This is a genomic window from Bradyrhizobium sp. MOS002 (genome assembly GCF_003020115.1).
GTDB lineage: Bacteria > Pseudomonadota > Alphaproteobacteria > Rhizobiales > Xanthobacteraceae > Bradyrhizobium.
Genome location: NZ_PYFX01000001.1, coordinates 663,565 through 892,206, shown reverse-complemented (window position 1 = coordinate 892,206; position 228,642 = coordinate 663,565). Strand labels below are relative to the sequence as shown.

The 228,642-nt window shown below is 64.6% G+C and carries 201 protein-coding genes, 1 tRNA gene, 1 pseudogene and 1 riboswitch (2 of these 204 cut by a window edge); of the genes and pseudogenes, 100 read left to right on the top strand and 103 right to left on the bottom strand.

All coding sequences use genetic code 11. From position 1 onward, the window contains the following. On the top strand, positions 1-1,222 hold the 3' end of the coding sequence (locus C7G41_RS04445) for an autotransporter domain-containing protein (protein ID WP_245446445.1). Its footprint begins 1,808 nt before the window's first position; the window shows 1,222 of its 3,030 coding nt (coding positions 1,809-3,030); its start codon lies beyond the left edge, outside the window; it ends in the stop codon at positions 1,220-1,222. Between the two features lie 3 nt (positions 1,223-1,225). On the opposite strand, the gene C7G41_RS04440 is transcribed toward C7G41_RS04445, so the two are convergent. The 5 genes from C7G41_RS04440 to C7G41_RS04420 form a co-directional block, all read right to left on the bottom strand. Next, on the bottom strand, positions 1,226-2,056 hold the full coding sequence (locus tag C7G41_RS04440) for an MlaD family protein (protein ID WP_106941391.1): 831 nt from the start codon (positions 2,054-2,056) through the stop codon (positions 1,226-1,228). Positions 2,057-2,203: 147 nt separating this feature from the next. Further along, on the bottom strand, positions 2,204-4,423 hold the full coding sequence (locus C7G41_RS04435) for an acetate--CoA ligase family protein (protein ID WP_106941390.1): 2,220 nt from the start codon (positions 4,421-4,423) through the stop codon (positions 2,204-2,206). Positions 4,424-4,580: 157 nt separating this feature from the next. Continuing rightward, the gene (locus C7G41_RS04430; protein WP_106941389.1) at positions 4,581-5,561 is read right to left on the bottom strand and encodes a glycosyltransferase family 2 protein; all 981 of its coding nucleotides are present in this window, start codon (positions 5,559-5,561) and stop codon (positions 4,581-4,583) included. A gap of 157 nt (positions 5,562-5,718) precedes the next feature. Then, on the bottom strand, positions 5,719-6,288 hold the full coding sequence (locus tag C7G41_RS04425) for a class GN sortase (protein ID WP_106941388.1): 570 nt from the start codon (positions 6,286-6,288) through the stop codon (positions 5,719-5,721). Between the two features lie 194 nt (positions 6,289-6,482). Next, positions 6,483-8,744 carry a marine proteobacterial sortase target protein gene (locus C7G41_RS04420; protein WP_106941387.1) on the bottom strand — a complete coding sequence of 754 codons (2,262 nt, stop codon included), beginning with the start codon at positions 8,742-8,744 and terminating at the stop codon, positions 6,483-6,485. Positions 8,745-8,927: 183 nt separating this feature from the next. Here C7G41_RS04420 and C7G41_RS04415 point away from each other — a divergent pair, with 183 nt between their 5' ends. Both C7G41_RS04415 and C7G41_RS04410 read left to right on the top strand, forming a co-directional pair. Then, entirely contained in the window at positions 8,928-9,698 is a 771-nt protein-coding gene (locus C7G41_RS04415) for a helix-turn-helix transcriptional regulator (protein ID WP_106941386.1), read from the top strand. A gap of 48 nt (positions 9,699-9,746) precedes the next feature. Further along, positions 9,747-11,252 carry a glycosyltransferase family 2 protein gene (locus C7G41_RS04410; RefSeq protein ID WP_106941385.1) on the top strand — a complete coding sequence of 502 codons (1,506 nt, stop codon included), beginning with the start codon at positions 9,747-9,749 and terminating at the stop codon, positions 11,250-11,252. Positions 11,253-11,311: 59 nt separating this feature from the next. Here C7G41_RS04410 and C7G41_RS04405 read toward each other — a convergent pair whose 3' ends face one another. Together C7G41_RS04405 and C7G41_RS04400 are read right to left on the bottom strand one after the other, a co-directional pair. Then, positions 11,312-12,532: an ABC transporter substrate-binding protein gene (locus C7G41_RS04405; protein ID WP_106941384.1), complete on the bottom strand. Its 1,221-nt coding sequence runs from the start codon at positions 12,530-12,532 to the stop codon at positions 11,312-11,314. 87 nt (positions 12,533-12,619) lie between these two features. Then, positions 12,620-14,170: a long-chain fatty acid--CoA ligase gene (locus C7G41_RS04400; RefSeq protein WP_199198127.1), complete on the bottom strand. Its 1,551-nt coding sequence runs from the start codon at positions 14,168-14,170 to the stop codon at positions 12,620-12,622. Between the two features lie 263 nt (positions 14,171-14,433). Here C7G41_RS04400 and C7G41_RS04395 point away from each other — a divergent pair, with 263 nt between their 5' ends. The 7 genes from C7G41_RS04395 (at position 14,434) to C7G41_RS04365 (ending at position 23,352) form a co-directional block, all read left to right on the top strand. After that, a complete protein-coding gene (locus C7G41_RS04395; protein WP_106941383.1) occupies positions 14,434-15,570 on the top strand; it encodes an acyl-CoA dehydrogenase family protein in 1,137 nt (378 codons plus the stop codon). 115 nt (positions 15,571-15,685) lie between these two features. After that, complete coding sequence (locus C7G41_RS04390; protein ID WP_106941382.1) at positions 15,686-16,849, top strand: acyl-CoA dehydrogenase family protein; 1,164 nt, start codon at positions 15,686-15,688, stop codon at positions 16,847-16,849. After that, a complete protein-coding gene (locus C7G41_RS04385; RefSeq protein WP_106941381.1) occupies positions 16,849-17,505 on the top strand; it encodes a glutathione S-transferase family protein in 657 nt (218 codons plus the stop codon). Before C7G41_RS04390 ends, C7G41_RS04385 begins: the two co-directional genes overlap by 1 nt. A gap of 283 nt (positions 17,506-17,788) precedes the next feature. Continuing rightward, complete coding sequence (locus C7G41_RS04380; protein WP_106941380.1) at positions 17,789-18,589, top strand: AraC family transcriptional regulator; 801 nt, start codon at positions 17,789-17,791, stop codon at positions 18,587-18,589. 192 nt (positions 18,590-18,781) lie between these two features. After that, positions 18,782-19,648, top strand: coding sequence for a 3-keto-5-aminohexanoate cleavage protein (locus C7G41_RS04375; RefSeq protein WP_027514515.1), 867 nt, complete (start codon positions 18,782-18,784; stop codon positions 19,646-19,648). A 114-nt stretch (positions 19,649-19,762) separates the two neighbouring features. Further along, the gene (locus C7G41_RS04370) at positions 19,763-21,379 is read left to right on the top strand and encodes an acyl-CoA carboxylase subunit beta (protein WP_106941379.1); all 1,617 of its coding nucleotides are present in this window, start codon (positions 19,763-19,765) and stop codon (positions 21,377-21,379) included. After that, entirely contained in the window at positions 21,376-23,352 is a 1,977-nt protein-coding gene (locus C7G41_RS04365) for an acetyl-CoA carboxylase biotin carboxylase subunit (protein WP_106941378.1), read from the top strand. The genes C7G41_RS04370 and C7G41_RS04365 overlap by 4 nt, the downstream gene beginning before the upstream one ends. Before the next feature lie 52 nt (positions 23,353-23,404). Here C7G41_RS04365 and C7G41_RS04360 read toward each other — a convergent pair whose 3' ends face one another. The 7 genes from C7G41_RS04360 to C7G41_RS04325 form a co-directional block, all read right to left on the bottom strand. Further along, positions 23,405-24,391, bottom strand: a complete 987-nt coding sequence (locus C7G41_RS04360) for an ABC transporter ATP-binding protein (protein ID WP_106941377.1) — start codon at positions 24,389-24,391, stop codon at positions 23,405-23,407. Continuing rightward, positions 24,388-25,395, bottom strand: a complete 1,008-nt coding sequence (locus C7G41_RS04355) for an ABC transporter ATP-binding protein (RefSeq protein WP_106941376.1) — start codon at positions 25,393-25,395, stop codon at positions 24,388-24,390. Before C7G41_RS04355 ends, C7G41_RS04360 begins: the two co-directional genes overlap by 4 nt. Continuing rightward, positions 25,395-26,288, bottom strand: coding sequence for an ABC transporter permease (locus C7G41_RS04350; RefSeq protein WP_106941375.1), 894 nt, complete (start codon positions 26,286-26,288; stop codon positions 25,395-25,397). Before C7G41_RS04350 ends, C7G41_RS04355 begins: the two co-directional genes overlap by 1 nt. Positions 26,289-26,478: 190 nt before the next feature. After that, entirely contained in the window at positions 26,479-27,426 is a 948-nt protein-coding gene (locus tag C7G41_RS04345; protein ID WP_106941374.1) for an ABC transporter permease, read from the bottom strand. Positions 27,427-27,461: 35 nt separating this feature from the next. Further along, positions 27,462-29,060 (bottom strand): ABC transporter substrate-binding protein, encoded by a 1,599-nt coding sequence (locus C7G41_RS04340; RefSeq protein ID WP_106941373.1) that lies wholly within the window; start codon positions 29,058-29,060, stop codon positions 27,462-27,464. Between the two features lie 384 nt (positions 29,061-29,444). Then, the gene (locus C7G41_RS04330) at positions 29,445-30,995 is read right to left on the bottom strand and encodes an AMP-binding protein (protein ID WP_106941372.1); all 1,551 of its coding nucleotides are present in this window, start codon (positions 30,993-30,995) and stop codon (positions 29,445-29,447) included. Positions 30,996-31,013: 18 nt separating this feature from the next. Further along, positions 31,014-32,168, bottom strand: a complete 1,155-nt coding sequence (locus C7G41_RS04325; RefSeq protein ID WP_106941371.1) for an iron-containing alcohol dehydrogenase — start codon at positions 32,166-32,168, stop codon at positions 31,014-31,016. Positions 32,169-32,410: 242 nt separating this feature from the next. Between C7G41_RS04325 and C7G41_RS04320 the strand changes: the two genes are divergently transcribed. The 3 genes from C7G41_RS04320 to C7G41_RS04310 all read left to right on the top strand — a co-directional run bounded on the left by C7G41_RS04320 (position 32,411) and on the right by C7G41_RS04310 (position 38,264). Continuing rightward, positions 32,411-33,628, top strand: coding sequence for an efflux RND transporter periplasmic adaptor subunit (locus tag C7G41_RS04320; protein WP_199198126.1), 1,218 nt, complete (start codon positions 32,411-32,413; stop codon positions 33,626-33,628). Then, on the top strand, positions 33,625-36,789 hold the full coding sequence (locus C7G41_RS04315) for an efflux RND transporter permease subunit (protein ID WP_106941369.1): 3,165 nt from the start codon (positions 33,625-33,627) through the stop codon (positions 36,787-36,789). The genes C7G41_RS04320 and C7G41_RS04315 overlap by 4 nt, the downstream gene beginning before the upstream one ends. Before the next feature lie 281 nt (positions 36,790-37,070). Further along, positions 37,071-38,264 carry an ABC transporter substrate-binding protein gene (locus C7G41_RS04310; RefSeq protein WP_106941368.1) on the top strand — a complete coding sequence of 398 codons (1,194 nt, stop codon included), beginning with the start codon at positions 37,071-37,073 and terminating at the stop codon, positions 38,262-38,264. 176 nt (positions 38,265-38,440) lie between these two features. On the opposite strand, the gene C7G41_RS04305 is transcribed toward C7G41_RS04310, so the two are convergent. The 4 genes from C7G41_RS04305 to C7G41_RS04290 form a co-directional block, all read right to left on the bottom strand. Next, on the bottom strand, positions 38,441-38,827 hold the full coding sequence (locus C7G41_RS04305) for an MAPEG family protein (protein WP_106941367.1): 387 nt from the start codon (positions 38,825-38,827) through the stop codon (positions 38,441-38,443). Between the two features lie 95 nt (positions 38,828-38,922). Further along, complete coding sequence (locus C7G41_RS04300; protein ID WP_106941366.1) at positions 38,923-40,005, bottom strand: lipocalin-like domain-containing protein; 1,083 nt, start codon at positions 40,003-40,005, stop codon at positions 38,923-38,925. Beyond that, a complete protein-coding gene (locus C7G41_RS04295; protein WP_106941365.1) occupies positions 39,995-42,457 on the bottom strand; it encodes an FtsX-like permease family protein in 2,463 nt (820 codons plus the stop codon). Before C7G41_RS04295 ends, C7G41_RS04300 begins: the two co-directional genes overlap by 11 nt. Continuing rightward, on the bottom strand, positions 42,454-43,107 hold the full coding sequence (locus C7G41_RS04290) for an ABC transporter ATP-binding protein (protein WP_106941364.1): 654 nt from the start codon (positions 43,105-43,107) through the stop codon (positions 42,454-42,456). The genes C7G41_RS04295 and C7G41_RS04290 overlap by 4 nt, the downstream gene beginning before the upstream one ends. A 145-nt stretch (positions 43,108-43,252) precedes the next feature. Between C7G41_RS04290 and C7G41_RS04285 the strand changes: the two genes are divergently transcribed. Next, the gene (locus C7G41_RS04285; protein ID WP_106941363.1) at positions 43,253-44,599 is read left to right on the top strand and encodes an MFS transporter; all 1,347 of its coding nucleotides are present in this window, start codon (positions 43,253-43,255) and stop codon (positions 44,597-44,599) included. 160 nt (positions 44,600-44,759) lie between these two features. Here the strand turns inward: C7G41_RS04285 and C7G41_RS04280 are convergent, their stop codons facing one another. The 9 genes from C7G41_RS04280 to soxX all read right to left on the bottom strand — a co-directional run bounded on the left by C7G41_RS04280 (position 44,760) and on the right by soxX (position 52,070). After that, a complete protein-coding gene (locus tag C7G41_RS04280) occupies positions 44,760-45,968 on the bottom strand; it encodes an MFS transporter (RefSeq protein ID WP_106941362.1) in 1,209 nt (402 codons plus the stop codon). Between the two features lie 278 nt (positions 45,969-46,246). Beyond that, entirely contained in the window at positions 46,247-46,420 is a 174-nt protein-coding gene (locus C7G41_RS04270; RefSeq protein WP_199198125.1) for a hypothetical protein, read from the bottom strand. Between the two features lie 87 nt (positions 46,421-46,507). Next, entirely contained in the window at positions 46,508-47,545 is a 1,038-nt protein-coding gene (locus C7G41_RS04265; RefSeq protein WP_027565962.1) for an MBL fold metallo-hydrolase, read from the bottom strand. A 322-nt stretch (positions 47,546-47,867) separates the two neighbouring features. Further along, positions 47,868-49,619, bottom strand: coding sequence for a thiosulfohydrolase SoxB (gene soxB, locus C7G41_RS04260; RefSeq protein WP_106941360.1), 1,752 nt, complete (start codon positions 49,617-49,619; stop codon positions 47,868-47,870). Between the two features lie 55 nt (positions 49,620-49,674). After that, positions 49,675-50,001 carry a hypothetical protein gene (locus C7G41_RS04255; RefSeq protein ID WP_106941359.1) on the bottom strand — a complete coding sequence of 109 codons (327 nt, stop codon included), beginning with the start codon at positions 49,999-50,001 and terminating at the stop codon, positions 49,675-49,677. Further along, positions 49,998-50,861 carry a sulfur oxidation c-type cytochrome SoxA gene (gene soxA / locus C7G41_RS04250; RefSeq protein WP_199198124.1) on the bottom strand — a complete coding sequence of 288 codons (864 nt, stop codon included), beginning with the start codon at positions 50,859-50,861 and terminating at the stop codon, positions 49,998-50,000. The genes C7G41_RS04255 and soxA overlap by 4 nt, the downstream gene beginning before the upstream one ends. After that, complete coding sequence (gene soxZ, locus C7G41_RS04245) at positions 50,861-51,172, bottom strand: thiosulfate oxidation carrier complex protein SoxZ (protein WP_106941357.1); 312 nt, start codon at positions 51,170-51,172, stop codon at positions 50,861-50,863. The genes soxA and soxZ overlap by 1 nt, the downstream gene beginning before the upstream one ends. A gap of 15 nt (positions 51,173-51,187) precedes the next feature. After that, positions 51,188-51,679 (bottom strand): thiosulfate oxidation carrier protein SoxY, encoded by a 492-nt coding sequence (gene soxY, locus C7G41_RS04240; RefSeq protein ID WP_106941356.1) that lies wholly within the window; start codon positions 51,677-51,679, stop codon positions 51,188-51,190. Positions 51,680-51,716: 37 nt separating this feature from the next. Further along, positions 51,717-52,070 (bottom strand): sulfur oxidation c-type cytochrome SoxX, encoded by a 354-nt coding sequence (soxX, locus tag C7G41_RS04235; protein ID WP_007615843.1) that lies wholly within the window; start codon positions 52,068-52,070, stop codon positions 51,717-51,719. Between the two features lie 246 nt (positions 52,071-52,316). On the opposite strand from soxX, the gene C7G41_RS04230 reads away from it, so the two are divergent. Next, a complete protein-coding gene (locus C7G41_RS04230; protein WP_106941355.1) occupies positions 52,317-52,991 on the top strand; it encodes a DUF938 domain-containing protein in 675 nt (224 codons plus the stop codon). A gap of 223 nt (positions 52,992-53,214) precedes the next feature. Here the strand turns inward: C7G41_RS04230 and C7G41_RS04225 are convergent, their stop codons facing one another. Beyond that, entirely contained in the window at positions 53,215-55,284 is a 2,070-nt protein-coding gene (locus tag C7G41_RS04225) for a prolyl oligopeptidase family protein (RefSeq protein ID WP_199198123.1), read from the bottom strand. Between the two features lie 208 nt (positions 55,285-55,492). Between C7G41_RS04225 and C7G41_RS04220 the strand changes: the two genes are divergently transcribed. Both C7G41_RS04220 and C7G41_RS04215 read left to right on the top strand, forming a co-directional pair. Next, positions 55,493-56,740: an MFS transporter gene (locus C7G41_RS04220; RefSeq protein ID WP_199198122.1), complete on the top strand. Its 1,248-nt coding sequence runs from the start codon at positions 55,493-55,495 to the stop codon at positions 56,738-56,740. A 140-nt stretch (positions 56,741-56,880) separates the two neighbouring features. Continuing rightward, complete coding sequence (locus tag C7G41_RS04215; RefSeq protein ID WP_106941352.1) at positions 56,881-58,119, top strand: MFS transporter; 1,239 nt, start codon at positions 56,881-56,883, stop codon at positions 58,117-58,119. Positions 58,120-58,247: 128 nt separating this feature from the next. Here the strand turns inward: C7G41_RS04215 and C7G41_RS04205 are convergent, their stop codons facing one another. After that, positions 58,248-58,742, bottom strand: coding sequence for a VOC family protein (locus tag C7G41_RS04205; protein ID WP_106941350.1), 495 nt, complete (start codon positions 58,740-58,742; stop codon positions 58,248-58,250). Between the two features lie 90 nt (positions 58,743-58,832). Continuing rightward, positions 58,833-59,378, bottom strand: coding sequence for a carboxymuconolactone decarboxylase family protein (locus C7G41_RS04200; RefSeq protein WP_106941349.1), 546 nt, complete (start codon positions 59,376-59,378; stop codon positions 58,833-58,835). Positions 59,379-59,514: 136 nt separating this feature from the next. Here C7G41_RS04200 and C7G41_RS04195 point away from each other — a divergent pair, with 136 nt between their 5' ends. Both C7G41_RS04195 and C7G41_RS04190 read left to right on the top strand, forming a co-directional pair. After that, complete coding sequence (locus C7G41_RS04195; RefSeq protein WP_106941348.1) at positions 59,515-60,729, top strand: acyl-CoA dehydrogenase family protein; 1,215 nt, start codon at positions 59,515-59,517, stop codon at positions 60,727-60,729. A 137-nt stretch (positions 60,730-60,866) separates the two neighbouring features. Next, on the top strand, positions 60,867-62,006 hold the full coding sequence (locus C7G41_RS04190) for an acyl-CoA dehydrogenase family protein (protein WP_106941347.1): 1,140 nt from the start codon (positions 60,867-60,869) through the stop codon (positions 62,004-62,006). A 269-nt stretch (positions 62,007-62,275) separates the two neighbouring features. On the opposite strand, the gene C7G41_RS04185 is transcribed toward C7G41_RS04190, so the two are convergent. The 12 genes from C7G41_RS04185 to C7G41_RS04125 form a co-directional block, all read right to left on the bottom strand. Next, positions 62,276-63,313, bottom strand: a complete 1,038-nt coding sequence (locus C7G41_RS04185; RefSeq protein ID WP_027514482.1) for an amino acid ABC transporter substrate-binding protein — start codon at positions 63,311-63,313, stop codon at positions 62,276-62,278. Positions 63,314-63,367: 54 nt separating this feature from the next. Next, positions 63,368-63,961, bottom strand: a complete 594-nt coding sequence (locus C7G41_RS04180) for a L,D-transpeptidase (protein ID WP_106941346.1) — start codon at positions 63,959-63,961, stop codon at positions 63,368-63,370. Positions 63,962-64,225: 264 nt separating this feature from the next. Then, positions 64,226-65,200 carry a hypothetical protein gene (locus tag C7G41_RS04175; RefSeq protein ID WP_199198121.1) on the bottom strand — a complete coding sequence of 325 codons (975 nt, stop codon included), beginning with the start codon at positions 65,198-65,200 and terminating at the stop codon, positions 64,226-64,228. Positions 65,201-65,471: 271 nt separating this feature from the next. Further along, on the bottom strand, positions 65,472-66,482 hold the full coding sequence (gene cydB / locus C7G41_RS04165) for a cytochrome d ubiquinol oxidase subunit II (protein WP_106941344.1): 1,011 nt from the start codon (positions 66,480-66,482) through the stop codon (positions 65,472-65,474). Then, positions 66,479-67,888: a cytochrome ubiquinol oxidase subunit I gene (locus C7G41_RS04160; RefSeq protein WP_106941343.1), complete on the bottom strand. Its 1,410-nt coding sequence runs from the start codon at positions 67,886-67,888 to the stop codon at positions 66,479-66,481. Before C7G41_RS04160 ends, cydB begins: the two co-directional genes overlap by 4 nt. Positions 67,889-68,030: 142 nt before the next feature. Next, positions 68,031-68,594, bottom strand: a complete 564-nt coding sequence (locus tag C7G41_RS04155) for a thioredoxin family protein (protein WP_106941342.1) — start codon at positions 68,592-68,594, stop codon at positions 68,031-68,033. A gap of 31 nt (positions 68,595-68,625) precedes the next feature. After that, positions 68,626-69,324: a cytochrome c biogenesis CcdA family protein gene (locus C7G41_RS04150; RefSeq protein WP_106941341.1), complete on the bottom strand. Its 699-nt coding sequence runs from the start codon at positions 69,322-69,324 to the stop codon at positions 68,626-68,628. 473 nt (positions 69,325-69,797) lie between these two features. Continuing rightward, a complete protein-coding gene (locus C7G41_RS04145; RefSeq protein ID WP_106941340.1) occupies positions 69,798-70,409 on the bottom strand; it encodes a sigma-70 family RNA polymerase sigma factor in 612 nt (203 codons plus the stop codon). 408 nt (positions 70,410-70,817) lie between these two features. Beyond that, complete coding sequence (locus C7G41_RS04140) at positions 70,818-71,552, bottom strand: response regulator (protein ID WP_106941339.1); 735 nt, start codon at positions 71,550-71,552, stop codon at positions 70,818-70,820. Positions 71,553-71,562: 10 nt separating this feature from the next. After that, a complete protein-coding gene (locus C7G41_RS04135) occupies positions 71,563-73,308 on the bottom strand; it encodes a DUF3369 domain-containing protein (protein WP_106941338.1) in 1,746 nt (581 codons plus the stop codon). Further along, entirely contained in the window at positions 73,278-75,308 is a 2,031-nt protein-coding gene (locus C7G41_RS04130; RefSeq protein ID WP_199198168.1) for a HAMP domain-containing sensor histidine kinase, read from the bottom strand. Before C7G41_RS04130 ends, C7G41_RS04135 begins: the two co-directional genes overlap by 31 nt. A 54-nt stretch (positions 75,309-75,362) precedes the next feature. Beyond that, entirely contained in the window at positions 75,363-76,358 is a 996-nt protein-coding gene (locus tag C7G41_RS04125; RefSeq protein ID WP_106941490.1) for a TRAP transporter substrate-binding protein, read from the bottom strand. Between the two features lie 143 nt (positions 76,359-76,501). Here C7G41_RS04125 and ugpB point away from each other — a divergent pair, with 143 nt between their 5' ends. The 12 genes from ugpB to C7G41_RS04065 all read left to right on the top strand — a co-directional run bounded on the left by ugpB (position 76,502) and on the right by C7G41_RS04065 (position 89,316). Further along, on the top strand, positions 76,502-77,884 hold the full coding sequence (gene ugpB / locus C7G41_RS04120) for a sn-glycerol-3-phosphate ABC transporter substrate-binding protein UgpB (RefSeq protein ID WP_106941337.1): 1,383 nt from the start codon (positions 76,502-76,504) through the stop codon (positions 77,882-77,884). Between the two features lie 230 nt (positions 77,885-78,114). Next, complete coding sequence (locus tag C7G41_RS04115; RefSeq protein ID WP_106941336.1) at positions 78,115-79,146, top strand: M4 family metallopeptidase; 1,032 nt, start codon at positions 78,115-78,117, stop codon at positions 79,144-79,146. A gap of 56 nt (positions 79,147-79,202) precedes the next feature. Further along, positions 79,203-79,469 carry a protealysin inhibitor emfourin gene (locus C7G41_RS04110; protein ID WP_146159747.1) on the top strand — a complete coding sequence of 89 codons (267 nt, stop codon included), beginning with the start codon at positions 79,203-79,205 and terminating at the stop codon, positions 79,467-79,469. Positions 79,470-79,535: 66 nt separating this feature from the next. Next, the gene (locus tag C7G41_RS04105) at positions 79,536-80,471 is read left to right on the top strand and encodes a phosphotransferase (RefSeq protein WP_199198166.1); all 936 of its coding nucleotides are present in this window, start codon (positions 79,536-79,538) and stop codon (positions 80,469-80,471) included. A gap of 276 nt (positions 80,472-80,747) precedes the next feature. Then, positions 80,748-82,370 (top strand): ABC transporter substrate-binding protein, encoded by a 1,623-nt coding sequence (locus C7G41_RS04100; RefSeq protein WP_106941333.1) that lies wholly within the window; start codon positions 80,748-80,750, stop codon positions 82,368-82,370. Positions 82,371-82,612: 242 nt separating this feature from the next. After that, positions 82,613-83,626, top strand: a complete 1,014-nt coding sequence (locus C7G41_RS04095) for an ABC transporter permease (RefSeq protein ID WP_106941332.1) — start codon at positions 82,613-82,615, stop codon at positions 83,624-83,626. A gap of 9 nt (positions 83,627-83,635) precedes the next feature. Further along, positions 83,636-84,535, top strand: coding sequence for an ABC transporter permease (locus C7G41_RS04090; protein ID WP_106941331.1), 900 nt, complete (start codon positions 83,636-83,638; stop codon positions 84,533-84,535). Between the two features lie 247 nt (positions 84,536-84,782). Next, entirely contained in the window at positions 84,783-86,591 is a 1,809-nt protein-coding gene (locus C7G41_RS04085; RefSeq protein WP_106941330.1) for an ABC transporter ATP-binding protein, read from the top strand. A 19-nt stretch (positions 86,592-86,610) separates the two neighbouring features. Further along, positions 86,611-86,790, top strand: coding sequence for a DUF4089 domain-containing protein (locus tag C7G41_RS04080; protein WP_199198120.1), 180 nt, complete (start codon positions 86,611-86,613; stop codon positions 86,788-86,790). Positions 86,791-86,797: 7 nt separating this feature from the next. After that, positions 86,798-88,195: an AtzE family amidohydrolase gene (locus tag C7G41_RS04075; protein ID WP_199198119.1), complete on the top strand. Its 1,398-nt coding sequence runs from the start codon at positions 86,798-86,800 to the stop codon at positions 88,193-88,195. Position 88,196: 1 nt separating this feature from the next. After that, on the top strand, positions 88,197-88,589 hold the full coding sequence (gene hpxZ, locus C7G41_RS04070; RefSeq protein WP_027514468.1) for an oxalurate catabolism protein HpxZ: 393 nt from the start codon (positions 88,197-88,199) through the stop codon (positions 88,587-88,589). Between the two features lie 4 nt (positions 88,590-88,593). After that, positions 88,594-89,316, top strand: a complete 723-nt coding sequence (locus tag C7G41_RS04065) for a GntR family transcriptional regulator (protein WP_199198118.1) — start codon at positions 88,594-88,596, stop codon at positions 89,314-89,316. Positions 89,317-89,497: 181 nt separating this feature from the next. Here the strand turns inward: C7G41_RS04065 and atzF are convergent, their stop codons facing one another. After that, the gene (gene atzF, locus C7G41_RS04060) at positions 89,498-91,315 is read right to left on the bottom strand and encodes an allophanate hydrolase (RefSeq protein WP_245446444.1); all 1,818 of its coding nucleotides are present in this window, start codon (positions 91,313-91,315) and stop codon (positions 89,498-89,500) included. A 193-nt stretch (positions 91,316-91,508) separates the two neighbouring features. After that, a complete protein-coding gene (locus tag C7G41_RS04055; RefSeq protein WP_106941326.1) occupies positions 91,509-92,003 on the bottom strand; it encodes a MarR family winged helix-turn-helix transcriptional regulator in 495 nt (164 codons plus the stop codon). 152 nt (positions 92,004-92,155) lie between these two features. Here C7G41_RS04055 and C7G41_RS04050 point away from each other — a divergent pair, with 152 nt between their 5' ends. Next, positions 92,156-94,006, top strand: a complete 1,851-nt coding sequence (locus tag C7G41_RS04050) for a feruloyl-CoA synthase (protein WP_106941325.1) — start codon at positions 92,156-92,158, stop codon at positions 94,004-94,006. Between the two features lie 363 nt (positions 94,007-94,369). Here the strand turns inward: C7G41_RS04050 and C7G41_RS04045 are convergent, their stop codons facing one another. Then, positions 94,370-94,876 (bottom strand): MarR family winged helix-turn-helix transcriptional regulator, encoded by a 507-nt coding sequence (locus tag C7G41_RS04045; protein WP_106941324.1) that lies wholly within the window; start codon positions 94,874-94,876, stop codon positions 94,370-94,372. Between the two features lie 84 nt (positions 94,877-94,960). Between C7G41_RS04045 and C7G41_RS04040 the strand changes: the two genes are divergently transcribed. Together C7G41_RS04040 and C7G41_RS04035 are read left to right on the top strand one after the other, a co-directional pair. Further along, positions 94,961-96,181 (top strand): cytochrome P450, encoded by a 1,221-nt coding sequence (locus tag C7G41_RS04040; RefSeq protein ID WP_106941323.1) that lies wholly within the window; start codon positions 94,961-94,963, stop codon positions 96,179-96,181. A gap of 44 nt (positions 96,182-96,225) precedes the next feature. Then, positions 96,226-97,437, top strand: a complete 1,212-nt coding sequence (locus tag C7G41_RS04035; RefSeq protein WP_106941322.1) for an ABC transporter substrate-binding protein — start codon at positions 96,226-96,228, stop codon at positions 97,435-97,437. A 144-nt stretch (positions 97,438-97,581) separates the two neighbouring features. On the opposite strand, the gene C7G41_RS04030 is transcribed toward C7G41_RS04035, so the two are convergent. Then, the gene (locus C7G41_RS04030; RefSeq protein ID WP_106941321.1) at positions 97,582-98,844 is read right to left on the bottom strand and encodes an NAD(P)/FAD-dependent oxidoreductase; all 1,263 of its coding nucleotides are present in this window, start codon (positions 98,842-98,844) and stop codon (positions 97,582-97,584) included. Positions 98,845-99,142: 298 nt separating this feature from the next. Between C7G41_RS04030 and C7G41_RS04025 the strand changes: the two genes are divergently transcribed. Then, complete coding sequence (locus C7G41_RS04025) at positions 99,143-100,315, top strand: ABC transporter substrate-binding protein (protein WP_106941320.1); 1,173 nt, start codon at positions 99,143-99,145, stop codon at positions 100,313-100,315. Positions 100,316-100,506: 191 nt separating this feature from the next. On the opposite strand, the gene C7G41_RS04020 is transcribed toward C7G41_RS04025, so the two are convergent. From C7G41_RS04020 to C7G41_RS03980, 9 genes are all read right to left on the bottom strand, one after another. Further along, the gene (locus C7G41_RS04020; protein WP_106941319.1) at positions 100,507-102,378 is read right to left on the bottom strand and encodes a bifunctional sugar phosphate isomerase/epimerase/4-hydroxyphenylpyruvate dioxygenase family protein; all 1,872 of its coding nucleotides are present in this window, start codon (positions 102,376-102,378) and stop codon (positions 100,507-100,509) included. Next, positions 102,375-103,112 (bottom strand): ABC transporter ATP-binding protein, encoded by a 738-nt coding sequence (locus tag C7G41_RS04015; protein WP_106941318.1) that lies wholly within the window; start codon positions 103,110-103,112, stop codon positions 102,375-102,377. The genes C7G41_RS04020 and C7G41_RS04015 overlap by 4 nt, the downstream gene beginning before the upstream one ends. 11 nt (positions 103,113-103,123) lie before the next feature. Then, positions 103,124-103,867: an ABC transporter ATP-binding protein gene (locus C7G41_RS04010; protein ID WP_106941317.1), complete on the bottom strand. Its 744-nt coding sequence runs from the start codon at positions 103,865-103,867 to the stop codon at positions 103,124-103,126. Next, a complete protein-coding gene (locus tag C7G41_RS04005) occupies positions 103,864-104,862 on the bottom strand; it encodes a branched-chain amino acid ABC transporter permease (protein WP_106941316.1) in 999 nt (332 codons plus the stop codon). Before C7G41_RS04005 ends, C7G41_RS04010 begins: the two co-directional genes overlap by 4 nt. Continuing rightward, positions 104,859-105,734: a branched-chain amino acid ABC transporter permease gene (locus tag C7G41_RS04000; protein WP_106941315.1), complete on the bottom strand. Its 876-nt coding sequence runs from the start codon at positions 105,732-105,734 to the stop codon at positions 104,859-104,861. Before C7G41_RS04000 ends, C7G41_RS04005 begins: the two co-directional genes overlap by 4 nt. 179 nt (positions 105,735-105,913) lie before the next feature. Next, the gene (locus C7G41_RS03995; protein ID WP_106941488.1) at positions 105,914-107,044 is read right to left on the bottom strand and encodes an ABC transporter substrate-binding protein; all 1,131 of its coding nucleotides are present in this window, start codon (positions 107,042-107,044) and stop codon (positions 105,914-105,916) included. 59 nt (positions 107,045-107,103) lie between these two features. After that, positions 107,104-107,982, bottom strand: coding sequence for a shikimate dehydrogenase (locus tag C7G41_RS03990; protein ID WP_106941314.1), 879 nt, complete (start codon positions 107,980-107,982; stop codon positions 107,104-107,106). 142 nt (positions 107,983-108,124) lie between these two features. Then, complete coding sequence (locus tag C7G41_RS03985) at positions 108,125-109,063, bottom strand: LysR family transcriptional regulator (RefSeq protein WP_106941313.1); 939 nt, start codon at positions 109,061-109,063, stop codon at positions 108,125-108,127. A 128-nt stretch (positions 109,064-109,191) separates the two neighbouring features. Further along, on the bottom strand, positions 109,192-109,368 hold the full coding sequence (locus C7G41_RS03980) for a hypothetical protein (RefSeq protein ID WP_106941312.1): 177 nt from the start codon (positions 109,366-109,368) through the stop codon (positions 109,192-109,194). Between the two features lie 167 nt (positions 109,369-109,535). On the opposite strand from C7G41_RS03980, the gene C7G41_RS03975 reads away from it, so the two are divergent. The 7 genes from C7G41_RS03975 to C7G41_RS03945 all read left to right on the top strand — a co-directional run bounded on the left by C7G41_RS03975 (position 109,536) and on the right by C7G41_RS03945 (position 114,882). Further along, positions 109,536-110,264 (top strand): LuxR family transcriptional regulator, encoded by a 729-nt coding sequence (locus tag C7G41_RS03975; protein ID WP_106941311.1) that lies wholly within the window; start codon positions 109,536-109,538, stop codon positions 110,262-110,264. Between the two features lie 82 nt (positions 110,265-110,346). Further along, positions 110,347-111,006: an acyl-homoserine-lactone synthase gene (locus C7G41_RS03970; protein WP_199198117.1), complete on the top strand. Its 660-nt coding sequence runs from the start codon at positions 110,347-110,349 to the stop codon at positions 111,004-111,006. 1 nt (position 111,007) lies between these two features. Beyond that, entirely contained in the window at positions 111,008-111,226 is a 219-nt protein-coding gene (locus tag C7G41_RS03965; RefSeq protein WP_106941309.1) for a hypothetical protein, read from the top strand. A 316-nt stretch (positions 111,227-111,542) separates the two neighbouring features. Then, positions 111,543-112,460, top strand: coding sequence for a branched-chain amino acid ABC transporter permease (locus C7G41_RS03960; RefSeq protein WP_007615745.1), 918 nt, complete (start codon positions 111,543-111,545; stop codon positions 112,458-112,460). Next, positions 112,457-113,401, top strand: coding sequence for a branched-chain amino acid ABC transporter permease (locus C7G41_RS03955; protein ID WP_106941308.1), 945 nt, complete (start codon positions 112,457-112,459; stop codon positions 113,399-113,401). The genes C7G41_RS03960 and C7G41_RS03955 overlap by 4 nt, the downstream gene beginning before the upstream one ends. Then, complete coding sequence (locus C7G41_RS03950; RefSeq protein ID WP_007615741.1) at positions 113,394-114,161, top strand: ABC transporter ATP-binding protein; 768 nt, start codon at positions 113,394-113,396, stop codon at positions 114,159-114,161. The genes C7G41_RS03955 and C7G41_RS03950 overlap by 8 nt, the downstream gene beginning before the upstream one ends. Next, positions 114,154-114,882, top strand: coding sequence for an ABC transporter ATP-binding protein (locus C7G41_RS03945; protein WP_106941307.1), 729 nt, complete (start codon positions 114,154-114,156; stop codon positions 114,880-114,882). The genes C7G41_RS03950 and C7G41_RS03945 overlap by 8 nt, the downstream gene beginning before the upstream one ends. A gap of 135 nt (positions 114,883-115,017) precedes the next feature. Here C7G41_RS03945 and C7G41_RS03940 read toward each other — a convergent pair whose 3' ends face one another. The 3 genes from C7G41_RS03940 to C7G41_RS03930 all read right to left on the bottom strand — a co-directional run bounded on the left by C7G41_RS03940 (position 115,018) and on the right by C7G41_RS03930 (position 118,625). Continuing rightward, positions 115,018-115,383 carry a hypothetical protein gene (locus C7G41_RS03940; RefSeq protein ID WP_106941306.1) on the bottom strand — a complete coding sequence of 122 codons (366 nt, stop codon included), beginning with the start codon at positions 115,381-115,383 and terminating at the stop codon, positions 115,018-115,020. 288 nt (positions 115,384-115,671) lie between these two features. After that, complete coding sequence (locus C7G41_RS03935; protein ID WP_106941305.1) at positions 115,672-117,108, bottom strand: glutamine synthetase family protein; 1,437 nt, start codon at positions 117,106-117,108, stop codon at positions 115,672-115,674. Positions 117,109-117,266: 158 nt separating this feature from the next. Continuing rightward, on the bottom strand, positions 117,267-118,625 hold the full coding sequence (locus C7G41_RS03930) for an aromatic ring-hydroxylating dioxygenase subunit alpha (protein ID WP_106941304.1): 1,359 nt from the start codon (positions 118,623-118,625) through the stop codon (positions 117,267-117,269). A gap of 112 nt (positions 118,626-118,737) precedes the next feature. Here C7G41_RS03930 and C7G41_RS03925 point away from each other — a divergent pair, with 112 nt between their 5' ends. After that, a complete protein-coding gene (locus C7G41_RS03925) occupies positions 118,738-119,523 on the top strand; it encodes an IclR family transcriptional regulator C-terminal domain-containing protein (protein ID WP_106941303.1) in 786 nt (261 codons plus the stop codon). Between the two features lie 88 nt (positions 119,524-119,611). On the opposite strand, the gene C7G41_RS03920 is transcribed toward C7G41_RS03925, so the two are convergent. Together C7G41_RS03920 and C7G41_RS03915 are read right to left on the bottom strand one after the other, a co-directional pair. Further along, the gene (locus C7G41_RS03920; protein WP_106941302.1) at positions 119,612-120,004 is read right to left on the bottom strand and encodes a group II truncated hemoglobin; all 393 of its coding nucleotides are present in this window, start codon (positions 120,002-120,004) and stop codon (positions 119,612-119,614) included. Between the two features lie 12 nt (positions 120,005-120,016). Then, on the bottom strand, positions 120,017-120,958 hold the full coding sequence (locus C7G41_RS03915; protein WP_106941301.1) for a helix-turn-helix transcriptional regulator: 942 nt from the start codon (positions 120,956-120,958) through the stop codon (positions 120,017-120,019). Between the two features lie 90 nt (positions 120,959-121,048). On the opposite strand from C7G41_RS03915, the gene C7G41_RS03910 reads away from it, so the two are divergent. The 4 genes from C7G41_RS03910 to boxB all read left to right on the top strand — a co-directional run bounded on the left by C7G41_RS03910 (position 121,049) and on the right by boxB (position 126,921). Further along, positions 121,049-122,590 carry a benzoate-CoA ligase family protein gene (locus C7G41_RS03910; protein WP_106941300.1) on the top strand — a complete coding sequence of 514 codons (1,542 nt, stop codon included), beginning with the start codon at positions 121,049-121,051 and terminating at the stop codon, positions 122,588-122,590. Positions 122,591-122,728: 138 nt separating this feature from the next. Further along, positions 122,729-123,550, top strand: coding sequence for an alpha/beta fold hydrolase (locus C7G41_RS03905; RefSeq protein ID WP_199198116.1), 822 nt, complete (start codon positions 122,729-122,731; stop codon positions 123,548-123,550). 81 nt (positions 123,551-123,631) lie between these two features. Further along, positions 123,632-125,320: a 2,3-epoxybenzoyl-CoA dihydrolase gene (gene boxC / locus C7G41_RS03900; protein WP_106941299.1), complete on the top strand. Its 1,689-nt coding sequence runs from the start codon at positions 123,632-123,634 to the stop codon at positions 125,318-125,320. A 149-nt stretch (positions 125,321-125,469) separates the two neighbouring features. Beyond that, a complete protein-coding gene (boxB, locus tag C7G41_RS03895; protein ID WP_106941298.1) occupies positions 125,470-126,921 on the top strand; it encodes a benzoyl-CoA 2,3-epoxidase subunit BoxB in 1,452 nt (483 codons plus the stop codon). 196 nt (positions 126,922-127,117) lie between these two features. Here the strand turns inward: boxB and C7G41_RS03885 are convergent, their stop codons facing one another. Then, positions 127,118-127,927, bottom strand: coding sequence for an SDR family oxidoreductase (locus C7G41_RS03885; protein ID WP_106941297.1), 810 nt, complete (start codon positions 127,925-127,927; stop codon positions 127,118-127,120). Between the two features lie 244 nt (positions 127,928-128,171). Beyond that, the gene (locus tag C7G41_RS03880) at positions 128,172-129,230 is read right to left on the bottom strand and encodes a polysaccharide deacetylase family protein (RefSeq protein WP_106941296.1); all 1,059 of its coding nucleotides are present in this window, start codon (positions 129,228-129,230) and stop codon (positions 128,172-128,174) included. 163 nt (positions 129,231-129,393) lie between these two features. On the opposite strand from C7G41_RS03880, the gene C7G41_RS03875 reads away from it, so the two are divergent. The 10 genes from C7G41_RS03875 (at position 129,394) to phoB (ending at position 139,300) form a co-directional block, all read left to right on the top strand. Next, positions 129,394-130,788 carry an OmpA family protein gene (locus tag C7G41_RS03875; RefSeq protein WP_106941295.1) on the top strand — a complete coding sequence of 465 codons (1,395 nt, stop codon included), beginning with the start codon at positions 129,394-129,396 and terminating at the stop codon, positions 130,786-130,788. Positions 130,789-130,790: 2 nt separating this feature from the next. Next, entirely contained in the window at positions 130,791-131,093 is a 303-nt protein-coding gene (locus tag C7G41_RS03870; protein ID WP_199198115.1) for a hypothetical protein, read from the top strand. Positions 131,094-131,544: 451 nt separating this feature from the next. Then, positions 131,545-132,600, top strand: coding sequence for a lysylphosphatidylglycerol synthase domain-containing protein (locus C7G41_RS03865; protein WP_106941293.1), 1,056 nt, complete (start codon positions 131,545-131,547; stop codon positions 132,598-132,600). Between the two features lie 33 nt (positions 132,601-132,633). Next, positions 132,634-133,932, top strand: coding sequence for an ATP-binding protein (locus C7G41_RS03860; protein ID WP_106941292.1), 1,299 nt, complete (start codon positions 132,634-132,636; stop codon positions 133,930-133,932). Between the two features lie 143 nt (positions 133,933-134,075). Continuing rightward, positions 134,076-135,089: a phosphate ABC transporter substrate-binding protein PstS gene (gene pstS / locus C7G41_RS03855; protein ID WP_106941486.1), complete on the top strand. Its 1,014-nt coding sequence runs from the start codon at positions 134,076-134,078 to the stop codon at positions 135,087-135,089. A gap of 93 nt (positions 135,090-135,182) precedes the next feature. After that, positions 135,183-136,172 (top strand): phosphate ABC transporter permease subunit PstC, encoded by a 990-nt coding sequence (gene pstC / locus C7G41_RS03850; protein ID WP_007615692.1) that lies wholly within the window; start codon positions 135,183-135,185, stop codon positions 136,170-136,172. Positions 136,173-136,176: 4 nt separating this feature from the next. After that, on the top strand, positions 136,177-137,022 hold the full coding sequence (gene pstA / locus C7G41_RS03845; protein WP_106941291.1) for a phosphate ABC transporter permease PstA: 846 nt from the start codon (positions 136,177-136,179) through the stop codon (positions 137,020-137,022). After that, positions 137,019-137,843 carry a phosphate ABC transporter ATP-binding protein PstB gene (gene pstB, locus C7G41_RS03840; RefSeq protein WP_106941290.1) on the top strand — a complete coding sequence of 275 codons (825 nt, stop codon included), beginning with the start codon at positions 137,019-137,021 and terminating at the stop codon, positions 137,841-137,843. The genes pstA and pstB overlap by 4 nt, the downstream gene beginning before the upstream one ends. Before the next feature lie 10 nt (positions 137,844-137,853). Further along, positions 137,854-138,570, top strand: a complete 717-nt coding sequence (gene phoU, locus C7G41_RS03835; protein WP_106941289.1) for a phosphate signaling complex protein PhoU — start codon at positions 137,854-137,856, stop codon at positions 138,568-138,570. Positions 138,571-138,592: 22 nt separating this feature from the next. Then, positions 138,593-139,300: a phosphate regulon transcriptional regulator PhoB gene (gene phoB, locus C7G41_RS03830; RefSeq protein WP_007597871.1), complete on the top strand. Its 708-nt coding sequence runs from the start codon at positions 138,593-138,595 to the stop codon at positions 139,298-139,300. A 238-nt stretch (positions 139,301-139,538) separates the two neighbouring features. Here phoB and C7G41_RS03825 read toward each other — a convergent pair whose 3' ends face one another. Continuing rightward, a complete protein-coding gene (locus C7G41_RS03825; RefSeq protein ID WP_007597869.1) occupies positions 139,539-140,051 on the bottom strand; it encodes a GcrA family cell cycle regulator in 513 nt (170 codons plus the stop codon). Between the two features lie 453 nt (positions 140,052-140,504). Here C7G41_RS03825 and C7G41_RS03820 point away from each other — a divergent pair, with 453 nt between their 5' ends. The 3 genes from C7G41_RS03820 (at position 140,505) to C7G41_RS03810 (ending at position 143,895) form a co-directional block, all read left to right on the top strand. Next, positions 140,505-141,707 carry an aspartate aminotransferase family protein gene (locus C7G41_RS03820; protein ID WP_199198114.1) on the top strand — a complete coding sequence of 401 codons (1,203 nt, stop codon included), beginning with the start codon at positions 140,505-140,507 and terminating at the stop codon, positions 141,705-141,707. Continuing rightward, positions 141,707-142,642 (top strand): ornithine carbamoyltransferase, encoded by a 936-nt coding sequence (gene argF, locus C7G41_RS03815; protein WP_106941287.1) that lies wholly within the window; start codon positions 141,707-141,709, stop codon positions 142,640-142,642. The genes C7G41_RS03820 and argF overlap by 1 nt, the downstream gene beginning before the upstream one ends. Positions 142,643-142,887: 245 nt before the next feature. Beyond that, complete coding sequence (locus C7G41_RS03810) at positions 142,888-143,895, top strand: Hsp33 family molecular chaperone (protein WP_106941286.1); 1,008 nt, start codon at positions 142,888-142,890, stop codon at positions 143,893-143,895. 181 nt (positions 143,896-144,076) lie between these two features. On the opposite strand, the gene apaG is transcribed toward C7G41_RS03810, so the two are convergent. Then, the gene (gene apaG / locus C7G41_RS03805) at positions 144,077-144,469 is read right to left on the bottom strand and encodes a Co2+/Mg2+ efflux protein ApaG (RefSeq protein WP_027565893.1); all 393 of its coding nucleotides are present in this window, start codon (positions 144,467-144,469) and stop codon (positions 144,077-144,079) included. 193 nt (positions 144,470-144,662) lie between these two features. Between apaG and C7G41_RS03800 the strand changes: the two genes are divergently transcribed. The 3 genes from C7G41_RS03800 to C7G41_RS03790 are packed head-to-tail and all read left to right on the top strand — an operon-like array spanning position 144,663 to position 147,727. Further along, positions 144,663-145,943, top strand: coding sequence for an OpgC domain-containing protein (locus C7G41_RS03800; RefSeq protein ID WP_106941284.1), 1,281 nt, complete (start codon positions 144,663-144,665; stop codon positions 145,941-145,943). After that, a complete protein-coding gene (locus tag C7G41_RS03795; RefSeq protein WP_106941283.1) occupies positions 145,943-146,722 on the top strand; it encodes an SGNH/GDSL hydrolase family protein in 780 nt (259 codons plus the stop codon). Before C7G41_RS03800 ends, C7G41_RS03795 begins: the two co-directional genes overlap by 1 nt. Positions 146,723-146,734: 12 nt before the next feature. After that, positions 146,735-147,727: an SGNH/GDSL hydrolase family protein gene (locus C7G41_RS03790; protein WP_106941282.1), complete on the top strand. Its 993-nt coding sequence runs from the start codon at positions 146,735-146,737 to the stop codon at positions 147,725-147,727. A gap of 162 nt (positions 147,728-147,889) precedes the next feature. On the opposite strand, the gene C7G41_RS03785 is transcribed toward C7G41_RS03790, so the two are convergent. Beyond that, complete coding sequence (locus tag C7G41_RS03785; RefSeq protein ID WP_106941281.1) at positions 147,890-149,086, bottom strand: O-succinylhomoserine sulfhydrylase; 1,197 nt, start codon at positions 149,084-149,086, stop codon at positions 147,890-147,892. A 71-nt stretch (positions 149,087-149,157) separates the two neighbouring features. Further along, positions 149,158-149,237, bottom strand: a riboswitch (SAM riboswitch). 109 nt (positions 149,238-149,346) lie between these two features. Between C7G41_RS03785 and C7G41_RS03780 the strand changes: the two genes are divergently transcribed. From C7G41_RS03780 to C7G41_RS03765, 4 genes are all read left to right on the top strand, one after another. Then, entirely contained in the window at positions 149,347-150,453 is a 1,107-nt protein-coding gene (locus C7G41_RS03780) for a 2'-deoxycytidine 5'-triphosphate deaminase (RefSeq protein ID WP_027565888.1), read from the top strand. A 178-nt stretch (positions 150,454-150,631) separates the two neighbouring features. Further along, on the top strand, positions 150,632-151,042 hold the full coding sequence (locus tag C7G41_RS03775) for a PAS domain S-box protein (RefSeq protein WP_106941280.1): 411 nt from the start codon (positions 150,632-150,634) through the stop codon (positions 151,040-151,042). A 123-nt stretch (positions 151,043-151,165) separates the two neighbouring features. Next, positions 151,166-152,218: a hypothetical protein gene (locus C7G41_RS03770; RefSeq protein WP_106941279.1), complete on the top strand. Its 1,053-nt coding sequence runs from the start codon at positions 151,166-151,168 to the stop codon at positions 152,216-152,218. Between the two features lie 167 nt (positions 152,219-152,385). Beyond that, complete coding sequence (locus tag C7G41_RS03765) at positions 152,386-153,831, top strand: MATE family efflux transporter (RefSeq protein ID WP_106941278.1); 1,446 nt, start codon at positions 152,386-152,388, stop codon at positions 153,829-153,831. On the opposite strand, the gene C7G41_RS03760 is transcribed toward C7G41_RS03765, so the two are convergent. The 5 genes from C7G41_RS03760 to C7G41_RS03740 all read right to left on the bottom strand — a co-directional run bounded on the left by C7G41_RS03760 (position 153,828) and on the right by C7G41_RS03740 (position 156,869). Beyond that, positions 153,828-154,331: a hypothetical protein gene (locus C7G41_RS03760; RefSeq protein WP_199198113.1), complete on the bottom strand. Its 504-nt coding sequence runs from the start codon at positions 154,329-154,331 to the stop codon at positions 153,828-153,830. The two genes, C7G41_RS03765 and C7G41_RS03760, sit on opposite strands and share 4 nt — an antisense overlap. 100 nt (positions 154,332-154,431) lie before the next feature. After that, complete coding sequence (locus C7G41_RS03755; RefSeq protein ID WP_106941276.1) at positions 154,432-154,833, bottom strand: SRPBCC family protein; 402 nt, start codon at positions 154,831-154,833, stop codon at positions 154,432-154,434. Between the two features lie 193 nt (positions 154,834-155,026). Continuing rightward, the gene (locus C7G41_RS03750) at positions 155,027-155,386 is read right to left on the bottom strand and encodes a VOC family protein (protein WP_199198112.1); all 360 of its coding nucleotides are present in this window, start codon (positions 155,384-155,386) and stop codon (positions 155,027-155,029) included. Positions 155,387-155,441: 55 nt separating this feature from the next. Next, positions 155,442-156,281 carry a helix-turn-helix transcriptional regulator gene (locus tag C7G41_RS03745; protein ID WP_106941274.1) on the bottom strand — a complete coding sequence of 280 codons (840 nt, stop codon included), beginning with the start codon at positions 156,279-156,281 and terminating at the stop codon, positions 155,442-155,444. 9 nt (positions 156,282-156,290) lie between these two features. Next, positions 156,291-156,869, bottom strand: a complete 579-nt coding sequence (locus C7G41_RS03740) for a methylated-DNA--[protein]-cysteine S-methyltransferase (RefSeq protein ID WP_106941485.1) — start codon at positions 156,867-156,869, stop codon at positions 156,291-156,293. 171 nt (positions 156,870-157,040) lie between these two features. Here C7G41_RS03740 and C7G41_RS03735 point away from each other — a divergent pair. The 11 genes from C7G41_RS03735 to C7G41_RS03685 all read left to right on the top strand — a co-directional run bounded on the left by C7G41_RS03735 (position 157,041) and on the right by C7G41_RS03685 (position 167,213). Then, positions 157,041-157,114 (top strand) — tRNA-Gly (locus C7G41_RS03735). 237 nt (positions 157,115-157,351) lie between these two features. Then, on the top strand, positions 157,352-157,933 hold the full coding sequence (locus tag C7G41_RS03730) for a helix-turn-helix domain-containing protein (protein ID WP_106941273.1): 582 nt from the start codon (positions 157,352-157,354) through the stop codon (positions 157,931-157,933). Positions 157,934-157,943: 10 nt separating this feature from the next. Continuing rightward, positions 157,944-158,408, top strand: coding sequence for a GNAT family N-acetyltransferase (locus C7G41_RS03725; RefSeq protein ID WP_199198164.1), 465 nt, complete (start codon positions 157,944-157,946; stop codon positions 158,406-158,408). Positions 158,409-158,497: 89 nt separating this feature from the next. Continuing rightward, positions 158,498-159,541: a LacI family DNA-binding transcriptional regulator gene (locus tag C7G41_RS03720; protein WP_106941271.1), complete on the top strand. Its 1,044-nt coding sequence runs from the start codon at positions 158,498-158,500 to the stop codon at positions 159,539-159,541. Positions 159,542-159,622: 81 nt separating this feature from the next. Then, positions 159,623-161,077, top strand: coding sequence for a xylulokinase (gene xylB / locus C7G41_RS03715; RefSeq protein WP_106941484.1), 1,455 nt, complete (start codon positions 159,623-159,625; stop codon positions 161,075-161,077). Continuing rightward, positions 161,078-162,400, top strand: coding sequence for a xylose isomerase (gene xylA, locus C7G41_RS03710; RefSeq protein ID WP_106941270.1), 1,323 nt, complete (start codon positions 161,078-161,080; stop codon positions 162,398-162,400). Between the two features lie 12 nt (positions 162,401-162,412). Then, positions 162,413-163,171 carry an ATP-binding cassette domain-containing protein gene (locus tag C7G41_RS03705; protein ID WP_106941269.1) on the top strand — a complete coding sequence of 253 codons (759 nt, stop codon included), beginning with the start codon at positions 162,413-162,415 and terminating at the stop codon, positions 163,169-163,171. Then, positions 163,171-164,253 (top strand): ABC transporter permease, encoded by a 1,083-nt coding sequence (locus tag C7G41_RS03700; protein ID WP_199198111.1) that lies wholly within the window; start codon positions 163,171-163,173, stop codon positions 164,251-164,253. The genes C7G41_RS03705 and C7G41_RS03700 overlap by 1 nt, the downstream gene beginning before the upstream one ends. 94 nt (positions 164,254-164,347) lie before the next feature. Then, entirely contained in the window at positions 164,348-165,280 is a 933-nt protein-coding gene (locus C7G41_RS03695) for a sugar-binding protein (RefSeq protein ID WP_199198110.1), read from the top strand. Between the two features lie 103 nt (positions 165,281-165,383). Continuing rightward, positions 165,384-166,361 carry an aldo/keto reductase gene (locus tag C7G41_RS03690; RefSeq protein WP_106941266.1) on the top strand — a complete coding sequence of 326 codons (978 nt, stop codon included), beginning with the start codon at positions 165,384-165,386 and terminating at the stop codon, positions 166,359-166,361. A gap of 3 nt (positions 166,362-166,364) precedes the next feature. Beyond that, on the top strand, positions 166,365-167,213 hold the full coding sequence (locus tag C7G41_RS03685) for an amidohydrolase (protein ID WP_106941265.1): 849 nt from the start codon (positions 166,365-166,367) through the stop codon (positions 167,211-167,213). Between the two features lie 21 nt (positions 167,214-167,234). Here C7G41_RS03685 and C7G41_RS03680 read toward each other — a convergent pair whose 3' ends face one another. After that, positions 167,235-168,038 carry a RimK family alpha-L-glutamate ligase gene (locus tag C7G41_RS03680; protein ID WP_106941264.1) on the bottom strand — a complete coding sequence of 268 codons (804 nt, stop codon included), beginning with the start codon at positions 168,036-168,038 and terminating at the stop codon, positions 167,235-167,237. Between the two features lie 399 nt (positions 168,039-168,437). Between C7G41_RS03680 and C7G41_RS03675 the strand changes: the two genes are divergently transcribed. The 3 genes from C7G41_RS03675 (at position 168,438) to C7G41_RS03665 (ending at position 171,599) form a co-directional block, all read left to right on the top strand. Next, positions 168,438-169,211 (top strand): ferredoxin--NADP reductase, encoded by a 774-nt coding sequence (locus tag C7G41_RS03675; RefSeq protein ID WP_106941263.1) that lies wholly within the window; start codon positions 168,438-168,440, stop codon positions 169,209-169,211. A gap of 324 nt (positions 169,212-169,535) precedes the next feature. Then, positions 169,536-171,257: an FMN-binding glutamate synthase family protein gene (locus tag C7G41_RS03670; RefSeq protein WP_199198109.1), complete on the top strand. Its 1,722-nt coding sequence runs from the start codon at positions 169,536-169,538 to the stop codon at positions 171,255-171,257. A gap of 99 nt (positions 171,258-171,356) precedes the next feature. Next, complete coding sequence (locus C7G41_RS03665) at positions 171,357-171,599, top strand: PilZ domain-containing protein (RefSeq protein WP_106941262.1); 243 nt, start codon at positions 171,357-171,359, stop codon at positions 171,597-171,599. A gap of 191 nt (positions 171,600-171,790) precedes the next feature. Here the strand turns inward: C7G41_RS03665 and C7G41_RS03655 are convergent, their stop codons facing one another. Further along, positions 171,791-173,086 (bottom strand): hemolysin family protein, encoded by a 1,296-nt coding sequence (locus C7G41_RS03655; RefSeq protein ID WP_106941261.1) that lies wholly within the window; start codon positions 173,084-173,086, stop codon positions 171,791-171,793. Between the two features lie 243 nt (positions 173,087-173,329). On the opposite strand from C7G41_RS03655, the gene C7G41_RS03650 reads away from it, so the two are divergent. Further along, the gene (locus C7G41_RS03650; protein WP_106941260.1) at positions 173,330-175,405 is read left to right on the top strand and encodes a methyl-accepting chemotaxis protein; all 2,076 of its coding nucleotides are present in this window, start codon (positions 173,330-173,332) and stop codon (positions 175,403-175,405) included. 21 nt (positions 175,406-175,426) lie between these two features. Here C7G41_RS03650 and C7G41_RS03645 read toward each other — a convergent pair whose 3' ends face one another. The 3 genes from C7G41_RS03645 to C7G41_RS03635 all read right to left on the bottom strand — a co-directional run bounded on the left by C7G41_RS03645 (position 175,427) and on the right by C7G41_RS03635 (position 178,998). Beyond that, entirely contained in the window at positions 175,427-177,391 is a 1,965-nt protein-coding gene (locus C7G41_RS03645) for a carbohydrate porin (protein ID WP_199198108.1), read from the bottom strand. A 397-nt stretch (positions 177,392-177,788) separates the two neighbouring features. After that, on the bottom strand, positions 177,789-178,052 hold the full coding sequence (locus C7G41_RS03640; RefSeq protein WP_007597808.1) for a hypothetical protein: 264 nt from the start codon (positions 178,050-178,052) through the stop codon (positions 177,789-177,791). A gap of 139 nt (positions 178,053-178,191) precedes the next feature. After that, a complete protein-coding gene (locus C7G41_RS03635; RefSeq protein WP_106941257.1) occupies positions 178,192-178,998 on the bottom strand; it encodes a creatininase family protein in 807 nt (268 codons plus the stop codon). 137 nt (positions 178,999-179,135) lie between these two features. On the opposite strand from C7G41_RS03635, the gene C7G41_RS03630 reads away from it, so the two are divergent. The 5 genes from C7G41_RS03630 to C7G41_RS03610 are packed head-to-tail and all read left to right on the top strand — an operon-like array spanning position 179,136 to position 183,510. Then, on the top strand, positions 179,136-180,158 hold the full coding sequence (locus C7G41_RS03630) for an ABC transporter substrate-binding protein (RefSeq protein WP_106941256.1): 1,023 nt from the start codon (positions 179,136-179,138) through the stop codon (positions 180,156-180,158). Between the two features lie 10 nt (positions 180,159-180,168). Next, positions 180,169-181,014 carry an ABC transporter ATP-binding protein gene (locus C7G41_RS03625; RefSeq protein ID WP_106941255.1) on the top strand — a complete coding sequence of 282 codons (846 nt, stop codon included), beginning with the start codon at positions 180,169-180,171 and terminating at the stop codon, positions 181,012-181,014. After that, the gene (locus C7G41_RS03620) at positions 181,011-181,829 is read left to right on the top strand and encodes an ABC transporter permease (RefSeq protein WP_106941254.1); all 819 of its coding nucleotides are present in this window, start codon (positions 181,011-181,013) and stop codon (positions 181,827-181,829) included. Before C7G41_RS03625 ends, C7G41_RS03620 begins: the two co-directional genes overlap by 4 nt. Beyond that, on the top strand, positions 181,829-182,818 hold the full coding sequence (locus tag C7G41_RS03615; protein WP_106941253.1) for a 2-hydroxyacid dehydrogenase: 990 nt from the start codon (positions 181,829-181,831) through the stop codon (positions 182,816-182,818). The genes C7G41_RS03620 and C7G41_RS03615 overlap by 1 nt, the downstream gene beginning before the upstream one ends. After that, positions 182,818-183,510: an AprI/Inh family metalloprotease inhibitor gene (locus tag C7G41_RS03610; protein WP_106941252.1), complete on the top strand. Its 693-nt coding sequence runs from the start codon at positions 182,818-182,820 to the stop codon at positions 183,508-183,510. Before C7G41_RS03615 ends, C7G41_RS03610 begins: the two co-directional genes overlap by 1 nt. Before the next feature lie 68 nt (positions 183,511-183,578). On the opposite strand, the gene C7G41_RS03605 is transcribed toward C7G41_RS03610, so the two are convergent. Then, a complete protein-coding gene (locus tag C7G41_RS03605; protein ID WP_106941251.1) occupies positions 183,579-184,982 on the bottom strand; it encodes a peptidoglycan-binding protein in 1,404 nt (467 codons plus the stop codon). Between the two features lie 252 nt (positions 184,983-185,234). Between C7G41_RS03605 and C7G41_RS03600 the strand changes: the two genes are divergently transcribed. Both C7G41_RS03600 and C7G41_RS03595 read left to right on the top strand, forming a co-directional pair. Beyond that, a complete protein-coding gene (locus C7G41_RS03600) occupies positions 185,235-185,609 on the top strand; it encodes a hypothetical protein (protein WP_106941250.1) in 375 nt (124 codons plus the stop codon). A gap of 163 nt (positions 185,610-185,772) precedes the next feature. Continuing rightward, positions 185,773-186,093, top strand: a complete 321-nt coding sequence (locus C7G41_RS03595; RefSeq protein WP_106941249.1) for a glycine zipper domain-containing protein — start codon at positions 185,773-185,775, stop codon at positions 186,091-186,093. Here the strand turns inward: C7G41_RS03595 and radC are convergent. From radC to C7G41_RS03580, 3 genes are all read right to left on the bottom strand, one after another. After that, positions 186,090-186,803 (bottom strand): DNA repair protein RadC, encoded by a 714-nt coding sequence (gene radC, locus C7G41_RS03590; protein WP_106941248.1) that lies wholly within the window; start codon positions 186,801-186,803, stop codon positions 186,090-186,092. The two genes, C7G41_RS03595 and radC, sit on opposite strands and share 4 nt — an antisense overlap. A 105-nt stretch (positions 186,804-186,908) precedes the next feature. Further along, a complete protein-coding gene (map, locus tag C7G41_RS03585; protein ID WP_018460078.1) occupies positions 186,909-187,727 on the bottom strand; it encodes a type I methionyl aminopeptidase in 819 nt (272 codons plus the stop codon). Between the two features lie 128 nt (positions 187,728-187,855). Beyond that, complete coding sequence (locus C7G41_RS03580) at positions 187,856-189,172, bottom strand: mechanosensitive ion channel family protein (protein ID WP_199198107.1); 1,317 nt, start codon at positions 189,170-189,172, stop codon at positions 187,856-187,858. A 210-nt stretch (positions 189,173-189,382) separates the two neighbouring features. On the opposite strand from C7G41_RS03580, the gene C7G41_RS03575 reads away from it, so the two are divergent. Beyond that, a complete protein-coding gene (locus C7G41_RS03575) occupies positions 189,383-191,176 on the top strand; it encodes a potassium/proton antiporter (RefSeq protein WP_106941246.1) in 1,794 nt (597 codons plus the stop codon). A gap of 210 nt (positions 191,177-191,386) precedes the next feature. On the opposite strand, the gene C7G41_RS03570 is transcribed toward C7G41_RS03575, so the two are convergent. Genes C7G41_RS03570 through C7G41_RS03550 form a run of 5 tightly spaced genes read right to left on the bottom strand, consistent with a single transcriptional unit; the run spans position 191,387 to position 196,069 of the window. Then, positions 191,387-192,298: a polysaccharide deacetylase family protein gene (locus C7G41_RS03570; RefSeq protein WP_106941245.1), complete on the bottom strand. Its 912-nt coding sequence runs from the start codon at positions 192,296-192,298 to the stop codon at positions 191,387-191,389. A 3-nt stretch (positions 192,299-192,301) separates the two neighbouring features. Next, entirely contained in the window at positions 192,302-193,099 is a 798-nt protein-coding gene (locus C7G41_RS03565; RefSeq protein WP_106941244.1) for an ABC transporter permease, read from the bottom strand. Continuing rightward, positions 193,099-193,962 carry an ABC transporter permease gene (locus tag C7G41_RS03560; protein WP_106941243.1) on the bottom strand — a complete coding sequence of 288 codons (864 nt, stop codon included), beginning with the start codon at positions 193,960-193,962 and terminating at the stop codon, positions 193,099-193,101. The genes C7G41_RS03565 and C7G41_RS03560 overlap by 1 nt, the downstream gene beginning before the upstream one ends. After that, a complete protein-coding gene (locus C7G41_RS03555) occupies positions 193,959-195,038 on the bottom strand; it encodes an ABC transporter ATP-binding protein (protein WP_106941242.1) in 1,080 nt (359 codons plus the stop codon). Before C7G41_RS03555 ends, C7G41_RS03560 begins: the two co-directional genes overlap by 4 nt. Then, complete coding sequence (locus C7G41_RS03550; protein ID WP_106941241.1) at positions 195,035-196,069, bottom strand: extracellular solute-binding protein; 1,035 nt, start codon at positions 196,067-196,069, stop codon at positions 195,035-195,037. The genes C7G41_RS03555 and C7G41_RS03550 overlap by 4 nt, the downstream gene beginning before the upstream one ends. Before the next feature lie 207 nt (positions 196,070-196,276). On the opposite strand from C7G41_RS03550, the gene C7G41_RS03545 reads away from it, so the two are divergent. Further along, on the top strand, positions 196,277-197,032 hold the full coding sequence (locus tag C7G41_RS03545) for a GntR family transcriptional regulator (RefSeq protein ID WP_106941240.1): 756 nt from the start codon (positions 196,277-196,279) through the stop codon (positions 197,030-197,032). Between the two features lie 171 nt (positions 197,033-197,203). Here C7G41_RS03545 and modC read toward each other — a convergent pair whose 3' ends face one another. The 5 genes from modC to mepA form a co-directional block, all read right to left on the bottom strand. After that, positions 197,204-197,866 (bottom strand): molybdenum ABC transporter ATP-binding protein, encoded by a 663-nt coding sequence (gene modC / locus C7G41_RS03540; protein WP_106941239.1) that lies wholly within the window; start codon positions 197,864-197,866, stop codon positions 197,204-197,206. A 2-nt stretch (positions 197,867-197,868) separates the two neighbouring features. Continuing rightward, a complete protein-coding gene (modB, locus tag C7G41_RS03535) occupies positions 197,869-198,564 on the bottom strand; it encodes a molybdate ABC transporter permease subunit (RefSeq protein WP_007604962.1) in 696 nt (231 codons plus the stop codon). Between the two features lie 13 nt (positions 198,565-198,577). Continuing rightward, the gene (modA, locus tag C7G41_RS03530) at positions 198,578-199,363 is read right to left on the bottom strand and encodes a molybdate ABC transporter substrate-binding protein (protein WP_106941238.1); all 786 of its coding nucleotides are present in this window, start codon (positions 199,361-199,363) and stop codon (positions 198,578-198,580) included. Positions 199,364-199,543: 180 nt separating this feature from the next. Further along, a complete protein-coding gene (locus C7G41_RS03525; RefSeq protein WP_199198106.1) occupies positions 199,544-200,047 on the bottom strand; it encodes a hypothetical protein in 504 nt (167 codons plus the stop codon). 353 nt (positions 200,048-200,400) lie between these two features. Beyond that, a complete protein-coding gene (gene mepA / locus C7G41_RS03520; RefSeq protein WP_106941236.1) occupies positions 200,401-201,345 on the bottom strand; it encodes a penicillin-insensitive murein endopeptidase in 945 nt (314 codons plus the stop codon). Between the two features lie 470 nt (positions 201,346-201,815). Between mepA and C7G41_RS03515 the strand changes: the two genes are divergently transcribed. Beyond that, positions 201,816-203,978 (top strand): bifunctional diguanylate cyclase/phosphodiesterase, encoded by a 2,163-nt coding sequence (locus C7G41_RS03515; protein ID WP_106941235.1) that lies wholly within the window; start codon positions 201,816-201,818, stop codon positions 203,976-203,978. A gap of 96 nt (positions 203,979-204,074) precedes the next feature. Here the strand turns inward: C7G41_RS03515 and C7G41_RS03510 are convergent, their stop codons facing one another. From C7G41_RS03510 to C7G41_RS03495, 5 genes and pseudogenes are all read right to left on the bottom strand, one after another. Then, positions 204,075-206,039: a methyl-accepting chemotaxis protein gene (locus C7G41_RS03510; RefSeq protein WP_106941234.1), complete on the bottom strand. Its 1,965-nt coding sequence runs from the start codon at positions 206,037-206,039 to the stop codon at positions 204,075-204,077. A gap of 197 nt (positions 206,040-206,236) precedes the next feature. After that, complete coding sequence (locus C7G41_RS03505) at positions 206,237-207,391, bottom strand: acyl-CoA dehydrogenase family protein (RefSeq protein WP_106941233.1); 1,155 nt, start codon at positions 207,389-207,391, stop codon at positions 206,237-206,239. Positions 207,392-207,490: 99 nt separating this feature from the next. Beyond that, entirely contained in the window at positions 207,491-207,664 is a 174-nt protein-coding gene (locus C7G41_RS37295) for a hypothetical protein (RefSeq protein WP_158267986.1), read from the bottom strand. Positions 207,665-207,755: 91 nt separating this feature from the next. Then, positions 207,756-210,296, bottom strand: a complete 2,541-nt coding sequence (locus C7G41_RS03500) for a metallophosphoesterase (protein WP_106941232.1) — start codon at positions 210,294-210,296, stop codon at positions 207,756-207,758. Between the two features lie 98 nt (positions 210,297-210,394). Then, positions 210,395-210,650 (bottom strand): annotated as a pseudogene (locus C7G41_RS03495) (acyl-CoA dehydrogenase); the annotation flags it as partial. A 140-nt stretch (positions 210,651-210,790) separates the two neighbouring features. Between C7G41_RS03495 and C7G41_RS03490 the strand changes: the two are divergent. Beyond that, positions 210,791-212,191, top strand: a complete 1,401-nt coding sequence (locus C7G41_RS03490) for a TAXI family TRAP transporter solute-binding subunit (protein WP_106941231.1) — start codon at positions 210,791-210,793, stop codon at positions 212,189-212,191. A 45-nt stretch (positions 212,192-212,236) separates the two neighbouring features. Here C7G41_RS03490 and C7G41_RS03485 read toward each other — a convergent pair whose 3' ends face one another. Continuing rightward, entirely contained in the window at positions 212,237-212,743 is a 507-nt protein-coding gene (locus C7G41_RS03485; RefSeq protein ID WP_373681097.1) for an N-acetyltransferase family protein, read from the bottom strand. A 503-nt stretch (positions 212,744-213,246) separates the two neighbouring features. Here C7G41_RS03485 and C7G41_RS37660 point away from each other — a divergent pair. Together C7G41_RS37660 and C7G41_RS03480 are read left to right on the top strand one after the other, a co-directional pair. After that, entirely contained in the window at positions 213,247-213,420 is a 174-nt protein-coding gene (locus tag C7G41_RS37660; RefSeq protein WP_167552273.1) for a hypothetical protein, read from the top strand. Between the two features lie 14 nt (positions 213,421-213,434). Next, positions 213,435-213,644 (top strand): hypothetical protein, encoded by a 210-nt coding sequence (locus C7G41_RS03480; RefSeq protein ID WP_106941229.1) that lies wholly within the window; start codon positions 213,435-213,437, stop codon positions 213,642-213,644. A 17-nt stretch (positions 213,645-213,661) separates the two neighbouring features. Here the strand turns inward: C7G41_RS03480 and C7G41_RS03475 are convergent, their stop codons facing one another. Beyond that, positions 213,662-214,000 (bottom strand): response regulator, encoded by a 339-nt coding sequence (locus C7G41_RS03475; RefSeq protein ID WP_106941228.1) that lies wholly within the window; start codon positions 213,998-214,000, stop codon positions 213,662-213,664. A 167-nt stretch (positions 214,001-214,167) separates the two neighbouring features. Here C7G41_RS03475 and C7G41_RS03470 point away from each other — a divergent pair, with 167 nt between their 5' ends. Beyond that, positions 214,168-214,941, top strand: a complete 774-nt coding sequence (locus tag C7G41_RS03470) for an SDR family NAD(P)-dependent oxidoreductase (protein WP_106941227.1) — start codon at positions 214,168-214,170, stop codon at positions 214,939-214,941. A gap of 268 nt (positions 214,942-215,209) precedes the next feature. On the opposite strand, the gene lepA is transcribed toward C7G41_RS03470, so the two are convergent. Then, positions 215,210-217,021, bottom strand: coding sequence for a translation elongation factor 4 (lepA, locus tag C7G41_RS03465; RefSeq protein WP_106941226.1), 1,812 nt, complete (start codon positions 217,019-217,021; stop codon positions 215,210-215,212). A 126-nt stretch (positions 217,022-217,147) separates the two neighbouring features. Here lepA and C7G41_RS03460 point away from each other — a divergent pair, with 126 nt between their 5' ends. After that, positions 217,148-218,773, top strand: a complete 1,626-nt coding sequence (locus tag C7G41_RS03460; protein WP_106941225.1) for a glycosyltransferase family 39 protein — start codon at positions 217,148-217,150, stop codon at positions 218,771-218,773. A 15-nt stretch (positions 218,774-218,788) separates the two neighbouring features. Here C7G41_RS03460 and C7G41_RS03455 read toward each other — a convergent pair whose 3' ends face one another. The 5 genes from C7G41_RS03455 to C7G41_RS03435 form a co-directional block, all read right to left on the bottom strand. Next, positions 218,789-219,106 (bottom strand): HPr family phosphocarrier protein, encoded by a 318-nt coding sequence (locus C7G41_RS03455; RefSeq protein ID WP_018460059.1) that lies wholly within the window; start codon positions 219,104-219,106, stop codon positions 218,789-218,791. Further along, a complete protein-coding gene (locus C7G41_RS03450) occupies positions 219,103-219,504 on the bottom strand; it encodes a PTS sugar transporter subunit IIA (RefSeq protein ID WP_007597752.1) in 402 nt (133 codons plus the stop codon). The genes C7G41_RS03455 and C7G41_RS03450 overlap by 4 nt, the downstream gene beginning before the upstream one ends. A 133-nt stretch (positions 219,505-219,637) precedes the next feature. After that, positions 219,638-220,162, bottom strand: coding sequence for an HPr kinase/phosphorylase (locus tag C7G41_RS03445; protein ID WP_106941224.1), 525 nt, complete (start codon positions 220,160-220,162; stop codon positions 219,638-219,640). Beyond that, complete coding sequence (locus C7G41_RS03440; protein WP_106941223.1) at positions 220,159-221,964, bottom strand: sensor histidine kinase; 1,806 nt, start codon at positions 221,962-221,964, stop codon at positions 220,159-220,161. Before C7G41_RS03440 ends, C7G41_RS03445 begins: the two co-directional genes overlap by 4 nt. A gap of 116 nt (positions 221,965-222,080) precedes the next feature. After that, positions 222,081-222,782, bottom strand: coding sequence for a response regulator transcription factor (locus C7G41_RS03435; RefSeq protein WP_007597749.1), 702 nt, complete (start codon positions 222,780-222,782; stop codon positions 222,081-222,083). Positions 222,783-223,024: 242 nt separating this feature from the next. Between C7G41_RS03435 and C7G41_RS03430 the strand changes: the two genes are divergently transcribed. From C7G41_RS03430 to C7G41_RS03420, 3 genes are all read left to right on the top strand, one after another. Continuing rightward, the gene (locus tag C7G41_RS03430) at positions 223,025-223,774 is read left to right on the top strand and encodes a HugZ family protein (RefSeq protein ID WP_106941222.1); all 750 of its coding nucleotides are present in this window, start codon (positions 223,025-223,027) and stop codon (positions 223,772-223,774) included. A 74-nt stretch (positions 223,775-223,848) separates the two neighbouring features. Next, positions 223,849-226,455: a CHAT domain-containing tetratricopeptide repeat protein gene (locus C7G41_RS03425; protein WP_106941221.1), complete on the top strand. Its 2,607-nt coding sequence runs from the start codon at positions 223,849-223,851 to the stop codon at positions 226,453-226,455. Between the two features lie 299 nt (positions 226,456-226,754). Beyond that, a complete protein-coding gene (locus C7G41_RS03420) occupies positions 226,755-228,371 on the top strand; it encodes a phosphoenolpyruvate carboxykinase (protein ID WP_106941220.1) in 1,617 nt (538 codons plus the stop codon). A gap of 215 nt (positions 228,372-228,586) precedes the next feature. Here the strand turns inward: C7G41_RS03420 and C7G41_RS03415 are convergent, their stop codons facing one another. Continuing rightward, positions 228,587-228,642: the 3' end of an acyl-CoA thioesterase II gene (locus tag C7G41_RS03415; protein ID WP_106941219.1), read on the bottom strand. Its footprint extends 760 nt past the window's final position; the window shows 56 of its 816 coding nt (coding positions 761-816); its start codon lies off the right edge, out of view; its stop codon occupies positions 228,587-228,589.

Here is a 228,642-nt window from a genome sequence, read left to right as displayed (position 1 = left end):
TCTCAATTTCACGCTCGACTATGGCGCGAAGTATGCTCTCAACGTCAATCAGAAGAACGTCGCCACGACGCTTCAGAATTTCTTCAACGCCAATGGCTTCCTGCAAGCTGAGTTCGCGGGCCTCGGTCCCAACGGCCTGACGCAGGCTTCCGGCGAGTCGGCGACGGGGTCACAGCAGGCCACCTTCAACGCGATGAACCTGTTCATCAACCTGCTGACTGACGTGTTCGGCTCGGGGCGCAGTGGCACGCCGGGCGCGACGCCGTATGCCGACGACACGCGTGCGAATGCCTATGCCGCGACCGGCAAGGGTGCGCTTGACAAGACCACGCGTGACGCGTTCGCCTCGATCTACCGCAAGGTCCCGACTGCGACGTTCGAACAGCGCTGGGACGTCTGGGCAGCTGGTTACGGTGGCTCGCAGACCACGGACGGCAATGCCGCCCTCGGCTCCAACAACACCAGCAGCAGCGTCTACGGCACGGCCGTCGGCCTCGATTATCGCTTCTCGCCGTCGACCATCGCCGGTTTCGCGCTTGCCGGTGGCGGCACGGGCTTCAACGTCAACGGGCTCGGCTGGGGCCGCTCCGATCTGTTCCAGGCCGGCGCCTTCATTCGTCACACGGCTGGGCCTGCCTATATCACGGCGGCGCTGGCCTATGGCTGGCAGGACGTCACGACCAATCGCATCGTCACGGCTGCCGGCGTCGATCAGTTGCGTGCACAGTTCAACACCAACGCCCTCTCGGGCCGTGTCGAGGGCGGTTACCGCTATGCCACGCAGTGGATTGGCCTGACACCCTATGCTGCGGCCCAGGCCACACTGTTCAGCCTGCCGAATTATTCGGAGTTCGCCGTGGTCGGAAACAATACCTTTGCGCTCAACTATGCCGCCAAGGACGTGACCTCTACCCGCACCGAACTCGGCCTGCGCGCGGACAGGTCCTTTGCCGCGGCCGATGGCCTGATGACTCTGCGCGGCCGCCTCGCCTGGGCGCATGATTACAATCCCGACCGCACTATCGGCGCGGTGTTCCAGGCGCTGCCGGGCGCGGCTTTCGTCGTGAACGGCGCCGCGCAGGCGCGCGATTCCGCGCTGACCACGGCGGCGGTGCAGATGACCTGGATGAACGGCTGGTCTGCGTCGGCGACCTTCGAAGGCGAATTCTCGAACGTCACCCGCTCCTACGCCGGCAAGGGCGTCGTGCGCTACGCCTGGTAGGCGCTATCGCTTCGGCTGCGCCGGCTTGCGCGGCGGTCGCGGAGCGGCGGCCGGTGTGGGTGTCCCGCTCATCTTGTTGGCGGCTTCGCTGACGTCGAGCAGCGAGCGACGGATGTCTTCGAGGAAGCTCGCCGATTTCTTCCTCATGGTGTCGGCGAGCTCGTGCAATCCCTGGATCTTTTCGAACAGCTCATCCGCCTTGCCGTCGGCAAAGCCGGGCACCACGCCCTCGATCTTTGTGACCGCCTTGTCGAAGCCCGCGAAGGCGCTGTCGACCTTGGCCATGACGGAATCGATTTCGCCGCCCTTGCTCCTGAGATCGGCGGTGTAGTTCTCGAACGTGCGCAGGCCCTCCTTGATCGCCGGGGCGTTGCTGACGATCGTGCGATCGACACTATGCAGGGTGTCGACGATCGATTCGGCGTCGCTGAGATCGGCGGTCAGCACGGGGACGCCGTCGGAGTCCAGCGGCACCGGCGGCGCGGAGGGCGCGCCGCCGATCAGCGAGACCGCGGCGACGCCGGTGAGACCCTGGAACTCGATGCCCGCGACGGTGTCCTTGCGGATTGGCGCGGTATTGTCGAGCATCACAAGCGCCACGACCTTGCGCGGATTGTCGAGCTTGATCGACAGGATCTGGCCTGCGGGAACACCGTCGAAATTGACCGGCCCTCCGCGGCGCAATCCGCTGGCGGAGCCGCCCTCGAATACCACGCGCAACGGGCTGCGGCTCTGGAGGGTGCGCCATTTCTGCACGCCGAGCACGCCGCCGAACGCCACGGCGATCACCGCCAGCGTCGCCGTTCCGATCACCAGATTGCTCGCGCGTGCCATGCGGGGTGATTTTACGGCCAAACGAGGGAAGTTGGAAGGAGCTGCAATGGTACGCAGGGCGGGTTAGTGAAGCGTAACCCGCCAACGCCTCGTACGGTCATGGACCGATTTGGCGGATTACGCTGCGCTAATCCGCCCTACGCGACATCAATGCCCGGCGGCGCGTTTTGCCGCAGCATTGTTCAGCACAATGAGGGCATCGACGGCGACACCGGTCCTGGCATTGATCAGGAATGGATTGACGTCGATCGAGGCGATCCGGTCACCGGCATCCGCGATCAGGTTGGAGAGGCCGACCAGCGCCTTCACCGCGGAGGCCTCGTGCAAGGCCGGCTTGCCGCGATAGCCGCGCATCTTGATACCGGCCTTGGTGCGGCCGATCAGGAGCCGGGCCTCAGCCTCGTCCAGCGGCGCACCGGCGAGCGCGACGTCCTTCATCAGCTCGATGTCGATGCCGCCGGTGCCGAACAGCACGACCGGACCCATCTCGGCATCGAGGGAGGCGCCGACCACGAGTTCCAGATCGGCCTTGACCTGTTGCGCGATCAGGATGCCGTCGAGCTTCGGCTTGCCCTTCAGCCTGTTCACCCGCGCGGTGATGTCGGCGAACGCCTTCTTCACCTCGGCCGGGTTGTAGAGATTCAGCACCACGCCGCCGATGTCCGATTTGTGCAGGATCTCGGCGCTGACGACTTTGGCCACGACCGGGAAGCCGATCTGCTTGGCGATCTTCACGGCCTCGGCTGCCGTCTGTGCGATGGCCTCCTTCGAGATCGGGATGCCGTAGGCCTTCAGGAGCTTCTTCGAGGCGACCTCGTCGAGTGCGGCGCCGGTTGCCGATTTCAGCGCCTTCTCCAGCACCGCACGCGCGGCAGGCTTCGAGCTCGAGACGATATCGGGCACTTCCTTGCGCAGCCTGGCGTAGTCGAGCAGCGACTTGATCGCAGTCACCGCGCGATCCATGCCCTGCATGACAGCGAGATGCGGCAGCGATTTGCGCAAGGTCTTGGTGAACTCGGTGAAGCCGATCGACATCGCGCTGATATAGATCACCGGCTTGCCGGCCCGGCTCGCCATCTCGTCGACGATGCGCAGATTGCGCTCGCGCAGCTCGTGCGGCGCTTTCGGCAGCTCGGCATCGATGATGACGATGTCGATATCGGGATCATCGATCATCAGCCCGATCGATTTCATGTAGACGGAGGGATCGACCACCGCGGCAAAGCCGGCGTCGAGCGGATTGCCGACGATCGAGCCCGGCCCGAGCATCTTTGCCAGCTCCGAGCCGACATGCGAGCTGAGTGGTGCAAAATTCAGACCTTCCGCATCGAAGGCGTCGATCAGCATGCCGCGCTTGCCGCCGGATAGCGTCACTGCAGCTAGCCGGTCGCCCCTTGGCACTGCGGCGTGGACGAAGCATTCGGTGGTCTCGATCAGCTCGTCGAGCCCGCCGACCCTGATGACCCCTTCGCGCGTTGCAATGGCGTCGAATGTCTCGATCGAGCCCGCAAGCGCGCCGGTGTGTGCCATCGCCGCCGCGCGGCCACCCTCGGACGCCCCGAGCTTGAGCGCGATCACCGGTTTGCTCGCGGCGCGCGCGGCCTTGCAGGCGTCGCGGAATGCCTTGGTGTTGCGCACGCCTTCGAGGTACACCACGATCACCTTGATGCTCGGATCCTCGGCGAAATACCGCATCAGGTCCGGCGTCTCGAGCCCGGCCTCGTTGCCGGTCGTCACCATGTAGCCGACCCCGACGCCGCGATCTTCCAGGGCCTGGCGGATTGCCATGACGATGGCGCCGGATTGTCCGGCAATCGCCACCGCGCCCTGTTCCATGGTGACGATACGGTCGTCGATATTGGTGAAGAGCTTTTCGCCGGCGCTCAAATTGCCGAGGCAGTTCGGGCCGGTGACCGCCAATCCCGTCTCGCGCACGGCCGCTTGCAGTTCGGCGGCGAGCTTCTGGCTTTCCTCGTCCTGCAACTCGCTGAAGCCCGAGGTGACGATGGTGGCCGAGCGCGCGCCGGCCGCGGCGGCATCGCGGATCACCTGCACGGCAAAGCGCGCCGGCACCAGCACCAGCACGTGGTCGGGCTTTTCCGGGAGGCTTGCAAAGTCCTTGTAGCAGGGGACACCCCAGATGGTCTCGCGTTTGGCATTGACCGGATAGAGTCCGCCCTCATAGCCGTATTTGACCAAATTGTTCCAGATGCGCTCGGCATAGTTGCCGGGCTTGTCGGTCGCGCCCACCAGCACGATGTTGCGCGGATGCAGCATGGCGTGGATGCCCTTGACGATGTCGGTGGCATCGGGCGGCGGAGACCATGGGCGCGATGAAGCGGAGGCGGCAGACACGCGAGCTTCCATGGTGTGACCTCACCTGTTGTTCTTGTTGGCGGTGCGTCACTCTGTTCTATGGCGAGTTCTTCGGACTGGCAACCGCGTGGGCGGGTATGCCGCGCGGTGGAATGAGCGCGCATCAAGCCCTGGTGATCGACATCTTCGGATCCCTGCTCGCGGTCGTTCAGTATCTCAGGACGCCGAGCTTGTAGGCGTAGTGATAGGCCAGCTGCTTCGCAAGATAAGGAGCGATAGCGCGCCGGATCTGCATCTGTGTCGGTTCGAAGCCGAGAATGCGTCGCCGCAGGACGCCCATCTCCCTGACGCCGACCGCGTAGGTGGATGCCGTCTTTTGTGCGTCATGGATTCGGAAGCAGGCGAGAAATCGCGGCAAGCGTGCGAATTTGAATCCCGCGGCTTGCGCGCGCAGGATGAAGTCCCAGTCCATCGCGTAGTGTAAGCTCTCGTCGATCGGCCCGATCCTGTCCCACACGCGCTTGCGCCAGAACATCGTCTCTTGCGGAATGTAGTCGGCATATCGCAACGCCTTGCCGTCATGGGGCGGCAGCACGGCGCGGCCTACCTCAAGTCCTTCGCGATCGATGAAGACGCGATGGCCGTAAACGACGTCGACATGCGGATGTGCGATGAAGTAACTTGCGACATAGGCAAGTGTCCCCGGCAGCAGCATGTCGTCGCTGTTGAGATAGGCCATGATCTCGCTCTTGATGCCGGCGAAGCCGAGATTGATGGCGCTGGATTGCCCCTTGTCCGGTTCGCTCCTCCAGCTCAGGCTATCGCCGCGGCTTTTCAGGAGATCGAGCGTGCCGTCGATCGAGGCGCCGTCCTGCACGTGATAATACAAGTCCGGATAGTTCTGACTGACGATGCTGTCGATCGTGGCGCCGAGATATTGCGCATGGTTGTAGCTCGGAGTGACCATCGCGATCCGGGGCGCATCCGAATGGATCGCAGGTGCCGGCGGGAAAGCCGTCAGGTTGAGCAGGCGCGGCGGATATTGCTCGAAGGTCCACATCGGCGGGCGGCGCCAGAGGCTCCGAAGCGAGGAGCGTCTTTGCCCGGCGGCGATGAGATCCTGGTTCCTCTCCAGGAGCGCGACGCGGTTTTCGAGCTGTTCGAGACGCTGCCTGAACTCCTCGTCCATCACCGTTCTTCTCGCAAATTGCAGCGAAAATGCTCAATGGGCCATTCTGATAGGTCTCCCGTCGACGGCGCCGGTTCAGGGGTTCCATCAAGCGGCATAGTCCCTACAGGTCGGGCGCGGATTCAAGAGGGGGGGGGGGCGGATCGATTGCGAACCGCTATTCATCGGTTCCGATCAGGGTGGCATGCAGGATGTAGCGCTCGGGGCCGGACGCGACGGCGTCGAACGGCCAGCACGTCGCGAGCACGAGTTCGGCATCTCGTGCCGCAGGATCGATGCCCGAGGCATCGAAGCGAACCACAGAGGAGGAATCCGCTCGATAGCGAAAGTGTTTACCGTCACTCCGTGTGACATCGATCACATCACCAATGGCGACATTCCGCAGGAAGCGGAAATGAGTGTCGCGGTGCGCTGCATATACGGCAACACCACGCTCGCCCGCATCGGCCGTTTGGCGGATATGGCCGGGCCCGAAAGCGAGCGCCTGGCCGCTCGCGCCTTCCAGCACGATCGCGCTGGCGCCGATCCGCCTCACCTCGATCCGCGCGACCGGCCAGGTATCGGCCCATGACCATGGCCTGACCACCTCGCCGGTCGCAACGCTCCGGTCGAACGCGCGCTCCAGCAGCACCTGCGCGAGCCACGCTTTGGCATGGATGTAGGCGCCGTCGCCGAACAGGATGATGCCGATCAGGGCAAGGGCCAGGGGAGAGATGAGGCGGGGCAATGTGCTAATTCCGGTCATTGCGAGGAGCGGAGCGACGAAGCAATCCAGACTGTCTCCGTGGATGAATTTCTGGATTGCTTCGCTTCGCTCGCAATGACGAATTTGAGAGGGCGTGTTCAAAAAAGGCGCGCGCGGCCGTTGGTGTGGGACGGGCAGCCGCGCGCGCTAACAGAGGAGTTCGGGAGGCTCCTCTCTCAAGCGGCGTCAGTGAGCAAGGACTGACGCCGGTTGAACACGAACAGGATCAGGGCGAGCACGACCAGGATCAGGCCTGCGGTCATTTTCAGCTCGGCCGAGGTCGCGGTCTTGGGCAGGCGGATTGCATCCGGTGCGGCGGGAATCGGCCGCCTGGTGGTCGGCTGGTTGCGTGCATCGGCGTGACGCTCGCGGAGCTGCGCCGGGACCTGCTGTCGTTCGCCAAAGACTTTCGCGAAATCCCAACCGGCGGGCAGGTTGATCGGCAATTCGCTGAGCTTGAGCGGCTCGCTTTCGGGACGGCTCGGCGTCTTGTCGACGGCGACGAGGCTGGTGAGCCGCGTGACGATCTGATGGTCGAGCGCCAGTGCCAGGATCGCCTTGTCGGAGTCTTCGGGCGTCATCTCGCGCAGGGTGCGCGCCACTTCGGCATCGTCGATCTTGCGCTTGGCCCAAAGCTTCGACAGGCCTCTGCCTTCGGCCGCATTCTGCAGCGGCAGCGTCACCGACCATGGGCGGTCGCCGACGCGGCCCTTGATCTCGACCGAGCCCGCGAGCGTGTCGAGCTTTGCCGCCAGCACTAGCGGCTCGTCGCGATAGACGTCGGGAATGATCGTCGGTGTGACGTCGGCCTTGGCTTCGGAGAACTTTGCGCTCAGGCCGGTCACGGCCGGGTTCTCGAGCTTGGCAAACAGGCCGCGCATGCGCTCCTCGACCTGCTCGACGGAGCCGATATGGGTGAAGGCACCGCGGCCGAGCTCGGCGGCGCGGGTCATCAGATAGGTGTTGGGCGCCGACCCGATGCCGACCATGAACACGCGCGAGCGGCCGCGCATCGCCGTGATCGCTTCGAACAATTGCTGCTCGTTGCCGATCGCACCATCGGTCAGGAAGACGACCTGGCGAACCATGCCGGCATCGCCGAGCTTGTCGGTCAGCGCGGCACGCATCGCCGGCACCATCTCGGTGCCGCCACGCGCCTGCAGCGCGCCGACGAACGAGGTGGCTTCACCGACACGCTCGGCATCCGCCGCCATTGAGGCCGGAAACAGCACGTCCATGGTGTCGTCGAAGCGGATGACGTTGAAACGGTCGGTCGGCTGGAGACGGGAGAGCGCGTAGGTGAGGCTCGCCTTGGCCTGAACGATCGACGTGCCGCCCATCGAGCCGGAATTGTCGATCACGAATATCACCTCGCGCGGCCGTGGCTTCTGCGTGACCTGCTCGGCGGCGGGCGGGGTGACGAAGGCGAGCAGATAATCGGCGTCGCCGACGCGCTCGCGGAATAGGCCAACCGACGGCGCCTTCGCGGCGACCGGCTTCCAGGTCAGTTCGAAATCGCGGTCGGCAGGCACGGCACCGTCGGCAAGCGTGATGATTCGCGTCGTGGTGTCCGGGCTCTCGGCCTTGACGTTATGGTGGGGACTCTTGACCTCGCCGAGCGCAAAGCCGGCGTTCAGGCGTACCGTGATGCTGGTTGGATTGAGCGGCGCATTCCTGGCCGGATCCAGCACGGGCGACGAGATGCGGTCGCGGTCCGGTACCGGGTCCGTGTTCGTCGCGCCCCAGCCGGAGCCATCGTTGCGGAAATCGACGCTCTGGACGATCGGCGCCGGATTGTAGCGCGGCCCGACCACCAGCGGCAGGCGCAGCGAATATTCGCTGCCGGATTGATGCACCGGCTCCTGATATTCGATCTGCACCAGGACGGTTTCGCCGGGACCGATATTGGCGACCGAGTTGGTGAAGATGTTCGGCCGCTCCTGTTCGGTGAGCGCAGCCTTCTGGCCGGCCCGGCGCGCCTCCTCGTAGATCACGCGCGCCTGCTGCCGCTCCTTGATGTCACCGACGATGACGCGGTTGCCGACCACCATCTTCAGCGAATCGACGGCACCGCCGGCGGGGAGCGGATAGACATAGGTCGCCTCGACCCAGTCCTTGGTCGGATTGCGGAAGATTTGGGTGACGCGGGCGCGCAGCGTCGGGCCTGATACCGTGATGTCGACGTCGATGCCGAGGCGGACCGCTTCCGTGTAGGCGCCGTCCTCCTTGAGGAGGAGAGATCCGGATTTGGCTTCGCCGGGCTGGAGCAGGCTGGCCTGCTCCGTCGTCGCCGACCAGCCCGGCTCGAGGCTCACCAGCAACGCCACGAAGGCGACCAGCATCACCGCGATGCCCTGCGCCAGCAGAAACAGTCCGACCACGATGAGTCTGCCCAGCCAAGGATGTTCGTTGCTGTCCGTCGTGTCGTAGGTATCCATTTGGCCTGCTCCCGAGGATGTTTGCTGGCCCTGAGCATCCGCCGGGACGGCCCGATTTCGCGAGCAGAATGATCGGCAATGATCCGCCGCGGCTGGCCCGCGCGGCCCGCCGCCGGGGGGCGAAGTGCGGTTTTGTGCTGGTTTGTCCGCCCTGCTAGGATGTCGTCCTGGAGCAGGGCCACGATGCAGACGCAGGATAAATTCACCGACAAGCAGCTTTCGGACGAGCAGAGTCGCGAGATCGCAGAGACCATTCGCGAGGAGCTCGCCAGGCGCCGGATTTCCCGGCAGGCGCTGGCTGAGCAGGCCAAGCTCAGCCTATCGACCCTTGAGAAGGTGCTCGGCGGCCGACGGCCGTTCACGCTGGCGACCACGGTGCGGCTGGAGCAGGCGCTGGGCGTCTCCCTGCGCAGAAGCGCCGCCGTGGTGGCGCCTCCGGCCGCAAGCGATGTCGCGCCCGACAGCCTCGGCTCCTATGCCCATCGCGCGGTGACCTGGCTCGAGGACGTCTACATCACGCTGCGACCGTCGTTCGGCGACAAGGACGCGATCTTCGCCTACCGCACCGAGATCGTCTGGGAGCCGAAGGTCTCTGCACTGGTGTTCCGCGAGGGCGAGCGGACCGATGCCGCCTATGAACACACCGGCGAGGTCGCGGTGCCGCATCAGTCCGGCTTCATCTATCTTGTCATCATCAAGCACGGCCAGCATCGCGTGATCACGGTGTCGCGGCCGACGGTCGCCGGCGAGATGTACGGGATCATCTCGACGCTCCGCGCCGGCCCCGGCTCGCAGCTGACGCCGATCGCAGCACCGATCGCCTATGTGCCGCTCCGAAACTTCGCGAAGCCCTCGCTGGGTCGGGTCGCGCCCGGCGATGCTAACCACGAATTATACCAAAAGCATCTGCGCCGAACGGTGGAAGAATCGTTCGCGCTGTTTCTGTCGGTATAGTCCGCAAGAAATAATCTGGAATGACGCAGCATGCGTCTATAAGAGGACATGCAGGACGCGCCCGCACCCGACGACGGCAAATCTCCGCTGTTCTCAATTATTATCCCGCTCGAATCTCACCGCGGGCAGTGGGAGCAGTCCTGGCTCGGCTGGACGTCGCAGACCGCCGACACATCGCTCTACGAGATCATTCTGGTCGTGCCGCCGGATTTCACGGCACGCGAGCAGTTGAAGGCGCTGGTCGGCAACAGGGCCCGCCTCGAATTCGCTGATTCCGAACACGACATCGGGCTCTGCGCATTCGGCGCGACGAAGGCGCGCGGCAGCTATCTGTTCTTCACGGAATCGCACTGCCGGCCCGAACCCGACGTGGTCGAACTCTGCATTGGAGCGATCGATGTTCATCCCGACTGGGCCGGCTTTTCCTGCCGTTCGATCCCGATCTGCCATAACCGGTTATCCGTGGCAGAGGCCGCGATGTACCAGGCCGACATCGAGTTCGGTATGAAGCAGCATCCCTGGCGCAAGGTCCTGGATCAGTGTTTCGTGACGCGGCGCGACGTCTACCGGGAATGCGGCGGCCTGCGCGAGGAGCTCGGTCATTTTGCCGAATGGGTGCTTGCCGCCGCTTATCACGCGAGAGGCTATTCCATCGGCTATCTCGAGGAGGCGCGCTTCCATCACTACTATGTCGGCGAGCTCGACGAGCTGAAGCAATTCACGCTCGACTTCGTGCAAGGCGAGATTCGCTATCTGAGCGAGGCCCGCAACGATGCCGGCAGCGAGCTGCTCGACATTCCAGTCGAGTGGAGCGCGCGGAGCGAGGCCGGCACGTCACTCGCCCGCAATGCACTGAACGCGCTCCTACGCTACAGCCTCGCTGGCGGCGGCTGGGGACGGCCCGGCGAGAAATTACCGGCGTTATGGCGTTGGGCCGTGCCGGCGCTGCTCGGCGATCTCGGCGCGCGCGGTTTCGCGCGGCTGGGGGCATGGCACGCGCGGGCCGTGCTGGTCGTTCTGACGGCCGTCGGATCGAGCGAGGCGATCGCGCGATGGATGCGGCGATACATCGCCGCGCTGATCCGGCATCAGAGACTCGATTGCATTCATCGTCTCGGGCCAGATGCGCGGTCTGTTGGCGGCCTTCTTGGTGAGCACGTTGTCGCGCAGATCGGATTCCATGCCGAGGAGATCTCCGCCGGCCACACGTTCCGCTGGAGCGAACCGGAGGCCGCCGTGCGGATCAAGGGAATGCCTGGCCGCACCATCGTCCGCGTTCGAAGCCCCGCACTTCGCGCGCCGCTGGATACGATCGACACCCGGTTCTATGTCGACGGCAAGCCGGTCGCCCCCGAAGCGGTCGTGACCGGTTATGACGGCTACACGCTGAGCCTCGATCTGCCGCCGTCAGGCATCGCCACCCTCGCCTGGGCATGCCCCGGGTTCAGGGGTGTCGGCGATTCGCGTCGTCTCGGCCTGTCCATCGCGGGCATCGACGTCGGCCACGACATGATCGAGGTCAAAAGCGCGGAAACAGCGTCGTCGCTCGCTTGAAAAGAATAGCGGCCCCTGGGCCGCTATTCGGTATTTCAGGCGGTTGCTTTTCAGCCGAACTAGCCGCCCGTTTCGGCGCTGATGATGTCGCCGAACAGCTCCCACTGGCCCTTCTTGAACCGCCACATCTTGAGCTGCTCGATCGGCGCGAAGTCCGTGGCGGAGGTGTTGATCTTGATCCCCGGGATCAGCGTGTCGGGGACGAAGTCTTTCAGACTGGCGGCCTGCTTCATCACATTTTCACGGGTCAGATTGTCGCCCGCCTGCTTCAGCACCTGCACCATCGTCTGGGCTGCGGCATAGGCGTAAACCAGATTGGCGTCCGAAATATTTGCACCCGGCATGTACTTGTCGACGAAGACCATGAACTTCTTCATGCCTTCATCATCCTTCCACTGCGGATCCGACGCATCCTTCAAATAGCCGGCCGATAGCACGCCTTCGGATGCCTCGAGGCCGGCGGGCTTCATCACCGCACCGATGGACACCGAGACATCAGTCATGAGATGCATCGGCTTCCATTCCAGCTCCGCGATCTTCTTGATCGCCTGCGCCGCGAATTTCGGGGTCGCGATATTCACGAAGACATCGGCGCCCGTGCCCTTGAGCTTGACGATATGGGCATCGATCGAGGGTTCTGACGTCTCGTAGCTCTCTTCGGCCACGATCAGTTTCGATGCCTTGTCACCGAACACGTCCTTGATGCCGGCGAGGTAGTCTTTACCGAAATCGTCGTTGGCATAGAAGATCGCGACCTTCGCGTCCGGCTTCTCCTTCAGAATGTATTTGGCGAAGATCTGTGCCTCGACGCGGTAGCTGGGCTGGAAGCCCATGGTCCAGGGAAAGTTCTTCGGATCGTTCCACTTGCTGGCGCCTGTGGCGAGGAACAGCTGCGGCACCTTCTTGGAATTGTGATATTTCTGCACGGCGGTCTGGGTCGGCGTGCCCAGCGCGTTGAACACCAGGAAAACCTCGTCGCTCTCGATCAGCTTGCGGATCTGCTCAACGGTCTTCGGCGGCGAGTAGCCGTCATCGTAGGAGATCCAGTTGATCTTGCGGCCGTTGATGCCGCCCTGGTCGTTGATCATCTTGAAATAGGCTTCCTCGGTCTTGCCGATGACGCCGTAGGCGGAAGCCGGACCGGAATAGGCCTCGACATTGCCGATCTTGATCTCGGTGTCGGTGACGCCGGTGTCGTACGCCTTTTGCGCATACGCGATTTGGGTTGTGAGCAGCGCCAACGCCGTTGCGGCGGCAAACAGGGAGAGTTTCTTGTTCATGAAAATTCCTTGGGGTTTTCTTTGAGGTTTCTTCTGGGATGGAGCAGGCGCGTTGAAAGAGAAAAGCGCCCGCGAGGGGCGCTTTGATCAGGCGTTGGCGGCTTTCTTGTCGACTTCCGAGGCGCCTGAGAATTCCTTGCGCAAGGTCGGCTTGTGTATCTTGCCGGTGGCGTTGCGGGGTAACGCATCGACGAAGCAGACCTGGCGCGGACATTTGAAGCGCGCGAGATTCGCCGCGCAATGCGCGAAGACATCGGCCTCGGTCAAACGCTGGCCCGGCTTTGCCGCGACGATGGCGAGGCCGACCTCGCCCCATTGCGGATCGGGAATGCCGATCACGGCGGCTTCCGCGATGGCGGTGAGTTGGTGCAGGACGTTCTCGACCTCGGCTGGATAGACGTTCTCGCCGCCGGAGATATACATGTCCTTCCAGCGGTCGACGATGTAGTAAAAACCTTCCTCGTCGATGCGGGTCGCGTCGCCGGTGTGCAGCCAGCCGTCGGTGAACGACGTCTTGTTCGCCTCCGGCTTGTTCCAGTAGCCGGGCGTGATGTTCGGTCCCTTGACCCAGAGTTCGCCGAGCTCGCCGACATCGGCGTCGCTGCCATCAGGACGCACGATGCGCACTTCCGTATGCAGTACCGGCTTGCCGGCGGAGCCGGCTTTCCGTGCTGCATCCTCGCGGTCGAGCACCAGCACGGCCGGCGAGGTCTCGGTCATGCCGTAGCCCTGCTGGAGTGCGACGCCACGCGCCTCCCACACCTTGAGCAGCGGCACCGGCATTGGTGCGCCGCCGACGCCGCCGACGATCAGGCGCCCGAGGTCGGTGGTCGCGAAGGCCGGATGCTGGGCCATGAACTGGTAGATCGCGGGCACGCCGAAGAACACGTTGATGCCCTGTGCGGGATCGTTGATCAGGCCGAGCGCCGTGCCGGGATCGAAGGCGCGCATGATCATCACGGTGCCGCCGGCATGCAGCACCGGATTGGTGTAGCAATTCAGGCCGCCGGTGTGGAATAGCGGCAGCACGGTGAGCAGCACCGAGGACGGTCCGATGCAGGCAGGGCCGCCGAGATTGACGCAATTCCAGAAGGTCATGCCATGGGTGATGGTGGCGCCCTTGGGATTGCCAGTCGTGCCGGAGGTGTACATGATGGTCGAGACGTCATCGAGAGTGACCTCCTCGATTTTCTCGAGTGGCTTTGCGGCGGCGATGCCGGCTTCATAAGTCCCGCCGGGGCCAAGCAGCAGGCTGGTCGCAATGCCGCAGAGCTTCGCCACGGCAAGCGCCGTGTCGGCGAGATCGGCGTCGTGGATCATCACCTTCGGGGCGCAATCGCCGGTGATGAACTGGAGCTCGGGAACGGTGAGGCGGGTGTTCAGCGGCACGAAGATCGCACCCAGCCGGCCGCAGGCAAACTGCACCTCCAGCGTATCGGTTGTGTTCAGCGCCAGCACCGCGACGCGCTCGCCGCTCGAGACTTTCAACGTATGGCGCAGGAATGAAGCGAGGCGCGAGATGCGCGCATCGAGCTGCGCATAGCTGAAGCGGCGCTTGCTCGCGAGGTCGATCACCGCGACCTTGTTCGGCGTGCGGCGGCCATGGTGGGCGATCCAGTCGTAGTAACGAACGGCCAAAAATTCCTCCCTCGGCGGTCTGGTGCCGCCCGCGTCCCTATTGCCGTGCACCATGCCCGGCATGGCCCTGGGGCCAGCCGGAGTTTGTGCATCACACTTTTTTTGATCCGGAGTTGGCGCGCGAGCGATGAAAATCGTCTTGCGTTGAGTTGCTAGAGCGGGCCTGTTCGGAGCAAAGCCCTGGCCAGCCACTCCGCGCAAGTGAGCCGTCGAGGTTCCGGCCATGGTGGACGAGACGAATCCGCCAGCAAGGCGAGAGTGCGATGATGAGCCCGTTCTATACCGCCGAGCACGACGCCTTTCGCGACGTCATGCGCCGCTTCGTCGACAGCGAGATTGCGCCCTTCGCCCATGAGTGGGACGAGGCCGGCGAATTCCCCCGCGCGCTCTATCGCAAGGCGGCCGAGATCGGGCTCTTGGGGCTCGGATTCCCCGAGGAATATGGTGGGATCGCCGCCGACCAGTTCATGAAGATCGTCGCCAGCCAGGAGCTGGCGCGGGCTGGCGCCGGCGGGATCAGCGCCAGTCTGATGAGCCATACGATCGGTTCGCCGCCGGTCGCGCGGGCCGCGCGCCCCGAGGTCAAGGCGCGCGTGCTGCCTCAGGTGCTCGCGGGTGAGAAGATCTCCGCGCTCGCGATCACCGAGCCGGGCGGCGGCTCCGATGTCGCGGGCCTCCGCACCAAAGCGCGGCGCGACGGCGATCACTACGTCGTGAGCGGCGAGAAGACCTTCATCACCTCGGGTATGCGCGCCGACTATCTGACCGTTGCGGTGCGTACCGGCGGCGAGGGTGCCGGCGGCGTCAGCCTGCTCCTGATCGAGGGGGATACGCCCGGCCTGTCCCGGACCAAGCTGAAGAAGATGGGCTGGTGGGCCTCTGACACCGCGACACTCCATTTCGACGAGTGCCGCGTACCGGCGGAAAACCTGATCGGCGAGGAAGGCCAGGGTTTCAAGATCATCATGCGGAACTTCAACAGCGAGCGCATGGGCATGGCGGCGGGCTGCACCGCGTTCGCGCGCGTCTGCCTCGACGAGGCGATTGCTTACGCCAAGGAGCGCAAGACCTTTGGCAAGCCGCTCGCGCAGCATCAGGTGATCCGCCACAAGATCGTCGACATGGCGCAGAAGGTCGCCGCATCGCAGGCGATGCTGGAGATGCTGGCCTGGCGGCTGGAGCAGGGCGAAAGCCCGGTCGCCGAGATCTGCATGATGAAGAATCAGGCGACGCAGACCATGGCGTTCTGCGCCTCCGAAGCCGTGCAAATTTTTGGCGGCGCCGGCTTCATGCGCGGCATCAAGGCGGAGCGCATCTATCGTGAGGTCAAGGTCAACGCCATCGGTGGCGGCACCGAGGAGATCATGAAGGATCTGGCGTCGCGGCAGATGGGGTTGTGACCTCGGTCATTCCGGGGCGACGTGAAGCGTCGAACCCGGAATCTCGATATTGTAGGACTCATCTCTGGATTCCGGGTTCGCGCTTCGCGCGCCCCGGAATGACAAAGGGAAAGAAATGCTGTTTACCGCCGACCACGACGAGATCCGCCGTTCCTTGCAAAAATTCATTGCCAACGAGATCAATCCTCACGTCGATGAATGGGAGAAGGCCGACATCTTCCCGGCGCACGAGCTGTTCGGGAAGATGGGCAGCCTCGGCTTTCTCGGGCTGAACAAGCCGGTCGAATTCGGCGGCTCCGGCCTCGACTATTCCTACGCGTTGATGATGGCGGAAGAGCTCGGCGCCATCACTTGCGGCGGCGTGCCGATGGCGATCGGGGTGCAGACCGACATGGCGACGCCGGCGCTGGCGCGGTTCGGCTCCGATGAAGTGCGGCGCGAGTTTCTGGCGCCCTCGATCTCAGGCGACTACGTCGCCTGCATCGGCGTCTCCGAGCCGGGCGCGGGTTCTGACGTGGCCTCGATCAAGACCAATGCGCGCGCGGACGGCGACGATTACGTCATCGATGGCGGCAAGATGTGGATCACCAACGGCACTCAGGCCGACTGGATCTGCCTGCTCGCCAATACCGGTGAGGGGCCCGTTCACCGCAACAAGTCGCTGATCTGCGTGCCCATGAAGACCAGAGGCGTCACTGTCGCGCGCAAGCTCGACAAGATGGGCATGCGCTCCTCCGACACCGCGCAGATCTTCTTCGACAACGTCCGCGTGCCCAGGCGCAACCGGATCGGCGAGGAGGGCAAGGGCTTTACCTACCAGATGATCCAGTTCCAGGAGGAGCGTCTCTGGGGCGCGGCCGCCTGCCTGAAGGCGCACGAGTACATCATCAACGAGACCATCGAATACACCCGCAATCGCAAGGCCTTCGGGAAATCGATCCTCGACAACCAGGTCGTTCACTTCAAGCTCGCGGAGATGCAGACCGAGGTCGAGCTGTTGCGCGCGCTGATCTACCGCGCCGGCGAGGCGCTGGTGGCTGGCGAGGATGTCACGAAACTTGCGACCATGGCCAAGCTGAAGGCCGGGCGACTCGGCCGCGAGCTTACCGACGCCTGCTTGCAATATTGGGGCGGAATGGGCTTTACCAACGAGACGCCGGTCAGCCGTGCCTATCGCGACAGTCGCCTGACATCGATCGGCGGCGGCGCCGACGAGGTCATGCTGATGGTCCTGTGCAAGATGATGGGCACGCTGCCCGGCAGCAAAGGAAGTTCCTGATGGTCACGCTCTATCACTGCGACGGCGCGCGCTCGTTCCGTCCGCTCTGGATGCTGGAGGAGATGGGGCTTCCCTACGAATTGAAGATGCTGCCATTCCCGCCGCGGGTCTTCGCCAAGGAATACCTCGCGCTCAATCCGCTGGGCACGATTCCCTTGTTGGTCGACGGCGACACCAAGATGACGGAATCGTCCGGCATCTGCCACTATCTCGGCATCAAGCATGGACCGACGCCACTGATGGTCGGACCGGAAGATCCCGCCTACGGCGCCTTCCTGAACTGGATGTATTTCAGCGACGCCACGTTAACCTTCCCGCAGACGCTGGTGCTCCGATACACCCAACTCGAGCCGGAAGAGCGCCGCAATCCGCAGGTCGCCGGCGATTATGCCAAGTGGTTCTTGGGCCGCCTGCGCGCCGTCGAGGCAGCCACCGCAACTGCCGAGGCCTTGTGCGCCGGCCGCTTCACTGCCGCCGACATCGTGATCGGCTACGCGCTCCGCCTCGCCGATACTATCGGGCTTGCCAAAGATTTTGGGCCAAATGTCGCAGCCTATTGGGCGCGTTTGCAGCAGCGGGATGGTTTCAAGCGCGCGGTTGCTGCGGAGCAACAGGCCGGCGTCGAGCAGAACGTGGCGCCAAGGGTGAGGGCTTAAGGCTAGTCGTCCCGGCGAAGGCCGGGACCCATACCCCCAAGGAGATATTTTGCGAAGACTGGTCGTTCGGGATCAGCACCGTCCCTACCGATAGATCTCGCGGTATGGGTCCCGGCCTTCGCCGGGACGACGGTTGTCAAAGAGTTCCGTCTCGTCCACCACCCTCGCGGACTGCCGCCGTTTTGCGCTCCATGATAGCGCTATCCCGCCGTGACAGCGCCCAGATTTCCGCTAAGGTGACCTCCGTCCGCAGCGGCCAAAGAGCCGCGCGAGGAGGATCCCAATGGAAGATAACGGTCGCGAATCCGACCATTTGATGCTGATCACGCCGGAGCGGGTGTTCTATGCCGGCCTCCTCGGCCGCCCCCGCAAGCGGACGCCCGGCTGCTGCCATATCTATGTCGCGGTGAAGGGCAGCCTGCATCTGACGATCGATGATGCCCTCGCCACCGGCGAACTGTTCGTGACCCTGCCGAACCAGCGGCATTCCATTGCCAGCGACTACCGCACCGCGATCAGCGTAACGCTGGAGCCGGAGAGCATGCCCGATGGCGTGATCGAGGTCCTGGCCGAGCGGCTCACCGGACCCGACAGGGCCGTCTATGCCCGCAAGATTCTCGCGGCCTACACGCTGTTGCGCCAGCGTCGCTACGGCGACATCACCACCGCCGAATTCGACGAGATGTGCTTTGGCGAAGCGCTGCCGCGCCGCGTGCTCGACCCCCGCGTGACGCGTGCGGTGGCTCGTATCGGCCGCTTCACGGGTGAGCCCGTGACGGCGGACACATGTGCTGCGGACGCCGGACTTTCCGCTTCGCGTTTCCTGCATCTGTTCAAGGAAGAGACCGGCATCTCGTTCCGCTCCTTCCGTGCCTGGAAGCGCGCGCGTCACCTGCTGCACTTCGCCAACCAGGACCTCAACCTCGCCCATCTCGCGCAGGACATCGGCTATCCCGATTCCACTCATTTCAGCCACTCGATCCGCCGCTTCTACGGCTTGAAGCCGCGCGCGATCTTCGTCGGCTCGCGGGATCTTGCGATTTATCGCAGCAGCGAGACGGTGAGGCTTGCGGAGGCGAGTTGATCGCTTCGTAGGGTGGATTAGCCGAAGGCGTAATCCACCAATTCTGCCTCCGAGGAAGCTTAAGAGGTGGGTTACGCCTTCGGCTAACCCACCCTACGACTTCCGTTTTCCAGCTTCTCCGCGCAAGAAGCCGCATGCCACCCATCACATGATCGCAAACGTTGAATTATCAACGTGCGAGACATTCAAGGCATGAGTGACAAGGCTGTCATCACCTGCGCGCTGAACGGCGTGCTCACCGACCCGAAGCAGCACAACGTGCCTGTGACGCCCGAGCAGATGGCGCGCGAGGCCAAGGCTGCGTTCGATGCCGGCGCGTCCATCATGCATATCCATCTGCGCCAGCAGGCGCCGGACAAGGGGCATCTGCCGTCCTGGGAGGTCAGTGTCAGCAAGGAGATCCAGCAGGCGATCCGCGAAGCCTGCCCCGGCGTGATCATCAACCACACCTCGGGTGTGTCAGGGCCGAACTACAGCGGCGCGCTGGATTGCATCCGCGAGACCAGGCCAGAGATCGCCGCCTGCAATGCCGGCTCGCTGAACTATCTGAAGGTGAAGGCCGACAACAGCTGGGCCTGGCCGCCGATGATGTTCGACAATGCGGTCGAGAAGGTGAAGGACTATCTCGACGTCATGAACGCGGTCGGTACCATTCCCGAATTCGAATGTTTTGACGTTGGCATCGTCCGGTGCGTCGGCATGTACCGCCAGGTCGGCATGTACAAGGGCCCGCTTGAATATAACTTCGTGATGGGCGTCGCCTCCGGCATGCCGTCGGATCCCGATCTGCTGCCGATCCTGATCAAGCTGAAGCGTCCCGAGGCGCAATTTCAGGTCACCGCGATCGGCCGCGAAGAGATCTGGCCGCTGCATCAGCGCTGCGCCGAGCTCGGCGGTCATCTGCGCACCGGTCTCGAGGATGCCTTCTATCTCGCCGACGGCAAGAAGGTGACGTCGAACGGCCAGCTGATCGAGGCCATCGCCGCCTGCGCCCGCCGTGCGGGCCGCGAGATCGCCAGCCCGGCCGAAGCGCGGAAGATTTTTGGGACGAACAGGTAAATTATCGCCTCAACCGTCATTGCGAGCGAAGCGAAGCAATCCAGAATCTCTCCATGGATGCAGTCTGGATTGCTTCGTCGCTTCGCTCCTCGCAAGGACGAGCAGGATTGAGTTATGTCCATTCTCGAAAACACCATCTCCTCCGGCAGTGCCGCCTATCGCGCCAACCGCGACGGCATGCTCGGCCTGATCGACCGCATGCGCGCGCTGGAAGGGCGCACGCGTGCGGCGTCGGCCGCGGCGAAAGATCGCTTCCACAAGCGCGGACAGCTGTTGCCGCGCGAGCGCGTCGCGCTGGTGCTCGATCCTGGCGCGCCCTTCATCGAGCTGTCCACGCTCGCCGGCTACATGTTCGACGTATCGGATCCGGACAAAAGCGTGCCCAGCGGCGGCGTCATCGCCGGCATCGGCTTCGTCTCGGGCATCCGCTGCATGATCAGCGCCAACGATTCCGGCATCGATGCCGGCGCGCTTCAGCCCTACGGTCTCGACAAGACGCTGCGGGTACAGGAGCTCGCGCTGGAGAACAAGCTGCCTTACGTCCAGCTGGTCGAAAGCGCCGGCGCCAATCTCCTGCGTTACCGCGTCGAAGACTTCGTCCGCGGCGGCAACATCTTTCGCAATCTCGCGCGGCTCTCGGCGGCAGGGCTGCCCGTCGTCACCGTGACGCATGGCTCGTCGACCGCCGGCGGCGCCTATCAGACCGGCCTGTCGGACTATATCGTCATGGTCCGCGGCCGCACTCGCGCCTTCCTCGCGGGCCCGCCGCTGCTGAAGGCTGCAACCGGCGAGATCGCGACCGAGGAGGAGCTTGGCGGCGCCGAGATGCACACGCAGGTTTCCGGCCTCGGCGACTATCTCGCTGAGGATGACCGCGACGCCCTGCGCATCGCGCGCGAGATCATAGCGGCGCTGGAATGGGAGCGGCCGGACCAGGGAGCTGCGCAATACAAGCCGCCGCGCTACGACCAGGACGAGCTGCTCGGCATCATGCCGATGGACCACAAGCGCTCCGTGGACATGAAGCAGGTCATCGCGCGCATCGTGGACGATTCCGATTTCACCGAGATGGCGCCGAATTACGGCCCGGCCACCGTCTGCGGCCATGCCCGCATCGAGGGCCAGGCCATCGGCATCATCACCAACAACGGTCCGCTCGATCCCGCCGGTGCCAACAAGGCGACGCATTTCATCCAGGCCTGTTGCCAGACCCGTACGCCGATCCTTTATCTCAACAACACCACCGGCTACATGGTGGGCAAAGCCTATGAAGAAGCCGGCATGATCAAGCACGGCTCCAAGATGATCCAGGCTGTTACCTCGGCGACGGTGCCGCAGATCACCATCTATTGCGGCGCTTCCTTTGGCGCCGGCAATTACGGCATGTGCGGCCGTGGCTTCCATCCGCGCTTCTGCTTCTCCTGGCCCAACGCCAAGACCGCCGTGATGGGCGGCGAGCAGGCCGCCGAGACCATGGCGATCGTGACCGAGGCCGCGGCAGCTCGCCGGGGCAAGCCGGTCGAAAAAGAAAAGCTCGATGCCATGAAGGCGCAGATCATCGGCGTGTTCGACGGCCAGATGGACGTGTTCTCGACCAGCGCGCGCGTGCTCGACGACGGCGTGATCGATCCGCGCGACACCCGCGCTGTGCTGTCGGAGGTGCTCGCGATCTGCCGCGAGGGCGATGCGCGTACACCCCAGCGCATGCAGTTTTCGGTGGCTCGCCCATGAGGAACGGTTCAACGCAGCACCGGCCGTTCTTCAAGGTCTTGATCGCCAATCGCGGCGAGATCGCATTGCGCGTGATGCGAAGCGCGCGGAAGCTCGGTCTCGGTGTCGTCGCGGTCTATTCGGATGCGGATCGCGACGCACTTCATGTGCAACAAGCCGACCAGGCCGTGCGCATCGGAGAAGCGCTGCCGGCGCAATCCTACCTCAACATCGCCGCGATCATCGCGGCCGCAAAGGCCAGCGGCGCGGATGCCGTGCATCCCGGCTACGGCTTCCTCGCCGAGAACGAGGATTTTGCGCAGGCCTGCAAGGATGCCGGCCTCGTTTTTATCGGTCCGTCGCCGCAGGCGATCGCGGCGATGGGCAACAAGGCCGGTGCCAAGGATATCATGAAAAAGGCCGGCGTGCCCGTCGTACCCGGCTATCAGGGGGCCGATCAGGGCGACGAGGTCATGCTCGCAGAAGCCAGAAAGATCGGCTTCCCCGTGATGATCAAGGCGGTTGCCGGCGGCGGTGGACGCGGCATGCGACTCGTGCCGGATGTCGCGGCATTTTCCGACGCGCTGCGTAGCGCGCGCTCCGAGGCGAAGGCAGCCTTTGGCGATCCGACGGTGATCCTCGAACGCGCCATCCAGAGTCCCCGTCACATCGAGATTCAGGTGTTCGGCGACAGCCATGGCAACGCCATCCATCTCGGCGAGCGCGATTGCTCGATCCAGCGGCGGCACCAGAAGTTGATCGAGGAAGCGCCGTCGCCCGCGGTGACGCCGGAACTACGCGCGAAAATGGGCGAGGTCGCGATCGCCGCCGTGAAGGCGCTGCGTTACGAGGGCGCCGGCACGCTCGAATTCCTGCTCGATTCGAGCGGCGCGTTCTACTTCATGGAAATGAACACGCGCCTCCAGGTCGAGCATCCCGTGACCGAGGCGATTACCGGGCTTGATCTCGTCGAATTGCAGCTGCGCGTCGCGCGCGGCGAGCCATTGCCGGTGAAGCAGCAGGACATCCGCTTCGAATGCCATGCCATCGAGGTGCGGCTGTGCTCCGAGGATGCGACGCATGATTTCATGCCGCAGTCCGGGCGCATGGCGCGCTGGCAGGTGCCGGATGGCGTCCGCGTCGAGCATGCGCTGCAATCGGGCTCCGAGATTCCGCCGTTCTACGATTCCATGATCGCCAAGGTGATCAGCCATGGCGCGACACGCGAGGAGGCGAGGGCGCGGCTGATCGTCGGCCTGGAGCAGTTGACCGGATTCGGCGTCACCACCAACCAGGCGTTCCTGATGGCGTGCCTGCGTCATTCCGGCTTCGCCAAAGGCGAGGCGACCACGGCGTTCATTGGTGCGCATCGCGACGAGTTGCTGGCGCCGCGCGCGGACGCCGCATTCGATATCGCTTTGGCCGGCCTGCTGCTCTACGTCACGAACCCGCAGGCACCGGCGTGGCGCCGGGGACGGAGCCTCGCGGCAACGTTCCCGCTGCCGGCGAAAATCGAGATCGCAGGCCATGGGTATGAGCTCGAAGTCTGGCGCGAACGCGATGGCAGCTACATTGTTGCCATCGACGGCCGGCAGGACAAGTTCGAGATCGACCAGCTCGATCCCGACGCAATCCGCTTCCGCCACGACGGCGTGATGGACAGCGCCAAATTCCTGCGCGACAGCGACTTGCTGTATGTCCAGCGCCGCGGCATCCCGGTCGCTGCCGCCGATCTCACCCTCGCCGCGCCGAAGGCCGCCGCAAGCAATGGCGGCGACGGCAAGGTCCGCGCCGCCATGAACGGCCGCGTCGTTGCCGTTCTGGTCAAGCCGGGCGACCGCGTCACCGCCGGTCAGCCGGTGCTGACGCTGGAAGCAATGAAGATGGAGCACGTCCACAAGGCCGGCATCGACGGCGTCGTCGCCGCGATTGACGTTGCCGAGGGCGAACAGGTGACCACGGGGAAGATCGTGGCGGAGATCGGGGCGGGGTAGGGCACCCCGAACTCAACTCGTCGTCCCGGCTTTCGCCGGGACGACAGCGGAGCTACTGGCTCTGCCCCGTCCCCTCGTTGAGCAAACATGCCACCTGGTGCCCGTCGCCCGCCTCCACCAGCGCCGGCCGTTCCGTCCTGCATCGCTCCATCGCAAACCGGCAGCGGGTGTGAAACGCGCATCCCGGCGGCGGATTGACCGGGCTTGGCACGTCGCCATCGACCAGCGGCACGAGCTTCTTGGCGAGCGGGTTGGCGACCGGCACCGAGGCGAGCAGGGCCTGCGTATAGGGATGGCGCGGATTGCGGAACAGCTCGTCCTTGTCGGCAATCTCGACGATGCGGCCGAGATACATCACGGCGACGCGGTGGCTGATATGGGCGACCACGGCGAGGTCATGCGCGATGAAGAGATAGGAGAAGCCGTGCTGGCGTTGCAGGTCGATCAGGAGGTTGATCACCTGCGCCTGGATCGAGACGTCGAGCGCGGAGACCGGCTCGTCGCAGACGATCAGCCGCGGCCCCAGCGCCAGCGCGCGGGCGATGCAGATGCGCTGGCGCTGGCCGCCGGAGAATTGGTGCGGGAAGTTGCGCATCTGGTCGGGCCGCAAGCCCACCTGCTCGAACAGGTTTGCGGTACGCACCTCCAGCGCTTTGCCGGTCGCGAGCCCGTGCACGAACAGCGGCTCGCCGACAATGTCTCCGGCAGTCATGCGCGGGTTGAGCGAGGCGAACGGATCCTGGAACACGATCTGCATCGAACGGCGATGCGGCCGCAGCGCGGACTTGGAGAGATGGGTGATGTCTTCGCCTTCGAGGCGGATCTGGCCGGAGGTCGGCTCGACCAGCCGCAGCACGCTACGCGCCACCGTCGACTTGCCGCAGCCGGATTCGCCGACGAGGCCCAGCGTCTCGCCGACCCCAACCGAGAACGAGACGCCGTCGACCGCATGCACCGTGCCGATTTGTCGGCGCAGCACACCGGCGCGCACCGGATAGTGCTTCTTGAGATCGGTGACTTCGAGCAGCGCCTCGGTCATGCCACCTCCGCAATCTCGGCCGCGCGCCAGCAGGCTGCGAGATGGCCGCCGCCCCAATCGATGAGCGGCGGATATTCGGCCTCACAGCGCTTGATCGCGAGCTTGCAGCGCGGCGCGAACGCGCATCCCTTCGGGAGCCGCACCAGCGACGGCACCGTGCCGGGAATTTCGTTCAACCGTGCCTGCACGGCGACGCCCGACGCCGGCACCGTTGGGATCGACGCCATCAATCCGCGGGTGTAGGGATGCTTCGGCGCGGCGAACAGCGCCTCGACGCTCGCTTCCTCGACCTTCCGTCCCGCATACATCACGATGACGCGTTGCGCGGTCTGCGCGACGACACCGAGATCATGCGTGATCAGCACGAGCCCGGTGCCGAGTTCTTTCTGAAGGTCCAGGATCAGTGCCAGGATCTGCGCCTGGATGGTGACGTCGAGCGCGGTCGTGGGCTCGTCCGCGATCAGCAGCGCCGGCCGGCACGCCAGCGCCATCGCGATCATGGCGCGCTGGCGCATGCCGCCGGAGAGCTGATGCGGATATTCCCGCGCGCGCCGAGCCGGTTCGGGGATGCGCACCAGGCGCAGCATCTCGATTGCGATGTCCCGGGCCTCCTTGCTCGACATGCTCCGGTGCAGCCGCACGGCCTCGACGATCTGGTCGCCGATCCGCATCACCGGATTGAGAGAGGTCATCGGCTCCTGGAAGATCATCGAGATGCGGTTGCCCCTGACGGCGCGCATTTCCGCTTCGTCCAGCGTCAGAAGATCAGTGCCTTCGAGCGTGACAGAGCCGCCGACGATGCGACCGGGCGGATCCGACACCAGCCGCATCAGGGACAGTGCGGTGACGCTCTTGCCGCAGCCGGATTCGCCGACGATCGCCAGCGTCTCGCCGCGCCTCACCGTGAAGGAAACATCGTCGACGGCCTTGAACAGACCGGAGTTGGTGAAGAACACCGTCTTCAGGTTCTTCACATCGAGCACGAGATCGGAGTTGTCAGCCATCAGCCGCGCTGCCGGGGATCGAGGATGTCGCGCAGGGCGTCGCCGAACAGATTGGCGCCGAACACCGCGAGGCTGATGGCGATGCCCGGGAAGATCACCAGCCATGGCGCCGTGCGGACATATTCGGCGGCGGATTCGGAGAGCATGCGGCCCCACGACGGGTACGGCTCGGGAATGCCAAGGCCGAGGAAGGAGAGCGAGGCTTCCGTGAGGATGGTCGAGCCGAGCTGGGCGGTCGCGAGCACGATCAGCGGTGCCAGCGTGTTCGGCAGCACGTGACGGAGCGCGATGCGTACCTCGCTCATGCCGATCGACTTGGCAGCCTCGATGAACGGCAGCTCGCGCAGCGCCAGCGTGTTGGCGCGGATGACGCGCGAGACGGTCGGGATCAGCGGAATGGCGATCGCAATGATGACGTTCGGCAACGACGGCCCGAGCGCCGCGGTCATGATCAGGGCTAGCACCAGCAGCGGCAGCGCCTGGAGGACATCGGAGACGCGCTGGAACACGAGATCGACCCAGCCGGAAAGATAGCCGGAGGTGAGGCCCACGATCACTCCGATCGAGCCTCCGAGTGCGGTCGAGCCGATGCCGACCGCGAGCGAGATCCGCGCGCCATGAATGATGCGGCTGAAGACATCGCGGCCGAAGGAATCCGTGCCCATCCAGTGCGCCAGGCTTGGACGCGCCAGCGCCCGGGCGGCGTCGATCGTCAGCGGATCGTAACGCGCGATGAAGTCGGCGAAGATCGCGGTGAACACGAACAGGGTCATGATGACGAGCCCGGCCGCGCCCAGCACATGCCGCTGCGCCAAAAAGAGCACGCGCCGCCAGCCGACGGTCGCGTGCGCCCCGGCGCGCCTCAGTTCAACCTCATAGTCGATCGCAGCCATGAGCTCTTACCTTCTCCCTCTCCCCGCGCGCGGGGAGAGGGTCGGGGTGAGGGGGGCTCTCCACGGGGGAGGTGGGAGTTGGGCTCGCGGAAGCTCCCCCTCACCCGGATTGCTGCGCAATCCGACCTCTCCCCGCAAGCGGGGAGAGGTGAACGAACGCCCGAGCTTTGTGTGAGTGATGATCATCGGGCTAATCCGTGTACCGGATACGCGGGTCGAACACGGCGTACAGCATGTCGACGATGAAATTCGCGCTCACCACGACGATGGCAATCAGCATCACCAGGTTTTGCACGATCGGATAATCGCGCCAGCGAATCGCCTCGACAAGGAAGCGCGCGACGCCGGGGATGTTGAACACGGTCTCCGTCACGATAAGGCCGCCGATCAGGAACGCCGCTTCGATGCCGATCACGGTGATGACAGGCAAAATCGCGTTCTTCAGCGCATGCTGATAGTTCACGGCGGCGTCCGATGCGCCCTTGGCGCGGGCGGTGCGGATATAGTCCTGCCGCAGCACCTCCAGCATCGAGGAACGGGTGATGCGCATGGTCAGTGCCGCGCTGCGGAAGCCGACGGCGGCGGCGGGCACGGCATAGGTTGCGAACGCTTCCAGCCAGGTCGCTGGATTGGGATTGAAGATCGGCATCTGGTTGAACATCGCCACCGATGCGGTGAGGATGAGCAGACCGAGCCAGAACGAGGGCAACGACAATCCGCTGAGGCTCACCACACGCAATGCGTAGTCGAGCTTCGTTCCCTGCTTCACCGCGCTAATGACGCCCAGGGGAATGCCGATCGAGGCCGAGAACAACAGCGCCAAGCCGGCAAGCCGCGCGGTGATCGGGATCCGCGGCAGGATCTCCTGGAGCGCCGGCTTCTCGGAGACGTAGGAGTAGCCGAAATCGCCGCGCAGGAAGCCGCTGATCCAGTGCCAATATTGCACCACCAGCGGCTGGTCGATGCCGAGCTCTTTTTCCAGATTGGCTTTGTCCGCGGGATCGACATAGCCAGCCGCGGCAAACAGGATGTCGACGATGTTGCCGGGCACGATGCGCAGCAGGAAGAAGATGACGATCGAGATCCCGAACAAGGTCACGAGCATCAGCAGCAGGCGCCGCACCAGATAGGCAAACATGCATCGCCTCCCGTCGAACCCGTCAGCCGCCCGCGCTACTTGTCCATCCAGACATCCTCGTACCGATACCCGTTGTAGGAGCTGTTCGACATGACAGTCACACCCTTGACGTAAGGTTGCCAGCAGCTACCGGTCCGTGCGTGGAAGATGATCGGGCGTGCCACGTCCTCCTGCAACTTCTTGTCGATGTCCCACACCAGCTTCTTGCGTTTGGCGACATCGGTCTCCTGGGACTGCACGTCGAACAGCTTCTCGATCTCCTTGTTGCAGTAATTGGTGTAGTTGCGCTCGGAGCCGCAAGAATAGTTCTCGTAGAAGGACTGGTCGGGATCGTCGACGGCGTTGCCGGTCAAATTGAGCCCGAGCATGTAATCCTTGCGCGCGATCTTCGGGAACCAATTTGCGGTCTCGACCACGTCGAGCTCGCCGTCGATATAGATGCTCTTGAGCTGATCGATCAGGATCACAGCAGGATCGCGGTAGACCGGAATGTTGCGGGTCGAGACCTTGACGGCGAGATGCTTGTCCGGGCCGTAGCCGGCCTTCTGCATCAGCTTTTTTGCTTCCTCGCGGTTGGCGTTGATGTCGGGGCCATAGCCCGGAATGCTCTCGAGCATCTCCTTCGGCATGCCCCACAGCCCGTTCGGTGGCGGCAGCATGGTTCCGCCGACGTCGCCCTGGCCTTCGAACATGATCGAGATGAACGCCTTGCGGTCCAGCGACAGCGCCATGGCGCGGCGGATGTCGATATTGTCGAACGGCGGCGCGGACGAATTGACGATGATGTTGGTGGCGACATTGTTGGGCTCGACCACGCATACCGCGTTCGGCGCCTGCGATTTGACGTCCTTCAGGAGCGGGATGCTCACCTCGGTCGGGAAGGCCATGTCGAACTTGCCGGCGACGAAGGCGAGGATGGCGGTCGAGCGGTTCGGGATGATGGTGAATTCGATGCCGTCGAGATAGGGGCGGCCCTTGCGCCAATAGTCGGGATTGCGGGTCAGCTTGATCGATTCATTGGCCTTGAACTCGACGAACTTGAACGGCCCGGTGCCGACCGGGTGCGTGCGCATGTCGCCGGGTGAGACGTGGCAGGGATACACCGGCGTGTAGCCCGAGGCGAGCAACGCCAGCAGCGAAGGCTGCGGCCGCTTCAGGTTGAAGGAGACTTCGAGATCGCCGTTGGTGGAGATGTCGTTGACCTGTTCGTACCAGCTCTTGCGCGGGTTCTGCCGGAACTTCTGCTGCGACTTGCCCATCAGCATGTCGAAGGTGCATTTGACATCCGCCGAGGTGAACGGCTTGCCGTCGTGCCACTTCACGCCCTGGCGCAGCTTGAAGGTCAGTGTCTTGTTGTCGTTGACCCAGGCCCAGCTCTCGGCGAGCTCGGGCACGATCGTGTCCATGCTGTTCTGCGCCACGTCCTGCTTGTAGATGACGAGGTTGTTGAACACAGGCATGAAGGGAACGTTGAGCGAGTAGGTCGCGCCTTCGTGGATCGAGGCATTGCCGGGACTGTCGCGGTGATACATCCGCAAAATGCCGCCCTGCTTGGGTTCGGCGGCGAGTGCAATGCTCGAAAACGCAAGCAAAGATAGCGCCGCCGTCGCGGCGAGCGCCCGTACGCTCCGCATCCTCGTCCTCCCTGGACATCTCGTCTTTTGGGCCTTTTGCGGCCTGTTTGGGGGGACGATAGCGACGCGGGCGCGGTGAGGCAACCGGCAAGGTCCGCTGCTCTCTCGGCAATTCGGACGACGAAGTCCGCAGGGGGGCTCTTACAATGTGAGGGTGGGGAGTGCTGATCGGTTCCTGCGCAGCTGTTGGGCTGGATTGTCTCAACAAGCTCAACCGTCGTCCCGGCGAAGGCCGGGACCCATACCGCGTGATCTATCGATTGCAGTAGGCAGGAGTACCGAACGAAGAATCTTCGCCAAACGACTTCCTGGGGTTATGGGTCCCGGCCCCCGTGCGCCATTGCGCACTAGGCCGGGACGACACCTGAGAATGAGGCTGCGACTTCACACGATCCTTGACGCCTTGTTCCCCCAATACCGGTCGCGCAGCAGCCGCTTGTACAGCTTTCCCGTCGGCAGCCGCGGCAACTCCTTTTCGAAATCGACCGAGCGCGGCACCTTCTGCCGAGAGAGCGACGCCCCGCAGAACGCGATCAGCTCTTCGGCGAGCGCCTCGCCCGGCACGACGCCGGGCATTGGCTGCACCACCGCCTTCACCTCTTCGCCGAGGTCGGGATTGGGCACGCCGAACACCGCGGCGTCCGCGACCTTCGGATGAGTGATCAATAGATTCTCGCACTCCTGCGGATAGATGTTCACGCCGCCGGAGATGATCATGAAGGTCGCGCGGTCCGTTAGATAGAGGAAGCGGTCCTCGTCGACATAGCCGACGTCGCCGACCGTGCTCATGCTGCCGTCGGCCGAACGCGCTTCCTTGGTCTTCTCCGGATCGTTGAAATATTCGAACGGCGAGGCCGTCTTGAACCAGACCTGTCCCGGCGTGCCGGTCGGACATGGCTTCATGTCTTCGTCGAGAATGTGGAGGTCGCCGAGCAGCACCTTGCCGACGGTGCCGCGATGGGCGAGCCATTCCTCGCTGTTGCAGGCGGTGAAGCCGAGGCCTTCGGTCGCGCCGTAATATTCGTGGATGATCGGCCCCCACCATTTGATCATGTCGTCCTTGACCAGCGCCGGGCAGGGCGCGGCGGCATGGATCGCAATCTCCAGCGAGGACAAATCGTAGCGCTTTCGCGCGTCTTCCGGCAGCTTCAGCATCCGCGAGAACATCGTCGGCACCAGCTGGGTGTGGGTGATGCCCCATTGTTCGACGAGCTGGAGATAGCGCTCGGGATCGAACGCTTCCATGATGATCACGGTACCGCCCATGCGGATCGTGAGATTGACGGCCGCTTGCGGCGCGGAGTGGTAGAGCGGCGCCGGCGACAGATAGACCATGCCCTCGCGGTACTGCCAGAGCTTGGTCAGGAAATCGAACAGCGGCAGATTGTGCTTCGGCGGCTCCTCCGGCAGCGGCCTCAAAATGCCTTTCGGCCGTCCCGTCGTGCCCGACGAATACAACATGGGAGTGCCGAGCCATTCATCCGCGATGGGCGTCTTCGGCAGATCGGCGGTCGCTTGGGCAAGACCGACGATGCGATCGCTCTCGCCGGGGCCGTCGGCGACGATGCAGAGCTTGATGTCCGGGCAGGCCCCGATCGCTTCACGCGCGATATCGAGTTTTGCGGTGGACGTGATCAGGATCTTCGACTGGCTGTTGGTCAGGAGATAGGCGAGTTCGCCCGCGGTGAGAAAGGAGTTGATGCAGGTATAGTACAGCCCGGAGCGCTCGCCCGCGCCGCAGGCTTCGAGGTAGCGGGAATTGTTTTCCATGAAGATCGAATAGTGGTCGAGCCGCCTCAATCCATGCTTGCGAAACAGATGCGCAAGGCGATTGCTGCGCGCATCGAGCTCCCGATAGGTAACGGCTTCGCCGGTCGCCGCCATGATGAAGGCAGGCTGGAGCGGGCGCAGGCGGGCATGCTGACCTGGGTACATCAGTCCTCCGGCTTTAGATCATGCGGCAAGAAGCAGGATTTCGCGCACCTGCGCGGGGCCGTCGATCTTGCGCGGGTTGCGCGGGATCCAGTTCGTGCGCATCGCGGCCTCCGCGATGGCGTCGAAATGCTCCGGCGAGACGCGCACATCGGCGAGGCTGCGCGGCATGCCGAGCGAGCGGATGAAGGCATCCAGCACATCGGCCGCCTTGTGGCCGGGAAAGCCCATCGCGGCCGCGACGATCATCTGGCGCTCGGCATTGTCGCGCGCATTCCAGCGCATCACGGCCGGCAGCATGATGCAGGAGGTGTACCCATGCGGCACGTCGAAGGCTGCGCCCAGCACATAACCGATTCCGTGGCTTGCCCCCATCGGCACGCCGGCGGCAAGCGCGCCCATCGACAGCCAGGTGCCGATCTGCGCATCCATTCGCGCATCGAGATCGGATGGGTCTGCCTTCACCCGCGGCAGCGCGTCGGCGAGCATCGCGAGGCCCTTCACCGACTGCGCGTCGGCATAGGGGTGCGTCTCACGCGAGCAGATCGCCTCGACGCAATGATCGATGGCGCGGATACCGGTCGAGTGGAACAGCCATTCCGGCGTGTGCACGGTGATGGCGGGATCGAGAATGGTCGCGCGCGGAACGCTGAGCGGATGCCGCAACATCTGTTTCACATGGGCGGTGCGGTCGGTGACACCAGCGACCGAGCTGAACTCGCCGCCGGCGATCGTGGTCGGGACGCTTATCTGACGCACGGTCGGCGCATTCATCTCGGGCGCGACGCCCTTGTGCACGCGGATGCGCTCGATGCCGTCGACATCGTCGATGCCGTTGGCGAGGCAGAGCTGTACCGCCTTGGCGCCGTCGGTGATCGAGCCGCCGCCCACGGTGACGATCAGGTCGGCGCCCGCTTCACGCGCCGCATTGGTGGCGGCGATCACCGCCTCGCGCGGTGTGTGGGCCGGCATGGCATCGAACACGCCCGCACAACGCGTGGCCAGTGCCTGTTTGATCTTCGCGATTTCGTCGGTCTGCCGGTTGAGCGTGCCCGAGACCATCAGGAAGGCGCGGCGCGTCCCCAGCCGGTCCATCTGCGCGACCACGGCCTCGGCCGCGGGGTGACCGAACACGACCTCCTCGATCGCGCCGTAAACGACACGTCCCTGGTGCACGCCTGTCCTCCCCGGACAATTCGTCTTGTTTTATGAGGGGTAATCTAGCCGAGCCGGCTCCGCCCGTCATGTGCGAAGACGCTGAGCGAACGAAGCTTGTCAACCCGTCATCCGGCCAGGGCATTCTTCCGAGCATTGCGCGCGCGGTGGTCTTGAAGAGTTCATCATCTCGACCCATCTTGTGGCGCCCGCGGGTACAGGCGTACCCTGCTATTTCCGCGGTTTTTATGCGAGGACCTGGGATGACTGGACCGGACGGAAGCGAGCAGTTTGTCAAAAGGCACGATTTCGTTTCGCCTCGACCTCGCGTGATCGCCGGGCTTCTCGCCGCGGCAGTTGGTCTCGCGGGCTGCGGCCAGCCGACCTCGCAAGCGAGCGCTCCGCCGCCCGCACCGGTCACCGTCGCCCAGCCGGTCAAGCGCACCGTCACCGATTGGGACGAGTTCACCGGCCGCTTCGAGGCGACGGAGGAGGTGCAGGTGCGCCCCCGCGTCGGCGGCTTCGTCAACTCCGTCGAGTTCCAGGACGGTGCGATCGTGCATCAGGGCGATCTGCTCTACGTCATCGACCCGCGTCCGTTCGAGGCGGTGGCCGAGCAGGCGGACGGCCAATTGTCCGATGCGCGCGCCAAGGTGGAGCTAGCCAAGCGCGAGCTCGACCGTGGCCTGAGCCTGGTCCAGACCAGCGCGGTTTCCGAGCAGGCCGTCGACCAGCGCCGCCAGGCCTTGCAGGCCGCGCACGCCGCGGAGACGCAGGCCGCAGGTGCGCTGAAGGCCGCCCGGCTCAACATCGAGTTCACGCATGTGACCGCGCCGATCACCGGCCGGGTCAGCCGTCATCTCGTCAGCCCCGGCAATCTCGTGCAGGGCAGCGACAATGGCGCGTCGACGCTGCTGACCTCGATTGTGACGCTCGACCCGATCTACGTCTATTTCGACATGGATGAGACGACCTTCATCAAATACAGCAAGCTGTGGTTCGAAGGCCGCCGCCCGAGTTCGCGCGATACCGCGAACCCGGTACAGGTCACGCTGGCGGGTGAGACGAAGGCGTCGCATGAGGGCACCATCAACTTCCTCGACAACCGCCTCGATGTCTCCACCGGCACGCTGCGCAGCCGCGCCGTGATCAAGAATACCGATCTGTCGATCCTGCCGGGCCAGTTCGGGCGCGTCCGGCTGATCGGCAGCGCGCCCTATGAGGCGCTGCTGATTCCGGACGTTGCGGTCGCGACCGACCAGTCGCGCAAGATCGTGTTCGTGGTGAAGCCGGACGACACTGTCGAGGCGCGTCCGGTGACGCTGGGGCCGCTCGATGAGGGCCTGCGTGTGATCCGCGAGGGGCTGAAGGCGGAGGACCGCGTCATCGTCAACGGCATCCAGCGCGCCCGCGTTGGTGCCAAGGTTGCCCCGCAGACTGCGCCAACGCCGGCCGGTGGCAAGCCCGGTGACAAGTCATGAATCTCGGCCGCCTCTCCATCAACCAGCCCATCCTCGCGATGGTGCTGTCGATCGTGCTGCTGATCGTCGGCGCACTGGCCTACACCACGCTGCCGGTCTCCGAATATCCGCAAGTGGTGCCGCCGACCGTCGTCGTCACCACGCAATATCCCGGCGCCTCCGCGCAGACCGTGTCCGACACCGTCGCCGCTCCGATCGAGCAACAGATCAACGGCGTCGAGGACATGCTGTATCTCTACAGCCAGGCGACCTCGAACGGCCAGCTCACCATCACCGTCACCTTTAAGCTCGGCACCGACCTCGACAAGGCCCAGGTGCTGGTCCAGAACCGCGTCGCGATTGCGCAGCCGCAACTGCCGGACGAAGTGCAGCGCAACGGCGTCGTCACCCGCAAGAACTCGCCCGACATCCTGATGGTCGTGTTCATGCTGTCGCCCGACGACACCTTCGACCAGCTGTACATTTCCAACTACGCGCTGCTCCAGGTCCGCGACCAGCTGCTGCGGATCGACGGCGTCGGCGACATCCAGATCTTTGGCGCGCGCGACTATTCGATGCGGCTGTGGCTCGATCCGGATAGAATCGCCAATCTCGGCCTGACGTCGGCCGAAGTGCTCGCCGCGATCCGGGCGCAGAACGTGCAGATCGCGGGCGGCCAGATCGCCGAGCCGCCGATCGCCGACCGCGCGTTCCAGCCGAACCTCACCTTCACCGGGCGATTGAAGGACCAGAAGCAGTTCGAGGACATCCTGATCAAGGCCGGCTCCGACGGCCGCACGGTGCGCCTGCGCGACGTCGCCCGCATCGAGCTCGGTGCGCTGGCCTACTCCACCAACAGCTTCCTGCTGCGAAAATCGGCGGTCGCGATGCTGGTGACGCAGCGGCCGGGATCGAACGCGCTCGCGACCGCGAAGAACATCTCCGACACGATGACGAAGCTGAAGGAGAGCTTTCCGAAAGGCCTCGATTTCAATATCGGCTACAACCCGACCGAGTTCATCGCGCAGTCGGTCCACGAGCTGATCAAGACGATCTACGAGGCGATGCTGCTCGTGGTCATCGTGGTGCTGGTGTTCCTGCAAGGATGGCGACCCGCGATCATTCCGATCATCGCGATTCCTGTTTCGCTGGTTGGCACCTTCGCGGTGATGGCGGCGCTCGGCTTCTCCATCAACAATCTCACGCTGTTCGGTCTCGTTCTCGCCGTCGGCATCGTGGTCGACGACGCCATCGTCGTGGTCGAGAATGTCGAGCGGCATCTCGAGCACGGCATGAGCCGGCGCGACGCCGCGCTGAAGACCATGGAGGAGGTCGGCGGCGCACTGGTGTCGATCGCGCTGGTGCTGTGCGCGGTGTTCGTCCCGACTGCGTTTCTGGGCGGCATTTCCGGTCAGTTCTTCCAGCAATTCGCCGTCACGATTGCGGTTGCGACCGCGATCTCCTGCTTCTGCTCGTTGACGTTATCGCCGGCGCTGGCCTCGCTTCTCCTCGTTCCGCACGAGGAGAAACGGCCGCCGGCGCGCTGGAATATCCTCGCCCGCGGCTGGAACGCTTTCACCGGTGTCTTCAACCGCGTGTTCGACCGTCTCGCGCATGGCTATGCCGGCCTCGCCAATTTCGTGATCCGGCATTCGGCGGTGATGATCCTGATCTACGTCGTGCTGATCGGCAGTGCCGGCTGGCTGATCGGGACCACGTCGCAAGGCTTCATTCCGGCGCAGGACCGCGGCTACGTCATCATCTCCGTGCAATTGCCGGGCGCGGCGTCGCTGGCGCGCACCACCGAGGTCGTGCGCGAGATCGAGCGGATCGCGCTGGATACGCCGGGTATCATCCGCGTCGCCGCTTTCGCGGGCTTCTCCGGCGCGACGCGCACGCAGGCCGGCAACGCGGCGGCGCTTTTCCCGGTGTTCGACGAACCCGAGGCGCGGATCAAGAAGGGATTGTCTGCGAACGCCATCACCGCCGAGCTGCGCAAGCGCCTGGCCGCGCTTCAGGGTGCCTTCATCATCGTGATTCCGCCGCCGGCCGTGCCCGGCATCGGCACCGGCGGCGGCTTCACCATCCGCATCCAGGACCGCCAGGGTCGCGGGCCTGAGCTGCTCGCCGCGGCCACCGACGAGCTTGTCACCGCGGCGCGCAAATCGCCCTCGCTGCTCGCTCCCACGGTGTTCTCGCCGTTCTCGGCCAACACGCCGCAGCTCTTCGTCGACATCGACCGCACCAAGGCGCAGAAGCTCGGGGTTCCCATCGCCGGCATCAACGACACGATCCAGACCTATTTCGGATCGACCTATGTCAACGACTTCAACCTGTTCGGCCGCACCTACCACGTCACCGCGCAGGCGGATTTCCCGTTCCGCAAAGAGCCCAGCGATCTCTCGCGTCTGCGCACGCGCAACGCCTCCGGCGACATGGTGATGCTCGGCAGCGTGGTCGAGTTCAAGGACGTCTCCGGCCCCGACCGCGTCGCGCGCTACAATCTCTACGCGGCATCCGAACTGCAGGGCGAGCCGGCGCCGGGCACCAGCTCGACCACCGCGCTCAACGCCATCAAGAAGCTCGCGGACGACACCCTGCCGAGCGGCTTCACCTTCGAATGGACGGATCTGTCGTACCAGCAGATCACGGGCGGCAATGCGGGTCTCTACGTGTTCCCGATCTGCGTGCTGTTCGTCTATCTCGTGCTCGCCGCGCAATATGGCAGCTGGACCTTGCCGTTCGCGGTGATCCTGATCGTGCCGATGTGCCTGCTGGCCGCCACGATCGGCGTGCGCATCATGGGGCAGGACGTCAACATCCTCACCCAGATCGGCTTTGTCGTGCTAGTGGGATTGGCGGCGAAGAACGCGATCCTGATCGTCGAGTTCGCCCGCGACATCGAGAAGGAAGGCAAGCCGCGGCTGGAGGCCGTGATCGACGCCTGCCGCCTGCGCCTGCGGCCGATCCTGATGACATCCTTCGCCTTCATCCTCGGCGTGCTGCCGCTGGTGATATCGTCCGGCTCGGGCTCGGAGATGCGGCAAGCCGTCGGCGTCGCCGTGTTCTTCGGCATGATCGGCGTCACGTTGTTCGGGCTGTTGTTCACGCCGATCTTCTACGTGGTGGTGCGGAATCTGGCCGAGGGGAAGAACGAGGGGAAGCCGAAGGCGGTGGGTTGATCGTAGTCAGTGCAGCCGCGAGGGCATCAACACCCACAGTGTCGTCCCGGCGAAGGCCGGGACCCATAGCCACAGGGCGGAGTTTTGCGAAGACTCGTGGTTACCAGCTTCGCGTCGCAAGCATTTTTTGGGAGTATGGGTCCCGGCCTTCGCCGGGACGACAACGCTTCTTTGGCACACACCTCCATACTAACGGCCTAGGCCGAAATGGATGGGCAGGCGCGGGGTTCTTCACTAGTATCCGCGCGATTTCAAAACAGAAAACTGCTGGGAGCTAACCTATGAAATCAGCACTTTTGGCCGCTGTCGCAACGTCGGCTTTGCTGCTGGCCGCGCCGGCCTCTGCGCAAGGCGTCAAGATCGGCATCCTCAACGACCAGTCCGGCGTCTACGCCGATTACGGCGGCAAATGGTCGGTCGAGGCCGCCAGGATGGCGATCGAGGATTTCGGCGGCGAGGCGCTCGGCCAGAAGATCGAGCTCGTCACCGCCGACCATCAGAACAAGCCGGATCTCGCGACGTCGATCGCGCGGCGCTGGTACGACGTCGAGAACGTTGACATGATCACGGAGCTGACGACCTCATCGGTCGCGCTCGCGATCCACGAGCTCTCGAAGGAAAAGAAGAAGATCGATATCGTCGTCGGCGCTGCGACCTCGCGCCTCACCGGCGATGCCTGCCAGCCCTATGGTTTTCACTGGGCCTATGACACCCGCGCGCTCGGTGTCGGCACCGGCGGCTCGCTGACCAAGGCCGGCGGCGACAGCTGGTTCTTCCTCACCGCGGACTACGCCTTCGGCTATGCGCTGGAAAAGGACACCAGCGAGATCGTCACCGCCAATGGCGGCAAGGTGCTTGGTTCGGTGCGTGTGCCGCTCAACTCCTCGGACTTCTCCTCCTTCCTGCTCCAGGCGCAGAGCTCGAAGGCGAAGATCGTCGGCCTTGCCAATGCCGGCCTCGACACCACCAACTCGATCAAGCAGGCGTCCGAATTCGGCATCGTCTCCGGTGGCCAGAAGCTCGCGGGCCTCTTGATGACGCTCGCCGAAGTGAACGGCCTCGGCTTGCAGGCCGCGCAAGGCCTGGTGCTGACCGAGGGCTATTACTGGGATATCAACGACCGCACGCGCAATCTCGGCGAACGCTTTCTCAAGCGCACCGGCCGGATGCCGAACATGATCCAGGCCGGCACCTATTCGGCGACGCTGAGCTATCTCAAGGCGGTCAAAGCCGCCGGCACCAAGGATCCGGATGCGGTCGCCAAGAAGCTGAAGGAGCTGCCGGTCGACGACGACTTCGCGCAAGGCGGCAAGGTGCTCGAGAACGGCCGCATGGTCCACGACATGTATCTGTTCGAAGTCAAGAAGCCCTCGGAATCGAAGAAGCCCTGGGACTATTACAAGCAGCTCGCGGTCGTTCCCGGCGAGAAGGCGTTCTTCACCGCCAAGGAGAGCGGCTGTCCGCTGACGAAGTAGGGTCAGGACCGCGCCAATAACTCCCATGTCGTCCCGGCGAAAGCCGGGACCCATAACCCCAGGGAGAAGTTGTGGGCGCGAACTGGTAGCTCCGAGTCTTCGTTAAACCACATCCCGTGGTTATGGGTCCCGGCCTTCGCCGGGACGACACTGAGTGTGTGGCGGTTGCCTACCCCTCACACCAGCCGCAGCACCACCGCGCCCAGCGCACCCGCCCACAGCGCAATCGCCGCGACGCCCTGGATCATGAAGCCCGGGCCGCGCTTTGCCGCGGCCTTCGAATAGCCGATGAAATAGACAATGCGGCCGATGATCCACACCGCGCCGATGCCGGCCGCGATGGCGTCGCCGATATAGATCGCGAACAGCCACAGCGCCGGCAGGACGATCGGCATCCATTCCAGCGTGTTCATCTGAATGCGAAACGCGCGCTCGAAATCCGGATGGCCTGACGTGGCCGGCACCTTGACACCGGTCTTGGTCCGCGCCCGCGAGACATTGATGCAGGTGAAGAAATAAAATGCGATCGCCAGCAGCGTGACGAGGGCGGTGAGACGATACATCGTTGGTTTCCCCAAGGCGTTTTCGAGCGAAGTCGACACCCGGCTCGCGTCGAGAAAAACGCGTCAAAACGAGGATCTAGACAGGTCGCGCTTCTTCAATACCCGGTCAGCTCGAGATAGCCAACGCCGTCATGCGTGCCGGCAAAGCTGATCGGACCTTCCCAATATGAGAAACCGGTCCCCATCCACGCCTTTGGATTGAGCGGCTTGCACTGGATCGAGAACGACCGCGAGGGAATCGCGATCTGCCATTCCACCGGCAGCCTGCGCCCGGCGACCTCGGCGGTCGCCTTTGGACTCATCTGGATGTCGTCGCCCGCAATCATCTGCGTGTCGCCGGCGGCGGAGATCCAGTTGCCGAACGGATAATCCTTGCCGTCCTTCTGCCGCAGCCGGTACAGCATCAGCTTGTCGCCGGACGCGAGATGCAGCGAGAGCCAGTCCCATCCGGTCTGGTCGGTGTCGAGCGGCTGGCTGCTCCATTCGCGATCCATCCAGGCCTGGCCGGAAACATCGACTGGTCTGTCGTCGATAGTGAGCGTGCCGCGGGCGCGATAGAACGGCTGGCTGTAATAGTAGGAGGCCTGTCCGCGCTCCGACTTGCGACTGTAGCCGCCATCGCCTTGCAGCACCACGGGGCGATCCGCCTCCAACGTTAGCGTGTAACTGAAGTCGGCACCCGAGGCCTTCAGCGCCAGCGGCGCCAAAGTGCGATCTTCGGTGCGCTCGGCCCCCGTCATCTCCCAATCGTCGATCCAGGCCGTAAACGGTTTTGTCGTGACGCCGGCCTGTCCCACACCGCCGCGGGAAAACAGCTCGTTGAAGCGGTGGGTGTCGGCGCGCGTCACCGCGGCGTGGGCCATCCACACCTGCTGATCGGCCCAGCCGTCGCCTTGCGGCCCCGGCTGGGTCGCCTGGCGGAACAGCGTCCATTGCAGACCGCACGCCGCGCCGCTGGCATCGATGAGATTCGCCGTGAGATACCACCACTCGATGCGAAACTCCGGATGCGGCCCGTGATCGGCCGGAAAGGCGAACATCTTTCCCGGCGTGACCTTCGCAAAGCCATCGGCCGTCTCGCCGAGCCCGGCATAGCCTTGCGCGCCCGCACGGCGTGCAAGCGCGAGCGCAGCGATACCGCCAAACAGAGCGCGCCGTGAGATCCTGTCAGCGCTCATTGGCAAACACCTTGACGAGGTTCGCGGGCTGCATCCGCGCCAGTCGTATCATCGGCAGCAGGGCGGCGAGAAACGCGGCGAGCAGCGCGACCGCGACCAGCTCGACCAGTTGCAGCGGAAACACATGGAACGGCAGCCGCCAGCCGAACGCCTTCACGTTGACGATCGCGATCAGGCACCACGCCACCAACAGTCCGAGCGGCACGGCCAGAAGCGACGTGAACAGCGCGACCGACAGCGTCTTGGTCAATTCGATCGCAGCAAGACGCGGCCGCGTGATGCCGATCGCCCAGAGCGGCGCAAGCTGCGGCAGTCGCGAGTTCGCCAGCGTGAGAAGGCTGGTCAGAAGCGCGATCCCGGCGACGCCGAGCGTAAACGCGTTCAGCGCCGACGTCACCGCAAAGGTGCGATTGAATATCCGGATCGACTCCGCCTTCACCCTCGCCTGGTCGGCGACGCTGCGGTCGTCGAGCGCAAACTGCCTCTGCAGCGCCGCGATCAGGCCGGGGATATTCTCCTTCGCGACGATCAGGCCGATGCGTGTCTGCGGCGTCTGCGGAAATTGCCGGATCAGCGCCGCGACGTTCACGGCGAGCTGGCCCTTGGGGTTGCCGTAGTCGGCATAGATGCCGACGATCTCGAGCTCCCAGGTCCCGCCCGGCGCCGGGACGTCGACGACGTCGCCGACGCGGATGTTGAGGCGGCGGCTCAGCTGCTCACTGATGAACGCGGCATTGCCTGGTATGAGACGGGTCCAGGCACGGGGCGCGGTTTCGAGCAACGGCCAGCGCTCGCGATAGAGCGCGTGATCGGGCAGGCCGAGCAGCTCCACCGGCTGGCCCCGCACCTGTGCCTCCGCGCGCCCGCCCGACAGGATCGCCTGGACATCACTGCGCTCCTTCAGCCAGTTGCGGATCGCGACGCCTTTCGCATTATCGGAGGCGCTGATGTAGACGTCGGCTGCGAGCCGCCCGTCGAGCCAGCCGATGAAGGTGCGGCTGAACGTTTCCACCATGGTTGAGACGCCGACATTGACGGCGAGCGCGAGCAGCAGCGCCATCAGCGCCAGCGACAAACCCGAGAGCTGCTGCCGACTGTCTGCCCAGAACCACAGGGCGAGCGGCCTCCGCGCGAAACGCTGCCCTGTCCGCAGGATGATGTCGAGGAAGGCCGGCAGGATCAACGCGGCGCCAAACATCAGCGCTGCCAGCACGCCAAAGCCCGCGATCAGCGATTGCCCATACTGGAGCAGCAACAGCGCGACCGCGAACACGGCGCAGGCAGCCCCGCTCTGCAGGATCAGCCAACGGCGCTGCCTCTGTTGCCAGGCGCGCGGCTGCGCGGTCGCCAGCACCGGCATCCTGACAGCCTTGATCAGGCTGGTCGCCGCCGCCACCAGCGCGCCGGCAATGCTGATGCCGATTCCGGCGAGCCACCATTCAGGTCGCAAGCTGAGCTGCCCCGGGATCTGCGCGCCATAGAGTCCACGCAGGGACGCCGCGACGTCGGGCAACAGCGCGGCCGCAATGAAATAGCCGCAGGCTAGCCCGATCAGGCCTGCGACCAGCGACAACGCCACGAGCTCGACCACCAGCACGGTGTTGACCAGTCGCGCCGAGGCACCGCAGGCCCGCAGCGTGCGCAGCATCGGCAGCCGCTGCTCGAAGGCGAGGCCGACCGCTGAATTGACGATGAAAAGACCGACGAAGAACGACAGCAGGCCGAACGCGGTGAGGTTGAGATGGAAGCTGTCGGTGAGGCGCTCCAGCTCGGTCTCCGCATTCGGCTCGACCCGCTGCAAGCGGTCGCCGACGACGCTCGCCAATGACGCAGGCTTGCCCTTCGGTTTGCCGATCAGAAGCCGCGAGATCTGGTCCGGCTTGTTGAGGAGCCGCTGCGCCACGCCGATGTCGACGACGAGCACGTCAGGCACCAGCTGCGGCTGCACGCGTAGCGGTGGCAGTTTTGCCCCGCTGCTGATCGCGGGTGCCGCGCCCTCCTGTTCCTGCAAATCGGTCAGTGTTTCCTTCGCCACCAGCGTCTGGCCCGGCGGCGCGACGAAGTGGCTCAAATCGGCGGCGCCGAGGCGCGGTGCATTGCCGACATCGATCGGCAGCGTCACGGGCTCGATGCCGAGCAGCCGAACCGAGCGCCCGTTGACCTGGACCCGTCCCTCCAGCATCGGCGAGACCGGCCAGCCGGCACGGCGGAGCTTGACGAACAATTCCTGCGGAAAGGTCGCGGCATCGGGCGCGACCAGCATCGGCGTGCGCGCGCCGCCGAAGGTTGCCGCGGCGCGGTCATAGGCGTTGCGGGCCTGCTGGTTGATCGCCTGCACGCCGCTCCACAGCGCGGTCGCCGCAATCAGCCCGATCAGGAGCGTCGCGAATTGCATCTTGTGGCGCCGCCAATGGCTGAGCAGCACGGCGAGGACCCACAGCGCGCGCCTCATGCGATCCGCCCGGCATGCAGATTGACGTGGCGATCGAGTGCCGCGGCCAGATGCAGGCTGTGCGTCACCATCAGAAAGCCGCAGCCGGTGCGCGTGACGAGGTCGCGCGTCAGGGCCAGCACGTCCTCGGCGGTGGCCTCGTCGAGATTGCCGGTCGGCTCGTCCGCCAGCAGCAACGACGGCTTTGTTGCCAGGGCCCGGCCGATCGCGACCCGTTGCTGCTGTCCGCCCGATAATTGTTCTGGATAACGCTTGAGCAGGCCGCCAAGCCCAAGACGCTCGATCAGCTCTTTGTACCAGGCTGCGTCGTACCGGCCGGCGATCCGTGCCTGAAACACCAGATTATCCCCGACCGACAGACTCGGGATCAAATTGTACTGTTGAAACACCAGGCCGATCCGGTCGCGGCGAAGGCCCGCGCGTCCCGCATCGGACAATTTGGTGACCTCGGTGTCTTCCAGGCGGATCGTGCCGCCATCGGCGGCATCGAGCCCTGCGATCAGGTGCAACAGCGTGCTCTTACCGCTGCCGGACTCGCCGGTCAGCGCGACGCGTTCGCCGGCCTTGAGGTCGAGATCGACGCCGCGCAGGACATGGACCGGCTCACCGGCCGAAGAGAACGTCTTGGAGAGGTTTCGAATGCTCAGCACGATGAATGGCGCCGGACGGAATTAGCGGAATTGCTGCGTAGCACACTTGCTGCGGAAATGCCGGGTTGCGTTGGTATTGAAGCCGTTGTTAGCTCCTAAGAGGATCAATTCAAAAAAGTGCCAAATAGGGACGACGGGGAGAAGTATGAGCGCTCAGGGAACGCAGCCCGCGGCGGGCAAGATGACGGGGACGTCCAAGGAAACGTCCAAGGAAACGCCAAAGGGTGCCTGGACCGTTACATTTCTGCTGTTTCTTTTCATGCTGGTGAACTTCGCCGACAAGATCGTCGTCGGCCTCGCGGGCGTTCCGATCATGACCGAGCTGAAGCTCGAGCCCGAGCAGTTCGGTCTGCTCGGCTCCTCGTTCTTCTTCCTGTTCTCGATCTCGGCGATCGTGGTCGGCTTCATCGTCAACAAGGTACCGACCCGCTGGGTGCTGTTGACGCTCGCGGTGATCTGGGCCCTGACGCAGTTTCCGATGGTGGGCACCGTCTCTTTCACCACACTCCTGATCTGCCGCATCGTGCTCGGCGCCGGCGAAGGCCCGGCGGCCTCGGTGGCGATGCACGCGGTCTACAAATGGTTCCCCGACGAGAAGCGCACGATGCCGACCGCGATCCTGTCGCAGGGGTCGGCCTTTGGCGTGATCCTGGCGGTGCCGGCGTTGAACTGGATCATCGTCAACCATTCCTGGCACTATGCGTTCGGCGCCCTCGGAATCGTCGGCCTCATCTGGGTCGCGGCCTGGCTCGCACTCGGCAAGGAAGGCCCGCTGGACACCCACGCATCGGCCGTGATCGAACCTAAAATACCCTATCTCCAGCTCCTGACATCGCGCACCTTCATCGGCTGTGTCACCGCGACCTTCGGCGCCTATTGGGCGCTGTCGCTCGGGCTCACCTGGTTCACGCCCTTCATCGTCAAGGGCCTCGGCTTCTCGCAGTCTCAGGCGGGCTTCGTCTCGATCCTGCCCTGGGTGTTCGGAGCTACCATCGTCATTCTCACGGGTTGGATCTCGCAGGTGATGCTGGCGCGCGGCTACACGTCGCGGATCTCCCGCGGCGTGCTCGGCTCGGTGCCGCTGATCGTCGGCGGCCTGATCCTCGCGATGATGCCGCACGTCCAGGGCGCGGGCCTCCAGATCGCCCTGCTCGTGGTCGGCTCCGGCCTGTGCGGCGCGATCTACGTCGTCTGCCCGCCCATGCTCGGCGAGTTCACGCCGACGTCGCAGCGCGGCGCGGTTCTCGCGATCTACGGTGCGCTCTATACGCTTTCGGGCATCATCGCGCCGCTGGTGATGGGCAGCGTGATCCAGCGCGCCGGCAGCATGCTCGACGGCTACATGACCGGCTTCACCATCAACGCCGCGATCATGGTCGGCTCCGGCCTGCTCGGGCTGCTCCTGCTCTGGCCGAACACGGAAAAGGCTAGGCTGACCGGTGGAGCTACGCCGCAGGCAGCGCCGCTGAAGAGCGCGGTGTCGCCGACGTAAAGGCGCTTCCGCGTACCCACAACTGTCGTCCCGGCGAAGGCCGGGACCCATACCCCAAGAAGTGGTTTGGCGAAGATTTGGAGTTGGCAGCTTTGCGCTACAACGCCGCTTCGTGGTTATGGGCCCCGGCCTTCGCCGGGGCGACAATTGAGTTTGTTGCTCAAGCCGCGTTTTGCCGCTTCCGCTCCGTGAACGGTGACAGCACCACCGTCGCGACCATGAAGATCACGGACGCCCCGAACACCCAATGCGGTGCGCTCTGGTCCATGATCCAGCCGAACAGCAGCGGGCTGATGATGCCGCCGAGATTGAAGCCGGTGGAGACGATGCCGAAGGCGCGCCCCGCAGCGCCCGGAGGTGCTGCATTGCGCACCAGCATGTCGCGCGAGGGCGCGATCACGCCGGAGAGGAATCCCGCTGTCGCCATCGTGGCGGTCAACGCCCAGCCCGGCAGGGTGACCAGCGCGATCAGCAGCACGATCACCGCGTTCGCGGCAAAGCAGGCGGCGGCGACATAGCCGTGGCGCTCGGTGTGGTCAGCAAGGAAGCCGCCCGCGAGCACGCCAGCGGCGCTTGCACCGAGGAAGGCGGTGAGCGCGATATTGGCCGCGGAATAGGTCACGCCATAGCCACTCATCAGCGCCACCACGCCGAAATTGTTGATGCCGGCGACCGACAGGCTGAGCAGCATGAACAGCGCCGTCAGCGTGATAAGCGCCGGCGTGATCACGGCCTGTTTGGGTGCGCTCTCGGTGCCCGGCTTGGTCTTGTGCGCGCCGGCATCGGGAATGTTCATGGTCACCAGCAACAGCGCGACCAGAATGCCGATCGCGCCCGATGCCATCAGCGCACCGGCACCACCGGACACGATGACCATCGCGGCGACGATCGCCGGCGCCACCGCGCCGCCGAAATAACCGGCGAAGGTATGGATCGAGAAGGCGCGGCCCATCCGCGCTTCGTCCATGTGCTCGGCGAGGATGGCGTAATCGGCGGGATGGTAGACGCTGTTGGCGAGCCCGAGCAGCACGGCGCAGGCGATCAGCGAGGTGTAGCTCAGATGCAGGCCGAGCAGGATCAGTGCGAAGCCGCCAAGCGTGAGGCCGCCCAGCAGGATCCTTCGCGCGCCGAAATGGTCGACGAGATAGCCGGTCGGGGCCTGCGTCAGCCCCGACACTACGGCGGACACGGTCAGCGCGAAGCCGAGCTCGACATAGCCGACGCCGAGTTGATTCTTGAGGAACGGAAACAGCATCGGCAGGACCAGCAGATGGAAATGGCTGACCCAATGCGCGATCGAGATTCCCGTCAGCGTGCGTAGCGCGCTGTCCGCCTTGCCTTGTTGCGGTGCGGCGAGAACGTCGACCATTGCAGTTCCGTTTCACGTCTTTTGGAGACGCGCAAACTATCGGGCAGAGCGGTTATTTGTCCATGAACGCAGGCGCATGGCAGTAGCGCGGGGCAGGTTGAATCCTCATCGTCGTCCTGGCGAAAGCCAGGACCCATACCGCGTAATCTCTCGATTGTGATCGGTCTTGGTACCGAACGACGGTCCTTCGCCAAACTCCTCCCTGGGGTAATGGGTCCTGGCTTTCGCCAGGACGACGGCGGAGTTTCTTGCAGGATCACGCATACACGCGCTACCCCTCAAAACGGCTCGTCATCCGGCCCGTAGCGGTCACGCTTCGGTGTCGCGATGTCGCCGTCCTCGTCATCATCATCGTCGGTGTCGCGCGGAGGCGGAGGCTTCTTCGCCTTGTCTTCGGCTGGCTTGTTGTCCGCAATTTTGGGCGGCTCGTTCGACTTGCCGATCTTGGCCATGGCTGGTCCCGGATGGTGATGCTGCATCCGTCCTAGCCTGAATATATGGGCAGCTGCTGATTTATCTCAAGAATGGCGGCAAGGCGGTCAGTGTACCACCGGCCCGCCGGCCTTCTTCCAGGCATCGATGCCGCCGGCGATGTGGGCGGTGTTGGTGAGCCCGGCCTCCTTGGCGGCTGCGACAGCCATCGCGGAGCGTTCGCCGAAGGCGCAGAAGAACACGACGCGGCGGCCAGTGGCGGCCGCGACCTCGCGCAGCATGCCGCCGGGCTTGAGGCTGTCCTCGACGGACGGATAGGGCGTATGCAGCGCGCCTTCGAGCATGCCGTGCTTCATCCGCTCATTGGTCTCGCGCAAATCGACCAGCAGGATATCGGGACGGCCGAGGCTGCGGATCGCCTCGACGGCGCGCAGCGCACGGCCCTCCTTCTCCAGCTCCTCCTGGTGCAGGCCGACATGCATGTTGGCGGGCACCGCGACGTCCATCATCTTCGGGTTGGGCAGCTTCAGATTGGCCATCAGCTCGATATAGTCGTCGACCGAGCGCACCTGGAGCCGCGGATTGTAGCGCTTCTCCTCGCCGATGGTGGAGACGGTGTCGCCCTTGTAGTCATGCGCCGGAAACACCATCGTCTCGTCCGGCAGCTTGAGCAGGCGGTTGAAGATCGAATCGTATTGCGCGCGCGACGAGCCGTTCTGGAAATCGGTGCGGCCGGTGCCGCGGATCAGCAGCGTGTCGCCGGTGAAGACGCGGTCGCCCATCAAATAGGAATAGGAATCGTCGGTGTGGCCGGGCGTGTACATCACGTCGAGCGCCAGGCCCTCGATCGTCACCTTGTCGCCGTCGGCAACCCGCATCGCCACCACGTCGGCCTTGGTCTGATCGCCCATCACGGTCATGCAATGGGTGCGATCGCGCAGCTCGCCGAGGCCGGTCACGTGGTCGGCGTGGAGATGCGTGTCCACGGCCTTGACAAGCTTGAGATCGAGCTCGCGCAGCAGCTGGCAGTAGCGGTCGACCTTCTCCAGCACGGGATCGAGGATCAACGCCTCGCCGCCGGGGCGGCTCGCCAGGAGATAGCTGTAGGTACCGGAAACACTGTCGAAGAGTTGGCGGAAAATCATGAGAAGACCCGACGTGAATTACCTCGAAATTCTACTACGTTTCGGGTCCATAAGAGAAGCAATTGACTGTGTAAGCGAGAAAATTTAGAAGATTTTTATTCCCGGACGGGCCGGTGGGCGTCACCTCAGCCCCGCTGTCATTCCCCGCCACCGGGTCTCGCCTTCGGCGAGCCCGATGACAGGCTCCGGCGGGGAATCCAGTACGCCGCGCCCTTTCCGTACCCCTCGCCGTCTCGGAGTCCTGGATCGCCCGCCTTCGCGGGCGACGACACCGAGTGTGCCGCGACGCTTTGCCCCGACAAAAGGCTCAGGGCCGCATCCATCATCCCTGTCCTGCGATGCCCGGATTGCCCTCGACGCCTTTCAGCGTGACGCCTGAGCCGAGCCGCTCCTGAAACATCCGGCCCGAGCGCAGATATTTTGCCACCACATCCCACACCGGCGCGCCGTGCTGGCCGTTGACCGAGGCCCAGCCCGCGACCTTGTAGCGGTGGCTGGCATTGAGCGCCTTGCCGCCATTGAGCTTCAGCTCCGAGATGCGGCTGCCGATCGCGGCCGTCGGCATGCAGGTGTAGCTGAGCCCACCGGCGCGCACCATGTCGCCGCCCTGCTGGTAATAGGGATCGGCGTTGAAGAGATTGTCGCAGACGTCTTCCAGCACGTCCTTGATCTGGGCGCCGGTCATCTCCTGCACATAGGTCTCGGGATAGCTGATCGCGGTTTCCGCGAGCAGATCCTCCATCGTCAGCGCCTGGCCGGAGAGCCCAGTGACGCCCCAGCGGAAGCCCGGCGACAGCGCGATCTCGGCGTCGAGCTCGGTGCGCAGCGCGCTGCAGATCAGCTCGTCGACCGGGCCGGCGAAATTGTCGCGTCGATACAGCAGACGATCGGGCGTCGCGATCTTTTCCGACCAGTCGGTGACGAAGGGCGCCCGCAACCGGCCGATCAGTTCGGCCATCGCGGGATCGGGTTTCAACAGCTCGGAATAGACCGGCAGCAGATGATATTTGACGTCGCTGACCTTGCCCTTGTCGAGCGCGAGATCGAGCACGGCAAGGAATTTTCCGTTGGAGCCGGCATTGGTGACGAGCGTCGTGCCGCTCGCATTCTTCACCGCGATTGGCTGCGGGATCGCATCATGGGTATGGCCGCCGAGGATGACGTCGATGCCGGTGACGCGGCTTGCGAGCTTGAGATCGACATCCATGCCGTTGTGCGACAGCAGGATGACTGCATCGACCTTGTCGGTGCCGCGCAGGCCGTCGACATGCTTCTGGAGTTCTTCCTCGCGAATGCCGAAGGTCCAGTCCGGCGTGAACCGTTTGGGATGCGCGATCGGCACGTAAGGGAAGGCCTGGCCGACGATCGCGACGCGATGGCCGCCGAGCTCCTTGATCACGGAGGGCTTGAACACACGCCCCGTCGCCTTGTCGAAGGCGGCGGCGTCGTTGAATGCGGCTTCCTCGGTGAGAAAAACGTTCTGCGCCAGAAACTCGCCCCTGAAGCGTCCGAGATTGTCGCGCAGCGCCTGCTCGCCGTAGGTGAATTCCCAATGCCCGGTCATCGCCTCGATACCGAGCAGGTTTGCGGCCTCGACCATGTCGCGGCCCTGCATCATGTTGGCGAGTCCCGTGCCTTGCCAGAGATCGCCGCCGTCAACGAGCACGGAGTGTTTTTCGCCGGCATCGCCGCGCAAGCGGTCGATCAGCGTCTTCAGATGGGCAAAGCCGCCGAGCTTGCCGAAGCGGCCTGCGGACTTCTCGAACTCGAAGCAGCTGAAGGCATAGGCGTCGGCGCTGTCGGGCCTGATGCCGAAATGGTCGAGGAAGGCGCGGCCGACCAGATGCGGCGGCCGTCCCGCCATCTCGCCGATCCCGATATTGACGCTGGGTTCGCGAAAATAGACCGGATTGAGCTGCGCGTGCGTGTCGGTGAGGTGAAGGATGCGCGCATTGCCGAACCGTTCGAGGTCGTAAATGCTCGCGGCCTCAGCACCGCGCGCAAGCCGCGGCAGGCTGAGCGATGCGGCAGCAAGGCCTGCATTCTTCAGGAAATCGCGGCGGCGGATCGCCATCCAGAAATTCTCCGCGCCCTCTCATGGTCGCAAGGCTGTTGCAGGAGCGAACAGTCTAGCGGATTTCCATCGCCTTCCAGGCTTCTTTTTCGGTCGTGGCCTGGAAGATCGACGCCTTCGCCAGCGCCTCGGCCTCCCTGGCTGCGGCCACGGCGCGGTCGAAATCGCCGCCATCGGCCGCCTTCTTTGCGGCGGCCAGCACCGAGACGGTCACGGTCCATTGGTGGCGCAAGCTGGCGGCCTCCTTTGAAGCGGCTTCGGCGGCGGAATAGGCCGTCTTGTAGTCCGCCTCATTTGCCGCGCGCGCCGGCGCGACGTCCAAGGCGAACGAAAAGGCGAGCAGCAGGGCAAGCACCATGGCGCAAGCAAGTGACCGCTTCATGGCCGCGCTCCCGGTCCCGATATCGGCAGGCCGTTGGCGACGTAGGACAGGAAATATTCGACGTCGCGATATTCATCCGCCTGCGGCTCCAGCGGAACCGCGCGGGTCTGGCTGTTGCAAGTGACGAAGCGGCGGGTGGTCGTGCCCATGCCGCTCCATTCGGAGCGGTAGATCGGCATCGCGTTCAAAATGCCGAGTGCTGGCGCCAGGATCTCGGCGCGGATGCGCTCGCCCGGGCTCTGCACATGGCAGCTCGCGCAGGAGAAATTCATCTGGCCGCGGCGCGTGTAGAAATAGCGCTTGCCGTTCTCGAATGCTGCGAGCGCGCGAGGATCGTCGGGGATCTTGATGTCCATTGGCTTGCCGCGCGAGGTGAAGGCCATGTAGGCCGTGAGCGAGGCCATCTCGTCCTTGACGTAGGAATAGGGCGCCTCGCCATTGGCCTCGCGGCAGCGGTTGAGCGCCAGCTCCAAGGTGACGACCTTGCCTTCCTTCTCGTCGAAATAAGGATAGTTCTGGCGGATGCCGACGCCGCCGTTCGGGAAGCAGTCGGCATAGGTCTTGCCGTTCTTGAACGGGGTCGCGAACATCTCCTTGCCGGCGTCGAGCGCGAACTCGTAGGGCGGGAATTCCTCCTTCTCCTGCCACTGCCGCTTCATGTCCTCGTTCATGGAATAGGGGCCGTTGACGAAATCCTCGTGCTTCACATCGGGGAATTTCTGGAAGAAGAAGTTCTGGAACGCTCTCGCATCGGCGACGGGATCGACCTTGTCGGCCGCCACCACGCGCGGAGAGGTGAGGGCCAACGCGACGAGCGCGGCGCTCAACGAACCAAACAGGATGGAGGTGCGGGCCTTCATCACGAGATCTTCGCGGTGATCGTGTCCGACCCACCCTTGTTATCCGTCCAGGAGACCTTGAGATCGTCGCCTTTCTTGGCCCCCTTGAAGCTGAACTTGACGTAGGGATCCTTCGAGACCGCGGTGCCCCAATCGGCAACGAAGACGTCCTTGCCGTTACATTCGAATTTCAGCTGCTGGATGTAATGCGCCGGGATCAGCTCGCCTTTGGCGTCCTTGACGAAGCCGGTATCCATGGGGTGCTGGATCAGCGCCTGCACCTCGGTGATGTCGCCGTTGGCGGTGGCGCGGACGCGAATGCTGGATGCCATCTCGATCTTCCTCGCTTAGCCGCCGCAGCCGCCGACGGTGACCTTGACCTCTTTGGTCGCGCTGTAGAGCTTGCCGTCGGCCTCCACGATCGCAACGACGTTGGTGGTCTTGGCCATCTTCAGCCGGTTGGCGACAGCAGGGATCGTGCCTTCGGGAATCGTGTAGCTCGCGGCCAGCGCGCTCGGGTTCTCGGCCACGAAGAACGAGATCGAGGTGACCTTGTCGAGCGTCGTCGTCACCGAGATCGGTACGACACCGCCGTTCTCGGCGATCTCGGGGGCGTCCAGCTTGACCTTGTCGGACGGCTCGGCGGTTTGGCCGTACAGCGCCTTGATGGCGTCCGCCTCGCTCTTCTGCTTGAACGCTTCTTCCGGATATTTGTCGTTGGCCGCGGCGCGCGCGGGAGCGGCGCCGAACGGCAGATTGCCGAGGCCGAGCAGCGCGACTGAGGCTGCGCCCTGAAGGATCAGGCGCCGCGTCGCGGTCGGGCCGGGGAGTGTGGTCATCTCAGGTCTCCTAACCCATCTCTTGGCGTGCCTGAAGTCACAGGGTCTGCAGGAAATCAACGATCGCGCTGATCTCCTGTTCGGTCAAAATCCGGTTCCGGCCGAACGGCGGCATCATGGTCTGCGGATTGCGTTTGGTCTCGTCGAAGATGATCGCGGCCAGCTCGTTGCGATCGGGGTACTTGGCCTTGAGGTCCTTCAGTTCCGGCCCGATCGTTCCCGGCAGGTCGCCACCCCTGATGACATGGCAGGTCAGGCAATTGCCCTTGCCGCGGTCGAACGCGAGTTTCTGGCCGTCGGCCACAGCGGACTGCGCCCACGCCGGGCTGGCGAGGCCGGCGGCAATGGCCAGCAGAATGAACAGGACAGGCGTCCGGGAAAAGGCGGTCAAGGCGTCATTCCGAGGCGTTATACCGATGGTCTCGATCGCGAAATAGAAGCGTTCCAAAGCACAAAGGGGACCGCCTGACAATCAAGACTATTCACGCGACGAAATGGAGTTAATATCTTCCGCATTGCAACTGAAGAGATTATTTGTACGACCGATTTGGTCCGTGGGCGCGGGCCGGCTGTTTCCAGGGCGTTTGGGCGCTCATCCTGTTTTCATCGCGTTCTCGTTTTTTCAAGGGGACCTCACTTGGCTGAATATGTCGTCGAATTCGGCAGGGATGGCGGTCGGGTCGAGTCCGATGGGCGGCTCGACGCACCGGCATTTCATCGCAATCACGAGCCGCTCTGGGCGGTACTGGAAAAGCATCTCGCCGGCTGCACTGGCAACGTGGTCGAGCTCGGCAGCGGAACCGGCCAGCACGTGGTCTATTTCGCCCGTCACACGCCCGGCCTGATCTGGTGGCCCAGCGATCTCAACCAGCGCCACCTCAAGAGCATCGAGGCCTGGCGCGTTCATTCAGGCCTGAAAAACATCCGCTCTCCGCTGCGGATCGATCTCACCGATCCCGACTGGTGCCCGGAGATGAACAGCGGGCAGGCTCCGTCGAGTCTTGCGGCAGTGTTCTGCGCCAATGTCATCCACATCGCGCCATGGAGCGTCGCCGAGGGCCTGTTCGCCGGCGCCGGCCGCTATTTGCGGGCCGACGGCAAGCTGTTCCTCTACGGCCCGTTCAAGCGCGGCGGCAAGCACATCGCGCTCAGCAACGCCGTGTTCGATACGTCCTTGCGTGAAGGCAATCCCGATTGGGGCGTGCGTGATATCGCCGATGTCGAAGCGCTCGCGCGCGGCGTTGGTCTTCGCCTCGTCGATACGATCGACATGCCGGCGAATAATTTGACGCTGGTGTTTGCGCGGGGTTGAGGCGTTGCTGACTTATGTCTGGGTGCACGCCACGATGGCAGTGCGCTCCCTCCCCCCTTGTGGGGGAGGGCGGGGGAGAGGGGTGGCCCAAGAAACGGTCTATCCATCTGCGACCGAGTCGCGCCCGCAAATCGAGAGAGTCCCCGCGTAACCCCCTCTCCCTGCCCCTCCCCCACAAGGGGGGAGGGAATGAGAGAGGTGCACGCCTCACGTAGTGAAGCGATCAGCCCTCGCCGTCCCGCCAGCCGATCTTGTCCTTCAAGAACCGGAAGCCGATCACCTCGAACCCCGCGCGCTCCTTGTTGTCCTTGCCGTAGCCGTGGCCGCCCGCTTCAGGCTCGTAGAACCAGGCCTCGTAGCCCATGGCCTGGAGCTTTGCGGCCATCTTGCGCGCATGCCCGGGATGGACACGGTCGTCGCGCCGCGTAGTGGCGATCAGGATTGGCGGATAGGGTTGGCCGGCTTTGACGTTGTGATAGGCGGAGTAGGTCTTCAGCCAGTCCCACTCCTCCGGCTTGTCGGGATCGCCATATTCCGCGATCCAGCTCGCGCCGGCGAGCAGCTTCGTGTAGCGGCGCATGTCGATCAGCGGGATGGTGCAGAACAGCGCGCCGAAACGTTCGGGGTAGCGCACCAGCATGTTGGTGATGAGGATGCCGCCGTTCGATCCGCCCTGTGCGGCGATGCGCTTTGCCGTCGTCACGCCGCGGCGGACGAGATCGGCGGCGACGGCTGCGAAATCATCATGCGACAGTTTCTTGCCGGCGAGCCGGCCGGCATCGTGCCAGCGGGTGCCGAATTCGCCGCCGCCGCGCAAATTCGCCTGTACCGTCGTGCCGCCGCGCTCCAGCCACAGCTTGCCGAGCGACGAGTTGTAATACGGCTTCACCGAATGGGCGAAGCCGCCATAGGCGCTCATATAGACCGGTGCATCGCCGGTCTCGCCGGTGGGGCCCGTCTGCACATAGGGGATGCGCTCGCCGTCGATCGAGATCGCCTCGTGCTGGGTCACCACAAGGCCGTCGGCGGTGAAAGTCTTCGGCGCCTGCTTCAACACGGTCGGGCTCGCGACGCCGCGCTCGATCAGCAGCAGCGACGGCGGCGTCAGCGGATCCTGCACATTGGCAAGCAGGTCGCCATTGCTCTCGGAGGGATGGCGGTCGAGCGGCCAGATGTCGACGACGCCGATTTGCGGGAGACCGCCGAGTGTCTCACGGCCCCAGCTTTTGGCGGACGGCGTGCAGATCTCGAATTGCGGCTGGAGCTCGTCGAGGATCGACAGCACCAGCCTGCCCCCGGCCCAGAACAGACCTTGCAGGGCGCGGCGAGATTCCGGCTCGAACAGGACCGCGAAATCGCGGCTGCCGGCGAGGAATGCCGAGAGCGACATGCCGAGCACGGCGTCGGCGGCATAGGTTCTGCCCTCGATCGACCAGGCTTCCCGCAGCTTCATCGCGAACCAGTCGCCATGCGCCTGCATCCAGATGCCGGTCGGCAAATCGAGCTTCGTCGTCGTGCCGTCTGCGTCGCGCAGCCAGATCGCATGATTGAAGAAATCGATCTGGTCGATGATCCAGCTGCGCGGGGCCGCAGCGGTGTCGTCGACCATGCCGGAGATCGCCATATGATCGGCCGTGGTCTCGATGATCATTTGTGCCTGATCGACAGGCTGGCCGCGCCGCCACAGGCGAACCGTTCGCGAATATCCCGAGCTCGTCGCCATGCCCTCGCCATGGGCGCTCGACAGCAGCAGCGTGTCGACATCGAGCCAATCGGCGCCGCCCTTGGCTTCCGACAGCACAAATCCGTCCGCAACGAAACTCTTGGTGTCGAGGTCGAATTCTCGCAAGTTGACGGCGTCGCTGCCACCGCGTGACAGGCTCAAAATCGCCCGCGCGCTTCCCTTCTGCGTGGTGATGCCGCTCAGCAGCCAGTCCTCGCCTTCGCGCGCGGCGAGCTGGTCGACATCCAGCATGATCTCCCACGTGGGATGCGGCTTGCGAAACTCGGCGAGCGAAGTCTTCCGCCACAGGCCGCGCGGGTTTGTGGCGTCCTTCCAGAGATTGTGCAGTTCGTCGCCGCGGCGGCTGACATAGGGAATGTTGTCGGGACGATCGTAGATCGCCGCGAGGATATCGCGGTCGCGCGCGAAGGCGGCCCCGCCGAACGCGTCGAGTGTCAGGCTGTTCTGCCGCGTGACGAAATCGAGCGCCTGTTTGCCTTCGATCTCCTCCAGCCAGAGCCAGGGATCGTCGTCGGGAGCGCTGAGCGTGGGCCTGTCGTCGACGGACATGAACGAAACTCCGGAAGGTCGCGGCGGATAGGATTTGATCGAGCGCAAGCCGTCAAGTGAGCGGCCCATTATCATCGGCCCGATTGCGTCAGAGACATGGCCTGCGCCCGTTTGCGCCGGTTGCCCGCCCTCCCGCGCCCCGCCATAGTGCCGGGAATCAAGCGAGCCCCTTGAAAGCACTTAAAAGCCCGTTGGGGCGGAAATGCCGATGCTGGATGTGACTGCAGCCAATGAGATCGCCGCCGACGCCCGCGTGCGCGCCAATGTGGTGCGCCTTGCCGCCGCGCAGGCGCTGACCGGCGCCAACTCGGCGGTGATCTTCGCCACCGGCGCGATCGTCGGCGCGACGCTGGCGCCCGACGTCTCCTTCGCGACCGTGCCGATCTCGATGTATGTGCTCGGCCTCGCCGCCGGCACGCTGCCGACCGGCGCGATCTCACGCCGCTTCGGTCGCCGCATGGCTTTCATCGTCGGCACCGGTCTGGGCGCGCTGACCGGTCTGCTCGGCTGCTTCGCGATCCTGCACGCTTCGTTTCCATTGTTCTGTCTGGCGACTTTTCTCGGCGGTCTCTACGGCGCGGTGGCGCAGTCCTATCGCTTCGCTGCCGCCGACGGCGCCAGTGCCGCCTATCGGCCCAAGGCGGTGTCCTGGGTGATGGCGGGCGGCGTGTTCGCCGGCGTGCTCGGTCCGCAGCTCGTGCAATGGACCATGGATGTCTGGCAGCCTTATCTTTTCGCCTTCAGCTTCCTGGTCCAGGCTGCCGTCGCGCTGATCGCGATGGGCATCGTCGCCGGGGTCGACATGCCGAAGCCGGCGCCGGCCGATCTTCACGGCGGGCGGCCGCTGCTCGAGATCGTGACCCAGCCGCGCTTCATTGCGGCGGCGCTGTGCGGCGTCATCTCCTACCCCATGATGAATCTGGTGATGACCTCGGCGCCGCTCGCGATGAAGCTATGCGGCTTGAGCGTTTCCGATTCTAATTTCGGCATTCAATGGCACATCGTCGCCATGTACGGGCCGAGCTTCTTCACGGGCGCGCTGATCGCCCGCTTCGGCGCGCGGAAGATCGTTGCCGCCGGCCTGCTGCTGGAGGCCGGCGCGGCCGGCATCGGCCTGTCCGGCATCACCGCGATGCATTTCTGGGCCACGCTGGTCGTGCTAGGCATCGGCTGGAATTTCTCCTTCATCGGCGCCTCTGCGCTGGTGCTGGAGACGCACCGGCCGCAGGAGCGCAACAAGGTGCAGGCCTTCAACGATTTCCTGGTGTTCGGCATGATGGCGATCGGCTCGTTCTCGTCCGGTCAGTTGCTCGCCAGTTACGGCTGGTCCGCGGTGAACATGGTGGTGTTCCCGCCGGTGCTGCTCGGGCTCGCCGCGCTGTCGCTGGCGTCCTTTGCCCGCCGCCGCAGGGCGCGGCTGGACGCAGCGATGGGTGAGTTCCCGGACGCGATCTGAGATGGCGGGAGGCTGTCAGCAGCGTTGATACTTCGATCCAGGTCGAAGTGATTTTCGGAGCCCGGGTTGTTACATGATGCTCGTCATGGACAGATGAGCGTGAAGCAGGCGCTCGCGGGGGAAATCAAGGACAAGCGCAAATGCTCGACAATCCCCGGCACGACGCATCGATCGACGAATCCTCTCTCCGCTACGAAGGCTGGCGCATCGTTGCGGTCTGCTTCCTGCTCGCGACCTTCGGCTGGGGGCTCGGCTTCTACGGCCAGAGCGTCTATGTCGCCGAGCTCCAGCGCGCGCACGGCTGGTCGGCCTCGCTGATCTCGTCGGCCACGACGTTCTTCTATCTGTTCGGGGCGCTGCTCGTCGTCTTCGTCGGGGAGGCCGTCAACAAATACGGGCCGCGCCTCGGCCTGATCGTCGGGACCCTGGCGATGTCGGCTGCAGCCGTCGCGATCGGCGCGGTGCGCGAGCCGTGGCAGCTTTATCTCGCGAACGCCGTGCTCGCCTTCGGCTGGGCCGGCACCAGTTTGGCCATGATCACCAACACGATCAGCCTGTGGTTCGACCACAAGCGCGGCATGGCCATCAGCCTCGCGCTGAACGGCGCAAGCTTCGGCGGCATTGTCGGCGTGCCGCTGCTGGTGACCCTGATCGGCCATGTCGGCTTCGCCAGCGCGATGTTTATCGTTGCCGGCGCCATGCTGGTGCTGCTCGTGCCGGTGATCCTGATTGTCGTCGGCCGTCCGCCCGATCTCCATGGCCGGCGTGCGGCGACGAAAGCGAAGCCGCAATCGTCGGCGCAGATCCGCAGCCAGGCGTTGCGCGATGTCGGCTTTCTCACCGTGACCATTGCCTTTGCTTTAGTGCTGTTCGCGCAGGTCGGCTTCATCGTCCACCTGATCTCGTTCCTCGATCCCGTGATCGGGCGCGAGCGCGCGGCCGTCGCGGTTGCGGTGCTGACCGCGATGGCGGTGATCGGCCGGGTGCTGTTCTCGCTGGTGATCGACCGCCTCAACCAGCGGCTTGCCTCCGCGCTGTCGTTTCTCAGCCAGGCCGTGGCGCTTCTCGTCGTCATCAATCTGCACAATGATTACGTGCTGATCGCCGCCTGCGCATTGTTCGGCTTCTCGGTCGGCAATCTCATCACGCTGCCGTCGCTGATCGTGCAGCAGGAATTCGACTCCGCCTCGTTCGGCGTGCTGATCAGCCTCAACACCGCGATCAACCAGGTGACCTATGCGTTCGGCCCCGGCGTGGTCGGTTTTCTGCGAGACTTTTCGGGTGGCTATGAGCTGCCGTTCTATCTGTGCATTGCGCTCGAGGTGGCAGCGGCGGCGCTGATCATGGTGCGGGGGTCGGGCCACGCCAAGACCACGTAGGGACGCGGCGTCGCCTCAACACACTCCGTCATTGCGAGAAGCCCTTGCGACGAAGCAATCCAGACTGCTTCCGCGGAAAGATTCTGGATTGCTTCGCTGCGCTCGCAATGACGGGGTGAGGGCGGAGCTCACCCCTCGCGCTGCTTCAGCAGCTCCTCCACATCCAGCCGCTTCGTGAACATCGACAGCTTCCCATCCGGCCCGAACGGCCATTGCTCCTTCGGCTTGTCCCAATACAGCTCCACGCCATTCTGGTCCGGATCGCGCAGATACAGCGCCTCGGACACGCCATGGTCGCTGGCCCCGTCGAGCGCAATGCCGGCAGAGAGCACGCGGTGCAGCGCATCCGCGAGCGCGGGCCGCGTCGGATAGAGGATCGCGGTATGATAGAGCCCGGTTGTGCCGGGCGGCGGCGGCGAGCCGCCCTTGCTCTCCCAGGTGTTGAGCCCGATGTGGTGATGATAGCCACCTGCCGAGATGAAGGCCGCGCCGGAGCCCATGCGCTGCATCAGCTCGAAGCCGAGCACACCGCAATAGAAGCCCAGCGCGCGGTCGAGATCGGCGACCTTGAGGTGAACGTGGCCGATCCTGGTGCCGGCGGCGACGGCTTGGTTCTGCGACATGTGGCTGCTCCGTTGACAACCCCCACATAAGGCGAGCCTCGGAACGATGCTACTGGCCCATCCCGAAACCCAGCGTTTCCATACGCGAAACTATGACAGCTCCGGCACCTCGCCCTCGGGCAGCTCGAACTCGAATGTGTTCAGCGTCATCGACACCAGCGTGTAATAGCCGCACAGCCCGATCACCTCGACCACGCCGCGCTCGCCGAGCAGCTTCACCGCCTCTTCATAGAGGCCCTTCTCGACGCCGTGGCCCTCATGCAGCGATTTTGCGACGTCGTAGATCATCTTGCCCTTGGGATCGTCGAACTCGGGCGTGCGGCGATCGCGGATCGCGTCGATGATGTCGGGTTTCATGCCGCCGGCAAGCGCGAGGCGCTTGTGCGCGTACCATTCGTAATGCGCGGTCCAGTGCCGCGCCGTGACCAGGATCGCGATCTCCGAGAGCTTGGCGGGAAATATCGTGTCGTAGCGCAGGACCTCGCCGAGGCGGGTGGCGTGACGCGCCATGTCGGGGCTGTTGAGCCAGGCCATCATCGGCGCCGGCGGCTTGCCGCGCTTGCCGGCAATCGACTCGTCATAGGTCTGCCGCTGGCTCTCGTTCATTTCGCCAGGCGAAAGAAGCTTCAGGCGCATTGTTGTTTCCTCTTTGTTTTCAAGCTCGCCGTGGCGGCGACTATAGCGGATGCGTGACACGGAAGTGGTTGAATTCCGCGGGAGCTTGGCCCAGAGTCGCGCCCAACAAGCCGATTTTGATTGATGGAAACGACCAATGACTGACTCTAGCGCCAGCGATACCGAGACTGCCGATCTCGAAACATTCCGCAGCGAAACACGCGCCTGGTTGGAAGCCAATTGCCCGCCGGAAATGCGCAAGCCCGCAACGTCCGATGCCGACGTGTTCTGGGGCGGACGCAATGCAAAGTTCTCGTCCGAGCCGCAGCGCATCTGGTTCGAGCGCATGCGCGACAAGGGCTGGACCGTGCCCGACTGGCCGAAGGAGTATGGCGGCGGCGGTTTGAGTGCGGCCGAGCACAAGGTGCTGCGCACGGAGATGGGACGAATCGGCGCGCGTCCCCCGCTGTCGAGCTTTGGCATCTGGATGCTCGGGCCGGCGCTGCTGAAATACGGCAACGAGGCGCAGAAGCAGGAGCACCTGCCGAAGATCGCGGCGGGGCTGATCCGCTGGTGCCAGGGCTATTCCGAGCCGAACGCCGGCTCCGATCTCGCCTCGCTCCAGACCCGCGCCGAGAGCGACGGCGATGATTTCGTCATCACGGGGTCGAAGATCTGGACGTCCTATGCCAACTATGCCGACTGGATCTTCTGCCTCGTCCGCACCGATCCCGCCGCCAAGAAGCATGATGGCATCAGCTTCATCCTGTTTGACATGGCCTCGAAGGGCGTGACCACCAAGCCGATCCTCCTGATCTCCGGCTACTCGCCGTTCTGTGAGACGTTCTTCGACAATGTCCGCGTGCCGAAATCGCACGTGGTCGGCACCGTCAATCGCGGCTGGGATGTCGCGAAATATCTGCTTCAGCATGAGCGCGCGATGATATCAGGCATGGGCGAGCGCGGCGTCGGCCGTCCGCTGGGCCAGATCGCGGCCGACTCGGTCGGCACTGATGGGCTAGGGCGGCTCGATGATTCCATGCTGCGCGGCCGGATCGCCAGCTTTGACGTCGACGAAGCTGCACTTGCAGCCTGCGCCGAGCGCGCGGTCGATCTCGCCAAGGCGGGTCAGGCGCATCCGGCGTTCTCGTCGGCGATGAAATATTACGGCACCGAGCTCAACAAGCGCCGCTACGAGATCCTGATGTCGGCCGGCGGCGTCGATGCACTGGAATGGGAGAGCGAGCGCTCGAAGCAGGGCGCTCGTCCGCGCGCCTGGCTGCGCACCAAGGCCAACTCGATCGAGGGCGGCACCACCGAGGTCATGCTCGGCATTGTCGCCAAGCGCATTTTGGATTTGCCGGGGGCCTAGCAAAAGTCCTCATCCTGAGGAGCGGCCATCAGGCCGCGTCTCGAAGGATGGCCTCGTGGTTCGAGACGGCGCTACGCGCCTCCTCACCATGAGGGTCAACACCCAATCCAGTCGAACAGAACTTTGTTGGAGCCCACATGGCCCTCGTCCTCACCGAAGAACAATCGATGCTCCGCGACAGCGCGCGCGGGCTGATCAGCGACAAGGCGCCGGTGGCGCATTTGCGGCATCTGCGCGATAGCAAAGATCCCACCGGTTTCTCCAAGGAGTTTTGGCATTCCTTCGCCGAGATGGGTTTTGCCGGTCTGCTGGTGCCGGAAGAGTTCGGCGGCAGCGGCCTCGGCCATGTCGAGGCCGGCGTGGTGATGGAGGAGATCGGCCGCACGCTGATGCCGTCGCCCTTCCTCGCCACCAGCGTGGTCGCGGCTTCGGCGCTGAACCGTGGCGGCAATGCCGCGCAGAAGTCGGAATATCTGCCGAAGATTTCCAACGGCTCCCTGCTGGCAGCGCTCGCGATCGACGAGGGCGCAAAACATCGCCCGCTTCAGACCAGCCTCCAGGCCGTGCGTGCCGGCAACGGCTTCAAGCTCTCCGGCGCCAAGGCGCTGGTGGTCGACGGTCACGTTGCCGATCTTCTCATTGTCGCCGCGCGCACGGCGGGTTCGGCCGGCGAGCGCGAGGGGCTGACGCTGTTCCTGGTCAATTCGAAGGCCAAGGGCGTTGCGATCGAGCGGACCATCATGGTCGACGCGCACAATGCGGCGCGGATCGCGCTTGCCAATGTCGAGGTCGATGCCGACAGCGTGCTCGGAGAAGTCGACCAGGGGGCCGGCTTGCTCGACGGCGTGCTCGATATCGGGCGCGGTGCGGTGGCCTCCGAAATGGTGGGCCTGAGTGAAGAAGTGTTCAACCGCACCGTCGAGTACCTGAAGAGCCGCAAGCAGTTCGGTAAGCTGATCGGCGAATTCCAGGCGCTCCAGCACCGCGCCGCCGAACTCTATGTCGACATCGAGATCACCCGCGCCGCCGTGATGAAGGCGCTGCAAGCGCTCGATACGGACGTCGCCAAGGCGGCGTCAGCCGTCGCAGTGGCAAAGGCCCGCGCCGGCACCACCGCCACGCGCGCGGTGCAGGAGGGCGTGCAGATGCATGGCGGCATGGGCATGACCGACCAGTTCGACATCGGCTTCTTCATGAAGCGCGCGCGCGTGTGCGAGGAATTGTTCGGCGACGCCAATTACCACACCGAGCAGCTGGCAAGGGCGCGGGGATATTGAGGCGAGGGCGCGTCGCGCCGGATAACCCACCGCTGTCGTCGCCCGGCTTGACCGGGCGACCCAGTACGCCGCGGCCTCTCGGTATAGGTTTGACGTCTCTGGAATACTGGATCGCCCGCTTTCGCGGGCGATGACAGTTGAGAGGGCGGATAGCGCCTGCCCCAAGCTCGTCATTGCGAGGAGCACTTGCGACGAAGCAATCCAGACTGCCTCTGCGGAAAGATTCTGGATTGCTTCGCTTCGCTCGCAATGACGGCGGAAAAGACCTCCTACCGCACCGGCGGCGCGTACTGCACGCCGCCCGCATTCCACAGCTGGTTCATGCCGCGCGGGATCTTCAACTTCGACTTCTCGCCGATGTTGCGCTCGTACATCTCGCCGTAATTGCCGACGTGGCGGATGATGCGGACGACCCAATCCTTGGTGAGGCCGAGCTGCTCGCCGTAATTGCCCTCGGTGCCGACCAGCCGCATCACTTCCGGCTTCTTCGACTTCAGGGCTTCGTCGATGTTCTCCGAGGAGACGCCGAGCTCTTCGGCGTTGATCATCGCGTACAGCGTCCACTTCACGATCATCATCCAGTCGTCGTCGCGCTGGCGCACGACGGGGGCGAGCGGCTCCTTGGAGATCATGTCCGGCAGGATCATGTGGTCGCCGGGCTTCGACAGGTTGATCCGCAACGCGTAGAGCTGGGAGACGTCGGCGGAGAGCGTGTCGCATTTGCCGGTATCGTAGGCTTTCACGACGTCGTCCAGCTTGTCGAACTTCACCTCTTCATACTTCATGTTGTTGGCACGGAAGTAATCCGCGACGTTGAGCGCGGTGGTGGTCCCGGTCTGAACGCAAACCTTGCTGCCGGTCAGATCCAGCGCGGTTTCCTTATTGCGCGCGCGCGGCAGCATGAAGCCTGCGCCGTCGTAATAGGCGACCGCGGGGAAATAGAGATCGTAGTCGAGCTCGCGCGCCATGCTCCAGGTCGAGTTGCGCGAGAGGATATCCACTTTCCGGCTCTGCAATTCCTTGAAGCGCTCGCTGGCATCGAGCGCGACGAATTTCGCCTTGCTCGGGTCGTTGAAGATCGCGGAGGCCACCGCGCGGCAGAAATCGACGTCGAAGCCGGTCCAGTTGCCCTTGTCGTCGGGGATCGAGAAGCCCGGCAGGCCCTTGTTGACGCCGCACAGCACTTCGCCGCGGCGGACGGTGCGCTTCAGGGTGCGGGTGTCGTAGAATTCATAGATGATGGCCAGGACGGCGACCAGCACGGCGACTGCGAGCCCGATCAGCAGGCCGCCACGAAAAGTGCGCATCATGTTGCTCTCTCGAAATAATCGGGAAAAGGAATATTCGCCAGGGCGAGGAGATCAGAGCTCGGGCTTCTGCCGGATGACCACCTTGGTGCCGACAGGGACGCGATCGTAGAGATCGGCGACGTCGCGGTTAACGAGCCGGAAGCAACCCGAGGAGACCTTGGTGCCGATCGTGTCGGGCCGGTTGGTGCCGTGGATGCGGTAGACCGTCGTGCCCAGATACATGGCGCGCGCGCCGAGCGGGTTGCCGGGGCCGCCGGCCATGAAGCGCGGCAGATAGGGCTGGCGCTGGATCATCTCCGGCGGCGGCGTCCAGTCCGGCCACTCCTTCTTGTTTGTGATGTTCACCAGCCCCTGCCACTGAAAACCATCGCGGCCGACGCCGATGCCGTAGCGGATCGCGCGACCGCCGGGCTGCACCAGATAGAGATGCCGTTCGGCGGTCGAGATGATGAGGGTGCCGGGCGCTTCGGTGGTGCGGAAGTAGACGACCTGCTTCTGCCATTCCGGATCGAGCTCGAAGGCATCGTCTGCGACCAGGCCCGGCTCGTCGCCGCGGTCGGGCTGCTGGGCGTAGGCATTGGGCGCGGACAGGAACAGGCCGATCGCAGCCACAAACATCCCGGTCAGGCGACGAAAATCCGTCATTTCAAGCTCTCCCCGCGGCCAAGGCCAAAATCATCTGGAACCATCAAATCTCAGGGCCATCTTCATGGCAAGTTCAAGGCACCCATAGACGATATGTCACGAGAATGCTTTGGTTTTTTGACGGACCGCCCGCAATGCCACAAACGGGGGATGGCGCGAAAAGCACTGAGCGGGGCGCGATGTGCTCCCTCCCCCGCTTGCGGGAGAGGCTCAGAACCGAGCTAGCGGCGAGATCAACTTCGCCCAATTCGCACGAGATGCCAGCTAGATCTGGTTATTCTCAGCCGCGATCCCGAGCCGTCGGACGATTTCGGCGCCTACGGCCCGGGCCTCGGGCCTCGAACCGATGCGAGGGCTGCGAAACCGTTGTCCTGAGAGCAACCGGATCACGACGATGCAGTGCTCGTCCTCGGACCGGCCGCGACGCTCGACCGTGATCGTCTTCACCTCGCGCCCTTCGATGTGGTCGGTGCGCAACGTGCCGTCGCCCCACAGGCGTTCGACGCGGATATCGCCTTGGCGGATGATCCAGAAGGCGCCGGTCACAAGATTGGCACAACGGGAAACGCCGAAAGCGGCGATCGCGCCGACCGGCAGCAGCGCGATGTCGACCGGCCCCGGCGACAGGCCACGCCAGAGCCTGTAGGCGTAGGGAAGGGCGCACAATGCGACGACGATCAGTGCGACGATCCTGATGTCTCTCTTCGAGAACGGCTCGAGGGGGTCGCCGAGGCGCATCTCGGGATTGCTGGCATCGAGCGGATTGACCGGAGACTCGACGTCGGGAACGTCGAATTGCGCGGCGATCCGCGCCACCGTCTCGTGCACATGCGTGACGTCGGCGATCGGCGGCGACGTCAGGCGTTCTCCGGAGGCCAGCGTGAAGGCGAGCTGAAAGCGGGCTTTCGCCCTCTTGCTGCCGGGAACCTGCAATCCGCTGATGTCGTCCTTGGCGACGATCCGCGTCCGCAGTTTTCCAAACGGGCGCTGCTCCCCTATCAGGATCTCGTCCGGCGTGATGATCCACACCACCGCCGGCGCCAGCATGATGATGCCGACGAACGCCGCTCCCACGAGCAGCGCGATCACGGAGATGATCACCTCCAGGGTGTCGTGCGTGAAAAGGCCCGGCGTGAAGCACAGCGCGACGGCCGCCGCAAAGCCGGACATGACCAGCCGCTGCCCGATCGAGGCGCCTTCACGAAGGCGAATGTCGTTGCTGGTGGGCGCGTCGTCCATTGCGGGCGGCTGATTCCGAGGCTCGCGAAACTCCACGGACGGGTCCGTGGAGTCAAGCAACAAGGAAGGCCGCTTCATCCCGCATAGGCTTCTGGCGTTGAATAGCGGACAATCAGGTTCCGCTCAGAGCGGCGTCCGGCGGATCATTTCGGCGCAAGCCACAGTCTGAGACCGAACGAAATCACGGTGACGGCGCCCACGCCGCTGAGCCAGAGAACGGCAAACCATATCAGCCGTCGCCCCAGCGGCCTTGCCTCTGCCTTGCGCGGCATCAGTGATAACCGCTCCCGGCCCGGACCTTGCCGCGGAAGACCCAATAGGCCCAGCCGGTGTAGCCGAGAATCAGCGGCACCAGTCCGGCCACGCCGACGAGCATGAAGATCTGGCTGTTCTGCGGCGCAGCCGCCTGCCAGATCGTGATGCTCTGCGGCACGATAAAGGGATACATGCTGATACCCAGTCCGGCATAGGACAGCGCGAACAAGGCCAGGACGAGAAAGAACGGCCGGGAGTCCTGCTTTTGCCCGAGGCTGCGCATCAGCAGCGCGGTGACGGCGGCGACCGCGATCGGCACCGGCGCGGCCAGGGCGACGTTCGGCCAGGCGAACCAACGCTGCGCGTATTGAATGCTGAGAAACGGCGTGGCGATGCTGACCACTGCGATCGCTGCAAGCATCGCGAACAGCAGAACCCAGCTCAGTCGGTAGGCCTTCTCGCGCAGGGCACCCTCGGTCTTCAGAATGAGCCAAGTGGCGCCCAGCAAGGAATAGCCGATCATCAGGGCAATTCCCGTCAGCAGGCTGAACAGCGATAGCCAGTCCCACCAGCCGCCGGCATAATGCCGGCCCTCGACATGCACGCCCTGCAGGATGGCGCCGAGCGCGACGCCCTGCGCCAGCGTCGCCAGCAGCGATCCCGAGGCAAAGGCAATGTCCCAGCGGTTTCGTGCCGAGGTGGTGCGCCAACGGAATTCGAAGGCGACACCCCGGAAGACCAGCCCGATCAGCATCGCGATCATCGGCGTGTAGAGCGCTGGCATCAGCACCGCGTAGGCCAGCGGAAAGGCCGCCATCAGGCCGCCTCCGCCCAGCACCAGCCAGGTCTCGTTGCCATCCCAGACCGGCGCCACGCTGTTCATCATGACGTCGCGATCGGCCTTGGCGGGGAACAGGGGAAACAGCATGCCGAGGCCGAGATCGAATCCGTCCATCACGACATAGACGAACACCGCGAAGGCGATGATGAACGCCCAGAGGGTGGCGAGGTCGATGGCGGCGATCATGACAACGCACCCTGTCCCGCAACGCCCGAGGCCGGCGTGATGCCAGCGGCGCGCGCCGGCATGTCGCCGCTTGGCCCCTGCTCGCCGTGATGGGGCGAGGCCGCCATCAGGCGCAGAATGTAAATGGCCCCCGCCGCGAACACGATGAAATAGACGACGACGAAGGCCAGCAACGACGAGCCTACCGCGGGCGCGGCCAGTGGCGAGGCGGCGTCCGCGGTTCGCAACAGGCCGTAGACCGTGAAGGGCTGCCGGCCGGTCTCTGTCGTGATCCAGCCCGCGAGCACTGCGATGAAGCCCGCCGGCCCCATCGTCAGCGCGAAGATGTGCAGCGGCCGGGAATCGAACAGGGTGCCGCGCCAGCGGGTCCACAGGCTGAACAGCCCCAGCCCGAAGATCAGGAAGCCCAGCGCGATCATGATACGGAACGACCAGAACGTGATCGGTACCGGCGGCCAGTTTTCGCGCGGCACGGTGTCGAGGCCCGCGAGCGGCGCATCGAGCGAATGCTTCAGGATCAGAGAGGACAGCTTCGGGATCTCGATCGCGTAGTCGACCCGGCCAGCGGCCTGATCGGGCAGGCCGAACAGGATCAGCGGCGCTCCGTCCTTGTGGCTCTGGTAATGCCCTTCCATCGCCATGACCTTCGCCGGTTGATGCTCCAGCGTGTTGAGGCCATGCTGGTCGCCGGCCAGGATCTGGATCGGTGCGACAAGAGCCGCCATCCACATCGCCATCGAGAACATCACGCGGGGGCCGGCCAGATGCGGGTCGCGCAGCAGATGATATGCGCCGACCGCGCCGACCACGAGCGACGTCGTCAGGTAGGCGGCCAGCACCATATGCACGAGCCGGTAGGGGAAGGATGGATTGAAAATCACCTTGAACCAGTCGGCGACCACGAACTGGCCATCGGAATTGACGGCGTAGCCCGTCGGGGTCTGCATCCATGAATTGGCGGAGAGGATCCAGAACGCCGAGATCAACGTGCCGGTCGCGACCATCAACGTCGCGAAAAAGTGCAGCCTTGGACCGACGCGATCGAGACCGAACAGCATCACGCCGAGGAAACCGGCCTCGAGGAAGAATGCGGTCAGCACCTCGTAAGCCATCAGGGGGCCGATGACCGGCCCCGTCTTGTCGGCAAATGCCGACCAGTTGGTCCCGAACTGGTAGGACATCACGATGCCCGACACCACGCCCATGCCGAACGCGATCGCGAAGATCTTCAGCCAATAGTGGAACAGGTTGATGAAGACTTCGCGGCCGGTCCACAGCCAGAGCGCTTCCAGCACCGCAAGATAACTTGCAAGCCCGATCGAGAACGCCGGAAACACGATGTGGAATGACATCGTGAAGGCAAATTGCGCTCGCGCGAGCACGATGGGATCAAGGTTCGATAGCATCGGCGCTCCCGTCACAACGCGAGACGTTGTGGGCTGCGGGGGCGCCGATCTGGCTGCTCAGCTATACCATAGCGCCCGGCCGATGCATGATGACTCATGCCGGGCTCTTATCATATGGGACTCTTTGTCTAACCGCACGACGTCAGCTGCTGGAGTTCAGCAATTTTGCCACGGTGCGGTCGATCTCGTCATAACGGCCTTCGCCCTCGTGCTGGAACACGATCTTGCCGTTCTGGTCGATGATGTATTGCGCCGGCCAATACCGGTTGCGGTACGCGTTCCAGGTCCTGGAATCATTGTCCTGTGCCACCGGATAGGTGATGCCGTGGCGCTTCAGCGCCGCCTGCACATTGGATGCCGAGCGCTCGAACGGGAATTCCGGCGTGTGCACGCCGACCACGACGAGGCCCTTGTCCTTGTACTTGGCATAGAGGTCGGTGACGTGCGGCAGCGTGTTGACGCAGTTGACGCAGCCATAGGTCCAGAAGTCCACCAGCACGACCTTGCCGCGGAGATCGGCAATGTTCAGTGGTTTCGAGTTGAACCAGTTGTTGATGCCGGCGAAGTCGGGCGCGCTGTCCTGGCTGGCGGCGGCGGTGACGACAGGGACGGCGCGCGCGGCCTCGTCGCAGATGCCGGGGATGACGGCGCCTGTTACGGCGATGCCGATCAGTGCAGCGGAGACGGCGAGCAGTTTGAAAGTCATGGAAAAATCCTCCGGTGAAGATGAGGGATGATCACAGGCCGATCTGGCCGGTGGGATAGAAGCCGGTGAGCCAAGCCACGATCAGCGTGTCGTATTGGAAGTAGGCGGCCACCGCGAAGCCGATCACGACGACGCCAAAGCCCTGCTGCAGCCGCGGCGAGATGCGCGCGAGACTGCGCACCCGGGTGGTCGCGGCTTGCCCGCCATAGGCGATCGCCAGCATCGGAATCGCCGCGCCGATGGCGTAGGCAATCAGCAGCGTACCGGCCCAGGTCGCGTTCTCAGTGGTTGCGACCAGCGTCAGGATCGAGCCGAGCACCGGGCCGGCGCAGGGCGTCCAGACCAGGCCAAGCGTGGTGCCGAGCACGAGTCCGCCAAGCGCGCCCTCGCGCTGCGTGGCGCCGGAGTTGCCGAGATCGAGCCAGCCGTTGAGCCGGATCGACAGCCATTCGAACGGCGCCGGCCACAGCATCAACAGGCCGAAGCCGAGCAGCAGGATCGATGCCGCCTCGCGCAGCACGTTCGGATCGAAATCGAACAGCCGCGTGATGGCGCCGAGCAGCAGCGCGGTCGCGGAGAACGAGATGACGAAGCCGAGCGCGATCATCGCGGGGCGCAGATGCGAGCTGCGGCCGATCGAGGCGCCGAGCAGGATCGGCAGCATCGGCAGCGTGCACGGCGCGGCGATAGTGAGGATGCCGGCGAGGACAGCGAAGGTGAGTTCGAGCATGGGGCACTCGTGATGGGGGTCACGAGGATGGTTCGGGGCAATGGGCGGATTGTTACGAGTGTCACGTGCTCGTGACGGAGGAGGAGGTGCGGGCCGCGGAGGCGGTGCGTTCCCTCCCCCCTTGTGGGGGAGGGTTAGGGAGGGGGGGTAGCCACGGGAAAGGTCCGAATTCGTGGCACCCCTCTCCCTGCCCCTCCCCCACAAGGGGGGAGGGAATGAGAGAGACGTGGCCGCCTCACTCAAGCGCACCGCCGCAGCCGTCCATCCCCAAATACAAAACGACCCGGAGGGGGGCATCCCGTCCGGGTCGTTGGAGGTCTTGGGAGGTTTAACGAAACCGTATGTGAGCTTTATAGGAGGGAAGTTTTTCCGCCTGATGTTGTGCTTTGTTTCAATTGTTTCGTCGGCGGTAACACTTCCGTGTCCGGGGTAGGGCCTAAACAGATGCCCTATCTCATTGAAATATCTAGCCTTCAGGCGGCGAAGCGCTCGACGCCACAGCCCTTAAGCAATTCGGCCAGTTGCTTGCGGGCGTAGAACATCCGGGTCTTCACCGTGCTCTGCGGGATGCCGATGATCTGTCCGACTTCCTCCACCGACTTCTCATGGTAGTAGACCAGGGTAATGATTTCGCGATGAGCGGGTGACAGCTTCTGAACGCAGGCGCGCAGGATGGCGCTGGTGTCGCTGCGGTCGAGCGAGGTCTCCGGCGTGTCGCAATTGTCGGCGATCTGACGCACGTCTTCCTGGTCGATGTCTTCGAAACGACGCTGGCGCATCGCGGTCAGCGCCTTGAAGCGGGCGATCGACAGCAGCCAGGTCGAAACCTGCGAGCGGCCCTGGAATTGGCCGGCGGTCCGCCACACGTCCAGGAACACCTGGCTGACGAGGTCTTCCGCCGTGGTGGCGTCGCGCACGATCCGCAGGATGAAGCGGTAGACGCGCACATTATGACGGCAATAAAGGATGTGCATGGACGTCCGGTTGCCGTCGGCAATGCTTTCGAGAAGCATGTCGTCCGAGGTCGCCTGAGCGGCAATGATGCTCTGGCTGGCTTGGGCGTTGATGGCGATGACGTTCGGCATTGACTTGGCTCCCCGTAGCGCCGCAACCGAGCGGCGTTTCCTTCGACCAAAGTGTTAATGAGCCAACGTTTCGGGACGTCTGCACGAAAAGGAGAAAATGGTTTCGTGCGCCGCCAAATTGTTTCGTCGGAGCGGGTGCGACGAAACATTCGAGGCAAAAAAGCGTGGAATTTCAATGTACGGAAAATACGGGGGTGGGGATTAGGCGGCGCCGGGAACATATTTCCGGGGTTTGCGTTCGATGTCGCCTCAATCCCAGCTGTCGTCCTGGCGAAGCCAGGACCCATAACCCCAGGGAGAAGTTTGACGAAGACTCGCAGTGAAGAGTCTTCCCACAGTACTAGAACCTGCGCCCACGATAGATCACGCGGTATGGGTCCTGGCCTTCGCCAGGACGACGTTGGCGCCCTACGCCTTCTCGCCCCCCGGCGAGAACAGATAGCCGCCGCCGCGGATGGTGCGGATCACGGCGGGTTTTGCCGGATCGGGCTCGATCTTGCGGCGGATGCGCATGATGCGCAGGTCGACGGCGCGGTCGAAGGCTTCGGCGTCGCGCGCGTTGGCCAATTCCAGCAGGCGCTCGCGCGACAGCACGCGCTTCGGATTGGCCGCGAACACCTTCAAGAGCCCGAACTCGGATGCGGTCAGCGGGTGCTCATTGCCCTCGTCGTCGCGCAAGGCCTGCGCTTCGAGATCGAGCCACTTCGTTCCGAACCGCACCAATTGGTCCTTGTCCGATTTCGCAGCCGCCGTTTCCGCCACGGCTTTCGCCGGCGCGCTCCGGCGCAGCACCGAGCGGATGCGCGCCATCAGCTCACGCAGCTCGCACGGCTTTGCCACGTAATCGTCGGCGCCGAGCTCGAGGCCGACGACGCGGTCGATCGGGCTCGCCGTCGCCGTCAGCATGATCACCGGCACGTTGATGCGGCTCTTGAGGTCGCGGATGATCGAGAGCCCGTCTTCCTCGGGCATGTTGAGGTCGAGCACGACGAGGTCGGGCATGCTGCCGTCGATCGCCGTGCGCAGCGACTTGCCGCCGTCGCACAGCGTCACGGTGAAGCCGTGCATCTTGAGGTAATCGCCGACCATCTCCCGGGCCGGGGCCTCGTCGTCGACGATCATGATGTGCTGGGCTTGGGTCATGGTCCTGAGATCACGGGATTTCGGTCGCGGGGAGGGTGATGGTGAAGGTCGAGCCCTTGCCCGGGCCGTCGCTGTTGGCGGTCACCTCGCCGCCATGCATGTCGATAATACGCTTAACGATGGACAACCCAAGCCCTGTCGAGCTCTCGCCGGCGGTCGGCTTTGCGGACAGCCGCTGGAACCGGCCGAACAGGCGGCCGAGATCCTCCGGCGACAGGCCGGCGCCCTCGTCGCTGACGCGGACGATGGTGTCGCCGCCCTCATGGCTGACGACGACCCCGATCTTGCCGCCGATCGGCGAGTATTTGATCGCGTTGCTGATCAAATTGTCGATCGCCTCGCGGATGCGGTCGGTGTCGCACATGGTGACGACGTTGACGGGCGCGGTGACGCTGATCGCCTGCTGCTTGTTGACGGCGAGCGGCTGGTTGGCCTCGGCGACCTCCTTGACCAGGGCCGCGACGTCGACCGGCTCGCGGCGGATGGTGATGTCGAAGGCGTCGGCCATCGCGTCCGAGATCAGATGATCGACCATCGTGGTCAGGCGCTTGGTCGCATCGCGGATGTGATCGACCTGGGCGACCACCCCGCCTGACGACGCGCCGGTCGAGATCAGCTCCTTCAACATCTCGGTGCGGCCGAGGATCACGCCGAGCGGATTCTTCAGATCGTGGGCGACGGTGCCGAGGATTTCGTTCTTGAAGCCGTTGGCGCGCTGCAGCCGCAGCCATTGCGCCGAGAGCCGGCGGTTGGCCTGCATCAGCGCGCGGGTGCGCTGGGCGACGCGGTCTTCCAGCTGGGTGTTGGCGGCCTGGAGCTGCTGGTAGAGGATGACGTTGTCGAAGGCGATCGAGAGCCGGCTGGAGAAGATCTCGACCAGCGAGCGGTCGGTCTCGGACAGCTCGCGCTCGGCCTGGAGCAGCACCACCACCTCGCGGCCGCTTCCGGTGCGCAAATAGATCACGCTGCGGTGGTCGGCGAATTCGTTCTTGCGGCCCTGGAAGGCGGCTTCCACCATCGCGCGCAGATCGGGGTCGAGCGCCTTAGACGAGGTCGTGCCGATGAAGCGGCTGTAGCAGCCGCTGCCGGCGAGCACCGAGAGCTCGGGGTCGAGGCCGCCATTGTCGCGCAAAACCAGGATGCCGGCGCAATCGACGTTGAGCAGCGAGGCAAGCTGGGTCAGCACGCCCTCGGCGAGCCGCTGCATCGACTTGAAGTCGTACAGCGTGGAAGCCGCGTCGATGATGATCTCGAGCCCGCGCCTTGTCTGCAGCATGCGTTCGAGCTGCTGGTAGGAGCGCAGCGCCGCGGTCAGCGAGGTGAACAGCTTGTCGGCGGTGAGCTCGGTCTTGGCCTTGTAGTCGTTGATGTCGTACTGCACGATCACGCGCCGCTCGGGCGCCTGGCCGGGCTGTCCGGTGCGCAGGATGATGCGCACGGTCTCGTTCTTGAGCTCGTTGCGGATGTACTCGACCAGCTCGAGGCCGGCGACGTCCGTCTCCATGATGACGTCGAGCAGCACGGCGGCGATGTCGTTGTGCGCGGCCATCAGCTTGCGACCTTCGGCCGCGGAATGGGCGGAGAGGATCTCCAGGCCCTGGCCGTTGAGGGAATAGTCCGAGAGCGCAAAACGCGTGCCGTCATGCACGGCCGGATCGTCGTCGATGACGGCGATCTTCCATTTCCGGGCGTCAACATCCTCCGATGCGGTACCGGTATCGTCGATCAGGTGGAGGACATCGTCCTGTTCGGCCATTGAGAAGTCCCGTCAGTCTCTGTGCTTTGCCCGCCGCCCCTGGCGACCCGGGGCATGATAATGCGAAAAGTAGTGCCTTGTCCCAGCTTGGATTCCAGCATCATGCGACCGCCGAGCTGCTGGGTGACGAGGTTATAGACGATATGGAGGCCGAGTCCCGTGCCACCTTCATTGCGCCTGGTGGTAAAGAATGGGTCAAAGGCCTGGCGCTGCACGTCGGAAGTCATGCCGGCCCCGTCATCGGTGAAGATGATCTCGACGTCGTCTGCCCCGCGGGGTCGCGCCGAGATCGTGATCGTGCCGGCGCGGCCGTCGGCAAAGGCGTGGTTGGCGGCGTTGAGGAACAGGTTGGTCAGGATCTGGCCGTAAGAACCGGGATAGCCATCGAGCAGCAGCCCCTCGGGCATGTCGACCTGGAGCGTGATCGACGACCGCTTCAGCACCGGGCGCAGGCTCGCGATGATCTGGTCGGTGGCTTCGCTCAGGGAGAATTGCCGCCGCTCGGCATGGGAGCGGTCGACCGCGACCTGCTTGAACGACTGGATCAACTCGCCGGCGCGCTGCAAATTGGCGACCAGCTGCTGCGAGGCGTCGCGCGAGGACTGCACGAATTCTTCCAGCTGCGAGCGGCGCAGGCCGCCTTCGCCCTTGAGCTGCGCCTCGAAGATCTCGGTGCGCCGGGCAAAACTCGACGCAACGGTGAGGCTGATGCCGATCGGATTATTGACCTCGTGCGCGACGCCGGCGACGAGGCCGCCGAGGGCTGCAAGCCTCTCGGCATCGATCAGGTTCTGCTGCGCGGCGTTGAGCTCGAGCAGCGCGCTCTCGGCCTTCTCCTTGGACGCACGCAGCTCGTCCTCGGTCTCACGCTTCGCGATCGCATTCTCGCGGAACACTTCCACCGCGCGCGCCATGGCCCCGACTTCGTCACGCGCGCGCGTGCCCTGCACCTCGCGGTCGAGGTCGCCGAGCGTGATCGCACGCATCGCCGCCATGATCTGCTGCAGCGGCAGCCGGATCGATAGCGCGATCAGCACGCCGGCGGTGAGGATGATGCCTAGGAAGATCACGGCGATGGAAAGAACACGGCGGGAAATGTCCGCCAGCGTGCGGTCGAACGTCTCCTGCGCCTTCTGCTCGCGCTGGCGCATCTTGGTGGAGAGATCGTCGATGGCGCCGATCGCCTCGGCCTGGTTGGCGTCGATGGTGTTGCGCAGCAGCTCGGTACGGTTCGTGAGCTGCTCGGAGAGCTTTGCGAAACCCTCGCGCAGCGCCGCGGTCCGGGCCGCGAGTCGTCGCAGCGCCATGCGCTGGAGGTCGTTGTCGGCGAGATCGATCATCACGGGGATGGTCTTCTCGATCGTCTCGGTGTTGCGGCGGGCGTCGTCGGCCGCACCCGATGACAGCGACAGATAGTAGGAATTGGCCGCGACCAGCATCGCGGTGAAAGCCTCGCGCGACTTGCCCAGCGAAGGCCAGATCAGCGCGTCGCGATGGCCGGTGGCGCCTTCAATGATGGAGTAAAGGCCGGCCATGTCCCTGGCCGGGCCCTGCACCTGGTCCTCATAGGTCTTCGCGATGGTGGCCTGCACGCCGCGCAGCTCGCCGAAGCCGTTGAGGAAGCGGTCGGTGGTGCGCTCCAGCTCCTCGACCGAGCCCGACAGCATCGGGTCCTTGGCGGCGCGGTTGGTCAGCGTCCCCAGCACCGCCTCGCGCAGCAGCAGGATCTCGGCGAACAGGTCGGGGCTCGGCTGGTTGATGTAGCGGTGGATCAGATTGTGCAGCCGCCCGGTCTCGCTTTCGAGCAGCGCCAGAATCCGGTCGGACTCGCGCACCTGGCGCACGTCGTCCCAGGCCGAGCCGAGCACCTGCGAGCCGTTCCAGATCAGCCCGACCAGCACCACCACCACGGCGGAGTTCAGCGCCGCGATCGACAGGATGCGCCAGCGGATCGGCACCGCACGGAGCACGCCGACCAGCCGCGCGCGCAGCCGCCCGATCGGGCCGGGCGACCTGTCTGCATGCTCGCTGTGTCCAAGCCCGGGCAAGAGGCCTCACTCCACCTTGCGAATGCGTTCGATCAGCGCGGCCGCGGCCGGATCCTGCCCGGCCTTGGCGTAGATCGCGACCATCGCATCCTCGAACGGCTTGCGGTCGATATCCCTGACGATGGTGACGCCCGCTTCTTCGGCCTTGCGCTGCGACTGCTCCTCGAGGTCGCGCCATTTCTCGCGCATGAAGTGGCTGGAGCGCTGCGCGGCTTCCCTGAAGATGGTCTGGTCGTCGACCGAGAGGCTTTTCCAGGCCTTCAGCGAGATCACCAGCACTTCGGGGCTCATCGTGTGCTCGGTGAGCGCGAGATAGCCGGCATGTTTGAAATGGTCCGTCGTCACGTAGGATGGCCAGTTGTTCTCGGCGCCGTCGATCAGGTGGTTGGCAAGCCCGGCGAGCACCTGTCCATAGGGCATCTCGACCGGCTCCGCGCCGAGCGCGCGGATCATCTGGCTCATCAACTCCGACTGCTGCACCCGGATCCGCAATCCCTTGAGGTCTGCGACGTTCCTGACCGGGCGGGCGCCGTTGTAGATCGACCGCGCCCCGGAATCGTAGAAGGCGAGGCCAACGAAGCCGTAGGGCTCGAAGCTGCCGAGAATCTCGCCGCCGATCGGCCCGTCCAGCACCTTCTGCATGTGCTCGATGGATCGGAACAGGAACGGCATCGCCAGCACGTTCATCGCCGGGACGAAATTGCCGATCAGCGCCACATTGGTCCGGTTGAGATCGATCGCGCCGACCCGGGTCTGCTCGATGGTCTCCTTCTCCTCGCCGAGCTGGCGGGAGTGGAACACCTTGACCTCGTGCCGGCCGCCGCTGCGCTCGGCGATCAGGGCGCCCATGTAGCGCAGCGCCTGCACGGTCGGATAATCCTCGGTCTGGGTGTCGGCGGCGCGGAACTCCCGCGCAGCGGCTCCCGTCGCGCAGATGGCGATCAGAAGCGCGACGAAAACCACCCCGGTCCGCGAGCGTTCGGCACGGTTCAACACTGGCACACTCAACCCCTCAGTGGTGGAGTCTATGGCGGGAGCAAAAGGTTCAATGCAATCTAGCAGATGGTCGGGGGAAGGCCATCCCGGCCGGCGCCTCGGCGTGATTGTGCGGCGCGGCCGGCGCGCATTCCCGGTTGAAACCGCAAATGCCGCGCCTTAAGCAGGGACCGTCGCCGTCGTCGCGCGATACGGAAAGAGCCATCGTGATTTCAGCATTGCGCTTCTTGCAGATCGTCGCCGCCTTTGCGGTCCTCTCCTTGGCCGCGCCGGCGCGTGCCGCCACCGACATCGCGTGGTGGCACGCCATGTCCGGCGAGCTCGGCCGGCAGCTCGAGAAGCTCGCCTCCGACTTCAACGCCTCGCAGCCGGATTATCGCGTCGTGCCGACTTACAAGGGCAGTTACACCGAGACGGTGACGGCCGCGATCTTCGCCTTCCGCTCGCGCAGCCAGCCCGCGATCGTCCAGGTCAACGAGGTCGCCACCGCCACCATGACCGCGGCCAAGGGTGCGATCTATCCCGTGTTCAGCCTGATGCGGGACATGAACGAGCCGTTCTCGCTCAATGACTACCTTCCCGCGGTCTCCGGCTACTACACCGATGCGGCCGGCAATCTCTTGTCGTTCCCGTTCAATTCGTCGACGCCGATCCTGTATTACAACAAGACCATGTTCCGCGACGCAGGCCTCGATCCGGAGACGCCGCCGAAGACCTGGCCGGAACTTGGTGCCGCCGCAAAACGCTTGCGCGATCGCGGCGCGGCGTGCGGCTTCACCACGTCCTGGCCGTCGTGGATCCATGTCGAGAATTTTTCAGCCTTCCACAATCTGCCGCTGGCGACGCGGACCAACGGCTTTGCCGCGCTCGATGCCGAACTGACCATCAACAATCCGTCTCTCGTGCGTCACATCGCCGAGCTCAGCGAATGGCAGAAGACCAAGGTGTTCGACTATAGCGGCCGCGGCCAGTCGGCCGAGCCGCGCTTCCAGAACGGCGAATGCGGCATCTTCATCGGCTCCTCGGCGACGCGCGCCGACATCAAAGCAAATTCGAAGTTCGAGATCGGCTACGGCATGATGCCGTATTGGCCCGATGTGAAAGGCGCGCCGCAGAACTCGATCATCGGCGGTGCCACGCTGTGGGTGCTGCGCGACCGCCCGCGCGAGGAATACAAGGGCGTGGCGCGATTCTTCGCTTACCTGTCGCAGCCCGGCGTGCAGGCCGCCTGGCACCAGAACACCGGCTATCTGCCTGTTACCCGCGCCGCCTTCGAGCTGACGCGCGCGCAAGGTTTTTACGAGCGCAATGCGGGCTCGGCGATCTCGTTCGAGGAGATCACGCTGCATCCGCCGACAGAGAATTCGAAGGGCATCCGGCTCGGCTCCTTCGTGTTGATCCGTGGTGCGATCGAGGACGAGCTGGAGCAGGCGTTTGCCGGCCGCAAGAGCGCGCAAGCAGCACTCGATGCCGCGGTCGAGCGCGGCAACAAGACCCTGCGCCAGTTCGAGCGCGCCAGCCCGGATCGATAGGCGCCGCCGCTTCCGCGACACGCGCGACGTTTGCTGCACCGGCGAACACCATCGGACATCTCGCAATCTGACGGAGTGTGCGAGCCTGCGGCGCAACGGGCCGCAGGTCCACACTCTCGAATCCGTGACGCTCGTGTGAGCCACTTCACTTGTGGCTGTACACCGGCAGATATAATCTTGAGGTTGTTTCTTATGCCATTTTTTCGGAAAAGTTGTAATGGAGATCACCTATGGCTTGCACATGTTGCATCATCCCGAACGACGTTCTGACCAGGCTTTCACAGGACAAGAAGCTGTCCGCTGTGGTTCGCAAGCAGCTGGCCGACACCGTCCAGGTCAGTCATGAACTGCGCGAATTGCGGACACAGACGGCGAAATTGACCAACGTCGTGGCGGCGCGCGCCGCCGGACTCGTCACGCTGGCCGCGGCGCCGTCGGTCACGGTCTACGACTGCAAGCACACGCAGACGCTGCCGGGGACGCCGATACCGAAGCCGAAGACGTCCTCGGACGGCTCCGTCAAACGCACCTTCAACCAGACCGCCAAGGTGGCCAAGTTCTACCAGCAGGTCTTCAACCGCAATTCGATCGACGATCACGGCATGACCATGATGTCGTCGGTTCATTTCGGCGAGAAGTACAACAACGCGATGTGGAACGGGTCGCAGATGATCTATGGTGACGGCGACGGCAGCATCTTCGTCGACTTCACCAGGGGCAATGATGTCATCGGCCATGAATTGACCCATGGCGTGACCCAGCACAGCCTCCAGCTCGTCTATAGCGGCGATGCCGGCGGCCTGAACGAGAGCGTCTCCGACTGTTTCGGCTCGATGTTCCGACAGTGGGAGGCCAAGCAGGATGTCAAGAAGGCCGACTGGCTGATCGGGCGTGACATCATGGGGCCGGCGGCCAAGAAGAAGGGGTTCACCTGCCTGCGCGACATGGCCGATCCCGCCGCCAAGCACTGTCTGGCGCCACAACCGACGAAATATTCGCAAGTCACGCCCGGCATGGATCCGCATTACGCGAGCGGGCCGCCAAACCTCGCCTTCTACACGGCGTGCACGACGCTTGGCGGATACAGTTGGGCCAAGATCGGGCAGGTGTGGTACCATTCGCTGACCGGTTTCGGACCGATGCCGAACATGACGATGAAGGCATTCGCGGCCCGGACCCGGCAGGGTGCCCACACGTTGTATCCTGGCGATGCCGCAGTCCTCGCCGCGGTCGATGCGGGATGGAAGAAGGTCGGGCTATAGGCCGGGTACAGCGCGTCACGAAAAGCGCGTTACGAAAGGAAGAAGGCGTGGATCGCTTGAAGATCGAACGCGTCGGAGGGTTCGCCGGCGTCGGCGGCCCTCACCTCAAGAGTCGCGGTGAAGTGGCGTTGTCGGATCTGTCGTCCGCTGATCAGAAGACGGTGGAGCAGCTGTTTGCCGATCCGAAGAAAGTCGCGCCCGCGCATCCGGGCCAGGCCGACGCGTTCAGTTACCGGATCACGCGCGGTGCGCAGACGATCGAAGTTCCCGAGCATGCGGTCCCCTCGACCATCAAGAACAGCGTCAAGGATGTCCTGGAGTAGCAATAGGGCCGGATTGGCGCCGTGACGGAGGAGACGCTGCCGCCGGATTCCGCGGGCGCTTGGGGCATGTCCGCGTCGACGAGCCTCGAGGCCTACCGCGCCTTGCGTGCCGACCGGTCGCGATGGCTTCCAATCGCGCTCGACATCGCGCGCGGCCATGGTCTCGATACGAGCTCGCCGCATGTGTTTTCAACCGGCACCAATCTCGTCGTGGGCCTGGGCGACAAGCTGATCCTGAAAATCTTCCCGCCGCCATTGCGCGCGCAATTCGTCTCCGAGCGCGGCTCGCTGATGCAGCTTGCCGGCCGCCTTCAGCTGCCGATCCCCGAGATCGTCGCGGAAGGGACACGCGACGGCTGGCCTTATCTGATCATCACGCGCCTTGCCGGCAAGCTCGGCTCGGAGGTCTGGCCGTCGTTGCCGGAAGCGCAGAAGGAGCGCGTGCTGCGCCAGATCGGCGAGACCATCGCGTCCGTGCAGCGCGTCCCGCTCGGCCCGCTCGCGCAGATCCAGCCGCGCTGGGACGACTTCATGCGCGCCCAGATGCAGGGCTGCAAGGCGCGGCACACGCGTCTCGGTCTTGCGCCGAAATTCCTCGCCGGCCTCGACGATCTCCTGCGCGAGGCGCCAAAACTCATTCCGATGGACGCGCCGCCGGTGATCCTGATCGGCGAATACATTCCGGAGAACTTCTTGCTCGCCTGCGATGACGGCGAATGGTCGCTCGCCGGCCTGTTCGACTTCGGCGACGTGCTGGCGGGATGGCGCGACTACGATCTGCTCGGCCCCAGCGCCTTCATGGCCGCGGGCCGGCCGGGGAGGGTGCGGAGCCTGCTCGACGGCTTCGGCTATGCGAAGCTCGATTATTCGCTCAAGCGCCGCCTGATGGCGCTGATGCTGCTGCATCGCGCCAGCGACCTCAACAGCCACATCTGCATCGAGCGCTGGCAGGAGCAGGCCGATGATCTGGTCCAGCTTCAGGAGCTGATCTGGGCGGGGTGAGTGCCGGTGATCCCCCGCCGTCGTCCTGGCTTTCGGACGACGGTGGTCCAATAACCCGCCTACCAAATAAGCCGAGACTTCATTCAGCTTATTTTATGAGCAAATGCGTGTCTTTGTATGCAATGCCTAGGGCCCCGACGGCGAAGCTTACACCGCCATCGTGCTACATTCCATCATGATATCAATGGATTAGGGGCAGAGTAAACGCCCGTTAGGCTTTGGCACGAACCTTGCGAATCCAGTTCCAACCAGAAACTTTTGTGTTGGAGCCATTTCATGAAGCGCCGCGATTTCCTCAAGTCCGTTTCCGGATTGGCCGCAGGCGCGGCGCTTCCGGCCATGCCTTCCGTGATCTCGTCGGCCTATGCCGATGCGCGCTCGGAGACGCTGCTGATCGTCTCGGAAGGTGGCCCCAACAATCTCGACATCCACGGCGTCGGCACCAATGTGCCCGGCTATGAGGTGTCCTGGAATTGCTACGACCGCCTGATCAGCCACGAGATGAAGAGCGGCCCCGGCGGCGTGCCCTATTACGACCGCGACAAGTTCAAGGGCGAGCTCGCCGAGGACTTCAAGATCGACGACATGTCGGTCACCTTCAAGCTGAAGAAGAACGCCAAATTCCACGACGGCGCGCCGGTGACCGCCAAGGACGTGAAGTGGTCGCTTGACCGCGCCGTCAGCGTCGGCGGCTTCCCCACCTTCCAGATGAGCGCGGGTTCGCTCACGAAACCCGAGCAGTTCGTCGTGATCGACGACTACACGGTGCGTGTCGACTTCCTGAAGAAGGACAAGCTGACGATCCCCGATCTCGCGGTGATCGTGCCCTGCATTATCAATTCCGAGCTGGTGAAGAAGAATGCCAGCGAGAAGGATCCCTGGGGGCTCGAATTCACCAAACAGCAGACCGCGGGCTCCGGCGCCTACAAGGTGACGAAGTGGACGGCCGGCACCGAAGTGGTGATGGAGCGCAACGACGATTGGGTCGGCGGCCCGCTGCCGAAGATCAAGCGCGTGATCTGGCGCATGGTGCCGCAGGCCGGCAATCGCCGCGCGCTGCTGGAGCGCGGCGACGCCGACATTTCCTACGAGCTACCGTTCAAGGATTTCCAGGAGATGAAGGCGAGCGGCAAGCTCAACGTGGTGTCGCTGCCGTTCTCCAACGGCATCCAGTATATCGGCATGAACGTGACCAAGCCGCCGTTCGACAATCCCAAAGTACGTCAGGCGGTCGCCTACGCGATTCCCTATCAGAAGATCATGGACGCGGTGATGTTTGGCCTCGCGAATCCGATGTTCGGCGCGGCCAAGGACAAGCCGACTGAAGTCGCCTGGCCGCAGCCGCACAAATACAACACCGACATGGAGAAGGCGAAGGCGCTGCTGGCCGAGGCCGGCTACGCCAACGGCTTCGAGACCACGATATCGTTCGACCTCAACTTCGCCGGCGTCAACGAGCCTCTCTGCGTGCTGGTGCAGGAGAGCCTGGCCCAGATCGGCATCAAGACCACCATCAACAAGGTGCCCGGCGCCAACTGGCGCACCGAATTGAACAAGAAGGAGATGCCGCTCTTCACCAACGTGTTCTCGGGCTGGCTCGATTACCCCGAATACTTCTTCTACTGGTGCTATCACGGCAACAATTCCGTCTTCAACACCATGAGCTACAAGTCGGCGGAGATGGACAAGCTGATCGACGGCGCACGCGCAGCCGCCGCGACCGGCGACACCGCGACCTACGACACCGACGTGAAGGGCTTCGTCGACCTCGCCTACAGCGACATCCCGCGCATCCCGCTGTACCAGCCCTTCGTCAACGTCGCGATGCAGAAGAACATCAGCGGCTACCAATACTGGTTCCACCGGAGGCTGGATTATCGCGCGATGGCGAAGGGGTGAGGGGGCATGCTGATGGTCAACGACGCATCGGCATACTTCGCCTTTCTCAACCGACGTGAGGCGGGCACCAATCTCTCACTCCCTCCCCCCTTGTGGGGGAGGGTTGGGGAGAGGGGTAGCCACGAACTCCGATCTCTCCCGAAGCCACCCCCCTCCCTAGCCCTCCCCCACAAGGGGGGAGGGAACGCAGCGGAGCGAGTGGCGGCGTCTCGGATTCACTCAACACGCACAAGGAAGACGCCATGCTGACCATGATCGGCAAGCGCCTGATGTTCGCGATTCCCTCGCTGATCGGGGTCGTCATCGTCACATTTCTGCTGACCCGCGCGCTGCCGGGTGATCCCGCCGCGTATTTCGCAGGGCCCGCCGCAACGAAAGAAGCCGTCGAGCAGATCCGCAAGAAGCTCGGCCTCGACAAGCCGCTGATCGAGCAGTTCTTCCGTTACACCAACGATCTCGCCCATGGCGATTTCGGCAATTCGCTCACGACGGGCCAGCCGGTCGCGGCTGAGATTCGCAACCGCCTGCCGGCCTCCGCCGAGTTGACGCTGCTCGGCCTCATCGTCTCGATCGTCATCGCCATCCCTCTCGGCGTGCTGGCGGCGACGCGGCCGGGATCGTGGGTCGATCATCTCTGTCGCATCACGACGACGGCCGGCGTCTCGCTGCCGGTGTTCTTCACCGGCCTCGTGCTGGTCTATGTCTTCTATTTCCGGCTCGGCTGGTCGCCCGCGCCGCTCGGCCGGCTCGATGTGTTCTACAGCGCGCCGCCGACGGTGACAGGCTTCTATCTGATCGACACCCTGATTGCGCGCGACTTCGAGGCGTTCCGTTCGGCCTGCAGCCAACTCATCCTGCCGGCGACGACGCTTGCGATCTTCTCGCTGGCGCCGATTGCGCGCATGACGCGCGCCTCGATGCTGGCGGTGTTGTCGTCGGAGTTCGTGCGCACCGCGCGCGCCAGCGGCCTGTCGCCCGCGACCGTCATCGTCACCTACGCGTTCCGCAACGCGATGCTCCCCGTCATCACCACGCTGAGCATGGTGTTCTCGTTCCTGCTCGGCGCCAACGTGCTGGTCGAGAAGGTGTTCGCTTGGCCCGGCATCGGCTCCTACGCGGTCGAAGCGCTGATCTCGTCGGACTTCGCGCCGGTGCAGGGTTTCGTGCTGACCATGGCGGTGATGTACGTGCTGCTCAATCTCGTGATCGACATTCTCTATGGCGTGATCGATCCACGCGTGCGGCTGGAAGGGTAGGGGATCACAATGAGCACCGTTGCGCCTGCTGTTGAACCCGTCGGCCCCGCGCGCACGTCGGGGCTGGTCGCGCTCCTCGAACAGACCCGCTATGTCCTCGGGGAGAACAAGGTCACGGGCTTTGCCTTCGCCCTGCTGATCGTGATCCTCCTTGCCGCGATCTTCGGGCCCTATGTGGTGCCGTATGACCCGCTGGCGTCCGACACCGCGGCCTCGCTGAAACCGCCATCGGCCGCGCACTGGTTCGGCACCGACCAATTGGGCCGCGACATCTTCAGCCGGGTCGTGGTGGCGACGCGGCTCGATACGTTCATCGCGGTCGCCTCCGTCGCGCTGGTGTTCCTGATGGGTGGGCTCGCCGGCATCGCGGCCGGCTATTTCGGCGGCTGGACCGATCGCATCGTCGGCCGCATCGCCGACACCATCATGGCGTTCCCGCTGTTCGTGTTGGCGATGGGCATCGTCGCAGCGCTCGGCAACACGGTGCAGAACATCATCCTGGCCACCGCCATCGTGAATTTCCCGCTCTATGCCCGCGTCGCGCGTGCCGAAGCGAATGTCCGCCGCAACGCCGGCTTCGTGCAGGCCGCGCGTCTGTCCGGCAACGGCGAGTTCCGCATTCTCCTCGTGCATATCCTGCCGAACATCATGCCGATCATGATCGTGCAGATGTCGCTGACCATGGGCTACGCCATCCTCAATGCCGCCGGCCTCTCGTTCATCGGCCTCGGCGTCCGTCCGCCGACGGCAGAATGGGGCATCATGGTCGCCGAAGGGGCCGGCTTCATGGTGTCCGGCGAATGGTGGATCGCGCTATTCCCGGGCCTCGCTTTGATGATCGCCGTGTTCTGCTTCAACCTCCTCGGCGACGGCCTGCGCGACATCGTCGACCCGCAGCGGAGGACGTGATGGTGATTACGAATTCCGCCGTATCGCTCCCTCCCCCCTTGTGGGGGAGGGCTGGGGAGGGGGGTAGCCCCGGGAGAGGTCTGAGTTCGTGGCTACCCCCCTCCCTGCCCCTCCCCCACAAGGGGGGAGGGAACGAGAGAACGGTGACTGCCTCACAGGCAAATTTTCGTTCAAAATTCTCCAATGAATTCAATCCCATTCTACTGTGCATGGGGTTGTTTTCGACGTTTTTGCTTGGGAGGCGCCCATGACCGCCCAGCCCCTGCTCGACGTCCAGGACCTCACCGTCGAATTCACCACCCGCCGCGGCATCGTCAAGGCGGTGCAGCACGTCAACATCTCCGTCGCCAAGGGCGAGACGCTGGCGATCGTCGGCGAGTCCGGCTCCGGCAAGTCGGTGACCTCCTATGCGGTGATGCGCATTCTCGACCGTGCCGGGCGGATCGCCGAGGGCTCGGTGATGTTCTCGGGCATCGACGTCAAGGCCGCGACCGAAGACCAGATGCGCGATTTGCGCGGCCGCGAAGTCTCGATGATCTTCCAGAATCCGCGCGCCGCGCTCAACCCGATCCGGAAAGTCGGCGACCAGATCGAGGACGTGCTGCGCACCCATGTGCAGCAGGCCATGGTTTCGGACCGCGGCGAAAAGGCGATCGAGGCGCTGGAGCAGGTCAAGATCGCCCGACCGCGCGAGCGCTATCACGCCTATCCGTTCGAATTGTCCGGCGGCATGTGTCAGCGCGTCGTCATCGCGCTCGCGCTCGCCTGCAATCCGCAACTGCTGATCGCGGACGAGCCGACGACTGGACTGGACGTCACCACGCAGAAGGCGGTGATGGATCTGATCGTCGAGCTGACCAAGAGCAAGGCGATGTCCACCATCCTGATCACGCATGACCTCGGCCTCGCGGCCGCCTATTGCGACCGCGTCGTGGTGATGGAAAAGGGCCGGGTGGTCGAGACCGCGAAGGCCGCCGACATCTTCGCCAACCCCCAGCACCCCTACACGAAGAAGCTGATGCGCGCGACGCCGCGGCTCGGCGTGAGCCTGCGGGATCTGTTGCCGGAGGAGGAGACTCTTGCCTCTCCCCGCGTGCGGGGAGAGGCCGACGCACGAAGTGCGGCGGGTGAGGGGAGCTCTCCCAACACCGTGCTCGCGGAGAGCCCCCCTCACCCCGACCCTCTCCCCGCAAGCGGGGAGAGGGAGAAGACGCCCCTTCTCCTCATCGACAAGCTGGTCAAGGAATATCCCCGTCAGGGCGCCACGGCCACGCTCGGGAAATTGTTCGGCCGCAAGCCGCCGGTGGAGCCTGATGTGTTCCGCGCCGTCGACGGCATCAGCTTCTCGGTCGGCCACGGCGAAAGCGTCGGTCTGGTCGGCGAATCCGGCTGCGGCAAATCGACCACGTCGATGATGGTGATGCGGTTGCTCGACCAGACCTCCGGCCTGATCCAGTTCGACGGCGAGGACATCGGCGGCATCGCGCCCGCCGGCTTTGCCCGGCTGCCGCAGCGCAGTCGCATCCAGATGGTGTTCCAGGACCCGACCGATAGCCTCAACCCGCGTTTTACCGCCGTGCGCGCCATCGCCGACCCGATCATGCAGCTCGGCGACATCAGAGGACGCGATGCGCTCCGCGCCCGCTGCGAGGAACTCGCCACCATGGTGGGCCTGCCGCACAATCTGCTGGATCGCTTCCCGCATCAATTGTCGGGCGGCCAGAAGGCCCGCGTCGGCATCGCCCGCGCCATCGCCCTGCACCCGAAACTCGTCATCCTGGACGAGCCGACCGCCGCGCTCGATGTCTCGGTCCAGGCCGTGGTCCTCAATCTGCTCCAGGACCTCAAGGCGCGGCTAGGTATGAGTTATCTGTTCGTCTCGCATGATTTGAACGTAGTGCGCTTGCTGTGCGATCGTGTCATTGTCATGCGGTCGGGTCGAATCGTCGAGGAAGGGACTTCCGAGAGGGTCTTGAGCGATCCGCAGGACGATTACACCAAGGAGCTGCTGACGGCGATCCCGCATCCGCCGCTGCAGACACTGGGCGCACACTGAGAGATTGTTTGGGAGCGTGATGGCCGAACCGCTGGACGATTATATCGACGCTGTCACGAAAGCGTTGGCGTTGCCCGTCGAGGAAGCATGGAGGTCGTCCATTCGCGCCAATCTCGAGGTCTCGCTGCGGCTCGCCCGCCTCGTCGACGAATTCGCGCTGCCGGACGAGACCGAGCCGGCGCCCATCTTTACCGTCTGACGCCGCCATGACGACCAAGCCAGAGATGACGGCTGCCGACATCGCCAAGGCGGTGACCGGCGGAAAATTGTCCGCGCTCGATGCGACCGAAGCCGCGCTCGCGCGCATCACGCAGCACGACACCATCCTCAATTCCTTCACCGACGTCACCGCCGATCGCGCCCGTGCCAAAGCGCGCGCGATCGATGCCGATATCGCCGCCGGCAAGACCGTCGGCCCGCTGGCTGGCGTGCCCTTCGCGGTGAAGAATCTGTTCGACGTCGCCGGGCTCTCGACGCGCGCCGGCTCGAAGATCAACCGAGACCGGGCGCCCGCCACGCGCGATGCCACGCTGATCGAGCGCATGGAAGCGGCCGGCGCGGTGCTGGTCGGCGCGCTCAACATGGGCGAATACGCCTATGACTTCACCGGGGAGAACGTCCATGACGGTCCCTCGCGCAATCCGCATGACACGACGCGGATGAGCGGCGGCTCCTCCGGCGGTTCGGGCAGTGCCGTCGGCGGCGCGCTGGTGCCGATCGCGCTCGGTTCAGACACCAATGGTTCGATCCGCGTGCCGTCCTCGTTCTGCGGCATCTTCGGCCTGAAGCCGACCTATGGCCGGCTCTCACGTGCGCGCTCCTTCCCGTTCGTCGCGAGCCTCGATCATCTCGGTCCGTTCGCGCGCTCCGTCACCGATCTCGCGCTGGCCTATGACGCCATGCAGGGACCGGATGCCGACGATGCCGCCTGCACCACCACTCGTGGTCTGGAGCCGACGACGCCGCTGCTCGCCAATCCGGTTTCGGACCTGCGCATCGGGATCGCCGGCGGGTACTTCCAGCAGAATTTGTTTCCGGAAGCCGTTGAAGCCGTCAGCCGCGTGGCCAAGGCACTGGGCGCAACGCGCGTGGTGGAGGTGCCCGAAGCCGCCCGCGCCCGCGCGGCGGCCTATGTCATCACCACCACCGAGGGCGCCTCGCTGCATCTCGATCGCCTGCGCAAGCGGCCGAACGATTTCGATCCCGCCGTGCGCGACCGGCTGATTGCGGGCGCCATGGTGCCGGCGCCGCTGGTCGACCGTGCGCAAAAATTCCGCCGCTGGTATCGCGCGCAGCTCGCTGAGATTTTCAAATCCGTCGACGTGCTGATCGCGCCCGCGACGCCATGCACCGCGCCAAAACTCGGCCAGGTCAATTTCAACCTTGGCGGCGTCGAGCTGCCGGTGCGCGCCAATATCGGCATCCACACCCAGCCGATCTCGTTCATCGGCCTGCCTGTGGTCGCCGTGCCGGTGCCGCTCGAGCCGCTGCCGATCGGCGTGCAGATCATCGCCGCGCCATGGCGCGAGGACATCGCGTTGCGCGTCGCGTACGCGTTGGAGAAGATGGGCGTCGCCGCCGTGCCCAGCCCAAGAGGATTTTGAGATGGAGATCGATCTCCCCGAGGTGATCGCGGACGTCAAAGCCGCGTTCGAGCGCTATGAGCAAGCCCTGATCACCAACGACGTCGCGGTGCTCGGCGAGCTCTTCCGCAACGATCCCCGCACGCTGCGCTATGGCATCGGCGAGAACCTCTACGGCTATGAGGCGATCTCCGGCTTTCGCGCCGGCCGCTCGCCGGTCGGCCTCAATCGCCGCACCGCGAAAACCGTGATCACCAGCTATGGCCGCGACACCGCGGTCGCCTCCACCCTGTTCTATCGCGACACGATGCCGGGTAAGGTCGGCCGGCAGATGCAGACCTGGGTAAAATTCCCGGAGGGCTGGCGCGTCGTCGCCGCCCATGTCAGCATCATCGACGAGTCGAAAGAGACCTGACCGTATGACGCTTGACGATCTTCCGCCCGGAACGCTGCCGGCCGAACCGGCGGTGCCGCGTATCGACCGGGCGTCGCCATCAGCGCACAAGGTCACGCGCGCCGAGGAGCTGCGGCTGCAGCTCGCCGACGAGATCGTGCGCGGAGCTCTGCCGCCCGGAGCGCCGCTTGACGAGACCGACATCGCGCGCCGCTTCAGCGTTTCGCGCACGCCGGTGCGGGAAGCACTGCGCCAGTTGGTGGCGAGCGGCCTCGTCGAAGCGCGTGCTCATCGCGGCGCGGTGGTGGCACAGCCCTCATTCGAACGGCTGACGGGCATGTTCGAGGCGATGGCGGAGCTGGAAGCGCTGTGCGCGGGTCTTGCCGCCGAACGCATGTCGGCTGCCGAGCGCCACGGCCTCGAAGCGATCCACGAAGAGCTGCGGGTGTTGAGCTACGCCGGCAATCCCGACCGCTTCCACGAGGTCAACGAGCGCTTCCACAACGCGATCTATGCGGGATCGCAGAACGGCTACATCGCCGAGATCACGTTGGCGACGCGCGTGCGCGTGCAGCCGTTCCGGCGCGCCCAGTTCCGCAATCTCGGGCGTCTCGCCAAGTCGCAAGCCGAGCACGACCGCGTCGTCGTCGCCATCATGCGCGGCGACAAGCAGGGCGCCGCCGCCGCGATGCGCGCGCATATCGAGCTGGTGCGCGGGGAGTACGAGATCTACGCGGTGTCGGTTTAAGGCAACGGCGAGTCAATTTACTCGCTGTCGTCCCGGCGAAGGCCGGGACCCATAACCCCAGGGAGTGGTTGTGGCGCGGGCTGGTAACTCCGAGTCTTCGCCAAACTTCGTGCTGTGGTTATGGGTCCCGGATCTGCGCTTCGCTTCGCGGCGCTTGTCCGGGACGACCGTGGTATTGAGCTCACGTCGTCGCAGCTTCCGCCATATACTTCCGCCAGCCGCCATACGCCGTGATATCTCGCGCCTCGCCCAGCACTTCGGGCTCGACGAGAAATCCCTTCACGCTGCGGCCATCCGCCAAGCGAACGGTGCCGATCGCCATCGGCGCGGGAATCGCGTTGACGAACTTGCCGAAGGCGGACGACGACAGCGACCAGATCTCCAGCTCGATCGACGCGCCCTTGCCGGCTTCGACGCGCAGCATGCCCGGCTTCGGCGGCGTGGTCTTCAATGCGTAGAGCTTGTAGTCCGCCGCGGTCCTGGTCGCCTCGATCAACTGGCCGTTCAGCGCTTTCAACTCGCCGTTCAGCGCCATGCCGGAGAGATGCGCGCCGACCACGGCGATGGGAATCTCGTCGATGCTGCTTGCGGCAAGCGGCGCCAGCGCCGGATGCGCCACGCCCTTTGCGCCAAGCGTCAGTTTGGTATCGGCATGGAACGCGCGCCCGATGCTCGCGAGCAGCGCGTCGTGGCCGGTGGGCGCAAGAAGCGTGATGCCAAACGGGATGCCATCGGCACGCATCGCCGCCGGCAGCGCGAGACCGCAGAGGTCGAGCAGATTGACAAAATTGGTGTAGGTGCCGAGCCGGCTGTTGAGCTCGACCGGATTGGCCAGCACCTGCGCGGTCGTATAGGCCGTCGGCGCCGTCGGCAGCACCAGCGCGTCGATATTGGTGAAGGTGCGCTCGGCGATCTTGCGCAGGCCCTGCAGGCGATAGAGCGCGGAGAAGGTGTCCGCCGCCGTCAGCCGCGCGCCGGCCGCGGTGATCTCGCGCGTCACGGGATGGATCGTATCCGGTGCGGAGGCGAGCAGGTCGCGGATCACGAGATAGCGCTCGGCGACCCACGGTCCTTCATAGAGCAGCCGGGCCGTCTCGTAGAACGGCTCGAGGTCGAACTCGACGAGCGTCGCGCCAAGCGCGGTCCAGCGCTTCAACGCATCGGCGTAAGCCGCTTCCGCCTTCTTGTCGCCGAAGAAGATCAGCTGTCCGCTGCGCGGCACGCCGAGGCGCAGGTTTGCCGGGAGCGGGGTGATCGCGCCAAGCGGCCGGTCGCGCGAGAACGGATCGGCCTGATCGGGACCTGCCATCACCGACAGTGCGAGCGCGGCATCGTCCACCGTCAAAGCGAATACCGAGATGCAGTCGAGCGTCCGGCAGGCCGGCACCAGGCCAGCGGTCGAGATCATGCCGAGGCTCGGCTTCAGACCGACGATGTTGTTGAGCATCGCCGGCACGCGGCCTGAGCCGGCGGTGTCGGTGCCCAATGACAGCGGCACTAGCCCGGCGCCGACGGCGGTCGCCGATCCCGAGCTCGATCCGCCGGGAATGAGATCATCGCGGATCGCGTTCCTGGGGATGCCGTAGGGCGAGCGCACGCCGACGAGACCGGTCGCGAACTGGTCGAGATTGGTCTTGCCGATGATGATGGCGCCGGCGGCGCGCAGCCGCGCAACCGCGGTCGAGTCATGTGTCGGAGTGTACGAGAAGGCCGGGCACGCCGCGGTGGTCGGAAATCCCAGCGCGTCGATATTGTCCTTTACCACGACCGGCACGCCGTAGAGCGGCAGGCTGGGGGCATCCTTGGTGGCGAGCTTCTCGGCTTCCGCGATCGCGTCCTTTTCGTCGCGCAGGCTGATGAAGACGGCGGGATCGTTGTGGTCGCGGATGCGCTGATAGGTGCGCGCGACCGTCTGCGCCGGCGTGAGCGTGCCCGCGCGATGCGCGGCCACAATCGCGGCGATCGTTTCAGGCTGCTCAGCCCCCATTTCAGCCCTCATGGCGAGAAAACTCCGGCTACGTCTCTTCACCCAGATCGAAGCAAGCGATGTGCCATTGTGTACAGAATCCGGGCAGGACGAGTGCTCCGGATATTATCGAGACATCAGTGACTTGTGGATAATTTGACGATCAGCCGGGCCGGCATGCCAGCGCCCTGCGAGGGGCATTTGCGCAAATATTAGGCAGTTTGGATCAGGTGAAGTCAGCGAGGATTCGCAGCAGCCGCTCCCGGTTCTGCTTGCCGATCCTCTCCTCGACATGCCGCTCGTGCTCCGCGGCGAGGCGCTTGAATTTTGCCAGCGCCGTCTTGCCCGGCGGCGTGAGGTGCAAGGCGTGGGAGCGCCGGTCCGTGCTCGACTTGACGCGTTTGACCAGATCGCGCTGCTCGAGACTGTCGAGCAGATGCACCAGCCGCGCGCGCTCGATGCCGAGGCGCTTGGCCACCGCCATCTGCGACAGGCCGGGATTGGCGCCGATCACCGTGAGCACCGAATATTGCGTCGGCCGGATGTCGACATCGCCGAGCGTCCTGATGAAGTCCTGGAAAATCCAGATCTGGAAGCGCCGCACCGCATAGCCGGCGTGCCCGACCAGGGCGTCGAGGCCGATCTCGTCCCCGTCGACCGGCCGCGCGGCGCCGTTGCCGGCGCGTTTGCGTGGGGAAGTCCGGGTTGCCGTGGCTGTCACGTCGCGTCTCCTGCGGGACCATTCTTGTAGCGACTTCGCCGCGCCAGCGGAAGATTGTTGTTGACGACAACAATTGGCATGCCCAACATTATGACCAACGCGGCCCGCGACGAGGCTGCGGCCGATCCCGGCTTTCGGGCGAGGAGGAAACCATGACAGCCGCCTCACGCGGTGATGCTTCGAGCCTGTTCGCGACACCCAGAACCGTTGCCGAGCATCGTGCCGACGGCAGCATCGTGCTGCGTTCGCCCGACCCCTTGCGCGACGGCGCGCGTTGCGTCGGCGACTGGCTGGAGCAATGGGCGCGGCAGAAGCCCGATGCGATTTTCCTCGCCGAGCGCGGCAGCACCGAAGCGCCGTGGACCAGCGTCACCTATGCGCAGGCGCTGCGCCAGGTGCGCGCGGCAGCATCCTGGATTCTGGCGCAAGGTCTCAGCGCGGAGCACCCGCTCGCGATCCTCTCCGACAACAGCATCGATCATGCGCTGCTGGCGCTGGCGGCTCAGCATGTCGGCGTGCCCTCGGCGGCGATCTCGCCGGCCTATTCGCTCATGTCCAAGGATTTCGACAAGCTCAAGAGCATGATCACGCTGCTGGAGCCCGGCGCGATCTACGTCTCTGCCACGATGCCGTTTGCAGCGGCGCTGGCCGCGATCAAGCCGCTGCATAGCGCGCAGATCATCAGCGGCAATGCCGACGATGCCGATGCACTGGCCTTCCGCAGCATCGCGGCAACGCCAGAGAGCCCCGACGTCGCAAAGGCCTTTGCCGCGGTGACGCCCGCGACGATCGCAAAGCTCCTGTTCACTTCGGGCTCGACCGGCGCGCCGAAGGCGGTCATCAACACCCAGCGCATGCTGACGTCCAGCCAGCAGGCCAAGGCGCAGACCTGGACTTTTCTCGAACGGGGGAACGACGATCTCGTCATTCTCGACTGGCTGCCCTGGAGCCACACGTTCGGCGCCAACCACAATTTCAATCTTGTGCTGCGCAATGGCGGCTCGCTCTATATCGACGGCGGCAAACCAGCGCCCGGTCTGTTTGCGACGTCACTCGCCAATTTGAAGAGCGTGATGCCGACGGTCTATTTCAACGTGCCGCGCGGCTTCGACATGCTGATCGCAGCGCTGCGCGGCGACGAGGCGCTGTGTCGCCGCTTCTTCAGCGAGGTGAAATTCGCGTTCTATGCAGGTGCCGCCCTGCCGCAGAATCTGTGGGACGCGCTCGAAGAGCTCTCCGTCGAGACCGTTGGCCGCGCGATGCCGATGGTCTCGGCGTGGGGCTCGACCGAGACGTCGCCGCTGGCCGCCGACTGCCATTTCCTCGCGGAGCGCTCGGGCAATATCGGCGTGCCCATCCCCGGCACCGAATTGAAGCTCGTCACCTCCGGCGACAAGCTGGAGGTGCGCGTGCGCGGCCCCAATGTCACGCCGGGCTACTGGAAAGCGCCGGAGCTGACCAGGCAGGCGTTCGACGACGAGGGGTTTTATCTCATCGGTGATGCCGTGAAGTTTGCCGATGCGAAGCGGCCCGAGCGCGGCCTGTTCTTCGACGGCCGTGTCGCGGAGGACTTCAAGCTCAATTCCGGCACCTGGGTTAGTGTCGGCACGCTGCGCGTCGCCGGCATCGCCGCGTTGGCGCCGCTGGCGCAGGACATCGTCGTCACCGGCCATGGCGGCGACGAGGTGCGCTTCCTGGTGTTTCCGAACATCGCGGCCTGCCGCGCGCATGCCGGCCTGCCCGAGACCGCGGGCGTGAACGACGTGCTCGCGCATGGCGAGGTCAGAGTCGCGATCGCGCAGGGGCTCGCGAAGCTGAAGCAGCAGAGCGCCAACTCCTCCGGCCACGCCACGCGCGCCCTGCTGCTCGCCGAGCCGCCGTCGGTGGACGGCGGCGAGATCACCGACAAGGGCTACATCAACCAGCGCGCGGTGCTGACGCGCCGCGCCGATGCGGTGGCGCGGTTGGATGACAGCGCGTCGGGCGAGTGGATCGGTCTTTAGGCATTCACTGACCACGACGGCGCTCGGTGACCGACGCGCGCTCCCTCCACATCGTCATTGCGAGCGCAGCGAAGCAATCCAGAATCCCGCCTCGGAAAGACTCTGGATTGCTTGGCTGCGCTCGCAATGACGGGGATGGGCCGGGCAGCTCGCTAAATACGCCAGCCGACCTGCCGCATTATCCTGCATGATTCTTTTGTTGCCTAAGCAACTAATTTATGCGAACCGTTCCAGACAAGGATGACGGCGGAGGAACCGCCGCGTCGGATATCGGAGGAAGCAATGCTTGGCAGAGAGGGTGCCGCGGGCGAACGCCGGCACATGCCTGGACATGACAGGGCACAGCGCCCCGCGCGTGGCCCGTCAGGTCTCGGTGCTGCCGGTCACCGCGCCGAGATTTTCGTGCAGGCGGCGCAACAGGTCGATCAGCACCTCGCGCTCGTCCTTGTCCAGACAAGACAACAGGCGCCGTTCGCGCTCGAATGCCGCGACGATCACCTTGTCATGGGTGGCGCGGCCCTTCGCCGTCAGCGAGATCGAATGGGTGCGCCCGTCATTGGGGTCGGTGCGGATCGACACCAGCCCGCGCTTCTCGAGGCCGGCCAGCGTCCGGCTCACCGGGCCCTTGTCGAAACCGATGACGTGGCAGATGCGCGAGGCGGGAATGCCGGGCTCGATCGCCAGCAGCGACATGATCCGCCATTCCGTGACATTGACGCCGAACTGCCGCTGATAGAGCGCGGTGGCGCTGTTCGAGAGCTTGTTGGCGATGAAGGTGATGAACGCGGGGACGTAGCGGTCGAGATCGAGCGTCGGTCCCGTCTCGGCGGGCGCAGGTTTCTGGCGGGCTCTGGTCGAAGACGGCGGCATGTCGGGATTCTGTCTTGCGGCGTGTCCGAAAGACCTAAGGGTAAGCGCCGCCTTTTCACAAGATCAAAATGAGGGAGAACTTCCATGAGCACTTCCAGCTCCCCGGAAATCAACGGTTCGTCGGCCGTCCCGCATCTCGACGTCGATCCCTTCGACATGAATTTTTTCGCTGATCCCTATCCCACGCATGAACTGCTGCGGGAGGCCGGACCTATAGTCTATCTCGACAAGTGGAACGTCTATGGCGTGGCGCGCTATGCCGAGGTTCATGCCGTGCTGAACGACCCCGCGACGTTCTGCTCCAGCCGCGGCGTCGGCCTCTCCGACTTCAAGAAGGAGACGCCGTGGCGGCCGCCAAGCCTGATCCTCGAAGCCGATCCACCCGCGCACGCCCGCACCCGCGCCGTGCTCTCGAAGGTGCTGTCGCCGACGGTGATGAAGGGACTCCGCGACCGCTTTGCGGCGGCAGCGGAAGAGCGCGTGGACGCGCTGCTGGAGAAGCGCAGCTTCGATGCCATCACGGACCTTGCTGAGGCCTATCCGCTGTCGATCTTCCCGGATGCGCTCGGGCTGAAGCCTGAGGGACGCGAGAATCTCATTCCCTATGCGAGCCTGGTGTTCAACGCCTTCGGCCCGCCAAACCAGTTGCGCAAGGAGGCGATCGCGCGCTCGGCGCCGCACCAGACCTACGTTACCGAGCAGTGCCAGCGGGACAACCTCACGCCCGGCGGCATCGGCGCCTGCATCCACGCCCATGTCGACGAGGGTGCCATCACCGCGACCGAAGCGCCGTTGCTGGTGCGTTCGCTGCTGTCGGCGGGCCTCGACACCACCGTTAACGGCATCGGTGCAGCGGTCTACTGTCTCGCGCGCTTCCCGGAGCAGTGGCAGCGCCTGCGCGGCGATTTCACGCTGGCGCGCAACGCTTTCGAGGAGGCCGTCCGTTTTGAAAGCCCGGTGCAGACCTTCTTCCGCACGACAACGCGCGAGGTCGAACTGTCAGGCGCGACCATCGGTGAGGGCGAGAAGGTGTTGATGTTCCTGGCGGCTGCCAATCGCGATCCGCGGCGCTGGGACAAGCCTGATAGTTACGACATCACCCGCCGCACGTCAGGCCATGTCGGCTATGGCTCAGGTATTCACATGTGCGTCGGCCAGCTGGTCGCGCGGCTCGAAGGCGAGACAATGCTCACGGCTCTGGCCCGCCGGATCGCGAAGATCGAGATCACGGGCGAGCCACAGCGCCGCTTCAACAACACGCTGCGCGGGCTCGACAGCCTGCCTGTAACCATCACGCCGGGCTGACGCTGCCGGCATCGGAAATAATCAATACGACAGGGGAGGGAATAATGAAGAACTTGAAGTGGACGTTTGCGCTGGCCGCGAGCCTGATTGGCGGCGCGGCAAATGCCGAGATCTCCGACAATGTCGTGCGCGTCGGCGTGCTCAACGACATCTCCGGCATCTTCCAGGACACCAACGGCATGGGCTCGGTCGAGGCCGCGCGCATGGCCGCTGAGGATTTCAACGGCGGCGGCAAAGGCATCAAGGTCGACATCGTCTACGCCGATCACCAGAACAAGGCCGATGTCGGCAATGCCATCGCGCGCAAATGGCTCGATGTCGAGGGTGTTGACGCCATCGTCGACGTGCCGAACTCGGCCGTTGGTCTCTCCATCAACACGCTGCTGCGCGACAGCCGCATGACGTTTCTTGCATCGTCCACCGCGAGCTCCGATCTCACCGGCAAGGCCTGCTCGCCCAACACCATCCAGTGGGTCAACGACGCCTGGGCCACCGGCAACACCACGGCGGCGGCGATGATGTCGCGCGGCGGCAAGGACTGGTATTTTCTCACGGTCGACTACGCACTCGGCAAGGGCATCGAGGCGGAAGCCCAAAAATACATCGAGGCGCATGGCGGCAAGGTGTTGGGCTCCTCTAAGCATCCGCTCGGCACGTCCGACTTCGCGTCGTTCCTGTTGCAGGCGCAGGGCTCCAAGGCGCAGGTGATCGGGCTCGCCAATGCCGGCGGCGACACCATCAACGCGGTGAAGCAGGCGGCCGAGTTCGGGATACAGCAGGGCGGACAAAAGCTCGTCGCCTTCCTGCTCTTCATCAACGACGTCCACGGCATGGGCATCAAGGTCGCGCAAGGGCTCCAGCTCATGGAGGCCTTCTACTGGGACATGAACGACGACACCCGCGCTTTCGCCAAGCGCTTCGCCGCGCGGCCAGGCATGAACGGCAAGATGCCGAGTGGCAACCAGGCCGGAGTTTATGCCTCCACGCTCGCTTATCTCAACGCGGTCGCCGCGACCGGCAGCGACAATGCCAAGGACGCCGTGCCCGAGATGAAGAAGTTCAAGGGCAAGGACAAGCTGTTCGGCGACACCACGATCCGACAGGACGGCCGCGTCGTGCATCCGATGTATCTGTTCGAGGTGAAGAAGCCGGAGGAGTCGAAATATCCCTACGACTATTACAAGCTGGTCTCGACGATCCCAGCGGATCAGGCGTTCCGCCCGCTGGCGGAGGGCGGGTGCGAGCTGGTGAAGTAAGTCTCGTGCCCCGGACGCAGTGCGGCGCGTAGCGCTGCGCTGCAGAGCCGGGGCCCATGACTGCTGCGTCCTATGACTGCTGGGTCCCGGCTCAGCGTCGCGTCATTTCATGCCGCGCCGCGTCCGGGACACGAGTGGAGCGCTCTACACTACCTTACTACTCCCCTGCGTAATCAGCCGTGCGGCCCGCTGGTCGCGGGCGTAGATCCAGAGCCAGCTCAGCGCGACGCTGAGGCGGTGGCGCAAACCGATCAGGAAGTAGATGTGGGCGATGCCCCAGATCCACCACGCGACGGTGCCGCGCAGCTTGATGCGGCCGAAGTCGATCACGGCGAGCCGCTTGCCGATCTGCGCGAGGCTGCCGGAGTGCTTGTAGCGGAACGGGCCTGTCGGCTCCTGGCGCAGCCGCGCCTTAATGGTCTCGGCCACGTGACGGCCCTGCTGCTTGGCGGCCGGCGCGATGCCGGGCACAGGCTTGCCGTCCCAGGCGTTGATCAGAACGGTATCACCGATCGCGAAGATCTCGGGATGCCTTGGTATCGTCAGGTCCGCCTCGACCTGCACGCGCCCGGCACGATCAGCCGGTGCGCCCAGCCACTCGGCTGCGGGCGAGGCGCGGACGCCGGCGGCCCAGATTCGTGTCTTGGCTTCGAGCAGCTTGCCGCCGAACACCACGCCCTCGCGATTGATCTCGGTGACGGCCTGTCCCAGCACGACCTCGACGCCGATCTTCTCCAGCGAGGCCTGCGCATAGGCCGAGAGGTCGTCGGGGAAGCCTGCGAGCACGCGCGGACCCGCTTCGATCAGCACCACGCGGGCCTTGTGCGTGTCGATATTGCGGAAGTCGGCGGGCAGCGTGTGATGCGCCATTTCGGCGATGGTGCCGGCGAGCTCCACGCCCGTTGGACCGGCGCCGACGATGACGAAGGTCAGCCGCGCCGCGCGCTTTTCCGGATCCGTCTCGCGTTCGGCGCGCTCGAACGCCACCAGGATGTGACGGCGCAGCGTGGTCGCGTCCTCCAGCGTCTTCAGGCCGGGCGCGAACTGCTCCCATTCGTCGTGACCGAAATAGGCATGCCGCGCGCCGGTCGCGAGCACCAACGTATCGTAAGGCACCTCGCTGCCGTCGTCGATCAGCACGCAGTGTCTGTCGGCGTCAACGCCGCTGACGGTCGCAAACAGCGTCGTCACATCGCGCCGGTCGCGCATCAGGTGCCGGACCGGCCATGCGATCTCGCTGGTGGCGAGCGAGGCGGTGGCGACCTGGTAGAGCAGCGGCTGGAACAAATGATGGTTGCGGCGGTCGATCAGCGTGATCTCGACCGGGCTGCCGGCGAGGCGGTGGGTCGTCTCCAGCCCGCCGAAACCGGCTCCGACGATGACGACGCGATGCGGTGTCGTGGTCATGATGCGCCCCTCCGAATCTCGCGGCTCTATCCTCATCTAAACGCTGATCAGGCGCCGCGGTCCAATAGCCGTCATCAATCGCTGAATAGGCCTGGCGTATCGATATCCCGCGAACAAGCGCCGCAGCCTCAGTCGAAGTAAGTAGCATTATATTTCTTGCTATCGCCATTCGGGGCGAAATATGGTGCAGGGCGGGCGCTGAACCATTGGCGGCGCGACAGATTTTGCGTTCAATAGAGATGACCCGGGGGCGGCAATCACCCCGCTTCCGGGCATAATAATATGGAGGGGAGTTGTTATGAGGACGGCATTCTGGCTGGCAGGCGCAGCGGCGCTGGTGCTGGCAGGCCCGGCATCCGCCGGCGACACCATCAAGATCGGCTTCGTTTCGACCTTCAGCGGCCCGACCGCCGTGATCGGCAACGACATGCGCAACTCGTTCGAGCTCGCGCTGGATCACATCGGCCGCAAGATGGACGGCAAGCCGGTCGAGGTGATTTACGAGGACGACGGGCAGAAGCCCGATGTCGGCAAGCAGAAGACCGAGAAGCTGGTGCAGTCCGACAAGGTCGACTTCATCGTCGGCTACATCTGGTCGAACGTGCTCTTGGCCTCGCTCAAGACCGCCGTGGACTCGCAGACCATCCTGATCTCGGCCAATGCCGGTCCGTCGCAGCTCGCCGGCGAGCTCTGCTCGCCTTACGTGTTCTCGACCTCCTGGCAGAACGACCAGACGCCGGCCGCCATGGGCCTCTACATGAACCAGAAGGGCGTCAAGAGCGTGTTCCTGATCGGCCCGAATTACGCCGCCGGCAAGGACATGCTCGCGGGCGTGAAGAGCACGTTCAAGGGCGAGGTCAAGGGCGAGGAATACACGGTGTGGCCGAGCCAGCTCGACTTCTCCGCCGAGCTCTCCAAGGCGCGCGCCTCGGGCGCCGAGTCGATCTTCGTGTTCTATCCCGGTGCAGCCGGCGTGCAGTTCCTCAACCAATATTCGCAGGCCGGGCTCAAGAGCACGATGCCCCTCTACACGGCTTTCACCGTCGACGAGCTGTCGCTGCCGCTGCAGAAGGAGAACGCGCTCGGCGTTCCCGGCGCGCAGGAATGGGTGAATGATCTGCCCAACGAGCAGAACAAGCGCTTCGTCGCCGACTACCGCAAGAAGTACCCCGGCCTGCGCCCGACCTATTATGGCGCGCAAGCCTACGACGCGGCCCAGCTCATCAACAGCGCGGTGGTCGCGGTGAAGGGCGACACCAGCAAGAAGGACGCGATGAAGGCCGAGATGGAGAAGGCCAACTTCAAGTCGCTGCGCGGCCCTTTCAAGTACGGCAAGAACCACATCCCGGTGCAGAACTTCTACCTTCAGGATGTGGTCAAGGACGGCGAAGGCCAGCTCTCGCTGAAGACGGTCGCGACCATCGTCGAGAACGACCAGGATCGCTTCCACGACAAGTGCGCGATGAAGTGAGCTGATTGCTTCTCCCTCTCACCGTTCTTACGGGGAGAGGGAGGGGTGAGGGGCTGCCTCTACCGGCAAACCTGTTTCTGACTCTCACGCTCCCTCCACGTCATTGCGAGCGAAGCGAAGCAATCCAGAGTCTTTCCACGGAGGGATTCTGGATTGCTTCGCTGCGCTCGCAATGACGGTCTCGATAGAGACTACACCCGCGGCATACTAACGGGCCGCACCTCGCGCGCTTGCGCCGCAAGCCTGATCCCGGCATTGGCCGCGCCGAAGCCCTGATAATCCCTTCGCTCCACGATCTCGAAGAAGAAGCGCTCGTCGAAGATGTGGGTGTAGACCTGGAAGAACTCCCCGTCGCCTTCGCGGTCGTAGAGAATGTGGTTGGCGCGCAGCTGCGCCATCAGCTCGGGCGCCAGATCGTATTTGGCTTCGATGTCGTCGTAGTAATTGTCAGGGATATCCAGGAAATCCGCGCCGCGCTTGCGCATCTCCGCGACCGCCGCAAAAATGTCCCGGCAGGTGAACGCGACATGCTGCACGCCCGAGCCGAAAAACTCCGAGATGAAGCGGGCCGGCAGCGTACGGTTGGCGGATGAGCCGTTGAGCACGAAGCGCAGGCTCTGGTCGCCGTTGATGACGGCCTGGCTTTGCACGAGGCCTCTGGGATCGGCGATCTCCATCTGCGGCAGCCGTTTGAGGTCGAGGATGCCGGTGTAGAACAGTAGCCACGACAGCATCTCGTCATAGGGCATCGACTGCGCGATGTGATCGACTGCCAGCAGGGCGTCTGCTCCGGCGTCGCTCGGGACCGGTTCGAAATCCGTGTCCCAGTTCTTGCCGGCTTGGTCGAGAAAATACAGCAGGCTGCCGCCGACGCCGTGAATTGCGGGAATCTCGAGCTCGCCCGGTCCGACCGGCTGGTAGAAGGTGCGCGCTTTCAGTGCCTCGGCGCGCTGCATGACGAGGCCGGCATTGTCGACGTCGAGCGCAATGGCGCAGACGCCGGGGCCATGCGTCACGTAGTGCGAATGCGCAAAGCCGTCGGTCTCGGAGTTGACGACGAGCTCGACCTTGCCTTGCGACCAGCGTTCCACCGCCTTGCTGCGATGCTTGCCGGTCTTTCGGAAACCGAGCTGCGCGAGCAGGCGGGCGAGTTCGCCGGCCTTGGTCTCGTTGACGGCAAACTCGATGAAGCCCGTGCCTCCACTTTTGGGCTTCGGCGCCAAGGGCTCGCTGACGAGCTTCGGCCAATCCGCTGCAAGCTGGTCCTCCAGCAGGATCAGCGAACGCAGGCCGTCGACCGCGGTCTGCACGGCCGAGCCGGCGCGGAATTGGTCGTTGAAGATCTCCAGCGACAGCGGCCCGGCATAGCCGGTCGCCGCGATCGCCGCCATGAACTCGCCGACCGGCAGATCGCCCTGGCCGGGGAAGGAGCGGAAGTGCCGGCTCCACGACAAGATGTCGAGTTCGAGCTTCGGCGCGTCCGCAAGTTGGACCAGGAAGATCTTGTCGCCGGGGATCGAGGCCATCGCGCGGACCGGAAAGCCGGGGGCCAGTGCGTGAAAGCTGTCGAGGATGATTCCGATCGCGGGGTGATCTGCGCGCCGCACGATCTCCCAGGCGTCGCGGTAATCGTTGACGTGGCGTCCCCAGGCCAATGCCTCGTAGCCGACGCGCAAAGACCGTTTGGCCGCGCGCTCGCCAAGCTCACGAAAATCATCCGCGGCGCGGTCGATGCCGCCGAGCGCGGCCGGCGACACGTTGGAGCAGATCAGCAGCAGATCGGTGCCGAGCTCCTGCATCAGGTCGAACTTGCGCATCGCACGGGCAAAGTTGCGCGAACGCTGCGGCTCCGGCATGCCCTCGAAATCGCGGAACGGCTGAAACGCGCAGATCTCGAGATTGAGGTCGCCGCAGAGCTTTGCGATGTCGCGCGGGCCTGCGCCGAACGACAGCAGATCGTTCTCGAAAATCTCGACCGCGTCGAACCCGGCGGACGCGATGGCGCGGAGCTTTTCGTCGAGGGCGCCGGAGAGAGAGACTGTTGCGATCGAGCGTTTGGTCATGCTGCGTTGTCCTCCATCGCGCCGCCGAGGAACAATTGTCCGATGCGGGGATCATTCAAAATGCGCTTCGCGCCGTCGATCATGCGGGTCTGGCCGAGCTCCAGCACGATGCCGATGTCGGAAATCTCCAGCGCCGAGCGTGCGTTCTGCTCGATCATCAGAATGGTGACGCCGCGGTCGCGCAGGGATTTCAGGATGTCGAAAGTCTGCTGCACCATCAGCGGCGACAGGCCGATCGAAGGCTCGTCGATCAGCACGAGCTTCGGTTCGAGCAGCAGCGAGCGAGCGATTTCGAGCTGTTTCTGCTCGCCGCCGGACAGCGTGGAGGCCTGCTGCGTCGATTTCCGCCGCAGCGCCGGGAACAGGTCGAGCGCGGCCTCGATCCGGCTCTGCAGGTCGATGCCCTTGCCGGCGGAAACGCCGCCGAGCTCGACGTTGTGGCGCACCGACAGCTCGGGAAAGATGTTGCGGCCCTGCGGCACATAGCAGATGCCGGCATTGAGCAGCGCGCGCTGGCTCAAATTGGTGACGTCGCGGCCGGCGAAGCTGATCTTGCCCTCGCGCAGCTTGAGCAGGCCGAAGATCGCCTTGAGCACGGTGGACTTGCCGGCGCCGTTCGGGCCGATGATGGTGGTGATGGTGGCCTGCGGCACGGCGAAGGTGGTGCCGTTCAGGATCGTCATCTTGCCGTAGCCGCCGACGAGATTGTGGACCGAGAGGATCGGATCGCTCATGGTGGCTCTCCCTAGTGTCCGAGATAGGCTTCGATCACGGCAGGGTCCTTGCGGACCTCGTCGGGCCGTCCCATCGCCAGCACCTTGCCTTCCGCCATCACCATCACGCGCGAGCACAGCGACATCACGAATTCCATGTTGTGCTCGATCACGACGAAGGTGGCATTCTTCTCGCGGTTGATCGCGACCAGGCGATCCTTGAGGTCCGCCAGCATCGACGGGTTGACGCCGCCGGCGGGTTCGTCGAGCAGCACCAGCCGCGGTCCGCCCATGAAGGCCATGGCGGCGTCGAGCAGTTTTTGCTGGCCATAGGAGAGTCCGCCGGCCGGCTCGTCTGCGAGATGATCGAGCTTGAAAAAGCCGATCATCTGGTTGGCGGCGTCCGTCAGTCCGGCATCGGAGCGGCCGACCAGGCGCGAGGCCATGCTGCCCTGGTGCTCCTGTCCTGCCAGGATCAGGTTCTCGCGCACCGAGAGTTTTGGGAACACTTGCAGGAGCTGGAAGGTGCGGCTGACCCCGAGCTTGTTGAGCTCGGCGGGTCGCAAGCCCGTGACGACCTTGCCGTCGAGCCTGACCTCGCCGCCGCTCGGCGTCAGCTGGCCGAGGATGCAGTTGAACAGGGTCGACTTGCCGCAGCCGTTCGGGCCGATCAGGCCGAGGATCTCGCCCTCGCGGACGTCGAAAGAGACGCCGCCGACGGCGCTGATGCCGCCAAAATTCTTCTTGATGTTGGTGACTTCGAGGACCGCGCTCATTGCACCGGCTCCAGCCGGGATTTTGCGACGGCGCGTAAGGCGGAGGCAGCCTTGGTTCGGCGCTCGGCGAGATAGCGGTCGAGGATGCCCAGAATGCCGGTCGGCGACCAGATCAGCAGCCCCATCACCGCGATCGCGTACAGCATCAGATAATAACCCTCGGTGAAGCGCAGCCATTCCGGCAACAGCACGGCGATCATCGCGCCGAGGAACGGCCCCAGGAAGAATCCGGCGCCGCCGACGATCACCATCATCAGGAGGTCGAGCGAGAGCGACAGGTTGAACGGCACGGGATCGATATATTGCGTCAGCGGCGCATAGAGCGCGCCGGCGACGCCGCCGAGCGCGGAGCCGATCGCGAACGCCATCAGCGTATAGCGTCGGGTGTCGACGCCCAGCGACTGCGCCCGCAGCGGGTTTTCGCGCAGCGCCATGAAGGCGCGGCCCCAGGGCGAGCGGATCAGCCACCACACTGCGAGCGACACGATCGCGAGCGAGCCGAGACAGACATAGTAGAACGGCAGCGGCTTGCTGGTCGCGATGCCGAAGATGTGCGGCCGCGGAATGTTGGAGATGCCGTAGATGCCGCCGGTGAGCCAGCTCTCGTTGCGAAATACCAGGAAGGCCAGCGTGGAGAAGGCAAGCGTGACGAAGGCGAGGTAGTGGTGCTGCACCCGCAGCGCGGGATAGCCGAGCACCCAGCCGACCGCGAAGCTCAAGCCGATCGCGACGACGATCGCCGCCGGCAGCGGCCAGCCATGCGTGGTCATGATCGCCGCGGCGTAAGCGCCGATGCCGACGAAGGCGCCCTGTGCCAGCGAGACCTGGCCGGCATAGCCGAGCGTGAGGTTGAGGCCCATCGCGGCGATGGCCATCACCGCCCACTGGCTCAGGATGAATAGGCCATAGCGGTTGAAGTTCATGGGGACGACGATCAGCGCCGCGATGATGATGAGGCCGAACGCGATCTTGAGAGGTTTGGCGAAGCCGCTCATACGGTGCGCTCCTCGGCGCGGCCGAGCAGGCCCTGCGGCCGGAACAGGATGACGGCAATCAGGAAGAGCATCGGCACGGCGGCGCGGTACTGCGTCGAAACATAGGCGGCCGCGAGATTGTCGAGCACGCCGATCAGGAGACCGCCTGCGATCGCGCCGCGCACCTGATTGAACCCGCCGACGATCGCGGCGATGAAGGCGGCCTGGCCCAGCACCTCGCCCGACGTGAATTTCGCGAGGTAGATCGGCGTGATCAACAGCGAGGCGAGAGCGACCAGGAACGCGTTGATCAGGAAGGTCAGGAGGATCATGCGCTCGACCGGGACGCCGATGATGCGCGCCACCGTCGGGTTCTGTGCCGCCGCCTGCATCTGGTGGCCGAGCGAAGTGCGGTTGAGAAGCGCAGTCAATCCGAAGACGGCAAGGATGGCGAGGACGAGGACGCCGATGCTTTGCAGCGAGATCGCATGGCCGAGGATGGAGACGTCGCCGGTCGGCACGATCGAGGGGAAGGGTGAGGCTTCGGCGCTGAAGAACTGTTTTACGGCCTCCTTGAGGCCGATCGCGAGCGCCATGGTCGCGATCGCGAGCGGCAGCACGCCATGGCGCATCATCGGATCCACCAGCAGCATCTTGAAGGCGAGGCCGAGCAGGAGCATCGAGAGTAGGATGCCGAGGATGATCGCGAGCCAGAACGGCGCGCCGGCATGCATCGCCGCCAGCATCAGGAACGCCGGCAGCATCACGAACTCGCCTTGCGCGAAATTGATGGTCTGCGAGGTCTGCCACAGCAGCGTGAAGCCGACCGCGACCAGCGCATAGATCGCGCCGGTGGCAAGTCCCGCGACCACAAGATCGAACAGATTGGACATTTTCTCCTCTCTCTCTCTCTCTCTCTTCTCCCTCTCCCCGCTTGCGGGGAGAGCGTCGGGGTGAGGGGGAACCTCCGCGAGGTCGCTGAGAGTTGGACTCGTGGAGGCTCCCCCTTACCCGGAATTTGCTTGCGCAAATTCCGGCCTCTCCCCGCACGCGGGGAGAGGCGAAGAACACCTCACTTCACCTTCGGCAGCACCTGCTTCACGACCTGCTTGCCTTCGATCACCTCGACCAGAAAGCTCTGGCGATCGATGTCGCCGGTGTCGCTGAAGGTGACGTCCATCAGGATGCCCGGCTCGTCCGCGGCCTTGATGGTCAGGCCATGCAGATTGTCGGCGAACGCCTTGGAGTCGACTTTGCCCATTTTGTCCGTCGTGGCCTTCACCATGTAGACCGCGAGATAGCCCTTCAGGCCGTTATGGTCGGGCACGTAGTTGTACTTCTTCGCGAACTTGTCGCGAAACGCCTTGATCAGGTCGACCGGCGCATCGGTGGTGAGACCGACATGGCCGCGCGCGCCTTTGGCGGCGTCGCCGGCAAGCTCGATCACCTTCTGCCCGATCAGCGTGGTCTCGCCCATCAGCGGCGCGGTGACGCCCTGGCGCTTCAGCTCTTTGAGGATGCGCGCGCTCTCTTCCTCGTTGAGATAGACGAACACGGCGTCGGGATTGGCGGCCTTGATCTTGCCCACGTCGGCGGCGAAATCGGCCTGGCCCGCTTCGGTGGAGAGATCGGCGACGACCTTGGAGCCGAGACGGTCGAGGTCCTTGACGACGACATCGCGACCGCCGCGGCCGAAATCATTGTTGACCCAGACCACCGCGACAGACTTCGCCTTCATGTCGTCGTGAATGTATTTGGCGACCTTCGGCATCGACGATTGCTGGCCGAACGAGGTGCGGAACAGGAATTTGTTTCCTCCTTGCGTCAACTCGGCGGCTTCGCCACCCATGATCTGCGCGATGCCGGCCTCGGCCGCCAGTGGCGCGGTCACCTTCACGGAGCCGGAATACCCGGGTCCGAGCAGCACATAGGGCTCGGCGTCGAGCGCCTTTTGCACCTGCGCGCGCGCGACCCCCGGGTTGGATTGCGAGTCCGCATGAGTGACTTCGAGCTTGCGGCCGAGCACTCCGCCCTTGGCGTTGATCTCCTCGATCGCGAGGTCGATGCCGTTCTTCCAGTTGGTGCCGACGGTGGCGCCGCCGCCGGACAGCTCGGCGACGTCGGCGAGCTTGATCGCCTGGGCGTGGACACTGGTTGCAGTCGCGAAGGCAAGCAGGGCGCCCGCCAGAATGGTCGATTTCATGGTCTCTCCTCCGATTTTTTCGTTGATGTTGCGCGCGGCCTTGTGTCCGGCCACTTCGGTTATGCTGCGTGATAGGCCGAGCTTCGTGCCGCCATCACCTCGTCGAATGCCTCTCCCATGACCTCGGTCGACGGGGCAAGGCCCGTGAACAGTTCGAAAGCATCGGCGGCCTGGTAGATTGCAAGCTCCCGCCCGGTCATGATCCGCGCGCCCTTGGCCTGGGCGGCCGCCAGCAGCGGCGTGATCAGCGGTGAGTAGACGGCATCCGCAACCCACAATTTTTCATGCAGCAGCGTGGCAGGGACAGGCATGCCGCGGTTCGGCAGCATCCCGACCGGCGTGCCGTTGACGAGGCCGGTCGCGCCTTGCAGTGCGTCCTCGATGCTCGACGCCAGCCTTGCGACGCCCGGGGCGGCCAGCAGGGAGACGAGCGTCTCGGCGCGCGCCGGCTCGCTGTCGAAGACGCGGATGTCGGTCACGTTCAGGCTCGCCAGCGCAAACGCGATCGCCTTGCCGACGCCGCCGGCGCCGATCACGGCCACCGCGTTGCCGGACGGCGCCAGCAATGGCGCCACCGCGCGCGCGAAGCCGGTGGTGTCGGTGTTGTGGCCGGTCAGCCGTCCGTCCCTGACGACGACGGTGTTGACCGCGCCCATCGCGGCGGCGCCCGGCGCCAGCTCGTCGAGCAGCGGGACCACCGCTTCCTTGTAAGGGTAGGTGACGTTGACGCCGGCAAAGCCGAGCCGCCGCACGCCCTCGAGCATCATGCGGAGCCCGTCCGCGTCGGCGCCGGCGACCTCGATGAGCTGGTAATGGCCGCGCAAGCCCAGCGCCTCGGCGGCGCGCTCGTGCATGGCAGGGGATGCGGAATGCGCGATCGGCGCGCCGATCAGGCCGGTGAGGAGCTTTTTGCTGGCGGCGTATCCGCGCTTGGACATGGTTCGCTATCGTCTCGTTGGGAGCGTTCGGTCCCAGCCATTAGCGGAGAAATCCGCGCAATTCCAAGGGAGCTTCCGAGCGACGATAGCCTTTCCCTCGCCTAACACAATTACCCATTTATGGGGCAAACCTAACATAATGTTATTTTCTTCGCCCCCGCGCCGGGGTGGCCTTGCCGGTGACGCGGGACGGCTCCACCGCACGCATCTCGGTGCGCAGGGACTCGATGAAATACTCGACGTGAAGCGACAACGGCGCGCCGCGCTTCACCGCGATATAGGTGTCGAACCGCGTCGGCTCGGTGATCTTCAAGAGCTCGATGCCGGGATAGCCGCCATGGGCGACCGTGAACTGGTCGATGATGGCGATGCCGAGTCCCGCCTTCACCAGCGCGCAGACCGTCGTGCCGAAGCGCGCGCGAATGGTGATGTTGTAGGCGAGCCGGTTGCGCGCGAAGATCTCGGCCATGATCCGGCCGTAGGGGTCGTTGGGATCGATGCCGATCAGCGGATAGCGGGTGATCTCGGCCGCGGAGACCTGCTTGCGGCCGGCGAGTTCGTGGCCTGATGGCACGATGCAATAGAGCTCGCCGGAAGCGAGCGGCATGAAGTCGAGGCCGGAATGGTCGAGCCGATAGCTCATCGCGACGCACTCGCCGCGGCCGAGCAGGAGATAGTCGATCGCTTCCTCGAGCTTGAGGATGTTGATGTCGATGCCGAGGTCGGGATAGCGGCGGCGGACGCGCTCGATCGCGCGCGGCACCATCACCTGCGAGATGCTCGGCACCGAGCCAATCCGCAGCTCCGACAATCCGCCGCGGCCGATCTTGGAGATGAGCTCGGAGAGGTCGTCGACCTTCTTGTAGACGCCGTTGATCTGCTCGAAGATGTTCTCGGCTTCCGGCGTCGGGAAATAGCGGCCGTTCTGGCGCTGGAAGAAGCGGATGCCGAGCGAGCGCTCGGTGTATTTGACGAGGCGGCTGATGCCCGGAGCCGACACGTTCAGCAGCTTCGCCGCGCCGCCGATAGTGCCCGTCACCATCACGGCACGGATCACTTCAACCTGGCGCAGCGTCATCATGTCCTGGGCATCCGAAAGATAATCCTCGGCGGCGATTATCTCACGAGAGCCATGATGTCAGCCAGCGGTAAGGGCGGCCAGCGAGGCGCAGGATCTGTTGTAGCGGCGTCGGCTGCCGCAACTGCGTGCTAGCTCGCCGGTCCTTCCGGCGAGGCGCTCTCTACCGGCCTGGTGCGCTCGCTTTGCAGCACCCCGCGCGCGAACTCGATGATCTTCTGCTTGTTTGCCGTTTCGCGGACGGCGAAAAACACGCGGTTGAGTTCCAGGCCGAGCACGCTGTTGAGGGCGATGTCCTCGTCTTCCATCGTGGTTTCCCCGCTTCAGACGTCACAGGTGTAACTTGACGTCCCTTCTTCCACAAGTAGATTAAACCTTCGGGGTCAATGGGATACCGGGAAACTACGGAATCGCTCAATTGAGGCAGTGCCTAAAGACGTGCTATATCGCACAGCGAGGGTCAGGAAACGCACCGATGTCCGCCGTGGATTATGGCCGGGAAGCGCTCGACTTCATCGAGGGGCTTGGGGCCTATCGCAAGGTGCCCGACGCCATGAATGCGCTCGAATCGGCCTTTGGTCGCTTCGGTTTTGAAACCATCATCGTGACGGGGTTGCCCAATCCCGACCAACAGTTTGCACAGATGGTGCTCGCCAAGCGCTGGCCGGCGGGATGGTTTGGTCTCTACACCGAAAATAACTACGACCGTTTCGATCCGGTGGTGCGGCTGTGCCGCCAGTCAGTCAACCCGTTCGAATGGTCGGAAGCACCCTATGATGCGGAGCTCGAGCCCAACGCGGCCGAGGTGATGAACCGCGCCACCGATTTTCGCATGACGCGCGGCTTCATTGTCCCGATCCACGGACTCACCGGTTACGAGGCCGCGGTGTCGCTCGGAGGCGTCCATCTCGACCTCAATCCCCGCAGCAAGCCGGCACTGCACCTGATGGCGATGTATGGCTTCGACCACATTCGCCGTCTGCTCGATCCGGCGCCGTATCCCTCGGCACGCCTCACCCCGCGCGAGCGCGAGGTGATCTCCTGGGCCTCGCAGGGCAAATCGGCCTGGGAAATCGGCGAGATACTGCACATCACGCAGCGTACCGCCGAAGAGCATCTTGCAACCGCCGGGCGCAAGCTCGGAGCCGTCAACCGTACGCATGCGGTTGCACTGGCGATTCGCAACAAGATCATCAATCCCTAAGCGACGTACTGGGAAATTTCCCAATATCGAACCATCCTCTTTTCGCAGAGGGTGCCCTCATTGAGGACGAATGGGGGCTTTCATGATTCACGCCATTTCTGCAGTAAATCGCCACCTTTACGAAGATGTACTTGATCAGCATTTCCGGCTGCGGCACGACTTTTTCGTCGAAGAGCGGCGCTGGGAGACGCTGCGCAGGCCGGATTGTCGCGAAATCGATTCCTATGACGACGAGGACACCGTCTATCTGCTTGCGCTGGAGGGACGCCGCGTCATCGGCGGTCACCGGCTCTACCCGACCACCAAGCCTTCGATGATGAGCGAGGTCTTCCCGCATCTGGCGGCCGTGCGCGGCTGCCCGGCGGATCCGCTGGTCTGGGAATGGTCGCGCTACTTCGTCGTGCGCGATCGCCGCGACGGCGCGCTCAACCTGCAACTGATGGCGGCGGTGCAGGAGTTCTGCCTCGGTCAGGGGATCGCGCACGTCAGCGCAATTATGGAAACCTGGTGGCTGCCGCGCTTCCATGAGGCCGGCTTCGTCGTGACCCCGCTCGGTCTGCCCGCTCTGGTGGAGAATGCGTGGACCATGGCGGCGACAATCGACATTCGTCGCGAGACGCTCGATGCCCTGCATGATCGCATCGGCGTGCCTACGATCGTCCAACAGGACGGCCCGCGTCTGGACGCCGTCGCCCGTGCCAACCTCTGCGGCCTCGCTGCCGCGCAACGAAAGAGCGCCTGAGATGTCGAACATGATGCGGGACAGCCAGATCATGGCACAGATCAGGGACGAAAATCTCGGCTACATGTCCGACATGGCGCTCGAACTTGCGCAGATGGCGGAAGACACCGGATTGGCGACGCTCGCCTATCTGTTCCGGATGGCGGCGCTGGAGGCCTCGACAGCCAACAGCGTGCTCGCCGAGCCGGATGACCTTCCCCGGCAGATGACGTCGCACTAGGCGCATACTTCCCGACGTTGCGAGGAATTTCACACCCTCTCCCCGGCAACGGGGGGAGGGTGATCGGTTTGGGTGCGTCAGCTTGACCCAGCCTGCACGGCAGCGTTCTTGCAGAGTGGTAGCTTCTTGCCGAGAGGCGCTCGATCGCATGCATCGGCATGCAACAAAGTGCATGTTTGGTGTCGAATCGCTCTTGCCTCGGAACGATACTGCCATTACCCATTTTTCCGCCTTGTACAGGCAGGGGGAGCTCTTTCACTGATGGCGACCGTGTTCGAACATCGGCGCGAACCTGCGTGCGCCTGAAAGAGTTTTGATGCTGCTCGTCGTCGAACAGTTCTTGAACGGATTGCAGTTCGGCCTGCTGCTGTTCCTGCTCGCCGCCGGCCTGACGCTGGTGTTCGGGATCATGGATCTCGTCAACCTTGCGCACGGCTCGCTCTACATGATGGGCGCCTATTTCGCCGCGACCTTCGCGGCCTGGACCGGCAGCTTCCTGCTCGGCGCGCTGCTGGCGCTCGGCGCGACGCTCGTGCTCGGCATCGTGCTTGAGATGACCGCGCTGCGGCATCTGTACGGACGCGACCATCTCGACCACGTGCTCGCGACCTTCGGCCTGATCCTGTTCTTCAATGAAGCCGTGCGGCTGATCTGGGGGCCGGCCGGGCTTGCGCTGCCGCTGCCGGCCTGGCTCACCGTGCCGGTGCCGATCCTGCCGGGTATTCACTATCCCGCTTATCGCCTCGCCATCATCGTCGTGGCGCTGCTGGTCGCGCTGCTGCTCTATCTCGGCGTGATGCGCACCCGCATCGGCATGCTGATCCGGGCCGGCGCATCCAACCGCGAGATGATCGGTGCGCTCGGCATCAACATCAAGCTGCTCTACACCCTGGTGTTCGGCCTCGGTGCCGCGCTCGCCGGTCTTGCCGGGTTGATGCAGGCGCCGATCCTCACCGTGCAGATCGGCATGGGCGAGAACATCCTGATCCTCGCCTTCGTCATCATCGTGATCGGCGGAATCGGTTCGATCCGCGGCGCGTTCCTGGCCGCGATCTTCGTCGGCATGATCGACACGCTCGGCCGCGCCTTCCTGCCCAATCTGTTGCGGCAGGTGCTGAGCGGCGCCGCGGCCTCCACCGCCGCGCCCGCGCTGTCGTCCATGCTGATCTATCTGCTGATGGCGATCGTGCTGGTGGTGCGCCCGGAGGGGCTGTTTCCGGCCAACCGTCGATGAAGACTTTTACTGTAGCTAAGGCCGTCACGGCCCTGATGCTGGCGGGCCTCGTGCTGCTGCCGCTGTATTCGCAACTCTCCGGCAACATCTTCATCCTGACGCTGTTCACCCGAATCGTCATCCTGGCGCTGGCGGCCGCGAGCCTCAACCTCATCATGGGTTTTGGCGGCATGATGAGTTTTGGCCACGCCGCCTATCTCGGCATCGGCGGCTACGCGGTCGGCATGCTGGCGCAGGAAGGCGTGGGAAGCGGCTTCATCCAGTTTCCGGTCGCGCTTGCGGCCTCCGCGACTTACGCCGTCGTGATCGGCGCGCTCTCGCTTCGCACGCGTGGCGTTTACTTCATCATGATCACGCTCGCCTTCGCGCAAATGGCCTATTACGTCGCATCGGGGCTGGCGCGTTATGGCGGCGATGATGGCCTCACCATCTACAAGCGCAGCGACTTCTCCGGGCTGGTCAATCTGTCGAACCGCACGCAGTTCTATTATCTCTGCCTCGCCTGCTTGTTCGGCGTCGTTTTCCTGATCTGGCGCATCGCCAATTCGCGCTTCGGTCTCGTCCTGCAGGGCCTGCGCTCCAACGAGCAGCGCATGCAGGCGATCGGCTTTCCCTCGAAACGCTACCAGCTGGTCTGCTTCGTCATCTCCGGCATGATGTGCGGCCTTGCCGGCGCGCTGCTCGCCAACAACACGGATTTCGTTAGCCCGGCCGCGATGTACTGGACGCGTTCCGGCGACCTCATGGTGATGGTGATCCTCGGGGGCATGGGCACGTTGTTCGGTCCGGTCATCGGCGCGGTGGTCTATTTGCTGCTGGAAGAATTCTTGTCGCAGCTCACCGAATACTGGGCGCTGATCATGGGCCCGATGCTGCTGCTGATCGTTCTGTTCGGCCGCGGCGGCATCATGGGCCTGCTCGGGAGGCTCAATCGTGGCTGAGCCGCTGCTCCGTGTCGACAGGCTGGTGCGCCGCTTCGGCGGCATCATTGCGACCGACAACGTCTCGCTCGACGTCGCGGCAGGTGAGCTGCACGCCATCATCGGCCCGAACGGCGCCGGCAAGACCACGCTGATCAGCCAGCTCACCGGCCATTTGGAGCCGCATTCCGGCAGCGTCTCGCTGGCGGGGCGCGACATCACCTACCTGCCGGCCTATCGCCGCTGCGCGCTGGGCCTCGCACGTTCGTTCCAGATCACCTCGCTGCTGCTCGACTTCACCGCCGCGGACAATGTCGCGCTCGCGGCGCAAGCGCATGCCGGCACCTCGTTCCGCTTCTTCGCCGATGCACGCAAGGAGAAGGGCCTGCGCGATGCCGCGCATGCCGCGCTCGACCGCGTCGGTCTCGCCCATCGTGCCGATGTCCTGGTGTCCAGGCTCAGCCATGGCGAGCGTCGCCAGATCGAGCTGGCGGTTGCGCTGGCAAGCAAGCCGAAACTTTTGCTGCTCGACGAGCCGATGGCGGGCCTCGGCGTCACCGAGTCCCAGCGCATGGTGCAGCTGCTCCAGGAGCTGCGCAAAGAGGTCTCGATCGTGCTGGTCGAGCACGACATGCCGGCGGTGTTTGCGCTGGCCGACCGTATCTCGGTGCTGGTCTATGGCCGCGTCATCGCCTCCGGCGATCCGGCCGCGATCCGCGCGAACGAGGACGTCAAGCGCGCCTATCTCGGCGAGGCGCACGTGGTGACGCACCATGGCTGAAAAACTGGCGGGTGACACGCTGCTCGAGGTTGACGGCATCGAGACCTGCTACGGCCTGTCCCAGGTGCTGTTCGGCTTGTCGCTGTCGGTCAAATCAGGCGAGATGGTCTCGCTGATGGGCCGCAACGGCATGGGCAAGACCACGACCATCCGCTCCATCATGGGCCTGACGCCGGCGCGCGCAGGCAGCATCCGCTTTGCGGGCTCGGAAGTGCGGACGCAACCGTCCTACAGGATCGCGCAACTCGGTGTCGGCCTCGTCCCCGAGGGGCGGCAGATCTTCCCGAACCTCACCGTGCGCGAAAACCTGGTCGCGGCCGCCGCCGATCGTTTCGACAGCAGCAATCCCTGGACGCTTGCGGCGATCTACGTGATGTTTCCGCGCCTCGCCGAGCGCGCCTCCAACATGGGCAACCAGCTCTCCGGCGGCGAGCAGCAGATGCTCGCGATCGGCCGCGCGCTGATGACCAACCCGAAGCTCCTCATCCTGGATGAAGCGACCGAAGGTTTGGCGCCCCTGATCCGCGAAGAGATCTGGAGCTGCCTGTCGCTGCTCAAGAGCCGGGGACAGTCGATCTTGGTCGTCGACAAGAACGTCGACCACCTGGCCCGCATCTGCGACCGCCACACCATCATCGAGCGCGGCAAGACGGTGTGGAGCGGCACCTCGGATGAACTGTTGGCCGAGCCGGATCTGCAGCACAAATATCTGGGGATTTGAGGCTGGCGAGGGGCCGAACGCTCGTGCCACACAATCGTCATTGCGAGCGCAGCGAAGCAATCCAGACTGCCGCCGCGGAAAGATTCTGGATTGCTTCGCTGCGCTCGCACTGACGAACGTGAGGGCTATGCCCTCTTACCAGTAAATCCCATGCCGATGCAGTTCGCGGATCACGCGCGCCTCGGTGGATGGCTGGCGACGCTTCGGCTTTGCCGTTTCTCTCGAGCTGGCAACTGGTGCTGCAGTGGACTGAGTTGCGGTCGGAGCGGTCGCGGTTGTCGTGGCAGTTGCTGCCGGCGACGTTGAAGTTGGGGCCGTGGTCGCCGTCTGGACATTCGCGGGCGCCGCCGCCGGAGCTTGTGGCTGCGTGGCTGCTGTCATTGCCGGCTGCTCGGTGATCTGGCTCGCATTTGTCGCCGCAAGGCTAAGGCTCCGTGGTCCGCCGGCATAGGCATGGCTTGCCAGCAGCGACATTGCGGCGATCAGGATCAGCTTTCGCATGACACCCTCCGTTATCTGGTCAATCCATCTTACCTAAATTGGCCTCTATCGCGGCGAGCGGCCGGTCCCGATTTCGATCAAGGTGGCTCGGCAGGAGAGGCGATAGATCAAGCTGAACAAATGACCCCACATGACCGAACTCCATTGTTGATCATCGCAGACAATCTACATGGCCAGGCTTTCCGGCGGTTTTCGCGGGCCTTGGAAAATGGCTTCGTCGGAAGCGGTCAAATGTCGTCGGAACAGAGCAGACGAAGTCATCTCACGGGGAGGTGAGGCGTATCTGGCTCAAAACACCTCGAAATATTCGCGGTGCTCCCAGTCGGTCACCTCGGACAGGAAGCGGTCGATCTCGGCATTCTTGATGTGGGTGTAATAATCGACGAACTCAGGCCCGAGCTTTTCGCGGAAGAACGGATCGTCCTTCAGCGCGCTGGCCGCATCGCGTAGCGACTTCGGCAAGAGCGGCGCCTTGGTTTCATAGGGCGTGTCGGCCGACGGGCCGGGATCGAGCTTGCGGTCGACGCCGTCGAGGCCCGAGAGAATCTGCGAGGCCATGTAGAGATAGGGATTGGCGGCGGGCTCGCCGATGCGGTTTTCCAGACGCGTGGCGGCGTCGCCGGTAGCGCCGAGCACGCGGATCATGACGCCGCGATTGTCGCGGCCCCAGATCGCGCGGTCGGGCGCCAGCGAATAGGAGCGGTAGCGCTTGTAGCCATTGATGGTCGGGGTGGTGAACACGGTCGACGCACGGGCGTGGTCGAGCAGGCCGGCAAGCCAGGCGCTGCCGAACGCGCTGAGCGGCTCGCCGCCCTCGTTCGCCATGAACTGGTTCTCGCCGGTCGCGCGCGAGACGATCGACTGGTGGAGATGCCAGCCGCTCGCGAACAAATTCGGCAGCTTCGGCCGGCACATGAAGGTGGCGTGATAACCGTGGCGGTGCGCGATCTGCTTCACGGCAGAGCGGAACAGCACCATGTTGTCCGCCGGCTCGAGGCCTTTCCTCGGGGCGAATGTGAATTCGCACTGGCTCGGCCCAAACTCGACCTCGACCGAGCGCAGGGGCAGACCGAGCGCGACGATGTCACGGCGCAAAATCTCCAGCACCGGCTCCATCTGATCGAAGCGCTGCTCGGTGAGGTATTGATAGCCGTGGCTGAGCAGGCTCACCGAAGGCGGCGTGCCGGGCTGGCCGGCATCCTCCGGGCGCATATGCGGATTGTCGAGCTTGAAGATGTGGAATTCGACCTCGAGCCCCGCGATGAAATCGTGGCCGCGGCGTCCAAGCTCATCGAGCACCTTGCGATAGAGCCCGCGCGTCGCGAACGGAACGGGACGGCCGTCGTTGAAATAGAGGTCGCAGAGAACCCAGCCGGTGGTCGGTGCCCACGGCAAAACGCGAAACGTGGTGGGATCTGCGACCATCAGCGCGTCGGCCGCCCCCTCCATCTCCTTCATGCCGAAGCCGCCGCCTGACGTGAACACCGGAAACACCGTGCGGTGCGAGGTGTCCTTGGCGAGCATGGTGGTGGTGATGGAGCAGCCGCTCTCCAGCGAGGCGATCGCCTCGGCGGCGATAATGGTCTTGCCGCGCAAAATGCCGTGCTGGTCCGGGAAGGCGAGGCGGATGACCTCGAGGTTCTTCTCCTCGACGATGCGGCGCATGCGCGTCGCCGCGTCCTTCTGCTCATCCGACCACAGCGCATGACGCGCGACGAAAGTCACTTTGGTTGCTCCTCAGTCACGATGCTCGACGGGTGCAAGATGCCTGCCACATTCTCCGTCATTGCGAGCGCAGCGAAGCAATCCAGAATCCCACCGCGGAGACAGTCTGGATTGCTTCGCTGCGCTCGCAATGACGAAGGAGAGATATGCACCAAGCCTCACTCCGCAGCCGTCAGCCGGTGCACGTTGTCCGCGATCTCCTTCGGCACCGGCGCCGTCCACGGCGCGCTGCGGCGGCGCTTGACGTCGACTTCCATCCAGTAGATCTCCCAGCCTCGGGTCGGCCCGATGCCGTCCATGGTCGCCGGGCCCTGGATCGAACGTGCGGTGGCCTCGTCGAGATGCAGCATCGGCTTCTCGCCGCCTGCGACCTTCTCGATCTCCTGCCGCAGCAGGCGGCGATACTGCACGATCGCCTTGTCGCTCGTGCCGAGGTGCTCGCTGGTGCGGTCCTGGATCGCGCCCATCGATTCCACCGCCCACTGGTCGTGGACGTTGATGTCGGTGCCCATGCCGGTATAGGTCGCCGTCTGCTGCTCGTGCGCGTCGAAGCCGTAATCGTTGGCCCTGTTCTTGCGGGATTTGTAGTCCGGCAGCTCATAGAGCTCGAGCCGCTGGTCGCGCATCTTCTTCTTGTCGACGGGGTTCGAATAGCTCGTGAAGATCGCGTACCAGTAGCAATTCTCGTCGTCGACCGGCACGTGCCACTGCGTGATCGTCATCTCGGTACTCATGGGGATGACGAAGCCGTGCGGGAAGAGCTGGTTGGTGACACGCACATGGGTGCGCTCCTCGTCGATCTCGCGCAGCGCGATCAGCCGCAGGCCGTATTCGGTGTGCTCGACATTGATGATCGGGCGGTCGTACTCGCGCAGGATTTTTGTCATCGGCAGATCGGAGCCGGCCGAAGCGCCGCGGAACTGCTTGCCGTAGGCCGTGGAGGTGTCCTCGTCCTCGAAGAAACGATGCAGATAGGAGGCGTGCGCGGGATCGATGCCGACTTCGAGGGCCTGGAGCCAGTTGCAGGCCATGTGCCCCTTGAAGGCAAAGGTGTGGGTATCGGGCGCGACGAAACAGTCGAGCTCCGGAAAGGCCGGCGGTTCACCCTCGCCAAGCCAGGCCCAGAGGATGCCGCTCTTCTCCACCACCGGATAAGAGCGCTGACGGATGTTCTGGCAGAGCTTTGAGTCCTTCGGCTCAGCCGGCGTCTCGATGCATTGCCCGGTGGCGTCGAACAGCCAGCCATGGAAGGCGCAGCGCAGGCCGCCATGCTCGAGCCGTCCGAAGGCGAGATCGGCGCCGCGATGCGCGCAGTGGCGATCGATCAGGCCGTAGCGCCCGGTTTCGTCGCGGAACAGCACGAGATTCTCGCCGAGCAGTTTGACCGGGCGGATCGGGCGATCGCCGTCGAGTTCGTCCACCAGCGCCGCCGGCTGCCAGTAGCTCCGCATCAGCTTTCCGCAGGGGTCCTTCGGACCGGTGCGGGTGATCAGGTCGTTCTGCTCCTGGCTCATCATGGCAGTCGCGTCCTTTGTGGAGGGGCGTTTGTTCGCCTATTGAACGAATGGGCGAATTATGCCATGCCTCGTTCTGGCAGCAAGCACTATTTTGCAGGAATGTCCCAACGCCATGCCCAAGCTGAAGCGAAGCGAGAGCGACGAGCGCGCGACGGATTTCGTCGAGAGCCTCGATCGCGGCCTGCGCCTGCTGCAATGCTTCGGCACCGCGGCCGGCCCGATGACACTCAGCGATCTCGCCCGTGCCGCGGAGCTTCCACGCGCCACCGCACGGCGCATGCTGTTCACGCTCCAGCGCGGCGGCTTCGTCAGTGGCGACGGCAAGCTGTTCTCGCTGACGCCGCATGTGCTGACACTGGCGGCATCGTATCTGCGGTCGAGCCAGCTCGTCACGGTTCTGCAACCGGTGCTCGATCGCGTCGCGACGGCGGCCAACGAAATCTCCTCGCTCGCGGTGCTCGACGGCGATGAGGTCGTGTTCATCGCGCGCAGCAGTCCGGCGCGGATGTTTTCAGGGGGGCTGGACATCGGCTACCGCCTGCCGGCCTTCTGCACCTCGGTCGGCCGCGCCATGCTCGGTCAACTCGACGATGCCGAGCTAGCTGCGCGTCTGAAAGCGATGACGCGCGAGGCTCTGACGCCGCACACGGAGACCGATCCCAAGGCATTGCTCGCGCGCGTCCTCGCCGACCGTGCGCAGGGTTATGCGCTGGTCGATCGCGAGGCCGAGCCGCATTTCCGCTCGATCTCGGTCCCCGTCCGCCGCTACGACGGCGTGATCGTCGCTGCCGTCAACATGGGCGCCCATGTCGACCGCGTGCCGGAGCAGGAATTGATCGAGCGGTTTTTGCCATTGTTGCGTCAGAGCGCGGAGGCGGTGCGGTCGCAACTCTTGTAGCCCGGGTGAGCGAAGTGATACCCGGGAAAGTCATCGTGAAGACCCGGATGTCGCTTCGCTCATCCGGGCTACGCGTCCGTGCAAATCGCTACCGGTTGCGCATCCAGTCGGCGAGACCGGACAACGCCTTGTCGAGGTCCTGCCGCGCGGCAGCGTCCACAACAGCTTCCTCCAGCGCGCCGCGCATGCAGAGCATCCACGCGTCGCGCTCGGCATCGCCGATGGCAAAGCCGATGTGGCGCTGGCGCAGCCGTGGATGGCCCTTCTCGACCGAGTAGAGTTTCGGCCCGCCGGTCCATTCGGTGAGATAGCGCTTCAGCACGTCCCTGATCAGGCCGAGATCGGCGGCGTGCATCGCGCGGATTATTTGGGCCTCCGGCAGCGTATCCATCCGCTGGTAGAAGCGATCGACCAGCCGATCGATCGTGGCGCTGCCGCCGACCCGCTCGAACATGGAGATTGCGACGTCGCTATCGGTCATGGGAGCTCAGACCTACAGCGCCACGCTGCGCAGCCCGAAGCTGCGCGCTTCGTTTTGCAGCACCGGGCGCACCGCATCGATCAGGCGCGCGGCAGCGGCATCGACGGACAGTCCCGCCGTGTCCACCACCGCCGTCGCGCGCGCATACAGCGGCTCGCGGCTCAAGAGGATGTTGCGCAGCTCCGCCATGGCGGAGCGGTCGTCGGCCATCGGGCGCAAATCGCCCTGGCGGCGGACACGGGCCATGTGCTCCTCGGGCTCGGCCTTCAGCCAGATCGTGTAGAACGACGACAGGATCTGGTCGAAGGTCAGGGGCTCCGAGACGATGCCGCCGCCGGTCGCCAGCACCATCAGCTCGTTGCGCGCGAGCAGCTGTTGCAGCGCCGCCTGCTCCATGCGGCGAAAACCTTCCTGGCCATAGAGCGCGATGATCTCGGCGACCGAGAGGCCGTTCTGCTGCTCGACCTCCTTGTTGAGTTCGACAAAACTCCAGCCGACCTTCTTCGCCAGCATCCGCCCAAGCGTGGATTTGCCGGCGCCGCGCAGCCCGATCAGCGCGATGCCGCAGAACGGGGCGCGCCGTGGCGCCGACGCGCTGCCGCCCGCGAGCAGATCCTTGGCCTGCGCGATCTGCGCCGGCGTCGCCTTGCGCAGGAGATCGCGAAACATCTGCCAGTCCGGGGTCGGATCGGCCGAGGGAAGCAGGTCTTCGAGATGCGCGCCCATCGCGTCGGAGACGCGGCGGAGCAGCACGATGGAGACGTTGCCCTTGCCGCTTTCGAGCTGCGCGATGTAGCGCTCCGATATTCCCGATACCTTGGCGAGCACCTTGCGCGACATGCCGCGCAGCGCGCGCATGGTGCGCACGCGCTGGCCGAGCTGTTCGAGAAATTGGGATTCGGCGTCGGGACTGTCGGTCATGGACTTTTCTTTAGCGGATGTCCTGCGGCGCATTTAAATGAAACATAATGCCTGATAGCATTGACAGCAAGCCGATGCAGTGTCTTTCTATGAATTATAATTCTAAAATCGGGGGAGACGACCGTGAGCGAGGGATCCTATAACGTGGTGACCTGGCTGCTCGACCGGAACGTCGAGGAGGGACGCGGCAACAAGCTCGCCTTCGACGACACCGTCTCGCGGCTCACCTATGGCGAGCTGGCGCGCGAAACGCGGCGCACCGCCAACATGCTGCGCCGGCTCGGCGTCCGCCGAGAAGAGCGTGTGGCGATGATCATGCTGGATACGGTCGACTTTCCGATCGTGTTCCTGGGCGCGATCCGCGCCGGCATCGTGCCGGTGCCGCTCAACACGCTGCTGACACCGGATCAATACGCCTACATCCTCTCCGACTGCCGCGCGCGCGTGCTGTTCGTGTCGGAAGCGCTCTATCCCGTCATCAGGGACGTCGTCGGCCGCATGCCGGATCTCGAGCACGTCGTCGTGTCCGGCGCCAAGCAGAACGGCCACAAGCAGCTGGCCGAGGAGCTCGCGGACGAGAGCGACAAATTCACCACCGCCGCGACGCATCCCGACGAGCCGGCGTTCTGGCTCTATTCGTCCGGCTCGACGGGCATGCCCAAGGGTGTACGCCACATCCATTCGAACATGCAGGCGACCGCCGATACTTACGCCAACCAGGTGCTCGGCATCCGCGAGAGTGATGTATGTCTCTCCGCCGCAAAGCTGTTCTTCGCCTATGGCCTCGGCAACGCGTTGACCTTCCCGATGTCGGTCGGCGCAACTGTCGTGCTCAACAGCGAACGGCAGACGCCGGCGCGCATGTTCGACCTGATGAACCGCTACAAGCCCTCGATCTTCTACGGCGTGCCGACGCTGTTCGCGGCGATGCTCAACGACGAGGCGATGAAGGGCGAGCGCGGCGGCGGCGCCCTGCGTATCTGCACCTCGGCCGGCGAGGCGCTGCCGGAGTCCGTCGGCAACAGCTGGAAGGCGCGCTTCGGCGTCGACATTCTCGACGGCGTCGGCTCGACCGAGCTGTTGCACATCTTCCTGTCGAACGCGCCCGGCGACATCAAATACGGCTCCTCGGGTAAGCCAGTGCCTGGCTATGCGGTGCGGCTCGTCAACGAGGCCGGACAGGATGTCGCCGACGGCGAGGTCGGCGAGCTGCTGGTCGATGCGCCTTCCGCCGGCGAGGGCTACTGGAACCAGCGCCACAAGAGTCGCCGCACGTTCGAGGGTCCGTGGACCCGCACCGGCGACAAATATGTCAGGGATGCCGAGGGCCGTTACACCTTCTGCGGCCGCGCCGACGACATGTTCAAGGTTTCCGGCATCTGGGTCTCGCCCTTCGAGGTCGAGAGCGCGCTGATCACGCATCCCGCCGTGCTGGAAGCTGCCGTCGTGCCCGAAGCCGATCCGGAAGGTCTGCTGAAGCCGAAGGCCTTCGTCGTGCTACGCCCCGGCGCGACGACGACGGGCCTGCAGGAGCTGCTCAAGGATCACGTCAAGCAGAAGATCGGCCCGTGGAAATATCCGCGCTGGATCGACGTGGTGGACTCGCTGCCGAAGACGGCGACGGGAAAGATTCAGCGGTTCAAGCTGCGGGACGGGGCGAACTGAGCGGCTCCGTCATTCCGGGGCGCGCAAAGCGCGAACCCGGAATCTCGAGCTATGGACTGCAAGGACTGCAACGTCGAGATTCCGGATCAACTCGCTTCGCGAGTTGTCCGGAATGACGGAGTGAATGGAAACGACAGCATGACCAACCTCGCCCCCACCGGCTTCCTCAGCATCGGCAACGCCAGCCTCGAATACAAATGGCTGGCGCCGCAATCCGCCGATGCACCCACCATTGTCATGCTGCACGAAGGCCTCGGCTCCGTCGGGCTCTGGGGTGACTTCCCGGAAAAGCTCCAGCAGGCAACCTCCGCCGGCATCTTCGTCTATTCGCGCGCGGGCTACGGCCAGTCGAGCAAGGTCGCGCTGCCGCGGCCGCTCGACTACATGCAGCGCGAAGCACTGGACGTGCTGCCGAAGATCCTCGACGCGATCGGCTTCAGGCGCGGCCTGCTGCTCGGCCATTCCGACGGCGCCTCGATCGCGACGATCTATGCCGGCGCGCATCAGGATCATCGCCTGAACGGCCTCGTGCTGATCGCGCCGCATTTCATCGTCGAGGACATCTCGGTGAAGTCGATTGCGGACATCAAGACTACCTTCGAGGCCACTGACCTGAAGGCAAAGCTCGCGCGCTGGCACAAGGACGTCGACAACGCCTTCTACGGCTGGAACGCCGCCTGGCTCGACCCTAAGTTCCGCGATTGGGACATCTCGGAATATCTCGCCTACATCCGCGTTCCGGTGCTGGTCCTTCAAGGCGTGGACGACCAATACGGGACGCTGCATCAGGCCGAGATCGCGCAGCAGGAATGCTATTGCCCAGTCGATTTGAACGTCATTTCAGGCGCGGCGCATTCTCCCCACCGCGAAGCTCCCGGACAGACGCTTGACGCGATTGAGCAATTTGCAGCAGCGGCCTTGCGCGAAGACATGAAACAAAATGCATGTTCTCTCGTTTAAGGGATAGACTCGCCTGAAAATGTGCACTATTGTGCATCTAACACGACAGCCAAAACGCATAATCAAGCTCAAGGGTGGCCCATGGCCGGGGAAGATCGGCGCCTCGCAGGCGGCGCGACATTCATCGATTTCCAGACCGAGCCGTCCCGCTACCGGCACTGGAAGCTCGCGGTCGACGGTGACGTCGCCACCCTGACCATGGACGTCGATGAGAATGGCGGCCTGTTCGAGGGCTATCTGCTCAAGCTCAATTCCTACGATCTCGGCGTCGACATCGAGCTTGCCGACGCGGTCCAGCGCCTGCGCTTCGAGCACCCCGACGTGAAGGTCGTGGTGATGCGCTCGGCCAAGAACCGCGTGTTCTGCGCCGGCGCCAACATCCGCATGCTCGCGGGCTCGACGCATGCCCACAAGGTCAATTTCTGCAAGTTCACCAACGAGACCCGCAACGGCATGGAAGACTCGTCGGAGAATTCCGGCCAGCGCTTCATCACCGTCGTGAACGGCTCGGCCGCCGGCGGCGGCTACGAGCTCGCGCTCGCCACCGACTACATCATGCTCGCCGATGACGGCGCGTCCGCCGTCGCCTTGCCCGAAGTGCCGCTGCTCGCGGTGCTGCCGGGCACCGGCGGCCTCACGCGTGTGGTCGACAAGCGCAAGGTGCGCCGCGATCACGCAGATTTCTTCTGCACCATCGAGGAAGGCGTGAAGGGCAAGCGCGCCGTGCAATGGCGCCTGGTCGACGAGATCGCGCCGAACAGCAAGCTCGAAGGCAAGGTTGCCGAGCGCGCCAGGGAATTCGCCGACAGCTCGAAGCGCAAGGGCAGCGGCAAGGGCATCGCGCTGACGCCGCTCAAGCGCATCATCGATGAGACCAGCATCCGCTACGGCTTTGTCACCGTCGACATCGACCGCGCCGCGCGCATCGCCACGATCTCGATCAAGGCGCCTGAAGCTGCGCCGCCCGCCGACATCGACGGCATGATGGCGCAGGGTGTCGCGTTCTGGCCGCTCCAGGTCGCGCGCGAACTCGACGATGCCATCCTGCATTTGCGCATCAACGAGCTCGAGACCGCCATGCTGGTGTTCAAGAGCCATGGCGACCGCGCCCATGTGCTCGCCTGCGACGCCTTCCTCGAAGCCAACAAGGCGCATTGGCTGGTCAACGAAATCAGGCACTATTGGAAGCGGGTCTTGAAGCGCATCGACGTCACCTCGCGCACGCTGGTGACGCTGGTCGAGCCCGGCTCCTGCTTCGCCGGCACGCTGGCCGAGCTCGTCTTCGCCGCCGACCGCTCCTACATGCTGATCGGCACGCGGCAGGGTGACAACCGCCCGCCGCCGTCGATCGAACTGTCAACGATGAATTTTGGCCCGTATCCGATGAGCCATGGCCTGACGCGGCTTCAGTCGCGCTTCCAGGCCGATCCGGCCGATGTGGAACGCGCGGAAGCCACGATGGGCACGGCGCTGGACGCCGAGCAGGCGGAAGAGCTCGGTCTCGTCACCTTCGCGCTCGACGACATCGACTGGGACGACGAGGTCCGCGTGTTCCTGGAGGAACGCGCCAGCTTCTCGCCCGACAGCCTCACCGGCATGGAAGCGAGCCTTCGCTTCGTTGGCCCCGAGACGATGGAGTCGAAAATCTTCTCGCGCCTCACCGCGTGGCAGAACTGGATCTTCCAGCGCCCCAACGCGGTCGGCGAGGAAGGCGCGCTGCGCCGCTACGGCAGCGGGCAGAAGCCGAAATTTGATATGACGCGGGTGTGATGACTCTCGTGTCCCGGGCGCGCTGCGGCACGAAGTGACGCTGCGCAGAACCGGGACTCATGTGGACCGAACAATGGGTCCCGGCTCTGCAGCGCACCGCTTCGCGCTGCGCAGCGTCCGGGACAGAAGACAGACCAAGGAGCACGGCCATGAACGCGAACATCATGAACGTCGACTACTCGACCAAGATTCCGAACAACGTCAATCTGGCCGAAGACCGCCAGGTGCTCAAAGCGCTGGAGGGCTGGCATCCCGGCTACATGGACTGGTGGAAAGACATGGGGCCGGAAGGCTTCCAGGAATCGCTGGTGTACTTGCGCACCGCTTATTCGGTCGATCCGCGCGGTTGGGCCAAGTTCGACTACGTGCGGATGCCCGAGTATCGCTGGGGCATTCTCCTTGCTCCCCAGGAAGAGAACCGCGTCGTGCCGTTCGGCGAGCATTTTGGCGAGCCGGCCTGGCAGGAAGTCCCGGGTGAATATCGCGCCATGCTGCGCCGTCTGATCGTGATCCAGGGCGACACCGAGCCTGCCTCGGTCGAGCAGCAGCGCCACCTCGGCAAGACCGCGCCCTCGCTGTACGACATGCGCAATCTGTTCCAGGTCAATGTCGAGGAAGGCCGTCACCTCTGGGCGATGGTGTACCTGCTGCAAAAGTACTTTGGTCGCGACGGACGTGAAGAGGCTGACGATTTGTTGCGCCGCCGCTCGGGTGATGCTGACTCGCCACGCATGCTGGGCGCCTTCAACGAGGCGACGCCGGACTGGCTGTCCTTCTTCATGTTCACCTACTTTACCGACCGCGACGGCAAGATGCAGTTGCACTCGCTGGCGCAGTCCGGCTTCGATCCGCTGTCGCGCACCTGCCGCTTCATGCTGACGGAAGAAGCGCACCACATGTTCGTCGGCGAGACCGGCATCACCCGCGTCGTGCAGCGCACCTGCGATGCAATGCGGGAAGCCGGCATCACCGATCCCACCGACATCGCGAAGGTCCGCGCGCTCGGCGTGATCGACCTGCCGACCATCCAAAAGAAGCTGAACCTGCACTATACGCTGTCGCTCGATCTGTTTGGCTCGGAAGTCTCCACCAACGCGGCGAACGCCTTCAACACCGGCATCAAGGGCCGCTATCACGAGACCCAGATCGACGACGATCATCAGCTCAAGAACGCCACCTATCCGGTGCTGAAGTTCATCGACGGCGAGATCAAGCTGGTGGACGAGCCGGCGCTGACCGCGCTCAACATGCGCCTGCGCGACGATTACAGCCAGGATTGCGTCAAGGGCATGCTGCGCTGGAACAAGGTGATCTCGACCGCGGGCTACCAGTTTCAGCTCAAGCTGCCCAACGTCGCCTTCCATCGCCATATCGGCGAGTTCAAGGGCATCCACGCCACGCCCGACGGCATTCTGATCGACGATGCCACCTGGGCGAAGCGCAAGGACGAATGGCTGCCATCGACCGCCGACGGCGACTTCATCACCTCGCTGATGCAGCCCGTCACCGAGACCGGTCAGTTCGCCTCATGGATCTCGCCGCCGAAAGTCGGCATCGACAACAAGCCCGGCGATTTCGAGTATGTGAGGATCGAGTCGTAGGGGCTGCTCAAGAGGGGCTATGGCCGCGTCACAACTTCGTTGTCGTCCCGGCGCAGGCCGGGACCCATAACCACAAAGAATAGTTTGGCGGAGATACGTCGTTCGGTACGCCTACCGGCGACGATCGATAGATTCCGCGGTATGGGTCCCGGCCTGCGCCGGGACGACACCGGAATTTGAAGCGCGGGCGGTTGCCTCAACTATCCCACCCGCTCCCCTTGATACCCGGGTTCGCATAGACAATGCCGCCGTCCACCGCGATGGTCGCGCCCACCACATAATCTCCTGCGCGAGAGGCCAGATAGATCGCCGCGCCCGCCATGTCCTCGTCGGTGCCGACGCGGCCCGCGGGCACGCGCGTCGAGACCTCGTCGGCATGATCGCGTGCGGCGCGGTTCATGTCGGATTTGAACGGGCCCGGCGCGATCGCGGTGACAACGATGTGGTCGCCGATCAGCTTCACGGCCATGCGCCGCGTCAAATGGATCAGCCCCGCCTTGCTCGCCGCGTAGGAATAGGTCTCGCCCGGATTGACGAAGATGCCGTCGATCGAGGCGATGTTGATCACTTTCGCCGGCCGCTCTACTGATGCCGCCGCGCGCAGCGTGGGCGCCAGCGCCTTGGTCAGGAAGAACGGCGCCTTGAGGTTGAGGTTCATCACCTTGTCCCAGCCGCTCTCCGGAAACTCGTCGAACTCCGCGCCCCAGGCCGCGCCCGCATTGTTGACGAGGATGTCGAGTTTTGGCTCGCGCTTCCCGAATTCGCTCGCAAGCAGCTCGGCGCCGGCCAGCGTCGAGATGTCGATCGGCAGCGCGATGCATTCGCCGTCATATTGTGCGGAGAGCTCGTTCGCGGTGGCTTCGCAAGGCCCGGCCTTGCGCGCGGTGATGTAGACCTTCGCGGCCCCGGCGCTGAGAAATCCCGCCGCGATCATCTTGCCGATGCCGCGCGAACCGCCGGTCACCAGCGCGACGCGGCCTTTGAGCGAGAACAGATCGTTGAACATGGTGCCTCCCGTTGTTTGTGACGTTTTGAGCGCGGGTGGGGAGGGGAGTCAAGGAACGGCGGGACCACGAGGCGATAGCCGTCCAGCTAACTCGGTGTCGTCCCGGCCTAGTGCGCAATTGCGCACGGGGCCCGGGACCCATAACCCCAGGGAGAACTTTGGCGAAGGCTGGTCGTTCGAGATTGGCACCAAACGCAATCGACGGATCACGCGGTATGGGTCCCGGCCTTCGCCGGGACGACGGTTAAGCCGCCGCGATCCTGCGGAAGCCGTTCCACATCGCGGTCGCGGCGCCCGAGGTCAGCACCGGCAGAATCCGCCTGTCCTGGTAATTGCCGTTGAGCGAGACCCGTGGCAACGCGGTCATGTGGCCGGCGTTTTCGGCGAACAGCATCCCGGGCCGCGTCGTCACCGCGGTCTTGAAGCCGGCGGATGCGGCGAGCGCGAATTCACGCTCGCCCGCCGCCTCGCGATCGCCGTAGGGATAGGCAAGATGCTGGACATTGCGGCCGAGCGCCTGCTCGATCCGCGCGCGGCTCACGGCCATCTCCTGCGTGGCGATCTCTTCGCTTTGCTTGGCGAGATTGCAATGGCTGATGGAATGCGCGCCGATCGTGACCAGGGGATCGGCGGCAAATGTCTTCACCTCGTCCCAGGACAGGCAGAGGCTGCGGCACAGCGCGGCCATGTCGACGCCGTACTTCGTGCAGAGCGCCTCGATCTCGCGCTTGAGATCGTGCTCGCCGGGCAATGCGCGCAACCAGTCGTGCAGGCGGTCGAACGCCGCCTGCTTGGCGGCTGGCGTCGTCGCATCGAGCCGCAGCGCGGCATTGCCGATTGTCACCTCGATCTGCTCGGCCTTGGCGATCACCGCCTCCAGCGCCTCCCACCACAGCCGACCCGTGCCCTCGGCGAAATCGCTCGCGACATAGACCGCCAAGGGCGCGTCAAATTCGCGCAGAACCGGCAGCGCAAAATCGAGATTGTCGCGATAGCCATCGTCGAGTGTGAAGGCGGCGAAGCGACGGTCGAACCGGCGCCGCACCAGCCGATCATGCAGCTCGTCCATGCTGACGATGTCGATCTCGCGCGAGCGCAGATGGCGGAGTGTCGCGCGCAGGAATTCGGGGGTGACTTCGAGATGCCTGTTTGGCTGGAACGCCGCGTCGCGGGCCGGCCGCACGTGATGCAGCATGAAAATGGCGCCAACGCCCGACAAAAGCGGGCGCAACAGGTGGTGGGCGCCGCTGAAATAGAGTGCTTCCAGCCCGGCGCGGATGACGTTGTTACGAAGTTGTTTCATGACCCGCTGGCGGACTTTGGCATTCCGTCTTCAACTTACGGAAGAACCCTTGAAGAAAAAGTTATTCCAATTGTCACGCCCGGCCTTCGGAAGGGCGTCATTTCCGGTTTGACAGCCCGCCAAGGGTTTGTTTTGTCTCCGGTTCCAGAGTTCGGGTCGTCGAATGCAGAAGCTTTTCAGGTGGGCCAGCAAATGGTGGCCAGGGCTGATCCCCCTGGCCGTCATGTGGGGATTTGCGGCCTGGAATAATACTTCGCCGGTCGAGGCGGACCTTTCCGCCCGCAGCTCGGCGGCATTAAAGGATACCGTTCTGGACAAGACCCGGATCGCGGTGGACGGCCGCGACGTCAGCCTGGCTGCGGACGCGTTTTCCGAGGAGGGGCGCCGCGACGCTGTTGTGGCGGTCGAGACCGTGCCCGGCGTGCGCCTGGTCGACGACCGGACCCGCCTCGTTCCCGAGGCAAAACCGTTCGTCTGGAACGCCGAACGCGACGTGGTGCGGGTGACGCTGTCGGGCTCCGCCCCCCTGCCGTCGATGAAGGGCCGCCTGACCGAGGCGGCCCGCAAGGAAGTCGGAGGCACCGAGGTGGCCGATCAGATGGGTTTGGCGCGCGGCGCGCCTCCCCGGTTCGAGGCGGCTGCGATGCTGCTGCTCGACCAGATCGGCAAGCTCAAGGACGGCAAGATCACCATCACAGACACCAAGGTCACTCTGTCGGGCATGGCGCGCGATCTCGGCGGCCGCGAAGCGGTCGCAGCGGCGCTCAAAAACCTGCCCGAGGGCTTTTCGATCGCCGCCAACGAGGTCAAGGCGCCGCCTTACGTCTTTCAGGCCTACAAGGATCCGGTGGCTGCGACGGTGACGCTGACCGGCTATGTTCCCGACAACAATGTCCACGCGGCCATCGCCACCAGCGCGTCTCGGAAATTCTTCAACGAAAAGGTCGTCGATAATCTCAAGGGCAGCGTCGGTGCGCCCGGCTCCTTCAGCCCCGCCGTGGTCGCAGCGCTCGGCGCGCTGTCGCGACTGTCGACCGGCACGCTCGTCGTGTCCGACCGCGAGGTGAAGCTGTCGGGCGATGCGCTCTATGAAGGTGCCGCCAACGACATCCGCGCAGGTCTCGGCACGGATTTCCCGAAGAACTGGCAGTACAAGCCGGAAATCACGGTGAAACCCGCGGCCGGCCCGGTCGACGGCACCGTGTGCCAGCAATTGTTCTCCGAGCTTTTGGCCAAGGCCAAGATTCGCTTCGGGGCGAAGCGCGCTGACATCGATCCGGATTCCGCCGGCATTCTCGATCATCTGATCGAAACGGCGCTGCGATGCCCGACCACCAATATCGAGGTCGCCGGGCATACCGATGCCGACGGCGAGGATTCCTTCAACCAGGCACTCTCGGAGAAGCGCGCGCAGGCGGTGATCGACTATCTGGTCAAGGCCGGCCTGCCTGCCAGCCGCTTCACCGCGGTCGGCTACGGCAGCACGCAGCCGGTTGCCGGCAATGACAGCGAAGACGCCAAGGCGCAGAACCGCCGCATCGAATTTCTGGTGAGGTGACGATGCCCTATCTCGTCTCGTTCCATCTGGGCTGGCTGATAGGCTCGCTGCTGCTCGGCTTCTGCATGGGCTGGATCTCGGTGGTCCAGCGCGGCAACGGCACCTCGAAGGTGACCGCGCGCTGGCTCGCCGTGCTTGCTGCCGGCCTGGTCGCGGTCTCGTTCGCGCGCGTGGTCCCCGGCCGCTTCGGCTACTGGCTCGACCTCGGCCTGATCATGTTCGCCTGCTATCTCGTCGGCGGCGCCATCGGCGCCTGGCTGCGCGACCGGGTGGTCTCGCGCACCGCGCCGCCTGCCACTCTGTGATGTTGCCGTGCACCCTGACTGCGGAAGTCAGGAGCGCGGCTGCGCGACCCTCCCGGCACATCGAAAACCGTGAACAAACGCTCCGGCCACCCCTCTTTCAACAGGCGGGGGTACCCCATAGATTGACGTCGGCTTAAGCCGTGACGGAACATTGTGCGGTCGAAATCATCAAAACTTCATGGCCACTGCGCAGGATTGCCATGGAGATTCGCGTCAGTCTTGCCGCCGAAAGCGCCAAACCGTGCATCAGGAGCCCGCAACCCTGCCTAAAATATTGAAGGCACGAGTTTTTGTTCGAATTGCCGAATTCCACTCCGCCCGGAAACGCGCTAGTGGAGGGATAGCGGGTATGCGCGATGCCGGGACCGGCAGCGAGGGTTCGTCGGGTGCCTGCGTGTCGTCCGCCTGTTCGCCGGCCACCCTGGCCGCTGAAGCGTTGTTCGAGGTTTAGATGCTGGAAGCCGTACGCAGGGCGATGTCGTTTCTGCGCCAGAAGCAAATCCTGCATAAGCTTGGAGTTGTGATCAGCGTCGCGGTCATTGGCATCGCTTGCTATGTGCTCTACCACATGCTGCGCGGCATCGATGTCAACGAAGTCCTCGAAGCGATCAAGAGCACCGAGCCGAGCCAGATTGCGATGGCGGCGCTGTTCGTCGCCGCGGGCTATTTCACGCTGACCTTCTATGACCTGTTCGCCGTGCGCGCGATCGGCCACCCCCACGTGCCCTATCGGATCAACGCGCTCGCCGCCTTCACCAGCTATTCGATTGGCCACAATGTCGGCGCCAGCGTCTTCACCGGCGGCGCGGTGCGCTACCGCATCTATTCCGCCTATGGGCTGAACGCGATCGACGTCGCAAAGATCTGCTTCCTCGCCGGCCTAACCTTCTGGCTCGGCAATGCCGCGGTGCTGGGCCTCGGCATCTCCTATCATCCGGAGGCTGCGGCCTCGATCGACATGCTTCCGCCGTGGCTGAACCGGACGCTGGCGATGATGATCCTCGTCGGGCTCGTCGCTTACGTGGTCTGGGTCTGGACCCAGCCCCGTATGGTGGGCCGCGGGCCCTGGACCGTGATGCTGCCGGGCGGCCCGCTGACGCTGCTCCAGATCGCGATCGGCATCATCGATCTCGGCTTCTGCGCGCTCGCGATGTACGTGCTGGTCCCGGACGAGCCCAATCTCGGCTTCGTGGTGGTCGCGGTGATCTTCGTCTCGGCCACGCTGCTCGGCTTTGCCAGCCACTCGCCCGGAGGCCTTGGTGTGTTCGACGCGGCCATGCTGGTCGGGCTCTGGCAGATGGACCGCGAGGAGCTGCTGGGCGGGATGCTGCTGTTCCGCGTCCTCTATTATCTATCCCCTTTCGTCATTTCTGTAATCTTGCTGACGTTTCGCGAAGTTATCATCGGTGCACGATCGAAACGCCTGCAGCAGGCCGCGCTCAAGCTCGATCCCGGCCCCGCGCCTGAAGCCGCTTACGTGAGGAAGCGCAGCGACAGCGGCGCCTGACCGGCGCAAGGTCCTTTGGAGAAGCCCGCCCCGATGGCGATCGACGCCCCATCTTCTCCCTCCGCCCAGCCCTGGTCCGACCGGCTGCGGCACTCGACCGTCATCCTGATCGCCGCGGCGCTGGCGCTGTCGGTGGTGGTCTCGCTGGGCGAATTGTCGGCGCTGCATGCGATCGCGGTGTTCCTCTGCATCGCGGCCGCAGCGCTGATCCCGTGGCGCCTGCACGATACCGCCGCCTCGCGCGAAGAGACCCGCCGCGTCAACCCGGTCGAGAGCGCGGCGGTGGCCGCGGTGGTCGCCGGCATGCCCGATCCCGCGGTGCTGCTCGACCGTGCCGGCCGCGTCATCCATCTCAACGCCGCGGCCGCCCAGCTCGCGCCGGCGCTACGCCGGAATGAGCTCGCTCAGTTCGCGCTGCGCTCGCCCGAGATCATCACGGCGCTACGCGAGTCGATCGCGACCACCGAGCCGCGGCGCGCGACCTATCTCGACCATGTCCCGGTCGATCGCTGGATGGAGCTGACCATCACGCCGGTGCCGGTGCCGACCACCTTCGGCGGCGCCGACAAATGCATGCTGATGACCTTCCACGACCAGACGCCGCTGCGCCGGGTCGAGGAGATGCGGGCCGATTTCGTCGCCAATGCTAGCCACGAGCTGCGCACGCCGCTGGCCGCGCTGTCCGGCTTCATCGACACGCTCCAGGGCCAGGCCAAGGACGATCCCAAGGCGCGCGAGCGGTTCCTCGGCATCATGCACAACCAGGCCACCCGGATGGCGCGCCTGATCGACGATCTGCTCTCGCTCTCACGGGTGGAGCTGTCGGCCCATGTGCGGCCCGACACCCTGGTCGATCTGCTTCCGATCATCTTGCAGGTCGCCGATGGGCTCGAGCCGCTGGCGCGGGAACGTCAGGTCGAGGTCGAGACCCAACTGCCTGAGACCCCGGTGCTGATCGCGGGCGACCGCGAGGAGCTGCTCCGCCTGTTCGAGAATTTGATCGAGAACGCGCTCAAATACGGCGCTTCGGGCGGTCGCGTCATCGTGTCGCTGATATCAGGCGCCGCCCCTGATGGAACTCAGGAAATCCGGGTCATGGTCCGGGATTTCGGCCCCGGCATCGCGCCGGAGCATTTGCCGCGGCTGACCGAGCGCTTCTACCGGGTCGATGTCGGCGACAGCCGCTCGCAGGGCGGCACCGGCCTCGGATTATCGCTGGTGAAACATATTGTTAACCGCCATCGCGGCCGGCTTCTGATCGAAAGCGTGCCCAAACAGGGCGCCACTTTCACCGCTTGTTTTCCCCAGGGCAAGCCTGCGGCTTTGAGCTAAATACCAGCATTTTCAAATGCTTAAGACTGTCATCCGACTGTCACCAAACCTTCGTAAAAGCTCAGCTGTCCGCTCCTAAAGGGGCGGCACGGGGAGCGCGATCGGGCGCTGATGGCGCTTCGCTCCCCTGTATGGAGACCAGCATGAATTTCCTCAAAACACTCGTCGCTGCTGGCATGGTCGCCGCATCGACGACGGCGGCCTTTGCTGCCGACATCACCGGAGCCGGTGCGACGTTCCCGTTCCCGATCTATTCCAAATGGGCTGACGCCTACAAGAAGGAGACCGGCAACGGTCTGAACTACCAGTCGATCGGCTCCGGCGGCGGCATCAAGCAGATCCAGGCCAAGACCGTGACGTTCGGCGCCAGCGACGCGCCGCTCAAGGCCGAGCAGCTCGAGAAGGACGGCCTCGTCCAGTGGCCGATGGTCATGGGCGCCATCGTGCCCGTCGTCAACATCGAGGGCGTGAAGCCCGGTGAGATGGTGTTCGACGGCGAGACCCTGGCCAGCATCTATCTCGGCAAGATCACCAAATGGGACGACGCGGCGATCAAGAAGCTGAACCCGAACGTGAAGCTGCCCTCGGAGGCCATAACCGTGGTCCGCCGTTCGGACGGTTCGGGCACCACCTTCAACTTCACCAACTACCTCGCCAAGGCCAGCGCGGACTGGAAGAGCAAGGTCGGTGAAGGCACCGCCGTCGAATGGCCGGTCGGCGTCGGCGCCAAGGGCAACGAAGGCGTGTCCGGCAACATCAGCCAGACCAAGAACTCGATCGGCTATGTCGAGTACGCCTATGCCAAGCAGAACAAGCTGACCTACACCGGTCTCGTCAACAAGGCCGGCAAGCCGGTGCAGCCCACCGTCGAAGCCTTCCAGGCGGCCGCCGCCAACGCCGACTGGGCCAAGGCTCCCGGCTACTACGTCATCCTGACCGACCAGCCCGGCGAGAAGTCCTGGCCGATCACGGCGGCGACCTTCATCCTCATGCACAAGGACGCCACCGACAAGGCGGCCTCGCAGGAAGCCATCAAGTTCTTCCGCTGGGCCTTCAAGAGCGGCGGCAAGGCGGCTGAAGAGCTCGACTACATCCCGATGCCGGACCCGGTCGTTCAGCTGATCGAGAAGACCTGGGCTGCCGACATCAAGAGCTAAGCTCGCGCCGCTCGTGCCCCGGATGCGCCGCATCCGGGGCACGGACCAACAAAAAACGTATACTATTTGGTACAGGGGATCGGCGTGGCAGAGATGGCCGTTCAGAGCGATGTAATCGACGACGCCGGACCGTATGATCGGGCCAAGGCCTTGAGCGCGTTCAAGCTCGGCGACGTCACCTTCTACTGGATCACGCGGCTCTCCGCGATCTCGGTGCTTCTGATCCTCGGCGGCATCATCATTTCGCTGATCGTCGGCGCCTTTCCGGCGATGAAGGAATTCGGGGTCTCGTTCCTGTGGACGCAGCGCTGGGCGCCGTCCGCCGATCCGCCGGTGCTCGGCGCGCTTGGGCCGATGTACGGCACGCTCGTGACCTCCTTCATCGCGATGCTGATCGCCATTCCCGTGGGTCTCGGCATTGCCATCTTCCTCACCGAGCTCTGCCCGCAATGGCTGCGCCGCCCGATCGGCATGGCGATCGAGCTGCTCGCCGGCATCCCCTCGATCATCTACGGCATGTGGGGCTTCTTCGTGCTCGGCCCGTTCCTGGCCAACACGTTCCAGCCCTTCATGATCAAGATCTTCGATGGCGTTCCCGTGCTGGGCGCGATCTTCGCAGGCCCGCCGTCCTATCTCAGCCTGTTCAATGCCGCGCTGATCCTCGCCATCATGGTGCTGCCCTTCATCACCTCGATCTCGGTCGACGTGTTCAAGACGGTGCCCCCGGTGCTGAAGGAAGCCGCCTACGGCGTCGGCTGCACCACCTGGGAAGTCGTCCGCAGCGTGGTGATCCCCTACACCCGCGTCGGCGTCATCGGCGGCGTCATGCTGGCGCTGGGCCGCGCGCTCGGCGAGACCATGGCGGTGACCTTCATCATCGGCAACTCGTTCCGGATCTCGTCGTCGATCTTCGCCCCCGGCACCACGATCTCGGCGGCGATCGCATCCGAGTTCGCCGAGAGCGACGGCCTACACCAGTCCGGCCTGATCCTGCTCGGTCTCCTGCTGTTCGTGCTGACGTTCTTCGTGCTCGCAGCAGCGCGGCTGATGCTGATGCGGCTGGAAAAGAAGGCGGGGAACTAGCGCCATGAACCCGATCTATTCACGCCGCCGTCGCAAGGACATCGTCGTCCGCGGGCTCTGCATCGCCGCAACCGCCTTCGGCGTCACCTGGCTCGCGCTGATCCTGATCACGCTGCTCTACAACGGCGTGGCGGGCCTCAATGTCCAGCTGTTCACCGAGAACACGCCGCCACCGGGATCGAACGAGGGCGGTCTGCTCAACGCCATCGTCGGCTCGCTGATCATGACCGTGATCGGCGTCGGCATCGGTGCGCCGCTCGGCATGTTCGCCGGCACCTATCTCGCCGAATACGGCCGCAATGACCGGCTCACCTCGGTGATCCGCTTCATCAACGACATCCTGCTCTCGGCGCCCTCGATCATCATCGGCCTGTTCATCTACGGCGCGGTGGTGGTGCCGATGCGCGGCTTCTCGGCGATCGCAGGCTCGCTCGCGCTCGCGGTCATCGTGATCCCGGTGGTGCTGCGCACGACCGAGGACATGCTGCTGCTGGTGCCGAACGCGTTGCGCGAGGCGGCCTCGGCGCTCGGCCTGCCGCGCTCGCTGGTGATCAAGCGGATCGCTTATCGTGCTGCCCGATCGGGTCTCATCACCGGCGTGCTGCTCGCGACCGCTCGCGTCGCCGGTGAAACCGCGCCGCTGCTGTTCACAGCGCTGTCGAACCAGTTCTTCAGCCTTGGCCTGAACAAGACGATGGCGAACCTGCCGGTCACCATCAACAACTTCGTGCAGAGCCCCTACGCCTACTGGAAGCAGTTGGCATGGAGCGGGGCGCTGCTCATCACCCTGACCGTTCTTGCCCTTAATATTGGCGCGCGCATCCTTGGCGCCGAGAGGACCGCAAAATGAGTGATCTTTCCGTATCGTCGATGAGCGCGGCCGGTGGTCTGCCGCAGACTGCGGCGCTGCCCGAGGCGCCTCCGAAGGTGACGGTGCGCAACCTGAACTTCTATTACGGCGAGCACCATGCGCTGAAGAACATCAACCTGACGCTCGGCGCCAACCGCGTCACGGCGTTCATCGGTCCGTCGGGCTGCGGCAAGTCGACCCTGCTGCGCATCTTCAACCGGATGTACGATCTCTATCCCGGCCAGCGCGCCACCGGGCAGCTCATGCTCGACCAGACCAACATCCTCGACCCCAGGCTGGACCTCAATTTGCTGCGCGCCCGCGTCGGTATGGTATTCCAGAAGCCGACGCCGTTCCCGATGACGATCTACGAGAACATCGCGTTCGGCATCCGTCTCTATGAGAAGATCTCGAAGTCCGAGATGGACGGCCGCGTCGAGAAGGCGCTGCGCGGCGGCGCGTTGTGGAACGAGGTCAAGGACAAGCTCAACGCCTCCGGCCTGTCGCTCTCCGGCGGCCAGCAGCAGCGCCTCTGCATCGCCCGCACCGTCGCGGTGCGGCCCGAGGTGATCCTGTTCGACGAACCCTGTTCGGCGCTCGACCCGATCTCGACCGCCAAGGTCGAGGAGCTGATCCAGGAGCTGTCCGAGGATTACACGATCGCGATCGTCACCCACAATATGCAGCAGGCGGCGCGCGTCTCCGACAAGACCGCGTTCATGTATCTCGGCGAGCTGATCGAGTTCGACGACACCAGCAAGATCTTTACGTCGCCGACCGACCGGCGCACGCAGGATTACATCACCGGCCGGTTCGGCTAGGAGACACGACATGGGTTCTGAACATACCGCAAAGGCCTTCGACACCGACCTCCAGGAACTCACCCGCCTGGTCGCCGAGATGGGTGGCATCGCCGAGCGCATGATCGTCGAGTCCGTCGACGCGCTGATCCGGCGCGACGTCCCGCTCGGCCAGCGCGTCGTCGCCATCGACACCGAGCTCGATGCGCTGCAGAAGCGCATCGAGGAGCGCGCGGTGCTCACCATCGCCCGCCGCCAGCCGATGGCGATCGATCTGCGCGAGATCGTCGGCGCCATGCGCGTCGCGACCGATCTCGAGCGCATCGGCGACCTCGCCAAGAACATGGGCAAGCGCGTCGCGGCGCTGGAGACGGACTTCCATCCGCTCAAGCTGTTCCGCGGCCTCGAGCACATGACCGACCTCGTGCAGCAGCAGGTCAAGTCGGTGCTGGACGCCTATGCCGCGCATGATCTGCCGGCGGCGATGGCGGTGTGGAAGGGCGACGAGGAGGTCGACGCCATTTGCACCTCGCTGTTCCGCGAGCTCCTCACCTACATGATGGAGGATCCGCGCAACATCTCGTTCTGCATCCATTTGATGTTCTGCGCCAAGAACATCGAGCGGATCGGCGACCACGCCACCAACATCGCCGAGACCGTGTTCTACATGATCGAGGGCCAGGCGATCACCGACAAGCGGCCGAAGGGCGACATGACGACCTTCGCCAACACGCTACCGAACACCTGAAGACTTAAGGAGCGACGACCCGATGGGCGCACGCATTATGGTGGTTGAGGACGAGGAAGCGCTGACCGAGCTTCTCCGCTACAACCTCGAAGGCGACGGCTACGACGTCGAGACGGTGATGCGCGGCGACGACGCCGACACCCGCCTCAAGGAGCACATCCCCGATCTGATCGTGCTCGACTGGATGCTGCCGGGCCTGTCAGGCATCGAATTGTGCCGGCGGCTTCGTACCCGTCCCGAGACCAAGCAGCTCCCGATCATCATGCTCACCGCGCGCGGCGAGGAGAGCGAGCGGGTGCGGGGTCTTGCGACCGGCGCCGACGATTACATCGTCAAGCCGTTCTCGGTCCCGGAGCTGCTGGCGCGCGTGAAGGGCCTGCTGCGGCGCGCAAGCCCCGAGCGGCTCGCCACCGTCCTTGCTTTTGGCGACATCGAGCTCGACCGCGACAAGCGCCGCGTGGCGCGCTCGGGCCGGCCGATCGATCTCGGTCCGACCGAATACCGCCTGCTGGAGTTCTTCCTGGAGCATCCGGGCCGGGTGTTCTCGCGCGAGCAGCTGCTCGACAGCGTCTGGGGCCGCGACATCTATATCGACGAGCGCACCGTCGACGTGCATATCGGCCGCTTGCGCAAGCTGCTCAATCTCGGTCGCGAGCAGGACCCGATCCGCACCGTCCGCGGCGCCGGCTACGCGCTGGATGATCGTTTTGCCAAGGCGGAGCAGGTGTAGGAGATGTGCGGTGTGATGCTGGCAGACGTGATCTAGCGGGCTGCCGCCACAATCTCCGATGTCGTCCCGGCGAACGCCGGGACCCATAACCACAGGGCGCGGTTTGGCGAAGACTCGGAGTTACCCTTTTGCACAACAACTAAGGGCTCGGAGTATGGGTCCCGGCCTTCGCCGGGACGACATTGAGAATTTTTGAGCCGTCATCGCGTCACGGCTCGATCCTGAAATCGAAACTAACTTACCGGGGACCCGGCTTCACCGGTGCGCGGCGCCGATCCGACGCCGGCTGGTACGCAACGCGCGAGTGCTGGGCGCAATAGGGCAGGCCGGACAGCGCCCGTCCACCGCAGAAGAAGAAGTCCGGGCTCGAGGGATCGCCGACCGGCCAGTGGCAGGTCGCCTCGTTCAATTCCAGCAGCGACAGCCGCTGGCTCATCGGCACCACGTTGTCGTAGGTGACCGGATCCGGCTCAGCCTCGACCTCGAAGGCCTGCGCCAGCGCGGTGTTGCCGCGCGAGATCGGGCGGCTCACCCGCATCATGTGCTGCGCGGGGCGCGCCTTGCGCGGCCGGGGCGCTGCCGATGATGGGCTCTTGGCGCGGCCAGAGAGGCCGAGCCTGTGCACTTTGCCGATCACGGCATTGCGGGTCACATTGCCGAGCTCCGCCGCGATCTGGCTGGCCGAAAGTCCGGCCTCCCAGAGCTTTTTCAGCTGCTCGACGCGATCATCGGACCAGGTCAAAACCGTCATTGCACCCTTTCCCTCGCTGCGCGCCAGCCATCCTGGGGCCTCGCAGCGAATGCCTAAGCCTTCAAAAACCCGTGCCGCCAGAATCCCTTAAGGCTCGCCGGGCGCGTCTTGAACGCCCGAACGTTTACGCCGGTACATAAGGACTTAAAGATCAGAACCACTGCACGAGATGTCGTATCTGACAATCCAAACGCTACAATATGGCGTGACTCCCGCGCAAGAGTCCGCCGACTCGCTTCCACATGTTCCGTGGCTAAATCCCGCAAAATCGGCACCGCAAGACTACGGATTCAGCGTTTCGCGAGGCTTTCCGGGCGGCATTGACACCCGTTTCACCAGGCCTAAGATAGCCGCACGTGCCGCCCTCAAGAGGCGGCACGTTTCGTTTTCCGGGCCGGTCGATGGTGCGTTGCGTAATGCACGCTCACCGTCCGCAACATTCAAGTGACCGTCATGCCTAACAGCGCAGCGCCGCATTTGCTCCCCGTTTTCGCCAGGTCCGACCTCGGTTTCGAGCGTGGCGAAGGCTGCTGGCTGATCGCGACCAATGGCGAGCGTTATCTCGATTTCACCTCCGGAGTGGCGGTGAACGCGCTCGGCCATGTCCATCCGGCGCTGGTCGCGGCGTTGCAGGAGCAGGCCACGAAGCTCTGGCACATGTCGAACCTGTTCCAGAGCCCGGACGGCGAGCGTCTCGCCGCTCGCCTCTGCCACGAGAGCTTTGCGGACTTCGTATTCTTCTGCAATTCCGGCGCCGAAGCGCTGGAATGCGTGATCAAGGTCGTGCGCCGTTATCATGCCGCGAAGGCCCATCCCGACCGCTATCGCATGATCACCTTCGAGGGCGCCTTCCATGGCCGCACGCTGGCGACGCTGGCTGCGACGGGTTCGGCAAAATATCTCGAAGGTTTCGGTCCTCCGATGGAGGGCTTCGACCAGGTCCCGCATGGCGATCTCGAGGCGGTGAAAAAGGCGATCGGTCCGCAGACCGCCGGCATCCTGATTGAGCCAATCCAGGGCGAGGGCGGTGTGCGTTCGGCGACGCCCGCCTTCCTCAGGGCATTGCGCCAGCTCTGCGACGAGAAGGGTCTGTTGCTCGCCTTCGACGAGGTGCAGACCGGCATGGGCCGCACCGGCGATCTGTTCGCGTACCGCCGCCTTGGCGTCGAGCCCGACGTGATGTCGCTGGCCAAGGCGCTCGGTGGCGGCTTTCCGATCGGCGCCTGCCTTGCGATCGCGGAAGCGGCGTCCGGCATGACGCCGGGCTCGCACGGTTCGACCTTCGGCGGCAATCCGCTCGCGATCGCCGCTGCGAACGCCGTGCTCGACGTCATGCTCAAGCCCGGCTTCTTCGACCACGTGCAGAGGATGTCGCTGCTGCTGAAGCAGAAGCTCGCCTCCGTGATCGACCGTCATAGCGATGTCGTCAGCGAAGTGCGCGGCGAGGGCCTCCTGATCGGCATCAAGGCCGTGGTGCCTTCCGGCGATCTCGTTGCCGCCTTGCGCGCCGAAAAGCTGCTCACCGTCGGCGCCGGCGACAATGTCGTGCGTTTCCTGCCGCCTTTGATCGTCACCGAAGCCGAGATCGAGGACAGCGTCGGGCGGCTCGAGCGCGCCTGCACGGCATTGTCCGGCAACAAGCGGGCGGCAAGCTGATGAGCAAGTCGCCCGATAAGGCACCGAAGCACTTCCTCGATATCAACGAGCTGCCGCTGTCGGAGCTCAAGCGCATGCTGGCCGCGTCCACCGCGATGAAGGCGAAGCAGAAGGCGCATCAGCCGGTCAGGCCGCTCGAAGGCAAGACGCTGGCGATGATCTTCGAGCGTCCTTCGACGCGGACGCGGGTGTCGTTCGATGTCGCCATGCGCCAGCTCGGCGGCGAGCCCATCATGCTCACCGGCGCCGAGATGCAGCTCGGCCGCGGCGAGACCATCGCCGACACCGCGCGCGTGCTGTCGCGCTATGTCGACGCCATCATGATCCGCATCCTCAATCACGATGCCCTGCTGGAGCTTGCGGCGAACGCCACCGTACCCGTCATCAACGGCCTGACGCGGCGCTCGCATCCCTGCCAGGTGATGGCCGACCTCATGACCTACGAGGAACATCGCGGTCCGATCGAGGGCAAGACGGTGGCCTGGACCGGCGACGACAACAACGTGCTCGCCTCCTGGGCGCACGCCGCCGAGCGCTTCAAGTTCCAGCTCAATGTCGCGACGCCCCCGGAGCTCGCGCCGAAGAAGGCGATGCGCGACTTCATCAAGGCGACCGGCGCGCCGATCATGCTCGGCACGGATGCCGAAGCCGCCGTGCGCGGCGCCGATTGTGTCGTGACCGACACCTGGGTGTCGATGGGCGACAAGGAAGGTGAGCACCGCCATAACGTGCTCAAGCCTTATCAGGTCAATGCCCAGCTGATGTCGCTGGCCAAGCCCGATGCGCTGTTCATGCACTGCCTGCCCGCCCATCGCGGCGAGGAGGTCACCGACGAGGTGATCGACGGTCCGCAATCCGTCGTGTTCGACGAGGCCGAAAACCGCCTGCACGCGCAGAAGGGCATTCTGGCCTGGTGTTTCGACGCGGTGAAGTAGATCGACGCGGCGAGCTAATTTTTCCGTCGTCCCGGCGAAGGCCGGGACCCATACCGCGGAATCCCTCTTGTGGCAGATAGGTGGAGGCAACGAGTCTTCGCCAAGCTAATATTCGTGGTTATGGGTCCCGGCCTTCGCCGGGACGACACCCATGTTGTGGTATCGTTCTGCAATCCCACACAACCGCCTCCGGACCACAGCCCTCACCCCCTTCCAATTCCGCCTTCCGACCCCAGATAAGCGCCATGGTTTCCCAATCCCCTGACATGAAAACCGGGCCCGAGGGCCCGGTTCGCGCGCCATCCGCGGTTCCCGTCGATGACGCCGTGCTGCCCTACGAGGTCGACGCGCTCGATGTGCGCGGTCGGCTGGTGCGGCTTGGTCCGGCGCTCGACGAGATCCTGACCAAGCACGATTACCCGGCGCCGGTCGGCAAGCTGCTCGGCGAGGCCATCGTGCTGACTACGTTGCTCGGCTCGTCGCTGAAGTTCGAGGGCCGCTTCATCCTCCAGGCCCAGACCGACGGTCCGGTGTCGTTCCTGGTCGTGGACTATCAGGCGCCGGATCGCCTGCGCGCCTATGCGCGCTACGACGCCGCGCGCCTCGGCGATGCCAAAGATTCCGGCGCGCTGCTGGGTCACGGTCATCTCGCCATGACCATCGACCAGGGCCCCGACATGAGCCGCTACCAGGGCCTGGTCGCGCTCGACGGCGGCAGCCTCGAAGACGCCGCTCACGAATATTTCCTGCGCTCCGAGCAGATCCCGACGCGCGTGCGTCTTGCCGTCGGCGAGGAGTGGCGTTCGAACGACGGCGGCAAGCATCGCTGGCGTGCCGGCGGCATGCTGATGCAGTTCCTGCCGAAGGCGCCCGAGCGCGCGCGGCAGGCCGATCTGCATCCCGGCGATGCGCCCGAAGGCGTCGAGGTCCATGCCGTCGCTGAAGACGATGCCTGGGTCGAGGCGCGCTCGCTGATCGAAACCGTCGAAGACGTCGAGTTGATCGATCCCGAGCTGTCCGGCGAACGGCTGCTCTACCGGCTGTTCCACGAGCGCGGCGTGCGCGTGTTCAATCCGCTGTCCTTGAAGGCGCAGTGCTCCTGCTCGCGCGATGCGGTCGCATCGATGCTGAAGAGTTTTTCGCCCGACGACCGCGCCGCGATGGTCAAGGACGACAAGGTCGTCGTGACCTGTGAGTTCTGCTCGTCGGTGTACGATTTCACGCCGGATGAAGCGGGTGTGGAAGACGCTTGAAGCAATGACGATGTGGAGCCCGTAGCCCGGATGGAGCGGAGCGCAATCCGGGGCCGCTCGCCCGGCGTTCGGCACCTTCCCGGATTACGCTTGCGCTCCATCCGGGCTACGGGACTGCGCTCGCAATGACGAGATTCGGGGAAGCCGCGTGCCAGGCGGTCGTATACCCTACGACACCGCGCTAATTCAGCACCCGCTTGTTGTCCGGGCTGTCCAGCGAGAACGTCGGCACGTCGATCTCGAAGCGCTCGCCGGTTGCGCTGACCATCTGGTAGCGGCCGGTCATGAAGCCCGAGGCGGTCGTCAGCGGCACGCCCGAGGTGTATTCGAAGCGTTCGCCGGGGGCGAGCGTCGGCTGCTCGCCGACGACGCCCTCGCCCTTCACCTCCTGCTGCCGGCCGGTGGCGTCGGTGATGATCCAGTGCCGCGTCTTGAGCTGCACGGTCTCGTCGCCGGAATTGGTGATGACGATGGTGTAGGACCAGAAGTAGCGGGAGCGGTCGGCCGACGACTGCTCCGGAACAAAGTTCGGCTCGACGGTCACTTCGATCTGGCGGGTCACGGCGCGGTACATGATTGCCATCATACCGAAAACCGCTCGGGAACCAAACGCCGGAGGCGGCCTTGGCGACATCGTCCCGCCCGAATTCGCAGGGAAGTACACGCCCAAGTGCACTTGCATGTGATCCGGTCGCTTTGCGAGATGACGGCCGGACCGGTACACTCCTTGCCACGTCGCGATTTGCGGAAGGGTTTTTAGGCCCCCGATGACCATTGCCGACCAAGTGACGGGATCGACGATCGCGGGAACCGCCAAGCCTGCGCAGGCCAAGCCTGTGGAGGCCAAGTCCGCGGGGCCGAAGCGGCGCGCGGCCGCGCCGGCCATTTCGCTGCCCGCCATCGGCGAGCGCGAGCTCCGGCTCGACCTGTTCCGCGGCCTTGCGCTGTGGCTGATCTTCATCGACCATTTGCCGCCGAGCCTTCTGACCTGGTTCACGATCCGCAATTACGGCTTCAGCGACGCCACCGAGATCTTCATCTTCATCTCCGGCTATACCGCCGCCTTCGTCTACGGTCGGGCGATGCTGGAGTCCGGCGTCGTCGTCGCCACCGCGCGCATCCTGCGGCGCGTCTGGCAGATCTATGTCGCTCACGTCTTCCTGTTCACGATCTTCCTTGCTGAAATCTCCTACGTGGCGACCAGGTTCGAGAACCCGCTCTACACCGAAGAGATGGGCATCATGGATTTCCTCAAGCAGCCCGACGTTACCATCGTGCAGGCGCTGCTGCTGCGCTTCCGCCCCGTCAACATGGACGTGCTGCCGCTCTACATCGTGCTGATGCTGGCGTTGCCCTTGATCCTGTGGCTGATGAAATGGCGCCCCGATGTGACGCTCGGCCTCTCGGTCGCGCTCTACGCGGTGACCTGGGAATACGACCTCTATCTGTCGGCCTATCCGAACGGCTTCTGGGCCTTCAACCCCTTCGCCTGGCAATTGCTGTTCGTGTTCGGGGCATGGTGCGCGCTCGGGGGTGCGCGACGCATGTCGCACATTCTGGCTTCGCGGGTGACGATGTGGATCGCGATCGCCTATCTGGTCGCGGCATTCTACGTGACGCTGACCTGGTATGTGCCGCAGCTCTCCCACTTCATGCCGAAGCGGCTCGAGCAGTGGATGTATCCGATCGACAAGGCCGACCTCGACGTGCTGCGCTTCACGCATTTCCTGGCGCTGGCCGCGCTCACCGTGCGCGTCCTGCCGCGGGACTGGCCGGGCCTGAAATCGCCCTGGCTGCGGCCGCTGATCCTGTGCGGCTCGCATTCCCTGGAGATATTCTGTCTCGGCGTCTTCCTCGCCTTCGCCGGCCATTTCATCCTGGCCGAGGTCTCGGGCGGCCCGGTCATGCATGCGCTAATTAGTCTCTCCGGAATCCTGATCATGTGGGCCATGGCCTGGCTGATTTCGTGGTACAAGCGGGTGGCTGACAAGAGCGGTTCGAAAACCAAAAGCGCCGTCGGCAGCGCCGATATGGCGGGAGGGGGCTGATGAAGGCGAAGGTTTTCCTGAGCCTGATCCTGCTGTGCGGTGGTCTCGCCGCGCCTCCGGCGCGCGCGGGCGATGCTGCGCCTGCTGCTTCAGCCGCGCCTGCAGCCTGCGAATTGCCCTCCTATCTGCTCAGCAGCGAAAGCCAGCTGCCCAAGGTCGCCGATGCCATCAAGGCCGGCAAGCCGCTCGAAATCCTGGTCATCGGCAGTCGCTCGACCACCATTCCGGCTTCCGAGGACGCCTCTTATCCGGCGCGGATGCTGGCCATCCTGAAGGACAAGCTGCCGCCGTCCGAGACTGTGCACGTCTCCGTAGAAATACAGAGCAAGAAGACGGCCGAGGAGGCGGCCGCCAGCTTCGTTAAGCTGATGGAAGCAAAAACGCCTACTTTGGTCATCTGGCAGACCGGGACCGTGGATGCTATCCGAGCCATCGATCCCGACGATTTTCGTGGCGCGGTGACCGAAGGGGTTGTTGCGTTGCAAAAGGCAGGGGCTGACGTCGTCTTGATGAATTTGCAGTACAGTCCGCGTACCGAAACCATGATCTCGGTGCCGCCATACCTCGACAATATGCGGGTGGTGGCGCAGGAGCACGATATTCCGCTGTTCGATCGTTTCGCGATCATGCGGCAGTGGAATGACCAGGGGCAGTTCGACCTGTTCAGCCCGTCGCGCGGGCCTGAGCTGGCGAAACAGGTCCACGATTGCCTTGGCAGGGCGTTGGCACAGTTCGTGATCGACGCTGCCCATCTGGAGCCGGCCCAGCAGCAAAATTGAGGTCTAGCGTTAATGAGTTCTCTCCGCCCTTTTTGCCTCACGGCATGGCTGGCTGTGCCCGCAGCAGCGGTGCTGCTGTTGCTGAGTCCGGCCGCGCCGTCGCGTGCGCAGGCGCAGGCCGCGCAGGCAACGCCCGCCCCGCAGCAGTCGGCTGATCCGGCTCCCGCTTCACCGTCCCAGGCCACCGTCGCAGCGACGTCCCCCGACCAACGCGGCATCACGGCGCGCGCCATCGACAAGGTGAAGCAGGTCGCGAAATCCGCCGGCGACATCTTCAGCCGTGTCCCCTGCCTGTCGCCGAAGGGCGGCGCGAAGGCGATGGGCTCGCTGCCGCATGTCGCGGGCAAGCTTGTCGCCGGCAAGCCCGTCGTCATCGTGGCGTTCGGCTCGTCGTCGACCGCGGGATTCGGCGCGAGCTCGCCGGAGTTCAACTATCCCAATCGCCTTGCCGCGCAGCTGCACCGGCACTATCCGACCGCCGACATCACCGTCGTCAACGCCGGCGTCGGCGGCGAGGACGCGCCCGAGATGATGAAGCGGCTTCAGAAGGAGGTGATCGACGTGCATCCGGATCTGGTGATCTGGCAGGTCGGCACCAATGCCGTGCTTCGCAATCTCGATCCCGGCGATACCGCCAAGATGGTCGAGGAGGGCATCAGCCGCATCCAGGCCGGCGGCGATGCCGACGTCGTGCTGGTCGATCCGCAATATTCGCCCGCCGTCAACCAGCGCGCGGACAGCGCCGGCAAGATGGTGAAGCTGCTCGGCAAGGTCGCCGAGCTCCGTCATGTCGGCATCTTCCCGCGCTTCGAGGTGATGCGCGATTGGCACGAGAAGCAATCGATTCCGGTCGAGACCTTTGTGATCGCCGACGGCCTGCACATGAACGATTGGGGCTATGCCTGCTTCGCCCAGCTCCTCGGTGACGACATCATCCGCTCCGTCGGCCAGATCAAGCTCGGCGTCAACGTGCCCGGGGACGTGCGGACCTATCGGCCGATGTAATTGATCTTTTTCTGGCGTCGTCCCGCGAAGGCCGGGACCCATACCGCGTGATCTATCGATGTTGGGCGGTGTTCGTACCACGGCTTGATCGCTTAACTGCGAGCCTTCGCCAAACTGCTTCCTGTGGTTATGGGTCCCGGCCTTCGCCGGGACGACAATACCTCACGCCTTCTCCAGCGCCGCGGTCAGATCCTCGATCAGATCGTCCGCGTGCTCCAGCCCCGCCGAGAAGCGGATGAAGCCCTCGCTGATGCCGAGCGCGGCGCGGTCCTCCGGCTTGAGGCGCTGATGCGTCGTGGTGGCCGGATGCGTGACGAGGCTCTTGGCGTCGCCGAGATTGTTCGAGATCTTCGCCAGCTTGAGTTCGTTGAGCACGCGGAACGCCGCCTGCTTGCCGCCCTTGACCTCGAGGCCGACCAGCGTCGAGCCGCCACGCATCTGCTTCTTCACCAATGCAGCCTGCGGATGATCGGCGCGGCCGGGAAACACCAGCCGCGAAATCTTGGGATGGCTCGCCAGCGCGTCCGCGATGCGCGCCGCCGTCTCGGTCTGCGCGCGCACGCGCACGGCGAGCGTCTCCAGGCCCTTGAGCAGCACCCAGGCGTTGAACGGCGAGATCGACGGGCCGGTCTGGCGCATGAAATTGTGGATGTGCTCGGCGATGAACGCTTCCGAGGACAGGATGATGCCGCCGAGACAGCGACCCTGGCCGTCGATGTGTTTGGTCGCGGAATAGACCACGACGTCGGCGCCGAGCGCGAGCGGGCTCTGCCAGATCGGGGTGGCGAACACGTTGTCGACGACGAGCCGCGCGCCGCCGCTATGTGCGATCTCGGCGATGCCGGGAATGTCGAGCACGTCGAGCGTCGGATTGGTCGGGCTTTCCAGGAAGAACGTCTTGGTGTTCGGCTTCATGGCGCGCTGCCACTGGTCGAGATCGAGGCCGTCCACCAGCGTGGTCTCGATGCCATAGCGCGGCAGCAAATCCTGCACGACGTAGAGACACGAGCCGAACAGCGCGCGCGAGGCCACGACGTGATCGCCGGCCTTGAGCGGCGCCAGGATCGCGGTCGTCACCGCGGCCATGCCGGTCGCGGCCGAACGTGCCGCTTCGGCGCCTTCGAGCTCGATCATGCGGCGCTCGAACATCGCGATGGTCGGGTTGGAGTAGCGTGAATAGATGAAACCGGGGTCCTCGCCCTTGAACCGCGCCTCGCACTCCTCGGCGCTGTTGTAGACGTAGCCCTGGGTCAGGAACAGCGCCTCCGACGTCTCGCCATATTGCGAGCGCAGGGTGCCGGCATGGACCAGGCGGGTTTCGGGACGGTAGTGCGCGGTGGGCGCCGGGGACTTCGACATACGATCTCCTCTGCGTGACCATCGAAAATGGTCACAAAAAAACCGGCCTGGAATATCTCCACGGGCCGGGATCACAGAGGTCCCCGGCCTGTTTAGCGACTTATTTAACGTGGCTGCAAGCCGGCCGGCTCAAATCACCACGGGATAAGTCATGCTCATATTCCGCAATGCCCTTTCCGTCAAGACGTCCATCGGATAGCCGTAAAACGCTGGTATTTCCCGCATGTCGGGATGTGTTTGATCCCTGATGAGGACCCCGGTTGACGTTCACGGTCGCCGCCGACGCCAATGGTATCCTGCCCGACCGCATGATCGCGGCGATGGCGGAGGGCGGTCTCATCTTGCCCGCCTACGACTTCGTCGAAAGCCAGATCCAGCCGGCGAGCCTCGACCTTCGCCTTGGCGACATCGCCTATCGCGTTCGCGCCAGCTTCTTGCCCGGTCCCGGCGCTACCGTCGCCGAGCGTATCGACGAGTTGAAGCTGCACGAGTTCAGCCTCGCCGACGGCGCGGTGCTGGAGACCAACTGCGTCTACATCGTGCCGCTGCTCGAAAGCCTGGCGCTGCCGCCGGAGATCGTCGCGGCCGCCAACCCGAAGAGCTCGACCGGCCGGCTCGACGTCTTCACCCGCGTGATCGCCGACGGCACCCGCCGCTTCGACATGATCGGTGCCGGCTATCACGGCCCGCTCTATGCCGAGATCAGCCCGAAGACGTTCCCGGTGCTGGTCAGCGAGGGCTCGCGCCTGAGCCAGGTGCGCTTCCGCACCGGCGATGCCATCCTCAACATCGACGATCTCGAGGCGCTGCACGCGACCGAGCGTCTCGTCGATATCGACGATGCCGATCTCACCGGCGGCGTCGCCGTCTCCGTAGATCTCTCCGGCGAAAAGAGCGGCGGCTTCGTCGGCTACCGCGCCAAGCGCCACACCGGCGTCATCGACGTCGATCGCCGCGCCGGCTATTCCGTCGAGGAGTTCTGGGAGCCGATCTCGGCCCGTCCCGACGGCAGCCTGATCCTCGATCCCGGCGAGTTCTATATCCTCGCGTCGAAAGAGGCGGTGCAGGTGCCGCCCGATTACGCCGCGGAGATGGTGCCGTTCGATCCGCTGGTCGGCGAGTTCCGCGTGCATTATGCCGGATTCTTCGATCCCGGCTTCGGCTATGCCGGTGCCGGCGGGCTGGGCTCGCGCGCCGTGCTCGAAGTGCGCTCGCGCGAAGTGCCTTTCATCCTCGAGCACGGCCAGATCGTCGGCCGCCTCGTCTATGAAAAGATGCTGGCCCGCCCCGACGCCATGTACGGCCAGCGCATCGGCTCCAACTATCAGGCCCAGGGGCTGAAGCTGTCGAAGCATTTCCGGGTGTAGCGTTAGCCCCACCCTCCGCTGTCATGCCCCGGCTTGACCGGGGCATCCAGTACGCCGCAGCCTATCGGTTCGATAACATCCGCCTCTGGAATACTGGATCGCCCGATCAAGTCGGGCGATGACACCGAATCTGTGTCAGGATGAGAAGCGAAATTCGGGCTACGTCCGAGGTGGCGAGATGACAGATCAACCCGAACTCGACGCAAAAATTCTCGACGACGTCGCCGATGCGCTGATCTATTCGGATCGCTCCGGCACGATCATGCGCTGGAATCGCGCATCGTCCGCACTGTTCGGCTTCTCCGCGGACGAAGCGCTGGGCCAGAATCTCGACCTCATCATTCCCGAACATCTGCGCGCCGCGCACTGGAAGGGTTTTGAGGCCGCGCTTGCCAGCGGCGCGATGAAGCTTGCGGGCAAGCCGACACTGACCCGCGCGCTGCACAAGGATGGACGCAAGCTCTACATCGAGATGACCTTTGCGTTGGTGCGGGATGCCGCTGAAGTGGTGCAGGGATCGGTGGCGATGGCCCGCGACGTCACCGAGCGCGTCGAGCGCGAGCGTGCCGCCAAAGCTGCGCAAACTTAGGCCTGCGCAAAATTCGTGATGCGGAATTGGCGAGCCGGCGTGCAGGGCGCCCTGCGTGCGGCTCAGCTTGTCCGTCCCCGGCTGCAGTGACACACTCGATCAAAACAACGATCGGGAGCGAACATGACCGCCGCATCAGACCCCGCGCAGGAAGCTCAATGGAAACGCTGGCGCGCGGTTGCCGATCTCTATCACGCCTTCTTCACCGGCCTGATCCTCACCGTGGTCACGCGGCGCGGCACGGCGGATGCTGCGGAGTTCGTCTTTCGCGTGTTCCGCCGCCAGCAGCAGGAACGCTTCCTGCCGGGGCTCGAGAAGCTCGGGCTGAGCCATTTGCCGCCGGCTGTCGCCGCTGCGCAATATCACTACCTCTCGAACTGGATCGGCGGTGTGCACGTCGAATACATGCATGAGAGCGACACCAAAGCCTGGATCCGTTATCCGCCGCCGCGCTGGATCTGGAAGGGCACTGCGATCTGCGGCGTGCCAGGCGAGGTCTCGCGCGCGATGCTGCGCGGCTGGCACGCCAACAACGGTGTGGCGCTTGGCGATACCAGATTAGGGTTCGTCTGCACCAAGCAGAGCGTCGACGGCCAGGACGGGCTCGAAGGCTACTATCACCAATACGACCATCCGCTCGAGCTCGACCAGCGCCTCGTGTTCGCACGGCATCTCGAAGCGCCGCTGTTCGATGCAGCCGCGGCTCCGGCCTTGCCGGTCGCAAGCTGGCCAAGACCGCGACTGGAAAAAGCCTATCGCAATTATGCGATGGAATATGTGCGCACCGCCGCGCCGGTGATGGTGCAGCTGTTCGGTCCGGAGGATGCGGGCTATCTCCTGCACCTCACGGGCAAGCTGATCGGGATGCAATATTTCGATGAGGTTGCTGCGGCGCTGTCGATGGGCCGCGGCGGTGCCGGCGAGTTCGCGACGTTCCTCGACGCGCTGTTGGTCGCGCAGGACGATGCGGCTGAGACGACGCAATCCGAGGGCACGTTCGAAATCCGTCAGCAGAGCTGGAAGTTGATGGACGGCGTCGCCGATAACCACCCTGCTTGCGCCAAGGTGCTGGTGGGGCTGTTCGAGGGGCTTGCGGCCGGATGCGGGCGGCACATCGGCGTGCACATGCGCCCGGCCGCGGGGGGCCGGCCGCCGCTGATCTGGACGATCGGCTGATGTCACCGACCGAAATGCGCTGCCGCAGGGCACGCCTGCATCAGGCGCAGAAGGAATCGGCAATTGCCGTGCTAACAAGCTGAACCCCGCGCCTTTTGCGCGAACAAATTCATTGGCACACCCAGTCATTGCCGCGTCGCAACTGGCGCTCGCGCCCGGGAGAGGACATGTCCGACATCGCCGAGATTCCGGTCGATGAACAAGAGCGACCGCTACCTCCGCCGCCACCCCCGGTGAAGAGTGCACTGACCGACGGGCCGATCCTGCGCACGCTGCTCGGACTGGCCTGGCCCAACGTCGTCGCGCTCTCCGCCGGCACCTGCACAGTGATTGCGGAGACCTCCTATATCGGCCGGCTCGGCGTCGAGGCGCTGGCCGCGATGGCGCTGGTGTTTCCGACAGTGATCCTGACCATGACCATGTCGGGCGGTGCGATGGGCGGCGCGGTGGCCTCCGCCATCGCGCGCGCGCTCGGCGCCGGCGATCGCGAGCGTGCCGGAACGCTCGCCGCGCACGCGCTGCTGATCGGCATCAGCTTCGGCCTCGTCTTCATGCTCGGCATGCTGATCTTCGGGCCGCGCGTTCTGGAAATGCTCGGCGGCCGTGGCGATGTGCTGACGCATGCGATCGCCTACACCCAGGTGTTTTTCGGCGGTGCCGTGCTGCCCTGGCTGCTCAACACCATGGCCGGCGTCCTGCGCGGCACCGGCAACATGAAGCTGCCATCGCTGTTGATTCTCAATTCGGCGGCCTGGCAGATCGTGCTCGGCGGCACGCTCGGCCTCGGGCTCGGCCCGGTGCCGCAATTCGGCATGCGCGGCGTCGCCGCCGGCGCGCTGATTGCCTATTGCATGAATATCGGCGTGATGGGCTGGTACCTGTTCTCCGGCCGCGCCCGCGTGACGCCGAAGCTGCGCGGACTTCGCATCCAATGGGCGATGTTTTTCGACATCCTCAAAGTGGGCGCCATCGCCTGCTTCTCGCCGCTGCAATCGGTGCTGACGATCTCGATCTTCACCCACATGCTTGCGAAGTTCGGTACCGCGATCCTGGCCGGCTACGGCATCGGTGCGCGGCTGGAATTCCTCCTGACCTCGATCGCGTTCTCGTTTGGCATCGCCTCGGTGCCGATGATCGGCATGGCGGTCGGCGCCGGCCGCATCGCCCGTGCCCGGCGCATCGCCTGGATCGCAGGCGCGAGCGCCTTCGTCGCCGTCGGTGCACCGGCGTGCCTGGTCGCGGCTTTCCCCGATCTCTGGGTCAACATCTTCACCGACAGCGCGATCGTGCGCGCGACCAGCCATCAATATTTGTCGACGGTGGCGCCGTTCTACGCCTTCATCGGCCTCGCCTCGACGATGTATTTCTCGTCGCAGGGCGCCGCGAAGGTGATCGGCCCGGTGCTGGCGCAGACCGTGCGGCTGATCTACATCTCGGCGGTCGGCTGGTGGCTGTCGACGCATGATGCCACCGCGCAAAACTTCTTCTGGCTGGCGGCGAGCTCGATGGTCGTGCTCGGCCTGCTCTCGTGCTCCAGCGTGGTGCTGACACGCTGGGGACCGCGCGAGAGCAAGGCTACGGTCAGGCCGGCTCTGTCGGCCGCTGCGGACTAGCGGTGCCTGTGGCGGCGATGGCCGCCGCCGACATTGGCAAGCCGCATCAGTTGCGGAATCATCGACATCATGTCTCCGCCGCCGGCGCCGCCGATCATGCCCATGATATCGCCGCCGCCGATGCCGCCCATCCCAGTCGGCATGGTGCCGCCGCCGGCCATCGGCGCGTAGCCGCCATAATTGGGCGCACCGAAACCGCCGCCGAAATTGCCGGCGTTGAGGCCACCAATGCCGCCGCCTCCCATCATGCCACCAAGACCACCACCGCCATTCTCCATCATGCGGCTCATCATCGGGCCCATGGTCTGCATCATCATGGCGAAGCGGCGCTTGCCCATCTTGGCCTTCATCATCTCCAGCATCGGAGCCATCTGGGTCATCATGTCCTCGCCGCCGGCACCTCCGCCGCCGAGGAACTGCGCCTTTGCCGGCGCGCTCGAAATCGAAAACATCAGCAGCACGACGGCCGCCTGGCAGATCACCTTGTCCGCACCTCTCATGGCCTGCTCCTCGCGTGCGGGGCGCCGCCGGGAGAGCGGAGCCAACCGGACGCACGGCGCCATGGTTATTGCGGACGAGTGCGGGGCTCTGTGAGAAAGATCACGCAGCCGCGGCTGGGAACGCTCGGTGTATGGCGGCGACGGCGTCCTTGGTCTGTCCCTGCACATAGGGCGCGAGCTCGTTCGGCAGCATGTCGATGATCCAGACGAGGCGGCATCTCGCCTCGCCCTCCGCGATCACCTGCACCGAGGCGCTGTAATGCTTCAGGCGCTCGTTGTTGATCGCGTAGACCAGCCGCTGCCGCGAATCGTCGCAATCGACCAGCACCTCGCGCGCCACGGAGCCATTGGCGAAGGTGACGATACGCGCATCGCCGTCAAGCTGACATGCCGTGACGAAGCCCGGCGCCAGCCGCTGATGCAGCGCGCCGAAATCGCGCACCGCGTCCCAGACGTCGTGCGCCGAGGCGGGGAGGGGAATGTCGTTGTGGATGGAGGCCATTGGTTGAATCCTGGTTGAGTCCTTTGGTGTGGAGAGGCGAGCGATAGCGCCGTCATCTCAGCTGTCATCGCCCGACTTGATCGGGCGATCCAGTATTCCAGAGGCCGTTGCGATGAAACCGAGAAGATGCGGCGTACTGGATGCCCCGGTCAAGCCGGGGCATGACAACGTGCGTGTGGTGAGGCTGCCGCACTCACGTGCAAACCGCCTCGATGTTGTTACCGTCCGGATCGATCAAGAACGCCGCGTAGTAAGTCGGGCTGTAATCCTTGCGCGGGCCGGCGCCGCCATTGTCGCGGCCGCCGCTCTTCAAGCCCTCGCTGTAGAATGCCTTGACCGCGTCATGATCGCCTGCGCGAAACGCGATATGCGCGCCATCGGCCTTGCGTCCCTTGTTGAGGTGCAGCCACAGCGCCGGCTCGCCCTTCGGCCCGAAGCCGGCATAACCATCGCCGCTCGAGCACAGGACGTAACCGAGCGGCGCCAGCACCGCGGTGTAGAAGCGCGTGGCAGCGTCGAGGTCGGCAACACGCAATCCGATATGGTCGTACATGGTCGTCTCCATTCCAAAGCGCGCCGCAATCGGCGCGCGCCGGAGACGAACCTAGTCAGTTGAGGGCGAGCTGCTCTTGGAGAATCTTGCGCTCTCCCCTCGAGGCCTGACGGAACTTGGTTGGCGACACGCCGGCGGCGCGGTGGAAGGTGCGGACGAAGTTGGAGAGATCGCCGAAGCCGACGTCATAGGCGATGTCGGTGACGGCGATATCGTCGTCGGTAAGCAGCCGCGCCGCATGCCGCAGGCGCGAGCGCACCAGATATTGATGCGGGGTGACGCCGAGCACGGCGGAGAACAGCCGCAGGAAGTGGAAGGGGCTGAGGCCTGCCTGCCGCGCCGCCTGTTCGAGGTCGACCTCGGCGTGCGAATTGGCGTCGATCCACAGCGCGGCTTCCACGGCACGGCGGCGGTCGCGCGCGGTCGGCGTCGCTGGCTTGCGCGCCTTGCCCGAGACGACATCGACGAAACGGCCGGCGAGGATCTGCCCGACTTCGTCGAGACCGAGGTCGCTGTTGCCATCTGCCGCCGTCTGGGCGAGTTCGCCCAGCACCATCAGCTCGGGCAGCGGCGGCGTCGCGCCGACTTGCCAGACGTCGCGCCGGCCGCCGAGCGCGTCGACCAGATCCTCGCTGAGGAAAAAGGACAGACAGACATCGCCGGCGACATGCTCGTGCGTGCAGGTGTATTCCTCGCCCGGCGAGCCAACCAGCATCGAGCCCGCCACCAGATCGAAGAAGCCGGCGCGGCAATGACAGCCAAAGCTGCCCGCGCGAACATAGGCTATCGAGTGGCCGGTGCGGCACTCCGCAAACGGCATGTCGTCCGGTCCCGCGTCGCAGCGAAACTCGGAGACGGTCATCGAGGGGGTCGTCAGCAGCGCGGTCGCATCCATGCCACCTATCTAGGTGGAGGGCCTCGGTGGGGCAACGGGCAGGAGGACGTCGAACAGCGTCTTGCTGGCGATCGGATGGGCGCCCTCGAGCGACAGCAGCCGCCGCTTGGAGATCACGCCGCCATAGGGTGAGAGCCGGTCGGTGTAATTGCCGGCTTCCAGCACCCGGTGGCAGGGCACGATCAGCATGTAGGGATTTTTCGCGATCGCCTGTGCCACCGAATGCGCAGCACCTGAGGCGCCCAGCGCCTTGGCGATCTCGTGATAGGTGCGCGTCTCCCCGCGCGGGATGGCGCAGGCGGCTTCATAGACCCGCCGGTTGAACCCGGGCACCCCGCTCGCGTCCAGACTGACCTCGGAAAAATCAGCATCGCTGCCTTGCAGCAAGCCCACGATGCCCTCGATCGCGAACGCGGCGTTCGCGGAAGGCCGCTGCTCGCGCGCCTCGGGATGGACCTGGAAAATCCTTCGGCGGGTGTCGATCTCCCGCGCCTCCGGCAATTGCACGGCGACGACACCGGTGCTGCTCCAGATGATGCCGCAGCGCCCTATGGTCGTGTCGAATATCGCGTAGCCGCGCCCCACCATGCACACGCCCCACTCAGTGCACGTCTCCCCAGACAGGCGATCATAACACCGCCACAATCCGGCGCACCTGGAATCTTGCCGGAAACTTAAGAAGGGTCGGGCGGGCTGCGCCAAAGCGCTTGGCGAGATGCGCCGTCTCGGCTAATCAGAGCGGGCGCAGGCTGCGCATCCGCGGGCGTAGTTCAATGGTAGAACGGCAGCTTCCCAAGCTGCATACGAGGGTTCGATTCCCTTCGCCCGCTCCATTCTGCTTTGTGCCAGAGCGCTTCGCAGCACTTTGATATTCCGGCAGCGCGAAGCAGGATGCCCTTCGAAGCTTTAGCGAACAAGGCCGATGTCTCCGGCGTGCGCCAGACCAAGTTTCCAATATATTAGCCCATCGTGACCGGCACCCGCCGCTCTCTCGGCTAAGCTCCTCTCGCCTGGCGGCTTGGGGTCCCTGCGCCGGGCCATGTTCGGATGAAGGCCAGGACCTACAAGAAATGGACCAGCAAAAGCTCGATCGCGCGATCGGTCGTCGCTTGAAGACGCTGCGGACGCAGGCCGGCATGACGTTGAATGAGCTTGCCGCGCGGTCCGGCGTCAGCCGGGCCATGATCGGGCGGGTGGAGCGGGCGCAGAGCAGTGCGACGGCTGCGCTGCTCAACAAGCTCTGCGCGGCGCTCGATGTCACGCTGAGCGACGTCGTTGCGCTCGCGGAGAAGCCGCCGGAGCGGCTGGTGCGGCTCGCCGACCAGCCGCACTGGCGCGATCCCGACAGTGGCTATCGGCGCCGGCACGCCTCGCCGCCGGATGCGGCAAGCGGCATCGAGATCATCGTCGTCGACCTGCCGGCCGGTGCGCGCGTCTCCTACAGCCCCTGGGGCCGCAATGCCTTCACCCAGCAACTCCTGATGCTGGAGGGCGCGATCGCCGTGCACATCGACGCCAAGGCGGTTCGGCTGCGCGAAGGCGACTGTCTCGACTTCGACGTGATGCGCGCGGTGATCTTCGAGAACGAGACCAGACAGGACGCGCGCTACGTCATCATCACGCGCCGCGGCGCCTCTTATGGAAAGATGTAAGACCGTGGCCATCCAGATCCGGACCGGCGACACCTTCGATCCGCGCGTCATCGCGCTACTCGATCATCACGTCGCGGCGGCGCGGGCGCAGACGGCGCCGGGCAGCGCCCATGCGCTCGATCTCTCCGGGCTGCGCGCGCCCGACGTCGCGTTCTGGACTGGCTGGGACGGCGACACTCTGGTCGCCGTCGGGGCGCTCAAGTCGCTTTCGGCTGTGCATGGCGAGGTGAAGTCGATGCACACGCTTCAGACTACGCGGCGGCGCGGCTTCGGCGGTGAGATGCTCCGCCACATCATCGCGGAAGCCCGCGCGCGCAGGCTTCAGCGGCTCAGCCTCGAGACCGGCTCGTGGGACTATTTCAAGCCCGCGCATGCTCTGTACCAGGCGCACGGCTTTGTGCTTTGCGGCCCGTTCGAAGGCTATGCCGAGGATCCCAACAGCCTGTTCCTGACGCTGGATCTGAGCGGCGGCTAGCCACCGCCGACGCAACCGCGGCTCGAAAGTGTCGTCTTGCCCCTCAAAATGAGTTGCGTACCTCAAAACACCTCTGCTAGCCTTCAGCCATGGCCGAGACGCTCACCACGACCGCGCTGACGCTGAAGGACATCGCCCGCCAGGCCGGCGTCAGCCTCGCGACGGTGGACCGAGTGCTGCACAATCGTCCGGGCGTGCGGCCGGATACGGTCCGGCGCGTCAAAGAGGCGATCGAGCGCAATTCGTTCCAGCCGCATGTGGCCGCCGCCGAGCTCGCCCGCGGCCGCGCCCGCCGTTTCGCCTTCGTGATGCCGTCGGGGCCGAATCCGTTCATGCAGCAGATCCAGGACTATCTCGGAGAGATGTCGGGCTGGCTGTCGGCTCGCCGCCTCGGCGTCGAGACGGTCGCAACCGACGTGTTCGATCCGTCCGTGCTCGCGGCTTCCCTGGAAGGACTCTCTGACGGTTACGACGGCATCGCCGTGGTGGCGCTGGATCATCCCGGCGTCCGCGCCGCCATCGACGATCTCGTCGATGCCGGCGCCAAGGTCGTGACCCTGGTCTCGGACGTGCCGTCGTCGCGCCGGCACCATTATGTCGGCATCGATAATATTGCCGCAGGGCGCACCGCCGGCGCGCTGGTCGGGCGGCTGGTCGGACAAAAGTCCGGCAAGGTCGCGATCGTCGCGGGCTCGCAGGGCCTGCGCGACCATGCCGAGCGAATTTTTGGCTTCAATCAGGTGATGGCGTCGGAATTCCCCGGCCTCAGCGTGCTGCCGGTGCTGGAAGGACGCGACGAGGACGCGCGTTCGGAGCAGCTGTTGTCGCGGTTGCTGGGCAGGCATGCTGACATTGTCGGCCTTTATAACGTCGGCGCCGGCACGCAAGGCGTCGCCAACGCGTTGAGCGATGCCGGCCGCGACAAGCAGGTGGTGTTCGTCGGACACGACGTCACCGCGCTGACGCGCCGGCTGCTGCTGCAGGGCGTGATGCATGCCGCGATCTCGCAGAACCCTGGACACGAAGCGCGCGCCGCCGTGCGCGTGCTGCTCGCGCTCGCCCGTGGCGAGCCGATCTTGCGCGAACAGGAGAAGATCAGGATCGACATCGTAATGCGGGACAATCTGCCGTAGCGGCGGGGGAATTCGAAACGACCCGTTGCGGGCAAGGCGACTTTGAGTTCGCGCACCGCAACAGGCGAAAGGGAGGATGGCGTGTATCTCGGAATCGACATCGGCACATCGGGTGTGAAAGCGGTGCTCGTCAGCGAAGCCGGCGCGGTTCTCGCGACGGCGGCGCGCGAGCTTGCGCTGTCGCATCCCGCGCCGCTGTGGTCCGAGCAGGATCCCGATGGCTGGGTCGATGCGGCGGTCGGCGCGGTCGACGATCTTGCCGCCCGCCATCCGCGCGAGGTCGCGCGGGTACGCGGCATCGGGCTATCGGGCCAGATGCACGGCGCGACGCTGCTGGACGCGGACGGACGGCCGCTGCGTCCCGCGATCCTCTGGAATGACGGCCGCTCGCACGCCGAATGCGTCGCGCTGGAGCGGCGCTGCCCATCGCTGCACACGATCGCCGGCAATCTGGCCATGCCCGGCTTCACCGCGCCGAAGCTGCTCTGGGTCGCCAGGCACGAGCCGAAAATCTTCGCGCGCGTCGCAAAGGTGCTGCTGCCGAAGGCCTATGTCCGCTATCGCCTGACCGGCGAGATGATCGAGGACATGTCGGACGCGGCCGGCACGCTGTGGCTCGACGTCGGTCTGCGCCGCTGGTCGGCCCTGCTGCTGCATGCCACCGGGCTCGATCTCCATCACATGCCGCGCCTGGTCGAGGGCAGCGAGGTCAGCGCGGTGCTTGCGCCGGACTACGCGCAACGCTGGGGCATGGCGAGGGATGTCGTGGTCGCCGGCGGCGCCGGCGATAATGCCGCGAGCGCGATCGGGCTCGGCGCCATCGCGCCGGGCGATGCGTTTCTGTCTCTGGGAACCTCAGGTGTGGTGTTCCGGGTCACCGATCGGTTTGCGCCGGCGCCGGCCTCGGCGGTCCATGCGTTCTGTCACGCACTGCCTGGCCGCTGGCATCAGATGGGCGTGATGCTGTCGGCTGCAGCTTCGCTGGCCTGGCTCGCGGGCGTGATGGAGATTCCGGCCGCAGCGCTGCTGGCGCCGCTCGGCGAGCGCGTCGATGGACCGAGCCCGGTCAAATTCCTGCCCTATCTCGACGGCGAGCGCACGCCGCACAACGATGCCGCCGCCAGCGGCGCCTTCGTCGGCCTGCGCGGTGCGACCGGGCGCGGCCAGATCGTTCAGGCCGTGCTCGAAGGCGTCGCCTTCGCCGCGCGCGACAATCTCGCGGCGCTGAGCGCGGCGGGCGGGCCGCTTCCCGAGGTCGATCTCGTCGGTGGCGGCTCGCGCTCGCCGCTGTGGGCGCAGATCTGCGCCGATGTGCTCGGCATTCCCGTCCACCGTGTCGAGGAGGGCGAGGTCGGGGCGGCACTCGGCGCCGCCAGGCTCGGCCGGCTCGCCGCCACCGGCGAAGACGCGGCTGCGGTTTGCACCCGGCCACGGCGGCTCGCGAGCTTTACGCCTCGCGCATCGGTCAGCTCGGCCTATGACGAGGCCTATCGCCGCTGGCGCGAACTTTATCCTGCGTTGAAGGAGTGTGCCTGAGTGAACGCGTCCGCAAAATTCTTCGATAAAAGCACGCCTGTCGCCTTCGCCGGCAAGGATGCGGGCAACGCGCCTGCCTTCCGCTGGTATGACAAGGACCATCTCGTCCATGGCCGCAGGATGGAAGACCATCTGCGCTTTGCGGTCTGCTACTGGCACTCGTTGTGCTGGCCCGGCGGCGATCCCTTTGGCGGCGAGACGTTCCTGCGGCCCTGGCATCACGGCGCCGATGCGATGGCGCAGGCGCGGGCCAAGGCCGACGTCGCCTTCGAGCTGTTCCGCCTGCTCGACGTGCCCTTCTTCACCTTCCACGACGTCGATGCGGCGCCGGAAGGCAACTCGCTCGCGGAATCCGTCGCCAACCTCAATGCCATCGCCGATCTCTTCGAGGCGAAGATGGCCTCAAGCAAGGTGCGCCTGCTCTGGGGCACCGCCAATTTGTTCACGCATCGCCGCTACATGGCGGGCGCCGCCACCAATCCGGATCCCGAGATATTCACCTACGCCGCCGGCCAGGTCCGCGCCGCGCTGGAAGTGACGCACCGTCTCGGCGGCCAGAACTACGTGCTGTGGGGCGGGCGCGAGGGCTACGAGACGCTGCTCAACACCGATATCGAGCGCGAGCTCGACCAGCTCGGCCGCTTCGTCTCGCTCGTCGTCGAGCACAAGCACAAGATCGGCTTCAAGGGACCGATCCTGATCGAGCCGAAGCCGAAGGAGCCGACCAAGCATCAATATGATTTCGACGTCGCCACCTGCTACGGCTTCCTCGCGCGTTACGACCTGCTGAAGGACGTCAAGCTCAACATCGAGCAGAACCACGCCATCCTCGCCGGCCACTCCTTCCATCACGAGGTCGCGCTCGCCGAGGCGCTGGGTGTGTTCGGCTCGCTCGACATCAACCGCGGCGACGATCTGCTCGGCTGGGACACTGACCAGTTCGCGATGAACGTGCCCGAGCTCGCCTTGGTGTTCCACGAGCTCCTGAACCGCGGCGGCTTCAGTTCGGGCGGGTTGAATTTCGACGCCAAGATCCGCCGCCAGTCGATCGATCCCGACGATCTGATCCATGCCCATGTCGGCTCGATGGACGCCTGCGCGCGGGCGTTGCTCGCCGCTGCGGAGATGCTCGACGCCGGCGTGCTCACTGCGCCGCTTGCGAAACGCTACGAGGGATGGGCCGGGCCCGAGGGCCGCGCCATTCTCGGCGGCCAGCGCTCGCTCGCCGAACTTGCCGACCGCGCGCACGGCCCGGGCTTCGACCCGCAGCCGCGCTCGGGCCGGCAGGAATATCTGGAATCCCTCGTCAATCGTTACGTCTGAGGAAGGCCGCTGATGACAAATGCACAAGCGACACCGGTCCTCGAGTTGACCGGCATCGGCAAGGAGTTCGGCGCGATCCGCGCGCTGCATGATGTCGACATGCACGTCCTCCCCGGCGAGGTCGTCGGCCTGATGGGCGACAACGGCGCGGGCAAGTCGACGCTGGTCAAGATCATCGCCGGCAATTTCCGCCCCAGTCACGGCGAAATCCGCTTCGCCGGCAGCGCGGTTCATTTCAACCGGCCTATCGATGCCCGCGGCGTCGGCATCGAGGTGGTCTATCAGGACCTTGCCCTCGCCGACAATCTCACCGCGGCGGCCAACGTCTTCCTCGGCCGCGAGCTGAAGCGCAGGATCGGGCCGTTCGCGTTGCTCGACCACAAGGCGATGGCGGCGCGTGCGCTGGAGCTGTTCGGCGAGCTGCGCTCGGAGACGCGCCCCGACGATCTCGTCAAGCAGATGTCGGGCGGCCAGCGCCAGGCTGTTGCGATCGCGCGGACGCGGCTCTCCAACGCGAAGCTGGTCATGATGGACGAGCCCACGGCCGCGATCTCGGTCCGTCAGGTCGAGCAGGTGCTCGGCCTTATCCACCGGCTGAAGGAGCAGGGCGTTGCCGTGATGCTGATCTCGCACCGCATGCCCGACGTGTTCGCGGTGTGCGATCGCGTCATCGTCATGCGGCGCGGCGAAAAGCGGGCCGACAAGCCCATCCACCAGACCTCCCCCGAGGAAGTCACCGCCCTGATCACCGGCGCGAAGGAGGCGGCGTGATGGCCATGCCCATGGAATCTCCGATCAGCTTCACCAATGTCGGCCGGATCAGATGGTGGCAGCGCGGCATCTTCGCGTCGCAGACCGGCTATGTCCTGCTCGCACTCGCCGTGCTGCTGGTGGTCATGCATTTCGCCAGCCCGTACTTCTTCACCGAAGGCAACATGCAGAACGTGGCGAAGAATTTCTCCTTCATCGCCATTGCGACCCTCGGCGTCACCTTTGTGATCATCACCGGCGGCATCGATCTGTCGGTCGGCTCGATGATGTGCTTCTCCGCCATGATCACCTCGATGGTGATGACCGAGCTGTCGGCGCCCGGCTCGCCGGCGGGCTCCCTGTTCGTGCACATGGCGGCCGACGGCAAGACCGTGCTCGCCAATGTCCCCGGCCTGATCCTGGTGGTATCGCTCCTCGCCGGCCTCGGCGTCGCGCTGCTCGCCGGCCTCGTCAACGGCTTCTGTATCGCGGTGCTCGGCCTGTCGCCGTTCGTCACCACGCTCGGCATGCTCTCGATCGTGCGCGGGCTCGGCTACGTCGTCTCCAACGGACGCGGCAGCTTTCCGGGTGGCCCGGATGCCGGTTATTTCTACGCGCTCACCTCGGGCGACGTGCTCGGCGTGCCCGTGCCGTTCATTTATCTGATCGTCCTCGCGCTGGCGATGGCCGTGGTGCTGCACCACAGCTCGTTCGGCCGTCACGTGTTCGCGCTTGGCGGCAACGAGAAGGCGGCCGAACTCACCGGCATCCCGGTCGTGCGGGTGAAGATCGAGGTCTATGTGATCTGCGCGCTCGCCGCAGGCCTCCAGGGCATCATCATCTCCGGCTGGCTCGGATCGGCGCCGGCCAACATGGCGACGTCCTACGAGCTCAACGTGATCGCTGCGGCCGTCATCGGCGGTGCCAATCTCGCCGGCGGCATCGGCGGTCCGCTCGGCGCCATCGTCGGCTGCGTGCTGCTCGAGGTGATCCGTAACGGCCTCGTGCTCGCCCAGGTCAGCTCCTACTGGCAGCAGACGCTGGTGGGCGTGATCATTATCCTGGCCGTATTGGTCGACCGCATCCGCTCGCGGATGATCTGAAACGAAATCGTTCCGGGACGGCAACAAAAATGCCGCCTGTCCGCTTCCCGGACGATCTTGAGAGGACAGGCGCCAAAGAAGGGTGGAGGAGACGATGAGGAAATTTGTTCTTGCCGGCATCGCGGTCGCGATGATGGCTACGCCGGCGTTTGCCGCAAACTACCGGTTCGTGATCGTGCCCAAGGCGATGAACAATCCGTTCTTCGACTTCGCGCGCGACGGCTGCCTGAAGCGTGCCAAGGAGCTCGGCAATATCGAGTGCATCTACAAGGGGCCGGTCGAGCACGAGCCGGCGACGCAGGCGCAGATCATCCAGGACTTCGTCACCCAGAAGGTCGACGGCCTCGCCATCTCGGTTGCCGACGTCGCTGCCATGACCAAGTCGATCGACGCGGCGACCGCGGCCGGCATCCCCGTCATCACCTTCGACGCCGATGCACCTGGCGCCAAGCGCATCGCCTATATCGGCACCAACAACAAGGAGTTCGGCGTCGCCCTCGGCAAGCAGCTCCTGAAGCTGCGGCCCGACGGTGGCAAATACGCCATGGTCTCGGGTGGTCCCGGCGCCAAGAATCTCGCCGAACGCGTCGACGGCGTGCGCGAGGCGCTGAAGGGCTCGAAATGGACCGAGGTCGCGGGCTCCCCGACGTTCTGCAACGACGATCCGGCGCTGGCGGTTCAGCAGATGACTGACATGCGTACCGCGACGCCCGACCTCGCCTCGATCGTTCCCATCGGCGGCTGGCCGATGTTCGCCCCCGAAGGCTTCAAGGCCTTCGCCTCCAGGTACAAGAAGGAAATCGATTCCGGCAAGTTCACGCTTGTCGTCGCCGATACGCTGAAGATGCAGCTCGAGCTGTTGCGCGATGGCTATGCCAATGCGCTGGTCGGCCAGCGTCCGTTCGAGATGGGCGAGAAGGCGATGGACACGCTGCTCGCCATCAAGAAAGGCGAGAAGGTGCCGGAGATCGTTTATACCGGCCTCGATCTCGTGACCAAGGACAACGTCGCGCAGATGTTGAAGTAGGAGCGTCGCCAGCCCCGCGCTCCTGCGTGCCTCTCCCGCTTGCGCTTTTCGCAAGCGGGAGAGATGATTTTGGTTGTTGACGAAGACTGTTGAGGCAATGGGAATGAAAAGGTCGCGGCTCGGCTCTCTCGATGTCACCTCACTCGGCCTCGGTTCCGCCCCGCTCGGCGGATTGTTCACCCCCGTCAGCGATGCCGATGCGGAAGCGACGATCGCCCGCGCCTGGTCGCTCGGAATCCGCTTCTTCGACACCGCGCCGCTCTACGGTTTTGGCCTCGCGGAGCGACGCGTTGGCGCATTCCTGCGGCAACAGCCCCGCGATTCCTACGCCATCTCGACCAAGGTCGGTCGTCTGCTGCGTGCGCCCGAAGGCGCTGCCGCCGAGGACGAGCATTACAAGGGCACGTCGCGCGAGCGGCCGGTTTTCGATTTCAGTTATGACGGTGTGATGCGATCGGTGGAGGAGAGCCTGGCGCGGCTTGGGCTCGACCGCGTCGATGTCCTGCTCGTGCATGATCCCGACGATCACTACGACGACGCCGTCGCAGGCGCCTTCCGCGCGCTCCAGCGCCTGCGCACTGAGGGCACCGTCAAGGCGATCGGTGCCGGCATGAACCAGTCGGACATGCTGGTCCGGTTCGCAGAGGCCGTTCCGGTCGACTGCTTCCTGCTCGCCGGCCGCTACACGCTGCTCGACCAGGGCGCGCTGGATGCGCTATTCCCGGTCTGCGCGACGAAGCATATCAGCATCCTGCTCGGCGGCATCTACAACAGCGGTATCCTGGCCAATCCGCACACGGGCGCGAAGTTCAATTATCAGGACGCCGATGCGGCACTCGTCGCCCGTGCGCTCGCGCTCGACGAGCTTTGCCGCAAGCACGGCACCGAGCTGAAAGCCGCCGCGCTGCAGTTCTGCATGGCTCATCCGGCCGTCACGGTCGCCGTGATGGGCGCGCGCAACGCCGCGGAAGTTGCCGACAACATCGCTATGTCGGAGATGGCGGTGCCGGCTGCGTTCTGGCAGGAGCTGCGTGCGCGAAAACTCGTCGACGCCCGCGCACCATTGCCGGGCGGAGCGTAAGACATGATCGTCGACGGGCATCAGCACTTCTGGGATCCCGCGCGCGCCGACTATCCCTGGATGGACGCGCCCGAGCTCACGCCGCTCCGGCGTGCCTTCGGTCCGGCCGATCTGGCGCCGCTCTTGAAAGACAACGGCATCGACGCGAGCATCCTGGTGCAGTGCCGCTCCGCGCTGGCGGAGACCGAGGAATTCTTGCGGATCGCTCACACGACGCCTTCGGTGATCGGCGTCGTCGGCTGGGCTGATCTGACCGACGCTGCACTTGGCGAGACGCTGGAGAAGTTGCGTGCTGCGCCCGGCGGCGACAAGCTGATCGGCATCCGCCACCAGGTCCATGACGAGGCCGACCCTGACTGGCTGCTGCGCGAGGACGTCCAGCGCGGCCTCACCGCAGTGTTCGCGCACGATCTCGCCTACGATTTCCTGGTCCGCACCCGCGAGCTGCCGGCCGCGATCGCGACCGCACAAGCGTTCCCGCAGGCGCGCTTCGTGCTCGACCACGCCGCCAAGCCGCCAATCGCCGACGGTGGAAGCAACGAATGGTCCGATCGCATCGCGGCACTCGCGGCGTGCGGCAATGTCTGGTGCAAGGTCTCGGGGTTGGCGACGGAAGCGGTTTGGAGCGACTGGAATGCGGAGCGGCTGTTTCCGTTCGTCGCGCACGCCGCGACATGCTTCGGCGAAGATCGCCTGATCTTCGGCTCGGACTGGCCGGTATGTTTGCTGGCCGGGAGCTACGGCGAGATCAAGAGTGCGCTGGAGGCGTGCCTGATGAAGCTCGGGCCGCAGGTGCGGGAGAAGGCGTTCGGCGTGAATGCGAAGGCTGCGTATCGGCTAGCGGTTGGTTGAAGCCGCCAGCGCGCGTGTCGCTCAGTGTTCGTCCCCAAACACCCGATCCAGCGCCGCATCGTACGTCCTCTGCACCAGCTCCGGATGCAGCTTGGCCAGCGTCTCCATCATCACGCCGGAATTGATTTCGAGCACACGCCAGACGCCGTCAACGTGCGCGAGGTCGATCGAGGCGAAGGTGATGCCGATGGCATTGGCGGCGTCGATGGCGAGCTTCGCGCAGGCCGCGCGAAGATCGCCGTCCTGCATCAGCACGGGCTTTGCACCCGCATCGAGATTGTGCCGCCAATCCGAGCCGCGCTGCTTGCTGTAGACGACGAGTGGCGCCTCATCGAGCAGTATCACGCGAACTTCGTCCTCGATCACGACGTAGGGCGAGATCACCAGTCCGACGCTCATCGAAAAGGCTTCGCCAACCGCATGATCGAGCTCTGTTTCCGTCGTGACCCTGAAGACGGATCGTCCCGACGTCCCCTCGTTCGGCTTCACCACCACGCCTTGCGGATTGTCGTGAAGCAGCGCCAGCATTGCCTCTCGCCAGGCGCCCTCGACAACCTTCTCGCCCAATTTCGGATTGAGGAACAGGCGATGGGGAATGCAGGGCACGCCCTCGAGCGCGAGCACCTCGGCGGTGGCCGATTTGTCGTTGGCCAGTCGGTGCGCGATGGCGCTGTTGAGGCCGATGTCGTAGCCGAACGCGAAGCGGCGCTGCTCGCCCCGGCGCATCGCGAGCAGCCAGCCACCGGCGCGGACATCGAGCGCGATGCCATGGTTCGCGCAATAACGCTTGATCGCCTGGACGAAGATCCGCTCGCCGCTCGCCATGTGTCTCAGTCGCCATTTCCAGTCGTCATTACCAGTCGCTCTTGGCGCCAAAAGCCGCAAAAATGCGGGAAACGGCGCAAAACCCCAGGAAATCAGAGCTATTCTTAATGAAATTCTCGCGAGCGCCACGGAAATTAAGTGCTGTATTCGGGCCTCTGAGGGAAAAGAAATTGCCCTCCGCGTGCGCCGGACAGCAGATCCATTAATGATGTGACCATTTCCGCCGCAAATGCCGGTTTGACCGGCATCAATCGCATCCGGAACGAGGTTGATTATTGGTCTCAATGGCGTACATCACACACGCGAAATCCTCCGCCATGGCAATGGTGTCCGCCCCGCTTTCAGGGGCCGGGCAACGCTTTTGCCCTAAAACCGCAATTATTCGGAATATCGAAAATCATGAGCGCGTTTTACCGAGAGAAGGTTCTTTCCGTCCAGCACTGGACCGACACCCTGTTCAGCTTTCGCGCCACCCGCGATTCCGGTTTCCGCTTCCAGAACGGCCAGTTCGCGATGATCGGCCTCGAGGTTGAGGGCCGCCCGCTGCTCCGCGCCTACAGCATGGCGAGCGCCAATCACGAGGAAGAGCTCGAGTTCTTCTCGATCAAGGTTCAGGACGGCCCGCTGACGTCGCGTCTCCAGAAGATCAAGGAAGGCGACACCATCCTGGTCGGCCGCAAGGCGACCGGCACGCTGATCACCGACAACCTCATTCCCGGCAAGCGGCTGATGCTGCTCTCGACCGGCACTGGCCTGGCGCCCTTCGCCAGCCTGATCAAGGACCCCGAGGTCTACGACCAGTTCGACAGCATCGTGCTGGTGCATGGCTGCCGTCAGGTCTCCGAGCTCGCCTATGGTGAGAAGCTCGTCGCCAGCCTTCGCGAGGATGAACTGTTCGGGGAGTTGCTCGCGGACAAGCTCATCTACTACCCGACCGTGACCCGCGAGCCGTTCAAGAACCGCGGCCGCATCACCGACCTCATTAGCTCCGAGCAGATCTTCAACGACATCGGCCAGGGTCCGCTCGACATCGCGACCGACCGCATCATGATGTGCGGCAGCCCGGCGATGCTGGAAGAGCTGAAACTGATGTTCGAGGGCCGCGATTTCGTCGAGGGCTCCGGCAACAAGCCCGGCCATTTCGTGATCGAGAAGGCGTTCGTCGAGCGGTAATTGCGCGCTCTCTGGTCGTCCCGGCCTAGTGCGCAATAGCGCACGGGGGCCGGGACCATATCGCGAGGTCTCTCGACTCGTAGACGATTGCCGGTCCCCAAACGACCAGTCTTCGCCAAACCGTGTCCTGTGGCTATGGGTCCCGGCCTTCGCCGGGACGACCGCTGTGAGTGTGGTCGTCGGCCCGTCGTCTGCTGCACCGCAAAAGCCCGCCCATCGGGCTGATTGATTTGTCCCCGCCGAATTCGCTAGCGTGAAACAACCGCCGCGTCATATCCGTATGACAGGCGCGGGCGTATCGTACCGCCTCATGCTGGCGAGAGGATGGGAATCGTGGCCGACGAGAATAAGACGCAGGAATCGCCCAACTTATCGTCCAACGTATCGCCCAAACGGCTGCCGCTGGCGGAAGAGGGGATCATGGAAACCCTGCTGCTGCCATTCTCCCCGCGCTTCATCGTCCTGACGATCTGCGCGGTGGTCACCGCGCTGCTGATCGGCATCGGCATCGCCGACCGCAAGATCTTCGACATCCTGTTGATCCCGATCCTGATCTTCGGCGCGCTGACGCTGCTTGGCGTTCGCGACCTCATGCAGAAAGGTCACGCCGTTCTACGCAACTACCCGATCTCGGCGCATATCCGCTTCCTCCTCGAAGAGATTCGCCCGGAGATGCGGCAGTACTTCTTCGAGAGCGAGAAGGACGGCATGCCGTTCTCGCGCGACATCCGTGCGGTGGTCTATCAGCGCGCCAAGATGCAGCTCGACAAGCGTCCGTTCGGTACCCAGGAGGACGTCTACCGCGAGGGTTATGAGTGGATGCATCACTCGGTCTCGCCGAAGACGCATGCCGAGGAGAAATTCCGCGTCACCATCGGCGGCCCCGATTGCGCCAAGCCGTATTCGGCTTCGGTGTTCAACATCTCCGCGATGAGTTTTGGCGCGCTCAGCCCGAACGCGGTGCGCGCGCTGAATGCCGGCGCCAAGAAGGGCGGCTTCGCGCACGACACCGGCGAGGGCGGCTTCAGCCCCTATCATGCGGAGATGGGCGGCGACATCATCTGGGAGATCGGCTCGGGCTATTTCGGCTGCCGTCATCTCGACGGCGCCTTCGATCCCGAAGCCTTCGCGCGCGTCGCGAGCCAGGACCAGATCAAGATGGTCGAGCTCAAGGTCAGCCAGGGCGCCAAGCCCGGTCATGGCGGCGTGCTGCCGGCGGCGAAAGTCTCGGAGGAAATTTCCAGGATCCGCGGGGTCGCCATGGGCGAGGATTGCATCTCGCCGGCCTCGCATCGCGCCTTCTCGACGCCTGTCGGCATGATGCAGTTCATCGGCGAGATGCGAAGGCTCTCCGGCGGCAAGCCGACCGGCTTCAAGCTATGCATCGGCCATCCCTGGGAATTCCTGGCGATCTGCAAGGCGATGATCGAGACCGGCATCTATCCCGACTTCATCGTCGTCGACGGCAACGAGGGCGGCACCGGCGCCGCGCCGCTGGAGTTCATGGACCATCTGGGCATGCCGATGCGGGAGGGCGTCAGTTTCGTCCACAACGCGCTGATCGGCATCAACGCGCGCGACCGCATCAAGATCGGCGCATCCGGCAAGATCGCCACCGCCTTCGACATGGCGCGCGCCATGGCGATCGGCGCGGACTACTGCAATTCTGCGCGCGGCTTCATGTTCTCGCTCGGCTGCATCCAGTCGCTGAGCTGCCACACCGACCGTTGCCCGACCGGCGTCGCGACCCAGGACCCGACGCGGGCGCGCGCGCTCTATGTGCCGCTCAAGATCGACCGCGTGCACAATTATCACCTTGCGACGCTGCACTCGCTGACCGAGCTGATCGCCGCCGCCGGTCTCGAACATCCGCAGCAGCTGCGCCCGATCCATTTCTCGCAGCGCAGCTCGACCACGGACGTGAGATCTTTCGCGCAGCTTTATCCGTCGCTGCGTCCGGGCGAGCTGCTCGAAGGCACCGAAGACCCGCGCTTCCGCGACGCCTGGCGGATGGCGCGGACGGAGACGTTCCAGCCGGCGCTGTAGACGCCGGTCCACTCGCAAGGCCGCAGGCCCCGCGCGTAAAAGCATCGCGACGGAGACTGCGTTTAACGCTTGGTTCAACTTTGGGTGTAGATTGTTCCCATGGACGAGCGGCGCGACAAGGCAAGGCATCGCGTGCTGAAGGCCGGGACGATCGAGTTCGGCGGCGGCGGCGCGATCGATTGCACCGTCCGCAACCTGTCAGATACCGGCGCCGCGCTCGACGTCAGCAGTCCCGTCGGCATCCCCGATCATTTCAGCCTGTTCGTCCAGGCCGACGGAACACATCTCGCCTGCACCGTGATCTGGCGCAAGGAAAGGCGGATCGGGGTGAGGTTCGGGTGAGGGGCTGGGTCGGCAATCCCAACTGTCGTCCCGGCGAAGGCCGGGACCCATAACCACAGCGAGTGGTTTGGCGAAGATCGGTCGTTCTGTATTTCTACCTTCAGCAATCGACAAATCGCGCGGTATGGGTCCCGGCCTTCGCCGGGACGACACGTGGAGAGTTCGGTGCACCACCTCACGTCGCCGCTCGCTCACCCCGTCTCTACTTCGCTCCGCCGGCTCGCGAGAATCTTGTCGATCCTCCGTCCGTCGAGATCGACCACCTCGATGTGCCAGCCGCCGAAGTCGAAGGCGTCTCCGACATCAGGCAGCACGTTGAACTGTTGCAGCACGAGGCCGGCGACCGTGTTGTAGCGGTGCGGCGGCAGTTCGATGCCGAGCAGCTCGCCGAATTCGTCGACCGGCATCCAGCCTGAGACCAGCAGCGAATCGTCCGCGCGCTTGACGTAGGCCGGCTCCGGCGGGCCTTCCTCGGAATGGAAGGCGCCGACGATCGATTCCAGAATGTCAGCCGTCGTCACAATGCCTTCGAAGGCGCCGTATTCGTCGTAGACGAGGCCGACATGCACCGGCGCAGCCTTCAGGATCGCCAGCACGTCGCGGGCATCGGCGGAGGCAGGAATGCCGGGCGCCTCGCGGACCAGCACGCGCAAATCCGGCGTGCGCTCATTCATGAAGGCGACGAGCAGATCCTTGGCCTGGAGCACGCCGATCGGCTTGTCGCGGTCGCCATCGGACACGGGAAAGCGCGAATGCGGACTTTTGGCGATGATCGCTTGAATGCTCTCCGGCGGATCGTTCAAGTCGATCTCGTTGACCTCCGTGCGCGGCGTCATGATGGCGCCGACCGGCCGGTCGCCGAGCCGCATCACGCCCGCGATCATCTCCTTTTCACCTGACTCGAGCACGCCCGCGTTTTCGGCCTCGCTGACGAGATGATGGATCTCGTCTTCCGACACCTTCTCTTCGGACTTGCCGCCATGGCCGAGCAGCGTGAGGATCAGCTTGCCGGAGAGATCGAGCAGGAAGACCAGCGGCAGCGAGACCTTCGCAAGCACGTGCATCGCGGGTGCAACCCTGACCGCGATGCTCTCGGGATCGCGCAGCGCCACCTGCTTCGGCACCAGCTCGCCGACGATCAGGGTGGCGTAGGTGATGAGCGTGACGACCAGGCCCACTCCGACGATGTCGGCAATTCCTGCGGACAGGCCAAGCTCGAGCAGCCATTGCGTCAGCCGCTGTCCGAGCGTCGCGCCCGAGAACGCGCCGGAGAGCACGCCGACCAGCGTGATCCCGATCTGCACCGTCGAAAGGAATTTGCCGGGATCGGCCGCGAGCGTCAGTGCCCGCTCGGCGCCGCGGACGCCCTTGGCGGCGAGCATCGACAGCCGGGCCGGGCGTGACGAGACCACGGCCAGTTCGGACATGGACAGCAAGCCGTTGATGACGATCAGGACGACGACGATGGCAAGTTCGGCGGAGAGCATTGACGTTCCGAGGTAAGGGAGTGTGGCGCGGATGGCGGCCCAGGCATTGATATAGGTATTCGAGGAAGAAATGCTGATGATTCTGTCGCATCAGGCATCGCGAAGGAACTTCGCCGATACCATCCCGGAAGGCACTCGAAGCCCAATACCCCGCGGAACTACGGCCATGCCGTTGCTTAACGGCCTCTTAGCGGCGACCAGCTAGGTTCTCGACATTTGCAGGAATGTATTCGGGGGACCAAGATGCGGATCGGGAAGCTCTTTGCGCTGTCGATGCTGACGGTGACGATTTTTGCAGTCATCCTTGGCGCCGAGGTGCTCGTACCCCAGGCGCGTATCTTCGCGAACCGCTCCGACGCGATCAAGACGGTCGACGCCTTTGGTGCGACCCTGACGGTCAGTCAGCACATTGCCAGCCTTCGTGCCCCCTACATTTCCCCGATTTTCCAGGAGAACGCTGCGACGCAGGTCCAGATCGAAGCCGCCGCGAAGGCCGCGAAAGCGGTCGATGCCGCATTCGAGGGGGCTAGGCGCGCCATCATGGTGCTGGATGATGCCGGACCGATGATCGAAAACCTGGACCGAACCGCGCGGCGGCTCAAGGATATCACCACGGCGGCAGATCGCGCGATGAGCGTTCCGCTGGCGACGCGCGACAGCGTTGTGATCAAGGGCTTCCTTCCGGGCGTTGCCGAGGTCATCGGCAATATCGAGCCGATCATGAACCGGCTCGAAGCGAAGGTCATCAATGCCGATTCCTCGCTTGCGGCGCTGTTGAGCCTGGCGCGAACGGCGCAGGATCTGCGCGTCTCGGCCGGCAGCCGCGCCGCCACGCTGTCGCCCGCGCTGAGCGCCCGCCGCCCACTCACGGCGAGCGAATTCGCGCTGATGGATCGTATGCAGGGGCGTGTCGAGGCCGACCGCGAGCGCATCGAGGCCGGCATCGACCAGCTCGGAAGCCCGCCCCGCATCGTCACCGCGCTGAAAGCGGCGACGGATTCATATTTCGGAAAAGCGGCGCCCGTCGTGGACAAGGAGATGCCCGCGGCACGTGGCGACGGCAAGTACGGCATCAACGCCGAAGAGCTGGCCACCGTCATCGTACCTGCCATCCAGATGTTCTACGGCGTGCGCGATGCCGCGCTGGCCGAAGCCGCCGAGCGCGCCTCGGCCGCGCGCGACGGCGCGCTGGCGATGTTCGCGCTCGCGGGCGTGGCGGTGCTGGCGCTGCTGGGGACACTCGGAGGCGTGACCATGATGCTGCGCAGGCGCGTGGTGACGCCGCTGAGCCGGCTCGCGGACGTGATCGCAACGCTTGCCGCCGGGCAGCACGAGGTCGAGATTCCCGTGACCGGCCGCAATGACGAGATCAGCCAGGTGGCGGGCTCGCTCCAGCACTTCAAGGACTCGCTCTCCGCCAAGAAAGCCGCCGACGAGGCCGCCGCGGTGGAAGCCGAGGCGAAACTCCAGCGCAGCCAGCGCATGGACCAGATCGCGCGCGATTTCGAAGCGTTGATCGGCGAGGTCATCAACACCGTCTCGTCGGCATCCTCGGAGCTGGAAGTGTCGGCGGGAACGCTGACGAGCACCGCCGACCAATCGGAAAAGGTCACCGCGACCGTCGCGGCCGCCTCCGAGCAGGCCTCCAGCAACGTGCAGACCGTTGCCGCGGCCGCGGAGGAGATGGCGTCCTCGGTCGACGAGATCGGCCGGCAGGTCCAGGACTCCGCGCGCGTGGCCAGCGAAGCGGTGCAGCAGGCAGCGCGGACCAACGACTATGTCGGCGAGCTCGCCAAGGCTGCCGGACGGATCGGCGACGTGGTCGAGCTCATCAGCCAGATCGCGGGACAGACCAATCTTCTCGCGCTCAATGCAACGATCGAGGCTGCGCGCGCCGGCGAGGCCGGGCGCGGCTTCGCCGTGGTCGCCTCCGAGGTCAAGGCACTCGCCGAGCAGACCGCCAAGGCCACCGGCGAGATCAGCCAGCAGATCACGGGAATCCAGAGCGCGACGGAAGATTCGGTCGGCGCCATCAAGTCGATCGGCGACACCATCACCCGCATGTCCGAGATTGCATCGGCGATCGCCTCCGCGGTCGAGGAGCAGGGGGCGGCGACGCGGGAGATTTCCCGCAACGTGCAGCAGGCGGCACGCGGCACCCAACAGGTCTCCGCCAGCATCGTCGACGTGCAGCGCGGCGCGAGCCAGACCGGATCGGCCTCCTCCACCGTGCTTGCGTCAGCGAAGTCGCTCTCCGGCGAGAGCAGCCGTCTCAAGGTGGAGGTCGGAAAGTTCCTGGACGCGATCCGGGCCGCGTAGGAAACGTATCGCGGGGAGCGATCAGAACTCGCCGTGCAGCCGACCTGAGAACACCGACACCGGCCCGCGATCAGCGTTGTAGGCGGGGTTGACGATGAGCTGGTAGTCCGCGGTGAAGGTCAGCGCCTTGTTGAGCGCGTAGGCGTAATAGGTCTCCAGCACGCGTTCCCTGCGGTAGTTGAGTTGGCCGTCGCCGATCAGCGGACCGAGACCGCCGGCGGCGATGAAGTCGCGATGGTCCTGCGAGAGGCCGTTGATCGCGCCGGCAATGGCGACGACGTCGTCGGGCCGGCCCCATTTCGCTCCCTTCACCGAGACGCCGCCGGACAGGCTGCGGTCGATGTCGGTGAAGGCCATGATCTCGTTGCGGCCGTCGTTCCAGCTCCAGCGGCCGAATACGCCGATGTCGTCGGTGATGGCCTGTTCGAGATTGAGCGCGTAGCCGTATTTGAGCCGGCCGCGGCGGGTCTGGCTGATGTCGAGGTTGAGCAGGGGATTGTCCAGCGTCTCGCGATAGCTGCCGGAATTAGCGCTGTTGACGAAGCCGAGTGTGCGCAGCTTGCCGGGCTGGCCGAACAGCGAAAAGCGCATCTCGAGCTCCGCGACATATTCGCCGCGGCGGCCGATATTCATGTCGAAATTGTTCGAGTTGGACTGCGCGTCCATCAGGAAGTAGCCGGCGCGTAGTGCCCATTGCTTCTGGTTCAATTCGGCCGTGGCGCCGTAGCCGAGGCCGAGCTTGTCGGCGGCGTAATCGAAGGCGCCGGACGCCCAGATCGACCAGTTCATAAAGTCCTTGCGCGGATCATGCGCATAGGAATTGCCGTCGAACACGTCGACTACGGAGAGCTTGCCGACCTGCAAGGTCAGGCGCGAGACGTCGGCCTTGCCGGCAAGCTGGAACTGGCCGCTGGCCAACTCTTCCTGCTCGCCGCCGAAGCCGAAGGTGTGGCGCACGAACAGTCGCGAGGCGTTGAAGTGCGGATAGGGAAAGCCGGACTTCTGCGCTTCGCCGTTGGGGAAGCCCGCGGCACCCGTCGTGTTGTTGAAGCCGAAACCTTGCAGCAGCTCGGGATTGAAATAGACCTCGCCGCCATCCCATAGCCGCGCATTCAGGTAGAGCGAGTTGCTCCAGGTCTGCTGGAAATCCGGCGACGGGAGCAGGCTGTTCGTTCCGGTATAGGGCGCGTGGAACGCGGGGTAGCCCTGCCCCAGCACGGTCGACTGGCCGTGAATCTCCCAGCGGCTGGACTCGGTATCCGTCACATCCGACTTCGGGTTGTAGGTCGGCATGCCCGGCCAGTCGATCTTGCGATTGAGGCCGATCCGCAGGCTCTGGAAATCCATCGACGACGAATATTGCGCGCCGGAAGGGAAGGTGACGTTGGCGTTCTCGAACTTGCTGTAGAGATATTCGAGCCGCGCACTCCAGTGCGGCGCGAAGGCGTATTCGACGCCGCCGCCGGCGGTCCAGCCGAACCGCGTGTGCAACACCTTTTCCTCGTTGCCGCCTGTCGGCGTCGCCAGAAAGCGTTCACCGGCAAAAGCGGCGCCGCCGGTCGCGTAGAACAGAAAGGCGCCGGTGGTGTAGCCGAGCCGCGCGCGCAGGCTCGCAACATAGTCCCAACGTTCCTCCGCACTCGACAGCGCGGTCGCAGCCGACGACACCACATGGTTGGAGGGCAGATAGTTGGGGAAGGAGATGTCGCCTTCGACGCCGAGCAGGAAACCCGAATTGAGCCGCCAGTTGTAGCCGGCCTGCACGCCGCCGGTCGCGCCGGTGAACCCATGATTGTCGGTCGCGACCGTGGGATCGGCCAGCGTGGCCGAGGACGTGCCGCGGGTGAAACCGGCATGCGCACCGATATAAAGGCCGGTCCAGTCATAGACGGCCTTCAGCGCAGGTGCCTTCAGCGGCAGATCGGCCGCGCGGCTGGTGGCGGGAAAAGCCAATACGCCCGAGGCAATCGCCGCGGCCGTCCGCAAATACCTGTAACGGTGACCCCTCAACGTCAAAACGCACGCCCCCAAACGCGAATGTGTCCACTCGCCGCACTATCCCTGCCGATTCGCGGCGACCCTGTCATCAGGATTAGGTGCTCCGCGATCGAACGAGATGATCTCGATCCGGCGCGACGTCTTCCCAAGCCCCTGAGCCTGTTGCGAACCTTATTGCGATTAATTCGCAATAGCAACTAGTGCGAATTGCCGCAGGCGATGGTTCGCACCGCTCTGTGACAGGACTGCAACAAATTCCCGAGGCGCAAAAACAGTTGACCCCGCCCGGGGGGACATCCGGGCGGGGTCGGGGGCACGACACGGGGTGGATGAGGCGCCCGTGTCGGACGCAGGATCCACGTGAGATCGGCCTCAGGGACTCAAATCAGAAGCAGGTACGCACGCGGCCAACGTACTGGCCAAAGGCGTTGTACTGGGCGGCCCAGCCGCAGCGGTGATAGCCGTTGTAATAGGGGTCGTTGCTGGCGGCGATCGCGGAGCCGACGACGGCGGCGGTGGCGATGCCCAGCCCGACGCCGACGCCCCAGCCGAGCGGCTTGGCTTGCGCCTGCGAGGTGGTGGCGACGACGCTGCCGGTCAGGGTGAGCGCGGTGAGGGCAACTGCGAAAATCTTGGTCTTGATCGACATGGGAAACTCCATCCGGGTTGAGGCGGTCCGTTGTGGCCCGCGTACCGAGTTGGACGGAGGCTCCGCGCGTCCGGTTCGAAACCGACAAAAGCGGAGCTCGAGTTTGACTCTTTCCCGAACGATTCCAGGAGGATAAGCGCTAGCCGAGCGGGCCTTTGGCGAGTCTGTTCACGTCGAAGTTATCAACTTCGGCAAGCAGCTCGCAAAAAGCGCGGGCGCCCTGATCGATCAGCTGCTCGCCCTTCGCGGCCACGGCCAGCGTCGCGTTGCCGACGGCGCCGCTCGGGTTGAGATCCTGCGCCTGCCAGGCGAACGGCGCGGGTCGCTGCGTCGATAGCCAGCGATATTGCTGCTCCATCGCGATGCTGCTCGCGGGAAAATCCGCGATCGCATCAACGCGCACCTGATCGGGATAGCGCGCCAGCATGATCGAGGTCTCGACCGCGCCGCCGTGAATGCCGTGGCGCACTTCGTCCGCCGGGAACAGCTGGTCCGCGCCCGACAGCCGCGACCACGACGTCGTCACCACGAACAACTTCTGATGCGCGCGAAGATCCTGCGCGATCAGCATCATGGCCGCGCTGTTGCCGCCATGGCTGGTGATGATGACGAGCTTCTTCAATCCGCGGCGCGCGACGTCTTCGCCAATCGCGGTCCATTTTTTCAACGCGATGTCAGTCGGCAGCGTCTGCGTGCCCGGATAGTCGATATGCTCGGTGGAAATCCCGATCGGTTCAACGGGCAGGAAACTGGCCGGAACGCTCCCGGGCAGAAGTTCGCGCGCCCGCGCGAGATAGGCGTCCGCGATCAGCACGTCGGTCTCGAGCGGCAGATGCGGGCCGTGCTGTTCGGTCGCCGCCAGCGGCAGCACTGCGATCCAGCGCGACACCTCGGCTGTGCCGGCATCGGCCCAGCGGATCTCGGTCCAGTCGCGGGAAGGCGTCATCAAGGTTTCTTTGCCCGAATTTGTCACGTAATTTGGGTATCAGGAGACGCAGGCCTGGTCGGCGCGCGTCCTCGAACGTCTTGTGGTTTTATCGCGTTGCCTTCACATGGGCCAGCAGCGATCGACGGAGTCCCATCATGAGCCCATCTCATCTGCGGCGAGCCTTAACGGCGGGCCTGATGGCCGCTTTCGTCTCGGTCGTCCCGGCGCGCGCCGAAACTCTGGACAAGGTCATGTTCGGCACCAATTGGGTCGCCGAGGCCGAGCATGGCGGCTTTTTCCAGGCGGTCGCCGACGGCACCTATAAGAAATATGGGCTCGACGTCACCATCGTTCCCGGTGGTCCCAACGAGAACAACCGGATGCTGCTGATCGCCGGCAAGATCGATTTCTTCATGGCCGCGAACACGCTGATGTCGTTCGACGCGGTCGCCAACAACGTCCCGGTCGTCACCATCGCCGCGGTCTTCCAGAAGGATCCGCAGGTGATGCTGACGCAGCCTGATGCCAAAATCGCCAAGATCGAGGACCTCAAGCCGCTGACGCTGTTCGTCTCCAAGGAGGGCATGACCAGCTATTTCCAGTGGCTCAAATCCGAATACGGTTTCAGCGAGAAGAACGTTCGCCCCTATAATTTCAATCCGCAGCCCTTCATCGCCAATCCCAAGAGCGCGATGCAGGGTTACGTCACCTCGGAGCCCTTCGCGGTCGAGAAGGCCGCCGGCTTCAAGCCCAACGTGTTGCTGCTTGCCGATTACGGCTTCAACACCTATTCGACCCTGATCGAGAGCCGCCGCGACGTGGTCGAGAAGAAGCCCGACATGGTGCAGCGCTTCGTCGATGCTTCCATGGTCGGCTGGTACAATTACATCTACCGCGACAATTCCGCGGGCAACGCCATGATCAAGAAGCTCAATCCGGAGATGACCGACGAGCTGCTCGCCTATTCGGTCGCCAAGATGAAGGAATACGGCATCGTCGATTCCGGCGATTCGCTGAAGAACGGCATCGGCGCGATGAGCGACGAGCGCTACACCTCCTTCTTCAACAAGATGGTGAAGGCAGGCGTCGTGAAGGCAGACCTCGATTTTCGCAAATCCTATACGCTGCGCTTCGTCAACAAGGGCGTCGGCGCCGAACTGCGCCCGAGCAAGCCGTAGCGCAAGGCCGATGTCATCAGTCCAAACGTCGTCGGGGGTCGAGACCGGCCTGACGGCCCTGGCTGTCAGCCTGCGCGGCGTGACGAAGACCTATGACAACGGCGTGCTGGCGCTCGGCCCGCTCGATCTTGCGGTGCGCAAGGGCGAGTTCATCTCGCTGCTGGGCCCGTCAGGTTGCGGCAAATCCACCGCGCTCCGGCTGATCGCCGAGCTCAGCGCGCCGTCGTCCGGCATCGTGGGGCTGGCGCGTCAGGAGGACAAGGCGCAGCCAGGTCTTGTTCAGCCAGGTCTTGTACAGTTAGGTCACGGCATCGGCTTCGTGTTTCAGGAGCCGACCCTGATGCCCTGGACCAGCGTGCGCGAGAACGTGCGGTTGCCGCTGAAGCTCGCAGGCGTTCCGAAGGCGGAATCGCGCGCGCGTGCCGACGAGGCGTTGGCCAGCGTCGGGCTTGCCGATTTCGCCGACGCTTTTCCGCGCGAGCTTTCCGGCGGCATGAAAATGCGGGTGTCGCTGGCGCGCGCGCTCGTCACCGACCCTGATATCCTCCTGATGGATGAGCCGTTCGCGGCGCTCGACGAAATCACGCGCTTCCGCCTCAACAATGATTTGCTGGCGCTGTGGCGCAGGCTTGGCAAGACCGTCATCTTCGTCACGCATTCGGTGTTCGAATCCGTCTATCTGTCGCAGCGCGTGGTGGTCATGACGGCGCGGCCGGGCCGCATCCAGGCCGACATCCGCATCGAGACGGTCGAGCCGCGCGGCGAGGAGTTTCGCACTTCAGTCGCCTATTCCGATTATTGCCGGAAAGTGTCGGCGGCGCTGGCGCCGTCCTATGCAGGGCAGTCGACGCTATGAACGCGCAAGCTTCTGTCACTGCGAAGCCGTCCGGCGCAAAACGCGCGTTGCGCTTCGTGCTGCCGGTCATCGTGTTCGCGGCCGGACTCCTCGCCTGGGAACTCGTGGTCCGCATCAAGGACATCCCGCCTTACGTGCTGCCGGCCCCCTCCGTCATTTTCCTGACGCTGATCAAGGATTGGGCGGTGCTGTCACAATCGCTCGCGGCGACGCTGCTGACCACACTTGAAGGCTTTGTCGCAGCCAGCATCGGCGGCATCGCGCTGGCGCTGCTGTTCAACCAGTCCAAATGGGTGGAAGCATCGCTGTTCCCCTATGCCGTAGTGCTTCAGGTCACGCCGGTCATCGCGATCGCGCCGCTGCTGCTGATCTATCTGGAGCAGCAGACCGCGGTCGTGGTCTGCGCCTTCATCGTCGCCTTCTTCCCGGTGCTGTCGAACACCACGCTCGGGCTCAATTCGGTCGATCGCAATCTCGCCGGCCTGTTCCAGCTCTATGGCGCCTCGCCGCAGCAGACCCTGCGCTTTCTCAAGCTGCCGGCGGCGCTGCCTTATATTCTCGGCGGCCTGCGCATTGCCGGCGGCCTGTCGCTGATCGGCGCGGTCGTGGCCGAGATCGCGGCGGGAACGGCCGGAGCCGGATCCGGGCTCGCCTACAGGATCGCAGAATCCGGCTACCGCTTGAACATACCCCGCATGTTCGCAGCGCTGCTGCTGTTGTCGCTGGCCGGGATTGTCATCTATGGGGTGCTGGCGCTAGTTTCCCACCTCGTTTTACGGCGCTGGCACGAGAGCGCGCTTGGAAAGGACAACTGATGACCACCGGTTCGATTTCGTCCGAAAAGATCGACCTTCTGATTTATGGGCCGGTCCGGCCGATCCTCGAGAACGGGTTTTCCGATCATTTCGTCGTGCACAAGGCGGAGACGCGAGGCGACCTCGAGCGGCTGACGCCGGCGGTTCGCGAAAGGATCCGCGGCGTGGCGGTGACCTATCACACCGTGCGTGCCGACAAGCAGTCGCTGTCGCAATTGCCCAAAATCGAGATGGTGGCGAGCTTCGGCGTCGGCTACGACCACGTCGACGCCAAATACGCCGCCGAGCACAACATCATCGTCACCAATACGCCCGACGTGCTGACCGAGGAGGTCGCCGACGTCGCGATGGGGCTTCTGATCTCCACGGTGCGCGAGTTCATCAAGGCCGACCGTTATGTGCGCTCCGGTCTCTGGCAGACCCAGAACTATCCGCTCAGCGTCGGCTCGCTGCGCGATCGCAAGGTCGGCATCGTCGGCATGGGCCGGATCGGACAGGCGATCGCCCGCCGGCTCGATGCCTCGCTGGTGCCGGTGGTCTATCACACCCGCAATCCGTCCAAGGACGTCTCCTACAAGCACTACCCCGACCTGATCGAGATGGCGAAGGCGGTGGACACGCTGATGGTGATCGTGCCCGGTGGCGCCAGCACGAACAAAATGATCAACGCCGAGGTGCTGAAGGCGCTCGGCCCGCGCGGTGTGCTGGTCAACGTCGCGCGCGGCTCGGTGATCGACGAACCGGCGCTGGTCCAGGCGCTCAAGTCCGGCACCATCCTCGCCGCCGGTCTCGACGTGTTCGCGGCCGAGCCGAACGTGCCGGACGAGCTCAAGACCATGCAGAATGTCGTGCTGCTGCCGCATATCGGCTCGGCCTCGGTGGTGACGCGCAACGCGATGGATCAGCTTGTGGTCGACAATCTCAAGTCCTGGTTCTCAGGCAAGGCGCCGTTGACGCCGGTTGCCGAAACGCCGTTTAGGGGGCGCTGATGAGAGGTCTTCGGGTCGTAACAATTGTGATCGCGGCATGCGTTGCCGCGATCACCACTGCGCATGCGCAGGATACGACGACCCTGAAGAAGGAGATGCCCGGGCAATGGGAGCTCTCGACCACCGAGCGCAGCAAGACCTGCGTCGTCACGCTCAAGGCCGACGCTGCGGCGCAAGGCTTCAAGCTCGAGCTGGAGCCGGCCTGCAAGGCCGCGCTGCCTTTCACCAAGGACATCGTCGCCTGGAGCGTCAGGGGTCTCGACATCGTCCGCTTGCAGGATTCGAGCGGTGAAGCCGTGATCGACTTTACCGAGGTCGAGGCCGGCATCTTCGAGGGCCTGCGGCAGGGCGAGGGCGTCTACATCCTGCAGGACCTCGCCGCCGCCCGCTCGATGGCGAAGTCGATGGACCAGATGATCGGCGACTGGTCGATCGTGCGCGGCAACGGCCAGCCGGTCTGCGGGCTGACGTTGACCAACACCGAAGCCGGCCCGGACAATTTCCAGGTCTTCCTCAAGCCGAAATGCGATGCGGCCATCGCGCAGTTCAACCCGACGCAATGGCGGCTCGAGCGCGGCCAGATCATCCTGCTGTCGAAGGCCGGCGAGGCCTGGCAGTTCGAGGCCGACGACAACGCGCAGTGGCGGCGCATCCCTGATACCGCCGATCCCCTGATCATGCTGCGCCAGTAGGCGCCGCGAAACGCGACCTCATCCTGAGGGCCTGCCATAGGCGGGCGTCTCGAAGGATGGCCACCGGACTACGTCGTCGGCTTGGGCGGCGGCGCGGTGCCTTGGGCCCACTTCTCCATCTTGCCGAGCACGCCCCAGGCCGTGAGCGCCAGGGAGATCGGCATCGCGAACTGGCCGAGGCCCGGCACCGCCGACACGAGCGTCCCGAGCAAACCGGCAAGACCGCCCGCGTTGGGGCTCGCCGTCACCGACGAGAGCAGCGCCGTGATCAGCGAGCCGCCGATGCCGAGCGCAGTCTTCTTGCCGTCGAGCATCTTGCCGATGGTATCGCCGAGCGCGCCATTGACCTGGCCGAGGACGGGCTTGCCGTCCCTGTTAAGCAAGGTGCTGAGCAGGTCGACCACCTGCTTCAACTGATCGACGGGGGCGGAGCTGGTCGGGGTGAGGGGGCCTGGCATGGGGGCTGTCTTGTTGATGAGGGAAAAGAGCCGTTCGAACAGGCTGATCGGATCATTGGTGGCGGGCAGCGTGTTGCCCGATGCGGTCGTTGCCGGCGTGGTCGTTGCCGGCGTCACAGCCCCGACCGGTGGCCGCAGCATTTGCGCGAGGTCCTCCAGCCGCTTCATGATCCGTGACATATCGCCGGTCGGTCCGGTGGGGCCCGCCTGCGCCGCGCGCGTGAGGGCGGCGACCGTGGCGCCGTCGAGAAGCCCGGTATCCCTCAGGCCATTCTGCTGCTGAAACTGCGAGACCGCGGTTCTGGTCTTCGGTCCGCTGATGCCGTCCTCGGCGAGTGGCGGATTGGCGCCGAGCTTGTTGAGCGCCTGCTGCATGAGAACGATCGTCGACGCCGCGTCGTCCTCCGGTTCGGCCCGGCTCGCGAATTGCGGGCTGCCGTCGAGGGTGATCGAGGAATCCAGCGACATCATTGCATGCAGGATCACCGCGGTGCCGAGCTGGGAATCGACGTGACCCGAATCGAACACATGATCGCGGACGAATTTGCCGGCTCTTGCCTCGGGCGGGCCATACAGCGTCGAACCGCCATAGAGATAGGGCGAATTGCAGCCCTTGGCGTGATAGCCGAAGCCGTTGAACGCTTCGAGCCGGAACAGAATCCGCGCGATCCCCCAATCGTGAGCGCCGACGAAATTCTCGATTCTGAAAGCGTCCACGGCGCCGTCCACGAACGTGGCAAACGGACCGCGCCCTTTCGGAACGAGCGTCGTCGCGCGATGAAGCGTTTCTCCGTTTCCGAGATAAGTGTCGAAATCGAAATTGGACTCGCGGTAGTGGCAGAGGGCAGCGAAATGCCAGGGGACGCCGGTCAACCGCTCGATCTGCTGATAGGTCGCCTTGCCGTTGATGGCCTTGCGTGCGACCGCGTTCGCGTCGGAGAGGCGTGCAGGCCGGATCTCGAGATTGGCCCAATTCTGCTCGTATTCGCTTTTCAAACTTTCGAATGAAATCATTTTCCGCTCCCGCAATGAATGGATTTTTGCAACTGCGCGTCAGTCGAAATGAACCAGGTGCCGTGATCAGGGCGTGAGGCCAGCGTGATCTCCCGCAAGTCTGGCAGGCCGGCGGGGCGCCGCGTGTGAAGTGGGTTACAACCTCACCGAGAAAATGTGCGGCAGGACCGGGATCAGGGCGCCGCCCGCGAGGGAACCGAAAGGGCCGCTGCTCGGTTAGCGACGCGAGACAGTCCGGCAACGGAGCCCTGCATGACCACGCGCGTCCTCGCGATCGGCATCGAACCCGGCAACGCGGACTACAGTGCATTCCCGCAGCTCACGCCGGCGCTCGTGCGCGACTATATCGATGCGCAACTGCTGCGCCTGCGCGATCTCGGTTACGAAGTCACGAGCTGCCTGATCGATCTCGACGCCGCGGCGGAAGCCGCCGTCACGTCAGCGCTGCGCGAGGAGAATTTCGACTGCATCGTGATCGGCGCGGGCCTGCGCGAGCCGAAGGAGCGCCTGCTGCTGTTCGAGAAGGTGCTCAACCTCGTCCACCGCCTGGCGCCCGACGCCGCGATCTGCTTCAACACCACGCCGGCCGACACCGCCGAGGCCGTGCAGCGCTGGGTCGAGGCTTGAGATGAAGCGGCCGGCCTGCGCTACGCGCGCGGCATGGCCTGAGCCGCCGTCGAGCCGAGCCTCCGACGCCGTCGCGTGAAGTGCCGGGCCTCGGAATGGTGATTTTTCTGGTCCGAATCCGGCTGCAGCGCTAAGACTCGTCTGACTACAGGGGAGGGCGAGCATGCTTCGAGGTTTTCGCATTGGAAGTTTCGCTATCGCGGCATGTCTGGCGGTCGTGATGGCGATGCCGGCTCATGAGGCGGCGGCGCAGGACGCCATTGGCGGTGCCATCCTCGGCGGCGTCGGTGGAGCGATCGTGGGTGGCGCCATCGGCGGAGGCCGCGGAGCCGCCATCGGCGCGGTCGTCGGTGCCGGCACGGGCGCTGCGATCGCCTCTGAAGGCGAACGCCGCCGCTCCGGCTACTACGCGTATCAGCGCGGCTGCTACGCGCAGCGCCGGGACGGCTCCTACGTCCCGGTCGATCCGAGATATTGCTACTAAATCAACCGCATCCCGCGCAAACTCGCATGCCCGCTCTTGCCGACGATGATGTGGTCGTGCACCGCGATCCCGAGCGGCTTTGCGATGTCGATGATCGCCTTGGTCATCTGAATGTCGGCCTGCGAGGGCGAGGGATCGCCTGAGGGGTGGTTGTGCACCAGGATCAGCGCGGTCGCGGACAATTCCAGCGCGCGCTTGATCACCTCGCGCGGATAGACCGGGGTGTGATCGACGGTGCCGGTCTGCTGCACCTCGTCGGCGATGAGCTGGTTGCGCTTGTCGAGGAACAGCAGGCGAAACTGCTCCTTCTCGGCAAATGCCATGCTGGTGCGGCAATAGTCGATCACCTCGTTCCAGGACGACAGCGCGTTGCGGCTGTTGACCCCGCCCTTGGCGACGCGATGCGCCGCCGCCGCGATCAGCTTGAGCTGGTTGATCGCGGCCTCGCCCACCCCTTCGACCTCACGCAGCCGCGCCACCGGCGCGTGCACGACCTCGGCGAACGAACCAAAGGTCTTGATCAGCGTCTTCGCCAGCGGTTTGGTGTCACGCCGCGGCAGTGCCGGAAACAGCGCCATCTCCAGCAGCTCGTAGTCGCTGAGCGCGTCCGCACCGGCGCTGTAGAAGCGCTCGCGCAGCCGTTCGCGATGGCCGAGATAGTGCGGCGCTTCTTCGGGCTTGCTCTTGTCGTGGTCGGGTTTGGCGGGCATCGGCCGCCAGCATTGCCGCGGGCAATCGTTTTTGCAACCGTCAATTGCGGCGGCAAATCCGGTTCACGCCAGCCGGCGACCCCGAAGGTCAGCCGTCAGCCGCCATCACCCGATCTGCTTCTCGCCGTGCCGCTCCGACAGCGTAAAAATCTCGACGCCGGTGGCGGTGACGCCGACGGAGTGCTCGAACTGCGCCGACAGCGATCGGTCGCGGGTCACGGCGGTCCAGCCGTCGGAGAGGATCTTCACATGCGGCTTGCCGAGATTGATCATCGGCTCGATGGTGAAGAACATGCCGGGCTTGAGCTGCACGCCCTCGCCGGGCCGGCCGATATGGATGATGTTCGGCTCGTCGTGGAACATGCGCCCGAGGCCATGGCCGCAGAAATCGCGCACCACGCTCATGGCCTGCGGCTCGACGAAGCTCTGGATGGCGTGGCCGATGTCGCCGGTGGTGGCGCCGGGCTTCACCGCGGCGATGCCGCGCATCATCGCTTCATAGGTCACCTCGATCAGCCGCTCGGCCTTGCGCGCGATCGGGCCGACCGCATACATCCGGCTGGAATCGCCGTACCAGCCGTCAACGATGAAGGTGACGTCGATGTTGACGATGTCGCCCTCTTTCAACGGACGGTCGCCGGGCATGCCGTGACAGACCACGTGGTTGAGCGAGGTGCAGGTCGAATAGCGGTAGCCGCGATACATCAGCGTCGCCGGATAGGCATTGTTGCTGAAGGCGAAGTCGCGGACGAACTGGTCGATGCGGTCGGTCGGAACGCCGGGCCCGACGATGTCGGTGAGCTCGTCGAGGCACTTCGCCACCAGCGCTCCCGCCTTGCGCATTCCGGCAAAGGCGCTTGGTCCATGCAGCTTGATCTGCCCGGTCTTGCGGAGCGAGGTATCGGTAGCTTCGACGTAGCTCATGCGGATGCGGTCTTCTCGGCACGGGGCCGGTATCGAGGTGGGCGCAAGGGTCTGATTTAAGGCCCCAATTTAATGATCGCGAGCCTTCATGCAAGCCAAGCTTGGCGGGCATGCGCCCGAAAACCGGCTCAATTCGGGACTTCTACGGTGGTTTCCACCGGCAGGGCACCGCCGCGGATGCGGATTTCGCGGACGGGGTAGGGAACCCGGATGCCCTCCCGCTTGAAGGCGTCCCACAGCGCCAGCATCACGTCGCTCTTGACGTTGTCCATGCCGTCGGGGTCGGCGATCCAGAAGGTCAGCGAGAATTTCATTCCGGCTTCGGCGAACTCGGTCAGGATGGAATTCGGCGGCCTGCCCTTCTGTGCGCGCGGATGCGCGGCCGCGGTCTCGGCGGCGAGCTTGCAGACCAGCCGCGGGTCCGCATCGTAATTGGTGCCGAAGGCGATCTTCACCAGCGTGTTCTTGTCGGTGTAGGTCCAGTTGACGACCTTCTGCGTCACCAGATCCTCGTTCGGCACCAGGAATTCGCGGCCATCGCCGGCGGCGACGGAAATATAGCGCGTCTTCATCGCGCTGATCCGCCCGGTGTTGTCGCCGATGGTGACGAGATCGCCGGGCTTCACCGATTTGTCGGCGAGCAGGATGATCCCCGAGATGAAATTGGCAACGATCTTCTGCAGGCCGATACCGATGCCGACGCCGACCGCGCCGGAAAACACCGCGAGCGCCGAGAGATCGATGCCGACCGTGCCGAGCGCGATCACGATCGCGATCGCGAGCAGGCCGATGCGGATGATCTTGACGAGCAGCACCTGCACCGACGGCGTCAGATCGGTGGTCGAGTTGATCCGGCTCTCGGCGAAATTGCTGGCGATATTGGTGAGCCAGAGCGCGATGAGCAGCAGCGCGCCGGCCTTGATCACGAGCAGCGGCGTCAGCCGCAGGCCGCCGAGCACGATGGCGAAGGAATCGAGCAGGTCGACCGCCGCATCGAGCTGGCCCACGATGGAGAGCGCCGCGATGCACCAGGCCGTGATCGACACCAGCTTGACGATGAAGGCGTTGCGCAGCACCGAGGTCAGCAGCCGGATCGCGAGCCAGGCCAGCCCCAGCTTGGCGGCGACCATCAGGAGATAGCTGCGGCTCGGCCAGGTCGCGTGGTACATGACCACGCGGGAGACGATCACCAGCAGGGTGAACACCGCCGTCGAGGCGCTGGAGACCATCACCCGGACGAAGTGCCGGAGCGGCAGCGGCCAGCGCATCGCCAGCGAGGTCATGTCGACCCGGCTGCGAACGGCGGCCTCCGCGGCATAGGCGATGCCGGCCGCGGCCAGAATGAGCCCGAATTGCAGGTAGAACCAGGGCGAGGAGATTTCGGCCCCGACGCTGCGCGCGGTGGTCTGCACGAACTCCGTGAAGTCTTTGAGGTCCATGTCCATCGGTCTCGTCGGGAAGCGGGCGGGAAGAGTTGATTCGAGCGCGCCGGAGAATCCCACAAAGGGCCCGGCCGGGCCACCGATACACCGCTAAGTGAAGTGCGTTAAGGCCGCAAAATGCGGGCAGATTGCCGCGAGCGGGAGAAATGGGTTGGCGTGGGAGTCCGCCGACGATAAGGATGCAATTCCAGCGATTTCGTACCCGGAAGGTGGATGGCCTCCCTCGACACTGTCAGCCTCGCCATATTGCTCGGCGCCGTCCTGGTGTTGGCCGGGATCCTGTCAAGCCTGCTTGCGCTGCGCTTCGGCGCGCCCCTTCTGCTCGTCTTCCTTGCGATCGGCATGCTCGCGGGCGATTCCGGTCCCGGGCAGCTGCAGTTCGACGACGTCCGGACCACCTATCTGGTCGGCTCGGTCGCGCTCGCGCTGATCCTGTTCGACGGCGGCTTGCGCACCCGCTTTGCCAGCATCCGCACCGTGCTCGCGCCTTCCATGGTGCTTGCGACCGTCGGCGTGCTGCTGACCGCGCTGATCACGGCGCCGTTCGCGAAATATGCGCTCGACCTCAATTGGACGGAGTCGCTGCTGGTCGGCGCCGTGGTGGCCTCGACTGACGCGGCCGCAGTGTTCCTGCTGGTGCATACCCAGGGCCTGCGCCTGCGCCCGCGCGTCGGCGCGACGCTGGAGGTGGAATCCGGCACCAACGATCCCTTCGCGATCTTCCTGACGTTGATGCTGGTCGAGTACATCTCGCTGGGAACGGGCACGGCCGCACATGTGCTGATGGAGTTCGCCCAGGAGGCGGTGCTAGGCGCCGTCGTCGGGGTGATCGGCGGGCGTCTGGTCGTCATCGCGCTCAACAAGGTCGCGCTGCCGCAGGGCCTCCACGCGCCGTTTGTCACCACCGCCGCCCTCGTCATCTTCGGCGGCTCGCAGATCATGCATGCATCAGGCTTCCTCGCGGTCTATCTCGCCGGCATCATCATCGGCAACCGACCGACGCGCGCGCATAATTCGGTGGTGGCCTTTCTGGACGCCGCGACCTGGCTGGCGCAGATCGTGATGTTCGTGCTGCTCGGCCTGCTGGTCTCGCCCAGCCGCCTTGGCGGCAGCGTGCTGCCGGCGGTCGGGATCGCATTCGTCCTGATGCTGCTGGCGCGGCCGATCGCCGTGTTCGTGTGCCTGGCGCCGTTCCGCTTCAACTGGCGCGAAAAGATCTTCATCGCCTGGACCGGCCTGCGCGGCGCGGTCGCGATCTTCCTCGCCTCGATCCCGATGCTGGTCGGGCTGTCGAAGGCCTATCTCTATTTCGACGTCGCCTTTGTCGTCGTCATCATCTCGCTGCTGCTGCAAGGCTGGACCCTGGCGCCGGCCGCGCGCAAGCTGCATGTGGCGCTGCCGCGCGCCGAACGCGGCCCGCGCCGCGTCGAATTGGACTTGCCCGGCCAGCTCGAGCAGCAGCTCGTCGGCTATCCGGTGCGGTCCAAGAGCCTGTATTTTCGCCGCGGCCTGATCCCGTCCTGGTCGAAGCCGACGCTGGTGATCCGCAACGAGAACATTTTGACGCCGGCGGAAGCCGAGCCGATCGCGCCCGGCGATTACATCTACCTGCTGGCGCCACCGGAAAAGGCCGAATCGCTCGACCGCTTCTTCGTCGACATGCAGCCGAGCTCGGCCCCGGACCCGCATCTGCTCGGCGACTTCATGGTCTCCGGCGAGCACACGCTCGCCGAGCTTGCGGAGATCTACGGCGTGGAGGTCGGCGAGGACGAGCGCGGGCACACGCTCGCTGATTATTTCGACGTCCATCTCGACCGCGCGCCGAAAGAGGGGGCGGAGCTCGTGCTGGATCCGATCGTGCTTGTGGCGCGCTCGATCTCCGGTGGCCGCGTCAACGTCGTCGGCCTGCGCCTGCCGGAAGACGAGGAAACGCCCGCGCCATTGACGCGGACACAGGCCCTGCGGCGCAAGCTGGCGGAGCTGTGGACGTCGGTGGCGGGGGTTTAATTGGTGTGTCGTCCCGGCCTAGTGCGCAATTGCGCACGGGGGCCGGGACCCATAACCCCAGGGAGGAGTTTGGCGAAGATTTGCAGTTGCGCTTCGTTCGCCGGTACTCACACGGTCCGCTGTCGAGAGATCACGCTTATGGGTCCCGGCCTTCGCCGGGACGACGATGGTGCATGTTGCGCCGGCATGCCCAAAGTTAGCTTGCGCAGATCACACCCCCGCCGGCACCGCCACCATCCAATGCCGCGCGATCGCCGCGCGCGGCGCAACCCACGCCGCGCCGCTTCCCGTGATGTGAGCCAAAATCCGCTCCAGCGCGCCGATGCGGCCGGGGCGGCCGATCATGCGCAGATGCAGTCCGACCGACATCATCTTCGGTGACGTCTCCCCCTCGCGCTTGAGCCATTCGAAGGCGTCGATGACGTAGTCGGCGAAGTCGTCTCCGCTGAAACGCGCGGCGTTGTAATACTGCATGTCGTTGGTGTCGAAAGCGTAGGGCAGCACCAGATGCTGCTGGCCGGCAACCTCCCTGTAATAGGGCAGGTCGTCATTATAGGCGTCGCTGTCGTAGAGGAACCCGCCATCCTCGACCAGCAGGCGCCGCGTGTTCGGTGAGGTCGCCGAACGCGTGTGCCAGCCGACCGGGCGCTGCCCGGTGACGCGTTCGATCGCCGCCACCGTCTTCGCGATGACCTCGCGCTCGCTAACTTCGTCCATGTCGGCGTGGCTCTGCCAGCGCCAGCCATGCGCCGACACCTCGTGGCCCCGCGCGATGGCGTCGCGCGCCAGCTGCGGCGAGCGTTCGACCGCGCGGCCGCAGGAGCTCACCGTTGCCTTGACGCCGTAGGCGTCGAACAGGTCCATGATCCGCCACCATGCCGCGCGCGTGCCGTATTCGAAATGGCTGTCGATGCAGGAATCCGGGCCGTCGAGCTTGTGGACGACTTCGTAGATCGCCTCGTTGCCCGCATCGCCGTCGTTGACGGAAAACTCCGAGCCCTCCTCGAAATTCACCACCAGCGACACCGCGACGCGCGCGCCGTTCGGCCAGTGCGGGTTGGGCGGCTTGCCGCGATAGCCGACGAAGTCGCGTTGTGAGACGGGTTGATTTGTTTCGCTCATGGATCAATCCGAAGTTCCGGCCATGCGATGCAGGCCGACGACGCGGTCGCTGACGAACAGCAGGATCACCGTGCCCAGGAGGATGAGGGTGGAGAGCGCAGCTAACGTCGGATCGGGCGCTTCCTCGATATATTGCAGCATCCGGATCGGCAGCGTCTTGGTGCGGACGTCGGCGAGGAAGATCGACACCGGATAATTGTCGAACGAGGCCAGGAACGAGAAGATCCCGGCGATCAGGAATGACGGCGCCAAGGCTGGCACCATCACCCGCAGCACGCTGCCGGGATAGGTGCAGCCGAGCGTACGTGCCGCCTCGATCAGCGTGAAGTCGAATCGCGAAAGCCCCGCGATCATGGTGCGCGCGACGTAGGGCAGCGTGATGACGAGATGCGCGACCAGCAGCGTCGCCCAGGGCGCGGTGAAACCGACGGCGCGAAAGCCTTGCAGCAGCGCGATGCCGAGCACGAGGCCCGGCATCATCAGCGGCGACACCAGCGCGGTCGCAAAGATGTCCGCGCCGGGCAGCTTTCCGCGCGCGATCGCGATCGCGGCGAGCGTGCCTGAGATCAGCGAGATCGCCGTCGACAGCAGCGCAATCTGAAGCGACAGCAGCAGCGACGGCCAGAAGCCGTCGAGCCGGCCGATCTTGCCGTACCAGCGCGTCGATGCGCCCGTGAGCGGCAGGTCGAACACCGGCGTCGGCGAGAAGCTTGCCGCCGCGATCACCAGCAGCGGCGCGATCAGGAACAGCGCCAGCCCGATGGCCATCACCCAGCAGAATGCGATTGCGGCCCGCGCCATCACTTTGGCTCCCGCGATAGTCGTGCGCTCAGCGTCACGACGGCAATCGCAATCGCCAGCAGCACGACGCCGGCCGCCGCGCCGAAGCCGGGCTCGCGCGCCAGCAGATAGGCTTTTGCAATGGCGGTCGCGAGCGTCGGATATTTCTCGCCGATCAGCAGCGTCGGCACCACATAGGCGGAAACCGAGAGCGAGAACACCAGCGCCACGCCGGCGACGATGCCGGGCAGGGTCAGCGGCAGGATGACGCGGACAAACGTCACGAGCGGCGAGGCGCCGAGCGTGGCGGCGGCTTCGGCGTAGCGGGAATCGAGTTGGGCCACGATCGCGTAGATCGGCAGGATCATGAAGGGCAGGAAGATGTTGACGGCGCCGACGATCAGCGCGGTCTCGGTGAAAATCATGCGGATCGGATCTTCGATGATGCCGAGTGCCATCAGCGTCTCGTTGACGATGCCGTCGCTGCGCAACAGGATGGTCCAGGCGAACGCCTTGACGATGACGCTGGCCGCCAGCGGCAGGAACAGCGTCGCCAGCAGCACGGAGCGCAAAGGCCCGCGGGCGCGCGCCAGCGCGAAGGCGGCGGGATAGCTGATGAGGAAGGCGATCAGCGTCGTCAGCAGCCCGAGCCGCAAGGAATTCCAGACCACGCCGAGATAATAGGGCGTGCCGAGCAGGCGCTTGTAATTGGCTAAGGTCAGCCCGTTGGCATCGACGATGCTGACGCCGAGCAGCAGCACCAGCGGCAGCGCGAACACGCCCGCGATGATGACGAAGGACGGCAGCACGAATCCGATCGCGGCGAGCCGCTCGCGGTCGACCGAAGGCGCGGCCAAAGGTGCCGGAAGGGCCGCCTCGGTCATGCTTGCGCCTCCATCGGAAATGCAAAGGTCTCGGTCACCGGCCAGCTCAGGCGGATCTCGTCATGCACAATGGGGATCTTGCCGTCACGCCCGGAGAGCTCGGCGAGCAGGCTTTCACCGGCCCCGGCATCGACGTCGACCAGTGTGCGTGAGCCCTGGAACACCACGGAGCGGACCCGGCCGGCGGCCGTATTCGCTTCGCTTTGCTCGCCGATCCGCAACTGCTCGGGGCGTGCTGCGACGATGACGGGCGAACCCGCCTGGAAATTGCCGAGCGCCGAAAAGCGGCCGACCTTGGTCTCGACCTCGACCTTGCCGTTGCCAGCCGCCAGCACTGTGCCGGCAATCCGCGTCGAGAGCCCGACGAAGTTGAGTGCGAACAGGCTTGCGGGCCGCAGATACAGCTCGCGCGGCTCGGCGAGCTGCTCGATGCGCCCCTTGTTCATGACCGCGACACGGTCGGACATGGTCAGCGCCTCGTCCTGGTCGTGTGTCACGAAGATCGCGGTGGCCTTCACGTCCTGGAGCAGGCGGCGCAGCTCGACCTGCATCTCCTCGCGCAATTTTCGATCGAGCGCGGACAGCGCTTCGTCGAACAGCAGCACATCAGGCTCGACCGCGATGGCGCGCGCCAGCGCCACGCGCTGCTGCTGGCCGCCCGACAGCGCCGAGATGCGCCGCCCGGCGAGATGGCCGAGCTTGACCAGCGACAGCGCGCGCTCCACCGCAGCGTCGATCTCGCGCCTGGCCGCGCCGCGCACCTTCAGCCCGAATGCGATGTTGCCGGCGACGGTGAGATGCGGAAACAGCGCGTAGCTCTGGAACACCACGCCGACATTGCGCTTGTGCGGCGGCACGTGGGTGACGTCTCGCCCGGCGAGCTCGACCTTGCCGGTGTCGGGTTGCGCCAGGCCGGCAATGGCACGGAGCAGCGTGGTCTTGCCGCAGCCGGACGGGCCGAGCAGTGTCACCAACTCGCCGCGGCGGATGGTCAGGTCGATATGGTCGAGGACCGTCGTCGGTCCGTATTTCTTGGAGACGCCGCGAACGACGAGATGCGGGGCGGCTTCGCTCATGTCATCTCCTTGCTCCAGCGGTCGACCCAGGAGGCGCGGTTCTTGGCGACGAACGCCCAGTCCGGCGCGAACAGCGAGGCCGGGTCCGGGAAGCCCGCCGGCGTCGGCGTGCCCTTGTTGGTGGGCGCGACGAAAGCCTTGTCGGCGAGGATGATCTGCGCTTCCGGGCTCAGGAAGAAGTCGATCACGGCATCCGCGAGATCGCCGGCCGGTGCGCCATTCACCTTCGCGATTCCCGACGGCATAGCAAAGCCGCCGTCCTGGGGAACGGCGAGATCGACCGGTGACCCTTCCGCCTTGCGGATCAGCGTGTAGGCCGAGAACTGGCCGCCGATCATCCACGCCTCGCCCTGCTCCATCAGATTGATGGCCTGCGGCGCGTTGGTGTAGACGTTCAAGAGGTTGGCCTTCAGCTCCTTCACCTTCTTGAAGGCGGCGTCGATCTCGTACTGCGCCTCCTTGTAGGGCTTGCCGGTCTCGAGATGGGCGGCCGCGAGCAGCGTCCAGAAACCTTCGGTGTTCGACAGCGACGGCACGATCACCCTGGAGGCATATTTGGCGTCCCACAGGTCGGACCATTTGCCGGGCGCCGTCTTCATGCGTTTGGTCGAATAGGCGATGCCGGCCCAGGGCCGCTGATAGTTCGCCCACATCCCGTCCTGATGCACCGAGCCGTCGACCAGTTTGCCGAGGTTGGCGATGGACGATGCAGACATTTTGGTAATCAGGCCGTCGCTGGCGGCCGGCAGCATCACCGGATCGTCCATGATGACGACGGAGATCTTCGGCGCCGCCTTGTCGGCCTGCATCTTCTGGAGATTGGTCAGCGAGTTGGTGCCCTCGTAGAGCACCTTGCAGTCGAGCTTTTTCTCCAGCACGGGAAACAAATCGGCATTGAAATATTTCGCGGCGCCCGCGGGGCCGCCGATGACGATCTCCCTGGGCGCGGCACGTAGCCGCGCCGGGGCAGCGATGATGGCGGCCAAGGCCGCGCCGGAGGTCAAAACGCTGCGTCGGGAGGGGGTGTGCATGGGCATGTCCCGTTTGTTGTGCGTAAAGCTTGCAGCGGAGACGCAGCAAGCGTCATGCCAAATGTGCACATTTTAATAATTGCGATGTATATCAGTCAGTTAACTGGATGATGGACTTGGCCCTTGCGCGGCGCCTGCATGCCGGCGCAGCAAATGTGCACATTTTTTGGAGGTGACGCTGCGCATCCTTTGGGCCTAGCTACCGCCATGACGACGCAGCGCGGGCGAAACGACAAGAGAAGTGGTAAAGGGCTCGGCAAGGCCAATCCGGCGGAGGACGAGGCGGTCTATCAGGCCATCCTGCACGCGCTGCTGGAGGGCAAGCTGAAGGCCGGAGCGAAGCTCGCCGAGCCGCCGCTCGCCGAGATATTCGGCGTCTCGCGCGAGCGCATCCGCAAGGTGCTGCATCGGCTCGGCGCGGAGCGGCGGCTGGAGATGATCCCCAACCGCGGCGCTCGCGTGCCGCGCCCGACGCTCGACGACGTCCGCAGCGTCTACGAGGCGCACCGCGTGCTCGAGGCCGGCGTGCTGACGCAACTCGTCCGCCATGTCGACGATGCCTTGATCGAGCGGCTCAACACCCATCTCGCCGAGGAGCGCGCCGCCGCAACGCGCGGCGACCGCGCCGCCTCGGTGCGGCTGTCGGGCGCGTTCCACGTTCATCTGGTCGAAGCACTCGGCAACGCAGAGCTCTCGCGCTTCCTCGCCGATCTGCTCAGCCGGTCCTCGGTGATGGTCTCGGTCTACGAGCCCGCCACCGATTCGATCTGCGCGGTGGACGAGCACGGCGCCATCGTCGAGGCGCTCCGTGCCCGAGACGTGGCGCGTGCGATTGCGGTTTCGCGCGAGCATTTCCTGCATGTCGAGAGCCGCCTGCATCTGGATGACGATGCGGCGCCGGCGAGTGAGGATTTGACCGCGGTGTTCGCGGCGCGGAGGCCGAAGCGACGAAAGGCGCGGTAAAGCCCCGCTGTCTCCCCAACGTCGTCCCGGCGAAGGCCGGGACCCATAACCACAAGAAGTAGTTTGACGACGGCTAGCAGTTATCTTTCTTCTTCGCCGGTACTCACACCGCCTGCCGCCGTTAGATCGCGCGGTATGGGTCCCAGCCTTCGCCGGGACGACGGCTGAAGCTCACGTCAGCACCTTCACCCCGCCGAACGACGTCACGCGGCCCTGCTTCAGCATCACGATCTGCGTCGCGAGCTGGCGCAGCTCGGCGACGTCGTGGCTGACATAGACCATGGGGACGTTGGCCTCGTCGCGCAGCCGCACCAGATAGGGCAGGATCTCCAGCTTGCGGGCCTCGTCGAGCGCGCCGAGCGGCTCGTCGAGCAGCAGCAGGCGCGGCCTCGACAGCAGCGCGCGGCCGAGCGCGACGCGCTGGCGCTCGCCGCCGGAGAGCTTTCCGGGGCGGCGACCCTGCAGCGCGCCGATGTCGAGCAGCTCGATGACGCGCTTGTGCTGCGCCGGATCGGGCGCGAGGCCATTCATCCGCCTGCCATAGTCGAGATTTTGCGCGACGTTGAGATGCGGGAACAGCCGCGCATCCTGGAATACATAGCCGATGCGACGGCGCCAGGTCGGGACATGAATGCCGGCCGCGCTGTCGTCGACGGTCTCGCCGTCGATCACGATGGTGCCGCGGTCGGGCCGCAGCAGCCCCGCGATCATGTTGACCAGTGAGGTCTTGCCGGCGCCCGACGCTCCGAACAGTCCGATGACGCGGCCTTCGCTCGCGAAGGATGCGGACAGCGAGAACTCGCCGAGCTGCTTTTCGATGTCGACGCGCAGCATGGTCAGTTCCCGTGCAGGCGCGCGGTGGCGCGGCGGGCGAACCATTCGGCCGCGATCAGCGCGCCGAGCGCCAGCACGATCGAGACGATCACGAGCCGTCCCGCGGCGGCGTCGCCGTCCGGCGTCTGGATCAGCGAATAGATCGCGGACGAAATCGTCTGGGTCTCTCCGGGAATGTTGGAGACGAAGGTGATGGTGGCGCCGAATTCGCCGATCGCTTTGGCAAAGCCGAGCACCATGCCGGCGAGCACGCCGGGCAGCGCCAGCGGCAGCGTCACCGTGAAGAACACCTTGAAAGGGGTGGCGCCGAGCGTCTCGGCGGCCTGCTCGAGCCGGCGGTCGATCGCCTCGATCGACAACCGCATCGGGCGCACCAGCAGCGGAAACGCCATCAGGCCGCAGGCCAGCGCAGCACCGGTCCAGCGGAAGGCGAACACGATGCCGAGATGGTCCGCCAGGAAACCGCCGACGAGGCCGCGGCGGCCGAAGGTGAGCAGCAGCAGATAGCCGGTGACGACAGGCGGCAGCACCAGCGGCAGATGCACCAGCGCATCGAGCACCGACTTGCCCCAGAAATCACGCCGCGCGAGCAGCCACGCCAGCGCAATGCCGAACGGCGTTGCCACCAGCGTCGCGATGACGGCAACCCTGAGCGAGAGCAGGATCGCGGTCCATTCGGCGGGAGAGATGTCGAGCATCAAATTGCAGAAACTAAGTTGTCGGGCTGATCAGGAACTTGAAACCGTATTTTTCCAGAATGGTCTTGGCGGCGGTCGAGCGCAGGAAGGCGAGATAGTCGCTGGTCTCGCTTTTTGCCGTCGTGGTCGCAGCGACGGGATAGATGATCGCGGGATGCGAATCCGCCGGGAAGGTGCCGACGATCTTCACGCCGGGCTCGACCTTGGCATCGGTGGAATAGACGATGCCAAGGTTGGCCTCGCCACGCGCGACCAGCGTCAGCGCGGCACGCACGCTCTCGGCCATGGCGAATTTCGGCTCCGCCGCCTGCCAGGCCCCCAGCTTCTCCAGCGCCGCCTTGGCATATTTCCCAACCGGCACCGATTTGACGTCGCCGGTCGCGATCCTGCCGTCGCCGACGAGTTTTGCGAGGTCGAAACCCTGCGCGATCACGACGTTGTCGAGCCTGGAATCCTTCGGCGCGATCAGCACGATGCTGTTGCCGAGCAGATTGACCCGGGTCGATTCGTTGATGGTCTTCTTGGCTGTGGCGTAGTCCATCCAGTCGGTGTCGGCGGAGACGAACACATCGGCCGGCGCGCCCTGCTCGATCTGCCTGGCGAGCACGGAGCTTGCGGCATAGCTGACGCTGAACTTGACGCCGGTCCTGGCGGTGTAGGCGGCGTCGACCTCGTCGAGCGCGTTCTTCATCGAGGCTGCCGCGAACACGGTGATGGTCTTGTCCTCGGCTCCAGCAGGCGAAAGGCTCGCGCCCGCGAGGATCGCGAAGGCGGTGAAAAGTCCGGCAATACGAATCATGGATGCGCTCCGTGCGAGATCGCGCGCGCAAGAAGCACGCGCAAATCCGGCGTTGGTGGGTCTCAGCGACGGGCGGAAGCGCTGTTCCACGGGGGCCCGGCGGCGGCTTACGGCCGGCAGGGATATCGCTGGTCTCGAAGATAGCAGGCCAGGGCTTCAGGTCAAAGGCGACCGTTTGGCTTATTGCGCCGGCAGGATGGCGATCGACAGCCAATTGTCCTTCGCACCGCTGACCTGGAGCACGACGGGCTGCGCCGACAGCTCGTATTTCATGGTCTTGCGGATGCCGTCGCAATCGGTCGCGCCGCTGAATGCCACGGGCTTGAGGAGATGCCCGTCCTGGACCACGTCGACCCACGCGCTCGAGGACAGGCTGACCGTGTAGAGCCCGGCCTTCGGGGCCTTGATGCCAGTGAAGCCGGCAAAGGTGCCGTCCTTCGGCGCCCGCTCCGGAGGCGTTGGCAGTTTTGCATCCGCGGGCGCGACCAGCGCCAGCGTGATGGCCGCCGGCGGCAACGCGGCCTGCTCGCTTCCCGAGGCGAGCTTGGCGCGGCCCTGCGCGGTCAGTGCGGCGCGTTCGTTGTGGATGGGCCATTTGAACTTGTCGCAGCCGCTGGGCTCTTCGGCGGCGAGGGCGGAGCTTGCGCCAAGCGAAAGCGCGGTGAGGAAGGCGAGGATGCGCATGTGGAATCTCATCGTTGGCCACGCGGAAGACGCGGGCTTGCGGTCAGGCTTTTTGAAAGGGATGCGCATCCCGGGAAGGCCGCGGGCTTACGGCACGGCGGCAGCGCATTCTATCGCATTTGGGTCGTGCGAACCAACCAACTCGTTCGCCATCCGGGACAAGCCTCACACTCAAACGTCGTCCTGGACAAGCGAGCAGAGCGAGCGCCGATCCAGGACCCATTACCACAGGGAGCAGTTTGGCGAAGACTCGTGGTTACACTTCGCCCCCCGATTCCTCCCTGGGGTAATGGGTCCTGGCTTTCGCCAGGACGACGGCTGAGTGTGAGGCTGGCAGCGAGTGGACGAGAGCTTTACCGCTTCGCGTCGCCCGCGTGCAGCACGGCCTTGCACGCCGCCGGCATCTGGGCCAGCGTCATCGGCGGTTTCGGCTTCGGGGGCTCCGGCGGGGGTTTGGGGTGCAGCACGCCGTCGCTGAACCAATAGGCGAGATCGGAGGGCTTGCAGCCTTCGTCCTCGGATTGCGACGGCTGGCCCTCGCAGTCGCTCGCGCCCGCCGGGCAGTGCATGCGGATGTGGAAGTGATAGTCGTGGCCCCACCACGGCCGGATCTTCGACAGCCAGGAACGGTCGCCCTTGGCCTCGCGGCACAGCGCCTTCTTGATCGCGGCATTGACGAAGATGCGCTGCACCGCCGGCTCCTGCGCCGCGTCGCGCAGCACCAGCACATGGCCCGGCGTGAACACCTTTGGGTCGATGTCGAGCCGGTCCGGGCGCACCATCATCACCGCCGACATGTCCTCGCGCTCCTCGCGCGACAAGCGATGGTCCGGCATCGGCGTCAGCCAGATGTCGGCATCGAGGCCGATCTGGTGGCTGGCATGGCCGGACAGCGCCGGCCCGCCACGCGGCTGGGCGATGTCGCCGACCAGGATGCCCGGCCATCCCGAATCCTTGTGCGCCCTGGCCGCAAGCCGCTTGATCAGCGCGATCATCTCAGGGTGGCCGTAGCTGCGATTGCGCGACAGCCGCATCACCTGCCAATTGTCGCCGTTGAGCGGCATCTGCTCGGCGCCCCCGATGCAGCCCTTCACATAGGAGCCGACGACGTGCGCCGGTCCCTTCGACGGCAGCAGCTTTCGCGCGAATAGCTCCTTGGCGCCAATAGTGGGATCGTTCGGGTTGGCGAGCGGCGGCAGCGGCTTTGGGTTGACGCTGCCCTTGTCCTGAGCCGGCGCGTCGCCGGCCGCCAGGAGGGTCATGACGAGCAGGAGAGGGGCGAGGCGGCGGGGACTCATGCTGACAACCTTATAACCCCAACACCGCGCCACGGTTAAGAAACTGTCCTCGGGCCAAAATATCGTCTCGAAGTCGCAGTTCCCAGTGCGTCGGCCGGCCGATTTTTAACGATGCAATAACCCTCTCATGCATTGAACAAAATTCGTGCGCGGCACGCGTACTCACCCCCTTCTGCATGCAATCGCGCGGGATCCCGGAAATGATTCAAGGCAGCGCGCAATTTTGCGCCATCTCATTCTCCGATGACGACGACGCGGCGCGCCTGGAGCGCCCATCGGCGCTGCCGCGCCTCGCAAACGGGCAATGACGGCTGTTTTTTCGAGGCTGCCAGACCGTGCGTCCCATCGCCATGCTACCCAAGATTACCTTTCTTTCAGACACTTGCCCCAAGAGTTGCGGTCGCTGGGTGCGACTGGGACGAGTGAAGTTGAGTTTGGGGTTTCGAAGACCAAAAAAGCGAAAGGGAAGCGTGTTCGGCAGGTCCGGCCTGCACCCGCGCAAGCCGCGCTTTGCGCGCGCCCCTCATCCTCCGTCCGAACGCGACGAAGGTCTGCGCAGCCGTGCCGAGGCGGCGATCGCGGACGCGCGCAAATCCCATGAGCGCCTGCGCCAGGCCATCGATATCCTGCCGCAAGGCATCGTGTTTCTCGATGCCGAGGGCCGCTATGTCCTCTGGAACAAGCAATATGCGGAGATCTACAGCAAGACCGCCGATCTGTTCGAGGAAGGCGCGCGCCTCGAGGACACGCTGCGCATCGGCGTCGCCCGCGGCGACTATCCCGAGGCGGCCGGCCACGAGGAAGAATGGATCGCCGAGCGGCTGCGAAGGCTCTATCAGCCCGGCGCGCGCCACGAGCAGAAGCTGGCGGACGGCCGCGTCATCCTGATCGAAGAGCGGCTGACCGACGACGGCGGCGTCGTCGGCCTGCGCGTCGACATCACCGAGTTGAAGCAGCGCGAGGCCTCGTTCCGCCTGCTGTTCGACGGCAATCCCGTCCCCATGATCGTCTGCGCACTCGACGACGAGCGCATCCTCGGCGTCAACGATGCCGCGGTCGCCCATTACGGCTACAGCCGCACGGAGTTCGAGCAGCTGACGATCCGTTCCCTTCAGGCCTTCGACAGTGAGCCGCCCTGGACCGCCGATTCGGCCGGAGAGGAGCAGGCTGGACGCACCTGGAAGCACGTCAAGGCCGACGGCGCCCTGATCGACCTTGCGATCTATTCGCGCGAACTGACTTATGCCGAGCGGCCCGCGGTGCTGCTCGCGCTGATGGACATCACCGAGCGCAAGCGCGCCGAGGCGCGGCTCGCCTTCATGGCCCAGCATGACGGGCTGACCGGTCTGCCGAACCGCAATCTGCTGCGCCAGCAGGTCGACGAGATGCTGCTGCATACGAGGCGCAGCACCGACAAGGTGGCCTTGCTGATGCTGGGGCTCGACAATTTCAAGGCGGTCAACGACACGCTGGGTCACGCGGTCGGCGACAAGCTGCTGCGTGGCGTCGGCAAGCGGCTGCGTTCGACCTTGCGCGAGGAGGACGCGCTGGCACGGCTGAACTCGGACGAGTTCGCAATCGTGCAGAGCGGCCTGACGCGTCCCGAGGATGCGGTGCTGCTGGCCAAGCGCCTGCTGGAAGCCATCGCCGATCCCTATCTGCTCGACGGCCATTCCGTGGTGATCGGCGCCTCCATCGGCATCGCGATGGCGCCGGGCGACGGCGACGATTCCGAAAAGTTGCTCAAGAGCGCCGACATGGCGCTGTCGCGCGCCAAGCTGGATGCGCGCGGCTCGTTCGCGTTCTTCGAGGCGGCGCTCGATGCGAGAGCGCAGACCCGCCGCAAGATCGAGGTCGAGCTGCGCGACGCGATCCAGAACGACGTGCTGCGGCCGTACTACCAGCCGCTGATCGACCTCCAGAGCGGCCGCATCACCGGCTTCGAGGCGCTGGTGCGCTGGCCGCATGCCGAGCGCGGCATGATCTCGCCGGCCGAGTTCATTCCGGTCGCGGAAGAAACCGGGCTGATCAATCCGCTCGGCGGCCTGATGCTGCGCCGGGCCTGTCACGATGCCGCGACCTGGCCGGACGACGTCCGCGTCGCCGTCAACCTGTCGCCGCTCCAGTTCCGCAGCGGCAATCTGCTTTCGGTGGTGACGGATGCGCTGAAGCATTCCGGCCTGCCGCCGCGGCGGCTCGAGCTCGAGATCACGGAGACGCTGCTGCTGGAGAAGAGCGCCCAGGTGCTGGCGACGTTGCACGCGTTGCGCGCGCTCGGCGTGCGCATCTCGATGGACGATTTCGGCACCGGCTATTCCAGCCTGAGCTATCTGCGCAGCTTCCCGTTCGACAAGATCAAGATCGACCAGTCCTTCGTGCGCGATCTCGGCGCCAATCGCGAGGCCCAGGCGATCATTCGCTCCATCGTCAGCCTCGGCAAAGGCCTCGGCGTCACCATCACCGCCGAGGGCGTCGAGACCGAAGCCGAGCTGAGCTGCCTTCGGGCCGAAGGCTGCGACGAGGGCCAGGGCTTTCTGTTCAGCAAGGCCCGGCCGAATGCGGAGATCATCAGCCTGCTGGCGGCGCAGCGCGGCATCGACGGGGACGAGGAAAACGCCGCGCTGGTGGCGTGATCGGTCGCTGGAGCGGGGCTGCCCTCTTACCTCTCCCCGCAGGCGGGGCGAGGGAGCGCACTCAGCGTGGCGACGGTTGCGCTCAAGCTCTTCCCTCTACGCAGCCCGCAGCCCCGCCAAAAACGTGTCCACGCTCTTCATCAGCGCCGACGCGTGCTGGCCAAGCTCGCCCGAAGCCACCATCACATTCCCGGCCAGCGCCCGCGATTGGTCCGCCGCCTGGCTTGCGCCGGCGACATTGGCGGAGACGTCGGTGGTGCCGGCGGAGGCCTGCTGCACGCTGCGGGCGATCTCGCGCGTCGCCGAGCCCTGCTCTTCGACTGCGGCGGCAATGGTAGTTGCGATGCCGCTGATCTCGCGGATGGTGTCGCTGATGCCGGAGATTGCCGTGACGCAATTGCCGGTGGCGGCTTGGATCGCGGTGACCTGGCTTGCGATCTCGTCGGTGGCTTTTGCGGTCTGGCTGGCGAGCCCCTTCACTTCGGACGCAACCACCGCAAAGCCGCGACCGGCCTCGCCGGCGCGCGCGGCCTCGATCGTGGCATTGAGCGCAAGCAAATTGGTCTGGCTCGCGATCTCGCTGATGAGACGCAACACGTCGCCGATGCGCTCGGCAGCCGTCGCAAGGCTCGTGACCATCTCCGTCGTCTCCGCGGCCTTCACGACCGCGCCGCTGGCGACCTGACTGGAATGGGTGACTTGACGGCCGATCTCGTTGACGGACGAGGCCAATTCCTCGGTCGCGGCCGCGACCGCGTTGACGCTGGTCGAGGCTTCTTCGGAGGCGGTTGCCGCCGCGGAGGCGCGCTGCGAGGTGCCGTTGACGCTGGACGTGATCTCGCCGGCGACGCTCTGCATGCCCTCGGTCGCCTTGGCGACCGCTGCGACCACGCCCTTGACGTCAGCCTCGAAACGATCTGCCATCCGGCGCTGCAGCACCTGCTTCTCGACCTCCGCTTTGGCTTTGTCGGCCTCCTGTGCCTCGCGCATCGCGACGGATTCGAGCATGTTGCGGCGGAACACGTCGACCGACTTGGCCATGGTGCCGAGCTCGTCGCGGCGTTCGCTGCCGGGAATGGTGACGCTTGTATCGCCGCTCGACAGACGGTTCATCACGGCTGTGATCGCGGTGAGCGGCCGCGACAGCCCGCGTCCGAGCAGGAATGCCAGCAGGATGGCGGCGGCGAGGATCGCCACCGTGCCGAGGATCAGATGGCGCTCTGCGGTCGCGAAGGCGGCCTCGTATTCCGTCGTATCCTTGATGATCTCGACCACGCCGACCGGCGCGCCGGCATAGTTCTTGATCGGCCCGGCATAGACCGCAACCGGATGACCGTCGAGCTCGGCCTCGCGCAGCAGCGGCGCGCCGTCGATCGCGGCTTTCAATTCGTCTGGCTTTGCGACCGCGTTCTCGCCGAAGGTCGAGGATAGCTTGTTCAGATTCTTGCCGTCGACGGAATAGACCGCGAGGTCGATCCCGAAGCGCTTCTTGGCGCGTTCGACGAATTCCTTGCCGAAGGCGGCGCCGACGTCGACGTTGGCGAGGTTCTTGCCGTCGCGTACGATGGGCGTCATGCCAAAAATGCCGAGCGCCTCGCGGCCCGGCTCGACGCCGACGATCTGGCGGCCGGTCTTGAGCGCCTCGACCACGGTGGCGCGGCGCCCGGAGACGTCGTCGCCGAAGGACTTGGGCGTGTGGACGCGGAAGAACGAGATCGCCGGCGGAACCTGGAAGGTGATCAGCGGGATGCCCTGCGCCTTCAGCGCCTTGTTGGCATCGCCGAGCAGGGTGGTCAGGCTGTCACGGTCGCCCCTGGCAATGGCGTCGCCGACCGGCGGCAGCGCCGCAATGACGGACGAGACCGCCAGCGCCGAACGCCCCTCGTAGTCGATCGCCGCGATCACGCTCTCATATTGCAGTTTGAGCTGCTGATCGAGCGCCATCCGCGTCAGTGCCCGCTGCTGGGTGATCGAAAAGCCGGAGAGGATGGCGCACGCCACTGCGACGGTGAGCGCGATGGCGAGAACCAGGCGGGCCGCAATCGACTTGAGTTTGAACATCTGAAATTCCCAGGCATTTCCAAAACTTGCTTTGCGAAACGGTCCCAGAAATTGCTTAACAACAAGGCGGCCGAGCCCCCGTGTTTCCACGGAAATCGCTACAGCCCGTTTGCATGACTCGATGCAGTGAACGCATGGGCAGACCCGGCCGTTCGTCGTCACGAGAGACAAAGCGCCGCGGCGTCATTCGCTTGCGACTATCGGTATTCGGCAAGGATCATCTTACCGACATCCTCGTAGTGCGTGTCGCGCGCCTGGATCTGCTGGGCGATGGCGTGCATGTCGCGGAAGCGGCGTTCGAACGGATTGCTGCGGAATACGGCGGTGGCGCCGGCCATGTGATAGGCGGTGTCGACCACGCGTGCCGACTGGTGAATGGTCCAGGTCGCGGCGAGGCGAATTGAGCTCCGATGCGCAGCGCTGAACGCGCCGGTCGCGCAGAGATCGCGCCACATCGCGCTTGCCGTCGCATAGAGATAGGCGCGCGCGGCCCGCAGGTCGCCTTCGGTGCGGCCGATCAGGCCCTGGACCGCCTGGTTGTCGCGCATGGCGCTGGCCGCCAGCGACTGATGCTTGCCGCGCGCCAGCGCGATTGCGGCATCCAGCGTGGCGCGGGCCACGCCGAGCGAGACCGCGGCAAAGCCGAGGCTGAACGTCGGGCCGGTGCCGATCCTGTAGAGCGGACCCTGCTCGCGTAGCGCGGACGGCACGTCACGAAACGCGGTGAAGCGCTCGGGGACGAAGAGGTCGGCGACCTCGTAGGAATCGGTGCCGGTGCCGGCGAGCCCGATCGCCTGCCAGACGTCGTGCAGCACGGCGCTCGCGACCGGAAACAGGATGGTGCGCACCTCCGCCGAGCCGTCGGCATTCCTGCGCGGAGCGCCGTCTTCGCCGACGATGCGGACATGCGCCCCGAGCCAGCTCGCCTGCCGCGAGCCCGAGGCGAAATCCCAGCGCGCCGTGACGCGATAGCCGCCCTCGACGATGCGCGCCTCATGCCCGATCGCGCCCCAGGCGAGGATGCCCGGCGCCGTGTTGAAGATCTCCTGCGCGGTGTCGTGGTCGAGCGAGGCCGCGATCATCGCACAGACCGTGCATTGACCGAGGCACCAGGCGGTGGAGGCATCCGCTTTCGCGATCTCCTCCAGCATCTGCATGAAGGCTTCCGGCGGCGCTTCGACGCCGCCGAGGCTTTGCGGCAGCAGCGCGCGATAGAGCCCGTTCTCGATCAGCGCGGAGACGACGGGCGCAGTGAGCTTTCGTCCGCGCTCAATGTCATCGGCCTCATGCGCAATCAGGGGCGCAATAGCTTGCGCTCGCTCGATCAGCCCCAAAGCGGCAGTGACATTCATGCGCTTTCTCGCCGCTTTTGTCGCAAGCGGTCTGGAGGCGATGGTGGTCTATTCGATGACGAGGATCAAGATGGCGAAGGGCTATCGCCCGCAGGAGGCTTAATCGCTGCTCGTGACAGGGAGGGGCGCAGGCGTCGCGGCGTCGTGCGACGATTGCTCGCGCTGCTGCTGCACGACCTCGTCGGGCCAACCATGCGAGCGCAAGCGATCGGCATCGATTTTCCCGAGGTTCGTTTCGGGATTATGCACGACCACATTGTTTGCGATCCGCATTTGGCAATCTCCGTCTAGATGTTTGTTCTTACAACACAATCGTTAAAAAAGCTAATCCACCTGCCGCTTGCCTTCAAGGCTCCCCGCTCCATCAGGGAACCGTGGGAACTACGGGATGGGACCGGCCAACCGCCTGTCCAATGATCTGAAGTATGTCGAAAACGCATTGTTGGGCGAGCTTTTGTGCCTCTTGCCCGATTTCCTCACCGGTTGTGTCGGTCTCGTCGGTCTCATTGGGTTCGCAATCGCTGATATTTGATGCTTCGTTATCGGAGCCCAGCGTAATGACGCCAAGCACGGCCCCCGGCTCGGTATCGAGCTCCCCTCCCGCGGCATCGGGACCTCCTTGGTGAAACACCGGCAGCGCAAGCACCCATTTCGAGTTGAGTGCGCCCGACGATGCCGGCCTGATCAGGGACTTGCTCTTCGGGTCGTTCTTCCAGGCGATGATTTGACGCTGCAGAAATGCGGCCCCGGCGACACCACCTCCGAGCGGCACGCCGTGCGTTCTATCGGCCGGTATGGTCCCGTTCGTGAGCGCGGGCAGCAGACGGATCTGGTCCGAATCGTACAGCATCAGGAAAGCGGTCTGCTGCTCGCCTTGGTCGAAGTCCACCCTGAATCGCGCCATGAGAATTTGCGCCAGCTTGTCGAAACGGTTCTGGCACATCGCGACGATGGTTGGTCCGCAGGAGCCATCGACCAGGCGGGCGAGCATTTTTCGATAAGCGATGGTGCGCGCGCAAACCCTCTTGTGCGCACGGGGATCCGGCACGCCCCATTGCAAGCTGTAGGTGCATCCCGGAATCGGATGATCGATCTCCAGGACCCAGGTCCGGCTTTCCGTTTTGTAGGTCAGCTCCCGGGCTTCTTCTTTCGCCAGCTCGTTATCGGACAGATACTGAACTGAAGGCTGTCCACGCCTGGCACGGTATTCCGGCAGGTACTCGAGTGGAAAATCCGGAATCGCGGGGTGCCGACGACAGCGCGGCCTCGGCGTAATGCCGTCGAGTTGCGGCGGAAACGTCACCCGCATGGTCAATTTCGCGACCGGATAGCTGATGTGCGAACCAACCTCTTCGAAGCCGTAATCGGGATTGCTCGAACTGTAGCCCTGACCGTGCGACCGCTGCTCGACCTCCCAGAGGCTCATTGCGATGCTGTTGGCGGCGGCCTCGCGAAGAGCAAAGGTGAGCGGCTGTGAGCCGTTGCGAAGCGGCTCCTGGAAGTTCACCCAATAGAAGCAGTCTGCCGGAAGATCGGGGGCGTCCAGGGCATAGTTGTTCTCGTCGTCGTCGCGCCGGCACAGGATGACCGCGTCGCTGCCTTCCTCCACTTGGACGTCCAGCCGCGTATCGTGAGAAGCCAGAGCGACGTGCGAAACGATGCCCGGCAGCACCATGGCGTTGTCCAGCACCCTCAATTGCGACGTCTTGTCGAGACTGCGCAGGTGACCCACCTCGTCGATCTCCAGTTCAGAGATCCATTCGTCCGCGGAAATCATCGTTCGTTCGACCGAGCGCGCAAAAGCGCGGCGCTTGAGCATTTCGATCGGTTCGCGATACTTCCGATCGGGCTGCCTGACGCCCTCCAGAAAGGTCTGTATCGTCAACCGGCCGTTGGGTTCGGTCTCGATGCTGCGAAGCGTGTTGTCGGACGGCGACTCGTCCTGCTTCGCGGTGCTGCCGCCGGCCAGGACGAGGACGGGATGACCTTTCGCATCGTCGGCACGCAGCTCGACGCGGGCAAATTGCTGAAGATGCTTGTGGCCGTGCAGGATCAGGTCGAATCTCTGACGTTGCAGCTCGTGGATGAGGTCCCCGCTGTTCTTCAGGATCAGGAAAGGTTCGAGCTTTGCTTCCTTTCCGCGGCGAACCACTGACTTGTCGCGGAGAGCGATCGGCATCGGGTGATGATGCAGGACGGCGATTTTCAGCAGCTTGCCGCTGTTGCCCGCCGGGCCATTCCGGCGCGCCCCGCAACAGGGGCAGGCCTCGAGGATGTCGGATGCGTCGATCCTGTCGATCTGGCCTCCGCCGATCGCTCCGGTCGCGAAGGTGAATTGGCGAAGCAGCGGGTTGTTTGAGTCGAGGCACGTGATCAGAGTCTGGTCATGAATGCTGTGAGTTGGCCATTGCCTGCGGGCGCGACGGTAATCGCAACTCTGGACGCGGCGGTCGCATTTGTCGGTCCAGGTCTCAACCCAAAGCCATTTGCGCGGCTCCATTCGCCGCAGGCGCGGAAACTTCGTCCAGCGCAGGGTTTCGTTGTTCAGCCCCAGCTTGAAGGAAAGCCCCGACTGGAGCTTGCTTCGGAGGTCGGCCGTCTCGTGAAACATCACGCGGTCGAACCATTTCCGGCTGAAAGGGTGAACGATGTTGCCGAAGTCGAGCAGGTCGTGGTTTCCCGGCACGACGAAGAACTCGGTGCCCGGGCCGCACTCCCTGCAGATATCCTCCAGTTCGCTCTTGGCAGCGAGCAGAAGCAGGGGGTCGGGGTGGTCGACAAAATCCCCCGACGCGATGATGGTCCTGGGACCGAATCCGATGATTTCGGTGCGAACCCGCTTCCAGATATCGACGTCGAAGGTGCTTCCGAAATGAATGTCTGAAATATGCGCGATGCGGGCCATCTAAGGTTCCTCCCCGCCGGTCATCGAAATTTCGAGTATAGGCGGGGTTGCAAATACCCGTAAAGGTAGAATTTGGTGCAAGTGTTGTGCAGCACGTCACTACTGTCGGCATTCTTGCACGGCGCGCCATCGCAACCGACGATTCGGACATGCGCCCCAAGCCGGCTCGCCTGCCGCGAGCCCGAGGCAAGATCCCAGCGCGCCGTGACGCGATAACCGCCCTCAACCGCCCGCGCCTCATGCGCGATCGCGCGAGGCGGCGATCATCGCACAGACCGTGCATTGGCCGAGGCACCCGGCGGTGGAGGCATTCGCTGTCGCGATCTCCTCCAGCATCTGCATGAAGGCTTCCGGCGGCGAATGGTGCAAGATCGAAAAGCTTACGCCGGCCCCCGAGAAACCAGTGGCGCTTCCCGGACATTATCGTTTTCCAGAAGAGCATGGTACTCTTCCAAAGCAGGCAGCGATTTTTGACCTCCAACCGGCAGCGCCAAATGTCCTCGTCTGAGCCCCCGATGATACGCAGTGACGCAGCCCGCCGAGGGCGGAGACAGACAAAGACCCTATTGCTGATTTTAGCCGTCGGATTTCTCGTTTTCGGAACCGCTGCGGGTACATTGTATTACGCGCTGCGGCCGATAACTCTCCGGATTGCCGTCGGACCGCCGGGGAGCAACGATCACAAGGTGATCGAGGCGATGACCGAGGCCTTTGCCAGCGAAAGCAGGACTGTGAAGCTGTCTCCGATCGTGACAGCCGGGGCGGCCGAAGCTCTCGCTCTGCTTGGTGTCGGCAAGGCCGACCTTGCGGTCGGTCGCGGCGATCTGGAAATGCCGGCGGACGCGCAAACGGTCGTCATCTTGCGCAAGAACTTCGTCGTGCTGTGGTCTCCTTCGGGAGTTGCGGGCAAGGGCTCCAAGCGAAAGCCGGCGCCGAAAATCAAGGAGATCGCCGACCTCGCAGGGCGCAGAGTGGGAGTGATCGGCGCGACCCCGGCGAACGCCGCGTTGCTGAGAGTCATCCTGAGCGCGGCCGGTGTGGAGCCGGACAAGGTCACGGTCACTCAATTCGGCACGGGCCAGCTCGAGGAGCTGGCGCGTGACCCGAGCCTCGACGCCTTCATGGCTGTTGGTCCACTCGACAGCAAGATAACCGCCGACGCGGTGGCCGCGACCGCCCGGACGCGTGGCGAGCCGAAATTTCTCGCGATCGAAGCATCGGAAGCCATCGCCCTGAAGCATCCGCGTTATGAATCGGAGGAAATTCCGCCAAGCATGTTCAATGCGAGTCCAGCCTGGCCCGACGACAAGGTGGAGACTGTCAGTGTCAGTCATTTGATCGTCGCACCGAAAGCCCTGTCCGAAACGACCGTGGCGGCGTTTTACCGCCAGCAATTCGCCCTCCGGCAGGCGATTGCGAGGCAAGTGCCTGGCGCTGCGCAAATCACCAAGCCGGACACCGAGAAAGAAGCCGAGCTGCCGGTACACCGGGGAGCGGCGGCCGTGATCGACGGGACCGAGCGAACCTTCCTCGACAAATACGGCGACTACTTCTGGTTTGCGCTCCTGCTTCTCTCCGGCATTGGTTCGGCCGGCGCCTGGCTGCGTCAATATCTCAATCGGGACGAAAGGGACGAGAACACCAGCCATCGCAACAGAATTCTGGCCCTGGTTTCCAAGGTACGCACCGCGGAATTCGACCACGAACTATTGGCCATGCAGCAGGAGGTCGATGGCATCATCGTCGAAACACTTGGCTGCTATGATGACGGCGCCATCGAGGAGGAGGAGCTGGCAGCCTTCGGCCTGGTGCTCGAACTGTTCGATCATGCCCTGGTCGAGAGGCGCGCAGCGTTGCAAACGGCTCCTTCGAACGTGCTCGCCGCGCGGCGGTAGCGATACCATAAGCCCGCTGGCCGCTGCATCCTGGAGACAGCCAACCTAGATCGGGTCCTTTAGCAGGCGCTCCATGATGATCGTGCGTTCGTCACCATGATAGCTGTCGTGCACCGCCTTGAACCCGAGCCGCGCGTAGAAAGTCTCGGCGGTGACGGAAGAAGGGACGGTCAGCGAAGCGACGTTTCGTGCGCGCGCCGTGCGCTCGATCTCGGCCATCAGCAGCTTGCCGATGCCCCGGGCCTGAACATCGGGAGCCACGAAGACCGTGCGGACCACGTTTCCGTCGAGACCTGCGGTCGCGACGATGCGGCTGCGGATCGTGGCGACAAACACGGTGCGTTGTTCGATCAGCCGCCGTACGGCATCGGGACTGAAGTTATGCGCGATCCTTTCGATGATCTCGTCCGCATAGTCCTTCGCGTTCGTTTCCCGCAGCGCTCGCAAGATGACCGCGCTGATCTCATCGGCATCATCTGCGCGTGCGGGCCGGATTGTGCATTCCATGGGTCGCTCCGACCGTCGAGCTAGGGCCGCGGCCGTAAACAGCACAATGGCTGTTCGCCCGTGCCGCCATGCCTCGCAACTGCAAGCTATTGCAGCCCCAGACCGCTACAGTACCATGCCATGTCTTCGTGTCTCCAGCCGCGCTTGACGCCTGATTCCTTGCATTCATTGTAGGTCTTGAAGTTTGCTGCCGTTCCGGCAGCCGGCCGGGTAGCTCCCAAAGCCGCCACCCGAGGTGGAACATGCGACCGAGCTGGCCGGCGTGGTCGGGGCGGCAGCGGGTTTGGGAGCTGCGTTCGCTGCTGTGATCGACAAAATGATCAAGCCCCCTAACGCAAAAACCGAAGCTTTCATTGCATTCTCCTGCTTGGAAGGGTGCGCGATACTATCCCAGGATGTGTTGCAGCGGTAGATGCAACCTGAATAAAGAGCGCTGCGCTGCGAGCGCTTTCTGGTTTTTCCCCCCGACGGCACATCGCGACAGCATTGGTTCCTTGAAAGGAACGGTCAGGAGATCAAGGCGTTTGAGGTAGCGAAAGGACACCTCGATGACCGAGAAATTCGATCCGGCACCGCCGGACAAGAACGCGGAAGATCTCAAGCGTGGCATCCGACGCGACAAGGCCAAGGACGACGAGCTGGACAAGGGCTTGAAGGACAGTTTCCCGGCGTCGGACCCGGTGAGCAGCACCCAGGCGTCCAAGGCGACGCCGGACGCATGAAGGAGGGATAGACTATGGGCCTCGCGGCCTATGATGTTGTTGGCAGGGATGGTGCCTGGCACGTCGACCACGATGCCCAAATGCGGAACACCTGCCAGACCAAGGAAGCCGCTTTCGAGGCGGCCGTTGCGGCGGCATCGCTCGCCATGCGGCAGGGTCACTCCGTCCGGCTGACGGTGCCGGAGAGCGAGAACGCCGTCGGCGCGGAAAATTCTGGCGGATGAAGTGCGAGGATCCTGGGCTACACGGCCGCCAGCAAATGGGCGAGCGCAAACGGCTTGTGCAAAAAGGTCGTGTTGGGCGGCAGCGGTGCCATCACCATCTCGGACATCAGCACGATGTTGAGGCCCGGATGAGCACTGCGCGCGTACTCTGCGAGTTCAAGCCCGGTCATCCTCCCCGCGAGGTTGTGATCGGTAATGAGCGCCCGCAGCTCCTTGCCGGTCGACGCCACGATAAGCTCCGCCGCTTCCGCGGTGGCACATTCGACGACTTCGAACCCTTCGCCCTTGAGAAGGTCGGATAGAACTTCGCGCTGGAGCGAGTCGTCCTCGACCAGCAGCATGACGAAATTCGACATGCGGTCATTCCCAACTTATCGAATGTTAATGCGCTTCTTCGAAGATTGTTCGGTTGTGATGTCTTCGTTCGTCGCAACCCGCGCCACGGCGTGATCAGTCGAGCATGTTGCATTCTCCTTGAGCTTTCGACGGAGGCGCCGAAGCGGGGACCGGACAGGAGTTGGCAATGGCAATCGTTTTCATCACAGGCAGCACGGACGGTTTGGGCCGCGCAGCTGCCCAGTCTCTCCTCGAACAGGGCCACCAGGTCGTGTTTCACGCACGGTCAGCGGAACGTGCGGCGGCAATCGCCGAGCTTGAACCGCGTTCCGCGCGGGTCGTGATCGGCGACCTCAAGAGCGCCGCCCAGACCAGACACGTGGCAGAGCAGGTCAACGCAATCGGACGCATGGACGCGGTCATCCACAACGCCGGGGTCTATACCGAGCGCAGCCGCGGCCCGACGTCCGAAGGCCACGCCTCCACCCTGGCGGTCAACACGCTCGCGCCCTACTTGCTCACCGCCCTGATGAAACGCCCCGATCGGCTGGTGTATCTCAGCAGCGGACTACATCGCGGCGGAGAGGGATCGTTGAGCGATCTCGACTGGACCAGGCGAACCTGGGATCCGGCCAAGGCGTACGCGGAGAGCAAGCTGCACATGGTCGCACTGGCCTTTACCTTGGCGCGGCGTTGGCCGCAGGTGTTGAGCAACGCCGTCGATCCCGGCTGGGCACGCACCAAAATGGGCGGTGCCGGAGCGCCGGTCGGCGTGGCCACCGGACAACGGACGCAGACCTGGCTGGCGGTGAGCGATGATCCCGCCGCTCTGGTCAGCGGTCGCTACTGGCATGACCTCCGCCAACAAGAGCCGGCGCACGAAGCGACCGATGTCGACTTTCAGGACAGGCTTCTCGACAGACTGGGCGAGTTGACGGGGGTGACGCTGCCTCCAGCGTAGAAGCAATTCGTCTGAAGCCCACATCCTCCCAAAGCGTCCGGAGGACGATGCTGCCCCTCATGCGCACGGCATTGCCACGGGGTGCATCATGGCATTATGGCCCTGTTTTGCCCGACGGGTCAAACGGGATTCTGAAAATCAAAAGTTCAATCCGAACAAACCCTTCGCTACTGTGCATGGGGTTGTTTTCGCGTTTTTTGTTATCCGGTCCTGAGGAGCTCGGACGGGACCTGTCTCGTCACGCTCGAGACGACCTAAAGCCTTCGCCTCAGCTGTCCACCTTCAGCGCGGCAATAAAAGCTTCCTGCGGGATGTCGACCTTGCCGAACTGCCGCATCTTCTTCTTGCCTTCCTTCTGCTTCTCCAGAAGTTTGCGTTTGCGCGTGATGTCGCCGCCGTAGCACTTTGCGGTGACGTCCTTGCGCAGCGCACGGACCGTCTCGCGCGCGATCACCTTGCCGCCGATCGCCGCCTGGATCGGGATCTGGAACATGTGCGGCGGGATCAAATCCTTCATCTTCTCGACCATGGCGCGGCCGCGGCCTTCGGCGCGGGTGCGATGGACCAGCATCGAGAGCGCGTCGACCGGCTCGTTGTTGACGAGGATCTGCATCTTCACCAGATCGGCCGGCTTGTAGTCGGTGAGATGATAGTCGAACGAGGCGTAGCCCTTGGAGACCGACTTCAGGCGGTCGTAGAAGTCGAACACGACCTCGTTGAGCGGCAGATCGTATTTCACCATGGCGCGGGAGCCGACATAGGTCAGCTCCTTCTGCACGCCGCGGCGGTCCTGGCACAGCTTCAGCACGCTGCCGAGATATTCGTCGGGGGTGAGGATCGTGGCCTCGATCCAGGGCTCCTGGATCTCCGCGATCTTGACCACGTCCGGCATGTCGACAGGATTGTGGATCGAGATTTCCTGCCCGTCGGTCAGGCTCATCTTGTAGATCACGCTCGGCGCGGTCGCGATCAGGTTGAGATCGAATTCGCGCGACAGACGCTCCTGGATGATCTCCAGGTGCAACAGCCCGAGGAAGCCGCAGCGGAAGCCGAAGCCGAGTGCAGCCGAGGTCTCCATCTCGTAGGAGAAGCTGGCATCGTTGAGGCGCAGCTTACCCATCGCCGCGCGCAAGGTCTCGAAGTCGTCGGCGTCGGCGGGGAACAGGCCGCAGAACACCACGGGAATGGCCGGCTTGAAGCCCGGCAGCATGTCGGTCACCGGCTTCCTGTCGTCGGTGATGGTATCGCCGACGCGGGTGTCGGCCACTTCCTTGATCGCGGCGGTGATGAAGCCGATTTCGCCGGGGCCGAGCTCGTCGACCTGCGTCATCTTCGGGGTGAAGAAGCCGACGCGCTCGATGTCATAGGCCGCGCCCGTGCCCATCATGCGGACCCGGCTGCCCTTCTTCATGACGCCGTCGACGACGCGGATCAGCACCACGACGCCGAGATAGACGTCGTACCAGCTGTCGACCAGCAGCGCCTTCAGCGTCGCTTCGCGGTCGCCCTTCGGCGGCGGCAGGCGGGTGACGATCGCTTCCAGCACGTCGGGCACGCCGAGGCCGGTCTTGGCCGAGATCATCACGGACTCGGACGCGTCGATGCCGATGACGTCCTCGATCTGCTGCTTGACCTTCTCCGGCTCTGCGGCGGGAAGGTCGACCTTGTTCAGGACCGGAACGATCTCATGTCCCGCATCGAGCGCGTGGTAGACGTTGGCGAGCGTCTGCGCTTCGACGCCCTGGCTGGCGTCGACGACCAGCAGGGAACCCTCGCAGGCCGCCAGCGACCGCGAGACTTCGTAGGCGAAGTCGACATGGCCGGGCGTGTCCATCAGGTTGAAGATGTAATCCTTGCCGTCCTTGGCACGGTAGGCGAGGCGCACCGTCTGCGCCTTGATGGTGATGCCGCGCTCGCGCTCGATGTCCATGGAATCGAGCACCTGCTCCTTGCCCGCCATTTCCCGGTCGGTGAGGCCGCCGGTCATCTGGATCAGGCGGTCGGCCAGCGTCGATTTGCCATGGTCGATATGGGCGACGATGGAGAAATTGCGGATGTTGGAAATGGGGACGGTCGTCATGGGCGCGGGATACCACTCACATCCCCGTGCGGCAACCATATTGCTGTATTTTCAGGGTCTTTGTTCACGCCAAGCTGATTCCACGAAGGCCCGAAACGCGCTACGCAACGCCTGATGTCCAGGCCCATGTCGACGACCTCGATCCCGTCTGCCCGAGCGCGCGCGAAGACCCGGGTGAGCTATGCCCGCTTTCGGGCCTGGCTGGTTGCCAGCGCGACCCGCCCCGAGGCGCGCCTCTGGCTGGTGATCCAGCTTGCCATCCTGCATGCGGTGCTCTGGACCTTCATCCTGATCAACCTCAAGGCCGCGCAGGACGTTCACATGGACGTCGCGGAAGCCTGGGGCTGGGGGCAGAAATTGCTCTGGGGCTATGGCAAGCACCCGCCGCTGTCGGGCTGGGTCGCCGGCCTCTGGTTCACAGTGTTCCCGCCGACGGACTGGGCGACCTATGCGCTGGCGATGACGACCGTCGGCACCGGTATGGTGATCTGCTGGCTCATCGCGCTGCGCGTCGTGGATGCGCGGCGCGCGTTCCTGGTCGTGGTGATGGTCGCGCTCTACCCGATCTTCAATTTCAAGGGTTTCAAGTACAATCCCGACCTGCTGCAGCTCGTCACTTTGCCGCTCCTCGTGCTCGCTTATCTCAATGCGTTCGAGAAGCGAAGCTGGCAATCCGGAGTCCTGCTCGGACTTGCCGGCGCGCTGGCGCTGATGACCAAATACTGGGTGCTGACCATGATCGGCGCCATCGGGCTTGCCGCGCTGATCCATCCGGAGCGGATGAGGTTCCTGTCGTCACCGGCGCCATGGGTTGCGATCGCGACGATGGTGGTGGCGATGATCCCGCACATCGTCTGGCTGGCGGACGCGCATTTCCTGCCGCTGATCTATGCGGGCGACACCTACAGCCTCGAGGACAGCGGCCAGGTGCATCAGCTCGTGGCCGGCTACGCCCTGCACAATGTCGCGCTGCTGGCTTTGCCGGTGGCGCTGGCCGCGCTGGCGATGGCGCTGGTGCCGCCTTGGTTCAGGCTGCTGCTGCGTGCGCCCTTGCGCATCGTCACGCGGGCCTGGGCCCGCGGCGCGAATCCTGGCGTGAATCTTTCGCAGGCGCGCAACGTCTGGATCATTCAGATCATCGTCGCGGTCGGCCCCGCGCTGGGCGCGCTGGCCTTCAGCATCTACATGAAGACCGATTGGGGCATCTCGCTGTTCTTCCTGGTGCCGCTCGCGCTGGTCGCGATCCCGGCGTTGCGGGTGCAGAGTGCTGCGCTGTTCAACATTGTCGCGATCTGGCTTGTGCTCAGCGTCGCCACGCTCATTGCCTCGCCGTGGATCGCCGCGCGCGAGATGGCGGCCAATGCCGGCAACACGGCGACTTATGGCGCGCGTTCGGATCTCGCGCGCGAGCTGACGCAGGCCTGGCACGCCCGCTTCGCCTCGCGCTGGGCGGTCGTGGCCGGCACCATGGAGTCGATCCAGCCGATGGTGTTCTACAGCCCGGATCATCCGGCCGCGTTCACGCCGCTCGAAGCCTGGGGGTCCGGGTTGATTTCGTCCGATGACGTCAAGCGATACGGCTTCATCGGCGTGTTCGATCCGGCCGACGGCCGTTTGCCGGCGTTCGAGAAATGGGTGTTCGAAGTTGCGCCGAAGGCCGAGCGCATCGTGATGACGACGCGCCGTTTCACCCACGGCAAGGCCGGTCCGTCGATGAGCTGGAACATCTACATCGCGCCGCCGGGGGCGTGATCGAGGCGATGCCGCCTAAATCCCTTCCTCGTTGAATTTGCTTTCAACGAGTTCGGTGATCGCCGCGAGCGCGGCTTCGGCATCATCGCCGGACGCGGCGACCGTGATGGTGGTGCCGGGACCGGCGGCGAGCATCATCAGGCCCATGATCGAGGTGCCGCCGACGGTTTCGCCGCCGCGCGTCACCCAGACCTGCGCGCTGAAACGCTCGACGGCCTGGACGAATTTTGCGGAGGCCCGCGCGTGCAGGCCGCGCTTGTTGATGATCAGGAGGTCCTTGGAGATCGCGCCCGCGGGCACGCCCGTCCCGGCTTGAGGCGCCTCGTCGCTCATTTGCCGGCGAGGACGCGGCTGGCGATGGTGACGTATTTGCGGCCGGCTTCCTGGGCCATTGCGATCGCGTCGGGTAGCGGACGCTCTTCGCGCACCTTGGCGAGCTTCACCAGCATGGGAAGGTTGATGCCCGCCAGCACCTCGACCTTCGGCCGGCTCATGCAGGATATTGCCAGGTTGGACGGCGTACCGCCGAACATGTCGGTGAGGATCGCGACGCCGTCGCCGGAATCGACGCGGTTAACCGCCTCGATGATGTCGCTTCGACAGAGATCGGAATCATCTTCGGCGCCGATCGTGATCGCTTCGATTTGCTTTTGTGGGCCCATGACATGTTCAAGCGCTGCCTTGAATTCGTCGGCAAGGCGCCCGTGGGTCACAAGTACTAGACCAATCATCGGAAAACTCCTCGCGGGCGCTTTTGGTGCACCGCACGAACGCGCCACTTTGACCATCCAGAGCCCCCGCGCAAGAGGGGATGTTGCGTATCTCCCTGAATCTAGACGGATGGATAAGGGGAGCTGCGCCGGTCTATTCGGTCGCGATAGTGGGTCTCATATGGTTACCATTTCCCTTCAAACAATCGCCTGAAGGGTTAACGGAAGATGAACTCTTGGTAGTGATCAAGGCCGCGACAACCAGTGGGAGGGGCGAATAGTCGCGGCCCACGGGGATTCGCGGTATTTCGACACCTAAGATGCCTGTTTTCAGGGATTCGGCCGGCGGCAGCCGCTCCGCATCCGCGGCGTGCAGATCGACCACGAGGCCGACGGTCGCATGCTCCACAAAGTCGCAGCGGCGGATTCCCAGCCCCCGGATCTCGATCAGGCCGGCCAGGACCGGCGCGGGACGGACCTCAATTTCGCGGCCGACTGTCGCCAGATGGACACGGTCATCACCGACCAGAACGGCCCTTTCGAGCACGCCGCTGCGTCCCGCCATGATCAAATCGAAGGCAAGGCGCGACTTGCCGGAGCCCGAGGGGCCGCGGATCAGCACCGCCAGATCTCCAACCTTGACCGCCGAGGCGTGAATGCTGGCGCCGCCGTCGCTCATAGCGCCGGCAGCCTCACCACGAAGCGCGCGCCGACTACAGTCGGCGCGCCGTCCTCGTCCGCGGGGCCGGGACGGTTCTCCGCCCAGATGCGTCCGCCATGCGCGTCGACGATTTGCTTGGAGATCGACAGGCCGAGGCCGGAGTTCTGGCCAAAGCCCTGATGAGGGCGGTCGGTGTAGAAGCGCTCGAAGATGCGCTCCAGCGCGTCGTCGCGGATTCCGGGGCCGTCGTCGTCGACCACGATCTCGATCTCGCCGCGTACGCGGCGGCAGGTGAGGCGCACCTTGTTGCCGGGCTCGGAGAAGGACTGCGCGTTCGAGAGCAGGTTGGAGACCACCTGTCCGAGCCGCGAATCGTGGCCGGTCACGGCGAAATTGTCAGCCGGGCTGCGACCCTCGAAACGCATTTCGACCGCGACGTCATGGCCGAGCTTGGTTTCATTGGCGACGGAGACGAGCGTCGTCAGCAGGCGGCGCAGGTCGACCGGGATCGCATCCTGGCGCTGCAGTTCGGCATCGAGACGGCTGGCGTCGGAGATGTCCGAAATCAGCCGGTCGAGCCGCTTGACGTCATGCTCGATCACCTCGAGCAGGCGCGCGCGGCTGTTCTCGTTGCGGGCCAGCGGTAACGTCTCGACCGCGGAGCGCAAAGAGGTCAACGGGTTCTTCAATTCGTGCGCGACGTCGGCGGCGAACATTTCGATCGCTTCGATGCGGCTGTAGAGTGCACTGGTCATGTCGCGCATCGCCCCGGAGAGATGGCCAATCTCGTCGCGACGACGGGTGAAGTCGGGAATTTCGACCCGGGTCCTGATCCGGCGGCGGATAAGCTCGGCGCTGTCGGCGAGCCGGCGGACCGGACCTGCTATCGTGCTGGCGAGCAGCAGCGACAGCATGATCATGACCGCGGCGGCGACGCCGCCGACCTTGAGGATCGCGAGGCGCTCGGCGGTGACCATCTGGTCGATGTCGTCGCCCTGCGTCGACAGCATCAGCGCGCCGTGGATGGCGCGCGAGCGCAGCACGGGGACCGCGACCGAGACGATCACCTCGCCGCGCGCATTGACCCGCACCATCGAGCGCTTCTGGCCCTGGAGCGCGTCGCCGACCTCCGCATAGCCATTGCCGTTCTCGGGCCCGAGCTCGCGATAGAGCGGCAGGTCGCCGCGGTTCAGCCAGGTGCGGGCCGCGACCATGCCGCGTTCGACGATGCCCGGCTTCTCGGCAGAGACTGACGGCAGGGGGAAGCGCACCACGGTCTCGAGGCTGCGGCTGTCGACCAGCAGGCTGCCGTTCGGGTCGTAGATGCGGGCGCGCGTCTTGGTCGGCGAGATCAGCGTGCGCAGCACCGGTGCCACGCGCTCCGGATTGATCGGAAAATCCAGCGGGGAATACTCGTCCGAGCCGCCATAGGTCTCGCCCGGCTTGAGGTCGAGCAACCGGTCGGGATCGATCGTGATGGCGTTGGTCTGCACCGTCGCGGAGGCCGCGATGGCGCCGGCGATGATCTCCGCCTGCACCAGCAGGCTCTGCGCGCGGGCGTCGATCAGACCGGCGCGAAATTGCGACAGATAGAGGATGCTCGCCACCAGCGCGACGAGGCCGGCGAGGTTGAGCGAGACGATGCGGCGGGTCAGGCTCGAGAACGACAGCGCGAAGAAGAACTGCCCGGCGCGCTTCAGCCAGTTCAGCGGACGCCAGCCCCGCACGGCCGGCTTGTCCTCGCTCAATTGATCCAGAGCGCCGTGGGCGGTGACGTCCTCGGCGTTCTGGTTCTCGTCAGGCTGCGTTCGGTCAAGCAATGCTCACGCCCGCGTTAGGACAGCTCGTGCGAAGGTCCCCGCATCCTAGAGCCATCCCGGTCCCGATGGAATCAGAACCGGCGATGCTCTCAGTCTTTCGTGGAGGCGCGTGCGCCTCAGGCTTCCTTGAAGCGGTAGCCGACGCCGTAGAGCGTCTCGATCATCTCGAACTCGTTGTCGACCACCTTGAACTTCTTGCGCAGCCGCTTGATGTGGCTGTCGATGGTGCGGTCGTCGACATAGACCTGGTCGTCATAGGCGGCGTCCATCAGCGCGTTGCGGCTCTTCACCACGCCGGGCCGGGTCGCGAGCGCCTGCAGGATCAGGAATTCCGTGACGGTCAGCGTCACCGGCTCGTTCTTCCAGGTGCAGGTGTGCCGTTCGGGATCCATGCGCAGCAGGCCGCGGTCGAGCGCCTTGGCGTCGTTCTCCTTCGGCGTGACGGTCGGGTCCTTCGGCGCAGAACGGCGCAGCACCGCCTTGACGCGCTCGACCAGCAGGCGCTGCGAGAACGGTTTGCGGATGAAGTCGTCGGCGCCCATCTTGAGGCCGAACAGCTCGTCGATCTCTTCGTCCTTGGAGGTCAGGAAGATCACGGGCAGGTCGGATTTCTGCCGCAGCCGGCGCAACGTCTCCATGCCGTCCATGCGCGGCATCTTGATGTCGAGGATGGCAAGATCGGGCTGTGTGGTGCGGAAACCGTCGAGCGCGGAGGCGCCGTCGGTATAAGTCATGATGCGATAGCCTTCGGCCTCCAGCGCGATCGAGACGGATGTGAGAATGTTGCGGTCGTCGTCGACCAAAGCGATTGTGGGCATGAGCCTCTGCTTTCTGCTTTCCGTTTGGGTCGTGGCTTGAAAACGGCGAGCAATCCACTGATGCGCCGCATACATGGGTGCCGATGTTGGCAGTCGAACCTTGTCACCGAGCAATGCAAGCTAGGCTGAAGTGTGACCAAGTTCCACGAAACACGGCAGATTCGCCGCATCTCGACCCATAACCGGGCCCCGGTTTACCCGAAAAAAGGCCCTCCATGCAACCACCTGACCCGAGAAAGCCGATGCAACCGACCTCCGATTTCGACCCCGGAAAGCTCGCCAAATCGCTGCTGCGGCGGTCACGGCAGGGGGCATTGGCGACGTTGATGGCAGGCAGCGGCGATCCCTATTGCTCCCTGGTCAATATGGCCAGTCATCCGGATGGCTCTCCGATCCTGCTGATCTCGGGATTGGCCGTGCACACCAGGAACATCCTGGCCGACAGCCGGGTGTCCCTGATGCTGGATGAGCGGGCGGCGGGCGATCCACTGGAAGGCGCCCGGATCATGCTGTCTGGCCACGCCGAGCCGGCCGATGCGGACAAGGATCTGCTCCGGAGACGGTATCTCAATGCCCATCCCTCGGCGGAAGCCTTTGTTTCGTTTAAGGATTTTTCCTTCTTTCGGATTCGGCCCACGGGAACCCACCTGGTCGCCGGGTTCGGCCGGATCCTCGACCTCAAGCCGGAACAATTCCTCACGGACCTCACGGGGGCCGAGGAATTGCTGGCGGCGGAGCAGGGGGCGGTCGAGCACATGAATGCCGACCACCGCGAGGCCATGGGCCTCTATGCAACAAAACTGCTGGGCGCTGCCGCGGGCGACTGGCGCTGCACCGGTTGCGATCCGGAGGGCCTCGACATGCAGGACGGCCAGGCCGCCTTGCGGCTGGACTTCCCGGAGCGGGTGGCTGATGGCACGGCGCTGCGCAAGATGCTGGTTCGCCTCGCCGGCGAAGCGCGCACCAGGACGGACCAGAGCGCAACACATTGAACGCTGCTGCCCATCGCCGCGACCCAAGTCCGTGATCGGTACCGTAACCGGTCAGAGGCAGCGGCGAGAGTGTCATGGCAGGACGGAATGGACTGGCGCTGATTGCGGGTTTGACGCTCGCGATCACCGCATCGCTTGTCACTCCCAGCTTTGCCCAGAAAGGTCTCGCCGCGGAGAGCGCGCGGATCAACGCACTCATGAGCGCCGGCAGATATTCGGACGCACTGCCTTTGGCGCAAGGCATGGTCGCGAGCCTGGAGAAGAGCGACACCGGGCGCGAACTCGCCGCCGCGCTGAACAACCTCGGCCAGGTTCATGCCGGTCAGGGACACGACGATCTGGCCGAGCCGCTCTACAGGCGCGCCATCGTGCTGATGGAAAAGTCGCTCGGTCTCAAAACCCCGCTGATTGGCGCCGAACTGACCAATCTCGCCGCGCTCTACCAGCGGCAGAGCCGCTATGCCGAGGCCGAGCCGCTGTTCAGGCGCGCGCTCGCCGTTCGCGAGAAGGGACTGTCGCGCGAGCATCCCGATGTCGGCCAGTCCCTCAACAATCTCGCCACGCTCTATGTGAAGCAGCAGCACTATGCGAATGCCGAGCCGCTGTTTCAGCGGGCGCTCGCGATCTACCAGAAGGCCGGCGGCTCTGAGCATCCGGCGGTGGCCACCGTCCTGAACAATCTCGGCCAGGTCTATCGCGATCTCAACCGCGATGCCGACGCGGAAGCGCCGATCAAGCGTTCTCTCGCGATCCGGGAGAAGGTGCTGGGACCGGATCATCCCGACGTTGCCCGCTCCCTCAATAATCTCGCCGGCCTCTACGAGCACCAGCAACGCTACGGCGACGCCGAGCCGCTCTATCGCCGCGCGCTGCTCATCCGCGAAAATGCGCTCGGGCCCGATCACCCTGATGCCATGACCTCGACCAGCAATCTCGCTTATTTCCTCTACGTGGCCGGCCGGACCGCGGACGCATTGCCGTTCGCGGAAACAACGCTTCGGGGCGATCGCGCCGAGTTGCGCGTCGTGTTGCCGGTCCTGTTCGCCGCGCGCCGACAAGATCTGCTCTCCAGGGACAAGGCGCTGGACCAGGCCCTCGCCGCGATCCAGCGCGGCACGCAATCCTCAGCGGCATCCGCCGTGAACAAGCTCGCGGTTCGGCTTGCCGCCGGCAGCGACCGGCTCGCCGAGCTGGTGCGCCGGGACCAGGATCTCGCGGCTGAGTCCGAGGCACTCGACAAGGCGATCGTCACCGCAGTGTCGAAGCAATCCGCGCAGCGCGATCTCGCCGCCGAGCAACGCAGCCGCGCGCGGATTGCAACGATTGCCAACGAGCGTGCGGGCTTGCAGAAGACGCTCGCGGTCGAGTTTCCCGACTACGCGTCGCTCTCCAATCCCCTGCCGTTGACAGCAAAGGACATCCAGCTGTTGCTGTCGGCCGACGAGGCGATGGTGCTCTACTCCGTCGTCGACAAGCAGAGCTATGTCATCGCGATCACGCGCGAGGGCGTCGACTGGAAGGCCATCCCACTCGGCGCGGATGCGTTGACGCAGAAGGTGACGGCATTCCGCAAAGGACTCGACGTCGGCAAGGTGCGCGACAAGCCGCGCGATGCCTCCGGCAAATCCGGATTGTTCGATCTCGCGCTCGCCAACGAACTCCATGTCGCGCTGCTCGGTCCGGTCGAAGCGTTGACAAAGGACAAGCGCAGCCTGCTGGTGGTGCCGTCGGCTGCGCTGACCGCGTTGCCGTTTCATCTGCTCGTCACCGAGAAGCCGCAGGCTGCGATCCCGGACACGCTCGAAGGCTATCGTGGCGCTGCCTGGCTGCTGCGGCGCCAGGCCGTCTCGGTGCTGCCGTCGGTGGTCAGCCTCAAATCGCTGCGGGCCTTCGCGCGCCGGGACCAGAGCGTGAAGCCGATGACCGGCTTTGGCGATCCCGTGTTCAATCCCGCATTGGAAGGGTCCGCCGAGCGACGCGCCGCGAGCGGCAAGGTCGCCGCGCGCAGCATCGCAACCATTGCCTATAGTGATTTCTGGCGCGGTGCCGGCGTCGATCGCGCGCGGCTTGCGCAGGCGCTGCCGCAACTGCCAGACACCGCCGACGAGTTGAACGCGGTGGCCAGGGATGTCGGAGCGGCCGAGGCCGATATTCATCTCGGCCGCGACGCCAGCGAGACGACGCTCAAGCGTGCAGCGCTTGCTCAATACGGCATCATCTACTTTGCCACCCACGGCCTCGTTGCCGGCGACATCAAGGGACTGGGTGAGCCCTCGCTCGCGCTCTCCATTCCCGATCAGCCCACGGAGCTCGACGACGGTCTGCTCACCGCAAGTGAAGTCGCTCAGCTCAAGCTCAATGCGGATTGGGTTGTGCTGTCCGCCTGCAATACCATCGCAGGCGACAAGCCCGGCGCCGAGGCCCTGTCGGGACTGGCGCGCTCGTTCTTCTATGCCGGTGCGCGCGCGCTGCTGGTCTCGCACTGGGCCGTGGATTCGGAAGCTGCCACGCGCCTGACCACGATGACTTTCGAGCTGCTCAAAAACGAACCAAAGATCGGGCGTGCCGAAGCCTTGCGCCGCGCGATGTTAACCTACGTTGACGACACCTCATCACCGCGCAACGCCTATCCTGCGATGTGGGGGCCGTTCGCGCTCATCGGCGAAGGCGAGGTACGATAGGGTGGCTCCATCGTCCGTGGAATTGTATTTGGCATTGTGCGTCGCAACAACCCTAGGAAACGCCGAAACGGACATTTGGTTGCGCGATCATTCCTGATTTTTTTGATGCATCTGCTCACAGCTGACATGCGCGACGTTTGGCGCGGTCCTTGAATAAACCAAATCCCAAGGGATCAGCTTGGCAACGCCAGCGTTCATCAGTATTAGGTCGTTCCAACCGAGGCCGGACGGCCTGTAATCACGGTGACCGCGGCGGCGCCAAGCATGATCGCGCTGAGTGGGTTCTAGGAGGATTTTTCGTGCAAGAGACGGGCGTGCGCAACGGTGCCTTCGGCGCCGACAAATTCGGCTTAAAGAATCTCAAGCAGGTTCACTGGAACCTCGGTGCGCCGCAACTCTATCAATACTCGCTCTCTGCGGGCGAGGCGGTGTTGTCGGCCGATGGCGCACTTTGCGCCGACACCGGCGAATTCACCGGCCGCAGCCCCAAGGACAAGTTCACGGTGCGTGACGCCACCACCGATAAGAAGATGTGGTGGGCCGGCAACCAGTCCATCACCGCAGAGCAGTTCGAGACGCTCTACCAGGACTTTCTCAAGCACGCCGAAGGCAAGTCGCTGTTCGCGCAGGACCTGTATGGCGGCGCCGATCCGGCTTATCGCATCAAGACACGCGTCTTCACCGAGCTCGCCTGGCACTCGCTGTTCATCCGCACGCTACTGATCCGTCCCGAGGCGGTCGAGCTCTCGGCGTTCGTGCCCGAGCTCACCATCATCGACATGCCGAGCTTCCGCGCCGATCCGAAGCGCCATGGCTGCAAGTCGGAGAACGTCGTCGCGATCGATTTCGCCCGCAAGATCGTGCTGATCGCCGGCTCCTATTATGCCGGCGAGATGAAGAAGTCGGTCTTCACCACGCTGAACTATTATCTGCCCGAGCGCGGCGTGATGCCGATGCATTGCTCGGCCAATGTCGGCGCCAAGGGCGACGCCGCGATCTTCTTCGGCCTGTCCGGCACCGGCAAGACCACGTTGTCCGCCGATCCGAACCGCACGCTGATCGGAGACGACGAGCACGGCTGGGGCCCGAACGGCGTCTTCAATTTCGAAGGCGGCTGCTACGCCAAGTGCATCAAGCTGTCGCAGGAAGCCGAGCCCGAGATCTACGCCGCCTCGACACGCTTCGGCGCGGTGCTCGAGAACTGCGTGCTCGACGAAGACACCCGCGTGGTCGATTTCGACGACGGCTCCAAGACCGAGAACACGCGCTCGGCCTATCCGCTCGAATTCATCCCGAACGCCTCGCGCACCGGCCGCGCGCCGCAGCCGAAGAACGTGGTGATGCTCGCCGCCGACGCCTTCGGCGTGCTGCCGCCGATCGCCAAGCTCTCGCCGGCGCAGGCGATGTATCACTTCCTTTCGGGCTACACCGCCAAGGTCGCGGGCACCGAGCGCGGTCTCGGCAACGAGCCGCAGCCGGAATTCTCGACCTGCTTCGGTTCGCCCTTCCTGCCGCTCGATCCATCCGTCTACGGCAACATGCTGCGCGACCTGATCGCCGAGCACAATGTCGACTGCTGGCTGGTCAACACCGGCTGGACCGGCGGCAAATACGGTGTCGGCTCGCGCATGCCGATCAAGGTGACCCGCGCGCTGCTGACCGCCGCGCTCGACGGCTCCTTGCGCAACGTCGAATTCCGCACCGACAAATATTTCGGCTTCGCGGTCCCGACCGCGCTGCCGGGCGTGCCCAGCGAGATCCTCAACCCGGTCAACACCTGGAAGGACAAGGACGAGTTCGACAAAACCGCCCGTGCGCTGGTCGGCATGTTCCAGAAGAACTTTGCCAAGTTCGAAGCCCAGGTCGACGCCGAGGTCCGCGCCGCAGCGCCGGACGTGAAGCTCGCGGCGGAGTAAGCTCGCTTCGCTTGAAATTCAAAAGGGCGGCCGCGAGGCCGCCCTTTTTTATCTTCCTTCTCCCCTTGCGGGAGAAGGTGGCGCGAAGCGCCGGATGAGGGGTTCTCTCCTCGCGTTCAATCGCAAGAGAAGTGCTCGCGGAGAGAACCCCTCACCCGTCTCGTCGCTTCGCGACGAGCCACCCTCTCCCGCAAGGGGAGAGGGGAAGAGCCCGCTCACGCCTTGAAATACGCGATCTGCGTGCTCGTCGCGAGCAGCCTCCCGTTCGGCG

What these genes read in the sequence shown, in the direction of transcription:
- phoU (WP_106941289.1), top strand. Translation starts at nt 137,854, where the DNA reads ATGGGTTCTGAACATACCGCAAAGGCCTTCGACACCGACCTCCAGGAA.
- C7G41_RS03800 (WP_106941284.1), top strand. Translation starts at nt 144,663, where the DNA reads ATGACCATTGCCGACCAAGTGACGGGATCGACGATCGCGGGAACCGCC.
- C7G41_RS03700 (WP_199198111.1), top strand. Translation starts at nt 163,171, where the DNA reads ATGGCCATGCCCATGGAATCTCCGATCAGCTTCACCAATGTCGGCCGG.
- C7G41_RS04390 (WP_106941382.1), top strand. Translation starts at nt 15,686, where the DNA reads ATGCTGTTTACCGCCGACCACGACGAGATCCGCCGTTCCTTGCAAAAA.
- modA (WP_106941238.1), bottom strand. Translation starts at nt 199,363, where the DNA reads ATGATTCGTATTGCCGGACTTTTCACCGCCTTCGCGATCCTCGCGGGC.
- C7G41_RS04020 (WP_106941319.1), bottom strand. Translation starts at nt 102,378, where the DNA reads ATGACCAAACGCTCGATCGCAACAGTCTCTCTCTCCGGCGCCCTCGAC.
- C7G41_RS04255 (WP_106941359.1), bottom strand. Translation starts at nt 50,001, where the DNA reads ATGAAGCGGTCACTTGCTTGCGCCATGGTGCTTGCCCTGCTGCTCGCC.
- C7G41_RS04295 (WP_106941365.1), bottom strand. Translation starts at nt 42,457, where the DNA reads ATGAGGCGCGCGCTGTGGGTCCTCGCCGTGCTGCTCAGCCATTGGCGG.
- C7G41_RS04185 (WP_027514482.1), bottom strand. Translation starts at nt 63,313, where the DNA reads ATGCGCACTTTTCGTGGCGGCCTGCTGATCGGGCTCGCAGTCGCCGTG.
- pstA (WP_106941291.1), top strand. Translation starts at nt 136,177, where the DNA reads ATGAACCCGATCTATTCACGCCGCCGTCGCAAGGACATCGTCGTCCGC.
- C7G41_RS04225 (WP_199198123.1), bottom strand. Translation starts at nt 55,284, where the DNA reads ATGTCCGTCGACGACAGGCCCACGCTCAGCGCTCCCGACGACGATCCC.
- C7G41_RS03445 (WP_106941224.1), bottom strand. Translation starts at nt 220,162, where the DNA reads ATGAGCGACGGCGGCGCCAGCATTCACGCCTCGGCGGTCAAGGTTGGA.
- C7G41_RS03810 (WP_106941286.1), top strand. Translation starts at nt 142,888, where the DNA reads ATGGTTTCCCAATCCCCTGACATGAAAACCGGGCCCGAGGGCCCGGTT.
- C7G41_RS03635 (WP_106941257.1), bottom strand. Translation starts at nt 178,998, where the DNA reads ATGACGCCTTCCCGCGACTGGACCGAGATCCGCTGGGCCGATGCCGGC.
- C7G41_RS04430 (WP_106941389.1), bottom strand. Translation starts at nt 5,561, where the DNA reads ATGGACGAGGAGTTCAGGCAGCGTCTCGAACAGCTCGAAAACCGCGTC.
- C7G41_RS03740 (WP_106941485.1), bottom strand. Translation starts at nt 156,869, where the DNA reads ATGGTGGGGCGCGGCTACGCGATATTCGACACGACCATAGGGCGCTGC.
- C7G41_RS03955 (WP_106941308.1), top strand. Translation starts at nt 112,457, where the DNA reads ATGAAGACTTTTACTGTAGCTAAGGCCGTCACGGCCCTGATGCTGGCG.
- C7G41_RS04160 (WP_106941343.1), bottom strand. Translation starts at nt 67,888, where the DNA reads ATGCTATCGAACCTTGATCCCATCGTGCTCGCGCGAGCGCAATTTGCC.
- C7G41_RS03675 (WP_106941263.1), top strand. Translation starts at nt 168,438, where the DNA reads ATGAGCGCGTTTTACCGAGAGAAGGTTCTTTCCGTCCAGCACTGGACC.
- C7G41_RS03865 (WP_106941293.1), top strand. Translation starts at nt 131,545, where the DNA reads ATGCTGGAAGCCGTACGCAGGGCGATGTCGTTTCTGCGCCAGAAGCAA.
- pstS (WP_106941486.1), top strand. Translation starts at nt 134,076, where the DNA reads ATGAATTTCCTCAAAACACTCGTCGCTGCTGGCATGGTCGCCGCATCG.
- C7G41_RS03880 (WP_106941296.1), bottom strand. Translation starts at nt 129,230, where the DNA reads ATGAAACAACTTCGTAACAACGTCATCCGCGCCGGGCTGGAAGCACTC.
- C7G41_RS03980 (WP_106941312.1), bottom strand. Translation starts at nt 109,368, where the DNA reads ATGGAAGACGAGGACATCGCCCTCAACAGCGTGCTCGGCCTGGAACTC.
- C7G41_RS03455 (WP_018460059.1), bottom strand. Translation starts at nt 219,106, where the DNA reads ATGAGCGACGAGGCGCCTCAAGCCGGGACGGGCGTGCCCGCGGGCGCG.
- C7G41_RS04045 (WP_106941324.1), bottom strand. Translation starts at nt 94,876, where the DNA reads ATGCCGCCGTCTTCGACCAGAGCCCGCCAGAAACCTGCGCCCGCCGAG.
- C7G41_RS03940 (WP_106941306.1), bottom strand. Translation starts at nt 115,383, where the DNA reads ATGCGAAAGCTGATCCTGATCGCCGCAATGTCGCTGCTGGCAAGCCAT.
- mepA (WP_106941236.1), bottom strand. Translation starts at nt 201,345, where the DNA reads ATGAGTCCCCGCCGCCTCGCCCCTCTCCTGCTCGTCATGACCCTCCTG.
- radC (WP_106941248.1), bottom strand. Translation starts at nt 186,803, where the DNA reads ATGCCCGCCAAACCCGACCACGACAAGAGCAAGCCCGAAGAAGCGCCG.
- C7G41_RS04405 (WP_106941384.1), bottom strand. Translation starts at nt 12,532, where the DNA reads ATGAACAAGAAACTCTCCCTGTTTGCCGCCGCAACGGCGTTGGCGCTG.
- C7G41_RS03770 (WP_106941279.1), top strand. Translation starts at nt 151,166, where the DNA reads ATGACCGCCGCATCAGACCCCGCGCAGGAAGCTCAATGGAAACGCTGG.
- cydB (WP_106941344.1), bottom strand. Translation starts at nt 66,482, where the DNA reads ATGATCGCCGCCATCGACCTCGCCACCCTCTGGGCGTTCATCATCGCC.
- modC (WP_106941239.1), bottom strand. Translation starts at nt 197,866, where the DNA reads ATGCTGCGCGTCGACATCGAAAAGCAGCTCGGCGAGTTCTCGCTGTCC.
- C7G41_RS03925 (WP_106941303.1), top strand. Translation starts at nt 118,738, where the DNA reads ATGCCCAAGCTGAAGCGAAGCGAGAGCGACGAGCGCGCGACGGATTTC.
- C7G41_RS04345 (WP_106941374.1), bottom strand. Translation starts at nt 27,426, where the DNA reads ATGTTTGCCTATCTGGTGCGGCGCCTGCTGCTGATGCTCGTGACCTTG.
- atzF (WP_245446444.1), bottom strand. Translation starts at nt 91,315, where the DNA reads ATGAGGGCTGAAATGGGGGCTGAGCAGCCTGAAACGATCGCCGCGATT.
- C7G41_RS03655 (WP_106941261.1), bottom strand. Translation starts at nt 173,086, where the DNA reads ATGCTCTCCGCCGAACTTGCCATCGTCGTCGTCCTGATCGTCATCAAC.
- C7G41_RS03665 (WP_106941262.1), top strand. Translation starts at nt 171,357, where the DNA reads ATGGACGAGCGGCGCGACAAGGCAAGGCATCGCGTGCTGAAGGCCGGG.
- pstC (WP_007615692.1), top strand. Translation starts at nt 135,183, where the DNA reads ATGGCCGTTCAGAGCGATGTAATCGACGACGCCGGACCGTATGATCGG.
- C7G41_RS03730 (WP_106941273.1), top strand. Translation starts at nt 157,352, where the DNA reads ATGGACCAGCAAAAGCTCGATCGCGCGATCGGTCGTCGCTTGAAGACG.
- C7G41_RS03570 (WP_106941245.1), bottom strand. Translation starts at nt 192,298, where the DNA reads ATGAGCGAAACAAATCAACCCGTCTCACAACGCGACTTCGTCGGCTAT.
- C7G41_RS03990 (WP_106941314.1), bottom strand. Translation starts at nt 107,982, where the DNA reads ATGTCCAAGCGCGGATACGCCGCCAGCAAAAAGCTCCTCACCGGCCTG.
- C7G41_RS03620 (WP_106941254.1), top strand. Translation starts at nt 181,011, where the DNA reads ATGAACGCGCAAGCTTCTGTCACTGCGAAGCCGTCCGGCGCAAAACGC.
- C7G41_RS37660 (WP_167552273.1), top strand. Translation starts at nt 213,247, where the DNA reads ATGACCGAGAAATTCGATCCGGCACCGCCGGACAAGAACGCGGAAGAT.
- C7G41_RS03985 (WP_106941313.1), bottom strand. Translation starts at nt 109,063, where the DNA reads ATGATGACGCTGCGCCAGGTTGAAGTGATCCGTGCCGTGATGGTGACG.
- C7G41_RS03425 (WP_106941221.1), top strand. Translation starts at nt 223,849, where the DNA reads ATGGCAGGACGGAATGGACTGGCGCTGATTGCGGGTTTGACGCTCGCG.
- C7G41_RS03555 (WP_106941242.1), bottom strand. Translation starts at nt 195,038, where the DNA reads ATGAGCGAAGCCGCCCCGCATCTCGTCGTTCGCGGCGTCTCCAAGAAA.
- C7G41_RS03705 (WP_106941269.1), top strand. Translation starts at nt 162,413, where the DNA reads ATGACAAATGCACAAGCGACACCGGTCCTCGAGTTGACCGGCATCGGC.
- C7G41_RS04330 (WP_106941372.1), bottom strand. Translation starts at nt 30,995, where the DNA reads ATGTACCCAGGTCAGCATGCCCGCCTGCGCCCGCTCCAGCCTGCCTTC.
- C7G41_RS03510 (WP_106941234.1), bottom strand. Translation starts at nt 206,039, where the DNA reads ATGTTCAAACTCAAGTCGATTGCGGCCCGCCTGGTTCTCGCCATCGCG.
- C7G41_RS03965 (WP_106941309.1), top strand. Translation starts at nt 111,008, where the DNA reads ATGTCGAACATGATGCGGGACAGCCAGATCATGGCACAGATCAGGGAC.
- C7G41_RS04375 (WP_027514515.1), top strand. Translation starts at nt 18,782, where the DNA reads ATGAGTGACAAGGCTGTCATCACCTGCGCGCTGAACGGCGTGCTCACC.
- C7G41_RS04085 (WP_106941330.1), top strand. Translation starts at nt 84,783, where the DNA reads ATGACCGCCCAGCCCCTGCTCGACGTCCAGGACCTCACCGTCGAATTC.
- C7G41_RS04435 (WP_106941390.1), bottom strand. Translation starts at nt 4,423, where the DNA reads ATGGAAGCTCGCGTGTCTGCCGCCTCCGCTTCATCGCGCCCATGGTCT.
- hpxZ (WP_027514468.1), top strand. Translation starts at nt 88,197, where the DNA reads ATGGAGATCGATCTCCCCGAGGTGATCGCGGACGTCAAAGCCGCGTTC.
- apaG (WP_027565893.1), bottom strand. Translation starts at nt 144,469, where the DNA reads ATGTACCGCGCCGTGACCCGCCAGATCGAAGTGACCGTCGAGCCGAAC.
- C7G41_RS03505 (WP_106941233.1), bottom strand. Translation starts at nt 207,391, where the DNA reads ATGAATGTCACTGCCGCTTTGGGGCTGATCGAGCGAGCGCAAGCTATT.
- C7G41_RS04360 (WP_106941377.1), bottom strand. Translation starts at nt 24,391, where the DNA reads ATGACCGAGGCGCTGCTCGAAGTCACCGATCTCAAGAAGCACTATCCG.
- C7G41_RS03470 (WP_106941227.1), top strand. Translation starts at nt 214,168, where the DNA reads ATGGCAATCGTTTTCATCACAGGCAGCACGGACGGTTTGGGCCGCGCA.
- C7G41_RS03460 (WP_106941225.1), top strand. Translation starts at nt 217,148, where the DNA reads ATGTCGACGACCTCGATCCCGTCTGCCCGAGCGCGCGCGAAGACCCGG.
- pstB (WP_106941290.1), top strand. Translation starts at nt 137,019, where the DNA reads ATGAGTGATCTTTCCGTATCGTCGATGAGCGCGGCCGGTGGTCTGCCG.
- C7G41_RS04340 (WP_106941373.1), bottom strand. Translation starts at nt 29,060, where the DNA reads ATGCGGAGCGTACGGGCGCTCGCCGCGACGGCGGCGCTATCTTTGCTT.
- C7G41_RS04135 (WP_106941338.1), bottom strand. Translation starts at nt 73,308, where the DNA reads ATGGCCGAACAGGACGATGTCCTCCACCTGATCGACGATACCGGTACC.
- C7G41_RS03580 (WP_199198107.1), bottom strand. Translation starts at nt 189,172, where the DNA reads ATGGACATGGACCTCAAAGACTTCACGGAGTTCGTGCAGACCACCGCG.
- C7G41_RS37295 (WP_158267986.1), bottom strand. Translation starts at nt 207,664, where the DNA reads ATGCGGATCGCAAACAATGTGGTCGTGCATAATCCCGAAACGAACCTC.
- C7G41_RS04025 (WP_106941320.1), top strand. Translation starts at nt 99,143, where the DNA reads ATGAGGACGGCATTCTGGCTGGCAGGCGCAGCGGCGCTGGTGCTGGCA.
- C7G41_RS04355 (WP_106941376.1), bottom strand. Translation starts at nt 25,395, where the DNA reads ATGGCTGACAACTCCGATCTCGTGCTCGATGTGAAGAACCTGAAGACG.
- C7G41_RS04050 (WP_106941325.1), top strand. Translation starts at nt 92,156, where the DNA reads ATGACAGCCGCCTCACGCGGTGATGCTTCGAGCCTGTTCGCGACACCC.
- C7G41_RS04315 (WP_106941369.1), top strand. Translation starts at nt 33,625, where the DNA reads ATGAATCTCGGCCGCCTCTCCATCAACCAGCCCATCCTCGCGATGGTG.
- C7G41_RS03970 (WP_199198117.1), top strand. Translation starts at nt 110,347, where the DNA reads ATGATTCACGCCATTTCTGCAGTAAATCGCCACCTTTACGAAGATGTA.
- C7G41_RS04380 (WP_106941380.1), top strand. Translation starts at nt 17,789, where the DNA reads ATGGAAGATAACGGTCGCGAATCCGACCATTTGATGCTGATCACGCCG.
- C7G41_RS03695 (WP_199198110.1), top strand. Translation starts at nt 164,348, where the DNA reads ATGAGGAAATTTGTTCTTGCCGGCATCGCGGTCGCGATGATGGCTACG.
- C7G41_RS04320 (WP_199198126.1), top strand. Translation starts at nt 32,411, where the DNA reads ATGACTGGACCGGACGGAAGCGAGCAGTTTGTCAAAAGGCACGATTTC.
- C7G41_RS03690 (WP_106941266.1), top strand. Translation starts at nt 165,384, where the DNA reads ATGAAAAGGTCGCGGCTCGGCTCTCTCGATGTCACCTCACTCGGCCTC.
- modB (WP_007604962.1), bottom strand. Translation starts at nt 198,564, where the DNA reads ATGCTCGACATCTCTCCCGCCGAATGGACCGCGATCCTGCTCTCGCTC.
- argF (WP_106941287.1), top strand. Translation starts at nt 141,707, where the DNA reads ATGAGCAAGTCGCCCGATAAGGCACCGAAGCACTTCCTCGATATCAAC.
- C7G41_RS04200 (WP_106941349.1), bottom strand. Translation starts at nt 59,378, where the DNA reads ATGCGCCTGAAGCTTCTTTCGCCTGGCGAAATGAACGAGAGCCAGCGG.
- C7G41_RS03750 (WP_199198112.1), bottom strand. Translation starts at nt 155,386, where the DNA reads ATGTACGACCATATCGGATTGCGTGTTGCCGACCTCGACGCTGCCACG.
- C7G41_RS04080 (WP_199198120.1), top strand. Translation starts at nt 86,611, where the DNA reads ATGGCCGAACCGCTGGACGATTATATCGACGCTGTCACGAAAGCGTTG.
- C7G41_RS03785 (WP_106941281.1), bottom strand. Translation starts at nt 149,086, where the DNA reads ATGTCGAAGTCCCCGGCGCCCACCGCGCACTACCGTCCCGAAACCCGC.
- C7G41_RS03825 (WP_007597869.1), bottom strand. Translation starts at nt 140,051, where the DNA reads ATGACGGTTTTGACCTGGTCCGATGATCGCGTCGAGCAGCTGAAAAAG.
- C7G41_RS04155 (WP_106941342.1), bottom strand. Translation starts at nt 68,594, where the DNA reads ATGACTTTCAAACTGCTCGCCGTCTCCGCTGCACTGATCGGCATCGCC.
- ugpB (WP_106941337.1), top strand. Translation starts at nt 76,502, where the DNA reads ATGCCGCGCCTTAAGCAGGGACCGTCGCCGTCGTCGCGCGATACGGAA.
- C7G41_RS03860 (WP_106941292.1), top strand. Translation starts at nt 132,634, where the DNA reads ATGGCGATCGACGCCCCATCTTCTCCCTCCGCCCAGCCCTGGTCCGAC.
- C7G41_RS03765 (WP_106941278.1), top strand. Translation starts at nt 152,386, where the DNA reads ATGTCCGACATCGCCGAGATTCCGGTCGATGAACAAGAGCGACCGCTA.
- C7G41_RS03680 (WP_106941264.1), bottom strand. Translation starts at nt 168,038, where the DNA reads ATGGCGAGCGGCGAGCGGATCTTCGTCCAGGCGATCAAGCGTTATTGC.
- C7G41_RS03915 (WP_106941301.1), bottom strand. Translation starts at nt 120,958, where the DNA reads ATGCGCCGCAGGACATCCGCTAAAGAAAAGTCCATGACCGACAGTCCC.
- C7G41_RS03820 (WP_199198114.1), top strand. Translation starts at nt 140,505, where the DNA reads ATGCCTAACAGCGCAGCGCCGCATTTGCTCCCCGTTTTCGCCAGGTCC.
- soxB (WP_106941360.1), bottom strand. Translation starts at nt 49,619, where the DNA reads ATGGCGATCCGCCGCCGCGATTTCCTGAAGAATGCAGGCCTTGCTGCC.
- C7G41_RS04145 (WP_106941340.1), bottom strand. Translation starts at nt 70,409, where the DNA reads ATGCCGAACGTCATCGCCATCAACGCCCAAGCCAGCCAGAGCATCATT.
- C7G41_RS03550 (WP_106941241.1), bottom strand. Translation starts at nt 196,069, where the DNA reads ATGCACACCCCCTCCCGACGCAGCGTTTTGACCTCCGGCGCGGCCTTG.
- C7G41_RS03975 (WP_106941311.1), top strand. Translation starts at nt 109,536, where the DNA reads ATGTCCGCCGTGGATTATGGCCGGGAAGCGCTCGACTTCATCGAGGGG.
- C7G41_RS04075 (WP_199198119.1), top strand. Translation starts at nt 86,798, where the DNA reads ATGACGACCAAGCCAGAGATGACGGCTGCCGACATCGCCAAGGCGGTG.
- C7G41_RS03630 (WP_106941256.1), top strand. Translation starts at nt 179,136, where the DNA reads ATGAGCCCATCTCATCTGCGGCGAGCCTTAACGGCGGGCCTGATGGCC.
- C7G41_RS03755 (WP_106941276.1), bottom strand. Translation starts at nt 154,833, where the DNA reads ATGGCCTCCATCCACAACGACATTCCCCTCCCCGCCTCGGCGCACGAC.
- C7G41_RS03545 (WP_106941240.1), top strand. Translation starts at nt 196,277, where the DNA reads ATGACGACGCAGCGCGGGCGAAACGACAAGAGAAGTGGTAAAGGGCTC.
- lepA (WP_106941226.1), bottom strand. Translation starts at nt 217,021, where the DNA reads ATGACGACCGTCCCCATTTCCAACATCCGCAATTTCTCCATCGTCGCC.
- C7G41_RS04365 (WP_106941378.1), top strand. Translation starts at nt 21,376, where the DNA reads ATGAGGAACGGTTCAACGCAGCACCGGCCGTTCTTCAAGGTCTTGATC.
- map (WP_018460078.1), bottom strand. Translation starts at nt 187,727, where the DNA reads ATGAGCTACGTCGAAGCTACCGATACCTCGCTCCGCAAGACCGGGCAG.
- C7G41_RS04175 (WP_199198121.1), bottom strand. Translation starts at nt 65,200, where the DNA reads ATGGACGACGCGCCCACCAGCAACGACATTCGCCTTCGTGAAGGCGCC.
- boxC (WP_106941299.1), top strand. Translation starts at nt 123,632, where the DNA reads ATGGCCGGGGAAGATCGGCGCCTCGCAGGCGGCGCGACATTCATCGAT.
- C7G41_RS04440 (WP_106941391.1), bottom strand. Translation starts at nt 2,056, where the DNA reads ATGGCACGCGCGAGCAATCTGGTGATCGGAACGGCGACGCTGGCGGTG.
- soxY (WP_106941356.1), bottom strand. Translation starts at nt 51,679, where the DNA reads ATGACCACACTCCCCGGCCCGACCGCGACGCGGCGCCTGATCCTTCAG.
- C7G41_RS04410 (WP_106941385.1), top strand. Translation starts at nt 9,747, where the DNA reads ATGCAGGACGCGCCCGCACCCGACGACGGCAAATCTCCGCTGTTCTCA.
- C7G41_RS04205 (WP_106941350.1), bottom strand. Translation starts at nt 58,742, where the DNA reads ATGTCGCAGAACCAAGCCGTCGCCGCCGGCACCAGGATCGGCCACGTT.
- soxZ (WP_106941357.1), bottom strand. Translation starts at nt 51,172, where the DNA reads ATGGCATCCAGCATTCGCGTCCGCGCCACCGCCAACGGCGACATCACC.
- soxA (WP_199198124.1), bottom strand. Translation starts at nt 50,861, where the DNA reads ATGAAGGCCCGCACCTCCATCCTGTTTGGTTCGTTGAGCGCCGCGCTC.
- C7G41_RS03745 (WP_106941274.1), bottom strand. Translation starts at nt 156,281, where the DNA reads ATGGATGCGACCGCGCTGCTGACGACCCCCTCGATGACCGTCTCCGAG.
- C7G41_RS04065 (WP_199198118.1), top strand. Translation starts at nt 88,594, where the DNA reads ATGACGCTTGACGATCTTCCGCCCGGAACGCTGCCGGCCGAACCGGCG.
- C7G41_RS04005 (WP_106941316.1), bottom strand. Translation starts at nt 104,862, where the DNA reads ATGAGCGGCTTCGCCAAACCTCTCAAGATCGCGTTCGGCCTCATCATC.
- C7G41_RS03870 (WP_199198115.1), top strand. Translation starts at nt 130,791, where the DNA reads ATGCCCTATCTCGTCTCGTTCCATCTGGGCTGGCTGATAGGCTCGCTG.
- C7G41_RS03475 (WP_106941228.1), bottom strand. Translation starts at nt 214,000, where the DNA reads ATGTCGAATTTCGTCATGCTGCTGGTCGAGGACGACTCGCTCCAGCGC.
- C7G41_RS04350 (WP_106941375.1), bottom strand. Translation starts at nt 26,288, where the DNA reads ATGGCTGCGATCGACTATGAGGTTGAACTGAGGCGCGCCGGGGCGCAC.
- C7G41_RS03905 (WP_199198116.1), top strand. Translation starts at nt 122,729, where the DNA reads ATGACCAACCTCGCCCCCACCGGCTTCCTCAGCATCGGCAACGCCAGC.
- C7G41_RS04030 (WP_106941321.1), bottom strand. Translation starts at nt 98,844, where the DNA reads ATGACCACGACACCGCATCGCGTCGTCATCGTCGGAGCCGGTTTCGGC.
- C7G41_RS04265 (WP_027565962.1), bottom strand. Translation starts at nt 47,545, where the DNA reads ATGATTTTCCGCCAACTCTTCGACAGTGTTTCCGGTACCTACAGCTAT.
- C7G41_RS04040 (WP_106941323.1), top strand. Translation starts at nt 94,961, where the DNA reads ATGAGCACTTCCAGCTCCCCGGAAATCAACGGTTCGTCGGCCGTCCCG.
- C7G41_RS03610 (WP_106941252.1), top strand. Translation starts at nt 182,818, where the DNA reads ATGAGAGGTCTTCGGGTCGTAACAATTGTGATCGCGGCATGCGTTGCC.
- C7G41_RS04105 (WP_199198166.1), top strand. Translation starts at nt 79,536, where the DNA reads ATGTCCGCGTCGACGAGCCTCGAGGCCTACCGCGCCTTGCGTGCCGAC.
- C7G41_RS03525 (WP_199198106.1), bottom strand. Translation starts at nt 200,047, where the DNA reads ATGCGCATCCTCGCCTTCCTCACCGCGCTTTCGCTTGGCGCAAGCTCC.
- C7G41_RS03560 (WP_106941243.1), bottom strand. Translation starts at nt 193,962, where the DNA reads ATGACCGAGGCGGCCCTTCCGGCACCTTTGGCCGCGCCTTCGGTCGAC.
- C7G41_RS03670 (WP_199198109.1), top strand. Translation starts at nt 169,536, where the DNA reads ATGGGAATCGTGGCCGACGAGAATAAGACGCAGGAATCGCCCAACTTA.
- C7G41_RS04385 (WP_106941381.1), top strand. Translation starts at nt 16,849, where the DNA reads ATGGTCACGCTCTATCACTGCGACGGCGCGCGCTCGTTCCGTCCGCTC.
- C7G41_RS04000 (WP_106941315.1), bottom strand. Translation starts at nt 105,734, where the DNA reads ATGTCCAATCTGTTCGATCTTGTGGTCGCGGGACTTGCCACCGGCGCG.
- C7G41_RS04015 (WP_106941318.1), bottom strand. Translation starts at nt 103,112, where the DNA reads ATGAGCGATCCGATCCTCTCGGTCCACAATCTCGTCGGCGGCTACGGC.
- C7G41_RS04415 (WP_106941386.1), top strand. Translation starts at nt 8,928, where the DNA reads ATGCAGACGCAGGATAAATTCACCGACAAGCAGCTTTCGGACGAGCAG.
- phoB (WP_007597871.1), top strand. Translation starts at nt 138,593, where the DNA reads ATGGGCGCACGCATTATGGTGGTTGAGGACGAGGAAGCGCTGACCGAG.
- C7G41_RS04190 (WP_106941347.1), top strand. Translation starts at nt 60,867, where the DNA reads ATGGCCCTCGTCCTCACCGAAGAACAATCGATGCTCCGCGACAGCGCG.
- C7G41_RS03615 (WP_106941253.1), top strand. Translation starts at nt 181,829, where the DNA reads ATGACCACCGGTTCGATTTCGTCCGAAAAGATCGACCTTCTGATTTAT.
- C7G41_RS04010 (WP_106941317.1), bottom strand. Translation starts at nt 103,867, where the DNA reads ATGAGCGCGGTCCTCGAAGTCACCAACATCAAGAAGAATTTTGGCGGC.
- C7G41_RS03450 (WP_007597752.1), bottom strand. Translation starts at nt 219,504, where the DNA reads ATGATTGGTCTAGTACTTGTGACCCACGGGCGCCTTGCCGACGAATTC.
- C7G41_RS03960 (WP_007615745.1), top strand. Translation starts at nt 111,543, where the DNA reads ATGCTGCTCGTCGTCGAACAGTTCTTGAACGGATTGCAGTTCGGCCTG.
- C7G41_RS03945 (WP_106941307.1), top strand. Translation starts at nt 114,154, where the DNA reads ATGGCTGAAAAACTGGCGGGTGACACGCTGCTCGAGGTTGACGGCATC.
- boxB (WP_106941298.1), top strand. Translation starts at nt 125,470, where the DNA reads ATGAACGCGAACATCATGAACGTCGACTACTCGACCAAGATTCCGAAC.
- C7G41_RS04115 (WP_106941336.1), top strand. Translation starts at nt 78,115, where the DNA reads ATGGCTTGCACATGTTGCATCATCCCGAACGACGTTCTGACCAGGCTT.
- C7G41_RS03565 (WP_106941244.1), bottom strand. Translation starts at nt 193,099, where the DNA reads ATGGCGCGGGCCGCAATCGCATTCTGCTGGGTGATGGCCATCGGGCTG.
- C7G41_RS04180 (WP_106941346.1), bottom strand. Translation starts at nt 63,961, where the DNA reads ATGACGGATTTTCGTCGCCTGACCGGGATGTTTGTGGCTGCGATCGGC.
- C7G41_RS04215 (WP_106941352.1), top strand. Translation starts at nt 56,881, where the DNA reads ATGCTCGACAATCCCCGGCACGACGCATCGATCGACGAATCCTCTCTC.
- C7G41_RS03625 (WP_106941255.1), top strand. Translation starts at nt 180,169, where the DNA reads ATGTCATCAGTCCAAACGTCGTCGGGGGTCGAGACCGGCCTGACGGCC.
- C7G41_RS03480 (WP_106941229.1), top strand. Translation starts at nt 213,435, where the DNA reads ATGGGCCTCGCGGCCTATGATGTTGTTGGCAGGGATGGTGCCTGGCAC.
- C7G41_RS03795 (WP_106941283.1), top strand. Translation starts at nt 145,943, where the DNA reads ATGAAGGCGAAGGTTTTCCTGAGCCTGATCCTGCTGTGCGGTGGTCTC.
- C7G41_RS04420 (WP_106941387.1), bottom strand. Translation starts at nt 8,744, where the DNA reads ATGGATACCTACGACACGACGGACAGCAACGAACATCCTTGGCTGGGC.
- C7G41_RS04285 (WP_106941363.1), top strand. Translation starts at nt 43,253, where the DNA reads ATGAGCGCTCAGGGAACGCAGCCCGCGGCGGGCAAGATGACGGGGACG.
- C7G41_RS04035 (WP_106941322.1), top strand. Translation starts at nt 96,226, where the DNA reads ATGAAGAACTTGAAGTGGACGTTTGCGCTGGCCGCGAGCCTGATTGGC.
- C7G41_RS04140 (WP_106941339.1), bottom strand. Translation starts at nt 71,552, where the DNA reads ATGACCCAAGCCCAGCACATCATGATCGTCGACGACGAGGCCCCGGCC.
- C7G41_RS04300 (WP_106941366.1), bottom strand. Translation starts at nt 40,005, where the DNA reads ATGAGCGCTGACAGGATCTCACGGCGCGCTCTGTTTGGCGGTATCGCT.
- C7G41_RS03920 (WP_106941302.1), bottom strand. Translation starts at nt 120,004, where the DNA reads ATGACCGATAGCGACGTCGCAATCTCCATGTTCGAGCGGGTCGGCGGC.
- C7G41_RS03575 (WP_106941246.1), top strand. Translation starts at nt 189,383, where the DNA reads ATGGCCTCCCTCGACACTGTCAGCCTCGCCATATTGCTCGGCGCCGTC.
- C7G41_RS03490 (WP_106941231.1), top strand. Translation starts at nt 210,791, where the DNA reads ATGTCCTCGTCTGAGCCCCCGATGATACGCAGTGACGCAGCCCGCCGA.
- C7G41_RS04270 (WP_199198125.1), bottom strand. Translation starts at nt 46,420, where the DNA reads ATGGCCAAGATCGGCAAGTCGAACGAGCCGCCCAAAATTGCGGACAAC.
- C7G41_RS04095 (WP_106941332.1), top strand. Translation starts at nt 82,613, where the DNA reads ATGCTGACCATGATCGGCAAGCGCCTGATGTTCGCGATTCCCTCGCTG.
- C7G41_RS04370 (WP_106941379.1), top strand. Translation starts at nt 19,763, where the DNA reads ATGTCCATTCTCGAAAACACCATCTCCTCCGGCAGTGCCGCCTATCGC.
- C7G41_RS03775 (WP_106941280.1), top strand. Translation starts at nt 150,632, where the DNA reads ATGACAGATCAACCCGAACTCGACGCAAAAATTCTCGACGACGTCGCC.
- C7G41_RS04395 (WP_106941383.1), top strand. Translation starts at nt 14,434, where the DNA reads ATGATGAGCCCGTTCTATACCGCCGAGCACGACGCCTTTCGCGACGTC.
- C7G41_RS03650 (WP_106941260.1), top strand. Translation starts at nt 173,330, where the DNA reads ATGCGGATCGGGAAGCTCTTTGCGCTGTCGATGCTGACGGTGACGATT.
- C7G41_RS03640 (WP_007597808.1), bottom strand. Translation starts at nt 178,052, where the DNA reads ATGTCGATCAAGACCAAGATTTTCGCAGTTGCCCTCACCGCGCTCACC.
- C7G41_RS03595 (WP_106941249.1), top strand. Translation starts at nt 185,773, where the DNA reads ATGCTTCGAGGTTTTCGCATTGGAAGTTTCGCTATCGCGGCATGTCTG.
- C7G41_RS03875 (WP_106941295.1), top strand. Translation starts at nt 129,394, where the DNA reads ATGCAGAAGCTTTTCAGGTGGGCCAGCAAATGGTGGCCAGGGCTGATC.
- C7G41_RS03430 (WP_106941222.1), top strand. Translation starts at nt 223,025, where the DNA reads ATGCAACCGACCTCCGATTTCGACCCCGGAAAGCTCGCCAAATCGCTG.
- C7G41_RS03760 (WP_199198113.1), bottom strand. Translation starts at nt 154,331, where the DNA reads ATGAGAGGTGCGGACAAGGTGATCTGCCAGGCGGCCGTCGTGCTGCTG.
- C7G41_RS03720 (WP_106941271.1), top strand. Translation starts at nt 158,498, where the DNA reads ATGGCCGAGACGCTCACCACGACCGCGCTGACGCTGAAGGACATCGCC.
- C7G41_RS03435 (WP_007597749.1), bottom strand. Translation starts at nt 222,782, where the DNA reads ATGCCCACAATCGCTTTGGTCGACGACGACCGCAACATTCTCACATCC.
- C7G41_RS04220 (WP_199198122.1), top strand. Translation starts at nt 55,493, where the DNA reads ATGCTGGATGTGACTGCAGCCAATGAGATCGCCGCCGACGCCCGCGTG.
- C7G41_RS03930 (WP_106941304.1), bottom strand. Translation starts at nt 118,625, where the DNA reads ATGATGAGCCAGGAGCAGAACGACCTGATCACCCGCACCGGTCCGAAG.
- C7G41_RS03995 (WP_106941488.1), bottom strand. Translation starts at nt 107,044, where the DNA reads ATGAAATCGACCATTCTGGCGGGCGCCCTGCTTGCCTTCGCGACTGCA.
- C7G41_RS03885 (WP_106941297.1), bottom strand. Translation starts at nt 127,927, where the DNA reads ATGTTCAACGATCTGTTCTCGCTCAAAGGCCGCGTCGCGCTGGTGACC.
- C7G41_RS04195 (WP_106941348.1), top strand. Translation starts at nt 59,515, where the DNA reads ATGACTGACTCTAGCGCCAGCGATACCGAGACTGCCGATCTCGAAACA.
- C7G41_RS03500 (WP_106941232.1), bottom strand. Translation starts at nt 210,296, where the DNA reads ATGGCCCGCATCGCGCATATTTCAGACATTCATTTCGGAAGCACCTTC.
- C7G41_RS04280 (WP_106941362.1), bottom strand. Translation starts at nt 45,968, where the DNA reads ATGGTCGACGTTCTCGCCGCACCGCAACAAGGCAAGGCGGACAGCGCG.
- C7G41_RS03605 (WP_106941251.1), bottom strand. Translation starts at nt 184,982, where the DNA reads ATGATTTCATTCGAAAGTTTGAAAAGCGAATACGAGCAGAATTGGGCC.
- C7G41_RS03600 (WP_106941250.1), top strand. Translation starts at nt 185,235, where the DNA reads ATGACCACGCGCGTCCTCGCGATCGGCATCGAACCCGGCAACGCGGAC.
- C7G41_RS04090 (WP_106941331.1), top strand. Translation starts at nt 83,636, where the DNA reads ATGAGCACCGTTGCGCCTGCTGTTGAACCCGTCGGCCCCGCGCGCACG.
- C7G41_RS03685 (WP_106941265.1), top strand. Translation starts at nt 166,365, where the DNA reads ATGATCGTCGACGGGCATCAGCACTTCTGGGATCCCGCGCGCGCCGAC.
- C7G41_RS04100 (WP_106941333.1), top strand. Translation starts at nt 80,748, where the DNA reads ATGAAGCGCCGCGATTTCCTCAAGTCCGTTTCCGGATTGGCCGCAGGC.
- C7G41_RS04310 (WP_106941368.1), top strand. Translation starts at nt 37,071, where the DNA reads ATGAAATCAGCACTTTTGGCCGCTGTCGCAACGTCGGCTTTGCTGCTG.
- C7G41_RS04150 (WP_106941341.1), bottom strand. Translation starts at nt 69,324, where the DNA reads ATGCTCGAACTCACCTTCGCTGTCCTCGCCGGCATCCTCACTATCGCC.
- C7G41_RS04305 (WP_106941367.1), bottom strand. Translation starts at nt 38,827, where the DNA reads ATGTATCGTCTCACCGCCCTCGTCACGCTGCTGGCGATCGCATTTTAT.
- C7G41_RS03790 (WP_106941282.1), top strand. Translation starts at nt 146,735, where the DNA reads ATGAGTTCTCTCCGCCCTTTTTGCCTCACGGCATGGCTGGCTGTGCCC.